The organism is Nocardioides astragali (assembly GCF_024436375.1).
Lineage (GTDB): Bacteria > Actinomycetota > Actinomycetes > Propionibacteriales > Nocardioidaceae > Nocardioides > Nocardioides astragali.
This window is the reverse complement of the sequence record NZ_JAFMZM010000007.1, coordinates 61967-286875: the sequence shown is the minus strand read 5'-3', so window position 1 is coordinate 286875 and position 224909 is coordinate 61967. Positions and strand designations below refer to the sequence as shown.

Below are 224909 nucleotides of genomic sequence, written 5' to 3'. Positions count from 1 at the left end.
CGAGCGCGAAGACGCCTGACAGCACCGCGCCACGCGCGGCCGTGGCCTCGTTGACCGAGAGCACGTTGATCGCGGCCAGGGTCGGGCCCACGCACGGCGTCCAGCCCACGCCGAACAGGAAGCCCAGCAGCGGCGCGGCCGCGAGGCCGACCGCGGGCACCCGGTGGATCCGCCAGTCGCGCTGGAGGAACCCGATCCCGCCCATGAAGGCGATGCCCAGCAGGATCGTCAGGACCCCGAGCAGCACGTTGAGCTGGCGGGTGTGGGTGAACAGCCAGGCCCCGGCGGCACCGGTGAGGCTGCCGAGGAGCATGAAGACGACCGAGAAGCCGAGCACGAAGAGCACGGCGCCGGTGACGAGCCGGCTGCGCCGGGCGTCGTCGAGGTCGGCACCCGAGAGACCGGTGGCGTAGGACAGGTAGCCCGGCAGGAGAGGGATGACGCACGGGCTGAAGAACGAGATGAGACCGGCCAGCAGGGCGACCGGCAGCGCGAGGATCAGCGAGCCCGACAGGGCGGTGTCCTGGAACCACTCACTCATCGAGGACCTTCTCCACGAGGGAGACGAGGGTCTGGGTGGTCGGCACCCGGCCGTTGACGGAGGCAGCGATCCGCCCGTCGGCGTCGAGGACGACGGTGCTCGGGATGGACTTGGGGGTCAGGGTCCCCGCGAAGGGCAGGAGGGCGGCGCCGTCGGCGGAGTAGACCGAGGAGTAGGGGACGTCGAAGTTGCGGACGTAGGCCAGCGCGTTGTCGCTCGAGGCGTCACGGATGTTGAGCCCAAGGAAGGTCACCTGGTCACCCAGCTCCTCGTGGGCCGCGTTGAGGTCGGGCTGCTCCACCCGGCACGGCGGGCACCACGAAGCCCACACGTTGACCACGACCGGCTTGCCGCGCAGGTCGGCCAGGTCCACCTCGTTGCCCTCGAGGTCGACACCACTGAGCTGCACGGCGGCCTCGCGCGCCGTCGGGGACACCTCCACCGGCACGCCCGTGCCGGAGATGTAGCCCTTGTCGCCGGTGCCGGACAGGCCCGAGCAGCCCGTCACGACGAGCAGGCAGACCAGCCCGACGACGGGGGCGACGAACGAGCGGAGGAGCTTCAGGGCCGCTCCTCCTGCGGGGCGCCGCCGGCCGAGAACGGGGCTGAGCGGTCGCCCACCGGGATCAGGTCGCCGGCCGGCTCGGAGTAGCGCACCTGCACCATGCGGTCGTCGTCGAAGACGACGCTGGTCAGCGAGCACAGCGTGCACTGGCGGTTCTTGGGGTGGTGGATGTAGCTGCGCCGCTCGAGGAAGAGCCGGGTCGTCCAGATCGGCAGCTGGTGGGAGACGACCACTGCCTCGTGTCCCCTCGCCGCGTCGCGGGCGTCGTGGATCGCGGCGACCATCCGCCCGGCGATCTCTTCGTAGGGCTCGCCCCACGAGGGCTTGAAGGGGTTGTAGAGGTGGCGCCAGAGGTGCGGGCGCTTGACGATCGTCATCGCGCCGTCGCCGAAGCTGATCCCCTCGAAGACGTTGGAGGACTCGATCACCCGCGGGTCGACGACCGGCGTGAGGCCGCGCACCGACGCCAGCGGCGCTCCGGTCTCCCGGGCACGCTCGAGCGGTGACGTACGCATGTGCACGATGTCGCGGTCGCCGACCGACTCCGCGATCCGCTGTGCCATCGCGTTGCCGAGGTCGGAGAGATGGAACCCGTCGCGGCGGCCGTAGAGCACGCCCTCGGGGTTGTGGACCTCACCGTGCCGCAGCAGGTGGACCGTGGTCTGGACACCCATTCAGAGACCTCCTGCCGTGGCGGCCGCGAGGGCGGCCGCGGGAAGTGCGTCGATGATCGTCGAGATGGCCCGGTCGTCGTGGGCCGCGGACACGAACCACGCCTCATACGCCGACGGGGGCAGGTAGACCCCGTGGTCGAGCATCGAGTGGAAGAACGCGGCGTAGGCGGCGGTGTCCTGCTGGCTGGCCTCGGCGAAGTCGCGCACGGACTCCTCGCGGAAGAACACCGAGAACATGGTGCCCGCGGTCTGCACGGTGTGCGGCACGGACGCCGCCTCGAGGGTCTCGGAGACCGCGGTGCGGATCGTGTGCGCGGTGGCGTCGAGGTGCTCGTAGACCTCCGGCGTCGCGAGGCGGAGCGTGGCCAGGCCGGCGGTGGTGGCCACCGGGTTCCCGGACAGGGTGCCGGCCTGGTAGACCGATCCCTCGGGCGCCAGGTGGGCCATGAGGTCGGCGCGCCCGCCGAAGGCCGCGGCGGGGAACCCGCCACCCATCACCTTGCCGAAGGTCATCAGGTCCGGCGTCCAGCCCTCGATCGCGCCGTCGAGGCCCCAGCCGCCCTGCGCGGTCGCGCGGAAGCCGGTCATCACCTCGTCGCTGATGAACAGCGCCCCGTGGGCGCGGCAGGTCTCGGCCAGGAACGCGTTGAAACCGGGCGCGGGCGGGACGACGCCCATGTTGCCGGGCACCGCCTCGGTGATCAGGCAGGCGATCCGCGGGCCGTCGCTCTCGAACGCGGCCAGGACGGCCTCACGGTCGTTGTAGGGAAGGACCAAGGTGTCGGCCGTCGAAGAGACGGGGACGCCGCTGGTGCCCGGGACGGCGAGGGTCGCGACACCCGAGCCGGCCTGGGCCAGCAGCGGGTCGACGTGGCCGTGGTAGCAACCGGCGAACTTCACGACGATGTCGCGGCCGGTCGCGCCGCGCGCAAGCCGGATCGCGGACATGGTCGCCTCCGTGCCCGACGAGACGAACCGGACCAGCTCGACCGGTGTGCGCGCGACGATCTCCTCGGCGAGCTCGACCTCCGGCTCGGTGGGGGTGCCGTACGACGTACCGCGGGCCACCGCGCCGGCCACCGCGGCCTGGACGTCGGGGTGGGCGTGCCCGAGCAGCATCGGCCCCCACGAGCAGATCAGGTCGACGTAGTCGTTGCCGTCGGCGTCGGTGAGCCACGCCCCCGACGCGGAGGTGATGAAACGGGGGGTGCCGCCGACCGCGGTGAACGCGCGGACCGGTGAGTTGACGCCCCCCGGAGTCACGGCTCGGGCTCGCTCGAAGAGTGCCTCGCTGGCGGTGGTCGTCGAGGGGGTCGTCGCAAGGTTCACCGGGTCATTGTCACGTAGACACGCAAGGGACCCCCAGCCGGTGCTCACCATCCGTCGAGGATGTGCCTTGGCACACAAGTGACTGGAGCGTAACTTGGAGTGACAATCGCTCGTTGAGGTGTAGGTGAGTCCCGGAGGGGGCACCATGACACCAGTACGACTCAGGGGAGATGCACACCATGTCGACATTCGGCCGACTCCACCGCGCGACCGCGATCGTCCCTCTCGCGGTGCTGTCCGCGGCGTGGACCGCGAGCCTCGCCGGAGTGGGCGTGGGCTCGGCCAGCGCCGACGCGGACGGCTCGGGGACGCTCCCGGACGGCACCGTGCTCCCCGCCTCCGCGATCGAGGCACCGGCCAGCGTCGGTGACGAGGCCGTCAGCCGCGCGGCCGCACTCACCCCCGGCTCGGCCAGCAGCATCCCGCAGGCGGCCTTAGCCGCCTACCAGCGCGCCGAGGCCGTGATCAACAAGGCCGACGCGAGCTGCCAGCTCCCCTGGGAGCTGATCGCCGCGATCGGCCGCGTGGAGTCCGACCACGGTCGTCACGCCGGCAACACCCTCGACGACCAGGGCGTGGCCCGTCCCGGCATCTACGGCATCGCCCTCAACGGCAAGAACAACACCCAGGACATCGACGACACCGACGCCGGGGTGTACGACAACGACACCCGCCACGACCGCGCGGTCGGCCCGATGCAGTTCATCCCCTCGACCTGGGCGGTCGTGGGCGTGGACGGCGACAGCGACGGCACCCGCAACCCGCAGGACATCGACGACGCCGCCCTCGCGACGGCCGTCTACCTCTGCTCGGGCGAGGACGACCTGTCGAGCGAGCCCGGTCAGCGCGCCTCGGTCTACCGCTACAACCACTCCAACGCCTACGTCGACCTGGTCCTGGAGATCATGCAGGCCTACATGGACGGCGACTTCAGCGCCGTCCCGACCTCGACGCTGACCTCCGGCGTGATCCTCCCCGACACCACAGTCTCGGGCGGCGGCTCCGGCGACGACGGCGGCACGGGCATCGGCGGGGGCAAGGGCGGAAAGGGCGGCAAGGACGAGACCACGCCGACGTCGAAGCCGACCCCCACCCCGACGCCGACGCCCACTCCGGTCCAGACGCAGACGCCCACCCCGACGCCCACCCCGACGGCGACCCCGACGAAGGACCCGACCAAGGATCCGACGACCGTCGTGCCGACGACGACGCCCAGCGTGACGACCACGCTGCCCCCGCTGCCGACCCCCACGATCACCGAGACGCTGACGCTGGTCCAGGCCATGGCGCAGTGCACCAGCCAGGGCGTCGTCGACAACCCGCTCACGCCCAACACCAACGAGCTCCTCGACTGCGCGAACGCCCTGCTCTCGCCCTGACGAGCGCCTGACCCCCGCTGGCGGATCAGCGGCGCAGCAGCTGGGCGGCCTCGGAGGCCCAGTAGGTGAGGATCACGTCGGCGCCGGCACGGCGGATCGAGGTGAGGGTCTCCAGGATCGCGGCCTCACGGTCGATCCAGCCGTTGGCCGCGGCAGCCTCGACCATCGCGTACTCGCCGGAGATGTTGTAGGCGGCCACCGGCACGTCGACGGCGTCGCGCACCCGGCGGATGACGTCGAGGTAGGCGAGGGCCGGCTTGACCATGACGATGTCGGCGCCCTGCGCCACGTCGAGCAGCACCTCCCGCACGCCCTCGACGGCGTTGGCGGGGTCCTGCTGGTAGGTGCGTCGGTCGCCCTGGAGCGAGGAGTCGACGGCCTCCCGGAAGGGGCCGAAGAAGGCGGAGGCGTACTTCGCCGAGTAGGCCAGGATCGAGACGTGGTGGTGGCCGCCCGCGTCGAGCGCCTGGCGCACCACGGCGACCTGACCGTCCATCATCCCGCTGGGGCCGACCATGTCCACGCCGGCAGCGGCCTGCGCGAGCGCCATCTGGGCGTACGCCGCCAGCGTCAGGTCGTTGTCGACATCGCCGTCGGCGGTGAGCAGGCCGCAGTGGCCGTGGTCGGTGAACTCGTCGAGGCACAGGTCCGACATCACCGTGAGCTGGTCGCCGACCTCGGCGACCACGTCGGTGATCGCGAGGTTGAGGACGCCGCCGGGATCGATCCCGCCCGACCCCGTCGCGTCCTTGGTCTCGGGGATGCCGAAGAGCATCACGCCGCCGAGCCCGAGCTCCGCTGCCTCCGAGACGGCCTTCTTGAGGGAGTCGCGCGAGTGCTGCACGACGCCCGGCATCGAGGAGATCGGACGCGGCTCGGCCAGGCCCTCACGCACGAAGACCGGCAGCACCAAGGAGCTGGGCATCACAGAGGTCTCCGCGACCATCCGACGCAGCGCAGGCGTACGGCGCAGCCGTCGGGGTCGGATGAGCGGCGTGTCCAGCTCCCGGTGCTCCTCGGTCACGACTACTTGGCCCGTGCCTTCCGGCGGCCCGACGGGGTGCGTTCGCTGGGCCGGGTCACGGGCTCGCCGTTCTCCAGCATCGCCAATCGCCGCGTGCCTCCGAAGTCGGCCAAGGCGTCGACCAGGACCTCCACGTCCGGCGTGGGGGCGAGGACGTCGACCCGCAGGCCGTGCTCCTCGGCGGTCTTGGCGGTGGCCGGGCCGATGACCGCGATGATCGTCGACGGGTGCGGCTTGCCCGCGATGCCGACCAGGTTGCGCACGGTCGAGGACGAGGTGAAGACGACCGCGTCGAACTTGCCGGTCTTGATGGCGTCGCGGACCGGCGCCGGCGGCGGGGTGGCCCGCACGGTGCGGTAGGCCGTCACGTCGTCGCACTCCCAGCCCAGGTCGATCAGGCCGGCGACGAGGTTCTCGGTGGCGATGTCGGCGCGCGGCAGGAAGACCCGGTTGATCGGGTCGAGCAGCTCGTCGTACGGCGGCCACTCGGCGAGCAGGCCGGCGGCGGACTGCTCGCCCGAGGGGACCAGGTCGGCGCGCAGGCCCCAGGCGGAGATCGCCTCGGCGGTCTTGTCGCCGACCGCGGCGATCTTCAGGCCGGAGAAGGCACGCGCGTCCAGGCCGTAGTCCTCGAACTTCTCCCGGACCGCCTTGACGGCGTTGACCGAGGTGAAGGCGATCCACTCGTAGCGACCCTCGACCAGGCCGCGGACGGCCTTGTCCATCTGGAGCGGGTTGCGCGGGGGCTCGACCGAGATGGTCGGCACCTCCTCGGGCACCGCGCCGTACTCGCGCAGGCGGCGCGACAGCGAGCCGGCCTGCTCCTTGGTGCGGGGCACCAGCACACGCCAGCCGAACAGCGGCTTGGTCTCGAACCACGACAGGGTCTGGCGCAGGTCCACGACGTCGCCGATCACGGTGATCGCCGGCGGCGCGATGCGCGCGGCGCGGACGTCGGCGGCGATGTCGGCCAGGGTGGAGACGAGGGTCTGCTGCTCGGTCGTCGTGCCGACGCGGGTCATCGCGACCGGCGTCTCGGGCGAGCGGCCGGCCTCGATGAGGGCCTCGGCGGTCTGGGCGATGGTGCCCACTCCGGAGAGCAGGACGAGCGTGCGGTCGTCGGCGTAGGCGCTCCAGTCGACCTTCTCGCCACAGGTGACGACGGTCATCTCCTTGTGGCGCTTGGTGGTCAGCGGGATGCCTGCATAGGCCGGGACCGCGCTCACCGACGAGACGCCGGGCACGACGTCGAAGCCGACGCCCGCCTTCACGCAGGCCTGCGCCTCCTCGGGCCCGGAGGCGTAGAGGAACGGGTCGCCCGTCATCAGCCGGACGACGCGCTGCTTCTTGCCGTGGCGTACGACGACCTTCGCGCGGGCCGCGTGCGTCAGGGGCTGGCCGTCCTCGCCGAAGCCGCCGTCGACGATCTCCGGGCCGTCCTCGCCCTCGACCAGGCCGAGCACGGAGCGCACGAGCGCGGCGTGCTCGGGGGCCTCCGTGACGATGACCTCGGCGCTCCGGAGGAGCTCGACGGCACGCACCGTCAGCAGACCCGGGTCACCGGGTCCACTACCGACGAACGACACCCAGCCGGGGGTCGCCCCCTGGTTCGAGGTGCTGCTGGCCTGCGGGGTCTGTACTCGCGTCATGCGTGCTGCTTCCTCACTGGTGCTTCCATCAGGTCTGCTGCTCCCTCGTCGAGCATCGAGCTCGCGAGGCGGGTTCCGAGTGACTCGGCCTCAGTGACCGGGCCGGTGGTGCTCATGCGTACGGACAGGCCGCCGTCGGCCGACAGGGCCACGGCGCGCAGCCACAGCTCCTCACCGTCCTCGCCCTCGACGACGTCGGCCAGGGCACCCAGCGGGGCCGAGCAGCCGGCCTCGAGGGTGGACAGGACGGCCCGCTCGGCGGTGACCGCGGCGCGGGTGGCCGCGTCGTCCAGCTGGGCCAGCGCTGCGACCAGGTCGGTGTCGCCGGAGCGGCACTCGACGGCGAGCGCGCCCTGGCCGGGTGCGGGCAGCATCTGGAGCGGGTCGAGGACCTCGGTCACCTCGTCGAGGCGGCCGAGGCGAGCCAGTCCGGCGCGGGCCAGGACGACCGCGTCGACGTCGCCGTCACGGACCTTGCGGATCCGGGTGTCGACGTTCCCGCGGATGTCCTGGATGTCCAGGCCCAAGCCGAGTGCCTCGAGCTGGCTCGCGCGGCGCGGGGAGCCGGTGCCGAGGCGGCTGCCGACCGGCAGCTCACCGAGGGTCAGCCCGTCGCGGGCGACCACGACGTCACGCGGGTCCTCACGCTGGGGGATCGCGGCGAGCGTGATGCCCTCGGCGGGGGTGGTCGGCAGGTCCTTGAGCGAGTGGACGGCCACGTCGACGCGCCCGTCCAGGAGCGCGTCACGGAGCGCGCTCACGAAGACCCCGGTGCCGCCGAGGGAGGCCAGCGGAGCCGAGCTGCGGTCGCCCTCGGTCGAGACCTCGACCAGCTCGACCTCGCGGCCGAGGCGCTCGCGGATCAGGTCGGCGACGAGACCGGACTGGGTGGTGGCGAGCGCCGAGGCACGGGTGCCCAGGCGCAGGACGGAGGAGGGGGTGCTCACTGTTGTCCCTCCGCTCGCGTCATCGCGTCCACGGCGTCGGGGTCGAGGCGGAAGAGCTCGGCCAGCGCGGCGGTGTAGGAGACGGCAGGCTCGGCGTCGGCGAGCTCCTTGACCCGCACGGTGGGCTCGTGGAGCAGCTTGTCGGCGACCCGGCGCACGGTGTGGAGCACCTCGGCACGGGTGGCCTCGTCGAGGCCGGGCAGGCGCGCGGAGAGGCGCTCCATCTCCGCGTCGACCACGGTGGTGGCCATCGACCGCAGGGCCACGACCGTCGGGGTGACGCTCGCCTGACGGCGTACGGCGAGGAAGGCGCTGATCTCCTGGCCGACGATGGTGCGTACGTCGTCGACGCCGGCAGCGGCCTCCAGATCGCGCAGCTCGTCGGCGAGCACGGCCAGGCTGATCAGCTCGACGCCGGGGAGGTCGGCGACGGACGGGTCGACGTCGTGGGGCAGGGCGAGGTCGATGACGGTCAGCGGACGGTCGCTGCCGCCGCGGGCGGTGACGACGTCGGCCAGGCGCACCTGGGGCTCGGGGGCGCCGGTGCAGGAGACGACGAGGTCGGCCCCGGCCAGCTGGTCGGCGAGCGCCGTCAACGGCACGGACGTGGCGGCGTACTCGGCGGCGAGCCGCTCGGCGTTGGTGGGGGTGCGGTTGAGCACGGAGATGCTCGCGGCGCCACCGCGGGCGAGGTGGGCAACCGCGAGCGAGGCCATCGCACCGGCGCCGATGACGACCGCAGTCGCGCCGGCGACGGGGACGCTGCTGCGCTCGAGCGCGGCGCTCACCAGCGAGGGGGCGGCTCGGTCGATGTCGGTCTCGGCGTGGGCCCGCTTGCCGACCCGCAGGGCCTGCTGGAAGAGCGTGTTGAGCGCAGGGCCGACCGTACCGTGCTCCTGGCCGATCCGCAGCGCCTCGCGGGTCTGGCCGAGGATCTGGCCCTCGCCGACGACCATCGAGTCCAGTCCCGACGCGACCTGGAAGAGGTGCGAGACGGCGCCCTCGTCGTAGTGGACGTAGAGATGCGGCAGCAGGGCCTCGGTGGTCTTCTCGGCCCGCGCGACCAGGAGGCCGGACAGGTCCTCGACGCTGCCGTGGAAGCGGTCGACCTCGGCGTAGACCTCGAGCCGGTTGCAGGTGACGATCGCGGTGGCCTCGGTGACGTGCTCACCGGCCATCGCCTCGGCGATCAGCTTCACGGTGCCGTCGGCGTCGAGAGCGAGCCGCTCGAGGAGCTCGACCGGCGCGGACTTGTGGGAGATCCCCACCACCAACACGCTCATGACACGTCCTCCGATCCGGGCGAGACCGCCTTGCGCTGTTCGTGGTAGGCGAGGATCTGCAGCTCGATGGACAGGTCCACCTTGCGTACGTCGACGCCGTCGGGCACCGACAGGACGGTCGGCGCGAAGTTGAGGATGCTGGTGATGCCGGCGGCGACCATCCGCTCGGCCACCGCATGGGCGGCGACCGCCGGAGTCGCGATCACGCCGATCGAGACGTCGTGCTCAGCCACGATGGACTCGAGGTCCTCGAAGGAGCGGACGTCGAGACCCGCCACGACCTCGTCGTGCCGGCTGGGATCGGCGTCGAGCAGCGCCACGACCCGGAAGCCGCGGCTGCGGAAGCCGGAGTAGTTGGCGAGCGCGTGGCCGAGGTTTCCGATGCCGACGATGACCACGGGCCAGTCCTGGGTCACGCCGATCTCGCGCGCGATCTGGTAGCGGAGGTACTCCACGTCGTAGCCCACACCGCGGGTGCCGTAGCTGCCGAGGTAGGAGAGGTCCTTGCGCAGCTTGGCGCTGTTGACTCCCGCGGTCGCAGCGAGCTCCTCGCTCGAGCAGGTCGTCGTGCCGTCCTCGGCCAGGCCCGTCAGGGCACGCAGGTACACGGGAAGCCGCGCGACAGTCGCCTCGGGAATGTCCCGGGCAGAGTCGGGGGTCCGTGCGGTCACAGCTGCTCTTTTCCAGTCCCCGCGAACCTCGCGTGGACCCCGTCACTGTAGGAGTTTGTGAACGGGAGAACAAAACGAGAGCAGTGCGGGCTAGCACATGTGAGAAGACCCACCCGACGCGGGGGTGGACAGCGGGGTCTCAGCAGTGCCGCCAGTCTCCTCACCACGCCCACCATCGGTAAGTGAGGTGGGAACGGGGCGAGCCTCGAAACCGCGTCCGCGGACGCCGCGATCTTGACGTTCTCTGGACTCTCAGACGCACCGAGTGTCGGTGGCCTTCCGTAGAATCGAACACATGATCGAGACGCTGGCGGGGCCCGGGACCGAGGTCGACGACGACCTCACCGCCTCGGGTCTGCTCGCCCTCGCCCGCGATCGCAAGGCCGCCGAGGACCGCGCGGCTGCCGACCTGCTCGACCTCGCCGCCCGATGGGCCGACCTCCACCCGCCCGAGTCGATCCACCACGCCGCGACCTTCACCAGCGGCCGCGGGATGGGGCTCGAGGTCGAGGAACCCATCGCCGGGGAGGGCTGCCCCACGGTGGCGGAGTTCTGCGTCGCCGAGCTCGGCACCGTCCTGGGCATCTCCATCGTGTCGGCGAAACGGCTGATCGGGCACGCCCTGGAGCTGCGGCACCGGCTCCCTCGACTGTGGACGCAGGTCCAGTCGGGTGGGGTCGCACCGTGGCGGGCCCGGATGGTGGCCGAAGCCACCATCCACGCCACCCCGTCGCTGACTCCCGAGGCGGCCGGATGGGTCGACGCCCAGGTCGCCGCCGTCGCCGGACGTGTCGGCCCCGCGCAGCTGGACCGGCTGGTCGCCGAGACCATCAAGCGTTTCGAGCTCGCCGCGGCGGATCCGGCGGCGGATCCCGAGGACGGCCACCTGTCCGTGGACCCCCGCCACGCCACCCTCCACGACCAGGACGTCCACTACGCCGGCACCATGCACCTCGAAGCCGACCTCGACATCGCCGACGCCCTCGACGTCGACCGCGTCCTGACCCACGGCGCCGAGCTGCGCAAAGCCCTCGGCTCCACCGAGTCCCTCGACGCCCGAAGGGCTGCCGCCCTCGGTGACCTCGCACGCACGCAGACCGCGCTCGACCTCCACCGTCAGGGCGGGGCCGGTCCTCGTGACGGCGATGATCTGCCCCCGGCGCGCGAGGTCGTGCTGCACGCCCACTTCGACGCTTCACTTGATGGGCTGAGCACCGTCTTCGGGCCGACCGGGCGGCTCGAGGAAGGCCAACGTCTCCTGCTGCTCGAGCAGGTCCGGGCCTGGTGCGGCGAGTCCCGGACGAAGGTGACCGTCAAGCCCGTCATCGACCTCAACGCTCACCTCGAAGCGCCCGGCTACGAGATCCCCGACCGGATCCGCGAGCAGGTCCTTCTCCGCGACCGGACTTGTGTCTTTCCCTGGTGCAGCCGGCCGTCCAGACGCTGCGACGCGGACCATGTCATCGAGTACGACCACGACGCCGAGGCCGAAGGCCGACCACAACCCGGCCCTACCGTGACGCCCAACCTCGCCGCGCTCTGCCGGTTCCACCACCGCCTCAAGACCCACACCGCCTGGCACTACGACGTCATCGGGCCAGGTGAGTTCGAGTGGACCAGCCCCCACGGACACCGCTGCCGCCGCGACCCTTCCGGCACCACCGCCCTCGATCCGCCGGGCATCCCGCGACCACGACGACCATGACCCCGCCCCACACCCCGCCACTGCGGATGGCGGGGTCACCGGCATGCCTTCGCCCGCGCGTTCGGCGTGCACCCTCGCCCGACCGAAGACACTCGTCATCGCGGTGCGCCCAGTGGGCTGCTGAACGTAGGTTCGAGTCGATGCGAGAACCCGATGCCATCTTCGCGGATCCACGCCAGGCTGCCCTCTACGACGTCTTCGACGACGACCGCTCCGACCTGGACGCGTATGCAGCGATCGTCGCGGAGCTCGGCGCTCGACGTGTCATCGATGTCGGATGCGGCACCGGCACTCTGGCGGTTCGCCTGGCCGGAGAAGGGCTCTCCGTGATCGGCGTGGATCCAGCGGCTGCGTCGCTCGACGTCGCCCGAGCCAAGCCGGGCGCTGACCTCGTCACATGGATCCATGGCGACGCCCCCGCCGCGGGCGAGGTCCGCCCCCCGGCCGACCTCGCCGTGATGACGGGCAACGTCGCGCAGGTGTTCCTCTCCGACGACGACTGGTGCGCGGCCACGGACGCCATTCACACCGCGCTCCGACCGCAAGGCTGGTTCGTGTTCGAGACCCGGAGACCCGAGGTACGCGACTGGTTGAACTGGAACATTCCACCCACACGAGTCGCCCTACCCGACGGTCGTATCGCCGTCGTCACGCGCAGCGTCACCGACGTCTCGCTGCCACTTGTCACCTTCCGCGGGTCCACCACGATCGACGACGAGGTCCTCTGGTCCACCTCGACCCTTCGGTTCCGTGATCGCCACGAGATCGAGCGTTCCCTGGATGGCCGCGAATTCGACGTGATCGATGTCCGTGACGCACCCGACCGCCCCGGCAAGGAGCACGTCTTCCTCGCACAGCGACGAGAAGGGAAGCGACAACCGGTGTCTGAGCTCACGTAGGACGCCCTGCACGTGAGGAAATAGCCCGCCGCTCAGTCCAGCGGCGCCGGCGTCCACCGCGTACAACTCGCCCGGTGCCGGACCGGCATCGCAAGCCGTCCGGCTGCGTCGCAGACTTCTTGGAGCTCAGCCCGGGCCGACTCGAGCCACTCGTCGCGCTCGGCAGGAGTCATCGCGATCGCCATGGATGTCGTGGCCAGGTTCGCGGCGCGGTGAGCAGGGGTCAGCTCCCAGACCCAGTCGAACTGCGCGAACTCGAGCTCCTCCGCGGCAGCGAGCGGGAGCCGTTGCGTCACGCCGTCCGGCCCACCCTTGGTGCCGCGGTCGTACATGTCCGGCGCGCCGGCGAGAGCGAGCTCCCATGGTTCCACCGGCTCCGCGACGACGTTCCACACCAGCCCCAGCCAACCGCCGGGCCTGAGGACACGTCGCACCTCCTGCATGGTCGCCTCGGGATCGAACCAGTGCCACGCGTCGGCGACGAGGACCGCATCCACGGATGCATCCGGCAACGGGAGTGCCGTCGAGCGGCCCGCGTGGCATCGGGCCGCAGGGTTGTTCCGAGCGAGGACAGCACGCATTCGCGGGTCGGGCTCCACTGCCTCGACGCTGATCCCGCGCGACAGCAGCAGAGACGTCAGGCGTCCGGTCCCCGCACCGACCTCCGCCACCGTTGCGGGAGCTGCGGGCGCGAGCCAGTCGACGGCCGCTGCCGGGTAGCTCGGACGCCACCGGTCGTACTCCTCGGCCATCGTGCCGAACGAGAGCGCCCGGTCCTCTCGCGTCACTCGCTCTCCCGCCGGCGGGGTGGCGACGTGAGGGCGGCGCGCAGCCGGGTCTCGTCGACGCGCCAGAAGTCGTGCTGCGCCCCGTCGACGTACGTCACCGGGATCTCCTCGCCGAAGCGGTCGGCGAGGTCACCGTCGGAGTCGATGTCGATCTCGACCCACGACTCCCCCAGGTCCTCGCACACCCGCGCGACGACCTCCCGCGCGGCGTCGCAGAGGTGGCAGCCCGGTCGTGAGTAGAGCGTGACCCGGGGATCGACTGGGGTGTTCATCCGGGGTCCCCGCGGCGTTGTTCGGGGGAGCGAAGCGGAGGAGAAGAACGTCGTGGGGTGATCATCCGAGCAGTCCGTCGATCCGCCGTCGCTCGATCCCGCGCAGGCGGCCCTTCTGGACCTTGCCGGTGACCGTGAGCGGCAGGGCATCGACGACCTCGACGCGGGTGGGTTGCTTGAAGCGGGCGAGCCGCTGGTCGGCGTGGGCCCTGACGGCCGACTCGACAGCCGAGGGGTCGCCGTCCGCGACGACGTAGGCGACCACGGTCTCGCCGGTCTCCTCGTCGGGAGCGCCGATGACCGCGGCGTCGGTGACCCCGTCGACCTCGCGGAGCACGTCCTCCACCTCGGTCGGGTAGACGTTGAAGCCGCTGACGATGACCAGCTCCTTCACCCGGTCGACCAGGAACAGGTCACCGGTGGCGTCGAGGAAGCCGACGTCGCCCGTGCCGAACCAGCCCTGGGCGTCGGGTCCGTCGGACGAGTCGGGCCAGTAGCCGCTGAAGAGGTTGTCGCCACGGACCTGGATCTCACCGGGGTCCTCGCCCTCGACGACGTGGTGGGTCTCGTCGACCAGTCGGAGCTCGATGCCGGGCAGTGCGGCACCCACCGAGCCGGGCTGGTTCTGCTGGCTGCACAGGGTGCTGGTCACGACCGGCGAGGCCTCGGTCAGGCCGTAGCCCTGGTGCACCGGGATGCCGGTGATCCCCATGAACTCCTCGACGACCTGCTGCTCGAGCGGGGCAGAGCCGGACAGCACCAGCCGCACCGGGCCCAGGCGCTCCTTGAGGTGCTCGTCGGGGAGCCAGTGGGCGAACACGGGCGGAGCGATCGGAACGACGCTGCACGCCTCGTCGTCGATCAGGTCCAGCACCGCCTGCGGCTCGAACTGCTCGACCAGCAGAAGCCGGGCGCGGTGGCGCAGGACCCCGCCGAGGACAGCGTTGAGGCCGTAGACGTGGAAGAGCGGGAGGACACCGAGCACCACGTCGTCGCCGTGCATCATCGGCGGCTCGACGGCCGCGACCTGCTCGATGTTCGCGAGCAGGGCGCGGTGGCTGAGCATCGCGGCTCGAGGTCGACCGGAGGTGCCGCTGGTGTAGAGCAGGGCCGCCAGCTTCTCGGGGTCCGGGAGCGGGGGCACGGGTCGTACGACGTCCGCGCGCAGGTCGGCGAAGGCGACCTCGCCGTCCCCGGGCTCGGCACCGGTCACGACCACGGTCGGTGCGGCGACGCCTCCCATGTCGGCGAGCTCGACCAGCGCCGTGCGTACGACGTCGAGCGCGGTCTCGTCGACCACGACGAGCCGTGTGCCGGAGTCGGCGATCATCCGGGCGATCTCGCCGGGGGCCGAGCGCGGGTTCACCGGGACCGCCACGACCTGGGCGCGGAGGACGCCGAGGTAGGCCGTCACGAACTCGATCCGGTTGCTCACCACGATCATCACCCGCTGGCCGGCGCGGATGCCGTGGGCGCCGAGGCCGGTGGCGAACCGGGCGACCTCGTCCTCCAACCGGGACCAGGTGAGCGTGCGACCGCCGCTCTCGACCAGGGCCTGCCGGTCGGGCACATCTGCCGCCGCCTCGGCCACCAGGGCGGAGATGTCGTTGCGCGGCATGCCTCGATCCTTCCACAGCTACGCTGCTCGGGTGCCCCCTTCCGAGCGTTCCCGTCCGCTCAACCTGCAGCTGCGCTCGGCGCTCGCCGGGGAGGCCGCCGCGGCGGCAGCGGAGGTCGAGAGCGCGCTCACCACGCCCAGCGACCTGACCGCCGCGGCGTTCTTCGACGTCGACAACACCGTGATGCAGGGCGCCAGCATCTTCCACTTCGCCCGGGGCCTCCACCGGCGCAAGTTCTTCACCACACGGGAGATCGCCGCAGCCGCGTGGAAGCAGGCCTACTTCCGCTTCGTCGGCGTCGAGGACCCCGAGCACGTGGCCGAGGCGCGCAACTCGGCGCTGTCCTTCATCGCCGGGCACACCACCACCGAGCTCGAGGAGCTCGGTGAGGTGATCTTCGACGAAGGCATGGCCCACCGCATCTGGCCCGGCACCCGGGCCCTGGCCCAGCTCCACCTCGACGAGGGCCAGCGGGTCTGGCTCGTCACCGCGGCCCCGATCGAGATCGCCAGCATCATCGCCCGCAGGCTCGGACTGACCGGCGCGATGGGCACGGTCGCCGAGCACGTGGACGGCGTCTACACCGGGCGGCTGGTCGGCGACCTCCTGCACGGCCAGGCCAAGGCCGAGGCGATCAAGGCCCTGGCCGCGCGCGAGGGGCTCGACCTCGCCCGCTGCTCGGCCTACTCCGACTCCAGCAACGACCTGCCGATGCTCTCGCTGGTCGGCGACCCGTGCGCGATCAACCCCGACGCCCGGCTGCGGGCCCACGCCAGGGCCAACGGCTGGCGGATCCGCGACTACCGCACCGGTCGCAAGGCGGCCCGCGCCGGCCTGGTGGCTGCGGCCGTCGCCGGTGCCGTGTCGGGAGCCGTCGCCGCCGGCGTCAGCGTGCGCGGTCGCGACCGCGCATCCTGAAACGTAACTGATAGTTACCGACGGGTTCACAGGAGCGCCGCTGCCACCTATCGTGGTGGGGCTGCGACCGGGAGGGAATCCGCATGCGGTCATCACCACAGGGCCTCGAGCATGCCTTCGAGGAGGGACTCGACGCGCTCCGGCGCGCGGTGTGGGCTGCTCTCTCGCCCCAGGTGCTGCTGGCCGAGGCCGCAGCGCCGGGCTCCGCGTCGGTCTCCTCGGACTCCGGGCCCTCGGTCCCGTCCGGCCCCTTCGGCTCCAGCCCGATCGGCGACGAGGACCGCGCCACCTCCTCCGAGGTCGACGAGTCCGAGCGCGAGCGGCTGATCGCCCTGGTGGAGCTGGCCCGCTCCGGTGACAAGGACGCCTTCGGCCTCCTCTACGACCACTACCAGGCCTCGGTCTACCGCTTCCTCTACTACCGCACCCGCTCCCAGGCGCTGGCCGAGGACCTCACGTCCGAGACCTTCTTCCGCGCGCTGCGGAGCATGAACAACTTCAGGTGGCAGGGCAAGGACTTCGGCGCCTGGCTGATGACCATCGCGCGCAACCTCACGACCGATCACTTCAAGTCGGGCCGGACGCGCCTCGAGATGACCACCGAGGACATGGCGCCGCACGACGACACCACCGAGGGGCCCGAGGACGCGGTGATCGCGGGGCTCACCAACGAGGTGCTGCTCAAGGCGCTCAGCGAGCTGCCGACCGAGCAGCGCGAGTGCCTCATCATGCGCTTCCTGCAGGGCCTGTCGATCGCGGAGACGGCGCTGGCGCTCAGTCGCTCGGACGGCGCCGTCAAGCAGCTCCAGCTGCGCGGCGTACGCAACCTGGCCAAGCTGCTGCCGGAGGGGTTGAGAGAGTCATGACTCCACCCGTAACTCGGGGCTCCTGCCGCTCGTTCGTCTGTGTGGGAGCACCCACCAGAAGCAGGACAGGACGAGCGCGATGACACCCGCCTTCTCGGCACGACGCCGTGCCGACGAGTTCGAGGCACTCCTCTCCCGGCGCCCCGACGCCCCGCTCTCCGAGCGGGATGCGGCGCGCTTCGCTGCCCTGCTGGACGTCGTGGGCGACCTGAGGGCGATGCCCGAGGTCGCGCCGCGCCCGGAGTTCGTGAGCTCGCTCCGCGAGCGCCTGATGGTCGAGGCCGACACCGTGCTCCTCCGTCAGCCCTCCACCCCGCCCCGACTGGCGATGCCGGCCACCTCTCGCACTCGCGAGCGTCGCGTCGGCGCGCTGCTCGGTGGTGCCGCCCTGGTCGGCGCGGCCGCCACGATGGCGGTGGCGGCCCAGACGGCCCTGCCTGGCGAGTCGCTCTACGGCGTCAAGCGCGGGATCGAGGCTGCCGAGGTCCGCTTCGCCGGCGACGACGCCGCCCGCGGCCGCACGCTCCTGGCCCACGCCGAGACCCGCCTCACCGAGCTCGAGGATCTGGCGTCCGGCAGCGGCGGCACCGACGAGCTCGTCCCCGACACCCTCGACGCCTTCACGGAGCAGTCCAGCGAGGGCGTGCACGACCTGCTGACCGCCTACGACCGCGGCGGCGACGAGCAGGACGTCCAGCGCGCCCGCGAGTTCACCGCCGACAGCATGGACCGCCTCGCCGCTCTCGAGCACCAGCTCCCGAGCGACGCCCGCGACGAGCTGCTTGCCGCCGGCCGGACCCTCACCGACCTCGACATGGAGATCAGCACCGCCTGCCCGGCGTGCGGCGGCGGGATCACCACGACGCCGGACTTCCTGCTGACCAGCGCGCCGACCGACCTGCTCACCGGACTGGACAGCGACGAGCAGACCCTGGAGGCAGCGCCAGTCTCGGGCCAGGACCTCACCGGGATCACCGTCCCCGAGGTGCTCCAGCCCCCTTCGTCGATGCCGACACCGTCACCCAGCACGCCCAGCCCGTCGGTGACGCCCGAGGTCACCGTCCCTGACCCGACCAAGCCGGAGCCCACGCGCCCGGGCGACGTCACCGACATCACCGACGACGTCACCGACACGACCACCGACCTGGCCAACGAGCTCCAGGGCGTCACTGGTGGTGCGGTCGGCGGCCTGACGACCAGCGTCGACGACGCCACCGGCGGCCTCATCGACGAGGTCACGGGCACGCTCGAGGGGCTCAGCGGCGACACGCTCGACCAGGCGACCGGCGACCTGCTGCCCTAGGCGTTGGCGCGGGCACGTCGCCCGATGCCTGGCTGAAGACCTAGCTGAAGACGCCGTCGCGCTCGCGCAGCAGGTCGAACAGCGTGTGCTGGATGGTCTCGCGCACCTGGTCGGTGACGTTGAAGACCAACATCGGGTCCTCGGCCTCGCTGGCGTCGTAGGCGTCGGTGCGGATCGGCTCGCCGAACTCGAGGATCCACTTCGAGGGCAGCGGCACCATGCCGAGCGGGCCCAGCCACGGGAAGAACGGCGTGATCGGGATGTAGGGAACGCCCAGCAGCCGTGCCAGGGACGGGACGTTGCCGACGAGGGGGTAGATCTCCTCGGCGCCGACCACGGAGAGCGGGATGATGGGTACGCCCGTGCGCAGCGCGGCGGACACGAAGCCACCACGACCGAAGCGCTGGAGCTTGTAGCGCTCGCTGAACGGCTTGCCGATCCCCTTGAAGCCCTCGGGCCAGACTCCGACCAGCTCGCCGCCCGACAGCATCCGCTCCGCGTCCTCGGTGCACGCGAGTGTGGCTCCGCTCTTGCGGGCCAGTGAGCTGACCACCGGCATCTTGAAGACCAGGTCCGCGCCGAGCGGGCGCAGGAAGCGGTGGGCGTGGTCGTGCACGGCCAGCATCGTCATCAGGCCGTCGAGCGGCACCGTGCCGGAGTGGTTGGAGACGACGAGGGCGCCGCCCTCGGCGGGGATGTTCTCCAGGCCGCGCACCTCGAGGCGGAACCACTTCTCGGCCACGGGGCGCAGGGCGGCCATGAAGAACCGCTCGGTCAGCTCGCGGTCGAAGCCGTAGTCGTCGACCTCGTAGTCGCCCTCGAGCCGCCGGCGCATGAACGCCATGAGCTCGGCGAGCCGGCGCTCCCAGTCGTCACCGAAGACCTCCGCCGCTGCGCCCTGGGCGGCGGCCAGCCAGTCGCTGACAGGGATGCCTCCCATGGGCGGTGCGTGAGCAACCTTCTCGGCCCCCGATTCGGTTGCTGGGCCACCGCCCGAGGCGCCGACCCTGGGGGGCGGTGCGTCAGCAACCTTCTCGGCCCGCGGTTCGGTTGCTGGGCCACCGCCGGTCGGGCGCCGTGCCGCCGGCTTCTTGGCTGGGGGCTTCTTCGCTGCCGGCTTCTGGGCGGCGGGAGCGAGGTTGCGCGCTGCGGACGAGGGGCGCGCCTTGCCGGTGCCTCGGCCGGGGCGGCCACCGGTCCCGATCGGGATGACCACCGCTTCCCCGCGAGCCTCCTCAGGCACGGCCGACTCCTTCCAGGGGCGCGGACGTCATCTCGCGGCAGAAGTCGGCGAAGGCCTCGGCCGTGGAGTAGGCGGGCTCGAAGCCGAGCTGGGTGCGCATCCGGGTGGTGTCCACACCTCGACCGTAGGTGAGGAACCCCAGCTGCTCCGGCGAGAAGTCCGACAGGCGAGCCTGGCGCATCGTCGCGCCGAGGCGGCCGACCGCGAAGCGCGGCATCGCGATGGACGGCTTGCCGAGTCGGCGTACGGCCTGGCTCAGCGTCAACAGCCCGTCGCCCGCCACGTTGAAGGTGCCCGGGATGCCGGTGACCGCCGCGTGGCGCAGGACGCGCAGCAGGTCGTCCTCGTGGAGGAACTGCAGCCGCGGGTCGAAGCCCAGCACGCGCGGGACGACGGGGAGCCGGAAGTAGTTGGTCAACGGGCTGGAGACGTGGGGGCCGATGACGTTGGCGGCCCGGATCATCGTGACGTCGACGTCGGGCCGGCGGCGGGCGAAGCCGCGTACGTAGCCCTCGATCTCGTAGACGTCCTTGGCGTAGCCCGAGGAGGGCAGGCGTTTGGGCCCCATGTCCTCGGTGAACATCGCGGGGTCGCGCGGGCTCGAGCCGTAGACCGTGGTGGTCGACTTCACGACCAGGCGATCGACCGTCGTCGACTTCTGGCATGCAGCGAGCAGCTGCATCGAGCCGATGACGTTGAGCTCCTTCATCGTCCCGCGACCGCCGGCCGAGCCGGGTGTGGCGATCACGCTCATGTGGACGACGGTGTCGACGTCCTCCTTGGCGAGGACCTTGGCTATCACGGGGTTGCGGATGTCAGCGCGGACGAAGGAGACGTCCCCGATGTCGCCCCGCGGGGGGACGACATCCACCCCGATGACTCGCTCGATGGACGGGTCGCCGGCCGCGGCGCGCGCGAATCGTCGCCCGATGTCCCGGGAGATCCCGGTGACCAGCACGACCCGTCCCATGGTCGAGGGTGTTACTTGCCGAGCTTGCGTCGCTGGACGCGCGTCTTCTTGAGGAGCTTGCGGTGCTTCTTCTTGGCCATGCGCTTGCGCCGCTTCTTGATGACAGAACCCACGTGGATCAGACCTTTCCCTACGGCCGACACCTGTCGGCCGGACGCGCCCACCCTACTTGGCAGGTGCGGGCAGTGCGGAATCGCGTCAGGTCCGTGGATCCGGGGACGTCAGCCTGCGTTGTAGAAGCTCTTGCGCAGGTATTCGTTGACGTCGTCCTCGGTGACCCGGAAGGAGCGGCCGACGCGGACGGCCGGCAGCTCGCCGCCGTGCACGAGCCGGTAGACGGTCATCTTCGAGACGCGCATCTTGGCGGCGACCTCGGCGATGGTCAGGAACTGTGCCTCGGACATGTCTCCAGGGGTGTTCTCAGCCATGATGTGCACCGATCCTTCTGCGCGGCGACGGCGCCGGTTTCCGCACCGGCGTCACAGGCGTGCCGCTTTCGACTGAGATTAGGGCTCGCGTGACGCATGGGGAAGAGGAACGCCAAAGAAACTTGTGTGACTCGCGGCGTGTCGGGTTGATTCTTTACCTCTTCCGAACGGTGAATCAGGCTGCCCGACGCTCTATGGCAGCGGATCGAGGCCGTGCAGAGGGAAGGTCTCCATCCGAGTGGCGTGGATCGCCCGGTCCAGCCAGGCCTCGGGGTCGTAGCCCGATGACCAGTCCCGGTAGGCGGGCGTGCGCCCGTCGGTCATCCGGTGAGGCGGGCTGGCGCCCAGCACCTCCTCGACGTACGCACGCCAGGCCGGCGGGGTGGCCAGGGTCGGCTCCAGCGGCCGGCCCCCGGCAATGGCGAGCAGGTGGGCCCAGGCCCGTGGCACGACGTCGACGATGGAGTAGCCGCCTCCGCCCGTGACGACCCACCGGCCGTCGGAGACCTCGTGGGCGAGCTCGTGGAGCGCGAGATAGGCAGCCCGCTGCCCGTCGACGCTGAGCATCATGTGGGCGAGCGGGTCGTTCATGTGGGAGTCGCAGCCGTGCTGGGTGACGAGCACCTCGGGCCGGAACGCGCGCAGGAGCGGAGGTACGACGGAGTGGAAGGCGCGGAGCCATCCCGCATCCGCGGTGCCGGGCGGGAGCGCCACGTTGACCGCGGAGCCCTCGGCACCCTCGCCGCCCGAGTCGGTCGCGAAGCCCGTGCCCGGGAACAGCATCTGCCCGGTCTCGTGCAGCGAGATCGTGAGCACCCGCGGGTCGTCCCAGAAGATCTTCTCGACCCCGTCGCCATGGTGCACGTCGATGTCGACGTACGCCACCCGCTCGGCGCCGTCGGCCAGGAGCTGGGTGATGCCGACCGCGACGTCGTTGTAGATGCAGAAGCCGCTCGCCCGGTCGGGCATGGCGTGGTGCAGACCGCCGGCGATGTTGACCGAGTGCAGCGACTCGCCGCTCCAGACCTGGCGGACCGCCTCCAGCGTGGCGCCGACGACATGGGCGCTGGCGACGTGCATGTCCTCGAAGACCGGGTCGTCGTCGGTGCCGAGACCGCGGGACTCGTCGGTCCACCCCGGCGTCGTACCTGCTTTGGTCACCGCCTCGATGAGCCCCACGTCGTGGACGGTCGCGATCTGCTCCGGCGTCGCGAAGGGCGCGTCGACGCGCTTGATGCCCTCCAGCACGCCGAGCTCGTCGGCCAGTCGCATGGTCAGGTCGACTCGCACAGGGGACATGGGGTGGGTGGGCCCGAAGTTGTACTCCGTGAGCGTCGGGTCGAAGACGACTGAGGTGGGCCCGGCGCACTCCATGTGGCGGACGTTACTCCCGCCCGGGGCCCGGTCCGACCGGGTGCACGCACTTTGACCACGTTCAGCTTCCGATGGCGACCTACAATTTGGGTGTGGCAACGTTCGGAGCCGCCCCCGAGGAGGGCGGGCTCCAAGGGCTCTTGGCGGCATCGCCGGACCGGGCGGTGCACACGTCCGCGGCCGCTGAGATCGCCTTCGTGCTGGGCCTCGTCGCCCTCGCGGCCGCGCCGTTCTCGGTCATGCTCGGGCTGTCGTTGGCGACCGGCGCTGTCGGCCTGGTGTTCGGCGTCGTGGGCATGGCGCGCACCAGCCGTCCCGACATGGCGGGCCAGGCGCTCGTGCCGTTGGGCATGCTCTTCGCCATCGTCGCCGTGGTGCTGGTCGGCCTGCGCTACCTCGGCGTGGACACGGCGTTCGGAGACGATCTCCTGCCCACCCTGCAGGCCTGGATGGAGACCCTCAACTCTCGGGTTCCCGGGCCGTAGCGCCTGACCTATTGCCCTTCATCCTCGGTAGAGGAGCGATACCTCGGTGAGGTCGTGAGGGATCGCGGTGTCGTACTCGCGACCCTTTGCCCCGACGGGGCGGATGCTGAGACTGACATGCCAGCGCCCCTTGTGCCAGGTCTGATGGTTCTCGGGGTCGTCGCGCCGACGCTGCCAGGTGAGGCCGAGCGCGCGGGCGGTTCGTCGGAGACCCCGACGGAGTCGGCGCAGGAGATCGGCGCCACCCCGGGTGGGTTCCATGTCGGTCACAGTGCACCTCGTCCCTGAGCTCAAGACTCGGTGGGAGCAGCGCATACATCATCTGCCCGGATACTCATCGAAGCGTGGCCACCAACGTCAGTGGGTGGTTTCCCGTCAGTCGGCTCAGGATCCCTCGGCCAGCTCCCGGGAGCGGTTGCGGGCGGCCTCCATCGCGGCCAGGAAGGCAGCCCGGACCTTGTGGATCTCGAGCTCGCGCAACGCGGAGGCGGTGGTGCCGCCGGGCGAGGTGACCTGCTCGCGCAGCACGACGGGGTGGGTGCCGGTCTCGCGCAGCATCGCGGCCGAGCCGACCAGGGTCTGCACGACCAGCTCCGTGGCGGTCGACCGGGGCAGGCCGAGGTGGACACCGGCCTCGATCATCGACTCCACGACGAAGAAGATGTAGGCCGGGCCGGAGCCGGAGATGGCGGTGACCGCGTCCATCTGCTTCTCCGGGATGCGGATCACCTTGCCGGTGGAGGCCATCAGCGACTCGGCCTCGGCGAGGTGGGACTCGTCGCAGTGGGAGCCGGGCGAGATCGCGGCCATGCCCTCGTCGACGAGCGCGGGGGTGTTGGGCATGACGCGGACGACGGCGACGCCCTCCGGCACGCGGGACTCGATGAAGGCGGTGGTGATGCCGGCGGCGAGGGAGACCAGCAGCTGCCCGGCGCGCAGGTCGGGAGCGATCTCGTCGAGCACGTCGGCCATGTCCTGCGGCTTGACCACGAGCGCCACGGTGTCGGCCTTGGCGGTCGCCTCGCGGTTGGAGACGACGGCCACGCCGTAGCGCTCCTCGAGCTCGCGGGCTCGCTCCGCGCGCTTCTCGCCCACCATCAGCTGGTCGACGCGGCGGCCGGCGCGGACGAGTCCGGAGAGAAGCGTCTCGCCCATGACGCCGGCGCCGATGATCGCTGTGCTCATAGTGGCAACCTACTTCTTGGAGACGAGGGAGCGCGCGAAGAATGCGAGGTTCTGGGGCTTCTCGGCCAGGCGCCGCATGAGGTAGCCGTACCACTCGGTGCCGTAGGGGATGTAGACGCGCATGGTCTCCCCCGCCGCGGCCAGGCGCTTCTGCTCCTCGGGCCGGATGCCGTAGAGCATCTGGAACTCGTACGTCCCCGGGCGCCGGCCGAACCGGCTGGCGAGCGAGGAGGCGATCTGGATCATCCGCGGGTCGTGCGTCGCGATCATCGGGTAGCCCTGGCCGCCGAGCAGCACCTTGAGGCACCGGACGTAGGCCTTGTCGATCTCGAGCTTGTCCTGGAAGGCGACATCCTCGGGCTCCATGTAGGCGCCCTTGCACAGCCGCACCCGCGATCCCTCGTAGGCCAGCGCGCGGCAGTCGGCCTCGGTGCGGTGCAGCATCGCCTGCAGCACGGCTCCGGTCTCGGGGAAGTCCTTGCGGAGCTCGCGCAGGATCGAGAGCGTCGAGTCGGTGGTGGTGTGGTCCTCCATGTCGAGGGTCACCGTGGTGCCGGCGTTGCGGGCCGCCCGGCAGATGTCACGCGCGTTCTCCAGCGCCACCTTGTGCCCGTTGGCTCCGAGGGACTGGCCGATCGCGCTGAGCTTGACCGACACCTCGGCGTGGCTCGCGTGGCCGCGGGCGGAGAGCTCGGCCAGGAGCTCCTTGTAGGCCGCGACCGTGGCCTCGGCCTGGGCGACGTCGGTGGTGTCCTCGCCGAGGTAGTCCAGCGTCACCCGCAGTCCGTCCCCGACCAGGGTCGAGGTGGCGCGTACGGCGTCGGCCGTGCCCTCACCGGGGACGTAGCTGGTGATGATGCCGCTGGAGACGGGCATCGTGGACACGAGCTTCTTGACGCCCTGGCTGCGGGAGAGGAGCAGGATCGGCTGGCGGAGCAACGACATGGGCGACAGGCTACGCCGATCCTCTACCGTTCCTTCACAGGTCCTCCACCCATCGCCACGCGCTCGCACCTACCGTCGTCGGCATGACCCGAACCCCGTCCACGCCGACCGCGCAGTACGTCCTCGCCCTCGGCGTCGCCCTCGCCGCGGTCGCCTTCCTGCTGCTGGGCATCGGCGCCCTGGGCATCGTCGGTGACGGCGATCGCGACGCGGTCTACCTCGCCGCTCCGGTGGCCGGGCTGGTCGTCGCCGTGGTCACCGGGTTCCGCCCCCGCGGCATGGCCATGGCGCTCGGCGTTGCGGCCGTCAGCACGGTCGTGGCCGGGCTGTGGTCGGTCGGCCTCGTCGCCACGGACGACGTGAAGGCGTCGGTCGCCGACGTCGTCATGCTGACGCTGATGTACGCCGGCCTCTTCGCGTTTGCCGCCTGGCTGTTCACCCGGGTCAGGGCGTCCGGCGCCTGAGCGTCGCGGCGCCCATGACGAGCGCGGCGGCGGCGAAGCAGGCCACGACCGCGACAGCCCGCCAGACCTCGCCCTCGTCGGCCGCGCCCACCAGCTCCTGCATCGCGTCGACGGCGTACGACAGGGGCAGCACGTTGCTGACCAGCTCGAGCACGCCCGGCATCGCCTCGCGAGGCACGAAGAGCCCGCAGAGCAGGATCTGCGGGAGCACGAAGGCGGGCATGAACTGGACCGCCTGGAACTCGGTCGTGGCGAAGGCGCTGACCAGCAGCCCCAGCGCCGTCCCCAGGACGGCGTCGACGACGGCGACGACCCCGAGCAGCCAGACCGGGCCGTTGACGTCCAGCCCGAGCAGCCCGACGCTCACCGCCACGGCCAGCGCCGACTGGACCGCGGCGAGGAGGCCGAAGGCGAGGGCGTAGCCGAGGAGGAAGTCGAGCTTCCCCATCGGCATCGTCAGCAGCCGCTCCAGCGTGCCGGACGACCGCTCCCGCAACGTCGTCACGCTCGTGACCAGGAACATGACGATGAAGGGGAACATCGCCAGCAGGCCCGGGCCGAAGCGGTCGAAGAGGTCGCCCGGCAGGTCCTCGAACATCCACCACAGCAGGCTGATCAGCACGCAGGGGACGACGAGCAGCATCACCAGCGTGCGGTGGTCGCGACGGACCTGGGTCAGCACGCGGCCCGCGACGGCGAACGTGATGCGGGTGCTCATGGGGGTGCTCATGCCACTTCCTCCTGACCCTCGACGAGCCGGAGGAACGCCTGCTCGATGTCCGCGGCTCCGGTGCGCTCGCGGATCTCGTCGGGCGACCCGTCCGCGATGATCCGGCCCTCGCGCATCAGCAGCAGGCGGTGACACCGCTCCGCCTCGTCCATGACGTGGCTGGAGACCAGCACGGCGGCGCCGAGGTCGGCGAGCCGGTGGAACAGCTCCCACAGGTCACGCCGCAAGACCGGGTCGAGGCCGACGGTGGGCTCGTCGAGCACCAGCAGGTCGGGGGTGCCGAGCAGCGCGACCGCCAGGCTGACCCGGCTGCGCTGGCCGCCGGAGAGGTTGCCGACCACCTGCCGCTGGTGGTCGGCCAGACCGACCACGCTGATGGCTTCGTCGACCGAGCGCCGGTCGACGCCGAGCACCCGTGAGAAGAAGGTGAGGTTCTCCGCCACGGTCAGGTCGTCGTACACGCTGGCGGACTGGGTGACGTAGCCGATCCGAGTGCGCAGCGCGGCACTTCCGGCGGGCTCACCGAGCACCTCGACAGTCCCCGAGCGCACCTGCTGCGCGCCGACGAGGCAGCGCATCAATGTGGTCTTGCCGCACCCGCTCGGCCCCAGCAGCCCGGTGACACCGGGTGCCACGCCGAGCGAGATGCCGGGCAGCACCTCCCGCGCACCGCGTACGACGACGAGGTCGCGCACCTCCACGATGTTTTTCATCATGTGTTGAATTGTGCGCCCGGCAGACGCGGTCCGTCAATCCCTCAATCTCCGCCCGATCACCCCTCAGTCGCCCAGCGGGGCGAGCAGCGCCTTCTTCCCCTCGAACGCGAAGAGAAGCAGGTCGGCCATCCGGAACCGGCCGTCCTTCTCGCCCAGGTCCGGCCGGAACCCGGGGTTGCGGACGATCGAGTGGCTGCTGCCCTCCATCGCCCGGTGGAACGTCTCCACCACCAGGCGGGCGCCCACGCCGGTCAGTCGACCGTCGTTGAGCTCTGCCTCGCGCAGGACGTAGAACCAGAGGGGCGCGTCCGCTAGGAAGGCCTCGCGCTGGGCGTCGGTGAGGCCGTCGAGCTGGGCCGAGCCCCGACCGCCGGCGCCGTTGCGCAGCTGCGCCTTGGTCAGGGTGGTCACGGGCACACCGGCGGCACGCAGGAGCGCCGCCATCTGCTGCCCGCTGGCGAGCCGCAGCATCCGGGCCCGCATCAGGTTGCGGAAGGCCAGGTTGGCGCGGATGGTGCCCTCCTCGGTGGCGGCACCTCCGAACGACCCGGCGGGCAGCGCCGCGAGCGGGTCGACGAGCCGGGTGTCGATGCGGCGGGCCAGGTTGAACTCGCCCGCCGGCGGCTTGAGGTCGTCGCGTCCGACCTGGGCGAAGCGGTAGAGGCGGCGCCAGTCGGCGATCCAGTTCGACGGCAGCGTCGGGTCACCCCCGAGGCCACCGCTCGTGCCGGAGAAGAAGAACAGCAGGTCGAGGCTCCCGGAGCCGTCGGGGAAGCGGGCGTTCCAGTCGTAGGCCTCCCGGATCATCGCGTGACCCAGCCGGAACGCGGCGACCGAGAACTCCACCGGCATCGTCGGCATGCTCAGCGGGTCGGCACCGGGGTCGACGACCTTGCGGCCGTTGGTGAAGACGTCGGTGACGACGTCGCCGTCGCAGATCCGCGCCAGGTAGTCGGTGCGCAGCATCCACTGGTAGTGCAGCACCACCTTGCGCCGCGCCTTCTCGAACCGGTCGGCGGTTGGGGTGGCCGGTCCGAGTCCCGCCACGACCCGGTTGTGGAAACGGATCATCGCCGCGTGGGTCTGGGCGACCACGAGGTTCTCGTCGTTGCGGCGGTCCGGGATGGCGGCCAGGCGCTCGTCCGACGCAGACCCCGTGCCGACGCGCGGCACGTCGAAGCCCACCCGGGCCTGGTCGCCGCCGATGCGCGTCGTCCTCCCGACCTTGAGGCGGGTGCGGTCGGCCTCGTAGAAGTCCGCCGACACTGGGTCGAGCGGTCCCGCGCCGTAGAGGCTGTCGAGGTCCAGCGTCGGCGAGCGCCCCTGTAGCAGCGCGGCCGGCGAGACGTTGTCGCCGAAGGCCACTGTGGTGGCGTCGAACGTCAGGTCGTGGTCGACGAACTGGCCGAGGTAGGTGAGCCGGCCGGGATCGTGCCGTCCACGTCCGACCCCCCGGTCATCGCGAGCGCGACCTTGCGCAGCGTCGCCTCGGGCAGGCGTACGCCCGGCGGACCCAGGCGGGAGAAGCGGAACGTCGGCGCGGCGGCCAGTGCGGGACCGCTGGCGGCCGTGGTGTTGGCGCGGGCGGTGACGGGAGGTACGTCTGCAGGGTCAGCGGCGACGACGCCCTCCCCCTCGATGAAGAAGCTCTCGCGGCCGTGGCGGGGTGTACGTCCTTCTGGGGTCCGTGGCATGTCAGCAGCGTGCCGGTCGCACGCCCAGCGCGCATCGGTAGAACTGCCGATGCCCAGGTCCGGGGAGGGTCAGGGCAGGTCGCCGGTCAGGTAGTGCTGCAGCACCGGACCGATCCGCGCGACGAGGTCCTCGGCGGGCATCTGCGCCATGGCCGGGAACGCGACGACGTAGCGCGCCACGATGATGCCGACCACCTGGCTCGCCACGAGGGGGATCCGCACCTCGGGCCGGTCCCGCACCAGCGCGGCGAGCACCGGGCCCACCACGACGGGGAGGAACGCATCGCGCACGAGCCCCGCCGTGTCGTCGGACATCATCGATCGAGCCACCGCCAGCAGGCCGGGCTGGACCTCGGGGTCGTCCCAGACCCCGAGGAAGGTCCGCAGGAGCCGCTCCCCGGCGCCGTCGGGGCCGGCCGCCACGACCGGGGCCATCACCTCGCGCGGGTCCACCGGGATCTGCAGGGCGGCGATGAAGAGGTCGTCCTTGGTGCCGAAGTAGTGGTGCACCAGGGCGGGGTCGACGCCGGCCGCCGACGCCACGCCACGGATCGTCGTACCGCGGAAGCCCTTCTCTCCGAACGACGCCCGCGCTGCGGCCAGCACCTCGGCCCGGGTGTCCGGGGCACCCGGGCGCCGGCCCCGGGTCACGCGCGCGGCCACGGCCTGCTCACGGGGTGGTCACCGCCAGGTGGGCGCGGGCGAACTCGAGTGACTCGCGCAGGTCCGCCTCGCGCTCGGCACGGTTGGCGCACCGGCGGGTGTTGATCTCCAGCACCACGTGACCGGAGAAGTCGGTGCGGGCGAGGTGGTGCAGGAACTCGCCCGCCCGCATCACCCCCCGCCCCGGCACGAGGTGCTCGTCCTTGGCCGACCCGGTCCCGTCCGTGAGGTGGATGTGACGCAGTCGCTCGCCCATCCGCTGGGCCATCTCGATGACGTCGCTGCGGGCGATCGCGGCGTGGGAGAGGTCGATGGTGGTGTTGGCGTAGTCCTCGGTGCTGGGGTCCCAGCCGGGGACGTACATCTCCATCGCGCGACGCGAGGACGCCCGCCACGGATACATGTTCTCGACCGCGAAGGCGATACCGGTGCGGGCCTCCAGGGAGGCGATCCCCTCGACGAAGCCGGCGGCGTAGTCCCGCTGCCACCTGAACGGCGGGTGCACGACGACGACGTCTGCGCCGACCGCATCAGCCATCTCGGCCGACCTCTCGAGCTTGCCCCAGGGCTCGGTGCCCCACACCCGCTGGGTGAAGAGCAGGCAGGGCGCATGGACCGCGCAGACGGGGACCCCGTGGTGGTCGCTGAGCTTCTTGACAGCGTCGACCTGCTGGCTCAGCGCGTCGATGCCCACCATCACCTCGACCGCGTCGTAGCCCAGCGACGAGGCCCAGCCGAAGCCGTGGGCCGTCGACTCGGGGTAGACCGAGGCGGTGGAGAGGGCGATCTTCGGGGTCGCGGAGGGGGACATGGCTCAGCCCAGCCTCGTGACGACCGAGATCTGGTCGAGGCGCTCGAGGATCACGCCCTCGCGCAGCGCCCAGGGGCAGACCTCCAGGGCCCCCAGGTCGAAGATGTCCATGCACGCCTCGGCCACCAGCGCGCCCGGCACGATCTGGTGCGTACGACTCGGCGAGACGCCCGGGAGCGCGGCGAGCTCGTCGGCGGAGAGCGCCATCAGCTTGGGGATCCAGTCGGACAGCGCCTCGAGCTCGAGCACCCGCGGCACCAGAGGCCCGTCGCCGCTCGGCGCCGCGCCGCAGATGCGCGCCAGCGAGCGGAAGGTCTTCGACGTGGCCGCGGCCCGGTCGGGCACGCCGGGACGCAGCAGGTGGCCGGCGTCGCGGGCGATCTCGGCGCGGATCTGCTTGCGCAGCTCTCGGATCTCGGCCTCACCGGGCTGACCGCCGTCGAACCACAGGCGAGCCATCCGGGCGGCCCCGAGGGGGAGCGACCACGCCACGTCGGGCGCCTCGTCGGTGCCCGCCGCGATCTCGAGCGAGCCGCCGCCGATGTCGAACACCGCCAGCCGGCCGGCCGACCAGCCGAACCAGCGGCGTACGGCCAGGAAGGTCAGCCGCGCCTCGTCCTCACCGGAGAGCACCTCCAGCTCGACGCCGGTGTGCTCCTCGACGTGGGCCAGGACCTCGTGGGAGTTGACCGCGTCACGCACGGCCGACGTCGCGAAGCCCAGCATCTCCTCGCAGCCCTTGTCCTCGGCGATCTCGGTGGCCGTGGCGCAGAAGTCGGTGAGGGCCTTGATGCCCTTCTTGGTGACCGCGCCCTCCTCGTCCAGGTGCTCGGCCAGGCGCAGGGGCTGCTTGTGCGAGGAGGCGGGGAGCGGCGCGGCGCCACCGTGCGCGTCCACCACCAGCAGGTGGCCGGTGTTGGATCCGATGTCGAGGACGCCCAGGCGCATGCCCGCCACGCTACTAGAGCGGGCCCGCTGGGCCGTGCCGTCGCGAGCGGCGTCCGGCGCGTGCGATGGCAAGGCGGAGGAGGGAGACATGGCGGAGCCATGGCGACTGACGACAACGCAGCAAGCGTGCGTGCCGGGCGGCGCGCAGCAGGCTCGGGTCAGGGGGTGCGCTCTAGGGTTGTGGGGTGCCTGAAGTGGACCTGGTCTTCCCCCGAGCGTTCGTCGAGTTCGCCGACCCCGCCGACGAGAGCCAGGTGTTCCGCTGCGACCTCACGTGGCTGACCTCGGCCTACATGTGCATCTTCGGCCAGGGCTGCCAGGGGATCTACGCCGACGCCCCCGACGTCGGCTGCTGCACGCTCGGCGCGCACTTCGCCGACCGGGACGACGAGCGGCGGGTCGCCGGCTTCGTCGCCCAGCTCACGCCCGACGACTGGCAGATGCACCCCCGACGGGCGGTCAAGAAGTCCGACTGGATCGAGACCGACGACGACGGCGAGCGCAAGACCCTGGCGATCGAGTACGACGGCCAGCAGGCGTGCGTGTTCCACAACCGCACGGACTTCGCCCCCTCCGGGGGCCCCGGCGGCGCGGGCTGCGCGTTGCACGGCCTCGCGCTGCGACAGGGCCGCAACCCGCTCGAGACCAAGCCTGACGTGTGCTGGCAGCTGCCGATCCGCCGCCAGTACCGCACCGTCGAGCAGCAGGACGGGGCGTCGTACACCGAGGTGTCGATCGGCGAGTACGACCGGCGCGGCTGGGGCCCCGGCGGTCACGACCTGGACTGGTACTGCTCGGGCAACACCGAGGCGCACGTGGCCCTCGAGCCGGTCTACGTCACCCACGAGCCCGAGCTCGTGGAGCTGATGGGGCCGGAGGGGTACGCCGAGCTGGTCCGCCACTGCGAGGCGCACGTCCGATCCCGCTCGGCGCTCGCGCTGCACCCGGCCGATCCACGCTGACGAGCCGCAGCGGCTCGGTGTCGGATGGCTCGACATCAAGAAAACCCGACCCCGGTGTCAACGTCCCGGAGGAGCAGGCCCAGAATCTCTGCATGCGCCTGGACCACGTCAGCTTCGCCGCCGGACCTGATGGACTTGCCAGCACCGCCCAGCGCATCGGGGGGCTGCTCGGCACCGAGTTCGTCGACGGCGGGGTGCACCCTCGCTTCGGCACCCGCAACCGGATCCTGCCCCTTGCGGGCAACACCTACATGGAGATCGTCGAGGTGCTCGACCACCCGGCGAGCGACAAGGCCCCCTTCGGCCAGGCCGTGCGCGCCAGGTCCGCCCTCGGCGGCGGCTGGATGGGCTGGGTCGTGTCGGTGGACGACCTCGCCCCCTTCGAGGCACGGCTGGGCCGTGAGGCCGCCAAGGGCAACCGCCACCGCCCGGACGGCACCGAGCTGTTGTGGAAGCAGATCGGCATCCACGGCCTGATCTCCGACCCGCAGCTGCCCTTCTTCATCCAGTGGGACTCCCCGGCCGAGCTCCACCCGAGCAACGGCGCCAACGGTGACTACTCCCTGGCCTGCCTGGAGATCGCCGGCGACCCACAGCGCGTCAGCGAGTGGCTGGGCGAGACCGTCGAGGCGCCGCTGGAGGACGTGAAGGTGGAGTGGGTCGCCCCCAACGGCACCCCCGGCATCGTCGCGGTCCAGCTCCAGACGCCTCGCGGCCTCGTGCGCATCTGAGCTTGAAGCCACGCCCCTCCCCCAACATCTGGAACACCCCCGAGCTGTACGAGCTCGAGAACCGGGCCGCCGACCCGCACGGCCGGATCGCGGCCGCGATGCGCGACATCGCCGACTGGACCGGTCGCACGGTCCTCGACATCGGCTGCGGCAGCGGCTTCCACCTCCCCCTGTGGGTCGAGTCGGCGGAGCGCGTGATCGGGGTGGAGCCCCACCCCCCGCTGGCCGCGCTCGCGCGTCGTCGTACGAGGTCGCTCGACCACGTCGCGGTCCTCGATGGGACGGCCGAGTCACTGCCGGTGCCCGACGCGTCGGTCGACGTGGCGCACGCGCGGTGGGCGTACTTCTTCGGGCCGGGCAGCGAGCCGGGGCTGCGTGAGCTCGACCGGGTGGTGCGCCGCGGCGGCACGGCGTTCGTGATCGACAACGACGCGACCCGCTCCACCTTCGGGCGCTGGTTCCGCCGCGGCTTCCCCGACGTCGACCCGGTCGCGGTCGAGACGTTCTGGTCGATGCATGGCTGGCGCCGCCGGCCGATCGAGATGGGCTGGTCGTTCGGCACGCGGGAGGACCTCGAGGCGGTGGTGCGGATCGAGCTGCCGCCGACCGCCGCCGAGGAGGCGCTCGCCTCGCACTCCGGCACCGAGGTCGACTACGCCGTCAACCTGTGGTGGCGGGAGTTCTAGCTCGTGGGAGGGGCCTAGCTGGACTCGCGGCTAGCTGGACTCTCGGATGGCCAGGGTCGGCTCCAGCAGGACCCCGCGGCTCTCGACGGGCTGGTGCGACAGCAACGCGCGCAGGGAACGGACGATCTCCACCGCCACGTCCTCGAGCGGCTGGCGCACGGACGTCAGGCCGACCGGGTAGACCTGCGCCACCTGGGAGTCGTCGAAGCCGACCACCGCGATGTCACGGCCAGGGGCGAGCTGGCGGATCCACAACGTGTGGAGCACGCCCATCGCCAGGGTGTCGGAGGCGCAGAGGAACGCGGTCGGCTCGGACTCGTCGAGCAGCACCGCGGCGGCCTCCGCACCGCTGTGCACGACGTCCTCGACCCGGGACGCCAGGCCGGTGGTGGAAAGGCCGTTGGCGTGCATGGTCGAGAGCCAGCCCGAGCGGCGGTCCTCGCCGATCGGGGAGTCCTTGCGCCAGCCGATCCAGGCGATGCGGGTGTGGCCGCGGTCGATGAGGTGCTGGGTGGCGAGCCGCATGCCTGCGGCGCCGTCGACGTCGACCCAGACGTGGCGGGCCTCGTCGTCGTCCCAGGGCCGGCCGAACGCCACGAAGGGCGCCCGCTGCTGGCTCAGCCAGGCCGCCTGAGGGTTGCCGAGGTAGGTGTCGGTGACGACGAAGGCGTCCACCGCGGTCGAGCGCAGCAGGTTGTCGTAGCCGCCGACCGGGTCCTCGTCGTCACTGGGGAAGAGCAGCACGTGGTAGCCGGCCTCCGCGCTCGCCTCCACCAGCGAGTGGACGAAGCGGTCCATCATCGCGTTGGCCGTGCCCTCCTGGGCCGGGGTGAACCGCAGCCCGATCAGGGACGACGTACGGGTGCGGAGGTTGCGTGCCGCGCGGTTGGGCGAGTAGCCCAGCTCGGCGATCGTCTGCCGGACCCGCTCGAGGGTGTCGGGGCGGAGAAGGTCGGGGTTGTTGACCGCGTTGGAGACCGTCTGGCGCGAGACGCCGGCGCGCTCGGCGACGTCGGCGAGGGTCGTCGGGGTGACCGGCAGCTGGCTGCCCGGTCGGTGGTCGCTGCGCCCCATGCCGCCTCCCCCTTGATCGATCCAATGATCGTCAGCATAAGCCCTGGCCACCGGGGCACACGCCCGCACGAAGGGGTGGGAAACAGGTGAAGGGCCCTTGCGAGTATGAGTCGCAAGGGCCCTTCGGGTGACCGGATCGTGTGACGACCTCCGGTCGACGTCTCTTCGCCGACGATCCCCGCGCCTGCGTCACCCAGTCGCGGCGGGCAGCTCGCCGAAGCGACCTGCCCGGATGGATCCTCGTCTCCGAGCCATCCCGCCTCCCCTTGCGGGGCGGCGTGGGAGAAGTTCTACGGGGTCCGGACGGGGTCGCGCAAGGCCTTCCTGACACGGTTTTCCTGTCCACGGGTTCGTCCACCAGAAGCGGGCTCCCATCCCCAGCAACGGACCCTCTTGTCCACAGATCTCGCGCCTGGTCCACAGGTCGGCGCGGCGCGCTGTGGAGAGGTGGCCCAGACCAGCGGTGGTGGTCCCCGCGCGGCGCGAGGCCGTCCTGTCGGTGCCCTGACCTAGCGTGGCGTCCATGTCGACCAAGGCGCAGTCCCGACAGAAGATCCGCTCCACCTACCGCTGCTCCGAGTGCGGGTGGGAGACGGGCAAGTGGGTCGGTCGCTGCGGCGAGTGCCAGGCCTGGGGCTCGGTCGCCGAGGCCGGCGCGCCGACGATGCGGGCCACGGCCGGGCCGGTGTCGACCCCCGCGGTCCCGATCGGCCAGGTCGCGATCACCGAGTCGGTCGCCCGCTCCAGCGGCGTGCCGGAGCTCGACCGGGTCCTGGGCGGCGGGCTCGTCCCCGGTGCGGCGATCCTGCTGGCCGGGGAGCCCGGCGTCGGCAAGAGCACGCTCCTGCTGGAGGTCGCGGCGCAGACCGCCCGCACGCGCCAGCGCACCCTCTACGTCACCGGCGAGGAGTCGGCGGCCCAGGTGCGGCTGCGTGCCGACCGCACGGGCGGAGTCCACGACGAGCTGTTCCTCGCCGCCGAGACCGACCTCGGTGCGGTGCTGACCCACATCGAGGACGTACGCCCGAGCCTGCTGGTGGTCGACTCGGTCCAGGCCATCGGTGCCTCCGGGATCGACGGCGTGCCCGGGGGCGTCACCCAGGTCAAGGAGGTCGCCGCCGCGCTCATCCGGGTCGCCAAGACCCGCAACATCACCACGATGATCGTGGGCCACGTGACCAAGGACGGCTCCATCGCCGGACCGCGCGTGCTCGAGCACCTCGTCGACGTCGTCCTCCACTTCGAGGGCGACCGCAACTCCCGCTTCCGGATGGTCCGGGCGATGAAGAACCGCTACGGCCCGGTCGACGAGGTCGGGTGCTTCGACCTGTCGTCCGAGGGGATCCTGGCCGTCACCGACCCCACCGGGCTGTTCGTCGAGCACCACACGCAGGACGTGTCCGGCACGTGCGTCGCGGTGACGATGGAGGGACGCCGCCCGCTGCTCGCCGAGGTCCAGGCCCTCCTGACGCCCTCGCCGCTGGAGCGGCCGCGGCGCACCGTCTCGGGCGTGGAGTCCTCCCGCGTCGACATGGCCCTGGCGGTCCTCCAGCGCCATGCCCGCTTGCGCATCGCCGGCAGCGACGTCTTCGTCGCGACCGTCGGTGGCGCCAAGCTGCACGACCCGGCCGCCGACCTGGCCGTCGCGGTCGCCGTGGCCAGCTCCCACCTCGGGGTGCCGCCGCCGCGTGGTGCCGTCGCGATCGGCGAGATCGGGTTGGCCGGCGAGCTGCGCCGGGTCCGCGACCTTCCCCAGCGCATCGCCGAGGCTGCTCGACAGGGGTTCAAGGTCGCCGTCGTCCCGCGCGACCGCGCCGTTGGGCGCGAGCGCGGCATCCCCACACGCCGGACCGTTGACGGTCTGCGGGTGGTGGAGGTCGACGACGTGTTCGGCGCCCTGCTCACGCTCGAGCTCACGCCGCCCGCCTGAAAGTCACGTCACAGACCTCCACGCCCCTACACTTCACCCGACGGCGCACGGGGGCGCCCTGAGAGATGCACGTGGAGGACCGGTGGCAGAGCGCAGCGACGACCAGCTCCGGCTGCGCGCCACCCTGGCGTCCATCGCCCCGGGCATGCCGCTGCGCGACGGCCTCGAGCGGATCCTCCGTGGCCGCACCGGCGCACTGATCGTGCTGGGGCAGGACAAGACCGTCGACTCGATCTCGACCGGCGGCTTCACCCTCGACGTGCCCTTCACCGCCACCGGCCTGCGCGAGCTGGCCAAGATGGACGGCGCGATCATCCTCGACAAGGACATCACCCGGGTGCACCGGGCCGCGGTCCACCTGATGCCCGATCACACCATTCCGTCGGAGGAGACCGGCACCCGGCACCGTACGGCGGAGCGGGTCGCCAAGCAGACCGGGCACCCCGTCATCTCCGTCTCGCAGTCGATGCAGATCATCGCCGCCTACGTCGGCGACATCCGCCACGTGCTGGAGGACTCCGGCAAGATCCTGTCGCGCGCCAACCAGGCCCTGGCCACCCTCGAGCGCTACAAGCTCCGCCTCGACGAGGTGTCCGCGACGCTGTCGGCCCTCGAGATCGAGGACCTCGTCACCGTGCGTGACGTGGCCGTGGTCGCCCAGCGCCTGGAGATGGTCATCCGCATCGCGCGGGAGATCGAGGACTACGTCCTCGAGCTCGGCACCGACGGTCGTCTCCTGTCGCTCCAGCTCGAGGAGCTGGTGACCGGGGTCGACGCCGAGCGCGAGCTGGTCGTCCGCGACTACCTCCCCGGCGGCCGGCGACGCCACGCCAGCCCCGAGTCGCACCTCGCCGAGCTCGAGGGCCTGTCCCCCACCGAGCTCGTCGACCCCGCTGCGGTCGCGAGGACCATCGGACTCGGCGGCGCGGAGCACCTCGACGCCGCTGTCGCCCCCCGCGGCTACCGGCTCCTGGCCAAGGTCCCGCGCCTTCCGGCCGCGGTCGTCGACCGCTTGGTCGACCACTTCGGCGGACTCCAGCAGCTGCTCTCCGCCGGCATCGACGACCTCCAGGCCGTCGAGGGCGTCGGCGAGCTGCGCGCGCGGAGCGTGCGCGAGGGACTCTCCCGGCTCGCGGAGTCGAGCATCACCGAGCGCTACATATAGGCGTCAGCCGGCGGAGTTGCCCCCGCCGTCCTCACCGGGAGTGTGGGACGTCTCGCCGTTCTTGTTCTTCTTGCCACCCTGCTGCGGGTCCGCGGTCTTGGTGATCACGGGCGCCGTCGGCGCGACCAGCTCGAACTGGACGTCGGTCTCGTTGCCGCCGAGGGCAGCCGCCTGCACGTGGTAGAAGCCCGGCCTCGCCCAACCCGCCAGGCCCGAGCAGCTCTCATCTGAGCGCTTGCCTTCGGCCCAGGTGACCACGACGGGCGTGTCGACGGCTTGCCGGACGACCACGTCCTGGACCGGGATGGCCTGGGGGCACTCGCGGGTGCTCCAGATGAAGTCGCTGCCGCTGGTGATGGTCAAGGTCAGCGTCTGCGGGGAGACCTGCCAGGTGCACGCCTCCGTGACCCCGGTGCGGAGGTTGACGGTGATCGGGACGTCCGATCCGCCGACCGCCGAGGTGATGGCCGGCGTGGCGACGATGTCGGAGTCGGTGCAGGGACCGGTGGGCTCGGCCAGGACGGGCTCGGGCGGCGTCGTCTCCTGCTGCCGCGACTTGCGCTTCTTACCGGTCTTCACCTCGGCGGTCGGGCCGAACGTGGGCGCCTGCGACGTCTGGTCGATGGTGGCGCCGGCCCGTGCTGCCGTGGGGGTCCCGGCGTCCTTGCCGTCGGAGGAACCGCCGAGGACACGCGCCAGCACGATGACGAGCAGCAGCGGGATGCCGAGCACGACGAGTCGTCGGGTCCAGTAGACCCGGGCCGGAAGCGGCCCGCGGGGTCGCACGGTCGACGGCATGGGGTCAGGTTAGGTAGCAACCGGCCCGTCTCGGCGGAGGCGCACCGGCTCACCTACGATCGTCGCGATGGACGCCCCCTTCCCCAGCGCGCTGCACGCGGCCGTGCTCGACTGGTACGACGACCACGCGCGGGACCTCCCGTGGCGGGGCGTCGAGGCCACCGCGTGGTCGGTGATGGTCAGCGAGTTCATGCTGCAGCAGACTCCCGTCGCGCGGGTGCTGCCCGTGCACGGCACCTGGCTCGAACGGTGGCCGACCCCGACCGCCCTCGCCGCGGAGCCGACCGGCGAGGCGGTGCGGATGTGGGGCCGGCTGGGCTACCCACGCCGCGCGCTGCGCCTCCACGCCGCGGCCGTCGCGATCGCGGAGCGCCACGGCGGCGAGGTGCCCGCGTCGTACGACGACCTCCTCGCCCTGCCCGGCGTCGGTGACTACACGGCATCGGCCATCGCCAGCTTCGCCTTCGGGGAGCGGCACGTGGTCCTCGACACCAACGTCCGCCGGGTGCTCACTCGCGTCGTCTCGGGTGCGGAGCTCCCGTCGCCGGCGGTCACGCGCGTCGAGCGGGACGTGGCGACGTCACTGCTCCCGGTCGACCCCGCCACCGCCGCGACGTGGGCGGTCGCGACGATGGAGCTCGGGGCCCTGGTCTGCACGGCACGCCAGCCGTCCTGCGACGCCTGCCCGGTCGCCGGGTTGTGCGCGTGGCGTCGCGCCGGCTTCCCGGCGTACGACGGGCCACCACGCCGGGGTCAGGCCTGGGCCGGCACCGACCGCCAGTGCCGGGGCCGCATCATGGCACTGGCGCGCGAGACCGACGGCTCGGTGCCCCTGGGGCGGATCGAGGGCGCCTGGCCCGTGGCCGAGCAGCGGCAACGCTGCCTGGCCGGCCTGGTCGCCGACGGCCTGCTCGTCGCGATCGGCAGCGAGCTGGACGAGGTCCTCGCCTACGCGCTGCCGAGCTGACGCACAACCAACAACTCGGCGCCCCCGCGTGTGCGGGAGCGCCGAGCCGGGGGTTGCAGGTCAGGCCTCGTTGGCCTTGGGGACGTCGGTCGGACCCTCGGAGTCGTCGGGACCGACGACGGGAGTGCCCTCGGCGTCCACCGTCTCCAGCGGAGGCATGTCGGGCACCGTCGAGTTCTTCTGGCCCCTGAAGGTGAAGGTCGCCGTCGGGCCTTCGCCCTCGACGTCCACCAGCACGATCTGGCCGGGGCCGACCTCGCCGAAGAGCATCTTCTCGGCGAGCACGTCCTCGATCTCGCGCTGGATCGTCCGGCGCAGCGGGCGCGCACCGAGCACCGGGTCGAAGCCGCGCTCGGCCAGCAGGGCCTTCGCGCCATGGGTGAGCTCCAGCGACATGTCGCGGTCCTTCATGCGGAGCTCGACACCGGCGATCATGTTGTCGACCATCGCCACGATCTGCTCCTGCGACAACGGCGGGAAGACGACGATCTCGTCGACACGGTTGAGGAACTCGGGGCGGAAGTGCTGCTTGAGCTCCTCCGAGACCTTGCTCTTCATCCGCTCGTAGGAGCCGGCCGCATCGGCACCGACTGCTCCGAAGCCGAGGTTGACGCTCTTGGCGATGTCACGCGAGCCGAGGTTGGTGGTCATGATGATGACGGTGTTCTTGAAGTCGACCACGCGTCCCTGCGAATCGGTCAGGCGACCTTCCTCGAGAATCTGCAACAGGCTGTTGAAGATGTCGGGGTGGGCCTTCTCGACCTCGTCGAAAAGGACCACGGAGAACGGCTTGCGGCGCACCTTCTCGGTGAGCTGGCCGCCCTCTTCGTAACCGACATATCCGGGCGGCGAACCGAACAGCCGCGACACCGTGTGCTTCTCGGAGAATTCGCTCATGTCGAGCTGGATGAGCGCGTCCTCGTCACCGAAGAGGAATTCGGCGAGCGTCTTGGACAGCCACGTCTTTCCGACACCCGACGGACCGGCGAAGATGAAGGACCCACCGGGGCGCTTGGGGTCCTTCAGACCCGCACGCGTACGACGGATCGCGCGGCTGAGGGCCCTGACCGCCTCCTCCTGGCCGATCACGCGCTTGTGGAGCTCGTCCTCCATCTTGAGCAGACGGGTGGACTCCTCCTCCGACAGCTTGACGATCGGGATGCCCGTGGCGACCGCCAGGACCTCGGCGATCAGCTCCTCGTCGACCTCGGCGATCTCGTCGAGGTCACCGGCACGCCACTGCTTCTCGCGCTCCGCACGGCGGGCCGAGAGCTGCTTCTCCTCGTCACGCAGGCGGGCCGCGGCCTCGAAGTCCTGCCCGTCGATCGCGGCCTCCTTGCGCTGGCGCACGTCGCCGATCTTCTCGTCGTACTCGCGCAGGTCCGGCGGCGCGGTCATCCGGCGGATACGCAGTCGCGACCCGGCCTCGTCGATGAGGTCGATGGCCTTGTCCGGCAGGAACCGGTCGGAGATGTAGCGGTCGGCCAGAGTCGCCGCGGAGACCAGGGCCTCGTCGGTGATGGTGACGCGGTGGTGCGCCTCGTAGCGGTCGCGCAGGCCCTTGAGCATCTCGATGGTGTGCGCGATCGAGGGCTCCTGCACCTGGATCGGCTGGAAGCGGCGCTCGAGCGCGGCGTCCTTCTCGAGGTACTTGCGGTATTCGTCGAGCGTCGTCGCACCGATGGTCTGCAGCTCGCCACGGGCCAGCATCGGCTTGAGGATGCTGGCGGCGTCGATCGCGCCCTCGGCCGCGCCGGCACCGACGAGGGTGTGGATCTCGTCGATGAACAGCACGATGTCGCCGCGGGTGCGGATCTCCTTGAGCACCTTCTTGAGGCGCTCCTCGAAGTCACCGCGGTAGCGCGAGCCGGCGACCAGGGCACCGAGGTCGAGCGTGTAGATCTGCTTGTCCTTCAGCGTCTCGGGCACGTTGCCCTTGACGATGTCCTGCGCGAGGCCGGCCACGATGGTGGTCTTGCCGACGCCGGGCTCGCCGATGAGGACGGGGTTGTTCTTCGTGCGGCGCGACAGGATCTGCATGACGCGCTCGATCTCCTGCTCACGCCCGATGACCGGGTCGAGCTTGCCCTCGCGCGCGGCCTGGGTGAGGTTCTGGCCGAACTGGTCGAGCACCAGCGAGCTGGACGGCGCCTCGCCGCCGGAGCCGGTCGTCTGGGCGCCGGACGCCGCCGACTCCTTGCCCTGGAACCCGCTGAGCAGCTGGATGACCTGCTGGCGGACCCGGTTGAGGTCGGCGCCGAGCTTCTGCAGGACCTGGGCAGCGACGCCCTCGCCCTCCCGGATCAGGCCGAGCAGGATGTGCTCGGTGCCGATGTAGGAGTGGCCGAGCTGGAGCGCCTCGCGCAGCGAGAGCTCGAGCACCTTCTTGGCGCGCGGCGTGAACGGGATGTGGCCCGAGGGGGCCTGCTGGCCCTGGCCGATGATCTCCTCGACCTGGGCGCGCACAGCCTCCAGGGAGATGTCGAGGGACTCCAGCGCCTTGGCAGCGACGCCTTCGCCCTCGTGGATCAGCCCGAGCAGGATGTGCTCGGTGCCGATGTAGTTGTGGGAGAGCATGCGGGCCTCTTCCTGGGCCAGCACGACAACTCGCCGGGCTCGGTCGGTGAACCGCTCGAACATGTGCGCTCCTCTACGTCTGCGTGGTCCGCTGGTCCGACGCAGGCGGCCGGGATGCGGACACTGGGCTCAACGCCCGACATCAGCCTACGTGTTCCTGCCCCACACACGAGCCCGTCCGCTCACAGCGAACGTCCACAAGGGCCCGAACAGCACACGTGTCCGAGCTGCGGCCCCTCCGGCATCACACCCGGGGCAACATCTCGGACACGTGTGCGACCGTCGTCCGGCTCAGTGGGCGGCGTCGTAGGCCTGCTGGACGTCGGCCGAGATGCGGCCCCGCTCGGAGACCTCCATGCCCTGCGCCTTGGCCCACTCGCGGACGTCCTTGGTGTTGGACGACGAGCCGCCGCCGGACTTGCGGCCTCGCCGGCCCCCGCCGGTGACCTTGCGGGCGTGGCCGACATAGCCGCTCAACGCCTCGCGGAGAGCGGCGGCGTTGGCGTCGTTGAGGTCGATCTCGTACGACGTTCCGTCGAGGCCGAACGTGACGGTCTCGGTGGCCTCGGTGCCATCGAGGTCGTCCACCAGGAGAATGCTGACCTTTTGCGCCATGACGAATTCCTTTGCTTGATGCGATTCGGGGGTAACCGCATTCTTGCAGGAATTCAACCGCTCTTCACAAACGTCAGGAATTGCGTTCGAAGACGAGTCGCAAACCTTGAAGTGTCAACCACGGAGAATGCACGGTGAAACACCCGCAGTCGTCCACCAGCAGCGGCGCCAGATGGCCGGTGGAAATGACGGTGACGTCCTCTTCCGGCACTCCCAGCTCCGCGATCATCCGGGCGACCAGGCCTTCGACCTGGGCGGCGACGCCGAACAACATTCCGCTCTGCAGGGCCTCGACGGTGTTCTTGGCGATCACCGACCTCGGGCGGACGAGCTCGACCTTGCGCAGCTGGGCACCGCGCCGCCCGAGCGCCTCGAGGGAGATCTCGATGCCGGGCGAGATCGCGCCGCCGACGTACTGGCCCAAGGCATTGACCACGTCGAAGGTGGTGGCGGTGCCGAAGTCCACCACGATCGCAGGGCCGCCGTGCAGGGTCGCGGCGGCCAGGGAGTTGACGATCCGGTCCGAGCCGACCTCGCGCGGGTTGTCCATCAGCACCGAGATCCCGGTGCGGACGCCCGGCTCGACCACGATGGCAGGCACGTCACCGAAGTGGCGCTCGAGCATCTCGCGCCACTCGTGGAGGACTGCGGGGACGGTGGCGCACACCGCGATGCCGTCCACGTCGTCGACGCGGTCGTCGAGCAGGCCGCGGAGCAGCACCGACCACTCGTCGGCGGTGCGGCGCTCGTCGGTGTTGACCCGCCAGTGGGCGGTGACCTCCTCGCCGTCGAGCAGGCCGAGGAAGGTGTGGCTGTTGCCGATGTCGGCGGCCAGGAGCGTCATCACTGCACCTTCATCGGAGTCCGGGGTCCCCGCGGCGTTGTTCGGGGGAGCTAAGCGGAGGAGAAGAACGTCGTGGGGTGGCCAAGTCCATGCCGATGTCGAAGACGACCACCGAGTGGGTCAGCGCCCCGACGGACACGAAGTCGACGCCGGTCGCCCCGATCCGGGCGGCTCGCTCGAGGGTGATCCCGCCGCTGGCCTCCAGCGGCACCCGCCCCGCCGTACGACGTACGGCCTCGGTCATCAGCTCGTCGGTCATGTTGTCGAGCAGGATCCGCTCCGGGGGCTCGGGCAGCGCCAGGAGCGCGTCGAGCTGGTCGAGGCTCGTCACCTCGACCTCGACCGGCAACCCCGGGAACCGGCTCCGGATGGCGTCGAGGGCGGGGAGCACTCCCCCGGCGGCGATGACGTGGTTGTCCTTCACCATCGCCATGTCCTGGAGGCTGGTGCGGTGGTTGACGCCTCCGCCGCACCGGACGGCGTACTTCTGGAGGGCGCGGAGGCCGGGCAGGGTCTTGCGGGTGTCGAGCACTCGTGTCGGCGAACCGTCCAGCGCCTCGACCCACCGCGCGGTCGCGGTGGCGATGCCGGACAGGTGGCAGGCCAGGTTGAGGGCGGTGCGCTCGGCCACCAGGAGCTGACGGGTGTGGCCGGAGACCCGCATCACGACGTCGCCCTCGGCCACGTGGGTGCCGTCGGGTAGCCGATCGGTCACCTGGGTCCCGACCATGTAGAAGACGACGGCCGCGACACCCAGGCCGGCGACCACACCGGGCTCCCGGGCGGCGAACACGGCCTCGCCCGTCGCGTCCTCGGGGATGGTGGCCCAGCTGGTCGGGTCGATCCCGGACCTGTCCGGCAGGTCCTCCTCGGCGGCGCGGCGGATCGTGTCCCACAGGTGGTCGAGGTCGAGACCGGCCGCGGTCAGCTCGTCTCGGAGCTCGACTGGTACGTCGTCGAGGCTGGTCATGTCAGGACCTCACTGGCGCTGGGATCGGTCGAGGGATCGGTGGAGGGATCGGTCGAGGGAGAGAAGGTCCACTCGACCCGGACGGTTCCGTCGTCGAGCCACGAGTCGATGTGGCCGGCCTTGGTGTCGTCGCGCTCGGGGTGGTCCTCGCGCCAGTGGGACCCGCGGGTCTCCGTGCGGAGCGCGGCGGCCTCGGCGAGCGCGGTGCTGATCGCGAGCAGGTTGGTGGTCTCCCAGGCGGCGGGACCGACCTCCGCGTCACCCGGCTCCAGCGAGCCCAGGAAGTCGAGCGCCTCCGCCAACCCCTCCGCGTGGCGGAGCACGCCCACCCGGCTCGTCATCACGTCCTGCATGGACCGGCGGCGCTCGCCCGAGACGAGCCCCTCCGGACGCTCGTCGGCGGCTGGCTCGCCCCACTCCCGGAGCTCGCCCGGCAGCACGTCGGCGATCCGCCGCGAGAAGACCAGGCCCTCCAGCAGGGAGTTGGACGCCAGCCGGTTGGCGCCGTGGACGCCGGAGCAGGCGACCTCACCGGTCGCGTACAGCCCCGGCACGGACGTACGTCCCCACAGGTCGGTGGCGACCCCACCCGAGGCGTAGTGCTGGGCGGGCGCGACCGGGATCAGCTCGGTGACCGGGTCGACGCCGTGCTCGCGGCAGACCTTGAGGATGGTCGGGAAGCGACGCTCCCAGAATCTCGTGACGGTCGCTTCGCGACCTCCTCGATCATCGAGGGGGCTCGCTCCGCTCGCGTCCAGCCCCAGGTGCCGGGCGTCGAGCCACATGTGCGGGTGCCCGGTCTCGAGCATCCGGCGGGTGATGGCCTTGGCGACCACGTCGCGCGGTGCCAGGTCGGCGAGCTCGTGCTGGCCCTGCATGAAGCGGTTGCCCTCGAAGTCGACGAGGAACGCGCCTTCGCCGCGCACCGCCTCCGAGATGAGCGGCTGCTGGCCCTGGGACTCGGGTCCGAGCCACATCACGGTGGGGTGGAACTGGACGAACTCGAGGTCGCGGAGCCGCGCGCCGGCGCGCAGCGCGACCGCCATGCCGTCGCCGGTCGAGACGCTCGGGTTGGTGGACTGGCTGAACACCTGACCGAGGCCACCGGAGGCGAGCACCACGGCACGGCAGTGCACGGCTCCGACACCGTCGTGCTGCCCCTCGCCGAGGACGTGGAGCGTCAGGCCCGCGACCCCGCCGTCGTCGCCGAGGAGCAGGTCGACGGCCAGGGCGTGCTGGACGACCTCGATCTCCGGTGCGCGATCAACGGCGGCGATGAGGGCCCGCTGGATCTCCGCGCCGGTCGCGTCGCCGCCGGCGTGGGCGATGCGGTCGCGCAGGTGGCCGCCCTCGCGGGTCAGCGAGAGCTCGCCGTCGGGGTGGTGGTCGAACTGGGTGCCGAGCGCGATCAGCTCCCGCACCGCCTCGGCGCCCTCGGTCACCAGGCCCCGGACCGCGTCGACGTCGCACACCCCGGCACCTGCGACGAGGGTGTCGCGCTCGTGCTGCTCGGGGGTGTCCTCGGGCCCGAGTGCAGCGGCGATGCCGCCCTGGGCCCACTGGGTGGAGCCGGCCGCGAGCACGTCCTTGGTGACCACCAGAAGGTGGAGGGACGGGGCGGCAGCGTGGATCCGGAGGGCCGCGGTCAGCCCGGCGATGCCGGAACCCACCACGACCACGTCGGCTCGGGTGGTCCACCCGGGTGGGGGCGCGCGCAGGCGGCCCGGGACCGGCCGGTGGTCTGTCATCCGTGCAGGCTAGCGAGCGAGGAAGTCGCCGCGGGTCAGCGCCTTGTCACCGAACGTCTCGGCGGGGTCGAAGCCGGTGGCCATCACCTTGTTGTCGGCGTCGACGAAGACCACGTGCGGCTTGAGCTCCTTGGCCTCCGCGGTCTCCATCTGGGCGTAACCGATGAGGATCACCACGTCGCCGGGGTGCACCAGCCGGGCGGCGGCACCGTTGATGCCGATCACGCCGGAGCCGCGCTCGCCGGCGATCGTGTAGGTCTCGAGGCGGGCACCGTTGGTGACGTCGACGATGTGGACGAGCTCGCCGGCCAGCAGGTCGGCGGCGTCGAGCAGGTCCTCGTCGACCGTCACCGAGCCGACGTAGTGGAGGTCGGCCTGGGTCACGGTGGCCCGGTGGATCTTGGACTTCATCATCGTGCGCAGCATCAGCTGTCCCTTTCTTCGTAGGTCGAGGCCGCAGGGGCGGTCCCCGCCGTCATGAGGTCCGGCGTCAGCCGGTCGAAGGCGATCGGCATGTTGTCGATCAGGCGCGTGGTGCCGACCCGCGCGGCCACGAGGATCCGGCCCTCGCCGGTCTCCGGGGCCTCGCCAAGGTCGGTCGAGGTGAGGGCGAGGTAGTCGAGCTCGAGGCCCGGCTCGACGTTGAGGATCGACATCGCGGCCCAGCGTGCGGCAGGTACGCCGTACGGAGCACGCTCCTGTGCCACCCGCAGCGCCCGGCTGAGCGCGACCGCGGTCCGGCGCTCGGTGGCATCGAGGTAGCGGTTGCGGCTCGACATCGCCAGGCCGTCAGGCTCGCGCACGGTCTCGGCGCCGACGATCTCGATTCCCATGCAGAGGTCGCGCACCATCCGGCGGATGAGGGTGAGCTGCTGGTAGTCCTTCTCGCCGAAGACCGCGAGGTCCGGACGGACCAGCCCGAACAGCTTGGCGACCACGGTCAGCACCCCGTCGAAGTGCCCCGGACGTGAGGCACCGTCGAGGATCTCGCCCAGGGCGCCGGGTGCGACCGTGACGCCGTCGCGGACGGAGTCGTGGCTGAAGCCGCCGGGGTACATCTCCTCGACGCTCGGCGCGAAGACCACGTCGGCCCCCTCCGCGGCACAGACCTCGAGGTCGGCGTCGAGCGTCCGGGGGTAGCGGTCGAGGTCCTCGGTCGGGGCGAACTGCATCGGGTTGACGAAGATGCTCACCACCACGGGGCCGGCCGTGGCTTCGCGGGCGGTGCGGATCAGGCTGGCGTGACCCTCGTGGAGGGCGCCCATGGTCGGCACGAGGCAGACGCGCTCGTCCTCAGGAGGGCGCCCTGCGCCGGTCTCGACGCGCCTACCCGACCGGCGCGCGTGCGCCAGCAGGTCGGCCAGCTCCTCGCGGGTGCTCGCGAGGACGGGGCTCGAGGTCATCGGGGTCCCCGCGAAGTCGTCGGGCGGAGGAGCGCAGCGGAGGAGAACGAGAACTTCGTGGGGTGGTTCATCGCGCCTGCTGGCCGAGCGGAGCCGCGGCCGATGCCTCTGCTGCGTCGAGCACCTGCAGCATCCTGCGGGCACGGATCGGCAGGAGCCGGCCGTCGGTGACGGCCCGGTCGAGGGTGGCGCGCGCCATGGTGACGTACGACGCCAACGTCTGCGGCGCGTCGGCGACCAGGCCGGCGACGTGGGCCCGCACGGTCTCGACGTCCCCGCGCACGATCGGACCTGTCAGGGCAGCGTCGCCGCCCTGCTCGAGCGCGTTGTCGAGGGCGGCGGTCAGCAGCGGGCGCAGCGTGGCGGCGGGGTCCTCGGCTCCGGCTGCGGAGAGGATCTCCATGGCCTCGGCGACGAGGGTGACGAGGTGGTTGGCGCCGTGCGCGAGGCCGGCGTGGTAGAGCGTACGGCGGTCCTCGGGGACCCACATGGCACGTCCGCCGAGGTCGTCGACGAGGCCCTCGATCAGCGTGCGGTCGGCCTCGGCGGCCGTCACGCCGAAGACGCAGCCGGCCAGGCGCGGCAGGTCGACCGCCGTGCCGGTGAACGTCATGGCGGGGTGCATGGCGAGTGTCAGGGCGCCGACCTCACGGGCGGGCTCGAGCACGGCGAGCCCGTGGCGGCCGCTCGTGTGCACGACGACCTGGCCCTCGCGGATCGCGCCGCTCGCACTGAGCATGGTGACGACGTTGGACAGCATGTCGTCGGGGACCGTCAGCAGCAGGAGGTCGCACGCGCGGGCGACGTCGGTGGGCTTGGCGACCGGGACGCCGGGAAGCAGCGCCGCGATGCGTCCACGAGAGGCGTCGGACTCGCCGGCGGCGGCCACGATCTCGTGCCCGGCGGCGCGGAGGCCCGCGGCCAGCACGGCGCCGACGCGGCCGGCACCGACCACGCCGATCTTGAGCTTCGTCATGTCGACCTCTTCGTTTCAGTCCCTCGCGGGTACCGATCTACTGCGATCAACCTCGACCCTACGCCCGCGGATTCCGTGGTGGAACGGATCGGGAGCGTGACGCGCGCCACGCCACCCGTGGGTATCTAGGGAGGTTCTGGTCGTAAGAACGCGCTCCGGGCCTACCAAAAGGTCCCTAGATATCCGCCGGGGGCATGAGTCAGGCGCGCAGGTGCAGCTTGGCGTGGTCGGGGTCGTCGACCACGAACGGGCGCGGGGCACGCGGCAGCCAGGCGTGGGTGACGTGGTCGACGACGTGGACGCCGTCGGGGGCGAGGATCTCGACGACGCCCTCGGGCACCTCGCCCGAGTGCAGGGCGTTCCAGACCAGCCACTCGCGGCGCTTGCGGCGGTTGCGGATCGAGGTCGCGAACGACTCCGGGTTGGTCCAGTGGGCGAACTCGTCGCCGTCCAGCCACTTGAGCTCGACGCACAGGCCCTGCGGCAGCGCGAACTGCTCGATCCGGTCAGGCGTGGTGCGGATCTCCCACTCCGGCGCCTTGGAGTAGACGAAGTCAGGGCCCATCGGGAAGCCCCACTCCTCGATGTTGCGCAGGCCGAGGTCGAGGAAGGCGCGCCGGTCGGACTCGATGTAGAGCCCGTGGCGCGGGAAGCGGATGACCGCCTCGGCCATGCCGACCTGCCAGGACAGGTCGGCCATCGACACCTCGCCCTCGGTGGTGAGGACCATGTCGCCGTCCCACTTCCACGAGTAGCGGGTGCGGACGTGGGAGAAGCACCAGTTGTAGAAGTAGGCCAGCGAGTGGACCGAGCGCTCGTTGACCGCGAGGTGCTCGGCGCCGGCGCGGGCGACCTGGAAGGGGTACTCCTTCAGCGTGAAGTGGTCCTCCAGGCCGTGCGCAGCGGCCACGCGCAGCGCCTCCTCACCCGTGCCGTCGTCGGACCCGTTGTCGACCATCAGGACGTGGTCGCAGGCCCGCAGCAGCGGCGGCAGCACGAACCGCAGGCCGGGGGCCTCGTTCTTCACCCGCAGCACTGCGGTGGCGCCGCGGCGCAGTCCCCCGGGCTGGTTCCACGGCCAGACGATGTCGAAGTCCGTGTGGCCCTCGAGGTTGGTCAGCCCGTGACCCGAGCCGATCGGGACCGTCACTGCTCGTCGCCCGCCGAGTCGCGCGTGCGGCCGAGCGCCTTGCGCACCCCGCGGCGTACGGACGGCGGGATGGCAGCGCGTACGTCGTGGGGAACCCGGTCGGTCAGCGAGCGGGGCGGCGCTCCTTGGGCACCTTCGGCGAGCGCACGGCGGCGGGCCTGGAGACGGGCGTGCTCGGCCGTGGAGCGGCTCATCGCCTCCGCCTCCTCGTAGAGCTCGACGTAGGCGGCGCGGAGCTGGTCGAACGTCGCGTGGGCGTCGGCGGTGTCGCTGCCCTCGACGGCCAGCTTGTTGAGCTCCTCCCACGTCTGGCCGGTGAGGTCGTGCAGGCGCTTGGGCAGGGCGAGGTCGTCGAGCGTGGCGGTGACCCGGCGCAGGTCGGGGTCGATGAAGCGGTGCACCTCGCGGATCTGGTCGCTGCGGGTGTGGATGATCGTCTGCAGGTCGAGGGCGTGGCCCAGTGCGGTGGTCGTCTTCACCCAGTCGCTCAGCAGGTCCTCGTAGCGGACGAACACGCGGCCGCCGTCACCTTCGGCGGGGCGGGTGGCGCGCTCGGTGTGCAGCAGCATGTTGACCCAGCTCGCGGCGAGGTGGGCCGAGCCGAGCTTGTTGGCGTAGTACTTCTGCTTCGAGCCGACCACCTCCGCCGGCGGGCGCAGCATCGTCGCGAAGACCGGGGTGGCGCCGGTGCGGATCGCCGCCACGCGCCACAGGCCGAGGAACCAGCTCAGCCGGGGGTCCTTGACCACCAGCTCGGGGTGCTCGGCGAAGTGCGGCTCGAGCCACTCGCTGACCCGGATCCGGGCGGGCTCGCGGCTGCAGATGCGGCCGGTGTCGAACCACGCGTTGGGTCGCGAGTCGCTGACCTGCACGAGCGCCTCGGCCAGCCACTCGTCGTGGACGTCGACCACCCACTGCGGCTCGCTGAAGCCGCGCGGGTTGGAGTCGTCCGGGGGTACCTCGGGCAGCGGGACGTGCATGCCGAGCCTGGACACGATGCCCGCCAGCGTGCTGGTGCCGCTGCGTCCGGCACCGGCGACGAACAGGACCTTCCGCGGCACTCCGTCGGGGTTCATCTCGTCGATCGCTCTGGCCTGCTCAGTCACGGCAGGGAGCCTACCGGCGGCACGGGCCGCCCCTCCCGTCCGACTAGGGTCTCGGCCCATGAAGCGGTTGTTCTCCCGGGCGCCCCTCCTCGGCGTGGTGATCCCCGCGTGGGGCGTGGAGGACTACCTCGACGACTGCATCCGCTCCCTCCTGGCACAGACGCACCGGCGCTGGGAGGCGGTGATCGTCGACGACGGGTCGACCGACCGCACCGGCGAGATCGCCGACGAGTGGGCCCACCGAGACAGCCGGATCACCGTGATCCACTCCGTCAACGGCGGCCTGGGCGCAGCCCGCAATCTCGGCGTCCAGCAGGTGCGCGGCGACTACCTCGCCTTCCTCGACTCCGACGACGTCCTGCCGTCGACGGCGTACGCCGACCTGGTGGGGGCGCTCAGCGAGTCGGGCTCCGACTTCGCCACCGGGTCGATCGTGCGCTGGGAGGACGGCGACCACGTCGAGCCGCCCTGGATGCGACGTCTCCACCGGCCGCTGCGCGGCGCCCGGGTCGAGGACCGGCCCGAGATCCTCGGCGACGTGTTCGCGTGGAACAAGGTGTGGCGCCGCTCCTTCTGGGAGGCGGCGGGGCTGGCCTGGCCCGAGGGTGTGCGCTACGAGGACCAGCCCACGACGACCCGGTCGTTCCTCGAGGGAACATTCGACGTGCTGGACGAGGTCGTCTACCGATGGCGGATCCGGGAAGGGTCGATCACCCAGACCCGCGCCTCATCGGTGCAGGACCTGTCGGACCGCTGGGAGACCAAGCGACAGGCCCTCGCATCGGTCCGGGCGCACGGGTCGGCGGAGGTCGAGGACGTCTTCGTCGACCGGGTCCTGGCCGGCGACCTGTGGCGCTACTTCCTGCTCGTGCCGGGAGCGTCCGAGGCGTGGTGGCGGCTGCTGCGCGCCGGCGTGCTCGAGTTCTGGGGCCAGCGGTCCCTCGTGCACAGCGGCCTGCCGCCGGTCCACCGGCTCGCGGGCTGGCTCGTCGAGCAGGACCGCAGGGCGGAGGTGAGCTCCCTCATGGAGTGGGCGAGCGCACTCGAGGGCCCTCCCCCACGCGCCCAGGACGTGGCGACCGGCGACTGGCGCCTCTCGGTGCCGCACTCGGTGGTCGACGAGGCCACCGTGGATCCCGCAGCCCTCAGGCTGCGGGACCACGAGGTGTGATCTCGACTGCTCAGCTCAGAGCAGGCCTTCAGACTCCAGGAACTCCTGAGCCACGTCGGCGGGCTGCTCGCGGTCGATCTGGACCTGGACGAGCAGCTCCGCGAGCGTCTCGTTGTCCAGCGCGGCCATCAGGTCGTTGAGCGGCCCCTCGATGTCGGGGTGGTCGGCGAGGAACTCCGACGACACGGCCGGGACGAGGTTCTGCGCGGGCTGGATGCCCTTGTCGTCCTCGAGGAGCAGCAGGCCCTGGTCGGCCAGGGTCCCGTCGAGAGTGCTCGTCTGGCCGAGCTGGGCCTCCCCGTCGAGCACCGCCTGGAAGGTCTCGGTCGAGGCGTAGCCCAGCGGCTCGAGGGTGACGTCGATGCCGTAGGTGTCGACGAGGCCCTTCTCGCAGTCGGCGCGGCCCTTGCAGTCCGGGGCGGCCGCCAGCGTGACTGCCTGGCCCTCGAGGTCGGACAGCTTGGTGACGCCCTCGGCGTCGGAGAACTCCTGGCTGGTGAAGTAGCCGTTGGCGGAGAACGCCTCGGAGGGCTCGAGCAGGGTGATGCCCTTCTCCTCCAGCAGGGACGCACCCGCGTCGACGGTCTCCTGGGCGTCGCTCGTGGAGATCGGCTCGGCGTCAGGACCGTTGGCGTCGGTGTTGAGCTGGTCGATGATGCCGGCGACGTATTCAGGAGCGATCTGGACGGCGTCGGGCATCTCGTTGAGATAGACCGGGCGGGAGTCGACGAGGCGGGTCTCGACCTCGTAGCCCTCCGCCTCGAGGACCTCCTGGTACATCGCGGTGACGAGGGCAGCCTCGTCGAAGGCCTGGCTGCCGATCACCACGGAGGTGCCCTCGCCGGAGCCCCCGGAGCCGGAGCCCGAGGTGGGGTCGTCGTTGTCCTCGGCGAGGTCGTCGCCGGCGCAAGCGGTCAGCAGCGCCGCGAGCGCCAGACCAGTGACCGCCATGAGCGGACGTCGTAGGGGCATGTCGTCCAACCTTCTGTGTCCCGTGGCGAAGCCACGCGTGTCCGGTGATGAGAGCGGTGCCGCTCAGCCCCCGGTGGGAGCTTCCGTCACCGTAGCCGAGCGCACCGACAGCGCATCATCACGATCTGGCGACGGTGACTGCGGCATCGGGTCGACCGCACGTTGCAGGGTCGCGGCGGCGAGCTCGAGGACCAGCGCCACGAGGGCGACGACGACCGCGCCGGCCATGCCCTGGGCGTAGTCGTTGCGGGCGAAGCCCTCGGTGATGATCCGGCCGAGCCCGGGCCCCGCGACGAGGGCCGCGATGGTGGCCGTCGCCCACACCTGCACCAGCGCGAGGCGTACGCCCGACGCGACGACCGGCAGCGCCAGCGGCAGCTCGACCCGCCAGAAGCGCTGCCCCTCGGACATCCCCATGCCGTCGGCGGCCTCCAGCACATCCTTCGGAACCTCACGCATCGCGACGTAGCCGTTGGTGATGAGCGGCGGGAGGGCGAAGAGCACGAGGGCGATCAGGGTCGCGAGCCCGGCGCGTCCGTAGGGGCCGAAGTCCGCCGACCCGGGCCAGTCGGCGGCGACCAGGAGGGCGAGCAGCGCGAACGTCGGCACGGCGCGGCCGACGTTGGACACGTTGACGGCGAGGAAGCCGCCACGTCCGACGTGCCCGAGCCAGAGCGCGAGCGGCAGGCCGAGCAGCATCGCCGCGACGAGCGCCGTCGCGGTGAGCAGCAGCTGCTCCAGCAGTCGGGCGACGAAGCCGCCACCACCCGACCAGTTGTCGGCGTCGAGGAGGTAGTGCCAGGTCTCGGCGAACAGCTCCATCAGCGCGCCCCCTGCGTCCACGGCGTCAGCACCCGTTGCACCACCACGAGCACGACGTCGAGCAGCAGCGCCAGCACGACGCACAGCACGGCTGCGGTCATCAGCTCGGCGCGGAAGTCGCGCTGGACGCCGTGCGAGATGAGGTCGCCGAGTCCTCCGTAGGACACCAGGGTGCCGACGGTCGTGAGCGCGATCGTGGAGACCGCCGCGACGCGCAGCCCGGCCATCGCGACGGGCAGCGCCAGCGGCAGCTCGATGCGGGTGAGCATCCGTGCCCGGCCGTAGCCCAGGCCGCGCGCCGCCTCACGGACGTCGTCGGGCACGGAGCGCAGGCCGTCGAGGAGCGCCCGTACCAGGATCGTCAGCGCGTAGAGCCCGAGCCCGATGACGACGGTCGCCGGGGCGAGGCCGGTGAAGGGCACCAGCAGTGGCAGCAGGGCCAACGAGGGGATGGTGTAGAGCCCCGCGCTGAATCCCAGCACCATCGACTCGAGTCGCGTGTGGCGACGGGCGAGCAGCGCGAGCGGGAAGGCCAGCAGAACGCCCAGCAGCAGTGCGGCGACGGTGATGGCGACGTGCTCGAGGAGGGCATCGATGATCTGGCCGCGCCGGTCGTCGACGTACTGCCAGCAGAACCACTCGTTGACGAACCGGCTGTAGCAGCTCGGCTCCGCCGCGCTCACCAGTAGGGTCACCGCATGGACGCTACCGCCTCCTCGGCACCACCGGCCTCACCCGTCGCGGACGACGCCGAGGCGATGATCCGTCTGGAGGGGGTCGGCAAGACCTACCCCGACGGGACGGTCGCGGTCCACGAGCTCGACCTCGAGGTGGCTCGAGGCGAGATGGTCTGCCTGGTCGGTCCGTCGGGCTGCGGCAAGTCCACGACGCTCAAGATGATCAACCGGCTCATCGAGCCGACGACCGGCCGGATCTGGCTCGACGGCAGCGACGTCACCGACGTCGACCCGGTCGAGCTGCGCCGCGGGATCGGCTATGTCATCCAGCAGATCGGCCTCTTCCCGCACCAGCGGATCGAGCAGAACGTGATGACCGTGCCGCTGCTCTACGGCGAGTCGAAGGCGACCGCCCGCGAGCGCGCCCACGAGCTGCTCACGACGGTGGGGCTCGACCCCGAGCTGTACGCCCGGCGCTACCCCCACGAGCTCTCGGGCGGGCAGCGGCAGCGCGTCGGCGTCGCGCGGGCGCTGGCCGCCAATCCCCCGGTCCTGCTGATGGACGAGCCCTTCGGCGCGGTCGACCCGGTGGTGCGCGGCCGGCTGCAGGACGAGTTCCGACGGCTCCAGGCCGAGCTCGGCAAGACAGTGGTGCTGGTGACCCACGACATCGACGAGGCGATCCGGATGGGCGACCGGGTGGCGGTCTTCGCCGCGGGCGGCCGGTTGGCCCAGTACGCCACCCCGGCCGAGCTGCTGGCCCACCCCGCCGACGAGCAGGTGGCCGACTTCGTCGGCGCGGGCGGCCTGCGCACCCTCACCGTCACCCGCCTGCGTGAGGAGCACCTCGAGCCGATCGACGGCGTCTCCGCCGGCGAGCTCGGCGCGGCGATCGACATCGACTCCTCGCTGGAGGACGCGCTGGCCGCGATGCTGCGTGACGACAAGCCGATGATCGGTGTCAGACGCGGCCCGCGGTTCCTCGGCGTGCTCACTCCTGCCGGGGTGCACCGCGCGCTGCGGGAGTCGCTGCGCTGAGCGGTCAGGGTCGGGTCAGCTGACCGGCACATCCCGGTGCCAGGACTCCGTGACGTACTTCGTGCCCCAGCCCATCGCGGTGTAGAGCCCGTCGGCCCCGGTCGGTGAATCGGCGTCGACCTCGAGGCCGACACGGTCGCGCCCGCGGGCGGCGGCGTCCGCGATGATCGTGCGCAGGAGGCCAGTGGCGACGCCGCGGCCGCGGGCGGACTCGAGCACGCCCAGGTAGGAGACGTACGACCCCGCCGGTCCGGTGGCCGACTCGCTGACCGTCCCGACCAGGGCGCCCGCGGGCTCGACCACGTGGTCGCCCTCCTCCCTGACGATCTCGGCGAGCCACCAGTGGTCCCAGCGGTGACCGGGGTCCTCACGCAGCCGGTGGATGAACTCGTGGAAGGTCTCCTCCGCGGAGTTGAAGTGGTCGGTGAACGCGCCCTCGAGCACGTCGTGGATCGAACGGAGGTCCGCCTCGTCGGGCATCCCGTCGCCCTGCCGCTCCACCAGCCGGAAGACCACGCCCTTGCGCTCCCACCGCTCCGGGTCGGGGACCAGCTCGGCCTCCTCCGCCTCCACCGAGCGGCTCATCTGCCACCAGGTGCGGACCTTCTCGAAGCCGGCATCGGCCAGCCAGCGATGCTGCCGCTCGTCGTCGGCGAAGGAACCCGTGTCGATCTGCTGCACCGAGCGGCCGCGGGCCGCGCCCACCGACCTGGCCTGCGCCTCGGCCCACTCGAAGAGCACGTCGCTGCACCTGTCGGCCAGGGGCTCGTCGAGCTCGCGGTCGACGACGTGGACGAACAGCATCCGCCCCTCGGCGCGGTCGTGCACGCTGCCCCACGCCTGGATCCGGCCGGCCGGGTCACGGACGACGAGGTTCTCGCGCATGGCCGCGCCGCGCTCGGAGACCTCCACCAGCACGTCTTCCTCGCCCGAGCCGGCCCAGCCGCGACCGGCACGCTCGTGGTCGCGCAGCAGCTCGGTCAGCCTCTCGACGGTCGCGCGGTCGTGCCCGTCAGGCGTCTCGGCGACCCAGCCGTCGGGGAGTCCGGGGTCCTCGGGCAGGACGTCGGTTGGGTCGCTCTCGAACCTGTTGTCCTCGGGGATCACGGGCAACCATTGTTCCGCACCCCGGGGGGTGGTGCCCCCGGGTGGGGTGGCGTACGTCGATCAGGCGCTGCGGTGCGCGCGCTGAGCAGCCGCGGCGCGCAGCGACTGGACCTCCGCGCGGAGCACGTCGATCTCGGCCTCGAGCTCGGCGACCGCCACGATCGCCTCGGCGGCACGGGTCTCCGCGTCGTCGCGACCTCGCTCGGCGGCGTCGGCCCGACGGGCCTCCTGACCGCGCTTGAGGGTCTGCTCGGCGGCGTTCTTCTGAGCCGACGAGAGGGCGCGCTCGAGCACGTCGATGGCCTCCTCGCGGTCGGAGATCTTGCGCCTCATGTCAGCGGCGAAGGCCGCCGACTCAGCCGTACGACGCTCCGTGAGCGCGCGGTAGTCCTGGGCCTGGACGGCGCGGTCCTGCGCTGCCTCGCGGCGCGACGCCATCAGCTCGGAATGGGTGATCCGGGTCGCGGCGGCGCCGGCGAGCAGGGCCACGACTGCGGCGATCGCGGTCAGGCCGGCCGACGAGGACACCAGGGCGCCGATCACGACCGCGGCAGCCACGGCGAGAAGGGCGACGGCGACCACCAGGCGCGTGCTGCGCTGGCGGCGGCGAGCGGGCGTCCGGGACGCCTGTGACTGCTGGGGCTGCTGGGAAGGCATGAGGTCAGACTAGGGCCGCGGCTCGTCGCCGTCCGCGCGACACGCACGCTCCAGCGCCAGCGAGGCAAGCGCCACACCGCACGCTCCGGCCGCCGCGACCAGGGCCCGGAGGATCCACCGGTCGGCGTACTGGGACCCATCACCCAGCCAGCCGACGGCGTACCCGACGTAGCCGGCCGCGACCAGGCTGCCGGCCAGGGCGCAGGCCCGTGCCAGCACGAGCCGGTTGACGGCCTGCTGCACCTCGAGTCGCTCGCCGCGCACCTGGACGGTCTGCCACGTGTGCCAGGCGAGGAATGCCATGATGCCGGCGACGAGGACCAGCGCTAGCGCCTGCGTCCACGACACGAGGGGCGATCGACCCGCGATCCGGCTCACCAGCGGGTGCATGCCCCACCCGAGCGCCAGCCCGATGACGATGCACGCGGTGAGGGCGCGCGCCGAGGTGGGGCGAAGGGTGCCGCGCCGCTGCGGCGGCTCGTCCGGGCCGGGGTCGCTCACCCGGCGTCACCAGGACGTCGTGGGGTGGTCACTCGGGGTCCCCGCGGCGTCGTGCGGGGGAGCGCAGCGGAGGAGCAGGACGTCGTGGGGTGCTCACTCGACCTCGAGCAGCAGGTCCTCGCGCTTCTTCACGCCTGAGGCGTCCGCCGACTCGAGCAGGTCGGCGATGGGGCCGCGCTCGGGGAAGACGGCGTCGGGCTCGAGGTCGTGCCAGGGCTGCAGGACGAAGGCACGCTCGTGCGCCCGGGGGTGCGGCAGCCGGAGGAAGTCCTCGTTGGAGCGGCGGTCGCCCACCACGATGAGGTCGACGTCGAGGGTGCGCGGCGCGTTGCGGACCTCGCTGCGCTCACGCTCGAAGGCGTCCTCGACCGCGAGGGCGCGCTCCATGAGCCGCGCGGCCGGCAGCGTGGTGTCGGCCAGGAGGACGGCGTTGAGGTAGGGGCCGGACCCGTCCGGCGAGTCGACGGGCTCGGTCTCGTAGACCGGGGAGACGCCCGTGACGAAGAAGTCCGGTGTGTCGGCCAGGGCCTCCACTGCGCCCTGAAGCGTGGCCAGTCGCTCCCCGAGGTTGGAGCCCAACGCCACCACCACACGGCGGATCGGGTGCATCTCACCGGTGAGGGAGTCGGTGTCCACCATGTTGGGGTTGGGGGATTCAGTCATGAGCGTTGCCTCGCGTTCTGGTGATCGTCAGCGCGACGTCCGAGTACGTCGCGTCGATGGGTGCATCAGGTTTGTGCAGCGTGACTCGCGCCCATTCAACACGACGGTCCTTGAGGCACACATCGGCGATGCGCTGGACGACGGTTTCTATCAGGTCGACGGGGTCGCGCTCGACGGCGGCCTTCACGTCCATGACCAGGGTCCCGTAGTTGACGGTCTCCTCGAGGTGGTCGGACTCGGCTGCCGGGCGCGTGTCGAGGCCGAGCACGAGGTCGACGACGAACGTCTGCCCCTCACGCCTCTCGAAGTCGAAGACGCCGTGGTGGGCGAAGCACTCGATGCCCTTCACGGACAGCTCGTCGGTCATCGCGTCCCCTCTCGCGGCTGGTCCCTCGACCCCTCGCCCGCCAACGCCGCGGCCACCGCCAACGCGTCGCGCGTTGCGCGTACGTCGTGCACGCGCAGGCAGTCGACCCCCCGTGCGGCGAGCAGCGCCACGAGCGCCGCGTGGGCGTGCTCGCGCTCCTCGATCGGTCGCGGAGGGCCACCTGGCACGAGGAGGGTCCCCAGGAAGGACTTGCGGCTCGCTCCGACCAGAAGCGGGCAGCCCAGCCCGGCCAGCACGTCGAGCGCGCGCAGCAGCTCCCAGTTGTGGTGGGGCTGCTTGGCGAAGCCCAGCCCCGGGTCGAGCATGATCCGCTCGCGCGGGATGCCGGCCGCCTCGATGGCGGTGAGCCGATCGCCCAGCTCACGGCGTACGGACTCGACGACACCGTCGGGGCCGTAGTCGGTGAAGTCGCGCATCCGGTCGGCGTGGGCACGCCAGTGCATCGCGACGTAGGACGCCTCACTGCCGGCGACGACGTCGAGGATCCGCGGGTCGGCCAGGCCGCCGGAGACGTCGTTGACGATCCGCGCACCGGCCTCGAGCGCTGCCTCGGCCACCTCGGCGCGCATCGTGTCGACCGACACCAGGGCCCCGGCCGCGGCGAGCTCACGGATCACCGGGACGACCCGCTCGAGCTCCTCCGCGACGAGCGGCCGGGTCGCGCCGGGGCGGGTGGACTCGCCCCCGATGTCGAGGATGTCGGCGCCCTGCCGCAGCAGGGCCCTGCCGTGGGCGACGGCCGCCTCGGTGGTGTCGTGGCGGCCGCCGTCGGAGAAGGAGTCGGGGGTGACGTTGACGATCCCCATCACCCGGGGAGCTCGAGGCCGCGAGCCCTCGATCACCTGGCCGCCGAGTGGATCAGCGCCATCGCCTCGGCGCGGGTGGCCTGGTTGGTGAGCATCGTGCCCCGGACCGCCGAGGTGATGGTGCGGGCACCGGCCTTCTTGACCCCGCGCATGGTCATGCAGAGGTGCTCGGCCTCGATCACCACGATCACGCCGCGCGCCTCGAGGATCTCCATGAGGGAGTCGGCGACCTGCGTGGTCAGCCGCTCCTGGACCTGCGGGCGCTTGGCGTAGACGTCGACGAGCCGGGCCAGCTTGGACAGCCCGGTGATCTTGCCGGTCACCGCCGGGATGTAGCCGACGTGCGCCACGCCCGTGAACGGCACCAGGTGGTGCTCGCACATCGACCACAGCTCGATGTCGCGCACCAGGATCATCTCCTCGTGACCGATGTCGAAGGTGGTGGTGAGCACCTCATGAGCGGTCTGGCGCAGGCCCTGGGTCAGCTCGGCGTAGGCGCGCGCCACACGGGCCGGGGTGTCGCGCAGGCCCTCGCGCTCGGGGTCCTCCCCGATCGCGGCGAGCAGCTCCCTGACCGCAGCCTCGGCACGCGCGTGGTCGAAGGCGGGTACGTCCTCGGGCGCGCGCTCGGGCATGGTGATCGGGTCGGTCACGGGGCGTCCGGCGACGGGGGGGTCGGGGTGTCCGGGTGCACACCTGGCGCGCCGTGGACGTCTCCCCCGGGCCCCGGGGGCGTGAGGATGGCGCCGCCCTCGGCCTGGGCAGCAGCCTCGGCGCTCACGCGGTCGCGGATCTCCTGCGGGACGTCGACCGGCGGGATCGACGACGGCACCCGCTCTGGGGAGCCGGTCCAGGCAGGTCGCGTGGGGCGCCTGCGCAGCGGCTCGAAGATCTCGGCGATCTCGGCCTTGTCGAGGGTCTCCTTGTCGAGGAGCGCCAGCACGAGCGCGTCGAGGACGTCGCGGTTCTCGTGGAGGATCTCGAAGGCCTCCTGGTGGGCGTGGCCCAGGAGCGCCTTGATCTCCCCGTCGACCGCGGCGGCGGTCTCCTCGGAGTAGTTGCGCGTGTGGCCCATGTCGCGCCCCAGGAAGGGCTCGGAGTTGCTGTCGCCCAGCTTGACCGCACCGAGGCGCTCGGTCATGCCGTACTGCGTGACCATCGCCCGCGCCAGGCCGGTCGCCTTCTCGATGTCGTTGCCGGCACCGGAGGTCACGTCGTGGAAGATCAGCGCCTCCGCGGCCATGCCGCCGAGCATGTAGGCGAGGGAGTCGAGCATCTCGCTGCGCGTCTGGGAGTACTTGTCGCGGTCGGGCAGCACCATCGTGTAGCCCAGCGCGCGACCGCGCGGCAGGATGGTGACCTTGTGCACCGGGTCGGTGCCGGGCAGCGCCGCGGCGACCAGGGCGTGGCCGCCCTCGTGGTAGGCGGTGACCAGCTTCTCGCGCTCGCTCATCAGGCGCGTACGCCGCTGCGGGCCGGCGATGACGCGGTCGATCGCCTCGTCGAGGGCCGCGTTGTCGATCATCTTGGCGTTGGTGCGGGCCGTGAGGAGCGCGGCCTCGTTGAGCACGTTGGCCAGGTCGGCACCGGTGAAGCCGGGAGTGCGTCGGGCGATGCCGAGCAGGTCGATGTCGGGGGCGATCGGCTTGCCCCGCGAGTGCACCTTGAGGATCTGGTGACGACCGTTGAGGTCGGGCGCGTCGACCTGGATCTGGCGGTCGAAGCGACCCGGGCGCAACAGCGCAGGGTCGAGCACGTCGGGCCGGTTGGTGGCGGCGATGAGGATGACCCCTCCGCGGACGTCGAAGCCGTCCATCTCGACCAGCAGCTGGTTGAGGGTCTGCTCGCGCTCGTCGTGCCCGCCGCCCATGCCGGCGCCACGGTGACGGCCGACGGCGTCGATCTCGTCGATGAAGACGATGGCCGGGGCGTTCTCCTTGGCCTGCTCGAAGAGGTCGCGGACGCGGCTGGCGCCGACACCCACGAACATCTCGACGAAGTCGGACCCGGAGATGGAGTAGAAGGGGGTGCCTGCCTCACCGGCGACAGCGCGGGCCAGCAGGGTCTTGCCGGTGCCGGGCGGGCCGTAGAGCAGGACGCCCTTGGGGATCTTGGCGCCGACGGCCTGGAACTTGGCCGGCTCCTGGAGGAACTCCTTGATCTCCCCGAGCTCCTCGATCGCCTCCTCGCAGCCGGCGACGTCGCTGAACGTCGTCTTCGGCATGTCCTTGGTGATCAGCTTGGCCTTGGACTTGGCGAACTGCATGACCCCGCGACCGCCGCCGCCCTGGGCCTGGTTCATCAGGAAGAGGAACAGCAGGATGATCAGCGCGAACGGCAGGAGCGTGGCGAGCAGCGAGCCGAGGAAGCTCGGCTGCGGGGTGTCGGCCTTGTAGGACTCCATGGTCTCGGCGGCCACCTGCTCCTCCGCGGCCGCGATCAGGGTCTCCTCCTGACCGGCGACGTAGGTGGAGAAGACCTTGTCGCCGCTGTCGCGGACGCCGTCGTCGAGCGTGGCCCGCATCTCGAAGTCCACGCCGTTGAACTCGATCTCCTTGACCTCACCGGCGGCGATGTACTTGGAGAGGGTCGAGGTCTTGACCTCGTCGTATCCGTCGCTGGGCGCGAGGAACTGGATCGCCAGCAGCACCGCGAAGGCGGACAGGACGATCCACAGCCAGGGACCCTTGAATATGCGCTTCACAGGTAGCTTTCACCGGTTCGGGAGTTGGTGGGGCGACGGTACAGGCCGCTCGGGCGCCCATTGTTTCAGGCGGGGTGAAGCGGGGCGACCTGACAGGGCGAGAGGGCGCCCGGTTCAGGAGTAGACGTGCGGCGCGAGGGTGCCGATGTCGCGCAGGTTGCGGTAGCGCTCGCGGTAGTCGAGGCCGTAGCCGACGACGAACTCGTTGGGGATGTCCCACCCGACGTACTTCGGCTCGACCGGCATCGACAGTGCCTCGGGCTTGCGCAGCAAGGTGGCGATCTCCACGCTGGCGGGGTTGCGGCTGGAGAGGTTGTTGACCAACCAGCTCAGCGTCAGGCCGGTGTCGATGATCTCGTCGACGATCAGCACGTCGCGCCCGCTGATGTCGGTGTCGAGGTCCTTGAGGATCCGGACCACCCCGCTCGACTTGGTGCCGGAGCCGTAGGAGCTGACCGCCATCCAGTCCATCTCCAGGTGGCCCGGCATCGCCCGCGAGAGGTCGGCCATGACCATCACCGCGCCGCGCAGCACGCCGACCACGAGCAGGTCGCGTCCTTCGTAGTCGGCGCTGATCTGCTCGGCCATCTCGGCCAGTCGCTGCTGGATCTGAGCCTCGGTGAAGAGGATGTTGACCAGCTCGTGCTCCACGTGGGACGAGTCCATGGGAGGCAGCCTAGGGCGCTGCCCGGGGTCGCTCGACCGGGACCCGATGGATTTCCGCTCGGCGGGCCGGCCCGCGCCTCAGGCGGGTTCGACGACGAGCAGCCCCTCGCGGCGCAGGGCCCGCCGGTGGCCGGGCAGGTCGACCCAGCGCTGGCCGCGCCAGCCGACGACCAGCTTGTCGACGTCCAGCACGTGTCCGCGGGTCAGCTCGGAGGCGGGTACGCCTGCCTCGAGGGCCGTGCGGTGGATCGCCCGGTGGCGCAGTGCCGGCTGTTCGAGGCGCAGGGTCGAGATGTCGAGGCCGCCCGGCCTGCGGGCGCGAGCCAGCGCCTCACCGGTGAGCTCGTCGAGCAGGAGGGTGTCCTCGCGCAGCTGGTCGGCGGTGCGCGCGAGGGCCTCGGCGATCCCCGGCCCGAGCTCGGCCTCCAGCACCGGCAGCACGCGGTCGCGCACCCGGACGCGCGTGTAGCCGGGGTCGTGGTTGTGGGGGTCGTCCCAGAACCCCAGGCCCTCGACCTGACAGGCGGTGATCGTGTCGTCACGACGTACGCCGAGCAGCGGGCGCGCGAAGACGCCGAAGTCCGGCCGCATCCCTTGCAGCGAGCGACCGCCCGAGCCGCGGGTCAGGCCGAGCAGGACGGTCTCGGCCTGGTCGTCGAGGGTGTGGCCGAGCAGGACCGCGCGGGCGCCGAGCCGCTCGGCCACCTCCTCCAGCACGGCGTACCTCGCCTCACGGGCCGCTGCCTCGGGGCCGAGGCCGGAGGCGTTGGCGACCTCGACGCGCGCCGTCAGCGTCTCGTCGACGCCCATGGCCGCGAGCTGGGCGACGACGCGGTCCGCCTGCTCGGCCGAGCCGGGCTGCAGCCCGTGGTCCACGGTCACCCCGACGATCCGCTGGGCGAGCTTGTGGCCCTCGAACACGGCGGCCGAGGCCAGCGCGAGCGAGTCGGCGCCGCCGCTGCACGCCACGGCGACGACGTCGCCCTCCGAGAGCCGCGACAGAGCGGCCCGGACCGGGACCCGGACCGCGGCGATGGAGGGGTGGAGCGTCACAGCACGCGGGCGACCCAGGCGTCGGGGTCGGTGATCTCGGCCTTGGACGGCAGGGAGTCGGGTCCGCTCCAGACGGCGTTGAACTCCTCCATCCCGACGCGGTCGACGACGTGGCGGACGAAGACGGCGCCGTCGCGGTACTGCGCCATCTTGGCGTCGAGGCCGAGCAGGCGTCGCAACAGCTTGTCGAGCGTGCCGACGCCCTGCCGGCGCTGGTTGAACTTCGTGCGGATCTGGGCCACCGACGGGATGACGGTCGGTCCGACGCCGTCCATGACCACGTCGGCGTGGCCCTCCAGCAGGGACATCACCCCGGTGACGCGGTCGAGGATCTCCTTCTGCTCGGGCGTGGAGACGAGGTCGAGCATGCTGCCGTTGCCGCCCCGGATGGCCTCCGCGCCGCGACGCAGCGCGTCGATGATCGCGGTCGGCTCGATCGAGTCGGCGATGGCGTTCATCTGGGTCATCAGGTGCTCGCCCAGCCACGGGTTGGCGGTGAACTGCACGCGGTGGGTCTCCTCGTGCAGGCACACCCAGAGGCGGAAGTCGCGCGGATCGGCGTCGATCTCGCGCTCGACGTGGACGACGTTGGGAGCGACGAGCAGCAGCCGGCCGTGGGGCGAGTAGAACGGGTCGAACTGTCCCAGCACCTTGGTGCCGAGGAACCCGAGCATCAGCCCCACCTCCCCGCCGGTGACGCGCGAGCCGATGGCCTCCGCGAACGGGGAGGGGGCGCCCTTCTTCTCGGTGAGCTTGTGGACGATCGGCGAGAGGATCTTCGCGAAGCCGTCGGCGTTGGCCTGGACCCAGCCGGACCGGTCGACGACGAGGACAGGTGCGGTGCCCTCGGCGGTCTGGAGGCCGGTGAACTCGCGGACCAGGGGTGTGGACCGGTCGGCCCCTTCCCGGAGCTCGACCACGGCGGCTGCCGCCTCGTCGGCGGACACGTCGGGTCCGGGCCCGGCGACCCGGGTCCCCACGGTGACGGCGAAGTCCCAGTCGACCAGGTTCATACAGGGACCCTAGCCGGGGCCTCGCGAGCACCGGCACGCCGCGAGAGCGGCGGCCGCGCGGTCGAGCGCCTCGGGGGCGTCGTACATGTCCTCGGGCCTGGTCTTGTCGGCCGCGAACACGAAGGCCATCAGCCCGCCGTCGCGCCCGGCCGCGATCCCGGCGAGGGCATGGACGCCGGTGAGGGTCCCGGTCTTGGCTCGCACCATCCCGCGGGCGACCGCCGGCCCCTCGGCGAACCGGTAGGTCAGCGAGCCCGTGAAGCCGGCGACCGGCAGGCCGGTGACGAGGCTGCGCATCGCCTCGCCGTCCGGGCCGGCCGCGTGCTGGAGCAGCGCGAGGACGGTGGTGGCGGCGACCCGGTTGCGGCGCGAGAGGCCCGAGCCGTCGTACAGCTCGTCACCGCCCACGTCGATCCCCAGCTCCCCGAGGGTGCCGACGACGCCGGCCGCCCCCGCCTCGAACGAGCCCGTCCCGGACGTCGCGAGCCCGACGTGGTGGGCGACGACCTCGGAGCCCTCGTTGTCACTGACGTCGATGATGCGCTCGGCGATCTCGGACAGCGGGGCGCTCTGGACCGAGGCCAGCTCCTCCGTCCCCGGAGGTACGACGACCCGCTGCGGCTCGCCGGCCACGGTCAGGCCGGCGGCGTCGAGGGCCGCGGCAAAGGCCCGGGCGGCGGCCAGGGAGGGGTCGTCGGACCGGTCGTCGCCGTCCGGCTCCCGGCCGCTGTCAACCATGAGCGCGGTGATCGGGCTGACGATGTCGTCGGGCACGTAGTCCTTGCGCCACGCCGGGTTGTCCGTGGGACCGGAGAAGAGGCTGTCGTCGAAGCGCACCCTGACCCGCCCCCGCCCGTCGAGCGCGTCGGCGGCCGCCAGCGCGAGCGAGCTGACGTCGGCGCGGGCGGGGTAGGTGGACTCGGCCTCGGCGATCGTGAGCGGCTTGCTCGCCAGGAGCGGGTCTCCTCCGCCGACCAGCACGATCTCGCGCGGCTTCTCCCCGCGCACGACGCGGGTGGTGAACCGGTGGTCCGGGCCGAGCGTCGCGAGCGCCGCGCCCAGGGTCAGCAGCTTGGTGGTCGAGGCTGGGAGGTAGCGCCCGTCGCCCGAGGTCCACGTCTCGGAGCCCGGCGTCAGGGAGGTCACCGCGCCGACGACGTGGCGACCGAGGTCGGGGTCGGACAGCTCGGGGGTCACGGCCGCCGCCACCTTCTCCGGAGCGATCGCCCTCGATCCGTCCACGACCTCCGCCCCGATCTCCGGGGCGGACCAGTCGGGGAGGTCGAGCCCTGCCGGCGGCAGCACGGCCTCGGGCTCGGTGACCGGGTCGGCCGCGAGCCAGGGCAGGTAGCGCGGACCCCACTCGTAGCGGTGGGCTCCGACCCCGGCAGCGAGCAGGGCGAGCACCAGCAGTGTCGGCAGCCACGTCACCACGAGGTGGCGTACGTCACGTCGCCGTTTGGACCCTCCCGCTTCGCGCATCGGGGCCATTGTGCGCGACACTGCCCCTAGAAGTGCGCGTCGGGCCCTCGCCGGACGTGGCGGAGCTCGATGTCGTTGACGGCCCGAAGGCGTGCCGAGAGTGTGGAGGAAGACGTGCTGACGTTCGACGTGCTGGTGGAGATCCCCAAGGGTGAGCGCAACAAGTACGAGGTCGACCACGAGACCGGGCGCATCCGCCTGGACCGCATGCTCTTCACCTCGACGGCCTATCCGGCCGACTACGGCTTCATCGAGAACACCCTCGGCCAGGACGGCGACCCGCTCGACGCGCTCGTGATCCTCCAGCAGCCGACCTTCCCGGGCTGCCTCATCGAGTGCCGCGCCATCGGCATGTTCCGGATGACCGACGAGGCCGGCGGCGACGACAAGGTCCTGTGCGTCCCCAGCCACGACCCCCGCCTGGAGCACCTGCGCGACATCAACCACGTCTCCAAGTACGACCGGCTCGAGATCCAGCACTTCTTCGAGGTCTACAAGGACCTCGAGCCCGGCAAGTCCGTCGAGGGCGCCGACTGGGTCGGCCGGGTCGAGGCCGAGGCCGAGGTCCACGCCTCCTTCGAGCGCTTCAAGGTCGAGGGCCACGGCAACGACCTCGACAACATCGCCGACGAGAGCCTCGGCGCGGACGCCTGAGGTCTGCCGGTCGGCGTCAGCTGCGCGCCAGCGCGACCTCCTCGCCCAGGCGGCCCAGCTTGTCGGGGTTGCGGACGAGGTAGAGGGCGGTCACGACGCCGTCCTGGATCAGGGCGGTGCCCACGCCGTCGGTGACCCCGTCGATCACGAACTGCATCGCCGGCTGGCCGTTGAGCCACATCGGCACCAGCTCGACCGACTCCGGGCGCACGGCCGTGAGGAAGCGCAGCACCTTCTCCACGCCCACGATCGGCCGCAGCGCCGCTTGCCTCTTGCCGCCGCCGTCGGTGACGAGCACGACGTCCGGCGACAGCACGTCCAGCAGCGCCTGCAGGTCGCCCGTCGCCGTCGCCTCGCGGAACCGCTCGATCGCCGCCTGCTGCTCCGCCGCCGACGCCGCCGCCCGGGGCCGGCGCGCCTCCACGTGCGACCGGGCGCGGTGCGCGATCTGCCGTACCGCCGCGGGCGTCTTGCCGACCGCCTCGGCGATCTCGTCGTACGGCAGGTCGAAGACGTCGCGCAGCACGAACACTGCCCGCTCGGTCTCCGTCAGCGTCTCCAGCACCAGCAGCATGGCGGTGGACACGCTGTCGGCGAGCTCGACGTCGTCGGCGACGTCCGGCGCGGTGAGGAGCGGCTCGGGCAGCCAGGGACCGACGTAGTCCTCGCGGCGCCGGGCGAGGGTCCGCAGCCGGTTCAGGCTGAGGCGGGTGGTGATCCTGACCAGGTAGGCCCGCGGGTCGCGCACCTCCTCGGCCGCTTCCCCGGACCGCGCCGAGGCCCACCGCAGCCAGACCTCCTGCAGCACGTCCTCGGCGTCGGCCGCCGAGCCGAGCATCTCGTAGGCGACCGTGAAGAGCAGGTTGCGGTGCGCCAGGAAATCTCGGGTGAGCTCCCCAGTGGACTCCTGCGTGGACTGCTCGGCCGACTCCCCGTTCGTGCTCACGGCGCCGAGGATACGGCCAGCGGCAGCTCGCAGACGTCGCTGTAGCCCTGGCTGGCCAGGCCCATGGCGGAGTTGAAGCGCGACCGCTCGTTCTCGATGGCGACCATCATCGTCAGCTCGACCATCGCCGCGTGCCCGAGCTGCTCGTCGAGGTGGGCGACCATCTCGTCGATCACGGTCGGGGGCGTGACCGTCATCGCCTCGGCGTACGCCATCACCTCGCGCTCGAGGTCGGTGAACACGTCGGAGTCGCGCCATCGGGGCACCTCGCGCACCTTGGCCTCGTCGAGCCCCTTGGTGTGCGCCATGAAGTAGCCGAAGTCCATGCACCACGAGCAGCCGATCACGCCCGCGCTGGCCATCTCGGCGTACGTCTTGAGGTGCGGGTCGAGCGCCTTCCACTTCTGCACCTTGTTCTCGAAGCCGAACAGCGCCTTCAGGACCGGCTTGTTGTGCCACAGCACGTAGGCGTTGTCGGGCACCTGGCCCCACATGCGCTTGGCGACGCGGGTCATCACTGCGCCGTAGGCGCCGTCGATGGTGGCCTTCGGGACGCGGAACTTGCTGGACATGGTGTGTCTCCTCCGTCGGTTCGGTCGGTGTCACCCATGGAGACACCGGGCCGGCGGGGCCTGTGACAGATCGGAGCGAGAAAGTTGGATGCTGGGTCCGTGGACGTTCGCGTGGGGCTGTGTGGCTGGACGGTGTCGCAGGCGTCGTACGTGCGCCGCTTCCGCCTGGTCGAGGTGCAGCACACGTTCTACGAGCCGCCAGCGAACGCCGTGCTGGAGCGGTGGCGGGCACAGGTGCCCGCCGGCTTCGAGTTCACCATCAAGGCGTGGCAGGTCGTCACGCACGAGTCCAGCAGCCCGACCTACCGTCGCCTGAAGCGCCCGCTCCCCGACAGCGCCCGCGGACAGGTCGGCGCCTTCCGGACCACGACTCCCGTCATCGCGGGCTGGCAGCGGACGCTCGAGTGCGCGCGCATCCTGCGGGCCACCGCCGTGCTGCTGCAGTGCCCCAGGAGCTTCCGTCCGACGGCCGACAACGTCGCCCGGATGCGCACCTTCCTGACGCAGGTGGAGCGGCCGGACGGGCGGCTGCTCTGGGAGCCCCGAGGGGACTGGCCGACCCCGTTGCTCGCCGAGCTCTGCGCCGAGCTGGACCTGGTCCACGTCGTCGACCCGATGCAGACCGAGACGGTGACGCCCGAGCAGACCTACTACCGGTTGCACGGCACCACTGGCTCACGGCACGTCCACACCGACGAGGAGCTGCGGCGGTTGCGCGAGCTGGTCGTCGGCCGGCCCTCGCCCTACGTCCTGTTCAACAACATCCCGCGCCCCGGCGACGCAGAGCGGTTCCTCACCCTGCTCCGGCGCTGAGCTCGGTCAGGTCTGACGGAGGAAGGCGTCGACCGCTCGCGCCACCTCGAGGTGGATCTCGGCAGTGCGCACGGCGTCATCGGTGCCCATGCCGTGGTCGGCGTCGAGGACCTCCAGCAGGTCGCACCCGTTGTCGGCCAGCTCGCGGGCGATCGCGGCGTCCCACAGGTCGTCGGCCAGACCGCCGACGAGGAGCTGCCTGCCCGCGTTGGCCGCGATGGCCTCGGCGAGCGCCGGCTCGACCAGCAGCGGGGTGAACCAGATCGCGTCCAGCCCACGCTCGGCGGCGTACGACGCGGCGCGGGTGCCGAGCGACTTGCCGACCAGCAGCACGTGGTCTGCGTCCTCGTCGGCGAGGGCGGCCGCCACGTGACGGCGGACCCACGGCTCGGGCTGTGCGACCTCCTGCTCGGTCCGGGACGTCGAGTCCCACCACAGCTCCTGCACGGCGAAGCCGTGCTGCACCAGGGCCCGACGGGTGAGGTCGAGCAGCGGCGCGCTGGGCGGGTAGGCGCGGCCGGGCGCGACGATGGCGAGGCCGCGGCTCGCCTGCAGCGGCTCCCACCGGGTCGGCAGTCCGCCGAACGTCATCTCACTCACCCCACGTCAGGAGCTCGGGGCTGCGCAGCATCTCCTCCGGCACCCCGAAGGCGTCCACGAGATCGACGGCGAGCGGGCGGATCTTGCGGCACAACGAGCTGATCTCCCGGCTGATCGCCTTGGAGCGGGCGCTGGAGAGGCGGCCGTGCTCCATGAACCACGCCCGGTCTGCCTCGATCGTGGTCAGGGCGTGCAGGTCGCTGAGCAGGTTGAGGGCGACCTTGAGGTCGCCGTCGGGCAGCGCTGCCGTCCTGGCGACGAACGCCTCCAGCACGAGCCGCTCGGTGTGGGCGCGGGCCGCCGCGATCACGTGGTCCTGCACCCGGGAGAAGACGGCGCCAGGATTCATCTTCTGGTCGATGCCGCGCTTGAGGCGACGCGCGACGCCGCCGAGCATGTGCTCCTCTCGGAAGCGCAGCATGGCGAGCTGGTAGTTGGGGTCGAGGAGGCCGGCCTCCTGGTCCCACCGGTCGCCGCCGGGGAGCAGGTCGCGGACCGACTGGACGAGCTTGTGCACGGCGGTGCGCTCGATGACGGTCTCGACGGCCAGGCCGGCCACGAACCGGACCATCCCGAACTGGTCCATGTCCTCGAACTCGCTGGCGTAGTCGGTCAGCAGCCCCTTGGCGACCAGCTGCAGCAGGACGTGGTTGTCACCCTCGAAGGTCGTGAACACGTCGGTGTCGGCCTTGAGCGCGGCGAACCGGTTCTCGCTGAGGTAGCCCGCTCCCCCGCACGCCTCGCGGCACTCCTGGATGGTGCGCGTCGCGTGCCAGGTGCCGAGGGCCTTGGTGCCGGCGGCGCGCGACTCGAGCATCCGGCGGGCGTGCTCGTCGTTGCCCTCCTCGATCGGACCCGGGCCGGTGAACACGTCGTGCAGCTGGCCGGCGACGACCTCCTGAGCGAAGTGGAGGGCGTACGTCCGGGCGATGAGCGGGAAGAGGCGGCGCTGGTGCATGCCGTAGTCGAGGAGCAGCTGCTCCTCGTCGGGCGAGGTCGCCTCGAACTGGCGTCGGCGTACGGCGTAGCGCGTCGCGATCGTCAGCGCCACCTTCGCCGCGTTGATCGCCGCGCCGCCGACGCAGACGCGACCCTGGACGAGCGTGCCGAGCATGGTGAAGAAGCGCTTGTTGGGGTTGTCGATCGGCGAGAGGTAGCGACCCTCCGGGGTCACCTCGGCGAACTGGTTGAGCAGGGCGGTGCGCGGGACCCGCACGTGGTCGAACCAGATGCGCCCGTTGTCGACGCCGTTGAGGCCCATCTTGGGCCCGCAGTCCTCGATGCGTACGCCGTCGACGACGCGACCGCCCTCGCGGATCGGCACGACGAACGCGTGCACGCCGTGCCGGACGCCGTCGACCTCGAGCTGGGCGAACACCGCGGCGAGCTCCGCGTGGGCCGCCGCGTTGCCGATGTAGTCCTTGCGGCTGGCGTCGTCGGGGGTCGTGATCACGAACTCCTGGGCCTCGACGTCGTAGGTCGCGACGGTGCCGAGCGCCTGCACGTTGGAGCCGTGGCCGGTCTCGGTCATCGCGAAGCAGCCCATGGTCCGCCCGCTCACCAGGTCGGCGAGGTGGGCGTCGTGGTGGGGCTTCGTGCCGAGCTGGAGGATCGCGCCGCCGAACAGGCCGAACTGCACGCCGACCTTCACCAGGACCGACAGGTCGCCGAAGGCGAGGGTCTCGAAGGCCGCGATCGAGGCGCCGATGTCGCCGCCACCACCGTACGACTGGGGGAAGCCCATCCCGGTCTGGCCGGTGGACGCCATCATCACCACGACGTCCTTGACCCTCTCGCGGAAGTCGGCGGTGCTCATCTCCTCCTCGTCGACGAGGATCCGCGCGTGCTCGGCGAGGTTGGCGCGCACCAGGTCGCGGACCTCGCCGTAGCGCCCGTCGAGGAGGGTGCGGACGGCATCGACGTCGACCTCGGGCTGCCGGTAGCCCGTGGTGTCCGCATGGACGGCGTCGTCGTCGACGTGCTCGACCTGGGGCGCCTCGGGCTCGACGGTGGGCATCTCGGCGATGGGCGGGACCTCGTCGGTGGGCATGGCACCGAGATTAGCGATGGGGGTAGGTTCGCCGCGATGAACGAGCGCGCCCCCTCCACGCCACTGGGCGAGATGGCCTACAACTACGCGGTCGTCGGCGTGCAGAAGGGCGGTACGTCGACGCTGGCGGTCACCCTCAACCAGCACCGCCTCGTCTGCCAGCCCCCGGACAAGGAGCGGCACTACTTCGACGACGAGACCGTCGACTGGTCCGCTCCCGACTACGCCCGCGACTACACCGCGCCGCGGCGGGCACCGATCCACCAGCTGGTCGGCGATGCCACCCCGACCTACCTCTACTGGCCGCACGCCCTGGAGCGGATGCGGGCCTACAACCCGGGCATGCCCCTCATCGCCGTCTTCCGCGACCCGCTCGAGCGGTTGTTCTCGCACTGGGTGATGCTGCGCTCGCGCAACCTGGCCTGGCCGGACTGGCCCGACTTCCTCACCGAGTGGCCGCACACCTCGCTGCCCGACGCGGTGCCGGACGGCGTACGCACCATGCGGTGGCGGCACATGACCGGGCTCGCCCGCGGGTTCTACGGCGAGCAGCTGCAGCGTGGCCTCGAGCTGTTCCCGCGCCACCAGTGGCTGCTGCTCGAGCTGCGCGAGATGTTGGGTGACTTCGAACAGACCGTCCACCGCACCACCGAATTCCTCGGGCTGCCGCGCTTCGAGCGCGTCCCGCCGCTGAAGAACTGGCATGCCGGTGCCGAGCAGATCCCCGGCACGGCTCCGACCGCCGAGGACGTCGCCCGGCTCGCCGAGCTCTACGCCAAGGACCTGGACCTGTTCGAGGAGCTCTCGAAGATCGACACGTCGGCCTGGCCGACGCGGCTGGTCCTCGACGGCGATCTCGACCCGGGCGAGCTGGCAGCGCGGTTCGCGCGCAAGGTGAAGTGACGCGCGCCCCTGCCCACGATCAGGGGCGCGCGAAGAAGTTGGGCGCGCGCCAGTAGTACATCGACTCCTGGCTGACGTTCCGGCCGGTGCGTGGGGCGTGGATGATCTGCCCGCCACCGATGTAGATCGCGACGTGGTAGATCGAGCTCGGACTGCTCGACGAGCCCCAGAAGACGAGGTCGCCGGGAGCCAGCTGGCTGACGCTGAGCCTCGATGACTGGGTGTACTGCGCGACCGAGTAGTGCGGGAGGTACTTGCCGCCTTGTGCCCACGCCGCGGACGTGAGTCCGGAGCAGTCCCACGCATCGGGACCGGCGGCGCCGTACTGGTAGGGCTTGCCGATCTGCGCCTGCGCGAACGCGATCGCCGCAGACGCGTCGCCCGACGGTGCCGTCGGGGTGGGGCTGGGCGTCGGGGTGGGGGTCGGGGTGGGGGTCGGCGTCGGGGCCGGAGTCGGGGTGGGGGTCGGCGTCGGCGTCGGCGTGGGGACCGGCGACGGCGTCGGCGTCGGCGTCGGCGTGGGGATCGGCGTCGCGCTGGGAGTCGGCTTGCTGGTCGGCGTGGGCGTCGGCGTCGACTGCTGCTCGGCGAGGGCCTGCGCCTGCTGCTCGGCGAGGGCCTGCGCCTGCTGCTCGGCGAGGGCCTGGGCCTCCGCCTCGGCCTGTGCTGCCGCGGCAGCAGCGGCGGCGGCCGCCTCCTCGAGAGCGGTCTGGCGCTTCTCGGCGAGCCGGACGCTGATGCCCTCGAGCTCGGCGAGCTCGGCGATCAAGTCGGCCTTGGTCGACGAGATCCGCTGCGCCTGGGTGCCGGCGTCGGCCTGGGCTGCAGCGGCCGCGTCGCGCGCCTGCTCGGCCTCCAGCTCGGCCGCGGCGGCTCGCTCGGACGCCTGGGCGGCCGTGCTGGCGGTGACGTCGGCGACCGCGGAGGCGGCCGTGAAGGCGTCGTACTGGCTGTCCAGCGCGTCGGAGGTGTTGCCCATGCTCACGCTGCGGTCGATGAGGGACTCGATGCCGTCGGCGTCGACGACGGCGCTGAGGCCCTGGACCTGTGAGGCCTCCTCGTAGGAGCGCACGACGGTGTCGGCGTAGAGCTCGCGCTGCGCCTCGACGTCCTCCCGGGCCTCCTCGGCCGCGGCCTCGGCCTGGGTGGCCTCCTTGCGCGCCTCCTCGGCCCGCCAACGGGCTCCGTTGTAGGCCTCGGCAGCCTGGGCCGCGGTGTCACCCGCCGACTCGAGGGCGAGGTTGGCCCGGATCAGGTCGGCCTGCACGTCCGCCACGTCACGGCCCTTGTCCGCCGCCTGCTTCTCGGCCGCGGCGATGTCAGCCTCGCTGGGGACGTCACTCCCGTCGTGGTCGTCCGCGAACGCCACGCCATGTCCCCCCAGCGCCAGTCCGGCGACGAGCACGAGCGCCGACGCCCAGCGCGACGTCGTACGACGTGGCACCGGTGCGGGGTCGAGCGGTGGAGCGAACAGCACGGGGGTTCCCCTCGGGTCTTGGACCCGTGCGACTTCCCCATCGCACGGGTAACTCGAGGCACGCTAGTGAACTTTCGTCACACCGGGAACACTTTCCTCAACTTTTTCACTTTGCATCGGCGTGTCGGCTTGACGAACTACAAGACTGTCATTCGCGCAGGATGGGGCGAAGGGTCCCCGGATATCCGGGGACCCTCACGCTTAGTAGCCGAGATCTCACCTCCAAAGCGTGAGACTCGGGTGCAAAGGTTGGCTTCGGCGGGCTCACAGCCCGGTTGTCCACAGGCTGCGTGCCGGGAGGGTAGGGCGCAGGCGCAGCGGGGACATCGCCAACATGCACGATGACACCAACACTGACCTCCACGGCCTGGTCCGCCTGCGAGGGGACCTGCTGGCCGAGGGCCTGACCGACAACCAGATCGCTCGCCTCGTACGTGCCCGGGTGCTCCACCGCATCCGGTACGGCGCCTACGTGCCGTACGACGTGTGGGAGTCCCTCTCCGTCGAGGATCGGCACAGGCTCCTGGGCCGCGCGGTCCTGGCGCGGGCACACCCGTCGACGGCGTTGACCCACGTGTCCTCGATCGTCGAACGCCGCGTGCCGGTCTGGGGCGTTCCGCTCGACGTCGCACACACCACGCGCGAGCTCCCCGAGCGTGCCGGCAGGCGGAGTGCCGACTGGATCCCCCATCGTGGCGTCCTGGGCGAGACGGACATCGAGGTCGTGAACGGCGTCCGCATCAGCAAGGCCGCGCGCTCGGCGTTCGAGGTGACGACCATCGCCGGGGTGGAAGCGTCACTCGTGGCGGTGAACCGACTCCTGCACGCGGGTGCCATGACCGTCGCCGAGTTTGCCCAGACCGTCGAGGAGCACCAGTGCTGGCCGGGGAGCCTCACCGCTGACCTCGTGCTACGGCTCGCCGATCCGCGACTGGAGTCGGTAGCGGAGGATCGCTTCGCCTACCTGTCGTACAAGCAGGGACTGCCGCGCCCCGAGCCGCAGTGGGAGGTGCGCGACGAGTGGGGAAACCTCGTGGCGCGTCTCGACTTCGCATGGCCCGAGCTGGCGACCTTCCTCGAGATCGACGGCAAGATCAAGTACGAGCGCTACCGCAAGGACGGGGAGTCCCTCGAGGAGTACCTGATGCGCGAGAAGGAGCGCGAGAGACTGGTGTGCCAGCTCACGGGCTGGACGTGCCTTCGTGCGACCTGGGCCGACCTGGCGAGGCCAGAGATCCTCGCTGCCCGGATCCGTGGAGTGCTCGCCGCGCGGTCGAAGTGACTCCCTTTGCACCCAAGTCTCCTGCTTTGGAGCCGATGCTTTGCCTACAAAGCAGGAAAGTCACCGGATATCCGGGGACTCTGTTGGGCGACCCCGTACGACGGTCAGTCGACCTCGACGGGCACCTGGGAAGTCGTGGAGGTGGGGTGGGACGCCAGCCCGTGCCTGTCGAACTTCTGCCCGCTCGCGAGACCACCGAGCCAGAACGAGAACAGGGCGATGACCACCCCGGCGAGATCGTCGGCGATGTAGTGCCAGCCGAAGTAGAGGGTGGCCACGACGGTGATCGCGAAGTTCGCCCAGAAGATGATGTGCAGGACCCGGTTGCGGAGGGTGTACTGCACCATCAGCGCCACGAGCAGGGTGATCGCGACGTGCAGGGACGCAAAGCCGGCCACTGACTGCACCGAGCCCTCGGCGCCGTTGCGTAGCACCCCCCACCGTCCGTAGGACAGGGACTCCATCAAGGCGGTCGAGCCGGTGGTGGCGAGGTCGGTGTAGAGGTAGCTGTACTGGAAGCCGGGGCCGAGGGTCGGCAGCGCGTAGTAGGACGCCGTGCCGAGCGCCCAGGCGAGGCACTGCGAGGTGGCGAACCAGTAGCCGAAGGTGATGTTGCGCGACCACACCAGCCACGCCGCGAGCGCCAGCGGCACCAGCGGCAGGAACCACAGGTAGATCGTGGAGAGGAAGTGCGCGGAGATCCCGGTGCCGAGGACGGTGTGCAGGATCGTCGCCGGCTCGTGACCGAACATCAGCGCCCGGTCGATGAGGTGCAGCTCGCGGTCGTACTTGTCCTCGCCCATGATGAAGGGCAGGAACGACTTGAGGTTCCGGTAGCAGACGTAGGTGATGTAGAAGGAGACCAGGCCCAGCACCACCAGGATGACCCGCTCCCGGTCCCAGTGGCTGCGGATCCGCTCTCGCACCAGCTCCGGCATCAGCGCGGGCTTCATCTTCGAGGCCCACAGGGTGCGGGGCAGCAGGTCGAGCAGGAAGGCGCCGAGCACGAGCAGCGGCAGCCTCAGCCACGACGGGCCGAGGAAGCCCTCGGGGTCGACGAGCGGGCGGTCGAGCACGAACGCGGCCGTCAGAGCCAGCGCGCCCATGATGGCAGCGACTCCCACGAGAAGGGCATAGGCCGGTCTGTACACGGACGTCAGTGTAGGGACGGGTCAAGCGCCGGGCGTGATCGGCAGGACCGCGAGACGCGTCACGTCGACGCGGAGCGCGACCTCGTCGCCGGGCGAGACCCGACTGCCCAGCGGGGCGACCGCGTCCAGCCTGCCGATGCCGTCGGCGTGCACCACGAGGCGCACTTGCTCGGGCGTCACGCGGGCCGACTCGACCCTCGCCCGGATCCCCCGGGCGGCCCCGTCCGCCACGAGAGCCGATCTCCGGAGGGCAACCGCCGGCGCCGCCGGCAGGCCGGCCGCGTCGAGCACCTCGCTCGCCGCCTCGCCCCGGACCACCCGAGCGTAGCCCAGGAACAGCGCGGTCTCCTCGTCCACCGGCTCGCGCCACACCTCGTCGATCTCGCCCGACTGCACCACGCGTCCGTCGCGCATGACGGCGAGCCGGTCGGCGAGCGCGAAGGCCTCGTCGTGGTCGTGCGTGACCAGCAACGCGGTCGTGCCGGCGGCGTGCAGGATCTCGCGCAGGTCGGCGGCCAGTCGTTCGCGCAGGGTCGCGTCGAGCGCCGACAGGGGCTCGTCGAGCAGGATCAGCCGCGGCTCGACGGCGAGGGCTCGCGCGAGGGCCACGCGCTGCCGCTCGCCGCCGGACAGGGTGCCGGGCAGGCGGTCGTCGTAGCCCGACAGCCCGACCAGCTCGAGCAGCTCCCGCACCCGGGCGGCCAGGCGAGCCGAGGGCGTACGCCTCAGCCGGAGGGCGTACGCCACGTTGCGGGCGACCGTGAGGTGCGCGAAGAGCTGGCCGTCCTGGAACATGAGGGCGAAGCCGCGCTTGTGGGTGGGTACGCCGGCGAGGTCGGCGTCGTCGACGGAGATCGATCCCCCGGAGAGCGGCTCGAGCCCGGCGACGGCGCGCAGGAGGGTGGACTTGCCGCACCCCGAAGGCCCGAGCACGGCGAGCACCTGACCGGCGGCGAGGTCGAGCGACACCTCGTCGACGGCGACGGTGTCGCCGTAGCGGACCGAGACCCCGCGCAGTGACAGCACGGTCAGAACGCTCCCACACCAGGCACGCGCAGCCGCTCGACTGCGAGCATCACCACGGCCGTGGCGGCCGCGAGGACGACGGAGGCGGCGAGCGCCATGCCGTAGTTCATCTCACCGGGGTGACCGATCAGCCGGAAGATGACCACCGGCAGGGTGGGGCTGTCGTCGCGGGCGAGGAAGGACGTCGCGCCGAACTCGCCCAGCGACGCGGCGAACGCGAACCCGCTGGCCGCGAGCATCGGCTTCCACACGACCGGCAGGTCGACGGTGAGGAGGGTGCGCCAGGGCGACGCGCCGAGGGACGCGGCCGCCTGCCGCTGACGGTCGTCGATGCCACCGAGCACCGGCGTCAGCGTGCGCACCACGAGCGGGAGAGCCACCAGCGCCTGGGCCATCGGCACGAGCAGGGGCGAGTCGCGCAGGTCGAGGGGAGGTCGGTCGAGGGTGATGAGGAAGCCGAAGCCGAGTGTCACCGCACTGACCCCCAGGGGCAGCATGAAGAAGCCGTCGAGGATCGAGCGGACCCGCCGCTCGGCGACCGAGTGCGAGCGGCGGGTGACGATCGTGGCCACCAGCACACCGACCAGGAGGGCCATCCAGGTCGCGTCGACGGCAGTGCGCAGACTCGTCACCAGGGCCGTCGTGACCGGCACCAGCAGTGCCTGGTCGTCGCCGGACGTCGAGAGCGCGCGGTAGTTGTCCAGCCCCCAGCCCTCGCCGACGCTGAGCGAGCCGAGCACCAGCGTGAGGATCGGCAGCAGCATCGCTCCCAGCACGAGCAGCGTCGCGACGACCACGGGGGCGTCGCCGCGTCGTACGGCACGGACGGGCGTGACGGTGCGGTGGGCCGTCGGGTCGGGAGTCGCGCGCAGTCGCGCGGCGAGGGCCAGGAGGCCGACCACGACGACGATCTGCAGCACCGACAGCGCCGCCGCTGCCTGCAGGTCGAAGATCGTCGTGGTCAGCAGGTAGATCTCGGTCTCGACGGTCGCGTGCTTGACCCCGCCGAGGGTGAGCACGATGCCGAACGCCGTGGCGCAGAAGAGGAACACGATGCTCGCGGCACCGACGATCGCCGGCCGCAGGGCAGGCAGGGTCACCGTGCGCAGCACCTGCCACGGCGAGGCGCCGAGGGCAGCGGCCGCCTGCCCCGGGCGCGGGTCGAGCGACTCCCAGGCGACGCCGACGGTGCGGACGACGACCGCGACGTTGAAGAAGACCAGTCCGCAGACGATCGCGACGGGAGTCCCGTCCAGGCCCAGGAAGCCGAGGGGCCCGCCCTCGCCGAGCAGCTGGCGGAAGGCCACCCCGACGACGACGGTCGGGAGCACGAACGGCACGAGCATCGCCGCACGCACCGCCGCTCGGCCCGGCAGCGCGAGGCGGTGGAGGGCGTACGCCGCCGGCAGGCCGAGCACGACGGCCAGCAGGGTCGCGGCCCCGGAGGTCCACACCGTGAACCACGCCACCCGGTGCACACGCGGACGGGCGAGCACGTCGAGCACTGCTCCGGGAGCGAAGCGGCCGTCGGCCACGAACCCCTCGGCGACCATGCCGCTCACCGGCAGGACGAAGAGGACGCCGAGCACCAGCACCGGCGCGGCGGCCAGGGCGAGGAGGGCGAGGAGTCGGCGCACCTGTGGTCTCGTGACGGGCGCAGAGCGCCCTCCTCGACCCACAGGAGTGCTCACCGCGAGACGACGTCCGTCCACTCGGTCAGCCACTGCTCGCGGTTGGCCGAGATCTCCTCGGGCGCGACCTCGTAGGGGTCGGTGGGCTGGGGTGCGAACGCCGCCCAGTCCTCGGGCACGGTCACGTCGGGCATCACCGGGAAGACGTACATCGCCTCCGGCAGCGCGCTCTGCACCTCGTCGGAGAGCATCCAGTCGACCAAGGCCTCGGCACCCTCCGGGTTGTCGGCCCCTGCGAGCACGCCGGCGTACTCGACCTGGCGGAAGCAGGTGTCGAGCAGCGCCGCGGTCGTAGACTTCCCGTCGACCACGGTGAAGGCCGGGGAGGAGTCGTAGGAGACCACGATCGGACGGGTGCCCGTCTTGGACCCGGCGGTGAAGTCGCCGTAGTAGGCGTCCTCCCAGCCGTCGACCACCTTGGCGCCGTTGGCGAGCAGGTCGGTCCAGTAGGACTGCCAGTCGTCGCCGTACTCCGCGACGGTGGACAGGAAGAACGCCATGCCGGGGCTGCTGGTGGAGGCGCCGGGCGTGACGAGGAGGTCGGCGTACGCCGGGTCGGTGAGGTCGTCCAGGGTGCGCGGGGGCTCGATCCCCTCCTCGGCGAACCACGCCGTGTCGACGTTGACGCAGACGCTCGCCGAGTCGACCGGGACGAGGCGGTCGCCGCCCTCGGGCAGGACGTACTCCTCCGGCGGGGCGACCGAGGGGGTGACCTCGGCGAAGGCGCCCTCGCCGAGCGGGCGCGAGGCGAAGGTGTTGTCGATGCCGAAGGCGGCGTCGGCGATCGGGTTGTCCGCGGTCAGGCTGAGCTTGGTGGCGAGGGTGCCGGCGTCACCGGCGGCGCGCACCTCGAGGGTGTAGCCGGTCTCGGCCTCGAAGGACCTCACCAGCTTCTTGGGCAGGTGGAAGGACTCGTGCGTGGCGAGCACGACGGTGCCGCCACCGCCAGCCCCCTCGCCCTGGCCCTCGCCCTGGCCCTCGGCGGCGGACGTCGCCGGGGACGACGGATCCTCGGTGCCGGTGAGGCTGCAACCCGCGAGCGTCAGGGCGGCGAGTGCCGCAACAGCAGACGTGGTGAGGGCAGCGCGAACGCGTGCGTGCGTCATGGTGGGTGGACTCCCTATCGCCGGTGCTAGCCGGATCAGGTTCGGAGGGTCTGCGGCTGGTCCGCACTCTCAGCACGTCTCGCACGTGCTCCCCTGTCTTCTGCGGCCAGCCTAGCCCGCCCCCTCCGTAGGCTTCACGCCATGTCCACCCAGGTCCTCACGGTCCCCGTCGACGAGCTCGCGCCACGGCTGGCGTACGAGCTGTGGCGGCTGCGGCAGCAGGTCTTCGTCGTCGAGCAGGACTGCCCCTACCCCGACCTGGACGGGCGCGACCTCGAGGACACCACCCAGCACGTGATGCTGCTCGAGGACGAGAGGCTCGTCGGCTGCCTGCGCGTCCTCGACGACGGCGACTGGGCGCGCATCGGTCGTGTCGCGGTGGCACCCGCGTCCCGCGGCCGGGGGCTGGCCGCGCTGATGATGGACGCGGCGCTCGCCCTCTGCGGGGACCGGGAGGTGCGACTCGACGCCCAGACCGGGCTGACCGCGTTCTACGAGGGCTACGGCTTCGAGGTCACGGGTCCGGAGTTCGACGAGGACGGAGTCATGCACGTGCCGATGTGTCGGCGACGACCATGAGCACCGGCCCGAGGACCTCCTCCGTCACCAGCCGCGACTGCCGGCTGAGCCCGCCGATCACGGTCGGCGACACCCACCAGCCGTCGCGGTCGAGGACCCGGCCGCCGAGCGCGATGTCGCCGCCCTCGGACCGCGCGAGGGCGAGGTAGCGCGCGACGCGGTCCCGCGCGACCGGGGAGCGCAGCGGGCCGCAGAGGGTGTCGGGGTCCGCGGGGTCGCCGACGACGACCCCCTCCATCGCCGTGACTGCCGCCCGGAGCGCCTCGGCGTAGCGGTGCGGCGGCACGAGCACGCTGGTCGGCAGGCGGCAGCCCTGGCCGGCGTTGGCCGCGACCGCGGCGGCCGCACCCGCGACGACGGCGGCGAGGTCGGCGTCGTCGCGCACCCGGACCGGCACCGGCCCGCCGGCGTCGACGCGTACGCGCTTGCCGGCGCGCGCCGCGGCGACCTGGACGCGCTCGGCGTTGACGGCCGCACCGGTGTAGGACACCTCGTCGACGCTGGGGTCGAGGACGAGCGCGGTGGCGACGTCGACGTCGCGAGTGGACACGACGTTGAGCACTCCGCGAGGCAGGACGTCGAGGGCGATGCGTCCGAGCTCGAGCGCGGCGCTCGCGGCCTCGGCGGCAGGCTTGAGCACCACCGTGCCACCGACGGCGAGCACCCGGCCGACCTCGTGGAGGGCGACGGCCAGCGGCGAGGTCGCGGGAGTGATCACGGCAGTCACGCCGGGCGGCTCCGCGCGCAGCTCGCGCCGCATGGACGCGATCGCGGCATCGAGGTGGGCGCCCCGCAACGCGACCGGGACCCCGGTCTCGGCGGCCAGGAGCAGGGCCAGCTCGTCGGACCGGGCGACCAGCGCGTCCTGGAGCCGGCCGATCGTGTCGGCCCGCAGCGCTGAGTCGGTGCTCCACTGGGTCTCGTGGAAGGCACGCCAGGCCGCGTCGGTGGCCGACCGGACGTCGGCGACCCCGGCGTCCGGCACGTCCCAGAGCACTTCGCCAGTGGCGGGGTTGCGCGCGGGGAAGGACCATCCCTCAGCGGTCGTGCGCTCCACGCCGGCCACCGGCAGGCCAGAGCGCGACAGTGCATGCCTCATGGGGCAACTCCATCACGTCCGGGGGTCCGCACCCATCAGCCGGTCGTACGACTCGCCCCGTCCCATGTGACTAGCCGTGTCCTAGCCTCGTGCCATGCGGGACGACCTGGGAGCCGACGTCCCCCTGGCCGGCCCGGCGACGCGCGTGGTCTCGCTCGTCCCGTCGCTGACCGAGGCGCTGGCCGCGTCGGCGCCGGACCGGCTCGTCGGCGCGACCGACTGGTGCACCCACCCGCGCGACCTCGACGTGGCTCGGGTCAGGGGCACCAAGAACCCCGACCTGCGGGCGATCCGGGCCCTCTCCCCCGACCTCGTCGTGGCCAACATGGAGGAGAACCGCGAGCTCGACGTACGCCGGTTGCGCGAGGCCGGCGTCGCGGTGTGGGTCACCCGGATCGAAACCGTCGAGGAGTCGCTCGACTCGTTGTCCCGTCTCTTCGGCACCGGGCTCGGCGTCCCCGACCCGGCGTGGCTCGTGCAGGCGCGCGACCTCTGGTCGACCCCCTCGCCCCGGAGGCTCTCCGTCGCCGTGCCGATCTGGCGGGACCCGTGGATGGTGGTCGGCGCGCAGACCTACACCGACGACCTGCTCACCCGGGCGGGGCTGGCCAACGTGCTCGCCGACCGCGACGGGCGCTATCCGGCCGTCGACGTCGGCGAGATCGACCGCGCCGGCGCGGACGTCGTACTGCTGCCGGACGAGCCGTACGTCTTCACCGCCGACGACGGACCGGAGGCCTTCACGACCCCGACGCGGCTGGTCTCGGGGCGGCTGCTGACCTGGTACGGCCCGGCGATGGTCGAGGCGCACGCGATGCTGGCGGCACTGACTGGCTAACCTCCAGCCATGACCCGCGACCCGATCGGTGAGGCCCACCGCCAGTGGGTGGCGCACGGCTGGCCGGACGCCGCCGACGGGATGGCGATGGTGACCTCCGTCGTGCGTGCCCAGCAGCTGCTGATGGAGCGCATCGACGCGGTGCTGCGGCCACGCGGCCTGACGTTCGCCCGCTACGAGGTGCTGCGGCTGCTCTCCTTCACCCGTGATGCGGCGATGCCGATGTCGCGGCTCGGCTCGCTGCTGCAGGTGCACCCCACCAGCGTCACCAGCGCCGTCGACCGGCTGGTCGCGCAGGGCTACGTCGAGCGGGTGCGCGACGACCAGGACAAGCGGGTCGTACGAGCGGTGCTGACCGATGCCGGCCGCGAGGCCGTCGAGGAGGCGACGGCGGTGCTCAACGCCGAGGTCTTCGAGAACCCCGGCCTGCCGGAGGCTGACGTGCGTGGGCTGACGGACAGCCTCACCGCGCTGCGCACCGGGCTCGGCGACGCCCTCTGACCCACCGCCGCCGGCTTCCGTGGCGCCGTCAGCCTTGTGACTTCCGAGTAATAGTTGGATGTCCTACTATCTAGGCATGACCGAGCTGCACACCCCGAAGAACCCGATCCGTCTCGTCACCGCCTCGGCGCTCTTCGACGGCCACGACGCCTCGATCAACATCATGCGGCGGATCTTCATGAGCCAGGGCTGCGAGGTCATCCACCTCGGGCACAACCGCTCCGTGCAGGAGGTCGTCGACGCCGCGCTGGAGGAGGACGTCCAGGGCGTCGCGGTCTCGTCCTACCAGGGCGGGCACGTGGAGTACTTCGAGTACCTCGTCGAGTCGCTGCGCGCGGCGGGCGCGGGCCACGTCAAGGTGGTCGGTGGTGGCGGCGGCGTGATCGTGCCGTCCGAGATCGCCAGGCTCCGTGCGTCCGGGGTCACCATCTTCTCCCCCGAGGACGGCCAGAAGATGGGCCTGGTCGGCATGATCAACTCCGTCGTCGCCGACTGCGACGTCGACCTGTGGTCCGACGGCTCGGTCACGGTCGAGGGCGTCCTGTCCGGTGACCGGTTCGCGGTGGCTCGCGCCGTCACCGGCGCCGAGGGCGGACGCCTCGACGAGTCGATGCTCGAGGAGATCCGGAAGGCGGCCGCGCGCCGCGTCGTGCCCGTGCTCGGCATCACCGGCACCGGCGGCTCCGGCAAGTCGTCGCTGACCGACGAGATCGTGCGCCGCTTCCGCACCGACCAGCAGGACAAGCTGCGGATCGCGGTCATCGCCGTCGACCCGACCCGTCGCAAGGGCGGCGGCGCGCTGCTCGGCGACCGGATCCGCGCCAACTCGCTCGACGGCGACCGCATCTTCTTCCGCTCGCTCGCCACCCGTGGCGCCCACGAGGTGCCCGAGCACCTCGGCGACGTCATCGACGTGATGAAGGCGGCCGGTCACGACCTGGTGGTCGTCGAGACGCCCGGCATCGGCCAGGGCGACGCCGGCATCGTGCCGCTGGTCGACCACTCGCTCTACGTCATGACGCCGGAGTTCGGCGCCGCCTCGCAGCTGGAGAAGATCGACATGCTCGACTTCGCCGACACCGTGGCCATCAACAAGTTCGAGCGCCGCGGCGCCAAGGACGCCCTGCGCGACGTCGGCCGCCAGCTGGTCCGCAACCGGCAGGCCTTCGGCAAGCAGCCCCAGGACATGCCGGTCTTCGGCACCAGCGCGGCCACCTTCAACGACGACGGCGTCACCGCGCTCTACCAGCACCTCCGTGGCGAGCTCGCCGACGTCGGGCTCGAGGTCCAGGAGGGCACGCTGCCGCACGTCGACGTACGCCACTCCTCCGGCATCCGACAGGTCGTGCCGGCCGACCGGGTGCGCTACCTGTCCGAGATCACCGAGACCGTCCGCGGCTACCATGCCCGCACGACCGAGCTCGCCGAGGCGGCGCGCAACCTGCAGCGCGTGCAGTACGTCGCCGACCAGCTGGGCGACGGCGACGCCGGTGGGGTGCCCGCTCTGCTCGAGGCGGCGCGCAAGGCCGTCCCGCACGAGATCGCCGACCAGATCGCCGGCTGGCCCGCCGTCGTCGAGTCCTACTCCGGCGACGAGCAGGTCGTCGTGGTGCGCGACAAGGAGATCCACACCAAGCTCACCAAGAACTCGCTCAGCGGCAGCGCCATCCCGCGCGTCGCGCTGCCGCGGTTCGACGACCACGGCGAGCTCGTCCGCTTCTGGCGCAACGAGAACCTGCCGGGCTACTTCCCCTTCACCGCCGGCGTCTTCCCGTTCAAGCGCGACAACGAGGACCCCGCCCGGATGTTCGCGGGCGAGGGCGACCCGGCTCGCACCAACCGCCGCTTCAAGATCCTCTCCGAGGGCAACGACGCCACGCGGCTCTCGACGGCTTTCGACTCGGTGACGCTCTACGGCCGCGACCCCGACCCGCGCCCCGACGTCTACGGCAAGGTGGGCACGTCCGGCGTCTCCGTCGCGACGCTCGACGACATGAAGGAGCTGTTCGACGGCTTCGACCTGGTCGCCCCGACGACCTCGGTGTCGCTCACCATCAACGGCCCGGCCCCGACCGTGCTGGCGTTCTTCCTCAACACCGCGATCGACCAGCAGGTCGATGCCTTCGTCGAGCGCGAGGCTCGCGAGCCCAGCGCCGAGGAGCGCGCGCAGCTCGCGGCGTACGCGCTCGCCAACGTGCGCGGCACCGTGCAGGCCGACATCCTGAAGGAGGACCAGGGACAGAACACGGCGCTCTTCTCCACCGAGTTCTGCCTGCGGATGATGGCCGACATCCAGGAGTGGTTCATCGAGCAGCAGGTGCGCAACTTCTACTCGGTCTCCATCTCCGGCTACCACATCGCCGAGGCCGGGGCCAACCCCATCAGCCAGCTCGCGTTCACCCTGGCCAACGGCTTCACCTACGTCGAGGCCTACCTCGCGCGCGGCATGAAGATCGACGACTTCGCGCCCAACCTGTCGTTCTTCTTCTCCAACGGCATGGACCCTGAATACTCCGTGCTCGGCCGAGTGGCACGCCGCATCTGGGCGGTGACGATGAAGGAGAAGTACGGCGCCTCGGAGCGCTCCCAGAAGCTGAAGTACCACGTCCAGACGAGCGGGCGGTCGTTGCACGCGCAGGAGATGGACTTCAACGACATCCGCACCACGCTGCAGGCGCTCATCGCCATCTACGACAACGCCAACAGCCTGCACACCAACGCCTACGACGAGGCGGTGACGACCCCCACGGAGGAGTCCGTACGCCGTGCGCTGGCGATCCAGCTGATCATCAACCGCGAGTGGGGCCTGGCGATGAACGAGAACCCCCTCCAGGGGTCCTTCATCATCGACGACCTCACCGAGCTCGTCGAGGCGGCCGTGCTCGCCGAGTTCGACAGCATCAACGAGCGCGGCGGCGTGCTGGGCGCGATGGAGACCGGCTACCAGCGCGGCCGCATCCAGGACGAGTCGATGCTCTACGAGCACCGCAAGCACGACGGCTCGCTGCCCATCATCGGGGTCAACACGTTCGTCAAGGAGTCGGCGGCCGACGCGCAGCCCCAGGAGATCGAGCTGGCCCGCGCCACCGAGGCGGAGAAGGAGTCCCAGCTCGCGCGGGTGCGTGCCTTCCAGGCCGCGCACGGCGCCGAGGCGCAGGAGGCCCTGGCCCGGCTCAAGGACGCGGCGGTCTCCGGTGACAACGTCTTCGCCGTCCTCATGGATGCCGCGCGGGTCTGCTCCCTGCAGCAGGTGACCGAGGCGTTCTTCGAGGTCGGGGGCCAGTACCGCCGCAACGTCTGAGCCTGCCGGACGGTCGCGCAGCGATCGGCCGGCAACGCGAACGCTCCTACGCGTTGGCGAGCGCGTCGTCCAGCGGCGTGGTCGGCGGGGTCGGGTCCCCGTCGGACGTGGCCGCGGGCAGGTCGAACCGGAACACCGATCCCGGTCCGGGCTCGGCGGCCAGGCACTCGATGGACCCGCCGTGGCGGTGCACGATGGTCTGGCAGATCGACAGCCCCATGCCGGTGCCCCGGAACCCGGCACGCACCGAGTCGCTGCGGTGGAACCTCTGGAAGATGAGGGCGCGCTCGCGCTCGTCGACGCCGACGCCGTTGTCCTCGACGTCGATGACCACGCGCGAGCCCCTGCGCCGCGCCGAGACCCTGACCCGGGCCGGCACCCCCGGACGGGCGTACTTGACTGCATTGTCGACCAGGTTCGCGAAGAGCTGCCTCACCGCGATCTCGTCGGCGTGCACCGGCGGCAACCCGGCGTCGACCACCTCGAGCACGTCGTCGGGACCCAGCAACACCGAGGCCTGCGTCACCGCCCCCTCGGCCCCACTGAGCGGGACGTCGCGCGCCAGCAGGTCGCCCGCCTCGGCCAGGGCGTGCGCCAGGAGGTCGTCGATCAGGTCTGCCAGCTGACCCGCTGCGCCCTGCGCGCGCCTGAGTGACGCCAAGGTGTCGCTGTCGGGGTCGAGATCGGCGGCGGCGAGGTCCAGCCACGCCCGGATCGCCGTCAGTGGTCCACGCAGGTCGTGCGCCGCCGTCGACGCGAAGCTGACGAGCGGACGGATGCCCTGCCGGTGCTCGGTCACCTCCTTGAGCACGAGCAGCACGCCCGGGCCGTCGTCGTCGCCCCGCTCACTGGCCAGCACGGTGCGCGATACCGAGAGCACGAGGTCGTCACCGGAGTCGAGGGGCACCTGCACGTCCCCGACGCCGAGCTCGGCCCGCGAGGCGCCGGTGTGGTCCGAGGCCGGGTTGAGGACGAGCTCCACCAAGTCGGCGAGGGCCACCGCGTCCGGCGTACCCGGGCTGACCCGGTGGGCCAGACGCCGGCTCGCGCCATTGCTCCGCTCGATCCTGCCCGCGCGATCGAGGACGATGAGCCCCTCGTCCATGCTCTCGGTCATCTCCGCGAGCAGCTCCGCCTGCTCGGCGGCCCTGGCTCGCGCCTGTCCCATCCGCACGACGAGCTCGTCGATGCGGTCGCTCAGCGTGCCCACGGTGAGACCGGTCAGCAGCACGGCGACCAGGAAGACGTGGGCGACCAGGATCGCCAGCACCGGGTCGTCCAGCCTCGCAGCGGGGCCCAGTCCGGCGAGGGTCAGCACCAGGCTGCCCAGTCCTAGCGCGAGGGCGTGCAGTGCAGCGAGGAAGGTCGGGAACCGGGCCGCTGACCACACGCAGAGCGGCACGATGAGGAAGATGATGGGGAGCGACTGGAGGAAGATCGCGATCACGACGACCGCCGAGGCCACCCACAGGACGACGAGCTCCAGTCGTTGCCCGCCCCGTGCGCGCGGTGCGACGTGCTGGGTGTGCCACTCCCACGCCAGGTGCCCGATGCATCCCACCACGAGGATCCCCGTGAAGTGCCGCCCGAACCATGCCAGCGGCACCCATGAGTCCCATCCGGAACCGGACGCCCACACGCCGAAGGCACCGATGGCAGCACCAAGGATGCTGGCCAGGACCCCCGCCGCACACGTGTAGGCGAGCGCCCGGGGTGACCGGAAGCTCTCAGTGCCGCCGGCCCCGAGGAGCGTCGGGCACCAGCGCCTGAGCAGCACCACCGCGAGCCAGGTCTGCCACGTGACCGACAGTGCGCCGAAGAAGACCACGAGGAGCGGAGCACCCGTGAACCAGGCGATCCCTGCGTGGATCGCCATCAACGGCCCCAGCACCCACCGCTGACGGTGCGGCGACTCCGCGAGCAGCCACAGCAGGGCCACGCCGGCACCTGGCCACACCAGGCTGACTGTCTGGCCGTCCACCACCGTCAGCCTCGCCAGGACCGCGAGAACGGCGTAGGACGCGCCGAAGGCCAGGGCCCGCGAGAGCGGGAGTGCCGTACGCGTGGTCATACGCAAGCCCCGCGCCGGTCCCGGCACCCAAGATGTTCGCCTACCCGGAACTGACACACGTTTTCAACATTAGCGCCTCAAACGGCCACGTAGGAGCCACGTGGGGAGACCGTTCTCGACCTGCTGCTCGTGCTCAGAGGTTGATCTCGATCTCCGCGTCCTGGCGCAGGTCCTCCAGCAGCGCCTCGGCGACCCTGCCGACCTGCTCCGACCTCGCCTGCTGCTCGAGCTGGTCGCGCACCTCGTCGAACGGCGGGATCTCCTGACCGGACTGGCTCGACTGCGCCTGCTGCTTCGCCTGCGCGTAGAGAGCCCGCAGCTCCTTCTCGGTCGGGTCGGCCGCGCCGTCCTCGTCCGCGACGAGCTGCTCGACCATGACCTGGGTCTCCACCTGTGAGCGCGCCTGCTCCTCGGTGACGCCCTGCTTCTCCACGGCCGCGAGCAGCTCCTCCGCGGAGCCGAGCTGGTTCTGCTCGGCGAGGTCGGTGAGCTCGGCGTCGATGTCCTCGTCGCTGACCGTGATGCCGCGGGAGTCGGCCTCCTGGACCAGGAGCTCGGTGTCGACGAGGTCGTCCACCGTCTGCTTCTGCAGGGCCTCCTCGTCGGGAGCCGCCCCGCCCGCCTGGGCCTGCATGGCCGCCTGCTGGAAGGCCGCCTCGTAGATGGGCGTGAACTCCTCCTTGGTCACCTGCTCGCCGTTGACCTCGGCGACCACGTCCGGGATCCCCTCGAGGTCGGGCTCGGCACCCTGTGCGGCGTCCCCGCTCTCGCTCGGCGAGGGGCTCGACGAGTCGCTGGACGTGGTGCCCTTGTCGGCGCCGGCCGAGTCGCTGCCGCCTCCGCCTCCGCAGGCGGAGAGGGTGAGCATCGCGGCGGCCGTGACGAGGCCGAGGACGGTTCGGGCGCGGGTTCGCATCGTGTGAGTCATCCCGATCGACCGTACGGACCCAACCTGAGTGCCCTCCTCAGGTTCGGTCATGCCGCATCCAGCGACCACGGCGCGCATCCAGTCGCCCGCGCATCAGCGCGCCGGGTGTCCAGCCACCTCCCCGCTCGAGCGGCCCTACGGCCGCTCGACGCCCGCACGAAGGCGGTCCCGCTCAGAGGGAGTCGGGCACGATCAACGCGTCCGGGTCCTGCCGGATCGGCAGCTGCGCGAGCGCCGTACGTACGAGCGTGAGGCGAGCGGCCACGGCCACCTTCTGCCGCAGGCGACCGACCCCGCTCTCGCCCATGGTCTCCTGGACCGCGGCGGCGATCTGCTCGTCCGTGAAGGTCGGACGCGTCCCGGCCGGCACCTCGACGTCAGGCAGGGCGAGCAGCACCGGGAGCACCTGGCTGCCGACGGCGTCGAGGAGGTGGTAGCGGTCGAGCTTGCTCATCGAGTCCCACGCCGCCTCGCCCTTGGCGCGGCGGACGGACTTCCCCCCGGCCACGATCTTGGCGGCGGCGGTCACGGCGACGGTCAGCTCGTGCTCGGTGAAGCGCATGGCTCCAGCATGCCCGAACGCCACAGGCGGCCACGGACCCTCTCAGTAGTGGGCGGTCATCACGTGCTTGATGCGCGTGTAGTCGTCGAAGCCGTAGCCGGACAGGTCCTTGCCGTAGCCCGAGGCCCCGAAGCCGCCGTGCGGCATCTCCGAGACGAAGGGGATGTGCGTGTTGACCCACACGCACCCGAAGTCGAGCTCGCGGGTCAGCCGGTCGGCGGTCCCGTGGTCGCGGGTCCAGACGCTGCCGGCCAGCCCGAAGGGCACCCCGTTGGCCATCCGCACCGCCTCGGCCTCCTCCTCGAAGGGCTGGACGGTGAGCACCGGTCCGAAGACCTCCTCCTGCACGATGCGGTCGTCCTGTCGTACGCCGGTGACGACGGTCGGCGCGAAGAAGAAGCCGGCGTCCCCGTGGCGGCGCCCGCCGGTGCGGACGGTCGCGTGGTCGGGGAGGTCGGTGAGGAACGCCTCCACCTTGGCGAAGTGCGCCGCGTTGTTGAGCGGGCCGTAGTCGGCCTCGGTGTCTGACGGCGGGCCGGGACGGGTGCCCTCGGCCTCCTTCACCAGCAGGTCGACGAGCTCGTCGTGGACGCTGCGGTGCACGATCACCCGCGTCGCGGCGGTGCAGTCCTGCCCGCCGTTGAAGTAGGCGGCCGCCGCGATCATCTCCGCCGCGCGCGGCAGGTCGGTGTCGGGCATCACGACGACCGGAGCCTTGCCACCGAGCTCGAGGTGCGCACGTTTCAGCGACCGCGCCGCCGACAGGGCGACCTCGGTGCCGGCGCGCACCGACCCCGTGATCGCGACCAGGCCCGGCGTGGGGTGCTCGACGACGTGACGACCGGTCGTGGCGTCGCCGTTGACCACGTTGAGGACGCCCGGGGGGAGGATCTCGCCGGCGATCTCGGCCAGCAGCACGGTCGAGCGCGGCGTGGTGTCGCTGGGCTTGAGCACGACGGTGTTGCCCGCGGCCAGCGCGGGCGCGATCTTCCAGATCGCCATCGCGAACGGGTAGTTCCACGGCGTCACCTGACCGACGACGCCGATCGGCTCGCGTCGGATGCTCGAGGTGTGACCCGCGAGGTACTCCCCCGCCGACTTCCCCTCCAGCAACCGGGCGGCGCCGGCGAAGAACCGGAGCTGGTCGACGCCCTGGTCGACCTCCTCGCTGGCGATGTAGCGCACCGGCTGGCCGGTGTCGCGGGCCTGGACGGTGCTGATCTCGTCGCGGCGCTCCGCGATGGCGGTGGCGAGGTCGAGCAGGTAGGCCTGGCGGCGCCCGGGCGTGAGCCGCTTCCACGACTCGGAGGCGCGCTCGGCGGCGGCGTACGCCCGGTCGACCTCCTCGGGCAGCGAGACCGGCGATCGGCCGTCGGGCTCGCCGGTGACCGGGTCGACGAGGTCGATGAAGGCATCGGAGGCGGACTCGACGAGGTCGCCGTCGATGAAGTTCCGGATCGTCTCGCTCATGGGTGCTCCCGTGCGGTGAACTGGTGAGGCGGACGTCCAATCTCGCAGACGCCCGCCTCGACCCGCTCACCACGCACCGACGACCAGTCCCACGAGGCCCGGTCGTCCGCGCCTCAGGCGACGGACATCGACTCGCCCAGCCCCTCCTTCAGGGAACCGAGGATGCGCGTGAGCACCCTCGACACCTGCGCCTGGGTCAGGCCGACGGCGTCCGCGATCTCCTGCTGCGTGCGCTCCTCGTAGAAGCGCATGTGCACGATGCGACGGTCGCGCTCCGGCAGCGCGCGGACGACGGGTTCGAGCACGATCCGGGCCTCCGAGGACCTGAGCCCGGTGTCGACCTGGCCGATCAGGTCGCCCAGCGTGGACGTACCGCCCCCGACGGGACCGTCCAGCGAGGTGGGGGTGAAGCAGCCGTCGGCCGCCAGCGCCTCCACGACGTCGGTCAGGTCCACGCCGATGTGGTCGGCGACCTCGCTCGGACGGGGTGAGCGACCAAGGGTGGGCTCGAGCTCGTCCTGGGCGCGGGCGATGCGGGACTGGAGGTCCTGCACCCGACGAGGGGGACGGACCATCCAGCCGGCGTCGCGGAAGTGCCGGCGCAGCTCACCACGGATGGTCGGGACGGCGTACGACAGGAAGTCGTGGCCGGCCGTCGGGTCGAAACGCTGCGCCGCCTTGGTGAGGCCGAGCAGCGCGACCTGCTCCAGGTCGTCGAGGTCGATGCCGCGGTTGCGGTAGCGCCCGGCCATGGACTTCGCCAGGGCGACGTTGGCCCCGATCAGCTGGTCGGTGAGGTGGTGCGCGTAGGGAGTGCCTGGCTCCGCCGAGCCGAGCTCGGCGACGATCAGGTCGGTGCTGCGGGCCCGGTCCAGGCCGTCGACGGACACGAGCGAACGAGCGGGAGATGGGGGTGAATCAGAGTGCTGGGGGACGATCGACACGTGAGCCACGGGATCGGTTCCTGTCTGCGGGTGGGGCGCTCACCGTGGTCTCCAGCAAGTGCTTTCACCATGACATGGTCCAGACCAGTACGACAGCCGCAAAGCGAAGTCGAGCCGATCAGGCGTTCGATCTGTCCAATGTCTGTCGAGGGTTCTCGTCGAAGACCTGGCGGTACTCGGAGGCGAAGCGTCCTGGGTTGAAGAACCCGTACTTGGCGGCCGCATCGCTCACCGTCGGGGACGTCCCGTCGCGCAGGGACTGACGCACCAGGTCGAGGCGGACCCGGCGGAGGTAGGCCAGGGGGGTGCAGCCGAGGTGGCGCCGGAAGGCGTACTGCAGGGCGCGGGGGGTGACCTCGCACTCCCTGGCGAGCTCCTCCACGCTGAGTCCCTCGAAGGCGTGCGACTCGATTGCGTGGAGCGCACGTCGCAGCGTCGACGGCATCTCGTCCCCGGCGTCGAGGTTGGTGTCCAGTCGGTTGCCGCCCGCCACCAGGGTGTTGGGGAAGGTCTGGAGGAGGGTGTGCCCGAGCAGGCGCACCGCCTCGTCGCGCGCCACCGGGTCGTCCTCGTCCGGGAAGGACGAGCTGAGCTCGTCCACCGTCGCCCGCCAGCGCGCGCCCGCGGCCGGCGAATGCGGGACGTAGGAGGTGAAGGCGAGGTCCTGCCAGGGGTAGTCGGGGTCGACGTCGTCGACCGCGGCCGCCAGAGCCTCCGCTGTCAGGCTCGTGCCTCGTACATCGATGTGGTCGGCGAGCCCGGAGAACGGCATGTCCCACCCGGACATCAGCACGGTGTCGCCGTCGTGGATGCGATCGGTCACGCCATCGCGGGTGTACTCCGCCATCCCGTTGAGCATGTCGACGACGACGAGCGCAGGCATGGGGTCGGCGTCCCAGGTGAACCTGGCCTCGATCCGGAGATGGTCGAAGGCGACGCTGCCGTGGTCCACCCGGTGGTGCCGGACCATGCCGAGAGGGCCGGTCAGGCGCAGGGTGGTGCCGTAGGCGATGTCGAGCCACTGACGCGCGTCGTCGCCGACACCTTCGTAGCCGAAGACGGCTGGTGATCCACGTCGGGACCGGGAGTCCGGCACAGCACACCTCCATGGGGAGGAGCGGGGACCCTGGGCTCGAGTCGTCTGCCACTTTAGTACATCTCGACGAGTTGCACCCCTAGGGAGATGGACCTATCGCCCCCTGTACTCTGCATCGACAGCCACACCTGCTCCGCCCTGTGTCCGCGGACTGACGTCATTGAAAGGTGACCGATGTCTGGGACGTATCCCTCGTCCGGCGAGCCGACCCCACCCGCCGAGTCGATGCACGACGAGATCGCCCACCTCCACGAGGCCGTGCAGTCACAGCGCGACATCGGCATGGCGATCGGGCTGTTGTCCGCGAGGTTCGCCTGCAGCACCGAGCAGGCCTGGCGCACCATGCTGCGCGTGTCGCAGGACAGCAACACGAAGGTGCGGCACGTCGCGCGCGTCCTGGTCCGAACCCACGACGGGACGGCGGACGCGCAGGACCGTCGGCTGCTGGCCTCGTTCGTGACCCACCTGCCTCCCTCCGGCTGGCCAGAGGGACCATCGACGGGGAAAGATCCCGCTCCATGAGCATCGACGAAGCCGCGCTCGCCGAGAGCCTGCGCCGGCTTTCCCTCTCGCGCGAGGACAACGGCAGCCTCATCACTGCGCTGGAGGAGGTCCTCAAGGCGTGCGTGGACCTTTTCGACGTGAGCGGCGCCGGGCTCCTGGTCGCCGACGAGCAGGACATGCTCCGCTACGTCGCGGCCACCGACCTGCCCGGTCGCGTCCTGGAGACGACCGAGGCCGAGTCCGGTGAGGGTCCCTGCACCGAGGCGTTCGTCAAGACCCAGGTCGTGACCACCCCCGACATCATCTCCGAGTCCGAGCGCTGGCCCGTGCTGGCCAAGGCGCTGGTCGACCAGCCGGTGCGCGCGGTCCTGGGCACACCCGTGCGACTGGGCGGGGTCCCGGTCGGGACCCTCGACGTCTACCGGTCGCACGCCCACCACTGGGACGACAGCGAGGTCGCCGCCCTCGCGAGGTATGCCGAGGTCATCGCCACCACGCTGACGGCCGCCCTGCAGGCGCACACCGCCGGCGAGCTGGCGCGTCAGCTCCAGTACGCCCTCGACTATCGCGTGGTGATCGAGCGCGCCGTCGGATACCTGATGGCCAAGGAGTCGATCGACGCGGTGGCGGCGTTCACCGCCCTGCGCAACGCGGCCCGGAGCCGGCGCACGAAGATCGGCATCGTCTCCGAGCACGTCCTGGAGACCGGCGGACTGCCCGTCTGACGCTGGTCGGGGGCTCGTCTCGTGGGCCGACCCACGCCCACGCATGGCAGCGGCTCCACGGGGTACCTCGCCGCCATGCAGGATGTGACCGCATGAGCACCACGAGCCGCCCCATCGCCGCCAGTCCCGAGCGGGTGTGGGAGGTGCTGGCCGACGGCTGGCTCTACCCCCTCTTCGTGGTGGGCGCCACGCGGATGCGCGGGGTCGACGACACGTGGCCCGCCGTCGGGTCGCGGCTGCACCACAGCGTCGGGGTCTGGCCCGCACTCATCGACGACACCACGGAGGTCCTCGAGGTCGAGGAGGGCAGGCGGATCCTGCTGCTCGCGCGGGCCTGGCCGGCCGGGCAGGCCCACGTCGAGATCTCCCTCGAGCCCGACGGGAAGTCGACCGTGGTCACGATGGTGGAGCAGGTGACCGGAGGTCCCAGCGCCCTCATCCCCAAGCCGATCCAGGACCCGCAGCTGCACCTGCGCAACATCGAGACCCTGCGCCGACTCGCCTTCGTGGTGGAGGGCAGGACCCGGTGATCCCAGCGGTGGGTCGCACGTACGACGCCATCGTGATCGGTGCCGGGCCCAACGGGCTGGTGGCAGCCAACGTCCTCGCGGACGCCGGGTGGAGCGTCCTCGTGCTCGAGGCACAGCCCACTGCGGGTGGCGCCGTCCGCAGCGACCGCGACGTGCACCCGGACTTCGTCCACGACACCTTCAGCGCGTTCTATCCCTTGGCCCTGGCCTCGCAGGCCGTCACCTCCCTGCGGCTCGAGGACCACGGGCTGGCCTGGGAGCACGCGCCGGCCGTGCTCGGGCACCCCTTCGGCGAGGGGCAGTGGGCGGTGCTGCACCGCGACCGGGAGATGACGGCCGCCGGGCTCGACACCCTCCGGGGCGGCGACGGCGACGCGTGGCTCGACCTCTGCCGGACGTGGGACCGCATCGGTCCGGGGCTGGTCGACGCCCTCACGACGCCCTTCCCACCGCTGAGGGCCGGCGCCCGCCTCCTGCCGGCCCTGGCCCGCTCAGGCGGCCTGGACATCGTCCGGCGCCTCGCCACACCGGTCACGTCGCTGGGGCGCGACCTGTTCGCCGGGCCCGCGGCCCGCTTGCTGCTCGCCGGCAACGCGGGGCACTCGGACATCCCCCTCGACTCGCCCGGCTCCGGCGTGTTCGGCGTGCTCATGACGATGCTCGGGCAGACCGTCGGGTTCCCCGTGCCCCGCGGCGGCGCCCAGTCGCTCACCGACGCCCTCGTCGCGCGGTTCACCGGTCTCGGAGGTCGGCTCGAGACGGGCGCCGAGGTGGAGCGGGTCGTCGTACGCGGAGGGCGGGTCACGGGGGTCCTCACCCGCCACGGCGACTGGTACGACGCCACCACCGTGATCGCCGACGTCGCCGCGCTGCGCCTGTTCGGCGGCCTCGTCCGCACCGAGGACCTCCCGCCGCGCCTCGTGCGCGGGATGCGCTCCTTCGAGCTCGACCCCGGCACCGTCAAGGTCGACTGGGCGCTGTCCGGCCCTGTCCCCTGGGCCGGGAGCCCGACGCAGCTGCCGGGGACGGTGCACGTCGCCGACTCGGTGGAGGAGCTGGGCCAGACGATGGCGCAGGTCTCCTCCGGCGTCGTGCCGGAGCACCCCTTCCTGCTCGCCGGTCAGATGACCACCAGCGACCCCTCGCGCTCACCGGCGGGAACGGAGTCCTTCTGGGCCTACGCCCACGTGCCGCAGCCCGCCGCGACCCGCCGCGACGTCGGCGAGGAGATCAGCGGTCGCTGGGACCACGACGACCGCGAGCGGTTCGCCGACCGCATGCAGGCGCGGATCGAGGCCCGTGCGCCGGGCTTCGGCGACCGCGTCATGGCGCGTCGCGTGCTCGGGCCGCACGAGCTCGAGGCCCGCAACGCCAACCTCGTCGGGGGCGCCCTCAACGGCGGCACCTCGCAGCTGCACCAGGAGCTGGTGTTCCGTCCCGTCCCGGCGATGCGCGGGCGTGCCTGGACCGGGGTCCGCGGACTCTTCCTCGGTTCGGCGTCCGCCCACCCCGGCGGGGGCGTGCACGGCGCGGCCGGGGCGAACGCCGCCCGGTCCGCGCTCTGGCACCACCGCTCGCGCGCCCTGCCGCGACGGCGTACGAAGCAAGGCGCGAGAGCATGACCGACCAGATGACCTTCGGCCCGCTCACCATCGCCTTCGACGACCGCGTCCTGCGGCCGCGGCAGTGGACCCTGGCACAGTCCGAGTGGGCAGCCGACCTGATGGTGACAGCCCCCGGCGGTCCGGTGCTGGAGCTGTGTGCCGGCGTCGGGCACATCGGCCTGGCGGCCGTGGCGACGACGGGGCGCCGGCTGGTGTGCGTGGACTCCAGCGCGGTGGCCTGTGACTACGCGCGCGTCAACGCACTCGCGGGCGGGATGGCCGACCGCGTCGAGGTGCGCGAGGCTCGGCTCGAGTCGGCGCTGCAGCCCGAGGAGCAGTTCCCGGTCGTCATCGCCGACCCACCCTGGGTCCCGCGTGACCAGACCTCGTGCTTCCCCGAGGACCCCTTGAGTGCCATCGACGGAGGCCCGGACGGCCTCGACGTCGCGCGGGCCTGCCTCGACGTCGTCGCCCATCACCTGGCACCCGGCGGATCAGCCATCCTCCAGCTCGGGACGAGGGCGCAGGCCGACGCCTTGGGCGCGGAGCGGTGCTTCGCCGACGGCACGCTGGTGATGGCTGAGGTGCGCCAGCACGTCCGTGGCGTGCTGGCTCGCATCGACCGGGCTACTGACGCGGGATGACCTTGTGGGTGCCGTCGCACCAGGGCAGCCGGCTCGACTTGTCGCAGCGACACAACGCCACGACGGGCCGCACGACGGGGTGCACGGTCCCGTCCTCGTCCCGGATGGACGTGGCCCCACGGACGAGCATCGGGCCGTCCGGGTAGATCACCACGTCAGGGTGGTCGAAGTCGTCGGCCCGCTTCCCGCCGCTCATGACGGCTGTTCCCACGCGGAGAACATCGCCCGGGCGAAACGGCCCTCCAGGTCCAGGCAGGTGAACGCCCCGAACAGGATCTGGGCCGCCTGGTCGGGCTCGTCCTGCGCCAGCGTGCCGCAGATGTCGCGCGCGGCCAGGTGCTCGTGGATCGCGTCGGCCTCGACGTGCTCGTCGTAGTAGGCGGCCATGGGACCGTCCAGGCCCAGCCGCCCGAGTCCCTGGACGATCTTGCGCGACGGCAGCGAGCTCGTCATCTCGAAGGCCGCGAGGTGTCCCATCGCCGCGCCCCGGAGCCGTCGGTGCAGGCCGAACATGGAGGCCGCGTTGTTCATCTCGAGCGTCTCGGGCAGGGCGTCGTCGACGTAGGCGCCGTACTCCGAGCGCAGGCCCACGTCCTCGAGGCCCCGGGCGAAGAGGTGGGCGTGCAACCGGTTGGGGTCGCCGTCGCCGTACTCGTCGTACTGCAGCGCCATGAGGGCCGCCTTCGCCCGGACCGGGAGCCGGGGGACGACCCAGGCCGACGGGTCCGACTCCTTGAGGTGGTAGATCGAGCGCTGCCGCAGCAGCTCGAGGACCTGCTCGAGGTCGGCCTGACGGCGTACGTGGTCGGCGAGCGAGGGCCCGTCGTCCGCGTCGACGAGCGCCTCGAGGGACGCGGGTACGTCGGCGGCGTCCGGGTCCGTGCCGGGATGCTCCCATCGCGAGCGCAGGCGCTCCTCGAGGACCAGCTCGAGGCTGTGGCGCACCACCAGCACCTCGGGATCCCACTCGGCGTGGTCGGACGCATCCTCGAAGCCTCGGTAGGACAGCTCGTGGAGGGTCCACAGCGAGATCACCTCGTCGGCCCACGAGTCAGCGACGGGCGCGGGTCCGAGGGACCCCTCACCGGTGCTCGCGAGGCGGTTGATCACCCACTCGCTCAGGCCGCCCCGCGGCTTGGGCATCCTCACGGGGTGAACACCACCTTCACCATGCCGTCCTCCTTGTCGCGGAACTTGCGGTAGGCCTCGGGCGCGTCCTCGAGCGGCAGGTGGTGCGTCGCGAACGACTCGACGCCCAGCACGTCGTCGTCCTGCTGCAGCAGCGCGAGGATCTCGTCGCTCCACCGGCGCACGTTGGCCTGGCCCATCCGGACCTGCACCTGCTTGTCGAACAGCTGGAACATCGGCAACGGGTCCGTCGATCCCCCGTAGACGCCCGAGACGCTGATCGTGCCACCCCGGCGGACCGCGTCGATGGCGCTCATCAGCGCGGCCAGCCGGTCGGAGCCGAAGGTGAGCATCACCTTCTCCTGCACCTTCTTGGGCAGCAGCGCGAGCGCCTTCTGCGCGGTCTCCGCGACCGGTGACCCGTGGGCCTCCATGCCGACCGCGTCGATGACGGCGTCGGCCCCTCGTCCGTCCGTCAGCTCGCGCACGCGGTCACCGATCCCGTCGAGCTCGCTGTGGTCGATCGTCTCGGCCCCTTGGCCGTGGACGCGCGCGAGGCGCTCGCGGACCGAGTCGACGACGATGACGCGCAGCCCGCGATGCATCGCGATCCGGGCGGACATGTCGCCGATGGGTCCGGCACCGATCACCAGGAGCGTGCCGTCGTCCTCGACGTCGGCGTACTCGACGGCCTGCCAGGCGGTGGGGAGCACGTCGGAGAGGAAGAGGAAGCGGTCGTCGGGCGGACCGTGCGGCACCTTGATCGGCAGGGTGTCGGCGAAGGGGACGCGCAGCATCTCGGCCTGACCGCCCGGTACCTGGCCGTAGAGCTTGCTGTAGCCGAACAGGCTGGCGCCCGTGCCGGTGTCGCGGTTCTGCGTGGTCTCACACTGGCTGAACAGGCCGCGCTCACACATCCAGCACGACCCACAGCTGACGTTGAAGGGGACGACGACGCGGTCCCCCGCCTGCAGGGTCGCGACCGCGGAGCCCACCTCACGCACGATGCCCATCGGCTCGTGCCCGACGACGTCGCCAGGATTCATGAAGGGCGTCAACGGGTCGTAGAGGTGCAGGTCGGAGCCACACAGCCCGGTCGAGGTGATCTCGACGACCACGTCGGTCGGGTCCTCGATCACCGGATCCGGCACCTCCACCACCTGCATGTCCATCCGCCCCTGCCAGGTGACCGCCTTCATGACGTCGCCCCTGCGGCCTGTCCCGGCGGCCGTCCCGGTGCGTGAGTGGCGTGAGTGCTCATGCCCGCCAGTGCCCACCCTGCCCCGCGAGCATGCACCGCGGTCCATCCCGCGGGGCTCCGGGTGGCGCGGTGCGTCAGTCCGTGGACGGCGCCGCCGAGATTGCTTCGAGCAGCCGACCCGCCTTCTCCTCCGGCAGGTTCTTGGCGATGTCGGCCTGGCTGATCATGCCGACCAGGTCGTGCCCGTCGATGACCGGAAGCCGCCGGACGCCCTTGCGCGCCATCGTGGAGAGGGCCTCCTCGATGTCGTCGTCCGCGCCGATGGTGACGACCTCGTCCCCAGCGAAGTCCTGCACGCGCACGTCGTCCATGTCCTTCCCCTCAGCCACGCAGTTGATCACGATGTCCCGGTCGGTGATCATGCCCGCGAGCCTGTTGTCGTCTCCGCAGATCGGCAGGGCGCCCACCTCCAGGTCCCTCATCTTCCGCGCCGCCTCACGGACGGTGTCGTTCACCGACGCGCACTCGACGCCCGCTGTCATCACCTCTCGTGCAGTGGTCATGCCGTGCTCCTCTCTCAGTGGGGTGGTGATGGTCGTGTCCGGTACCCCGCGACGAGCCGACGATTCGCCCACCTGCGCAACCGCCCGTTCGAGCGTGGTGCCCTCGGCTCCGGGCGTGTGAGGCTCCCCTCCATGAGCGACCAGCCCGCCCCCGACCAGCCCGCTGCCGACCGGCCCGCTCCCGAGCACCGGCGACCCGAAGGCGTGAGCGACGAGACGGTCGAGGCGCTCGGCAAGCTCTCCGCCGGCCTCGATCACGTGGAGGACGCTCGTGGCCACCTCTACGCCTTCCACCGTCTCATGGGCAGCGCAGAAAGCACCTTGGAGGAGGCCACCGGCCTGATGCGCGACGCCGGGCACGACGAGCTCGCCGACGCACTCGACCGCGACGTGCTGGGCGGCAACCCGCTGCCCGGCATGTGGTCGTTCCAGATGGTCGAGGCCTACGACGACGGCTTCTACGCGCGAGCCAAGGCACTCCACCAGCGCGCGCTGGACGAGCTGGTGCAGGGGCGGCGCCACGTCTTCGAGGCCGAGATGAAGGAGCTGCGCCGCACCCGCGGACGCGAGGGGCACGAGGCCAAGCCGGCGGACGTCACCGGCGACCCGGAGTACGACGGCTGAATGCGGACACAGGCGGGCGACAAACGTGGTCGCTTCGGCCCACGGCTCACGATGCCGGCCCGTGCTTGGTCGGTGACTCTAGGAGCTGGCGCGAGCCAGGCTCCTGAGCTCGGGGAGGACGTCCGACCCGTAGGCGGCGATCATGTCGGCGTAGTGCGGTCCCATGTTGGCGACGTACACGTCGTCGAAGCCGGCGTCGAGGAAGGGCGCGTAGGCCTCGACGTGCTCGGCGACGTCGGGGCCGAAGGCACCGTTCTCCGCGAACTTCTCGCGGGTCACCAGCTCGGCGGCCTGCTCGAAGTGCTGGGGGCTCGGCAGCACCTGGCTGAGCTCGCCGGGCACGCCGGCGTTGGGCCAGATGCCGTACGCGGTGTCGATGGCCTCGTCACGGCTGGGTCCCCAGGCGACCTTGAATCCGGCCTGCGTCGGCGCGTCGGCGCCCTTGGCGGCGCGGAACTTGTCCACGGAGTCGCCGTCGGGCTTGGTGGTGATGAACCCGTCGGCGATGCGGCAGGCGACCTCCAGCGCCTTCGGGCCGAAGGCGCTCATGTAGATCTCCGGCGGACGCTCGGGCAGGGTGTAGATCCTGGCCGTGTCCACCGTGTAGTGCGGGCCTTCGTGCGAGACGACCTCGCCCGTCCAGAGCCTCCGGATGACGTCCACTGCCTCCTCGAGCATCTCCAGCCGGCGCTCGGTGTGGGGCCAGGCATCGCCGAGCACGTGCTCGTTGAGCGCCTCACCGCTGCCGACGCCGAGGGTGAACCGGCCCTCACCCAGCAGCACGGCGCACGTGGCGGCGGCCTGGGCGATGATCGCCGGATGCGTGCGCACCGTCGGGCAGGTGACCGCCGTCGTCACGGGCAGGTCGCACACATGCGCGACAGCGCCGATCATCGACCAGACGAAGGGGGACTCGCCCTGGGCGTCGGTCCAGGGATGGAAGTGATCGCTGATCCAGAGCGCGTCGAAGCCCGCCTCCTCAGCCAGCCGGGCCTGTTCGAGCAGCTGGTCCGGGGTGTATTCCTCGCACGAGAGGAAGTAGCCGAACCGGGTCACGCGCGGACCTGCTGGGCGACCGCGCGCTGCCCCTCCGCGCCGTTGTCGCTGGAGACCAGCAGTCCGTGCTGGATCGCCCACAGGACAGCCTGCGACCGGGACGTGACCTCGATCTTGGCGTAGGCGCCGCGGATGTAGGACTTCACCGAGTTGATGCTGAGGTTCGTCTTCTCGGCGATCTCACGGTTGGCGAGGCCCGACGCGATCATCGAGAGGACCTCGGTCTCGCGGTGGGTCAGGGGCCACTTGTCCGCGGTCGGTCGGCTCGCCTGAGGCTGGCCGTTCCACGCGTCCACGACCACGCGACCGTCGGCGACCTGGAGCAGGTTCCAGATGAGCCGGCGTGCGGGCAGCCACTTGCTCACGAAGCCTGCGGCGCCCCGGGACATCTCGGTAGACACCGCCTCGGGGCTGCAGTCCCAGCCGAAGGCGACCATGCGGGTCGGGAACCGTTGCGGCACGCCGCGAGCACCTGTGGTGCGTCGGTGGGCGGACGGTTCGTAGAGCGTGAGGTCGCTCAGCGGTGCGGGTCCGTCCGGCCGGTGCGGCACTACCGAGATCACGGCGGAGTGCGGCTCGAGCATGGCGCGAAGGCCGTGCATGACGAGCTCGCTCTCGTCCAGAAGTGCGACCTTGACGTGGCGGGCGCCTGATCCAGTAGTTCGATCCATGCCGATCGGGTACCCGGATGGGCGGAGACCATGCACCGGAGTCGTGCTAGGCCCTCTAGCTAGGCGAGAGCTATGCGAGGAGGCGCTGCGCGACACTGGCTGCCTGGGTCTCGCCGATGCCTGCCACCTCGGCGGCCTCACGCAGCAGGTCGAGGGCGTCGTCGGTGGTCAGGCCGGCCCTCGCCGCGACGAGGCCAACCGCGACGTCGACCAGGCGCTGCTCTCGCAGCCGCTCCGGAGCCGCCTGCGCCCTGCGCAGGGTCTCGAAGCCGAGGTCGGCGTTGGTCACCGCGCCCGCCTGCCAGGCACCGAGTGCGGCGACCAGGCCGTCGATCCTGTCGTGGAACGCGTGGGCGGTGGAGGCGTAGAGGTCGATGTTGAGCACGGCGCGACCTTCCTCCACCACCGGGAGGCTCACAGTGCTGGCGATCCCCTCGAAGGCCCTCTCGCGAGCCATGTCGGCCCACTCCGCCTCGTCCAGCGCGTGGCGACGCTCCTGCTCGCTCGGGGACCGCGTACCCGCGCCTGGCTCCGAGCCCCCGGGTGGTCGCCCTCCGCCCGCGGAGGAGTCGACCAGGGTGAACGTCAGGTCGTCGTCGAGCAGCGTGACGCTCAGGGCCACACACTCCGGCACGGCTCGCAGCGCCCAGCCTTCGATCACCCTCAGCAGGTCCTCCACGTCGTCGATCGACGGCGTGACGTACTCGTCCAGGGCTTCCCTGCTCTGGGGCAGCAGCTCCACGGCGGTCCCCCTCCACATCGGTGGGTCTGGGTATCGTCGTCCGATCGTCCTCCTGCGACCCCGAGCGACACCACACCCGCCCGGGCGTGCATGCGACTCGCCCATCGGGGTACACGCCACTGGTGACCTCTGATCAGCAGCCCCACCCCATCGTGGTGCTCGACCTCGACGGCACCCTCGTCGACTCGGTCTACCAGCACGTCGTCGCGTGGCAGGCGGCCTTCCACGACGTCGGGCTCCACGTGGGCGCCGTACGGATCCACGAGGCCATCGGCATGGGGGGCGACCGCCTCGTCGCGCACGTGGCAGGCGACGCCGCCGAGACCGCGGTCGGCCACGACGTGCGGGGGCTCCACGACAAGTACTTCCGCGCCGGGCTGCGGACGCTCTGTCCGCTCGACGGCGCCTCGGAGCTCGTCGAGGCACTCGCGGCCCGCGGCCACCCCTTGGCCCTGGCCAGCTCGTCGGAGGCCGACCTCGTCGACGACCTCCTCCACCTCGTCGACGTCCGCAGGCACCTGAGCGCGCTCGTGACCGGCTCGGACGACGTCGAGACCAAGCCGGCGCCCGACGCCCTCGAGCTGGCCGTCTCGCGCGCCGGTGGCGGCTCGGCGATCGCCGTCGGTGACGCGACGTGGGACGCAGCGAGCGCGGATGCTGCCGGCGTGCCGTGCATCGGCCTGCTCAGCGGAGGAACCGGGGCCGATCGCCTGCGTTCCGCGGGTGTCTCGTGGGTATACGACGGCCCGCGCGACCTGCTGGAGCGGTTGGACGACGGTCCGCTCCGCTCGGCCTGAGCTCACCCTGAGGCCTCTGTCGGCGACGTGCACGAGGCCCGCCGGGCCCCTCCTCCCGCCTTGACTGAACAGGCGGGCAATGGGGTACGGATGTGGTGCGCAACTTCGCTGACGACTTCGAAGGAGACGACCGTGAGCACCTCCGACCCGGCCCCTGGTCCCCGCACGGACCCGCAGACCCAGCTCGACTCCGATCCCGTGAACGCCCCCGATGCCGACAGCGACACCCCGGACGAGGGCCGGACAGCGGAGGGCGGGGACACCTCGTCCGGGTCGGCGGCTGACAGGTGACCTCCCTGTGGCTCGACCGGGCGCCCGTGGTGCCGGACGACGACCTCCCCGGGCCCGGGGAGTCGCTGGACGCGCTGGTGGTCGGCGCCGGCCTGACCGGGCTCACCACCAGCCTGCTGCTCGCGCGCGCCGGCCTGCGGGTGGCGTGCGTGGAGGCACGAGGCGTCGGGGCCGTCACGACCGGTCACACCACCGGCAAGGTGACCTTGCTGCAGGGCACCCGCCTCTCGAGCATCCGTCGCCACCAGTCGGAGGAGGTGGCCGCCGCCTACGTCGAGGCCAACCGCGAGGGCATGGAGTGGCTGCTGCGCTTCTGTGACGACCACGGGGTCGCGGTCCAGCGCCGCCTGGCGGTGACGTACGCCGCGACGGAGGACGAGCTGGAGTCGGTGGAGGCCGAGCACGGGGCCGCGAGCGAGCTGGGCCTGGCGGTGCAGTGGCGCGACCGGCTCGACGTGCCGTTCCCGCACGTCGGCGCGACCGTGCTCGCCGAGCAGGCACAGCTCGATGCGATGGACGTGCTGGCCGCGCTCGTCGACCAGCTGCGCCAGCACGGCGGCACGCTGCACCAGGGGCACCGGGTCCGCTCGGTGTCCAAGGAGGGCAGGCCGACCGTCCGGCTGGCCGGCGGTGCGGCCCTCAGCGCCGAGCACCTGGTGCTGGCGACGGGTACGCCGATCCTCGACCGGGGGCTGTACTTCGCGAAGCTGGAGCCGCAGCGCTCCTACGCGCTGGCCCTCGACGGCGCCGAGCCGATGGACGGGATGTACCTCTCGGCGGGGTCGGACACCCGCTCGGTGCGCGACGCACCCGGCGGCAAGCTCGTCGTGGGTGGCGCGGGACACGTGGTTGGCCGGACGGACTCGCACCTCGCCCACCTCGACACCCTGCGGTCGTGGGCGGAGACCTGGTACCCGGGCACCACCGAGACGCATCACTGGTCCGCGCAGGACTACAGCCCTGCGGACGGCGTTCCCTTCGTGGGTCCCATGCCGCGCGGCGGTGGCCGCATCCACGTGGCGACCGGCTTCCAGAAGTGGGGCATGGCCAACGGGGTGGCCGCCGCACGCACGATCTCGTCCGACATCCTCGGGGACCTGCCGTCCTGGGCCCAGGTGCTGAGCGACCGCAGCGCCAGCGCGTCCGGGGTCGCCGAGGTCGCCCGGATCAACCTGGGTGTCGGCGCAGCCCTCGCGACCGGCGCGGCTCGCACGCTCCGCGAGCGGCTCCCAGGGGCGGCGGGACCGGCGCAGGCAAGCGCGTGCGGCGTGGTCGGCGTGTGCACCCACCTCGGCGGGCTCCTGAAGTGGAACGACGCCGAGGAGACGTGGGACTGCCCGCTCCACGGATCGCGGTTCACCCCTGAAGGCGAGGTTCTCGAGGGACCCGCGACCCGGCCACTGCGTCGCCGCCCAAGCGGCGCGTGACGCCGCCATGACCAGGCGTGAGGGGCGGGGCTCCGGTCCCGCTTCGACGCGACGGGCGGTGCTGGCGATCGGCGTGGGCCTGCTCCTCGGCGGCTGCGGGCTCACCATCCCGACCGATCCCGACGGCACGCTCGACCAGGTGCGGTCCAGTGGCACGTTGCGCGTGGGCGCCTCGCCGCGGACCGGCTGGGTCGAGCTCGACGGCGAGCGCGCGCCCGGCGGCCGGGAGCCGCAGCTGGTCGAGGGCTTCGCCGAGCACCTCGGCGCCGACGTGGAGTGGACCGTCGCCGGCGAGGAGCACCTCGTCACGATGCTCGAGGACGGTGAGCTGGACCTGGCCGTCGGCGGCTTCACCGACGCGAACCTGTGGGTCGACAAGGTCGGGCTGACCCGCCCCTACGCCGAGGTCGTCGTCGACGGCTCCACCGAGGCCCACGTGATGATGGTGCCGATGGGCGAGAACGCCCTGCAGTCCGAGCTCGAGCGGTGGCTGGACGAGAACAAGAACGGAGGCGGGTCGTGAGCAGGACGGGTGTCTCGGGCGAGGGCGGCCAGGGCGTCGGCCGGTTCGGGCACGCCGAGCTGCCGTCCCGTCAGGCAGCCGCGCTGAAGAAGGCGAAGCGCCTGGAGGTCATCACTCTCGTCTTCATGGCGTCCGCCATCGCACTCGTCGCCGCGACGATGGGCAGCTCGCAGGCCATGAAGACGGCCTGGATCGAGGACATGCTCGCGCTGGTGCCTCCCCTGGCCTTCCTGGTCGCCGTGCGGCGGGCGAGGAAGCGCCCGACGGCCGACCATCCCTACGGCTTCCACCGCTCTACCGCGATCGGCCACCTGACGGCGTCCGTCGCGCTGCTGACCGTGGGGCTTGCGCTGATGTACGACGCGGGAACGGGCCTGGTGCGAGCCGAGCACCCCCCGATCGGCACGACGCACCTGCTCGGCCAGACCTTCTGGTCGGGGTGGCTGATGATCGGCGCGATGGTCTACACAGGGGTCGGACCCTTCATCCTGGGCCGCCTGAAGCTCCCCCTCGCGGAGGAGCTCCACGACAAGGTGCTCTACGCCGACGCCGACATGCAGAAGGCCGACTGGATGACTGCCGCAGGCACCATCGTCGGTGTGCTCGGGATCGGGATCGGCCTGTGGTGGGCCGACTCCGGCGCCGCGCTCCTCATCTCGGCCAGCATCGTGCGCGACGGGTGGCGCAACCTGCGCCATGCGTCCAGCGCGTTGATGGACGAGCGGGCGCGCACGTACGACGACAAGCATCCGCACCCGCTGACGCGCGACGTGGACGCGGCGCTGCAGAGGCTGGCGTGGGTGGGCGACAGCAGGAGCCGGGTGCGCGACCAGGGCCACGTGTTCCACGTCGAGGCGTTCGTCCAGCCGGTGGGCGACGCGCCGAGCCTCGACCAGCTCGAGGACGCCGTCGAGGCGCTGCGCGACCTCGACTGGAAGGTCAACGACGTGGTCGTGATGCCTGTGCGGGACCTGCCCGACACCATTCCCGACCCCCGGGCGGGCCAGGACGAGAGCAAGTAGGCGACCGGGTCAGCGGTGGGCGCAGACGAGCTCGGTCCTGAGCGAGTCCTCCGAGGTGAGCTCCACACCCGGGCCGCAGACCAGGTCGAGCGGATCGGCCGCCCGCTCCACGGACGCGACGGCCTCGTCGAAAGCGGGTACGACGTCCGCGCAGGCGTGCTCGAGGCCGACCCGGGTCAACCCGGAGGTGGCGACGTCGCCGCTGAGCGCGAGCTCGACGGTCCACGAGCTGGCATCGGTGCGCAGACAGTCCACCGCCGCGCTCTGCTGGATGGTCGCGAAGTCGAAGGTGTCGGTCCCGAGCTCGGCCTCGACGGCCTTCCGCCACGCCACGACGGCCTCGTCCTCCTCCTGGGACACGTGCTGCGCTGCGTTGGGGGCTGCGTCGTCCGGCCCGGAACAGGCGGTGAGGGCGGGAGCGAGCAGGACCAGGAGGAGGGCGGGGAGGAGGGCCTAGCGGAGGGGGAGGGCGCGCATGGCGTGAAGGCTAGAAGTGGCGCGCCGCCCTCGTCCGGCGTTCGTTACCGATCAGTACGTGACGCTGGACTCACTCGCCGGGTCAGGGCCGGAACATGATCTTCCCGGGGCGACCCGGGGTCTGCGACGCAGCGACGGCCTCTGCCGGCCGGCCCAGGTCGTACGTCCCGCCGGAGGTGAGCGCCAGGGAGCCGTCGAGGACGAGGCCGATGAGCTCGCCGAAGAGCCGGCTCCGGTCCTCCGCCGATGTGGTCCGGCTGACCTTCGCGCCCCAGAAGCCCTTGACGGTGAGCTGCTTGAAGATGACGGGCCCGCTGCTGATCACGAGCGGTTGGTTGCTGGCCGCGCCGAAGGTGACCAGCAGGCCGTCCTCGCCGAGGAGCTCCGCGAGTCCGTCGACGACGTGACCGCCGACCGAGTCGACGGCGGCGCGGGCGCCACCCTCGCCGACCAGGGCCCGAGCCTGCTCCACCCAGTCAGCGGACTCGGTGGCGATGACGTTGTCGATGCCGAGCTCGGCCAGCTCGGCGACGGCGGCCTCACGGCGTACGAGGTTGACGAGGTTGATCCCCCGCGACTTCGCGAGGACCGCGACGATCTTGCCGACGGCGCCGTTGGACGCGGTCTGCACGACCCAGTCACCCGGGCCGACGCCGAGGAACTCGACGAGGGTGATGGCGCTGAACGGCATCGAGATCAGCTGGGCGGCGGCCTCGTTCGACATGGCCGCCGGCACCGGGATGACGGCGCCTGCGGGAGCGACGAAGTGCTCCGCCCACGTGCCGGGCGACCCGGCCACGGCGACCCGCTGACCGACCAGGTCGGGCTCGACACCGTCCCCGACGGCCTCGACCACGCCCACTGCCTCGGTGCCCCCGACCGCCGGGAGCGCGGGCTTGACGCCGTACGCGCCCCGGACGGTGACGAGGTCGTGGTTGTGGATGGGTGACAGGACCATCCGCACCAGCAGCTGACCGGGGCCCGCGCTCGGCGTGGGGACCTCTCGCTCCGTGAGGACCTGCTCGGGAGCTCCGAAGGTGTCGTGGGCGACGCTGCGCATGTGAATCTCCTCGTATGTCTGAACGGTGTGGCCCCTGAGGAACGGCCCGCCGAAGGACAGGATTCCTCCGGGACGGCGAGACCTTCGTCTCCTGCTCAGCGCAGGGCGTCGTACCGGTCGCGTGGCCTGCTCAGGACCCTGGCTGCGACCGCACCGCCGACGGCGCCGAACAGGTGCCCCTGCCACGACACACCGTGCTGCCCGGGCAGCACGCCGAGCAGCGCGCCGCTGTAGAGCAGGAAGACCGCGACCCCGATGAGGATCTCGGTCGGGCGCCGATTGAGGAACCCCCGGACGACCAGGAAGACGATCCACCCGAAGATGAGGACCGAGGCACCGGCGTGGTTGCTGCCGGGCTGGGCGAACAGCCACACGCCCAGTCCGCCGACGACCCAGATGATCGCGGTCGCGAGGAGGCCGCGTGCGATGCCGGTGGCGAGGGTCAGGAAGCCGAGCACCAGGACGGGCACTGTGTTGCCGACCAGATGGTCGAACCCGAAGTGCAGCATCGGGGCCACGGCCACGCCGACGAGTCCGTCGTCCGACCGGGGCTGCACGCCGTACGCGTCCAGCGGGTGGCCGGACGCGGCATCGACGATCTCGAGCAGCCACAGGACCACGACGAACCCGCCCGTCAGGACGGCGGCCTGCTGCCAGGCGGGACGGCGCTGCATGGTCGGCATGCCCCTTATCGTGACAGCCGGGTGTTTGCACCGCATACGACCGGGTACAGGGTGAGCACGGCCTTCGCGACCGCGAATTGCGCGGGCTGAGGTCGTCCGGTCAAGCAGCCGGCTGGTCGTGCCGGCATTGGCCTCGGTTGCCCTCGCGAAGGGTGGCCGGGGCTCGTGCGTGAGACCGGAGCGCGTACGTCGCCGCAGCGTCAGGCCTCGCGGCGCGCGACGCCGGCGGCCCGGTGCTCCACGATCTCCTCCGCGAGCTTGCGGAGCTTGACGTTGCCCTGGCTCGACATCCGCGTCAGCACGCTGAGAGCCCGCACGGAGTCGAGGTCGTAGCGCTCCATCAGGATCCCGGTCGCCTGGCCGATGACCGTCCGGCTGGTGAGTCCCTTCGACAGGTGGTCGACCTCCTGCGAGGCCGAGACCGCGATCGAGATGTGGGCGGCGACCGCGAACCCCTCGTCGACCGCGGAGTCGTCGAACCCGTCACGCGTTCTCGAGTAGAGGTTGAGTGCGCCGAGCCGCTCCTGGTGGGTGAAGAGCTGGAAGGACATGATGCTCTGGGCCTTGGTCGCCTCGACGACCCTCGGCCCCCACAGCGGCCACCGCTCGTCGTGCTCCAGGCTCGGGCTGAGCACCACCTGCTCGTGCCACACGGCGTCGAGGCAGGGCCCCTGCCCCAGCTCGTACTGCAGCTGGTCAGCGACCCGGGCCATGTCGTCCGTGGCGGCGACCGTCTCCAGGATGCGCTTGCGCGCCACGAAGGAGAGGCCGGCAGCGTCGCAGCCCTCCACGGACGTCAGCGCCACCTCGACCGCACTCTGGAAGGTGGCCTGAGCATCCCCGTGGTCGTCCTGCAGGTCTCGAGCGGCCTGCGCCATCCGCTCCGACAACGAGTTCATGGCCACGACCTTTTCACACGACGGGCAATGGGTCCTCCCCCGAAGGTGGCATGGCTCTGCCTCCGGCGCCCTGGGCCCGACCCCCGTCAGGCAGGATGCAGGCGTGGTCGCACTCGTGAGCGGAAGGCGGGCCCCGGCGCGGTCGCTCGCCTGGCGCCAGCGCAGTCGGCTCGTGCGCTGGTGGCGACTGTGGCGGACCCGCCGGCCACGCACCTTCAACGAGAAGGTCCGCTACAAGATGCTGCGCGACCATCGCCCGCTGATGGTGACCTTCGCGGACAAGGTCGCCGTACGCGACCACGTCGCCGCGCTCGCCGGCCCGGACGTGCTGCCGAAGCTCCTCCACGTGATCGACGACCCGAGGGACCTGGCACGTGCCGCCCTGCCACCGGCGTACGTGCTCAAGCCCACGCACGGCAGCGGCGTCGCCGTCGTCGTCTCCGCCGAGGCGCCCGCCACGTCGCGGCTGCCCGACCCCGCGAGCTCATGGGGCTACCACCACGTACGACCCGAGCACGCGCCGGTCGAGCACCTCGTGGCCCTCGGCGAGTCGTGGCTCTCCCAGCTCTACGGCCAGGGGCCCAACCGGGAATGGGCCTACGGGCACGTGCCGCGACGCCTGGTCGTCGAGGAGCTCCTGACCGGCGTCGAGGGCGGGATCCCCGACGACTACAAGTTCTTCGTGTTCCACGGCACCTGTCGCTACGTCCAGGTCGACCGGGGACGCTTCGACGGCCGGACACAGGACTTCTTCGACCGGGACTGGGCCCACCTGCCGCTCAGCGGAGGCAATCCCTGGGCCGCACCGCCGATCCCCCGGCCGTCGCGGCTGGACGAGCTGGTCGAGCTGGCCGAACGCCTCGCCCAGGACACCGACTTCGTCCGGGTGGACCTCTACGACCTCCCCGGCCGCATCGTCTTCGGAGAGCTGTCAAGCTTTCCCGCCGGTGGCGACAGCCCGTTCGAACCCGAATCCTTCAACCTGGAGTTCGGGAGCCACTGGACTCCCCCGCGCCGCTATCGCTGAACGGCGACGAGCGGACGCGCGCACGCGTCACCCCGGCAGCTGAACCCTCCGGAGGGCTGCCTTTCTGCCGCCCCCGTCGAGGAGATCGGGCGCGCCGCGGAGGCGACCAGGCAGGGGTGCGCGACACCCTCGCCCTCCTCACGAACAGCTCCTGACACACCCCTGGGCGCCGAGTCGGTGCCACCATGGCGTCATGGAGGCCGAGCTCGCCGAGGTCCGGGACTTCCTGGCCCGGCACGCACCGTTCGACAGGCTGCCGGGCGAGGTGCTCGCAGCGCTGCCGCGCAGGTGCACGCTGCGCTACGAGCGACGCGGCAGTGTGGTGCTCGACGTGGGAGACCACGGCGACGGCCTGTACGTCGTGAGATCCGGCGCCGTGGAGGTCCGGGACGAGACCGGCGAGCTGGTCGACCGGGTCGGCACCGGGGAGGCCTTCGGGATGAGCTCGCTGCTGGAGCACCGCCCGACCCGCTACCGGTGCACCGCGGTCGAGGACACCCTGCTCCTGGTCCTCGAGCCGGAGGCGTTCGACGAGCTGTCGAGGACCCATCCGGACTTCGCGACGTTCTACGCCGCCACCCACCACGCGCGCCTCGCCCGGGCGATCGGCAACCTGCAGCGCGCCACGTCCGGCAGCACCGTGCTGGGCACGCGGGTCGGTGACCTGCTCACCCGCGGGCCGGTCACCACCTCGCTCACTGCCACTGTGGCGGACGCCGCGGCCGCCATGTCCAGCGCGGGCGTCTCCAGCATCCTCGTCGTGGCGGACGGCGAGCTCCGGGGCATCGTGACCGACCGCGACCTGCGCAACCGGGTGCTCGCCGTGGGCCTCTCCCCCGACAGCGAGGTGCAGTCGGTCATGACGGCGGAGCCGGTCACCCTTTCCATCGACGCCCTGGCGTTCGAGGCGCTCCTGGAGATGGTGAGCCGCGACATCCACCACCTCCCGGTCCTCGACGACTCCGGCCGGCCGGTCGGCCTGGTGAGCACCACGGACCTGGTCCGCCTGGAGAACGCGAACCCCGTCTACCTCGCCGCGACCATCGGCGCCCAGACGACGCTGGCGGGGGTGATCGCGGAGGCGCCGGGCATCCATGCCGTGCTGGGCCAGCTCGTCGAGCGTGACGTGAGTGCCGCGGACATCTCGCGCGTGGCGACCGCCCTGGGCGACGCCGTACGCCGACGGGTCGTCGCGTTGGTGGAGGACGAGCTGGGTCCGCCACCCGTGCCGTACAGCTGGGTGGTGCTGGGCTCCGCGGCGCGCGAGGAGGAGGGGTTCACCGCCGACCAGGACCACGCGATCGTGCTGGCCACGGAGACCGACGAGGCGGGCGACGCGTGGTTCGCGGAGCTGGCCGAACGGGTCACCTCGACGCTCGAGCAGTGCGGGTGGCCGCGCTGCCCGGGCGGGATGATGGCCACCAACCCCCAGTGGCGGCTGTCCGTCGGGCAGTGGCGTGACCGGTTCGCGGACTGGTCACGCGAACCCGATCCCGACGCGGTGCTGCACTCCGCGGTCTTCCACGACATGCGCCACCTCGTGGGCGACCGACGGCTGGCCGAGCAGGTCCACCAGTCCTCGGTCGCGATGGCCTCACCCCGCCTGCTCGGCCACCTGTCGCGACAGGCCCTCGCCACGCGACCGCCCCTGGGGTTCTTCCGGGGACTGGTGCTGGAGCGGCACGGCGAGCACCGCGACACCCTCGACATCAAGCGTCCGATCTCCGGGGTCGTCCAGCTCGCGCGGATCCACGCCCTGCGGGCCGGGTCCCCGGCGCTGTCGACGCGGCGACGCCTGAACGCCGCGGCCACGGCCGGGCTCCTGGACCCGGACACGGCAGCCGAGCTGAGCGACGCCCTGGAGCTGATGTCCTACGTCAGGCTGCACCACCAGGCGGCGCAGGTCCGCGCCGGCCGGCAGCCCGACAACAACGTCGCGCCCGCCAACCTCACCCAGCGGCAGCGCCGCCACCTCAGGGACGCCTTCGAGATCGTGCGGACCGCGAAGCAGCACCTCGCCGACCGACTGCTTCCGGGGTTCCAGTGAGAGGGCTCCTGCCCTTCCTCCGACACCGTCGACGCGCGCCCGGGCACTATCCGGCGGGACCACTGCGGGAGCTCGCTGCCGCGCCACCTCCGGGGGACGCGACCCCGGTGGTGGACGTCGAGCTCCTCGCCCTCGATGTGGAGACGACGGGGCTGGACCCGCGGACCGACCACCTCCTGTCGCTGGGATGGGTGCCGGTGGTCGGTGGCCGGGTGGTGCTCGCCCAGGCCCGCGAGCTCCGGCTGCGCCCTCCCGGCGACGTGGACGTCGGCCCGTCGGCCACCTTCCACCGGCTCACCGACGACCAGCTCTCCGATGCCGCTCCCCTGGCCGACGCGCTCCCGCTCCTGCTCCGCGCCCTGCACGGGCGCGTCCTGCTGGCCCACCACGCTCCGATCGAGGTGGAGTTCCTCGCCGCGGCCACGGTGTCGGCGTACGGCTCCCGCCCACCGCTCACGACCGTCGACACCATGGCCCTGCAGCATCGGCTCCTGACCGACGTGCACGGACAGGTCGCCGGGTCACTGCGCCTCGACGCAGCGCGACGGGCCTACGGGCTGCCCCGCTACACCGCCCACCACGCGCTCACCGACGCCATGGCCGCCGCTGAGCTGCTGCTCGCCCAGGTCGCCGAGCTGGAGCTCAAGCTCGGCCGCGAGGTCGTGCTGCGCGACCTGTCCCCCCAGCGGTCGGGGTAGGGGCCCACACCTCGGCGCGGTGCAGGACTGCGGCGGACGTCAGTCGACATCCGGCGGTCGCGAACGAGCCAGCACCGTGCGTGAGCGCTGCACGTCGGCTGCCGTCTGCCTGATGAGCTCGGCCAGGGTGGGGAACTTCAGCATCGGGCGCAGGTGCATGGCGAGGTGGACCTCGACGATGCAGCCGTAGAGGCGTTCGTCGACATCGTGGATGTACGCCTCGACCTGCTTGCCGTCCACGTCGTCGAACGTGGGGTTGTCGCCGACGCTGACCGTCGCTCCGAGGAAGCCGGTGTCGGGCGGGCGACGGATCCAGCAGGAGTAGACCCCGTCAGGCGGCATCGCCGTGGCGTCGAAGAGCTCGATGTTGGCGGTCGGGAACCCCAGGGTGCGACCGCGGCCATGTCCGGTCACGACGACGCCGGTGAACATGGCAGCCAGCTCAGTGGACACCGTGGATGACGTGGAACCGGCTCTGGTGGAACACGAGGGGATCGACGTCGGGGAATGACTGCGCACCGAGCACTTCCATGACCACGATCTCGTGGTCGCCGCCATCGAAGACCGAGCGAGCCTCACACTCGAGCCAGAGGGCCGCGCCGCTGATCAGCACCGATCCGCCGTCACGCGCCTGCCACTCGGCCCCCGCGAACCGGTCAGCGACGCGCGACGACAGTTGCCGGCAGAGTGCCTCCTGGTCGACGGAGAGCACGCTGATCCCGAGCCGCCTCCCGGAGAGGAGCGGCCAGGTGGTGGAGGTCCGGGCCACGCTGATCGCGACCAACGGCGGCTCGAGGGAGATCGACGTGAACGAGTTGACCGCCATGCCGACCGGGTCGTCCCCGATCCGGGCGCAGACGGCGATGACCCCGGTGGGGTAGGCCGCGAGGGCGCGGCGAAGCTCGGTGGGCGTGGGCGTGGTCGTGGTCGTGGTCGTGGTCGTGGGCGTGGTCGTGGGCGTGGTGTCCCGGAGGTTCACGGTCATGCGCATTCCACTTCCTGCCGTCTCGATTAGTCAAAGTTGTCTATATGGGATGCTATGCCCGTTTGATCATTCAAACAAGTCCCATATGCTGCGGTCATGTCCTCCCCCACGCGGCTGGTCGTCCTCGGCGCCGTGCACCAGTTCCAGCCCGTCCACGGCTACTTCCTGCGCCGAGAGCTCCTGACCTGGCGCGTCGACGAGTGGGCCAACATCCAGCCGGGTTCGATCTACAACGCGCTGCGCTCGCTCGAGAAGGACGGGTACGTCGCCGTGAGCGGCACCGAGCAGAACGGCAAGCGACCCGAGCGAACCACCTACGAGGTCACCCCGACCGGCGAGGTGGCCCTGCTCCGGATGCTGCGGGAGACCCTGTGGAAGGTCGACCCGTTCGACACGCAGGCCGCGATGGTGCTCTCGTCGTTCATGTTCATCCTCAGCCGAGAGGAGGTCATCGCCGGCCTCCAGCACCGGATCACCGAGATCGACGCCGTCGTCGTCACCAACCGCTACCACATCGAGGACACGGCGCAGTCGTCCACGACACCCAAGTACGTGCGCGAGATCTTCGAGCTGTCCACGGCACGTCTCTCCGCAGAGCAGACATGGGCCCGCGAGCTCGTCGAGCGGCTGCAGGGGGGCGCCTACTTCTTCAGCGGCGAGTCGGGCGGCACCCCGGCCGTTGCCGCGCCGCCCGACGAGCCGTCTGCTGAGTCGGCCGGCTAGCTTTCCCGGGCCAACAGGCCCGCGATGGCCTCGGTAGTCAGCCGGCCCGTCTGGGCGCCGACGCTGCCTACGGTGATGGCCCCGGCGGCGGCGGCCTGCCTGATCGCCGCTGGCAGGTCCGCCCCACCCGCGACCGCAGCGGCGAGCGCGCCACAGAACGCGTCGCCCGCACCAGTGCTGTCCACGGCCGCCACGGTGACAGCGTCGAACGACTCCGGTCCGTGGCCGCCACGGTGCAGCTCGCAGCCGCGAGCACCCAGAGTGACCACGACAGATCCGGCCCCGAGCTGCAGGCACCGCGCCGCCCCACCCAGGGTCGCGACCTCGGACTCGTTGACGACGAGAATGTCCACCTGGCCCAGCAGCCCGTCCGCGTCGGGAGCGGCCGGCGCCGCATTGAGGATCGTCGTCGCGCCGCCGCGCCGGCCGGCCTCCAGCGCGGACCGAGCGACCACCGCCGGCACTTCGAGCTGCACCAGGACCACACGTGCACCCTCGACGGCCGCCCCGGCCGCGTGTGCCGACAGGCCAGCATTGGCCCCCGGGAGGACGACGATGCTGTTCTCCGACCCGGGGAGGACGAAGACGTGGGCGGTGCCCGTCCGGTGTCCGGTCAGTGCGGCCACATGCGTCGTGTCCACGCCAGCCCGCTCTGCGATCCCCACCAGGAACATCCCCTCGGCGTCGTCACCGACCGCTCCACAGAATCGAGTGCCCGCGCCACACCGACGCGCAGCGATCGCCTGGTTGAGACCTTTGCCTCCGGCGAACCTGCCGACCGTCTCTCCCAGCACGGTCTCGCCCGGTGCCGGGAGCCGCTCGACCCTCGCCATCAGGTCCACGTTGATGCTGCCCACGACGCAGACCTCGCTCATGGCGTGCCGCTTCGTACGAGCTGCCCGGTTGCCGCTCGGTGAGCGGCTCCGGGATGCTCGTCAGGGAGGGTCGCGGATGCGTCGCCGAGCAGCCGTTGCCGCAGCGTCGGTGCGTCGTAGTCACTCGGCGTGACCCCGCGGGCCCGCAGGATCGGCAGCACGTGCTCGACGAAGTCCGTGGTCGAACCGGGCTGTACCACGGGAGACAGCAGGAACCCGTCGAGGTCCGCCCCCTCCGCCAGCTCGCAGATGCGGTCAGCGATCTCGTCCGGGGTGCCGACGACGGGCTTCGCCCCGACGCCGTGCGCATGCCAGTCCTTGAGGACGTCGCCGACGGTGAGACCCGCGAAGCGGGCCACCTGCGTCTGGGACATCTCGGTGTGCAGGTCGGTCATCGCCGTGTCGGGTGCGTAGGAGGACAGGTCCAGGCCCGTGAACCACGCGTACGACGCCACCGCGACCTCCGGGCTCTGCGAGTCGAGGACGCGCTGGTACTTGCGCTCCGCGTCCTCCCGGGTCTTGCCGAGCACGCAGGCGAAGGCGGACATCACCTTCACCGCTTGGGGTGAACGGCCGGCGGCGAGTGCCTCCGCCCGGATGGCACGCGTGTGTGCAGCAAGCTGGTCGACCGGTCCGCCGCCGACGAACATGCACTCTCCGTGGCGGCCGCCGAAGCTCCGACCGGCCGGCGAGGAGCCCGCCTGGAACAGCACCGGCGTGCCCTGCGGCGAGTAGGCAGTGTTGCCGTATCCGTGGGACCGGAAGTAGGGCCCGTCGTGCGCGATCCGGTGGACCTTCGCCGGGTCCGCGAAGACCCCGGCCTTGTCCTTCTGCAGAGCGTCGGGCTCCCAGGCGCCCTCCCACAGCTTGTAGACGACCTGCATGAAGTCGTCCGCCATGTCGTACCGCTCGTCGTGCGCGACCATCGGCACCCCGAAACCCGCCACGGCCGTCTCGGCCGTGCCGGTGGTGACGATGTTCCAGCCGATCCGGCCCCCGGACAGCTGGTCGAGGCTCGCCATCCGGCGGGCGAACGAGTAGGGCTGCTCCAGAAGTGTGGATCCGGTCAGGACCAGCCCGAGGTGCTCGGTGTGGGGGAGCATCGCCGCCGCGACGACTGCGGGGTCGAGCCGGGGCAGGTCCAGCCCCTCCACCGAGCAGACGTCGGGGCGATGACCGTTGACGTCGGCCCAGCCCCAGGCGTCGGCGAGGAAGAGGAAGTCGAGACGCGCCTCCTCGCAGATCGCTGCGAGCTCGCGCCAGTAGCCCAACGTGTCGAACTCGACCCGACGGTTGTCGGGATGCCGCCACGTGGCCGTGCCGGAGTCGTTCGCCTGTGCGTTCTCGAAGAGTCCGAAGCGCAGTTGTCTCACGTTCTTGCCTTTCAGAGAGGTCTTGTCGCGGGTTCAGCGCGCGACGACGTCGGCGGCGCTCCACCACAGGACGCGCTTGCGCACCAGGGCGAGCAGACACACCAGGAGGATGCCCATCGCGCAGAGCAGGAAGATGCTGGCCCACGTCACCGGCAGGTTGGCCTGGGCGGCCGAGGTGGTGACGAGCGAGCCCAGCCCGGCCTGTTGTCCCGCCGCCACGAACTCCGCGACCGCCGCGCCCACCACCGCCATCGGGAGCGCGATGCGGAGGCCTGCGAACACGTAGGGCATGGATCCCGGGAACCGGAGGTGGCGGAAGGTCTCCCACCTGCTTGCGTGCAGGGTGCGGAAGACGTCGAGCGCCTTGACATCGACGTCACGCAGCCCGGCCAGCGAGTTCACCAGCATCGGGAAGAACACGACGAGTCCTGTGACGATGTACTTCGGCAACATGCCGAACCCGAACGCGACCACGAGCGCGGGCGCGATCGCGACGATCGGCGTCACCATGACGACCACCACGAGAGGCATGACGACCCGCTCGATGATCCTGAACTCCGACATGACGACCGCGAGCAGGAATCCGGCGGCGATGCCGCTCGTGGCTCCGATCGCCACCTCGTTGAGGGTGACCTGGAAGTTGGTCCAGTACATCTCGGGGGCACCGGCCAGGCTGGCCCAGATCTCCTCGAGCGTCGGGATGACGAACGGGTTGGCGGTCGCGACCAGCTGCCAGATCGTGGCAGTGACCCCGAACGCGACGACCGTCGGCAGCCATGCCCGCCACGACATCCAGCTCGGGAGCCGCGGTCGGGACCCGTCCCCTTGCGGCCGGCGTGCGGCAGGAGCCGGGGCAGCGCGCGAGGCGGTTCTGACCATCACGTTCTCAGACATGGGCTTTCTCCATCACTCCGTGCAGCGCGGCACGGACATCACGTTCGAGGTCACGGAACTCGGCCGTGTCGTACGTCTCCGCGGTGCGCGGCCTCGGGAGCCCGACGTCGATCACCTCCGCGATGCGCCCGGGATGGGCGGCCATCACGATGATGCGGTCCGAGAGCATGATCGCCTCCGGCACGGAGTGGGTGACGAACAGCACGGCCTTCCGGTTGGAGTTCCAGAACTCGAGCAGTCCCAGGCGTTGCTGGTCGCGATTCATCTCGTCCAGCGCCGAGAAGGGCTCGTCCATCACCAGGATGCTCGGATCGAACACGAACGCCCTGGCGATGGCCGCGCGCTGCTGCATGCCACCGGAGAGCTGGCCGGGATACTTGTGGATCGCTGCGCCGAGGCCGAACGAGGCGAGCAGCTCCTCCGGATCACGCACGGCTCGCCCTGCGTTCGCCTTGCGATTGACCGTCAGGGGCAGGCGTACGTTGTCGAGCACCGTGCGCCACGGCAGCAGGGCCGGGGACTGCGGCACTAGCCCGATGAGCTTCCCGTCCGCGGCCGACCGCACGCTCGTGCCGTCGATCGTCACCGATCCCTCGTCGGCCTCCACCAGCCCGGCGATCACCTTCAGCAGGGTGGACTTGCCGCAGCCGCTGGGTCCGATCACCGAGACGAACTCACCCATGCCGATGCTCAGGCTCACGCCGTCGAGCACCGTGACCCGGGAGCCATTGGCCCCGAACGACTTCGAGACGTTGTCGACCCGGACTCCAGGACGACCGTCGTGCACCGTCTGTGTGGTCATCACGGCCTCATCCCGCCGGCCAGATGAGGTTGCCGCTCTTGTCGTAGAGGTCGGCGACCAGCTCGGTGTCCACCATCTCGGCGAGCGGAGGCGGGTCGTCCAGGTTGCCGTACTGCTGCACCAGCTCGTACTCGCCCTGCCACGCGTCCATGTTGATGACACCAGGAGTTCCGCTCTCGCTCTCGCGCACCCATTCGGACTCCACGCCCCAGGTTCTGGCCTGCTGGTCCTTCGGGAACGCCGCCCCCTGGTTGTTGCGCTCGGCGAGGTCACTGAGGACGCCCACGCACTCGTCCTCGTTGTCGAGGCAGTAGTCGAGGGCCTTGAGGTCTGCCCGCATGAAGTCCGCGGCGACGTCGCGGTGGTCGGCGAGGAACTCGGCGTTCGCCTCCATCACGTTGTAGGTGCCGCCCAACCCGAAGTCCTCAGGCAGGAACTCGGTGAAGGGCAGGCCGAGCGAGCGCAGCTTCTCGGGCTGGTTCGACGCGTAGCCGACGATCGCATCGACCTGGCCACGCGTCACGACCGTCGGGTCGTAGTTCGTCATCTTGACGAGGTCGACCTGGGAGACGTCCACACCCGCTGCGTCGAGCATGGCCGAGGCGACCGGTGTCAGGTTGATGAAGTAGCCGAGGGTCCCACCCTCCAGGTCCTTGAGGTCGGTGATCTTCTCGTTGGCGAAGATGGAGAACGGCGAGACGTCACCGTAGGTGGCGACCGCGGTGAGGTTGCTGCTGTTCGCCGCCGCCAGCATCACGTCGGACGCCGAGCCCAGCGCGGTGAACTGGGCCTGCCCGGAGGCCACGAGCTGCTGTCCGTTGGCGCCTGACGCATTGATCTCGACATCGAGGCAGAGCTCGTCGAAGTAGCCGAGCTCCTCGGCCAGGAACACGTCGATCTGAGCGGCGCTCGCCGAGTACCCGTATCCCGAGATGTAGGTGATCTTCCCTGCCTCGCGGTTGCGGGCGCACGCGGCGTCGTCGACGAGAACGTCGACGTCCCGCGAGCTGTCGCTGGCGCCCGCTCCGGCAGTGGCGCATCCGCTCAGACCTGACATCACGGTGATCGCAGTGATCGTGCCGACGAGGGCGTTCCGTGTGCCTCTACAAACATCCTTCATGAGTGTTTCACCTCGGGACCAGGGGGTTGGGGTTGGGTGAAGTTAGCATAGTCAAACTTGATTGAACAAGAGGTGAGCGGCAGTTTCCCGGGTGGCTCCACGGGTCGTCGAGGCAGGCCGTGCCGGCCAGCTCGACAGGCTCCGCCCCGTGGCACTCGTCAGCCGTCGAGGCCGGAACTCCCCCGGGGCTCCCCGCCGACCGCGCGCCGCTTCTGCGTACGGGTCAGCTGCTGACCGGGCCGGCCGAGGCGCGCTCGACGTAGGTGGTGGAGAGGCGAGACCGCCTCGGCCCAGTCGGCATCGTCGAAGCCGATGAGCGACACCGCGTCGGGACAGCGGGTGCCGAGGTCGGCGAAGGCATGCAGCACCCCCAAGGACACCAGGCTGTCAGCCAGCGCGCACCCAGAGCTCCTCCCCCGCGCGACATCGACGTCCTCCCTCGGCCGCGTTGCCCGACGTCAGCTGCTGGCGCTCCATCTCCGGATCGCCTCATCCCTCACCTCCGAGCAGCTTCACGATCGACGGGTCGGTCGCGCCGGTGGGAAACCGGACCATCGCTCCGGTGGATGCCTCGATGACCTCGCAGCTGCCGTCGGGCACGGCGCAGGTGAGCAGGGAGGAGGAGTCGTCGGACGTGATCGCGACGCCGACCGCGGTCGTCGCGTCGGCCCACCAGTCGAGCGTCCACTGCGGCGCATCGACGTCGAGGGCCACCGGCTCGCCGTGGTCGCCGACGATCTCGGCGCGCACGCCGTCGGTGTTGCGGAGCGTCCAGGCGCCGTCGGGGCTGTCGGTCGATCCCGGCGGGGGGAGCTCGGTCCCGTGGGCGTCCTGGATGTCGCCAGTGGCGACGTCGACGGCGAAGGTACCGTCCACCCCCTCGACGTACGCCGTCTCGTCGGTCATCGCGGCGATCGCGACCGGGACCTCCTCGTAGAGGTCGGCCAGGTCGTGGCCGAGGTCGCCGAGCCCGTCGGAGCTGCGCACCACTTCGCGTCCCTCCCGCAGGTCGAGCACCACGACCTGCGCCAGGTGCGTGCCGAAGTCGTCCTCCTCGCCCGAGTCGACGTCGATCCCCGCAACGAAGCGTCCGTCCGGGGAGGAGCGCAATGTGTCCGCCCGCAACCGCAGGCCGGTGTCGACCGGCTCCTGGTCCGGCGCCGCGAACCGGATGTCGCCGCTCGCGGTGCTGCCGGTCTCCGCGGCCTCGTCGGTCTCGGCCGCCATGAAGAAGACCCCGTCGCCCGCGACGACGTACGACGACGGGGGCCCGCCGAGGTCGATCTCGGTGTCGTCCGCGAGGTGCACGACGCCGTCGGCCTCCCAGACGAGCCCACCGGTGGCCACCGGGTCGGTGCTCGTCAGCGAACCCATGTCGGAGCTCCCCTCGCTCGGCTGCGCCGGAGCCTGGTCGCCGCACCCGCCGAGCACCATCACGACCGCCGCCAGCGCGGCCCCCCGGTTCAGACGCATGGGGTCATCCTTCCCCAGTCGTCCGGGGTCAACGCGTGGTCGTGCCATCCACCTCGGAGGACCGGCCAGGCCATCGTCGAGGGGCAGGCAGACGCAGAAGACGCCCCAGGGTCTCGGGTCCCCCGCCCGCTACGGCATCCACCGCTCCTGGGGTCTACCGTCTCAAGGCCCGCCACGACGCCGAAGGCGACGTGGCCTTCGAGCTCCGTTCGCCAGGGCGAGCACACCGGTCGAGCCGGCGTTGGGCAAAGGGCGACTCGCTCCACGAAGCCGACTCACGCTCCGGCACAGGACTCCTGCTCGGCCTCCCCGAGCTGCTCGCGATAGGCGGCCAGCTCATCGACACCCTGTCTCCAGTACCTCCGCCACAGCTCAAGCGCGAGCTCGGGCGACAGCTTGCCGGCGCGGAGCAGGTCCATGTCGATCACGTGGTGGTGCCAGCTCCGGATCGACACCCGTGCGGCATCCAGCACCTCGTCCCTCGCCTCGATGCCGTCCTCACAGGCAGCAAGGGACTCGGTGTCCACGACGATGCCCTCGGGCATGACCGGGGTCGGGCATGAGGGGTCGCTGGCGACGTAACCGCCGTCGGCCTCGGTGAACGCCGTGACGTTGTCGGCAGCCTGGATCCGGGTCTGTTCCCAGAACGCCGTCGCTTCCGCGAAGGTGATCTCCCCGGCGACCAGCTGGTTCATCGCGTCGACATGCACCTGCCACTGCGCGAGGGAGGTCTCGGCAGCCTGCAGGGGCTGCTCCTGTGCTTCCCAGACCGTTCGGCATTCCTCGACCGCCGTGTCGATGGCGGCTTGTAGGGACTCCGTGTCGAGGGGGGCGGGTGGAGACGTGCTGGGATCGATCGCCACCGTCTCGCTGTCCGGCGCCTGGGGGGACCGCTCCTCCTCGAGGCTCAACCAGGAGAAGATCGTGGTCATCGTGAGCACAGCGACCACGACCGCGACGGTGCCGAGCCAAGGATGCGGCCTGAGTCTGGTGTGGCGCCGGTCCTGACGCACGTTTCCTCCCCAATGCTCCGCGATCCACGGTACGCCGCGTTCGGCGCGGCAATGCCGACTGCGGAATGTCTCCCCTGAAGGGGGTGACTCGGCGCCTGTAACTGCTCGGGCGCAAGGTCTGGACCCTTGCCTCGGTCGAGGACCGCAAGCCGCCGAGCGTTGGCACGGACCATCACCGACGTGTCACCGCTTTACCGACATGTGCGCGGTCCCCGGGCATTCCCCCGGCGTGAACCCACGTTGCGGACCGGGTATGCGCGATGCTTCGAAAGGGTACGAAACTGGAGGATCGCGACCGCGACCCGGGCTCCAAGGGAGGACTCAGCATGGAAATCCTCGGTGTCATCATTGCAGGCATCATCATTGGCCTGCTTGGAAAGTTTGTGGCTCCCGGAGACAAGGACAACATCCCGATATGGCTCACGATTGCGTGCGGAATCGGCGGAGTTCTTATCGGCTGGTTCGTCTACGACGCCTTCGGCGGCGACGTTACTTCAGGGGTTGACTGGGTGCGCTGGATCGTGGCGATCCTCGTCGCGGCAGTCTTGGTCGTCATCGCCTCGACGGTCACCGGCAGGAATACCTCCAGGTCCTCGAAGATCAAGTCCAAGCTCACCTGAGGAGCTCGGGAGCCGACAATCGGCGAGGGGCGTGGTCGCCCGCCGACATGAGCTCACCCTGGCCTCACCAGAGCCATCGGACTTGTGTGAACCTTGTGTTGAGTAGCCCGTCCGCCAGCACATAGAAGACGCCCCAGGGTCTCGGGTCCCCGGGGCGTCGGAGCCGCCTGTCGGAATCGAACCGACGACCTAGTCATTACGAGTGACTCGCTCTACCGACTGAGCTAAGGCGGCGTGGCCTGCCGAGCACTGCTCGATGACCGCGGGCGAGTATACGGAGCACGCTGGCTGGGACTGAAATCCGGGGTGGACGTCACCCGCTAGGTTCGGACGCGACCGCAGCACCCACCCCAGGAGGCACGATGCCCACTCGCACCGCACGCACGGCTTGGAACGGCGGGATCCAGGACGGATCCGGACAGGTCGAGCTCTCCAGCTCCGGCGTCGGCACGTTCGACGTCTCCTTCCCCAAGCGGGCGGCGGAGGAGGCCGACGGGACCACGAGCCCCGAGGAGCTGGTCGGGGCGGCGCACTCGTCGTGCTACGCGATGTCGCTCTCGGGCATCCTGGGCCGCGCGGGCACCCCGCCCCAGTCCCTGGACATCACGGCCGACGTGAGCGTGGGCCAGGACCCCGCCGGCGGTCTCAAGCTCACCGGGATCAAGCTCACTGTCCGGGCGGAGGTCGACGGCATCGACGACGCCGGGTTCAAGGAGGCCGCCGAGAAGGCCAAGGTCGGCTGCCCCATCAGCAAGGCCCTCACTGGCGTCGACATCACCCTCGACGCCGCGCTCGAGAGCTGAGCCCTCAGCACCGCGACGGGTCGTCGGGGACGACCTCCTCGATGAGGTAGTCCTCGACGATCGTGTCGATGCACGCGTTGCCCTGGTTGTAGGCGGTGTGCCCGTCGCCGTCGCGCTCGACCAGCACGCCCGACTCCAGCTGGGCGGCCAGCGCCTCGGCCCACTTCATCGGGGTGGCCGGATCGCGGGTGGTGCCGAGCACGAGGATCGGCGCAGCGCCCTCCCCGCGGATCTCGAGCGGCTTCTCGCTCGACTCCACTGCGACGCCCTGGCACGACGTCATCGCCCACGCGAAGATGCGCCCGAAGGTGGGCGACGCCTGCTCGAAGGCGGGGACCAGCGACGGGACCTCCTCGAAGGGGACCGAGCCCGGGTCGTCGAGGCAGTTGATCGCGTAGTTGGCCTCGATCGTGTTGTCCGCGTAGGACCCGTCGGGGTTGCGCTTGGCGTAGGCGTCGGCCAGCTGCATCAACGCCGAGCCCTGGCCGTCCAGCGCCGAAATCAGGGCGGCGCTCAGGAGGACCCAGTAGTCGCTGTCGTAGAGCGGGGTGACGATCCCGTAGTACGCGTTGCCGACAGTGAGCTCACGGTCATCCGCTGGCAGGGGCTCCTCCTCGATCGAGGCGAGCAACCCGGTGATAGTGCCGAGACCCTCCTCGACGCTGTCGCCGAGGAAGCAGTTGTCCGTCGAGTCGAGGCAGTTCTGCACGTAGGCGCGCAGGGCGGTCTCGAAGCCCTTCGCCTGGTCGATCGCCAGCGTCGTGGAGTCGAGGGAGACGTCGACGGCGCCGTCGAGGACGAAACGGCCGACCCGCTCGGGGAAGAGCTCGGCGTAGGTCGCACCGAGCTTGGTGCCGTAGGAGGCGCCGAGGTAGGTCAGGGTCTCCTCGCCGAGCGCGGACCGCAGCACGTCCATGTCACGGGCCGCCTCGATCGTGGTGACGTGCCCGACGACCGGCCCGGAGCCGGCCTCGCAGGAGGCGCCCAAGGACAGCACGGACTCCCGGTAGCCCGCCTCCTCGGCCGGTGTGTCGGGGGTCGGGTCGCTGGCCATGTGGGCGTCGACCTCGGAGTCGCTCAGGCAGTCGACCGGCGCTGAACGACCGGTGCCACGCGGGTCGAAGCCGACGATGTCGAAGCCCTGCAGGAGTGGCTCGCCGAACACTCGCCGGGCCGCGGCGGCGTACGTGGTCCCTGGCACGCCGGGGCCACCCGGGTTGACCACGAGTGATCCGACCCGCGAGCCGGTGGCCGGCACCCGCAGCAGCGCCAGCTCGAAGGTCTCACCCTGAGGGTCTGCGTAGTCGATCGGCACGGTGAGGAATCCGCAGTCGTGGTCGGAGTCACTTTCGCAGGGAGTCCAGTCGATGCGCTGGGAGTAGAGGTCGGCCAGAGCGGGCTCGGGCGCCTGGGTGACCGTGGCCGGGGGCGGCGTGGTCGGCGAGGGCGTCGGCGTCGGACGCGCGGTGGAGGTGTCGCTGGAGTCACCCTGCAGCGCGAGGCCGACCGCGAGGAACGCGGTCAGCGCCAGGGCGAACACCGCGACCAGCGCGAGGACCTTCTTCACTGACGACCTCCGGGTAGTCGCAGCGCGACCGTCATCGACTCGAGCGCCAGCTGCGGCGGCACGTTGAACTCCAGCATCTGCTCGCGGGCGGTGAAGATCGCGTCGATCATCCGGAGCAGGTCGTCGGGCGAGACCGCCCGCGAGACCGCGGCGACGTCGCCGCGGAGCTCCTCGTTGACGAGCATCCCGGGCGCACCGACGGCCATCGCGATCGCGTCGCGGTAGACCGAGACGAGGTCCATCAGGGCCCGGTCGATCACGTCGAGGACGCGCCGCTTGGCCTTCTGCTTCTGCAGCTTCTCCAGCTCGGACAGGGCGGCGCGGTAGGCGCGGGAGGTGACGTCCTTGCGCTCGGACCCGAAGACGGTCTGCAGCTCGGCGACCTCGGCCGCGTTGGCCTCGGCCGTGATCGCCTCGGTCTCCTCCTTGGCGAGCTCGGCGAGGTTGGTGGCCGCCGTCATGCAGGAGCCGAGCGACGTCAGGCGCGCGGGGATGCTGACCACCTCGCGCCGACGCGTACGGGTCTCCTCGTTGAGCGCCAGCGCGCGGGCGCGCCCGATGTGGCCCTGGCTGGCGCGGGCGGCGAAGCCGGCCACGGTCTCGGAGACTCCGTCGTGGCGCGTCAGGAAGGACGCGACGTCGGAGGTGCCGGGCGTGGCCAGGGTGAGCGTGCGGCAGCGGGAGCGGATCGTGGGGAGCACGTCGCGGACGGTCGGCGCGCACAGCAGCCACACCGTCTTGGGCGTCGGCTCCTCGATCGCCTTCAGCAGCGCGTTGCCGGTGCCGCGCGCGTGGTCGGGGTCGCCGAGCCGGTCGGCGTCCTCGATCACCATCACCTGCCAGCGCCCGTGCGACGGCGCCAGCGCCGATCGCTGCACGAGCTGCCGGATCTCCTTGATGTAGAGCGTGGACGTCTCCGACCGGGTCACGCTCACGTCAGGGTGGGAGCCGGCCAGCACCGTGCGGCAGTCCTGGCACTCACCGCAGCCGCCGCGCTGGCACTGCAGGGCCGCGGCGAACGCCATGGCGACGTTGGACCTGCCCGACCCGGGCGGGCCGGTGATCAGCCAGGCGTGGGTCATGCCATGACCGGCGGCCGCCTGCTGCAGCACCTCGATCGTGGACCGCTGGCCCACGAGGTCGGCCCACACGGAGGAGGTCGCGGTCGTCATCGCCCCTCCAACAGGGGTGCGAGCCGCTCCTGGATCGCCGTCGCGATCTCCTCGACGGCCGCCCGTGCGTCGAGCACGACGTAGTGGTCGGGGTCGGCCGCGGCGAGGTCGAGGAAGCCCTGGCGGACCCGCTGGTGGAACTCCAGCGACTGCCCCTCGATCCGGTCGCGCCCGGTGAAGCGATCGAGTCCCGCCTCCGGCGCGAGATCGAGCACGACCGTGAGGTGCGGCCGCAGGTCACCCGTGGCCCATCGGGCGACTGCCTCGACCTCGCCGACGTCGAGGGTGCGGCCTGCACCCTGGTAGGCCAGGGTCGAGTCGACGTAGCGGTCGGTGATGACCACCTCGCCCCTCTCGAGTGCCGGCAGGACGACGTGGTCGACGTGCTCGGCCTTGTCGGCCGCGTAGAGGAGCGCCTCGGTGCGGTCGGACAGCTCCCCGGTCGCCGGGTCGAGCACGATGCGGCGCAGCTCCTTGCCGACCTCGGTGTCGCCGGGCTCGAAGGTCAGGAGCACGGTGTGGCCGCGCTCGACCAGCCAGTCGCGCAGCAGCAGCGACTGGGTCGACTTGCCCGCCCCCTCGCCGCCCTCGAAGCACACGAAGAGCCCGTGCTCCGAGAAGACTCCTGCGCTCATGCGGGGTCCCCGCGGCGTTGTTCGGGGGAGCGCAGCGGAGGAGAAGAACGCCGTGGGGTGTTCACGGGCACACCCTACGGGCGGGCGCCCACAGTCGGCTCAGCCGGCGGTGCTGCACCTCGTCGACCTTGCCGCTGGCCACGTCGGCGAGGAGGTCGCCGTACGTCGCGGGCCGCATGCCGGTCGTGACCAACAGCGCCGCCGTGACGAGGACCATCATCCCCAGGAGCAGCCCCCTCAGCCGCCCTAGCGTCGGTCGAACCACTCGTCGTGCGTCGACCGCACCTACTGCGGCGTCGTCGTGACCGTCATGCCCCCACCCCTGTCAGTGGACGGAAGCGTAGCGGCGGATGTCGCGTGAGGGTTCAGCAAACGGCCCACACGTGCTGACGTCCGCGACTAGCGTTCGCCGCATGGACCTCTCCCGCTTCTCCACGCCGCAGCTTGTCTCCGGCATCGCCATCATCGTCGTCGCGCTCGCCGCGTTCCTGCCGTGGGTGTCGGTCTTCGGCTTCAGCGTCTCCGGTATTCGCGGCGACGGGCTCATCACGCTGATCCTCGCGGTGCTCGGTGCGCTCTCGCTGGCCACCCGCACGGGTCTGCTCGACCAGGTCAAGATCCCGGAGAAGGCGGGTCTCGTCGCGTCCCTGGTGTTCGCCGGCCTGGTGACCCTGACCGCCTTCCTGGACATGAACGGTGCTGCCGCGATCGGCCTCTACCTGACCCTCTTCGGCGGCATCGCCTGGGTGGTCGGCGCGGTCCTCGAGCTCAAGAGCACCCAGCAGGAAAGCGTCGCTCAGTCGGAGTCCTGACGGGCGGCATCCCCGCTCCCCGCTGCTCGTCGCTTCATCAAGGGATGTTGTCGAACAGGCACTTCCCTCGGTGAATTGACGCCGGGAAGTGCCTGTTGACCGACATACCATGATGAACAGACACGGCCGGCAAGCGTCAGGACTTCTTGGCGGCCGCCTTCTTCGCAGTCGACTTCTTGGCCGCGGTCTTCTTCGCGGGGGACTTCTTGGCAGTCTTCTTCGCCGGACCCTTCTGCCGGCGCTCCTCCAGGAGCTCGGCGGCGCGCTCGAGGGTGATCGACTCGACGCTGTCGTCCTTGCGGAGGGTGGCGTTGTACTCGCCGTCGGTGACGTACTCGCCGAAGCGGCCCGCCTTCACCACGACCGGCTGCCCGGAGACCGGGTCGTTACCGAGCTCCTTGAGCGGCGGGGTCGCCGCACCGCGACCGCGCGCCTTGGGCTGGGCGTAGATCGCCTTGGCCTGGTCGAGGGTGATGTCGAAGATCTGGTCCTCGCTGGTCAGCGAGCGCGAGTCGGTGCCCTTCTTGAGGTAGGGCCCGTAGCGCCCGTTCTGGGCGGTGATCTCGGTGCCGTCCTCGTCGGTGCCGACCACGCGGGGAAGGTCGAGCAGCTTGACGGCCTCCTCCAGCGTGACGGTGTCGAGGGTCATCGACTTGAACAGCGATCCGGTGCGCGGCTTGGCGCTCTTGGGCGCGTCCTCGGGCAGCAGCTCGGTGACGTAGGGGCCGAACCGACCGTTCTTGGCGACGATCTGCAGACCCGTGTCGGGGTGGGTGCCCACGACCTGCTCCTCGCCGGCGGGGTTGGCCAGCAGCTCCTTCGCCTTGGCCACGGTCAGCTCGTCGGGCGGCAGGTCGTCAGGGACGTTGGCGCGCACCGGCGCGCCGTCGCCGTCCTCGGGCGCGGGGCCCTCGACGTAGGGGCCGTAGCGCCCGACGCGCAGGTTGATCCCGTCCTCGGCCGTGCCGATCGGGAAGGTCGCCATCTCCTTGGCGTCGATCTCGCCGAGGTCGGTGACCAGCGTCTTGAGCCCGACCACGTCGCCTCGGCCGTAGTAGAACTCACCGAGCTCGGTGGCCCGGTCGGCGCGACCCCCCGCGATCTCGTCGAGGACGTCCTCCATCGACGCGGTGAACTCGTAGGACACCTGGCGCGGGAAGTGCTCCTCGAGCAGCCGGATCACCGAGAAGGCCAGCCAGGCCGGCACCAGCGCGGTGCCCTTCTTGTAGACGTAGCCGCGGTTGAGGATCGTGCCGATGATTGAGGCGTACGTCGACGGGCGGCCGATCTCGCGCTCCTCGAGCTCCTTGATCAGCGTCGCCTCGGTGTAGCGCGCCGGCGGCTTGGTCTCGTGGCCCTCGGGGGTCAGCGTCGCGGCCGACACGGCTGCACCCTGCGTCAGGTTGGGCAGCCGGGTCTCGACGTCGTCGCGGCGCTTGGAGGCGTCGTCGATGTCCTCGACGTAGGCCTTGAGGAAGCCGTGGAAGGTGATCGTGCGACCGCTCGCGCTGAAGACCACGTCGCGACCGTCGTCGGCGGCACCGCCGATGCGGATGGTCACCGAGTTGCCGACCGCGTCCTTCATCTGCGAGGCGACCGTGCGCATCCAGATCAGCTCGTAGAGGCGGAACTGCTCGCCCGACAGGCCGGTCTGGGCCGGCGTGCGGAACGACTCGCCGGCCGGACGGATCGCCTCGTGCGCCTCCTGCGCGTTCTTGACCTTGGAGGCGTACGTCCGAGGCGAGTCGGGGAGGTACTCAGCGCCGTAGAGCTCGCGCACCTGGTCGCGGGCCGCGCCGACCGCGCCGCCCGAGAGCGTCGTGGAGTCGGTGCGCATGTAGGTGATGTAGCCGTTCTCGTAGAGCCGCTGCGCGACCGACATCGTCACGCTGGCGCTCATGCCGAGCTTGCGGCTGGCCTCCTGCTGCAGCGTGGTCGTGCGGAAGGGGGCGTACGGCGAGCGGCGGTAGGGCTTCGACTCGACGGAGCGGACGTCGTACGACGTGTCGCTGAGGCCGGCGGCCAGCGCCTCCGCGTCGGCGCGGGAGAGGTGGACGCGCTCGCCCTTGCCCTTGGGCACACCGGTGTTGTCGAAGTCGGAGCCCCGGGCGACGCGGACGTCGTCGATGCTGTGGAGCTTGGCCGGGAACATCCGGGGGTCGTGGCCGGTGCCGGCGTCGAAGGTGGCGTCGAGGTCCCAGTAGGAGGCGACGCGGAACTTCATCCGCTCGCGCTCGCGGTCGACGACCAGGCGGGTCGCCACCGACTGCACGCGGCCCGCGGAGAGGCCGGACATGACCTTCTTCCACAGCACCGGGGAGACCTCGTAGCCGTAGAGGCGGTCGAGGATGCGGCGCGCCTCCTGGGCCTCGACGAGGTCGTCGTTGATCTCGCGGGGGTTCTCGACCGCGGCGAGGATCGCGGCCTTGGTGATCTCGTGGAAGACCATCCGGTGGACCGGCAGGCCCTTCGGCGGCTTGAGCTCGTCGAGGAGGTGCCAGGCGATGGCCTCTCCCTCACGGTCCTCATCGGTGGCGAGGTAGAGGGCGTCGGCGTCCTTGACCAGCTTCTTCAGCTTGGCGATGTGGCTCTTCTTGTCGCGCGGGACGACGTAGTAGGGCTCGAAGCCGTTGTCGACGTCGACCGCGAGCCGGCCCCAGGGCTTGTCCTTGATCTTGGCCGGGGTGTCCGCGGCGTTGTTGGGGAGGTCGCGGATGTGACCGATCGAGGACTCGACGACGTAGTCCTTGCCGAGGTATCCGCCGATGGTGCGGGCCTTGGCCGGAGACTCGACGATGACGAGCTTTGCCACTTCAGTTTGCTCCCTCTTGTTGCCGCTAGCGCCGCAACGGTAGCGCCACAACGCCAGTTCGCCACCCCGCGGCGTCCACGGGCCCTATTTGTGGACTCCGTCCACGGGTGGGCTGGAGCGGGGCGAGGGAGGGGTCCTTCAGGCCTCCGCCGGCTTCAGCACCTCACCTCGTCGCACAGCAGGAAGCCCTCGGCCAGGCGCTCGCGGACGCAGCTCGGGCCCCACGTCGCGAGGACGTGGGGCCCGAGGGCGTCAGACTGCCGGAGGGGTCAGAACTCGAGGCCCTGCAGGTAGCGGAACCCCGCCGAGGCGGTCGCCGCCGGCGCGAAGTCCGGGGAGTCGTTCTCGACGATGTACTCCTCCACCTGGTGCTTGTCGAAGATGGCGGAGAAGTCGATGACGCCCAGCCCGAGGTCGGCCATGTCTCCGGGCTGCTGGTTGTAGAGCGCGGCGGCGTCGGGACCGTGCCGGTCCTTCACGTGGTACTGCCTGACCTGCTGCGGCGCCGACCGGATCACGTCGATGGCGAACTGCAGCGGGTCAGCGGCCCCGCTGTTTACGCCGCCGGTGTAGGCCCAGTAGAGGTCGATCTCGAGGTGGACCAGCGTGGGGTCGAGCTCACTGGTGAGCACGTCCCACGGCGTCTCGCCGCCCCCGAGGTCGATCGTGAACTCGTGGGCGTGGTTGTGGTAGCCGTAGCGCAGCCCGCGACCGCGGGCGGTCGCGGCCTCGGTGTTCATCTGCTCGGCCCACTGCTGCCAGTCGCTCTTGCTGGCGGAGTTGAGGTAGGGCACCACGACGTACTTCTGGCGGAAGGTGTTGGCGTCGTCCAGCTTCTTGTTGAGCGCGGCCGCATCGGCGCTGATCCCCTCGTGGCTCGAGGAGGCCCAGATCCCCCGGGCGTCCAGCTCGGACTTGAGCTGCGCGGCCGTGTAGGCGTAGAGGCCGGCCCGCTCCACGCGCTCGTAGCCGAAGCCGGCGAGCTTGTCGAGCATCAGCTTGATGTTGTCCTCGGACGTCATGAAGTGACGCAGCGTGTAGAGCTGGATGCTGATCAGGTCGTCCCTGATCTCGCGCGGCCCGCGGCCCTTGCGCTTGACGGACGGCGTACCTGCCAGCGCTGGGCCACCGGCAGTCAGCGCCGCGGCACCCGTTGCGCCCGCCACGGCGCCGCGCAGCACGCCGCGCCGACTGGCGCCCTTCTTCTCCAGCGACTCGCGCAGCGCGCGCTCGCCGTCATGTCCGAAACACATGTGAGCCTTCTTTCTCGGGGGGTTTCCTCGGGGTCGAGGATGGGTGGGTGGTCAGCCGGTCGGCTCGAGCACGACCTCGGCGTAGTCCGTCAGCGCGGGCTCGGAGCCGGCGTCGGTGTACTCGGCGACGAAGACGGCCGCGAGGTCCTCCGTCGCCGGGTCGTGGCCCTCGGGCACGGTGGTGGTGATCGAGCCCGTGCAGCCGCTCGTCGTGGTCTGCGGGTGGCCGTGCGTGTCGTGGCCCAGGACGTACGTCACCGTGACCCGGCTGCAGTCGACCTGCTGGTCGTCGCTGACCGTGACCTCGTACGCCACCGTGTCACCGAAGGCGAACGCCTGGCCGTCGACGGGGGTGACGAACTCGACGACCGGTGCCTGGTTGCCGACCACGATGTCCACGTCGGCCGAGGCCCGCCGGCCACCCCGGTCGGTCACCGTGAGGGTGGCCCGGTAGCTGCCGTCGCGGGTGTAGGTGTGGCTGGGGTCGGGCGACCGGCTGTCGACCGTGCCGTTGCCGTCGAAGTCCCAGGCATACCTCAGTCGGGTGTCGCCGTCCGGGTCGGTCGTGCCGTCGCTGGAGAAGGACACCGTGAGCGGCGCCTTGCCGGCGGTCGGCTCGGCCTCGATCGCGGGGACCGGGCTGTGGTTGCCCGTGGGCCCGACGAAGTCGACCCGGGACAGCTGGGCGTCGGGGTTCTCCGCGAAGTAGCCGTCGCCGTACTCCAGGACGTAGAGCGCACCGTCCGGGCCGAACTCCATGTCGACGGGGTTGTCGGTGACGATGTCCGGCACCACGTCCTCGATCGCGGCGACCTCGCCGTCGTCGACGTGGATGCCCTTCACCCAGTCGCGGGTCCACTCGTAGAAGAGCGGGGTGTCGTCATAGCGCTCCGGCCAGGCGACCGGGTTCTTGCCCGTGGTGGCGCGCCTGTCGAACTGGTAGGCCGGGCCGGCCATCGGCCCGATGCCGCCGGTGCCGAGATCAGGGAACTCCTCGGAGAGGCCGTAGGTGTACCAGATCTCCGGCTGCTCGACCGGCGGCAGCTCGCGCAGGCCGGTGTTGTGCGGGGACTCGTTGACCGGGGCCGCGCAGTCGAACTTCGGTCCGCTGGTGCCGGTCTCGAAGTCGTAGTCGTTGTAGGGCAGCTCGGCGGTGGCGCAGTAGGGCCAGCCGTAGTTGCCCGGCTCGTCGACGACCGCCCACTTGCCGTGGCCGGCGGGGCCGCGGTCGGGGTTGGCGGTCCGGGCGTCGGGCGAGTAGTCGGCGACCCAGAGGTCGTCGGTGTCGGGGTCGATCTCGATCCGGAACGGGTTGCGCCAGCCCATCGAGTAGATCTCGGGGCGGGTGCCTGCGGTGCCGGGGGCGAAGAGGTTGCCCTCGGGGATCGTGTAACCGCCACCGGCCCGGGGCGTGATCCGCAGGATCTTGCCGCGCAGGTCGTTGGTGTTGGCCGCGGTGCGCTGCGCGTCGAAGGCCGGGTTGCGGTCGGCGCGCTCGTCGATCGGCACGAAGCCGTCGGACTGGAACGGATTGGTGTCGTCGCCGGTCGACAGGATCAGATTGCCGGCGGAGTCGAAGACGATGTCGCCGCCGACGTGGCAGCACAGGCCGCGGTCGACCGGGACGTCGATGACCTCGCGCTCGGAGCCGAGCTCGACCCTGCCGTCGGAGTAGCGGAACTTCGAGACGCGCAGGAAGCCCTTGTAGGGCTCGAAGTCGGCGGCCGTGCCGTTCTCGGGGGCGTCGCCCTCGTTGATCGAGGCTGTGCTCGGGTCGTCGGCGGGCGTGTCAAGCGGCGGTGAGTAGTAGAGGTAGATCCACTTGTTGGACTTGCCGTCGTACTCCGGGTCGAGGGCGATGCTCTGCAGGCCCTCCTCGTCGTGGAGGTAGACCGGGATCTTGCCGGCAATGCTGTTGACGCCGGTCTGGGCATCGTTGTGCCAGATCGTGCCGGCGCGCGTCGTGTGCAGCACGTCGCCGTCCGGGAGCACCGCGAGGTCCATCGGCTCGCCGGGACGGTCGTTGAGCGTGACCTTCTGGAACTGGCCGGCCGGCGGGGGCGGCGGGGTGTCGTCGTGGCCTTCGTGCGCCGTGGCGGTGGTCGCCGCGAGCAGAGGCAGGCAGAGGGCGGCGCCGGTGGCGGCCACGAACCCACTGCGGAGGAGGTGCGTCATCGGTGGTTCTCCTGTTCCCGAGATTGGCGAGGAGCCGATAGCAACCTAGGCACGTGACGACGGTCACGTCAACGATCAGGCGTCTTTTGTTTGCCCGTCGACACAAGTCGCGCTGCGCATGAGCGTCAGACGAGGTAGCCCTGGCCGATGAGGTCACGCACGACGGGCAGGTACGTCGTCCGCAGGTCCGCCTCGTCGCGCTCGAGCAGCGCACCGAGGGCTCCGAGGAGCTGGCCGACACTGAGGTCGCCGTCGCAGGCGCCCAAGAAGGCGGCCTCGACCGTGTCGGCGGTGCGGGCGCGGCGGAAGCCGCGCTGCTGGCGCAGCACGATGGCCTCCGGGTCCTCGGCGCCCGGCCTGCCGACAGTCTCCTGCTGCACGTCGTCGCGCGCCCGCAGGGTCCGGGCGAGCAGCTCGTCGTCGCTGAGGTCGCGCAGGTCGGTGACCGCCGCGCCCCAGTCGTGGATCGCCGGCCCGATCGGCTGCTCGACGTCGTACGGCCACTCGATCAGCTCGTGCCGCCCCGCGTGGCCGGCACCGGCGAGCCGGACGTTGATCCACCCGAAGCCGATGCCCACGATCCCGGTCTCCTCCAGCCACGACAGCCAGGTGTCGTAGCGCTGGGCGTAGTCCGGGCCTCCGTGGTGGCCGCTGTCCTTGAGCCACAGCTCGACGTACGCCGCCGGGTCGAGGGTCTCGCGCTGCACCACCAGCGCGTCGCAGTCCTCCCGCAGCCACGATCCGAGGCGCTCGTCCCACGACTGACCGTCGACGACCGCCCAGTTGGCGAGGACCTGGAGCCAGCCGCCCTCGGACAGGTGGTCGGGGCCGGTGCGCACGATGTGCTCGACCACCCGGTCGCCGGGCAGGCCGGAGTCGCGGTAGACCAGCCGCTCGCCGGTCGCGGGCGAGATCACGAACGGCGGGTTGGTCGAGATCAGGTCGAAGCGCTCGCCCGCCACCGGCTCGAAGAAGGAGCCCTCCCGGACGTCGACCTCGAAGCCGTTGAGCGCCGCGTTGAGCCTGGTCATCCAGAGGGCGCGGGTGTTGACGTCGGTCGCCACGACGTGGCCCGCATGCGCGGCCAGGTGCAGCGCCTGCACCCCGCACCCCGTGCCGAGGTCGAGGGCGCGCCCGACCGGCTCGCGCATGGTCAGCTGCGCCAGGCTGGTCGACGCGCTCGAGATGCCGAGCACGTGGTCCGGGCCGACCGCCACCGGCGCCCCGTCCAGGCCCGGCGTCAGGTCGGAGACCACCCACAGGTCGCGCTCCTGGCCTGCTTCGGAGGTGCCGTAGGGGCGGCAGTCCATCCGGGCCGCCACCTCGCTGACGCTCTGCTCGAGCAGGCCGGCGTTGCAGAGCCGGTCGACCAGGCCGGGCAGGGCCCGGTCCGCCGCGTCCCGGCCCACAGGGGTCTGGAGCAGGAAGAGCCGGATGAGGGTGTCGAGCGGCCCGCCCGACGTCGTACGCCGCAGCGCGGGCAGCGTCTCGTTGCGCCCGAGCGCGCGGTGCGCCTCCTCGCCGATGGCCTCGGCGACGCGGTCGTAGGTGAAGTCGGCGGCGAGCAGGGCCTCGCGCAGGGGGCCGGTGAAGTCGAGGCTCGTGGGCATGGCGTCAAGCCTCGCAGACACACGTGCCAGCATGACCCGGTGCTCCAGCCGCCCTCGGACGTGACCGACGCGGACGTCCTCGAGGTCGTCCGGCGCCACTGGGAGCCGCGGGCCGATGCGGTCGAGCACCTGCCGGTCGGGTGGGGGGCCCACCACTGGCGGGTGGACCAGGCCGGGGTCCCTCTGCTGTTCGCGACCCTCGACCCGGCCACGCCACGCCACACGGCCGGGACGCTCGAGGCCGCCTATGCGACCGCAGCGGGACTGGGGCTCGACTTCGTGTGGCCCTCCCTGTCCCGCACGGACGGCGGGTACACCGTGCGCGCCGGGGACCGTTCCTGGAGCGTGAGCGGGTGGCTGCCCGGTGAGCGACCGGACAGCTCGGTGCCCGAGGTGCCGGAGATGCTCGCCCGGCTGCACGCCGTCGCACCGCCGGCCGGGGCGCCGGCGTGGGCGACCGTTGTCGACCCCGGCCTCGGCGACCGGCTGCGTGGCCTGCTGCAGCAGGACTGGTCAGGACCGCTCGGCCCGGCGGCGCGGGAGCTCGTGGTCGAGCACCTCGCCCGCGTGGGCGGATGGGCGCGCGAGCACGCGCGGCTCCTGACCCTGGCCGACCCCGAGACGTACGTCGTCACGCACGGCGAGCCGGGCGTGCACAACCAGTGGGTCGCCCGCGGGCGCACGTGGCTCCTCGACTGGGAGTCGCTCCTCCTCGCGCCCCGTGAGCGGGACCTCGCGACGCTGGTCCACGAGGGCCGCGACGTGGACCACGACCCCGCCATGGTGCGGCTCTTCGACCTCGAGTGGCGGCTGTCGGAGATCTGGGCGTTCGCGTCGTGGCTGCAGGCTCCCCACCCCGGCGACGCCGACGACCGCACCGCACTCGGCGGGTTGGCCGAGGAGCTCACCCGCCCCCACTTCGACGAGCGCTGACGCCGCCGACGACAGCGGCCCGCCACCCCGCGGAGGGGTGACGGGCCGCTGACGGCGTACGGGGTCGGGCTGGGTCAGGCGTGGTGCGGGGCGAGCGACGAGGAGCCGGTGTTGTCACCGTCGTCGGCGATGGCGACCTCACGCCGCTTGGACACGACGACTGCGCCGGCGATGATCGCGACCGCGACGAGCGCGATGACGACGCGGAGCGCGTCGTTCTGGTCGTCACCCACACTCAGGGAGACGACCGCGCTCGCGATGAGCAGCGAGACGAGGTTCATCACCTTGATGAGCGGGTTGATGGCCGGGCCGGCGGTGTCCTTGAACGGGTCACCGACGGTGTCACCGATGATGGTGGCCTCGTGGGCGGGCGAGCCCTTGCCGCCGTGGTGGCCGTCCTCGACGAGCTTCTTGGCGTTGTCCCAGGCGCCGCCGGCGTTGGCCAGGAAGACGGCCATCAGGGTGCCGGCGCCGATGGCACCGGCGAGGAAGCCAGCGAGGGCCGTGGCACCGAGGCCGAAGCCGACGGCCACGGGCGCCAGGACGGCCAGGATGCCGGGCGTCACGAGCTCGCGCAGCGAGTCCTTGGTGACGATGTCGACGACCTTGCCGTACTCCGGACGGCCGGTGCCCTCCATGATGCCGGGGATCTCGCGGAACTGGCGGCGCACTTCGTAGACGACCGCGCCGGCGGCGCGGGCGACGGCGTTGATCGCCAGGCCGGAGAAGAGGAACACGACAGCCGCGCCGAGCAGCACGCCGACGATGACGGCCGGGTTGAAGACGCTGAAGTCGAGGAGGTAGGCCTCGTCGAGCCCGACGTTGGCCTCCTCGAGCGACTCGAACACCGACGTGGCGTAGGAGCCGAACAGCGCGGTCGCGGCCAGCACGGCCGTCGCGATCGCGATGCCCTTGGTGATCGCCTTGGTGGTGTTGCCGACGGCGTCGAGCTCGGTGAGGATCTGCGCGCCCTCGGGGCTGACGTCGCCCGACATCTCGGCGATGCCCTGGGCGTTGTCGGAGACCGGGCCGAAGGTGTCCATCGCGACGATCACGCCGACGGTGGTCAGCAGGCCACACCCGGCGAGGGCGACGGCGAACAGCGACACAGTGAGCGCGGCGCCGCCGAGGAGGTAGGCGCCGAACACGGCCGAACCGATGACCAGCGTGGTGTAGACCGCCGACTCGAAGCCGACCGACAGGCCGGACAGGATGACCGTAGCCGCACCGGTGAGGGAGGTCTTGCCGACGTCCTTGACGGGGCGGTACTCGGTGCCGGTGTAGTAGCCGGTGAGGGCCAGGATCCCGGCGGACATCACGATGCCGATGACCACGGCGGAGGACGCGATGAAGCGGGGGTCACCTTCGGCGCCGGCCAGGCCGTCGGCGATGTTGGTGAACTCCGAGAAGCTGCCCGGGAGGTAGATGTAGGAGAGCACGACGCTCGCCACGGCGGCGATGGCCGAGGAGAGGTAGAACGACCGGTTGATGGTCGTGAGGCCGTTCTCGGTGGGCTTGGGCTTGGTGAGGTAGACGCCCGCGACCGCGGTGAGGGCGCCGATGGCCGGGATCAGCAGCGGGAAGACGAGGCCCTTGTCGCCGAACGCCTGCGAGCCGAGGATCAGCGCGGCGACCAGCGTGACGGCGTACGACTCGAAGAGGTCGGCAGCCATGCCGGCGCAGTCGCCCACGTTGTCGCCGACGTTGTCCGCGATCGTGGCGGCGTTGCGCGGGTCGTCCTCGGGGATGTTCTGCTCGACCTTGCCGACCAGGTCGGCACCGACGTCGGCCGCCTTGGTGAAGATGCCGCCGCCGACTCGCATGAACATGGCGAGCAGGGCGGCGCCGAAGCCGAAGCCCTCGAGCACGTGAGGCGCCTCGTCCTGGAAGAAGAGCACCACGAGGCTGGCGCCGAGCAGACCGAGGCCGACGGTGAGCATGCCCACCATGGCGCCCGTGCGCAGGCCGATCGTCATGGCCGGCTCCCGGCCGGTGGTCTCAGCCGCCGCGGCGACGCGCAGGTTGGCGCGCACGGCCAGGTTCATGCCGAGATATCCCACGGCTGCGGAGAAGGCCGCACCGACGATGAAGAACACCGAGCGGAAGATCCGTACGACGGTGTCGTCGGCCGGCAGCACCAGCAGCGCGAAGAACGCGATCGCCGCGAAGACGGCCAGGGTCCGGAACTGCCGGGTCAGGTAGGCGTTGGCGCCCTCCTGGACGGCCAGGGCGATGGTCCTCATGTTGTCGGTGCCCTCGCCGGCGGCCAGCACCTGGGACCTGAACATCGCTGCCATCCCGAGCGCGCCGAGCGCGATCAGGGCGACGACGACGACCAGGACCAGGTTTCCCCCGTCGAGCTCAGGCTTCACGACCGCGGGCAAGATCCCCGTCATGCGAGTCCTCCTAGGACATAGATCCATGAACGCGCCGGAGTCTACGCAGACGTGATCCGGATCACGGGGCAGGGTGACCCACGCCACACCGATCCCACCGCAAAGGGTGGACGGGTCGGATCAGGCGCCGGGAGCGATGCCGGCGGAGTCGTGGATCACGAACACCTTGGCGAGGCCGGTGATCCGGAAGATCTTGAGCAGGCGCTCCTGGGTGCAGACCAGGTCGAGGGAGCCGTCGTGCGCGCGGACCTTCTTGAGGCCGCCGACGAGCACGCCGAGACCGGTGCTGTCGAGGAACTCGACGGCCTCGAGGTCGATCACGATGTCGTAGGTGCCGGAGCCCACGAGCTCGGTGATGCAGTCACGCAGCTTGGGCGCGGTGTAGACGTCGATCTCTCCGCCGACGGCCACGACGGCGCGACCATCCACCTCGCGTGTCGCAAGGGTGAGATCCACGACTGCTCCCCGGTCCCCGAAATCAGTTCGGACAGTGCGCCTGCGGGACGCACCTCGCGCCCCTTAGCTCTTCGGGTGGTATCAAACCACGAGTCCCACCCGTCGCGCATGAGTCCCCAACACTTCTCCTCATCCGGCCGTGTCGCAGCCGTTTGCCAGACTTCGTTCGTGAGTCCTTCCCGTCCCGGCGTGCTGCCTCCTGTGGAGGCGCTGATCAGGCGCCTCACGGGGGTCCCGGGGCGCGAGGACCGGCTCCAGCACCTCGAGGTGCTGCCCGCCAGGGCGGCGGTGCACGAGGACTGGCCGCAGTGGGTGCCCGACGACCTGCGAGCCGCCTATGCCGCGCACGGCGTGACCCGCCCGTGGCGCCACCAGGTGGTCGCGGCCGACGCCGCGCACGCGGGTGACCACGTCATCGTGGCGACGGGGACCGCGTCGGGGAAGTCGCTGGCCTACCAGGTCCCGGCGCTCGCCGCGATCCGCGCTGGACGGGGTCCACGCGGGGAGCGCGGGGCGTCCGTCCTCTACCTCGCGCCGACCAAGGCGCTCGCCCACGACCAGCTCGCCGGGCTCGCGGCGCTGCGCCTCGACGTACGCCTCGCGGCCCACGACGGAGACAGCTCACGGGAGGAGCGCGACTGGACGCGCGACTTCGGGGAGTACGTCCTCACCAACCCCGACATGCTCCACCGCTCGCTCCTCCCGTCCCACCACCGGTGGTCGCGCTTCCTCGGCTCGCTGCAGTACGTCGTGGTCGACGAGTGCCACCACTACCGCGGAGTGTTCGGCGCCCACGTCTCCCACGTGCTGCGCCGGTTGCGGCGGGTGTGCGCGATGTACGGCGCGCACCCGACGTTCGTGCTCGCGTCGGCGACGGTTGCGCAGCCGGAGCTGACCGCCGCTGCGCTGACCGGGTTCGACGTCGTCGCGCTGTCGCAGGACGACTCGCCGCGGGGCCAGGTGTCGCTGCTGCTGTGGGAGCCCCCCTTCACCTCCCACGCCGGCGAGAACGGCGCCCCGGTGCGCCGGGCCGCGTCCTCGGAGGTCGCCGACCTGCTGGCCGACCTGGTCGCCGAGGACGTCCGGACGCTGGCCTTCATCCGGTCGCGCCGCGGGGCCGAGCAGGTGGCGCTCACGGCTGCCGACCTGCTTGCCGAGGTCGACCCGTCGCTACCGGACAAGGTGGCGGCCTACCGCGGCGGCTACCTCCCCGAGGAGCGACGCGCGCTCGAGGCCGCGCTGCGACGCGGCGACCTGATGGGCCTGGCCGCGACCAACGCCCTCGAGCTGGGCATCGACATCAGCGGTCTCGACGCGGTGCTGATCGCCGGCTTCCCCGGCACCCGCGCGGCGTTCTGGCAGCAGGTGGGGCGTGCTGGGCGCGGCGCCCAGGACGCCCTGGGGGTGCTCGTCGCGAAGGACGACCCGCTCGACACCTACCTCGTCACCCACCCCGAGATGCTCATCGGGGCGCCCGTCGAGGCGTCGGTGTTCGACCCGTCCAACCCCCACGTGATGGGTCCCCACCTCTGCGCGGCGGCGCAGGAGTCGCCGCTCACCGAGGCCGACCTGCCGCTCTTCGGGCCGACGGCGCGCGAGGTGGTGGACGAGCTGACCTCGCTCGGCCTGCTGCGGCGACGGCCGCGGGGCTGGTTCTGGACCGACCGGGGCCGGGCCGCCGACCTCGCCGACATCCGCTCGGCCGGCGGCTCGCCGGTGCAGCTGATCGAGGCCGGGACCGGCCGGGTGATCGGCACCGTCGACGCAGGGGGCGCCCACAACCAGGCGCACCCCGGCGCGGTCTACGTCCACCAGGGCGAGATGTGGCTGGTCGAGGACCTCGACCTCGAGCACCACGTCGCGGTCATGCGGCGTGACGAGCCCGCCTACAGCACGACCGCGCGCGAGGTCACCGACATCGGCATCGTCGCCACCCGCGAGCGCCGGTCGTGGGGCGGGTGCGAGCTCTCGCTGGGCGAGGTCGATGTCTCCCACCAGGTCGTCTCCTTCCTCAAACGGCGCCAGCCCGGGGGCGAGGTGCTCTCGGAGGAGCCGCTCGACCTGCCCGAGCGCACACTGCGTACGACGGCGGTGTGGTGGACGGTCCCCGACGACGTGGTGGCCGAGGCGGGTCTGGCAGCACTCGACGTCCCGGGAGCGGCCCACGCCGCGGAGCACTGCTCGATCGGCCTCCTTCCGCTCTTCGCGACCTGCGACCGGTGGGACATCGGCGGCGTCTCGACGGCCCGCCATGCCGACACCGGCGTGCTGACCGTGTTCGTCTACGACGGCCACCCGGGAGGCGCAGGCTTCGCCGAGCGCGGCTTCCGCACGGCCGCCGAATGGCTCGGAGCGACCCGCGAGGCGATCGCGAGCTGCGAGTGCGCCAACGGATGCCCCTCGTGCATCCAGTCGCCCAAGTGCGGCAACCAGAACAACCCCCTCGACAAGGCGGGTGCGATCGTCCTGCTGGACGCACTCCTTTCGGGTGCGCCAGCTGCCGAGGTTTGGCGCTAGATTCGCCGCATGGTCTTCCTCGGTCTGGCACTCATCATCCTCGGCGGCATCGCGATCCTGTCGGCCGTCTTCGTCAGCGAGGCCGGCGCCGGCGGTGAGCTGCTCGGCTTCGGCGTGACCACCTTGGAGTCCTTCCTGGTCGGCGTCGCAGCCGGCGCGGCGGTGCTGTGGGGCTTCTCGATCCTCAAGTGGGGCACGCGCCGCGGCCTCGCGCACCGCAAGGAGCGCAAGGAGCTGACCAAGCTCAACGAGAAGCTCGAGCGGGTCGAGGCCGAGCGCCGCGACGAGGACCCGGACCACAACCGCGACAAGCTCTGAGCGGCGCCTGAGCCCTCCACCAGGCCGTCCGCTGAGCCCTCACCCGGGGCCGGCGCGCGCCTCGGCGCTCACCCGGACCCGACGACCCGGCAGGTGGGGACCGGCGACGGACACCACGACGGCGACCTCTGGGCCGTCCACCGTGCATCCGTCAAGGGCGGCCGAGTTGGCCGCTGCGATCCGCCCCGCCTCACCGCAGGCGTCGTCCAGCGCGGCGGCCCCTCCCAGCGCTGCCAGGTCAGCCGCCGACTGAGCGCGCCGCTGCGCCGCGACGAGTCCGCCGACCGAGGAGAGTCCGACCATCACGAACATCAGCACTCCGGCCATCGCCACCACCAGCACCGTCGCGGAGCCGCCGTCCGGGCGCTCCCGCCATCTCACGACGTCTCCACGAGAGCCACTGCGTCGGCTGTGACCGTCACCCCGGGCAGTGACGACAGCAGCCCTCCGGGCCCGGAGACCGGCGCGCTGGTCGTGACCACGACCTGGTTGTCGCCGACCTCGATGCGGACGCGAGCCTCCTCGGGCGCGATCCGCAGGGCCACCGCCTCGGCCGAGGCGACGTCGTCGCCCCTGGCCACCGCTCGCGCAGCCTCGCGGGACGCGTCGATGACGCGCACCTGGGCCGCGCCGACCGCCAGCATCCAGACGAGGCCGGCGGTCAACGCGACCAGCAGCGGGATGCCCAGCGCGAGCTCGGCGGTCGCCGCTCCCCTGTCCTCCCGAGCTCGCGAGACCATCAGCCGATGCCGAGCAGGCCCATGACATGGTCGAAGAGCCGACCCAGCAACTTGTCCCCGAAGCCGCCGGTGAGCAGCTTGTAGAGAAGGCCGGCGAACCCGGCCCCGGCCGCCGTGCCGACGGCGTACTCCGCCGTGGTGATGCCTCGCTCGTCGCGACCCTGCCTCTGGTGATGCCGCAGCTTCATCATTTCCCCTGTCGTCGCGGGGGCTCCCGATGAACCCCGTCTGCAACCACCTTCGGAGGGCCGGGCGCCCTCCGCACCCCGCGCGTCGCCGGCCTGTGCACGAGCGCCGATCAGGACGACCTGTGGACACGTGCCGGCCACCATCTCGGCATGCCGGCGGGCGGTGCCGCCGGTCAGGGCGCGACCGAGCCGAGCAGCGAGGCCACGGTGGGCACCACGCCTAAGAGGAGGAAGGCCGGCAGCAGGCACACCCCGAGTGGGATGGCGGCCGAGACACCGACCCTCCGGGCCGCGTCCTCGGCCTGGGCCAGCGCCTCGCGCTCGAGCTCGTCGGCGAGGCGCTCCACGACCTGCACGACCGATGCGCCCGAGGCCTGCGAGCGCGCCATGGCGCGGGCGAGCGGGGCCAAGGCCTCGTCGTCGGCCACCGCGCCCCAGGCCTCCGCACCGGACGCGCCCCACCGCGCCTGCTCGACGACCGGGGCGAGACGGTCAGCAGCCGGTCCGGGCAGCGCGGCGCACACCTGTGCCAGGCCTGCGACGGGCTCGGCCCCCGCACGCAGAGTCGAGGCGAAGAGGTCGATGAGGTGGGGCAGGGTCCGGTGCACCTCCTCCCTCTCGCGACGAACGGCAGGCGCTTCGACTCGGCCCAGCACCCGCGCAGCAACCGCGGCGGCGACGAGCCCCGCCACGGGGCCAGCCGCGCCGCCGACGAAGAGCCAGGCGCAGAGGCCAGCACCGACCACGCCCAGCGGCCGCAGGCTGAGATCGGGCGCACCCCGCGGTCGGGCGACCGGTGCGGCGGAGGGCATCCAGCACAGGACGGCCACCGCGGCGCAGGTCGCGCTGACCCAGATCACGGCGCGGTCGCCCGATCGGCCAGTCGCTCGATCCACCACAGCCCCAGTCCGATGAGACCGAGACCGCCGGCCAGGCAGATCCAGCCGACCGGGGTGGCCAACAGGAACGACCACGGGTCGGACCCGGCGCCCGACCCCATCAGCAGCACGGCGAGGGGCAGGCACGCCACCAGTCGTGCGGTCGCTCGCGCCGACGCCAGCTCCGAGTCGACGAGACGGCGTGTGCGCCGGCGGGCCCGCAGGCCACCGGCCGTGCGTTCGAGCGCCGCCGCCAGGCCGTGGCCGGAGTGCTGCGCCACCTGCCAGGCCCCGGCGACCCAGCGCAGGTCGGCCGCGCCGCGCCGCTCCAGCGCGAGCCTGCGCAGGGCCTCCGGGACGTCCGCCCCGAGGCGTACGGCCTCCACCGCAGCCACCAGCGGTGGCCACCTCTCAGTGGCCGCTGCCAAGGCAGCGCCGGGTGGTCGTCCAGCGGCGAGCTCGGCAGCGAGCAGGTCGCACACGTCGAGCACCGCTGCTTGGTCGGCCGCGGTCCCGTGCCGACGTCCGAACCGCGCGAGTGCCATCGGCCCCGTGAGGCGTGCACGCGACGACTGCCGTGCCGTCGCCACTCCCCCCGACGGCAGCCACGCCACCACCGCGGCGGCCAGCAGGACAGCCGCCACCCAGGCACTCACCACGCGACCGAACCCAGCCGTGCGGCCAACGTGCCGGCAGCCGGACCGCGCACCACCCGGTCCGATTCGAAGGTCGCGGCGCTCCGCAGCGCCACCAGGCCCGAGGCGTCGCGCTCGGGCACCCCGAGCTCGAGGATCCGGCGCCGGCCGTCTCGGCCCCGGCCGAGGTGGATGACCACGTCCAGTGCGGCGGCCAGCTGGCTGTGCGCCGCCTCCCGCGGCAGCCCCGCGGCCAACGACAGCGCCTCGATCCGTGCCGGGACGTCTGCCGCGGAGTTGGCGTGCAGGGTCCCGCAGCCGCCCCCGTGCCCGGTGTTGAGGGCGGCGAGAAGGTCCACCACCTCGGCGCCCCGCACCTCCCCCACCACCAGGCGGTCCGGCCGCATCCGCAGTGCCTGCCGCACCAGGGTCTGCAACGAGATCGCCCCGGCCCCCTCGATGTTGGGAGGCCGACCCTCGAGAGCGACCACGTGGGGGTGGTCGGGTCGCAGCTCGCTGGCGTCCTCGACCAGCACGATCCGCTCGCCGGGGTCGACCAAGGACAGCAGCGCCGACAGCACGGAGGTCTTGCCGGTCCCGGTGCCGCCGGTCACCAGGAAGGCGCACCGCGAGTCGACCAACTCCTCGAGCAGGAACGCGCCGTCCGGCGGCAGCGCGCCTGCCGTCACCAGCTCGGGCAGCGACCAGACCCGACCGCGCGGCACCCGTAGGGAGAGGACCGTCCCAGAGCGCGCGACCGGCGCGAGCACGGCGTGGAACCGCGTGCCGTCCGGCAGGCGTACGTCGGCGTGCGGGGTGGCGTCGTCCAGCCTTCGCCCGGCCGAGGCAGCCAGCCGCTGGGCGAGCCGGCGCACCGCCGCGTCGTCCGGGAACGCGACCGACACCCGCTCCAGCCCAGCGCCACGATCGATCCAGACGTCCTCGGGGCCGTTGACCAGGACGTCGGTGACGTCCGGGAGCCGGAGCAGCTCCTCCAGCGGACCTGCGCCGAGCACGTCGCGACGCAGCAGGTCGTGCACGGCCAGCACCGTCGCGTCGCCGACCGGGGACCCGGACGCCCGCAGCGCCTCGGCCACTCGATGGGGCGTGAGCTCGCCGGCTGATCCCGCGAGCCGTCGGCGTACGTCGTCGAGAACCGCGGACGGCACCGGGGTGTTCATGCGGGGTCCCCGCGGCGTTGGTCGGTGGAGGAGCGCAGCGGGGGAGCCGAGGAACGTCGTGGGGTGTTCATGCGGCCTCCGAGAGCAGGTCGCGCGCGGCCCGCGCCAGGGGACCGCGAGGGGTCAGCGGACCGAGCCCGCGATCGACCGACGCGGCCAGCCCGCGCTGGTCCGCGACAGCGGCAACCACGGGCAGCCCGGTGAGCCGGTGGGCGTCGGCGTCGCTGAGCCCGCCAGGCCGCACCACGAGCCCGGCGCGACCGTCCAGGCCGAGCTCGGCCACGAGCCGTGCCGTCGCGGCGACCCCAGGGACCGTCGCCGGAGTGACCACCAGCAGCTCGTCGCACCGGTCGGCCAGCTCGGCCAGGGTCGAGCCGCTCTGCCGGGCGAGGTCGAGCACCACGAGGTCGTGACCGCGCACCGCCACCGGCAGGATCCGCCGTGCCGTGGGCAGGTCGAGTCGCCGTCGCAGCCCGGACCACGTCAGGACGCCGAGGTGGTCGTCTCGCGGCACGCTCTCGCGCAGCGCCCGGGCTCCGAGGCGACCGGAGGTCTCCACCAGCCCCTCCCACCGCACGCCGGCGACGTCCTCCATGCCCAGCAACCGGTCGAGCCCCGGACCGAGCGGGTCGGCGTCCACCAGCAGCGTCGGCCCCCGTGGGGCGTGCCACTGCGCGAGCGCGCAGGCGAGCGTGGTGGTGCCGGCTCCCCCGGCACCGCCCACCACCCCGACGATGCGCCCGGGCGAGGCCGGCTCGCCCACGTCGGTCAGGGCGCCGACCAACCAGTCGGTCGACTCCGCCAGGTCGATCACCGACATCGCCCCGAGCGCCACCGCCGACCTGAAGGCAGCGTCGCCCGGCGGCAGGCCGACGACGTGGACGCCGAGACGCCGCAACGGCGCGAGGTCGGCCACCTCGCCGGCGAGGTCCGCGCCGACCAGCACCAGGTCGGCGTCGGTCCAGGCCGTCAGCACGAGCGCGGGCTCGTCGCAGACCTGCGCGCCGACCCCAGCGGCGGCACACAACGGGACGACAGCGTCGTGGAGAGCAGACGAGCGGGTCACGAGGAGGACGGGCATGCGGACGAGCGTCGACGGCTCCACCGACGCCGGCCACCGGGAGCTTCAAGGCGTGTGGACAACCCCTGTCGCAGCGCGCCTGTGGACAGCAGTTGGACCACGATCCGCGCGCGCAGGCCCCCTACGATGAACGCATGACGCGCCCCACCGCGGCCTTCTTCGACCTCGACAAGACGATCATCGCCAAGTCGAGCACGTTGGCCTTCAGCCGCGAGTTCCAGGCCGGCGGGCTCATCTCCAGGCGCGCGATGCTGCGCTCGGCGTATGCACAGTTCGTCTTCTTCACCGGCGGCGCCGACCACGACCAGATGGACAAGATGCGCCAGTTCATGTCGCAGCTCTGCGCCGGCTGGGACGTCGCCACCGTGCGCGAGATCGTCCACGAGACACTCAACAACATCGTCGAGCCGCTCGTCTTCGACGAAGCGGTCACCCTCATCGAGGAGCACCGCCTCGCCGGGCGCGACATCGTCATCGTCTCGGCCTCCGGAACCGAGGTCGTCGAGCCCATCGGCGAGCTCCTCGGCGCCGACCGGGTCATCGCGACGCGCATGGAGATCGTGGACGGCAAGTACACCGGAAACATCGACTACTACGCCTACGCCCAGGAGAAGGCCCGCGCGATCGAGCACCTCGCGGCGACCGTCGGCTACGACCTTGCCGAGTCCTACGCCTACAGCGACTCGGTCACCGACGTGCACATGCTCGAGGTGGTGGGCCACCCCTTCGCGGTCAACCCCGACAAGGAGCTGCGTCGCATCGCGACGGCCAACGACTGGCCGATCCTGGCCTTCGTCCGTCCGGTGGCGCTGCGGCGACGACTACTCGTCCCGGCGGCCAAGCCGACCCTCGCGGCACTGGCCGTGGGCGGGGCGATGGCCGCTGGAGGCGTCATGTGGGCCAGCCGCCGCAAGCGGGCCCTCGGGGCCTGAGCGTCACGCACCGGCCCCCGGCAAAGTCAAGCCTTGTGGACGCCCCCGAGCAGGACTAGACATGAGTCAAGAACTCCACAAGCAGCACGTGACCAGGTACCCACGCGGCGATCCACCCATCCGATGGGGTGCTAGCCATTCGGGATCTGCCCGAGGGCGGCGACTTAGAGAATGCACGCTTGGTAGCCACGGTTCACGTGTCGGCGGCGGCACCCGATCCTCGTGAGCGGGTGCCGCTCGCATGTGCGAGGGGCGGTGGCTCAGCCGCGCAGGGGTGACGCCTCGGCGCCGGCCGCGAACGCCTCGGCTCCGTAGAGCGCCCACGCGTGCACACCGCGCGGGCCGCCGTCGCGGTAGGCGCGGAGGTTGGACTCGTACGCCTCCCGGTGGGCCAGGTGCCCGGCCTCCGGCACGACGAGCGACTTGGCGTCGACACCGCGCGAGACCAGCACCAGCCGCTCCAGCGCCCGGGCGACGATCCCGTTGTGCGAGGCGAACGGTGCCGCGGTCGCGACGTCGGCGTGGACGACGGCGGCCACCAGCAGCGCCGGCGCCTCGGTCCCGGACAGGAGCAGCTCGGCCACTCCCCGCAGCCGGTCAGCCGATGCCGGATCCCGGGGGCGACCGAGCTCCTCGGCGCCCAGCGCCGACGAGGCGACGACCGTGTGCAGCCGCGCGATCGCCTGCAGCGGCGCGGTCTTGAGCAACGGGGCCAGCGCCAGCATCGAGGCGGAGAGCCGTACGGAGTCGGCCGCGATCTCGTCCGCCTCGCCCGCCCTCACCTGCTCGAGCGTGGACGTCGATCCCTCGAGCACGGCGCTCGCGTGGGCGCCGCGCAGCAGCGACTCCGCGGTCATCTCGGGCGACGTACGACGCAGGCCGCGGTCGCGCAGCATGACGTCGATCCCGTCGCGGGTGCCCGCGTAGGCCGAGCGGACCCCCTCGAGGTCGGTCAGCCACACCAGCGGGTCGGTCACGGAGGAAACGCTAGTTCACGGCAACCGAGCGGCCGGACGCTGCATCCCATCCACGTATCGTGAGCCCGCACACCGACCTCGGGGGAGACCATGTTCCGCACCACCACCTTGTCCGCTGCCGCGCTGCTCGGCCTGGCACTGCTGACGCCCGCCAGCGCGGGCGCGGTCGGCGAGACCTGCCAGGGCCAGCCCGCCACGACCGTCGGGACCGCGGGCCAGGTCATCGAGGGCTCCGAGGGTGCGGACGTGATCGTCACCGACGGCGCCTCACGGGTGATCGCCCACGGCGGCGACGACCTGATCTGCGTGACAGGTGACGCGAGCGCGGTGGCGGAGGAGTCGCGCACGGTCGTGGTGGCTGCCGGAGCGGGCGACGACCGGGTCGAGGCGACGACGCCGGGCTGGGGGACCGTCACCCAGCTCGACAGCGGCGCGGACTCGTACGTCGGTGCCTCCGGTGCGGACCAGGAGATCAGGACCGACGAGCTCCTGTCCGCCGACAGCGCAGCCGACACGGTCCGGGTCACTTCGGGCGTCGCCACGGTCTACTCCGGCGCCCCGTCCCAGCCCAACCCCGACGTCGTGGAGATCGACGGCGGGATGGTCCAATGGACAGGCTTCATGACCTCGGCCGGCAGGCTCGCCGGCGGTCGCACCAGCACCCTCCGCACGACCGCCCGGTCGGGCGACGCCATGATCGACGCCGTCCGACGGACCGCGGTCACCGAGACGTCCAGCGCCACCTGGAGCGGGTTCGACGCGCACGAGTTCGCGACGTTCGCCTACAAGGGCACCGTGCGGTTCCGCGGCACCGACGGCGTCGAGTGGCTCAGCGTCGAGGCCCGCGACACCTACGACCGCATCGTCGACATGCGCGGAGGCAACGACTTCTACGCCTCCGACGGCTTCGGCAACGGCCGCAGCAGGTACGACGGCGGTGCTGGGCGCGACCGCCTTCTGCTCGCCACGCCGCGCCAGGACGTCGTCGCCGACCTGGACGACGGCCGGTTCACCGCCCGTGAGGGCAAGCGGACCGTCCGGCGGACTTTCGACGACTTCGAGGACCTGGTCGTCTCGGCGGAGCGCGCCGAGGTCGACGGCACCCCAGCCGGCGAGGAGATCATCGTCCGGGCCTGCCGGGCCGACGTCAGTGCCGACGGCGGCCCGGACCGGGTCCGCCTCGACGCCACGCTCACCGAGTGGGACAACCCTGGCTGCCGGTCGCGTCGCGGGTTCGTCGACGGCGGGCGCGGCGACGACGCGCTGACGGGATCGCGGGGCCGCGACCACCTCGTCGGCGGTCCCGGCCGCGACACGGTCGACGGCCGCGAGGGCCGCGACACCTGCCAGGCCGAGACGATGGTGAGCTGCGAGGTACGTCCCTGAGGCTGCGGTCCAGACCGGGTCACACGCTCATCCCGCGCGCCGACAACATCTCTGGCAGGCGACGCGTCCCAGTCGTAGCCTGTCGCTGATCCCGCCCCGAGGTGTCCCATGCGCTCCACGACCTCCATCCCTGCCACCCTGCTGCTCGCCCTCACGCTCCTGCCCCCGCCCTCCGCCGGCGCCGCGGCCGCCACGTGCCAGGGCATGCCGACCACCCCGACCCAGGTCGACGACTCCGGCCGGATCACCGGCACCGAGGGCAACGACGTCATCGTCAGCGCCGGTGCCGAGAGGGTCCGTGCCCTCGGCGGTGACGACGTCGTCTGCGTCACGGGCTTCGCTCCGGAGCCCTTCATCGATGCGGGTCCCGGCAACGACGTCGTGGACGCCACGACCGTCCCCCACGGCGCTTGGACCGTCCTCGGCCCGGGAGCCGACGAGTACGACGGCTCCACGGCACTCGACGTCGTCCATGCCGGGGCCAGCCTCCCCGAGATAGCTGACGTCGAGACCGACGACATCGACACGGGCGACTCCGGCGCCGACATCGTGGTCTCCGGACAGCCAGGGCTCCCCAATGCCGACCGGATCATGATGGGTCACGGCAGGCTCGACTGGTACGGCATCGGGACGCAGGCCGGCCTTGTCGACGGCGGGGCGGGGAGCGAGCTCCGTCTCGACGCCTCGGAGTCGCAGTCCCTCGTCCTCGACAACATCGTCGACACCGCGGTCGTGGACGGACAGCTCATCCTGGCCTTCACCGGCTTCAGCCGCTTCCACGTCACCGCGCACCGGGGGCCTCGCAGCTTCGTCTTCCGGGGGAGCGACTATGCCGACGAGCTGTCGATGGACATCTACCGGGCCCCCCGCGGCGCGACCCAGGACGTCACCCTCGGCCGTGGCAACGATCGCCTCGTCCTCCGTGCCTGGCGCCCCAGCGCCGCGACGACGTACGACGCGGGGGCGGGCAGGCACGACGCCATCGAGCTGGTCCTCACCGACCAGCGGGAGGCCGACCTCGACCTCCGTCGTGGTCGGCTGTCCACCCGCGTCCGCTCGCACGAAGTCACCATTGCGGTGCCCGGTTTCGAGCAGGCCAAGGTGATGGCCGAGCACGTCAAGGTGACGGGCACCGACCGCGCCAACACCATCCTGGTCCACGCCTGCCGAGCGCGGGTCGACGCGCGCGGCGGGGTCGACCAGGTCAGGTGGGTCGGTCGCTTCAAACGTGAGGAGCTGATGTGCCTGGGCCGCCGCGCACACTTCCTGGGTGGCAACGGACGCGACTTCATCTGGGGCTCTCCGGGGCCGGACAGGCTGATCGGCGGTTCTGACGAGGACCTCGCCCGGGGTCGGAGGGGCCACGACGTGTGCGAGGCGGAGAAGACCAACAAGTGCGAGGTCCGCTTGTAGCCTGAGGCCGATGAGCGACGAACTCCCCGAGCCCCCAGCCACCGTCGACCGCGCGCGGTCCTTCGGCCCAGTCGCGGCGGCGTACGACCGGGGTCGCCCGTCCTATCCCGTCGAGGCGGTCGCGTGGCTGACGGGCGGGGAGGCCAAGGTCGTCCTGGAGCTCGGCGCCGGCACCGGCAAGCTCACCCGGCAGCTCGTCGACCAGGGGCACGCGGTCTTCGCGACCGAGCCCGACGAGGCGATGCTCGAGGTGCTGCGCGAGAGGGTGCCGGAGGTGAGCGCCAAGATTGCGACCGCGGAGGACATCCCCGCCAACGACCGCTCGGTCGACGTCGTGGTGGTCGCCCAGGCCTTCCACTGGTTCGACCACGAGGTCGCGCTGGCGGAGATCGCCCGGATCCTCAAGCCCGGCGGCCACCTCGCGCTCGTGTGGAACAGCCGCGACGAGCGGATCCCGTGGGTGCGCAAGATGGGCGACATCCTCGGCCGCCAGGACCTCGACACGTCGTCTTCGGAGCACCTCGTGCACAGCGACCTCTTCGGCTTCATGGAGGAGGCGACCTTCAAGCACTGGCAGGAGGTCAACCGCGAGTCGATCCTCGACCTGGCCCGGTCGCGCTCGAGCTTCGCGGCGATGGACGACGGGCAGCGCGAGCGCCACCTCGCCGACGTGCTGGCGTTCTACGACGCCTACGGCCGCGGGATGGACGGCATGCAGATCCCCTACGTCACGCGCTGCTACCGCGCGGTGGTCACCGACCGCGACGAGCGGGCACCTTCTGACGGGGACGAGCCGTCACAGGAGGGACCGGTCGTGAGCGACGGCACCGACACCGACATGTTGCTCATCGACTTCCGCTGACAGCTTCTCCTGGGGGAACCATGCGTCGTACGACGTCACTGACCGCTGCACCGCTGCTGGGCCTGGCCCTGCTGGCGCCGAGCACGGCGGCCACCGCCGCCGGCGAGACCTGTCGCGGCGAGACCGCGACGATCGTCGGGTCCGGTCCGGCCGTCACCGGCACCGAGGGACGCGACGTGATCGTGTCGGGGAAGTCGACGGACATCTCCACGCTGGGCGGTGACGACCTCGTCTGCCTGGCCCCCGACCGCCCCAACGCCAACCTGATCAGCGTCGACGCGGGTGCTGGCAACGACGTGGTCGACACCACCGCCTCGCCCACCGGCTACTACAACAACGTCGCCCTGGGGACGGGAGCCGACACCTTCGCCGGCGGCCGCTCGGCCGACAGCGTCATCACCGGGGCGGGGGCGGCCGAGGGCATCGACGCGGACCGGGACGACGTACGCACCGGGGCCGGCAGCGACAGTGTCACGACCGGCGCCGAAGGCCAGCCCAACCGCGACGTGATCGACACCGGGGAAGGAAACGACTGGGTCACGCTCGTCACCTGGCGGACGGCCCCCGACGGGCTCGTCACCGGTGGCCTCGGCCCGGACACGCTGGTCACCACTTCACGTCCGGTCGAGGCCGAGATGTCCGCCGACATGACGACGGGGATCCTCAGCGGCATCTCCGCACAGCCGGGGATCCAGGACGTGAGCGCCCGCTTCTCCTCCTTCGAGGCGCTCGACCTGCAGGTCGAGGACGAGGCCGTCACCTACCGTGGCACCCCGGGCAACGACCACCTGGAGGTGCACCCCCAGCAGGGGGCGATCAAGCTGGACATCGCGACCGCTGCCGGTCAGGACCAGATCGTCGTGGAACCGGCCGCCATCGCCGCCGGGAGCCGCATCGACGGCGGCGACGGCAGGAACGGCCTCATCGCCGCCAACGAGACCGGCTCGATGACACTCGACCTCGAGCAGGGAGTGATGGTGATCGACGGCCGGTCGAGCACGGTGGCCGGACTCCAGGACGCCCTCCTCATGGCCCCGGAGGTCACCATGGTCGGCAACCACCGTGGCAACAACCTGTCCTTCGCCGGGTGCGTGGGCAACCTGCGCGGCCACGCCGGCCGCGACCGCCTGCGCAACGTCTACGACGGCTACTTCGAGTTCTACATCTTCGACTGCCAGGCGCGGACCGAGATGCTCGGCGGCCCCGCCGCCGACCACCTGCGAGGTGGGCAGGGTGCTGACCGGCTGCTCGGCGGGTCCGGCACTGACGAGATCGAGGGGCGCGGCGGCAACGACCGGATCCACGGCAACGCGGCCGGGGACACGATCGACGGCGGCGACGGTCGCGACCACATCCATGGCGGCGGCGGGCCCGACGTGATCGACGGCCACGCGGCGGCCGACACCCTGATCGGTGGCCGCGGGTTCGACCGGGTCGACGGGTCCAAGGGCCGCGACCGGTGCGTCGCCGAGCGGGAGCAGCGCTGCGAGCGCTGATCGCGACTAGGGTCGCGCCATGTGGAGGTGGCGGCGTACGTCGTTGGGCGGCGAGGCCGACCGCGCGGCCTTCCGCGCGCTGCACAACGCCTCGCTCGCCAGCCCGGCGCTGCGCGAGGGACTGACCTCGGCCAGCGCCGAGCGGTCCGTACGCCACCTGCGGGCGCTGCTCGGCACCCCGGCGGCCGGGCTGGGCGACACCAGCGGCCTCCTCGCCTGGGACGGCCTCGGCTCCCACCACCGCGCGCAGCTTCCGCCCACGATCGGCCAGGTCGCCGAGACCGGGCGCACGATGATCGTCGACGAGCGGACCCTGGTGTGTGACGACGGCGGGTGCCAGGTGCGGCAGGCGATCGTCAGCCCGCTGGTCGTCGACGACACCCTGGTCGGGGCGCTGGTCGTGGGGGCGCCGCACACGACCGGCGGCCTCGTCCGCGCCGCCGACGAGGTGGCGTCGTGGGTGAGCGGGCAGCTCGAGCTGGCCGAGCTGGACAACTCGCGGACCCGTCTCATGGAGGCCGAGGTGCGCGCGCTGCGGGCCCAGATCAGCCCACATTTCATCTACAACTCGCTCGGCGCGATCGCCAGCTTCGTGCGTACGGACCCCGACCGCGCCCGCGAGCTGCTGCTCGAGTTCGCCGACTTCACCCGCTACTCCTTCCGCCGCCACGGCGAGTACACGACGCTCGCCGAGGAGCTCCGGTCGGTCGAGCGCTACCTCCTGCTCGAGCAGGCCCGCTTCGGCGACCGGCTCCAGGTCACCCTGCAGATCGCGCCGGAGGTGCTGCCGGTCGCCGTGCCGTTCCTCTGCATCCAGCCTCTGGTCGAGAACGCCGTACGCCACGGGCTGGAGGCCAGCGCCGACAAGGAGGACGGCGTGGGCCGGCTCTCGATCACGGCCCGCGACCTCGACCAGGAGTGCGTCCTGGAGGTGGAGGACGACGGCACCGGCGAGGACCCCGAGCGGGTGCGGCGGGCGCTGGCCGGCGACGCCTCGATGGACTCGGTTGGGCTGGGCAACGTCGACGCGCGGCTGCGCAACGCCTACGGCGACGACTACGGTCTGGTGGTCGAGACCGCTCCCGGCGCCGGCACGAAGGTCATCGTGCGGGTGCCGAAGTTCGCCCCCGGAGTCCAGGTATGAGCTCACCCCATTCGAATCCTCGCTTCGCTGCGGTCCGAACGGGGACCCCGAGATGACGCCCGTCCCTCTGAAGGTCCTCGTCATCGACGACGAGCGCCCCGCCCTCGACGAGCTGGTGTTCCTCCTCGGCCGCGACCCACGCATCGGCGAGGTCCGCGGCAGCGACTCCGCGACCGACGCGCTCCGGGTGCTGCAGGCCGAGGAGGTCGACGCGGTCTTCCTCGACATCCAGATGCCCGGCCTCACCGGCCTCGACCTCGCGCAGGTCCTGTCGCGCTTCAAGCAGCCGCCGCCGGTCGTGTTCGTGACCGCCCACGAGGAGCACGCGGTCGCGGCCTTCGAGCTGCGCGCCGTCGACTACGTCCTCAAGCCGGTGCGCGAGGAGCGCCTCGCCGAGGCCGTACGCCGGGTGGTGGAGGCGGGCGGTCCAGTCCCGTCCGGCGACGTACAGATCCCCGTCGAGCGCGGCGGGGTCACGCGCTTCATCAACCGCTCGGAGATCACCCACGTCGAGGCCCAGGGCGACTACGCGAGGTTGCACACCGCCGAGGGCTCGCACCTCGTGCGGACGCCGCTCAGCTCGCTCGCCGAGCAGTGGGCGTCGGCCGGCTTCGTACGGATCCACCGCTCAGTCCTCGTCGCGCTCCCCCACGTCGAGGAGGTGCGCAGCGAGGGCGGTCGGGTGAGCGTCGTGATCGGGGGCATCGAGCTGCCGGTGAGCCGACGGCACACGCGTGAGCTGCGGTCGGTGCTGACCAGGAAGACTTCATGAGCGACCCGCCTCCCCCACGGGTGCGGGTGACCGGTCCGCCGCGGCGGCGCGCGGACGCCGTACGGTCTGCCGGCACGCGGGAGATCGACGCGGAGACCGCTCTGGGTGAGGTCTTCATGCGATCGCTGCTGCGCGAGCAGCTCATGCTCGCCGTACGGGTGCTGGTCGCGCTGGCACTGACCCTCGGGCTCCTGCCACTGGCCTTCCACGTCTTCCCCGAGCTCGGCGACGTCCGCGTCGGTCCGCTGCCGCTGGCCTGGCTGCTGCTCGGCGTGCTGACCTATCCGTGGCTGCTGCTGCTCGGCTGGTTCTACCTCCGCCGCGCAGAGGGGCACGAGCGCGACTTCGCCGACCTCGTCGGGACGGTGCTTCCGGACGAGGACGCCGGGTCGTGAGCTTCGCATGAACACCGACATCGTGCCCGGCGTCGTCGCGGTCGTGCTCGTCTCGATCGCCACCCTCGCGATCGGCACTTGGGGGCTGCGGATCTCCCGCACCACCAGCGACTTCTTCGTCGCCTCCCGCACCGTCCGTCCGCGGCTCAACGCCAGCGCGATCGGCGGCGAGTACCTCTCCGCCGCGTCCTTCCTCGGGGTCGCGGGGCTGCTGCTGACGTTCGGCGCGGAGATGCTCTGGTATCCCGTCGGCTGGACCGCCGGGTACCTCGTCCTGCTGGTCCTCGTGGCCGCACCCCTCCGGCGCTCGGGTGCCTACACGCTGCCCGACTTCGCCGAGGCGCGGCTGGGCTCGCGCGGCGTGCGCAAGCTCTGCTCGGTGCTGGTCGTCGGCATCGGCTGGCTCTACCTGCTGCCCCAGTTCCAGGGCGCCGGCGTCACGCTGCGGTCGACCATCGGCGCCCCTCCGTGGGCCGGCTCGCTGGTGGTCGCGCTCGTCGTGCTCGCGTCGGTCAGCCCCGGCGGCATGCGGTCGATCACCTTCGTCCAGGCCTTCCAGTACTGGCTGAAGCTGACCGCGCTGCTCATCCCCGCCTTCGTCCTCATCGCCGTCTGGGCCAGCGACGGCGCGGTCGACCCGACCGGCGCGGCGCCGGCGTCGTGGTCGATCCCGCTGGCCTCCCCCGGCGGCGGCATCGGGCTCTACACGACGTACTCCCTGATCGTCGCGACCTTCCTCGGCACGATGGGGCTGCCGCACGTGGTCGTGCGGTTCTACACCAACCCCGACGGCCGCGCTGCCCGTCGTACGACCCTGGCGGTCCTCGCGCTGCTGGGCATCTTCTACGTGCTCCCCCCGTTGTACGGCGCGCTCGGCCGCATCTACGCCCCCGACCTCGCCGACGGCCGGGCCGACGTCCTCGTGCTCGAGCTGCCGCAGCTGATGGTCCCCGGGCTGCTGGGCTCGATGCTGACCGGACTGGTGACCGCGGGCGCCTTCGCCGCCTTCCTCTCGACCAGCTCGGGGCTGACCATCGCCGTCGCGGGGGTGCTCTCCCAGGACGTGACCGGGCGGCGGTGGGGCACGCGACGGCTCGGTGGGGTGGCAGCCTTCCGCGTCGCGGCGGCCATCGCGGTCGTCGTACCACTGCTGATGTCGCTGCCGGCCCAGGACGTCGCGGTTGCGCGGACCGTGGGGCTGGCCTTCGCCGTCACGGCGTCGACCTTCGCACCGCTGCTGATGCTCGGCATCTGGTGGCGGGGGCTCACTCCTCGAGGCGCGGTGGCCGGGCTGCTGGTCGGCGGCCTGGGATCAGGGGCCGCGGTCGCCTGGACGCTCGCGACGTCATCCTCGACCGGCTGGACCGCCGCCCTGCTCGGGCAGCCCGCGGCCTGGAGCGTGCCTGCCTCGCTCGCCACGATGGTGGTGGTCTCGCGGCTGACCCGGGCCTCCGTGCCGGCGCACGCGGGGCGGTTCATGGTGCGGCTCCACACGCCGGAGGCCGTGGAGCTCGAGCGGGGGTAGGCGCTCGGATGCCCGCGATACCTATTCGTGCAGCTCGCGGAGGACCTCGAGGAAGTTCGCCTTGCCCTCGAAGCCGATGCCGGGCCGGTCGTCGAGGGCGACCCGGCTGCCTTCGACGACCGCGTCGTCGGCGAACCCGCCAGTGGGCTGGAACTCACCCGGGTAGGACTCGTTGCCGCCGAGCTTGAGGGCAGCAGCGATGTGCAGGGAGAACTGGTGGCCCCCATGCGGGATGCAGCGACGCGACGACCAGCCGTGCTGGGAGAGCATGTCCTGGATGCGCCTGTACTCGACGAGCCCGTAGCTGAGCGCCGGGTCGATCTGGATGTAGTCGCGGTCGGGCCGCATGCCGCCGTACCGGACGAGGTTGCGCGCGTCCTGCAGCGAGAAGAGGTTCTCTCCGGTCGCGATCGGGTTCTTGTACTGCTCGGAGAGGGTCGCGTTGAGACGATAGTCGAGCGGGTCGCCGACCTCCTCGTACCAGAACAGGTCGTAGGGGTCGAGCGCCCTTGCGTACTCGAGCGCGGTGTCGAGGTCGAAGCGACCGTTGACGTCGACGGCGAGCCGTGATCCGTCCCCGCCGAGGACCTCCAGGACGGCCTCGATGCGCCGCAGGTCCTCCGCGAGCGGGGCGCCGCCGATCTTCATCTTGACGACGTCGTAGCCCGCGTCGAGGAAGCGGCGCATCTCGTCCTGGAGGTCGCGGTCGCTCTTGCCCGGGGCGTAGTAGCCGCCGGCGGCGTAGACGAAGACGGAATCGTCGGGGTCGCCGTCGCCGTAGTGGTCGGAGATCCAGCGGTAGAGCGGGACGCCCGCGACCTTGGCGGCCAGGTCGTGCAACGCCATGTCGACCACGCCGACCGCCACCGAGCGCTCCCCGTGGCCACCGGGCTTCTCGTTGCGCATCATCGCCTCCCAGGCGAACGACGGCGAGAGGTCCCCCGCCTCGTCGAGGAGCGCGCCCTCAGGAGCATCCATCAAGCGGGGCAGGATCCGGCGGCGAAGGATCTCCCCGGCCGAGTAGCGACCGTTGGAGTTGAAGCCGTAGCCGACGAGCGGCTTCCCGTCGACGACCACGTCGCTGACCAGCGCGAGGATCGAGCAGTCCATGGTGGAGAAGTCGATGAAGGCGTTGCTCATCGACGAGCTGATGGGGATGACGCCTTCATGGGCGGAGACGATGCGCATCCGGCACCCTTCCTCGTAACTTATAAGATATTGGATACGACACCCTAGGCGTCGCGATGCCCACCGCGCAAACCGACTTATAAGAAACATGTGTCATGCTGCTCGCGTGACCACGTACACCTTCACGAGCAAGGCGGACGTGGCCTACGCGCAGATCCGCCAGCAGATCCTGGACGGCTCGTTGGAGGCGGGATCCGCCCTCGCCCAGTACGAGCTCGCCGCCTCGATGGGCATCAGCATCACCCCGCTCCGCGAGGCCATCCGTCGCCTGAGCGGTGAGGGGCTCGTCCTGCTCGAGGGGCATCGCAACGCCCGAGTGGCGGCGATGGACTTCGTGGAGGCTCGCCAGCTGTTCGAGACACGCCAGGCGCTCGAACCCGCTGCGGTGGCACTGGCAGCTGTACGCCGTACCGATGCGGACATCGCCCGCATGGACGCCGCCCTCGAGAACCTGCTCCCGGTGACGCGAGAGTGGGGTGAGGTGGCACTGGCGGCGCACCGCGAGGTCCACGAGGCCTTGTTCACCGCCTCGCACAACACCGTCATGGTTCGCATGCTGAACGACCTGTGGGACAAGTCTGATCGCTACCGCCGCGCTGGTCTCGAGCTCCCACCAGGAGGCGAGCCGCGCACGCGCGACTTCGACGAGCATCACCGTCTCGTGGCACTGGTGAAGGATCGGGACGCTGAGGCTGCTCAGAGCTTGATGTTCTCCCACATCGCGAACAGCCTGACCGCCGCCGCTCTCGACGCGCACGAAGTCCAGGCGGGCGTTCACCCGAGCGCGTAGCGGCGTCCGAAACAGGGACACGCGACCATCAACTGGCTCGAGCGGACCCAGGGCCGCTCGGCGCTCGGCATGACGGGTGCTGAGCGGCCATAGCCATACCCCAGTTCGCGCGTCAGCCGGTCGTCCGCACGACGAGCTCGTTGCCGTCCGGGTCGGCCATCTCGACCTCGGAGCCCCGCCACTCGACCTCACGCGCGCCGAGGGACACCAGCCGCTCGACCTCGGCGTCCAGCGCACCGACAGCGACCAGCTCGACGTAGATCCGGCGCGGGCCGGCGTACTCGTTGAGCGGGGGACCGCCCCACGCGATCTTGAAACCGCCAGCCGGCGGAGCGATCGCGGTCTCCCCGTCCTCGTCCCACACCAGCGGCCAGCCGAGCGCGGCGGCCCAGAAGATTCCGACGTCCCGCGTGCCGTCGGCCGCGACCTCGCCGAGGAAGCCGGTGCCGGCGAGCCAGTTGTTGCCCGCCTCGATCACGCAGAACTCGTTGCCGTCGGGATCGGCCAGCACGACGTGGTCCTCGTCCGGCAGCTGGCCGACGTCGAGGTGGGATGCGCCCAGGCCGAGGGCACGGGCCACCGTGTCTGCCTGTGAGGCCGAGTTGCTGGTCAGGTGGAAGTGGATCTGGTTGAGCCCGGCCTTCGGCTCGTCCGTGGGGACGAAGGCGAGCCGGAAGGGTGTGTCGGCGTCGGGGAGCAGGACGACGCCCTCCGGAGCGCGCTCCCACCCGAGCAGCTCTCCCCAGAACGCCGCCAACGCCTGGGGGTCCGAGGCGCGAACGGTGAGCGCGTGCAGTCGTGCGGCCATCCCGGCAGCGTAGGAACCAAGGCCCCGGACTGCCACTGGATAACGCGCGCTAGGAGTCCCAGGCTCGACTCAGCACAGCCCGGTGTGTGGGCAGTGCCTGCTCGTAGACCTGCTTCCCCTTGTCGGTGAGGCAGACGAAGACGGCGCGCCGGTCCTCGATGCACATGTCCCGGCCGACCAGGCCGTCCCTCTCCAGCCGCGCGACCGCTCGCGAGAGGGCGCTCTGGCTGAGGTGGATGTCGCGCGCGAGGTCGCTCATGCGGTACTTCCCGCAGTTCGCGTCGACGACGCGCTCGAGCGTCTCGAACTCACTCAGCCCGATCGCGTGCTCGTCCTGGAGGGCCTTCTCCATCGCGCAGCTCACCGCTGCATGCCGGTCCAGCAGCTCGCGCCACTCCTCCACGAGGGCCGCGGAAGTCTCGCGAGCCGAGGAGGCTACGGGTCGTTCTGCCATGGCGGCAGGATAACGCCAGCCTCATGTCGATGCAAGCGCATTAATTGCGCTTGCATTCAATGCGTACGCATGGAAGTGTGCGTCGGGTGACTTCACCAACCACGCAGACCACCACTCCTCCCACCACGAGCTCCTTCACCTGGAGCCCCCGCGTCTGGGCAATGCTGATCACCCTCTGCATCGTCTTGTTCCTCGACGGCCTCGACGTCTCGATGATCGGCGTCGCCCTGCCCTCGATCGGCGCCGAGCTCGATCTGTCGACCTCGTCCCTGCAGTGGCTCGTCAGCGGCTACATCCTCGGCTACGGCGGCCTGCTCCTGCTCGGTGGCCGCACCGCAGACCTCTTCGGGCGACGCAAGGTCTTCCTCATCGCACTCGCGGTGTTCACGGTCGCGTCGCTTGCCGGAGGCTTGGTCAACAGCGGGCCACTCCTGATCCTCACCAGGTTCATCAAGGGCCTGGCCGCCGCCTTCACCGCCCCCACCGGACTCTCGATCATCACCACGAGCTTCGCTGAGGGACCGGCCCGCAACAAGGCGCTGTCGATCTACACGGTCTTCGGCGCAGGGGGCTACTCCTCCGGCCTGCTCTTCGGCGGCTTGATGGCTGGGGTCGGCTGGCGCTGGACGTTCCTGCTGCCGGTGCCGATCGCCTTGGCCGCGCTGGCCGCCGCGTACGTGCTGCTCCCCAAGGACAAGCCCGCGGAAGGCGGCGGTCACGACCTCTTGGGCGCTGCTCTCTCCACCGGGGCGATGCTGCTGCTCGTCTACACCGTCGTCACCGCTCCCGAGGTCGGCTGGGCGTCGGCTCGAACCGTCGCATCGTTCGCGCTCGCGGCAGCCCTGGTCGCGCTGTTCGTGCTCGCCGAGAGTCGGGTCAAGCACCCGCTGATCCGGCTGGGCATCCTCCGCAAGGCTTCGCTGGTCCGCGCGAGCCTCGCCATCGTCGCCGTGGCCGGCTCCTACTTCAGCTGGCAGTTCATCGTGACGTTGTACCTCCAGGACACCTTGGGCTGGTCACCGCTGAAGCTGGCGCTCGCCCTGCTGCCCGTCGGCCTGATGGTCGCCGCCTCCGCGGTGTTCTCCGACAAGCTGGTCAACCGGTTCGGCACCGCCCGGATCATCGCGGTCAGCATGGCCGTGATGGCGATCGGCTACCTGTTGTTCCTGAGGCTGGACACCTCTCCGTCCTACCTGACGATGCTGCTGCCGGCGGTGCTCCTCATCGGGGTCGGATGGATCGGGTTCCCCGCGATCAACATCCAGGCGACCGCTGGCGTCGACGACGACGAGCAGGGCCTGGCGGCCGGCGTCCTCCAGACCTCCATGCAGGTCGGGGCCGCCATCGTCCTCGCCGTGACCACAGCCGTGATCGCGTCGGGCGCCGACGGCGCTACGTCACCCGAAGGCATGCTGGACGCCTTCCGGCCTGGTCTCGTCTTCGCCGCATTGGTGTCGATCGCCGGCGCCGTGGTCGCAGCCCTCGCGCTGGTCCCCCACCGCCGCGACCCGTCGTTGCCCGAGCCGGAGCTGCCTCAGCCCGAGCTCGCGTCACGGTAGACGGTGGTCACGCGGACGACCTTCGAGGTGGACTCCGCGAGCAGGTCGTTGCCGCGGGTCTCCGCCTCGAACTGCGCACGCGGCAGGGTGCCCAGCCAGCGGAACTTCCGCGACCAGGTGCCGCCGTAGTCGTAGACGCCCGCGCCCCCGCGCAGCGGCCTGAACGTCCTCTCGCCGGGCCCTCGCGCCAGCACCCGGAGCCGCAGCGGCAGGGCGGCGTCGGGCACCCGCATCCAGCCCGTCGGCGATTGGACCTTCACCGACACGCGGAACCGGATCGGCTGTCCGGGCTTCGGGGTGCGGTCGGACAGGGTGAGCGTGGTGCGGGTCTGCGGCTTGGCCATCGTGAAGTCCGCGGAGGGCAGCTGCTCGGTGTGCGTGATGCCGCCGGGGTCGACCCAGCTGAGCGTTGCAGCGAGCGTGTAGCGGCCTGGGGCGTACACACCCGCCGTGTCGCCGTAGCCACAGAAGTCCAGGGTCGTGCTCCCGGCGGACTGGTCACCCAGGTGGGAGGACAGGCTGACGAACGGCCCGGGCGAGCCGTCGCTACGCGTGGTGGAGAGGTGCAGCGACCAGTTCCCGGAGCGCGGGTTCGCGGCGTACGACACCGGGTGCCGGACGCAGCTCTGGTAGAGGACCCCGTCGGCGGTGGTCAAGGCGCTCGGCGCCTGGGCGGAGGCGGGCACAGCGGCGACGGCGGAGGCGACGAGAGCCGAGGCGAGGAGGAGCCTCGGCGACCTTCGACCCGATCGTGGAGCAGCGGCCCGGCCCGGTCGTGCCTTGCTCTCCGCGCCGGCCTGGGACTGCACTGACATCCGATCCCCCTTCTTGGACACCGTCCAAGAAGGTAGGGGCTCGGAGCCGGCATGACCACTCGGAAGCGCGCTGCGCCGGCGAAAGACCCATCTCATGGGAGAGCCTCCACTAGCATGGCGAGATGGCGAGCAGGCGGCCATCTGGCAACCTCCCGACCGAGTTGAGCTCGTTCGTCGGGCGCCGCCTCGAGGTCGTCGAAGGCCGCCAGCTGCTCACGCGGTCCCGGCTCGTGACGCTGACCGGACCCGGAGGGGTGGGCAAGACCCGGCTGGCGCTGCAGATCGCCGAGACTGTCAGCCGGGCCTTCAACGGCGGTGTCTGGCTGGTCGAGCTGGCGTCGGTGAGCGACCCGGCGAACGTCGCCGAGGTGATAGCGGGCAGCCTGCGGGTGCCTGAACAGTCCGCCCGCGCTCCGGAGGACGCGCTCGCCGCCTTCCTGTCGGGCCGCGAGCTGCTGCTCCTGGTCGACAACTGCGAGCACGTCCTGGAGACGTGCTCGGGCCTGTTGGAAGATCTCCTCCGTGCAGCGCCCAGGCTGCACGTGCTGGCCACCAGCCGGGAGATCCTCAGCGTGCCCGGCGAGCTTGTCTATGCCGTCATGCCGCTGGGGCTGCCGCCCGACGGCGCCGACACGCTCGCCAGTGCAGCGGACTCCCCCGCTCTCACGCTTCTGCTCGACAGGGCGCGCGCCGCGGACCAGCGATTTGAGCTCGACAAGCACAACCTGGCTGACCTGGTCCAGATCTGCCGCCGTCTGGATGGGCTCCCGCTGGCCCTGGAGCTGGCCGCCGCGCAGCTCCGGTCGTTGTCACCACGGGACCTCACCAAGCGCCTGGACAGCCGGTTCGCCCTCCTCAACACGGGAGGGGCAGGACGGCGGCGAAGCCTGCGCCACACGGTCGAATGGAGCTTCGAGCTGTGCACCAAGCCCGAACGCAGGCTGTGGAGCAGGCTCTCGGTGTTCACGGCCGACTTCGAGCTCGACGCGATCGAGGCCGTGTGCGGCGGGGACGCGATCGAGGAGGACGACATCCCCACGGTGGTCTTCGGGCTCGTGGACAAGTCGATCCTGCTGGTTCAGACACTCGGCGGGCGCAGGTGCTTCCGGATGCTGGAGTCTCTCCGGGACTACGGTCTGGAGCTGCTCCGCGACCAGCACGGCATCGGCGGAGAAGTCCCCCTGTCGGAAGAGGAGCTTCGGTCCCGGCACTTGGCGTACTACGCGCAGCTGGGGGCGACGTTCGAGCGCGGATGGTTCGGTCCCGAGCAGCCCATGTGGGTGGCCCGGATGAACGCGGAGCTGCCGAACATCCGCGCGGCGCTCCAGTTCAGCCTCGACCACCCGGAGCACCTCCGGACCGGGCAGCTCCTCGCCGCGGACCTCTGCCACTTCTGGCTCTCGGGAACGCAACGCGAGGGCGCGGCGTGGCTCGCCAGGCTCCTGGACGCGGACCCGCACCCCAGCCGCGAGCGGGTCCATGCGCTCGCCGCGATGTCGTGGGTGTCCTCCGTCCTGGGGCTCGCAGAGCAGTCCGCGGGTGCCGCCATGGCCGCCCTCGACCTCGTCCACGAGCACGCGCCTGAATGGACGTCCCGGGTCTACCAGCACAGCGGCATGGTCCGGGCCCAGCAGGGAGATTCCTCCGCCCTGCCGCTGCTCGAGCAGGCATTGGCCCTGGCGAGGAGAGAGGCTGGCGATGACTCCGGGGAGGCGGCGTACGCCTGGTTCTGCGTCGCCTTCTTCCACATGCTCTCCGGCGATGGCGAGGGCGCCGGACGCGCTTTCACGGAAAGCTTCACCATCTGCCGCCGCACAGGTGAGCGTTGGTGGCTCGGCTGGACCCTGCTGGCTGAGGGGTTCTTCTCGTGGCTGGCAAGTGACCCGACGACGATCGAGGCGGCCGTCACTGACGCACTGGTCAATCTCAGGGAGATCCCCGACGTCCGAGGATGCGTCACTGCGTTGAACCATCTCGCGTTGGCCGGCGCCCATGGCGACGACAAGCTGGCCACCTACTTGTTCGGCGTCTGCGACGAGTTCTGGCGGGACGCGGGCGGCTCGCTGCTCGACATGGATCCCTGGGCGACAGCGCTCTCCGCCGCTCGGCGCAGGTGCCGAGACGCGTTGGGAGAAGAGGAGTACGACAGGGCGTACCGCAGGGGTCGCGAGGGCACCGTCGACGACGCCCTCGCAGTCGTGCTGGGGAAGCGCCCGCAGACCAGCGCCCGCGCCCCTCAGCGACTCGACGGCGAGGCGTATGCCCAGCTCACCCCGCGGGAGGCGGACGTCGTCCAGCTCCTGACCGAGGGACTCAGCAACAGGGAGATTGCGGAACGGCTCGTTCTCTCCGTCCGCACAGTCGAGACCCACGTGCAGAACATCTTCAACAAGACCGGCTTCGCGTCCCGCGCCCAGGTCGCCGCCTGGCAGACCAGTCGCCGCGCCATCCAGGAGTAGCCGCCGGCCGCCGAATGACCGCCAACGTCAGCCGACCGCCAGCCGATATCCCCGCTTCACGACGGTGAGCACGGCCTTGGTCCCGATCGCGGCGCGCAGCCGCGCGACCGCCATCTCGACGGCGTGCTCGGAGCCGGCCTGACCGCTCGGGAGCGCGGCGAGCAGGGCACGGCGGGAGACAACGTGCCCGGGGTTGACCAGCAGCGCCATCAGCACCGACGCGGGCGCCGGCGACAGCTCGACCGGTACGCCGTCGAGCAGCAACGAGTCGGTGTGCACGATGAGCGTCCGCCCGTCCGCGAGGCGTACGTCGACGCCGTCTCGGCGGGTCGGCAGCTCGGTCTCCAGCTGCTTGACCAGACCGGCCAGGCGCGAGCGCTCGGGGACGATCGTCGGGACGCCCCACATCTCGAACGCGGCAGCGGTGACCGGACCGACGCACGCGGCGACGACGTCGGACTGGAAGGCCGAGATGACGTCGTCGCGCCGGCCGACCGAGAAGGCCGCCTCCATCAGCGCCGCCACGGCCGGCGCGGAGGTGAACGTCACCGCGTCGAGCTTGCAGTCGGCGATGAGGTCGATCAGGCCGAACATCGGCTCCGGGTCGTCGGCGGACGCCACCCGGTAGATCGGGACCGTGACGACCTCGGCGCCCTGCCGGCGCAGCGCGTGTGCCGACATCGAGAGCGACTGGCCGTGCTCCTGCACCACGATCCGCTTGCCGGTGAGGTCGCGCCCGCGCAGGTGGGCGAGGACGTCCTCGAAGCACTCCGACTCCGGGGCCCACAGCTCGCGCAGCCCGTGCCGGCGGAGCACGCCGACGCTCTTCGGACCGCGGGCCAGGATCTCGGAGTGGCCGAGCGCGGCCACCAGGTCGTCGTACAACCCGGCCTCGGCGGCGGCGTCGAGCCAGGTCCGCATCCCGATCCCGGTCGTGGCGAGGAAGAGGTCGACGGGGCCGGCGAGGACCTCCTTGGTCGCAGCGAGCAGCTCGCCGACCTCGACGTGGTTGGGCTCCAGCGACAGCGCGGCGGCCCACTCGACCTCGGCTCCGCGACGGCGCAGCAAAGCGACCTGCTCGTCGGCCTTCCGCGCGGCGGTGACGCCGATGCGGAAGCCCTCGAGAGGTCGCGATGCGGGCTCGGAGGCGGCTGTCACGTGGACTCCCGCGCCGGTTCGAGGGACGCCGCTCCGACCAGCACCCGGCCGTCGACGACCGAGACCTCGTACGCCGTCACGCTGACGCTGTCGTCGTCGAGGCACCGCCCGGTGGTCAGGTCGAAGGCCTGCTTGTACATCGGCGAGCTCACCACCGGCACGTCGCCGCGGCTGCCCACGATGCCGCGCGAGAGGACGGACGCGCCGCTGAACGGGTCGACGTTGCTGATGGCGAAGACCTCTCCGGAGTAGGTGCGGAAGATCGCGACCGCCTCCCCGCCGACGAGCGCCGCCACGCCGCCCTCGAGCGGGATCGCGTCGACGGAGCAGATCTCGGTCCAGGTCATCTGCAGCTCCTCCGAGATCGTCGTCACGACGGGGCCCCGACCGGGATCAGTGCCGGGGCGATCGGCTGGATCTGGTCCCGCTCGGTCGTGAAGGCGATGCTCGGGTCGGGGGTGTCAGGGGCGTTGACGAAGGAGACGAAGCGCGCCAGCTTCTCCGGGTCCTCCAGCGTCTCGCGCCACTCGTCGGCGTACCCGCCCACGTGCCGCGCCATCTCGGACTCCAGCTCGGCGCCGAGCCCGAGCGCGTCGTCGACGACGACCTCGCGGACCCGGTCGAGCCCGCCCTCGAGCTGCTCGATCCACGTCGACGTGCGCTGGAGCCGGTCGGCGGTGCGGACGTAGTACATGAGGAAGCGATCGAGATAGCTGACGAGGGTCTCGGTGGAGAGGTCACCGGCGAGGAGCCGCGCGTGGGCAGGGTTGGCGCCGCCGTTGCCGCCGACATAGAGGTTCCAGCCCTTCTCGGTCGCGATGACGCCGAAGTCCTTGCCGCGCGCCTCCGCGCACTCGCGGGCACAGCCGCTGACGCCACCCTTGAGCTTGTGGGGGCTGCGCAGGCCGCGGTAGCGCAGCTCGAGCGCGATCGCGAGGCCGACGGAGTCCTGCACGCCGTAGCGGCACCACGTCGAGCCGACGCACGACTTCACCGTGCGCAGCGACTTGCCGTAGGCGTGGCCGGACTCGAAGCCGGCGTCGACGAGGCGGCGCCAGATCGCGGGCAGCTGCTCCATCCGGGCGCCGAACAGGTCGATCCGCTGGCCGCCGGTGATCTTGGTGTAGAGGTCGAAGTCGCGGGCCACCTCGCCGATGACGATGAGCTTCTCGGGCGTGATCTCGCCGCCGGGGATGCGCGGGACGACCGAGTAGGTGCCGTTGCGCTGGATGTTGGCGAGGTAGGCGTCGTTGGTGTCCTGGAGGGCGACCGTCGTCGGCTCGAGGATGTGGGTGCTGGTCTGGCTGGCCAGGATGCTCGCGATCGCGGGCTTGCAGATGTCGCAACCGCGCCCGGTGCCGTGGGCCTCGACGATGTCGTCGAAGCGGCGGTAGCCGTGGACCGCGACGACGTCGAAGAGCTCCTGGCGGCTGAGCCGGAAGTGCTCGCACAGACCCTTGTCGACGACCTTGCCGATGCTGGCGAAGTGCTCCTCGATGAGGTTCTTGACCGTCGGGACGCAGGAGCCGCAGGTGCTGCCTGCGCGGGTGCACGCCTTGACGGCAGCCACGTCCTCGCAGCCCTCCTCCGTCACCGCGTGCAGGATGTCGGCCTTGGTGACGTCGTTGCAGGAGCAGACCTGGGCCTCGTCGGGCATCCCGAGCGGCGCGCCGGTGCCGGCCGGGAGGATGAGCTGCTCGGGGTTGTCGGGGAGCGCGAGCCCGCTGCTCACCATCGGCCGGAGGATGCCGTACGCCGACGCGTCGCCGACCAGGATGCCGCCGAGGAGCCGGAACGAGCCGTCCCCAGCGTCCGACTCGGCGATGACGAGCTTCTTGTAGACCCCGCTGACCGCGTCGGCGTACGTCAGCTCGAGCGCGCCGTCGGTGGTGGCGAACGCGTCGCCGAAGCTGGCCACGTCGACCCCGAGGAGCTTGAGCTTGGTCGACATGTCGGCGCCGGTGAACGTGCCGGGACCGTCGAGGAGTGCGTCGACGACCACCTCCGCCATCGCGTAGCCGGGGGCGACCAGGCCGTACATCGTCCCGCCGGGTGCGGCGCACTCGCCGATCGCGAAGATCGACCGGTCGCTCGTGCGGCACTGCTCGTCGACGAGCACGCCGCCGCGCGGGGCGGTGTCCAGCCCGGCCTCACGGGCCAGGGCGTCGCGGGGCCGGATGCCGGCAGAGAAGACGACGACCTGCGCGTCGATCGTCGTCGTCGGCGCGCCCTCCTCCGTGCCGGCCTGCCTCACACGCAGGCCGGAGACGGCGTCGTCGCCCTCGATCGCCTCTGTCAGGACGCCCGTGTGGACCTTCACCCCGAGCCGCTCGATGTGGCGCACCAGCGTCGTGCCGGCCGCCGCGTCGAGCTGCACGGGCATCAGCCGCGGTGCCATCTCGACGACGTTGGTGCTCAGCCCCAGCTGCACGAGGGCGTTGGCGGCCTCGAGCCCGAGCAGCCCGCCACCGATGACGACGCCGCTCGTGGCGGTCAGGCTCGCGGCCTTGATCGCCTCCAGGTCCTCGATGGTGCGGTAGACGAAGCAGCCGTCCTTGCCGCGCCCCTCGACCGGAGGGACGAAAGGCGCCGCGCCCGTGGCGAGCACCAGGACGTCGTACTCGTGGATGCTGACGGCGCCGGGGTGGGCCAGCAGGTCACCGACGGCCTCGGGCGGCGACACCACGGTCACCGTGCGCGCCTCCCGGTCGACCTCCGTGACGACGCTGTCCAGGACCAGCCGCACCCGCGGGTCGTCGTACTCCCCGCCGGGCAGGAGCGAGAGCGCCTCGTCCCCGCCGGTCTCGTGGCCGAACCAGCTGGTGAGCCCGACGCGGTCATAGGCCGCCCGCGGCTCCTCGCCGAGGACGAGCACGTCGTGGGTCTCGGTCAGGCCGCGCTCGACCGCGGCCTGGGCGAAGCGGTGGCCCACCATGCCGTGGCCGACGACGACGATCCTCTGGCGCTTGGTCATGCCGAGAAAGGTACGAAACGGATGTTGTCGGGGACGTCGCCGAATGTTTCGGGCATGAAAACTGGCCGGCACGACCTCACGTAGGGCGGGCACTGACCTGAAGGGGTGACATGGCATCGACGCCCGGCCCGACTGCTGGGAGCCTGAGGGCGTGAGCGAGTGGTTCCTGCCGGAGACGGAGCGGCCCTGGACGTCGGGCAACCTGGTGGTGCCGCGCGTGCACGGGGCCGGCTACTTCGCCCGTCTGCTCGAGGTGATCGGTGCGACGGGGGCAGGCGACCGCATCTTCTTCACCGACTGGCGCGGTGACGCCGACGAGCGGATGGCCGAGGACGGGCCGACCGTCGCGGACCTGTTGTCCTCCGCCGCGGGTCGAGGGGTGGAGGTCCGAGCGCTGATGTGGCGCTCGCACCCCGGCCGGCTCAACGGCGAGGAGAACAGCCACCTCGGACGGGTCATCAACGAGTGCGGCGGCGAGGCGCTGCTGGACGAGCGGGTGCGGCGCGGCGGGTCCCACCACCAGAAGCTGCTGGTCGTACGCCACAAGGGCCGGCCCGAGGAGGACGTGGCGTTCGTCGGCGGGATCGACCTCTGCCACGGCCGCCGCGACGACGCCACCCATGCCGGCGACCCCCAGGCTCCGCCGATGGACGAGCGCTACGGCGAGCGGCCGCCGTGGCACGACGCGATGGCGGAGATCCACGGCCCTGCGGTCGCGCACGTCCTCGACACGTTCGCCGAGCGCTGGGACGACGCGACGCCCCTCGACCACCGCAACCCCTACCGCCTCCTGGCCCAGCGGATCGTCCGGATGCCGCGTCACCCCGAGCCGCTCCCCGAGCGCTGGGACCCGCCACCCGAGGCCGGCCGCCACCAGGTGCAGCTCCTGCGCACCTATGCGGCCAAGCGCCCGGTCTACCCGTTCGCCCCCGACGGGGAGCGCTCCATCGCCCGGGCCTACTCACGCGCGTTCGAGCGGGCGCGGCGCCTGATCTACATCGAGGACCAGTACTTCTGGTCCGATCTCGTGGCCACCACCCTCGCCGAGGCCCTCGAGCGCGAGCCCGGACTGAGCGTCATCGCCGTCGTCCCGCGCTATCCGGAGGAGGACAACCGGGTGGGCGGTCCGCCGATGCTGTACGGCCAGCGGCTCGCGTGGGACCGCCTGCGCGCGGCGGGCGGCGAGCGCTTCGTGATGTTCGACCTGGAGAACCACGCCGGCACGCCGATCTACGTGCACGCCAAGGTGTGCGTGGTCGACGACGAGTGGATGACGATCGGCTCGGACAACCTCAACCTGCGCTCGTGGACCCACGACTCCGAGCTCACCTGCGCCGTCGTCGATCCCGACGGCGAGCTGCCGCGGTCCGTGCGGGCCTCGCTGTGGGCCGAGCACCTCGGCCTCCCCGAGGACGACGACCGGTTCACCGACCTCGACGGCGCCCTGGCGCTGTGGCACGAACGGGTGGGGGCGCCCGGCAGCCGCGTACGCCTCCACGTGCCGCCACCGGTGTCGGGCCGCACGGCCCGGTGGGCGGGGCTGGCCTATCGCCGGCTCTACGACCCCGACGGTCGACCCCGGTGGCTGCGCGGGACGACGGACTTCTGAGAGGTCAGCGGTAGGGGTCGGTCACCTCGCGCAGCTTCATGAGCGCCTCCCGCAGCTGGCCTGCGAGCTCCGGTCCCAGGTGCTCGGTCCACTCGCGCTCGACGCCCATCACGACCTCCATCGCGTGCAGCGCCGCGGCGCGGCCGCGCGGGGTGAACCGAATGAGGCGGGCCCGCCCGTCCGCCGGGTCGGGCACCCGCTCGACGAGTCCCTGCTGCTCCAGGGCTGCGACGAGGAGGCTGGCGGTCTGCTTCGTCACCTGCGCGCGCTCGGCGAGCTCGGTCAGGCGCGAGCCCTCGTCCGCGATGCGCTGCGCGATCCGGGCCTGCGCGACCGTGACGTCGTACCCGGCCTCCCGCATGGCGGAGACGACGCGGTCGTCCATGGCCCGGTAGGACACGAACATCAGCGTGGCGAGGTCCATCGCACCCCTTGACATTGGTCAGCACCACTGACCATTATGGTCAGCATCGCTGACCATTGTAGGTGACCGTCATGACACGTCTTCCACCCGTCCGCGTGGTCCGCGCGGCGACCGCCGTCCGCACCGGCCTGCAGTCACTCACGCGCCGGATGGTGCCGCCCGAGATCGCACTGCTCGAGCTGACCTCCGGTTTCATGGCCACCCAAGCGACGTACGCCGTCGCGAGGCTCGGCATCGCCGACGTCCTCGCAGCCGGCCCGCGCTCGTCGACGGAGGTCGCTGCGGAGCTGGGCGCGAGCCCCGACGCGACCCACCGGCTGCTCCGTGCCTGCGCGGCGATCCGCCTGTTCCGAGAGCGCGGCGACGGCCGTTTCGCCCTGACCCCGCTCGGCGCGACCCTGCGCTCCGACACGACCGACTCGATGCGGCTCGTCGTGCTGATGATCGGCGACCCGCGCTACCAGGCGGTGTGGGGGCAGCTGCCGCAGGTGGTCCAGGACGGGACGCCCGGCGCCGAGGCGGCTCTCGGTGCGCCGATGTGGGAGTACGTCGACCAGGACGAGGAGTTCGCGGGGATCTTCAACGACGCGATGACCCGCCTGTCCGCGCTCGACTGGCCGACGGTCGAGGCGGCGTACGACTTCACGCCGTACGCCACGATCGTCGACGTCGGCGGCGGGCACGGACAGCTGCTCGCGCGGATGCTCGCCGCGGCCCCGGCTGCGAAGGGGGTGCTGGTCGAGCGGGAGTCCGTGATCAGCGGCGCCGAGCAGCACCTGCGCGAGGCCGGCGTCCTCTCCCGCTGCCGTCTGGAGGCCGGATCCTTCTTCGACACCGCCCCCGACGACGGCGACCTCTACGTCCTGCGCCGGGTGGTGCACGACTTCGCCGACGACCAGGCCATCGCGATCCTGGCCAACCTCCGCGGTCACATGCCCGCCGACGCCAGGTTGCTGCTGATGGAGAGCGTGGTCCCGCCGGGCAACGAGCCGCACTTCGCCAAGCAGCTCGACCTCGACATGCTGGTCTTCGTCGGGGGTCGCGAGCGCACCGAGCGCGAGTTCGCGTCCCTGCTCGACCGGGCCGGCTTCCGGATGAGCCGCATCATCCCCACCATCTCGACCATCTCGCTGGTCGAGGCCAGGCCAGGCCGGTAGCCGTGGACGTCGTCGCCCAGGTCAGCGCGGGGCTCGCGGCCGTCATCCTGATCGCGGTCTTCCCCTTCGAGGCGTTCCTCATCGACCGAGCGTGGGTGCAGAAGTTCCTCGGGATCGAGCCGCACGGCATCGCCAACGTGCACCTGTGGTCGTTCTGCATCGGCGCGCGCAACGCGCTGGCCGGCATCGGCACGCTCGTCGGGCTCTGGATGGTCAACACCGGCGACGAGTCCCGAGGCACCACCGTCGTGGTCGTGGCCTGCGTCTACATGCTGCTCGCGTCGCTCTTCATGGGCATCGCCGACCTCCTCGGCTACTGGCTGCCGCGCGGCGGGAGCGTCCGCGGCACGATCGCGTCCTCGGTGCTGCCCGCCGTTGCGCTGGCGGTCATCGCGATCTGACCGCAGCGCCCGGCACCTCAGGCCGACTACGGTGTCGGCTCGTCGCCCTCGGACGCCGGCATGACGGCTGCGTATGCCGCAGCAAGCTCGGTGCGTGAGCGGAAGTCCCTCTTGCGATAGATCGAGCTCAGGTGCCGCTCGATCGTCTTGGGGCTGAGGAACAGTGCGGCGGCGATCTCCTTGTTGGAGGAGCCACGCGCGGCGAGGAGCGCAACTCGTACCTCACGCGCGGTGAGAGGCTCGCTGATCGTCACCTCCCGCCTGCGTGCGCGGGCACCTGTGGCGTCGAGCTCGTCATCGGCGTTCGCCACCCACATGTCGAGGTCCATGGCAGCAAAAGCATCCCGGGCGGACGTCAGGTGCCGTCGCGCCTCGGCGCGCCGGCCGGCCCGCCGCAGACGTGATCCCAGGAGGAGACGCGTCCTCGCTGCCTCGAAGGGGTGGATCGCCGAGTCATGGGCGGTCAGTGCCCGCCCGAACGTAGCGAGCGCGTCGTCGAGGTCCTCGATGACGAGGGCCTGGGTGCGGGCGAGGATGGCCATGGTCAGCGGTGGCGCCTCGGCCGGCGTCACGGCGGCGTAGCGAGCAGCGAGGTCGGCCGCTTCGCTCCGGCGCCCGACCGCGACATAGGCCTCGACGAGGTCCGGAGCGATCCCGAGCGGCTCGCCGGAGGCTCCCATCCCACCGTCGGCGGCGAGCCGGGGTTCCAAGGCTGCGACGACGCCAGCCGCATCACCGCGGCACTGCGCACAGAACGCCTCGGTCAGGGCCAGGTAGGACGCGTGCGACGACGTGCCGGCCCGCTCGGTGAGGTCCCTCGCCCGGGCCAGCGCTGTGCGTGCCTCCTCGTGCAGCCCGCGAGCGGCCGACTGCCACGCCACGATGGCATGCGCGTTGGCGACGTCGACGGCGTAGCCGAGCTGTTCCCCCAGCTCGGTCGCCTCCCCGGCGTCGGCGTAGGCACCGGCGGTGTCCCCGAGCCAGGACCGTCCGGCTGCGACCAGTGCGAGCGCGGGGACGAGCACACCGAAGGCTCCTCGCTCCCGGGCGAGGGACAGCAGGTGCTCGCCCAGGGAGAACACGGGCGACACCTCGCCGAGGAAGCCGGCGGCCAGGGCGAGCGGGATCACGGTACGCGGGTCGTCGCGCAGCGGCGGCCTGCCGATCTCCTCGATCACCGCGGTCAGGAGCCGGGCCGAGGACGCGGCATCGCCCCCGACCGCCACCGCCAAGGCCTTCGTGAAGCTCCCCATCAACCGTTGGTAGGGGTCGAGCTGCGGTGCCACGGCCGCGAGGCGTGCTGCGCTGTCCGCGACCCCCGCCAGGTCCCCGAGGCGGAAGCGTGCCATCGCGAGCTCCGAGAGGGCATGTCCCAAGGCGGGGCCTTCGGCCACCTCTGCAGCTGAGGCCAGCATCTCCGCGGCTCGGGGCACCGATCCGGTGGTGAGCTCCACCACCCCCGACACGACCAGTGCACGTCCGCGTGACGGTGGGTCCGTCGTGCCGTCCAGGACGCGTCGGGCCAGCAACCGCGTGCGCGCGATGTCACCGGCCAGGAGCGCGTCCTCGGCCGCCCCGGCCAGCAGCTCGGCCGCCCGAGTGGTGTCGCCGGCCAGGAGGGCGGCACGCTCGAGAGCTGCCGACGCTGCGGCATACCCCGCCTTCGATCGGTTGTCGTCAGCCAACCGCACGAGCGCCTCCGCCAGTGCCGGGTCTGCCGCGACGCTCGCTTCGGCCTGGTGCCACGCCGCAGCGAGGGGGAGCGCCCCGTCCGACAGCGTCCTCGCGAGCAGGAGGTGGCACCGGCGCCACTCCGCAGAGCTCGCCGCGCCGACGGCGGCACTGCGCAACAGGGGATGCCGGAAGGCCAGCCCCGTGTCGAGCGGAACGAGGACATGCAGGTCCACCGCTTCGTCGAGCGCTGCCTCACCGTCGTCCCCTGCCGCGGCCAGGGCACCGGCGACCGTCGTGATCGAGGCGGTCCGGTCGAGGGCGCACAGCAGGACGGCTCGACGAGCGGTCTCGGAGAGCTGGGCCAGCACCTCTCGGTAGTGGCCTTCGAGCCGCTCCCCGAGCGGAAGCCGCTCCGGCAGCTCCGCGGTGCCCAGTCGCTGGGAGTCGCTCAGGCGGGACGAGATCTCCAGCAGTCCGAGCGGGTTGCCGCCCGTGTCGTCGGCCAGGCGGTCGGCGACCGACGGCACGACACGAGGGCCCACCAGCGCGCGAGCCGCGGTGCGCGACAGTCCGGCCAGGGGCAGCGCCGGCACGTCGTGGAGCAGGGCAGCCGGCACCGAGCCGTCTCGTGCCGCCCACACGAAGGCCACCGGGTCGTCCTCGAGCCGACGGGCCGCGAAGGCAAGAGCGGTTGCCGACTCCTGGTCGACCCATTGCACGTCGTCGACCAGGACGAGGACCGGACGGTGCTCGGCCTCCGCCGCGATCAGGGACATCGTCCCAGCTGCCACGAGGAACCGGGTCGGCTCGGCAGTGACTCTCCGCCAGCCCAGCGCTGCTCCCAGCGCCTCTGCCTGCGCCTCCGGAACCTCGGTGATGCGCTCCCGCAGGGAGGCGGCGACCTGATGGAGGCCGGCGTACGCCATCAGCTGCTCGGACTCGACACCGCGGACCCACAGGCACCGGAACTCCGGCGCCTTCTGCTCGGCGGCCCGAAGCAACGCTGACTTGCCCATTCCCGGCTCACCGGTGACGACGAGCGAGCGACTGCCCCCGGAGCGAACCTCCCCGAGCATGGCCACGACTCGGGCCATCTCGGACTCCCGCCCGACGAGCCCCGAGTCGAGGGATTCCCCCCATGCGACGGGCGCTTCCTCGGCTCGACCCTGGTGGAAAGCCGAGTTCTGAGGAGGACCCGATGGCGTCATTGCTCACGATCCTAGAGGCCGTCGGCCGGTTCCAGCAGAGCTCCTACCGTCCACCTCTCGGTCCGTGGATGTTGCTCGTCCGGCCTGTGCACCCGCCCTACGACAGAGGCCACAGTGACTGACCTGCCCGCGCCCGGGTTCGCCGGCGTGGACCACGTGGCCCTCACGGTCACGGACCTCGCCGCGAGCCGGGACTTCTACACCGAGGTCCTCGACTTCGTCGTGGTGATGGAGGTCGGTGCGGGACTGATCTGCATGCACCCGTCGACGGGCTTCGTGCTGGCCCTTCTCAGGCACGAGGGGACGCACGATGCGCCGTTCTCCGAGCTTCACGTCGGGGTCGATCACCTGGGGTTCGCAGCGTCGTCGCGGACGGAGCTGGAAACATGGGAGAAGCACCTCGCGGCGCACCAGGTGCCCTACACCCCCATTCGCGACGAGCTGTTCGGATCGCATCTCAACTTCCGCGACCCGGACAACATCGCTCTGGAGCTCTCGGCGTCGAACGAGCTCATGATCGCCGCCCAGTCGGCACTGGCCTCCGGACAGACGAGCCTGGCCGACATCGCGGCGTTCGTCACCGAGCACGTCGGCAGCGACTTCGTGCCCTCCGCGCGTTGAGCCTCACGCCCCGGTCAGGGCGTCCGACTCCTCGGCGCCGTGCGCCAGCTCGACCCGCCCGACCTCCGCGAAGGTCGTCCCTGCGTCGGTGAACGACGTGCGGAGGAGGGTGATGTGGGACGGCGACCAGCGCACCCCCTGGTGGGGAGCCTCGGCCCCGGCGAGGTCGTCGGGCAACGGGCTCCCGTCCTCGACCTGGACGGTGCCGAGGACGAGCTCGCTGCGGAAGCTGCGCCGGTCGAGGTAGAAGCGTTGCAGGCGAGCGACCTCGATGACGTTGCTGTAGATGTCGCGCAGGGCGCCGACGTCGCCGTCGAGCTGGGCCGTGACGTCGTAGGGGTCAGCCTCCGCCACGCGCACCGTGCTGACGTGCAGCACGGGTGCCCGCCAGTCGCCGGCCACCTCTTCGAGGGCCGCGGCGAGACCGGCGGCGTCGGTCGCGGTCACGTTGCCGAACTTGGCCAGGCGCACGAAGACGGCTTCGGGCGCCGCGGTCAGCAGCGTGACGGCGGGTGGGGTGGGGGGCTCGACCTTCCGGCGGCCGATGATCCGGTCCAGAAGCCCGTGCTTCGGCACCTCGGTGACGACCGGCGCCGGGGGGGACAGGCCTTCCGCGGCCTCGAGAGCGGCCTGGATCACGCCCGGCGGCGGGACGATCACGGCGTGCAGCTGCATCGTTGACCTCCCTCGGCGACGGCCCGTCGGCGGCCGCACCGTCCACGAGAATGACTCCCACCATAGGCCTCGTCGGGGCATGTTCGGTGGTCCCGCGACAGGACGTCGGGAGGCGCGAGCCGTCAGCCGACGGGGACAGGCGGCCTCGATCCCGCCCGACCCGCGTCGAGGAGGCGGCGTACGACGTCGGCGCAGCCGCCGCAGCCGGTGGTCGCCCGGGTCCGGTCGACGCACTGCGACATCGACTCGCAGGCCCGGATCTCCCCCGCCGTGACGCCGGCGCACGCGCAGACCTCGGCCTCGTCGGGCAGCGTCGTCGGGGCGTCGGCGGCCTCCGGGAGGAGGAGCTGGCCGGGCTCGTCGGGGCCGAGGATGGTGCCGCGGTCGTAGAGCTGGGTGATCAGCCCGACACGGGACAGGTCACCGACCAGCGCGGCGGCGACGATCCGGCCCCCGTGGACGACGAGGCGGCGGTGCGAGCCGGCGATGGGGTTCGTCACCTCGACCACCTCGCCCTCTGCCGCCTGCGGATCGCCGAGGACGGCGACGTCGAGACCGGTCGCCCGCAGGCGCGCGACGTTGCGGAGCCCGACGTACGACGCCGGCTCCCCGCGGAGCAGCCGAGCGAGGACCTCGGCCTGCTCCCATGCCGGTGGCACGAAGCCGGTCGTACGCCGACGGTGCTCGGCGCAGTCGCCGATCGCGTGGATGCGGTCGTCGCTGACGCTGGTCAGGGTGCTGTCGACGACGATGCCGCGCCCGACCATCAGCTCGGCGCGGCGGGCCAGCGCGGTCGAGGGGCGCCCGCCGGCGGTGAGCACGATGAGGTCAGTGGGCAGGACGGCGCCGTTGTCGAGCCGCACCCCGTCGTCGGTCATCCGGATGGCGCGGGCGCCGGTGTAGACGTCGGTGCCGAGGCGGCGGAGGTCGCGGGCCAGCACGGCGCCGGCGGCGGGGCCGACCTGGCTCGCGAGGAGGTGCTCGGCACCCTCGACGACCTCGGTGAGGACGCCGCGGACCGACAGTGCGCGGGCGACCTGGAGGCCGAGCAGGCCGCCGCCGACGACGACGGCGCGAGGTGGCTCGGAGCCAGGTTCGGAGTCTCGTTGTGCCTGCACCTCGGCCAGGGAGCTCTCCAGGCGGCGGCAGTCCTCCAGGCTCCGAAAGGGGTGCACCTTCGGGTGGAGCGTGCCGTCGCGGCGGACCAGGCCGCGGATCGGCGGGAGCGTGGGGATCGAGCCCGTGGCCAGGACGAGCCGGTCGTAGCCGATGCGTTCGCCGTCCACCAGCACGACCTCCCGCGCCTCGCGGTCGATCTCCAGCACCCGGGCTCCGAGCCTCAGGTCGATCCCGTGCGCCTCGAACCACGCCGGTGAGCGCAGGGTGAGGGCGTCGGCGGCGTGGGTCCCCTCGAGGACGGCCGAGAGCAGGATCCGGTTGTAGGGCGCGTGCTGCTCGTCGGCCAGGATGGTGAGTCGCACGTCCGCGCCGACGAGCTCCTCGGCCAGGCGGACGGCGGCCATGCCGCCGCCGACCACGACGACCCGGTCAGCCATGGGCCGTCACCGAGGCCGCACACACCTTGAACTCCGGCATCCTCGACGCCGGGTCGAGGGCGTCGTTGGTGAGCCGGTTGGCGCCGACCCAGTGGAACGGGACGAAGACGGTGTCGGGACGGATCGTCGTGACCACCCGTGCCGGGGCCGTCATCGTGCCCCGCCGGGTGGAGATCCGCACCGAGTCGTCGGCCGTGATCCCGAGCCGGCCGGCCAGCAGCGGGTGCAGCTCGACGAAGGGTCCGTCGTCCGGCAGCGAGCGCACGCGCCGGGTCTGGGCGCCGGACTGGTACTGCGCGAGCACCCGTCCGGTCGTCAGGTGGACCGGGTAGTCGGCGCAGGGCTGCTCGGCGGCACCGCGGTGCTCGACGGCGAGCATCCGGGCGCGACCGTCGGCGTGCGCGAACGAGTCGGCGAAGAGCCGCTCGCCGCCCCAGAAGACGCCGCTCTCGTCGCGGATCCGGTCGTAGGTGATCGCCGAGTAGTCCGCCGGCCCGCCCTCCGAGGCGCGGCCGAGCTCGGCGAAGACCTCCTCCGGCTCGGTCGTGAACGGCACCGGCGAGCCGAGCCGGTCAGCGAGGCCGGCGATCACGTCGAGGTCCGAGAGCACGCCCGACGGCGGCGTGATCGCCTTCTGCCGGAGCACGACCCGTCCCTCGAGGTTGGTCATCGTCCCGGTCTCCTCGGCCCACTGGGTCACCGGCAGCACGACGTCGGCGATCGCTGCCGTCTCCGACATCACGAAGTCGCACACGACCAGCAGGTCGAGCGCCTCGAGCCGCGACGTGACGTGGGTGGCGTTGGGCGCGCTGACCACGATGTTGGACCCGAAGACCAGCATCGCGGAGGGCCCGGAGTCGGTGCCGAGGGCGTCGAGGAGCTCGTACGCCGACCGGCCGGGGCCGGGCAGTGAGTCGGGCTCCACCCCCCAGACCCCGGCGACGTGGGCACGGGCGGCGGGGTCGTCGATGCGGCGGTAGCCGGGCAGCTGGTCGGCCTTCTGACCGTGCTCGCGGCCGCCCTGGCCGTTGCCCTGGCCGGTGAGGCAGCCGTAGCCCGCTCCCCGCTTGCCGACCATGCCGAGCGCGAGCGCGACGTTGATCCAGGCGAGGACGGTGTCGGAGCCGGTGGAGTGCTGCTCGGCGCCCCGGGCGGTGAGGACCATGACACGTGGCGATCCCGCCAGCATCGCAGCCAGCGCCCGCACTTCTGCTGCCTCGATACCGGTCACCCGCTCGACGCGCTCGGGCCACCACGACGCGACCGACTCGCGGACCTCGTCCCAGCCGGTCGTGCGCGCGGCGAGGTAGTCCTCGTCCACCGCACCCTGGGCGACCAGGAGGTGCAGCACTCCCATCGCGAGCGGGAGGTCGGTGCCGGGCACCGGCTGGAGCGCGAGGTCGGCGCGGTTCGCGGTCGGCGTACGGCGGGGGTCGATGACGACGACGCGACCACCGCGCTCGCGGAGCCGGTCGAGGTGGCGCGCGGCGGGCGGCATCGTCTCGGCGAGGTTGGACCCGACGAGCACCAGCACGTCGGCCTCCTCGACGTCGGCCAGCGGGAACGGCAGGCCACGGTCGACCCCGAAGGCGCGGATCCCGGCCGACGCGGCCGACGACATGCACCAGCGGCCGTTGTAGTCGATCTGCGAGGTGCCGAGCGCCACCCGGGCGAACTTCCCGAGCGAGTAGGCCTTCTCGTTGGTCAGCCCGCCACCGCCGAAGACCGCGACCGCGTCGGGTCCGCGCGACGCCTGGGCCGCGCGGATCCCGTCGGCCACCCGGTCGAGGGCGACGTCCCACGACACCGCCGACCACTCGCCGGTCTCCCGGTCGCGGACCAGCGGTGAGGTGAGCCGCTCACGACTGCCGTACAAGCCGGCCGCCGTCCACCCCTTGCGGCAGAGGGCGCCCTGGTTGACCGGGAACTCGTCCCAGCTCGAGACCTCCGGCACGCGACGGCCGGAGAGACGCATCCCGCACTGCAGGGAGCAGTAGGGGCAATGCGTCTCCACCGGACTCATCGCGCTCCTCAGATCCCGGCGCCGGCGAGGCTCTGGGCGTGGACCTCGGCGGGCCGTCGCAGGTAGACCGCCCACGTTACCGCGCCGCAGATGACGTAGAACCCGGTGAAGACCAGGAAGGCGCCCTTGGTGGCGGACATGGGGTCGGCCACCCACGGCGCGCTGAAGGCCATCGGGATCAGGAACCCGCCGATGGCGCCCACCGCGCCGATCACGCCGATCGCGGCGGAGGCCTGCTTGGTGCCGGCCAGGAGGGCGGCGGTGCGCTCCGGCGTGCCCGGCGCGGTGGCCCGCTCGGCCTCGGTGCGCCAGATCGCCGGGATCATCTTGTACGTCGAGCCGTTGCCGATGCCGGTCGCAGCGAAGACGCAGAGGAAGAAGCTCAGGAACCACGGGAACCACGACTGGTTGGCAGACGCGATCGCCGGGTCGGCGGTCGGGTTGGGGGTGAGCTGCATCAGCGTCCACAGCACGGCGAGGGTGAACACGACCATCGCCGCGAACGCGCCGAGCGTGACCTTCGCGCCACCGAGGCGGTCGGCCAGCCAGCCGCCGAACGGCCGGGTCAGCGAGCCGACCAGGGCGCCGAGGAACGCGAAGTAGGCGAAGTAGATGCCGGTGCCCAGCGGCGCCGGCTCCGGCACCCAGAAGTTCAGCTTGATGAGCAGCGGCATGGCGGCGGAGTAGCCGATGAACGAGCCGAAGGTGCCGATGTAGAGGAACGCCATGATCCACGTCTGCCGCTTGCGCACGACCTTCATCTGCTCGCGGGGGGAGGACGTCGCGGTGCTGAGGTTGTCCATGAAGAAGTACGCCGCGAGCGTCGCGACGACCGCGAGGCCGGCGTACACCCAGGCCGCCCGCTGCAGGTCGATGCCGCCCTCCGACGCCTTGACGAGGCCGAAGATCCCGGCGCCGCCGACGATCACCGGCAGGAAGAGCTGGATCAGCGAGACGCCGAGGTTGCCGCCCGCAGCATTGAGGCCCAGCGCGGCGCCCTTCTTGGCCGAGGGGTAGAAGAAGTTGATGTTGGCCATCGAGCTGGCGAAGTTGCCGCCGCCGAGGCCGGCCGTCGCGGCGATCAGGCAGAACACCCAGTACGGCGTCTCCGGCCGCTGCACGGCGTACGCGAACCCGAGCGTGGGGATGAGCAGCAACGCTGCGCTCGCCATCGTGAAGTTGCGGCCACCGAACTTCGGCACCGCGAAGGTGTAGGGCAGGCGCAGCAACGAGCCGACGAGGTTGGGCAGAGCCACCAGCAGGAAGAGCTGCTGCGGCGTGTAGTCGAACCCGGTCGCCACCAAGAAGGCCGAGCTCACGCTCCAGATCAGCCAGACGGAGAAGCCGAGGTGCTCGGCGAAGATCGACCAGATCAGGTTGCGGCGGGCGACCTGGCGGCCGGTGCTCTCCCAGAAGTCGGGATCCTCGGGACGCCAGTCCTCGATCCAGCGGCGGGTACGGCGGGACGGGGGGACCGTCGTCTCGCCGGCGGGGGTCGCGGTGGTGGTCATGGGCTGCCTCCGGGGCATACGGGGGGATCCGAACGAGCACCAGAGTGGGCCGCGGGTGTGTCGGCGGCTTCAGGCTGCGGTGGCAGCATCGTCACATTCTCCTCACGACCTCACGACGGTGAGGTCAGGCGGTCCCGGGCTCCCGTCAGCCGTCGGACCGGAGCTCGGGGCACATCTCCGCCAGCACCTCGAGATGCTCTCGGTTCACGTACGACGGGTTGCTCCCGGCGGGCATCCGGAGGACCTCCATCGTCGCGAGTCCGGGGTGGCCGAGCAGCTCGGAGCGCAGCAACGGGTGCTCCAGCGGCTCGAGGACGAGCGGCATCGCGTCCGGCCCGACCGGTCCCGTCGTCCGGCCTCGTGCGTAGATCCCGGCGGGGTGCTCGCGGTCGCTACCGCTGACCCAGAGCAGCACGGGCTGCCCCTCCTCGACGAGCTCGGTCCGGTACGTCGGTCGTACGCACCACGCCCCGACACCCGCGAAGCCGGCGCGCACGTGGGCGCGCGTGGCGGGGACCCCACCGCTGGCCTTCACCAGCCAGGCACCCAGCGTCTCGGGGGTCAGTGCTCGAGCGGAGGACGCCACTGATCGAGGGTGCCACACCGCGGCGAGGGGCAGGCGCTCAGCCGGTCGTCACCGGCAGGTGCAGCACCACGTCACGCAGCCGCATGGCGCCGACCACCCGGCTGCCGAAGCCCGCGGACATGTCCGAGATCGGCGACACGGTCAGGAAGAGGGTCTCTCCCGCACGTACGTCGACCGCGACCGACGGCAGCTCGACGCCGGTGCGCGGCTTGCCGAGGACGACGCCGTTCTCCCGGATCGGCAGCATGTTGTTCTGCACGATCCTCGCGTCGAGCGGGCTGGTGCCCACCGAGAGGGCGAGGAAGGCACGGTTGTCGAGGCCCAGCGTGGTGAGGGTCGCGTCGAGCGTCGGGGACCCGGCGACGGTGAGCGGACCCTGTGCGACCGGGTAGGCGATCGGGGCGCCGACACCCACCGTGCTGACCACGTCGCCGAGCTCGACGGCGGTGTTGGGGGCCACCGTCGGGACGGCGACGCACCGGCCGGCGGCGGTCGTCAGGTGGAAGCGGCCGAAGCCGTTGAGGCCGGTCTTCTGGCCTTGGAGGTTGTGCTGCAGGAACCGCAGGCCCAGGTCCCGGAAGGAGGGGCTGCCCAGCTGCGGCGAGCAGGCGTCACTGCCCGTCGCCACCGGGATGTCGCTGTTGGTGCCGCTCGGCACCAGCGCCGGCAGGGTGTGCCCGCCGTTGTAGCCGACGAAGATGCTGCGGGCCCGCGCCTTGTCGGTCAGCGCACGGCGGAAGTTCTTCAGGCCCTGGTCGAGCGGGAACAGGTTGTCGGTCGCGCCCTGGCCGAAGAGCACCGGGATGTCGAGCCGGCGCCCCTGGCGTACGTGCCACTCCGGCCCGTTCTTGTCGAGGAAGTCGTGGAGGTAGGCCGGCACGTTGCCGGTCGCGGCCGCCTCGGCGAAGCCCTGGAGCACGATCGGCGGCAGGGCGTCGGTCGACAGCCCGGCCGCGGTGAGCGCGGTCGCCCACTCCGTCCGGGGAACGCCCTGCGGGAAGAGGCTCTCGGTCAGGCTGTGCCAGGTGATCTCCGGGACGAGCGCGTCGAAGCGGGTGCTGCCCCTCTCGCGCAGCTCGCTGAAGGCGCCGACGAACTGGTAGCCACCTCCATACGACCCACCGATCGCGCCGAGCACGGGGTCACCCGGCCTCTGCTTCCCCACCCAGTCCTGGGCCGCGACGAGGTCGACGATCCCCTGGACGTCCTCGCCCTCGACGTCGGGGTTCTCGATGTAGGCCTGGCCGCCGCTCTCGCCGAAGCCGCGCTGGTCGAAGCTCAGGACGCCGAAGCCGGCGTCGGTCAGGTAGGCGAACGAGGCGGGGTCCGTCGTACGGCTGCCGCCCCATCCGTGGCTGTGCAGCACCATCGGCACAGGCCGGTCCTTCGTGGCCCCCGAAGGCCGGAAGAGCGTGAAGCAGATGTCGACCGGCGCGCTCGTGCCCGGGTCCGGGACGCTCTGGATGCAGCCGTCGGTCGTCGAGACGGGCGCGGCGGACGCGGACGAGCCGAGGAACGGGAGCGCGGCTGCGGTGACGACAGTGACGACGGCGGCGGCGATGGTTCGGTGCATGGCGGTGGCCTCTCACGCGGCAGGGACATGAGTACCAACGAGTAACCGCCGGCCCCGCTACGCCCGCATGCGACCCAGGACACATTCCGTGAACGCATGTGCACCGTCTCGGGGGGTACGTGGCTCTGTCGCACCCGAGGGGTGCGACAGCGGCTCCAGACCAGTGGGCTACCCCCGTTTGACCAGCCGCAAGGAGACACCATGTCTACCCAGTCGTCCACCCCGCCCGACACCAAGCACGCCGCCAACCGCGCCACCACCGGTCATCGCGTCAGCACCGAGACCAAGTCGTCCTACAAGACCACCGAGCTCATCGCATACGTCGTCATCGTGATCGGTGTCCTCGTGGCCTCCGCCATGACCGACGCCAGCGACTTCGGCCCCCAGGAGGCGTGGTTCTACGTCACCCTCCTGACCATCGGCTACATGGTCAGCCGCGGCCTCGCCAAGTCCGGCAGCCGCGACTTCTACGACGCCGACGCCGACGTGCACGGCCGCAGCGCCCGGTGAGCCCGCTCTACGTGCGCTCCCTGAGCCAGGTGCTGGCGATGCTCACCGCCGCCGTCACGCAGCTCGCGGTGACCGCGCTGCCCCGGACGCGCCGGTCCGGAAGCTAGCACCACGCACCCCGCCCCGACTCTCACGCAGAGTCGGGGCGGTCTGCATGTCGACGGACGGGCCTCGATCCGTGGCATCCTCGACGCCATGCAGCGCGAGCTCGGACCCCAGTGGGACGCTCCACGGTGACGAGATCGGGAGGGCGATGACGAGGGACCGACTCCCCCGAGTCCGACTCCGGGACGTGGCCGAACGCGCCGGGGTGTCCGTGACGACGGTCTCGTTCGTCCTCAACGAACGGCCCGGTTCCGGCATCTCCGTCGAGACCCGCGACCGGGTCCTGCGCGTCGCGCGGGAGATGGGCTACCGCCCCAATGCAGCGGCTCGCAGCCTGCGAACGCAGGTCACCAACACGATCGGCTTGATCTCCGACCAGATCGTCACCGACAACTACGGTGGCGACCTCATCCGTGGGGCATTGGCGACCGCTCTCCAGCACGACCACCTGCTGATCGTGGTCGAGTCCCAGGACGATCCCGAGGTGGAGCGCCACCTCGTGGAGGACCTGCTCGCCCGACAGGTGGACGGCATCATCCTCGCGACGATCACCAGCGACCGCATCCAGCTTCCCGGGATCCGGCACGGGAGGACGGTGCTCCTCAACTGCACGTCGTCGCACGCGCTGCCCGCGATCCTTGCCGACGAGCTCGGCGGCGGGCGCGAGGCGGCGAACGCACTGCTCCGAGCGGGCCACCGCCACGGCATCTTCCTGGTCGGCGAGGTCACCGACACCCTGCGCCCCGCCAGGGAGCGTCACCGAGGAGTGACGGCAGCGCTGGGCGAAGCCGGAGCCGAGCTCGAGGGGATGATCGGCTGCAGGTGGTGGCCGGAGTCGGCGTACGACGCCGTCAGCACGCAGCTGTCCTCGCGCGAGGCCCCTCGGGCCCTGATCTGCCTCAACGACCGCGTCGCCTTCGGTGCCTACCAGGCGCTCGCCGACGCGGGCCTGCGCATCCCGGACGACGTGTCCGTGGTGTCCTTCGACGACTCCGAGCTCGCGCGGTGGCTGCGTCCCCAGCTGACGTCGGTCGCCCTGCCCTACTTCGACATGGGGCGCATCGCCGTCGAGTCCGTCCTGGGCCTGAGCCAGGAGTGGGCGCACGCGCCGGATCAGGAGCACCTCGTCGCCATGCCGGTGCGTGAGCGGGGCTCGATCGCGGCACCGCGGAGCGGGGCAGCTCCCGCGTGAGGAGCTGCCCCGTCCCCCGATCGTGGCCCCCGCTCAGGGAATGAACGTGCCGGGGTTCGCGTGCCGGTTGGCCGGGATGTCGGCATACCCGCCCAGCCCGCCGTCGCCGTAGCTGCGATCGACGGTGATGGTCTCACCGTCGATGTTCAGCCTGATCGTCGGACCGAGGGTGCCCCCTCGTCGGAAGTTGTCCTTCGTGCCGACGGTGTCGATGAACGACTGCACCAGACCACCAGGCATCACGTAGTGCGAGTAGGCCTGGAAGGTGCCCGGGTGCTGGTTGAAGTCCGGGTCGAACGGGAACCCGGTGGCGTAGTTGAGGTTGGTCGGGTTGCCGACGGCCAGCCCGGACCCGCGGTTGACGGGCTGGTAGTCGCTGCGGATGCCGTTGCCGACGAACGCGTAGACGCCCTCGGGCCCGTCGATCCCTTCGGCGAACGTCGACCTGTGACTGATCGTGAACAGGTAGTACTTGCCGTCCTTCATGTAGATCTGCGGCCGCTCCGTCTGGTCGGTGACGCAGTTGGCCGAGAGGATCGGCGGCAGGAACTTCCAGCTCGAGAGGTCGTCGTTCGTGGCGACGGCAAGGCCGACGTTGGCCATCTGGAGCCGGGCGTTGCTGTTGCGCACGGTCTCGAGGTCCTCGGCGTGCGGGTCCCCGGGCCGGTAGCCCAGGTCCTCGGCGGTGCACGCCGGGGTGCCGCGCACCGTGGCGGTGTTGCCCTCGAAGACCATGTAGGTCTTCCCCGGGTTCGCGGGGTCCTTGAAGGTGAAGGGATCACGGAAGTTGTAGAACGGGTTCTGGGCGCCGTTCTGGTACCACTTGCCGTCGGGCTTGAGGAGCTCGTGATGGGTCTCGAAGCCGGTGAAGCTCACGCCCTTGGCGTTGGCCTTCAGCTTGCCGGGCGACATCATGATGCGCGCGTCGGCGGGCTTGACGTCCTGGCCCTGAGCGTTGCGGTAGAACGCGACGGCCGTGTAGAAGACCTTGACGTTGCCGCCCTTGAAGATCCGGGTCGAGCCGGACCACTCGGTCTGGTGGCTGAACGACTGGTCCTCGAAGACCTCGCCCGAGACACCCTCGGGGAACACGAGCCCGCCGTAGGTCCAGCCGCCGTTCTCGGGGCGCTGGTCGGCGGGGATGCCGGCCTTCCGGAAGAAGTAGCCGAGCTTGGCGTAGGTGTGCCGGTCGTCGAAGCCGAGGTTGCGGTCAGCGACGAGGGAGAAGATGACCTCCCAGCCCTTGTAGCTGTACTGGTCCGCGTTCGAGTCGGTCAGCGGCCAGGAGTCCCACACCCACACGCGTCCACCGCTCATGTCGGGGAAGCTGATGGGCACCGTGGGGGCGGTGTACTCCTCCGGCATGGAGTTCTCCCGCGGGCCGGCGGCGGGATCGGACATCGCCTTGAGCTGGCGGGCGTCTGCCCGCGTCCACCGGGATGTGAAGTCCGAGTCCGGCGGGTAGGCGACCTGGCTGTGCACAGTCGGCTCGGGAAAGCCCTCCACGGCGCGTGGACTGTTGTCGGTCGTCTGCGGTTGTGCTCCCGCGGCGGTGCCGGTGAGCACCAGTCCGAGGAGCGCCAAGGAGGCGAGCCCCCGGCGCAGTTGTGTGACGAACATTGAGTTGTCCCTCCGAGAAGTCCCCCGCGCTCCCGTGGATCCCACGTCAGCGCGGCGGACGGCCTATCCCCAGGCGATCCCCACGCTATGTCGCTTCGTCCGGCGTGGGAAGGGGTTGAACACCCCCATCTAAATCGATGTAGTATCGAGGTGGGAGGCCATCGCTTCCCCCAGGCCTTTGGCCTTCCACCCGCTGCGGGTGTCTGCTCGGGAAGACACGTGGATGCCCGCAGCGCGGGTCGCTCTGGTCGCTCTCGGGAGGAGCCCATGCCACAGATGCCCGCCGTCCGGCGGCGCGCGGTGCTGGCAGCCGGTGGGGCCGTGGCGCTCGCGGCCTGCACCGCGAGCGACGAACCGGCACCACCATCGCCATCGCCATCGCCATCGCCATCAGGGAGGGCCATGCCGAGCACTCGCCGACCCGCCTACCACCTGACGCCGCCGGCGCACTGGATGAACGACCCCCAGCGTCCCCTCTTCAGCGACGGCCAGTGGCATCTCTACTACCTCTACAACGCCGACTTCCCGCACGGCAACGGCACGGCATGGGCGCGGGCGGTCAGCGCCGACATGGTCACCTGGCAGCACGAGGGCGTCGCCATACCCAAGTACGTCGACGCGTGGGGTGACGTCGAGAGCGGCAGTGCGCTGGTCGACGAGCACGGGGCGGCCGGGTTCGGTGCCGGCGCGGTCGTGGCGTTCGCCACCCAGCAGGCCGACGGCGTGCAGCGCCAGTCGCTGTTCGTCTCCCGGGACGCAGGACGCACCTTCGTCCCGGCGCCCGGGAACCCGGTCCTCGACAACCCCGGGACGACTGACTTCCGCGACCCGAAAGTGGTCCACGACGCCGCAGAAGGGCGTTGGGTGATGGTGCTTGCGGAGGGACAGCGCCTGGGCTTCTACGCGTCGACCGACCTGCGGGAGTGGGCCTACCTCTCCGACTTCGCGACCAGCGACCTCGGCCTGCTGGAGTGCCCGGACCTCTTCGAGATGTGCCTCGACGCCGATCCCGACAACCGCGTCTGGGTGCTGCTCGCGTCCGCCAACGGAGCGGCCCAGGGCCGCTCGACGGGCACGGTCTACTGGACGGGCACGTGGGCCGGCGACGAGTTCGTCCCCGACGACCACCCGCCGCGGTGGCTGGACGCCGGACCCGACTACTACGCGACGGTGACGTGGTCGGATCCGCGCGAGTCGGCGGAGGCGCAGCGAGCCCGCAGGTACGCCCTCGGATGGCTCAACAGCTGGGCGTACGCGACCGAGCGATCGCGCCCGGAGTGGCAGGGCGGGTCCCAGTCGGTCGTCCGAGAGATCGAGCTGGTCAGCCACCTCGGCGAAGCGCCGACGCTCGCCTCGAGGCCCCTGCCGGCCCTGAGCGACCTGATGGCCGATCCGCCCCCGAGTGACCCCACCCGGCCCGGCACGGCGTCCTTCCACGTCGACGTGGATCTCGAGGGCGTCACGTCGGGCGTCGAGCTCACGCTGCGGGGGGACGCGGCCGCGCTCGTCGTGCGCGCGGACCCCGGGACGAGGGAGGTCGGCGTACGCCGGATCCCCGTGACGGGTCCGCACGACGAGGCGTGGGAGCTCGAGCACGTCTCCCGCGTCCCGGACGGAGGGTCGATGTCGGGGTGGGGGGTGTGGGTGGACGCAGGGTCGGTCGAGGTCTTCCTGGACGACCGATCGCTCACGTTCTCCACCGCCGTCGACCTCGGCGACCCGGCGTCCCTCACCATCGAGCACGCCGGGGTCACGGCCGCGACTGTGCGCCCCCTCTCGCCCTGACGGGAGTCCACATCGCGGGAGCGAGCGGCGTCACGGTGAGGCTCTTCAGCAGAGCCGTGCCGTCCTCCGCCCACACACCGATGGACCGCGCACCGGCCTCGGGGAAGACCTGGTCGGTGATGGTGGTGAGGCCGTCCCCGGAGAACACCTCCACCGACGCGCGGTCGACGTACACGCGGAACGTGACGACGCCTCGCCGGCTCGGCACCGGCGCCCGCTCGATCGAGGCGAAGGCCGGGTGGAAGGCGGTCACCCCCGAGTCCGTGCGGTCGACGAAGAGCTCCCGGCGACGGGAGTCGTAGCCGATCCGGGTGGAGCTCTCAGACCCACCGAGGACCGAGATCCCCGCGGAGGACGCCGATCCGAGGTCGAGCACGGCGTCGATCTGCACGACGTCCCCTGACATGGGCAGGGCGGCGTGGCCCTCCTGGATCGGGCGCTTCGTGACCCTCGAGGCTGCCTTCCTCCGCTGCAGGTCCTCGATCTGCGGGACGACCGCCTGGCGCAGGCGTGGGCCTTCGGGGGTGGTGACGAGACGGACCTCCCGGGGCAGCGACATGGCGCTGCGCCACGTGCTGGTCGGGATGTCGTTGGCGTAGTCCCAGTTGTTCATCCAGCCGAGCATCAGCCGCTCGTCGTCACCGGCGCCGCTGAAGGTCACGGCCGCGTAGTAGTCGCGTCCCCAGTCGAGCCACTCGTACGCGCTCAGCCGCGAGCGGGCCGGCTCGTCGGCGACCCGGAGCTCGTCCGCCAGGACGTGACCCCACCCGAAGCGGTTGTTGTCGACGACCTGGACCCTCGCTTGCTTCCCGGCCAGGCCGGAGACGTCCCAGCTGTGCCAGTCGAGGGTCTCGCTGTCCGCTCCCGTGGCCGTGCGGACGACCTCGCCGTCGACGACGAGGTTCACGCTCGTCTCGTCGCTGCGCACCCGCGCCGGCTCCGGTCCGAGGACGACGTGGTCGAAGGTCAGGTGACCCCACCCACCGGTGGCCTGGTCGACGATCCGTACCCGGGCGGTGCTGCCCCGGAGCGCCGACACGTCCCAGCCGGACCAGTTGAGCGCCCCGGCCTCCGCGCCGGTGGCCGACCGGACGACCTCCCCGTCCACGACGAGCTCGGCCTGCAGCGATCCGTCGGTGCGCTTGCCTCCACCGATGAGGAAGCTCACGTGGTCGTCGTCGATGACGAAGCCAGGCGAGGTGAGGGTGCCCGTGTTGTCGTCACCGCGCGGCCCGCCCTCCCAGGTGTTGACGCGCTTCGCACCGAGGTAGAAGTCGCCGCCCTGGGTGGAGGGATTGCGGGCCGGCTCGAAGTCGCCGGTGAGCTGCCAGCCTCGGTCGACCATGGACACGCCTTCGGGGTACTCGAACCCCTCGAACAGCAGGTCCCCTGCCGGCGGCTGGTTGCCGAGCTGGCCGCCGGGGACGTGCGGGTGCCGCCCACCGCCGACGAGGAAGTTGACGAAGTCCTTCTCGATCGTGAACTCGGGCGAGGTGAGCGTGCCAACCGGCCAGTCGCCGTCGTGGAAGCCGTTGACCAGGCCGGCGCCGCGGAACCCGCTGACCGGGTTCTGGCCGGGCAGCGTGCCGGTCGCCGGCGACGTCCCGAACGGTCCGTCGCGCCAGTTGCCCGGCTCGTTGGCGACCTGCCACTGGCCCCAGCTGCCGTCGTCGAAGTCCTCGAGGACGGTGCCGACCGGGGCGGGGTCGGAGGTGACGGTCGACTCGGAGGTGAACGTGGTGCCGTCGAAGTCGCCGACGAAGTACTGCCCGCCGCTGCCGCCGGCCACGGAGCCCGGGTTGAGGTTGACCACCATGACCCACTTGACGTTGTCGGGGTCGCCGTCGACGGGCAGGGGGAACAGGTCGGGACACTCCCAGATGCCGCCGGTGGCGTTGGCCGGCCCGAAGTCGCTGAGGTGGGTCCAGTCGATGAGGTCGTCGCTCCGGTAGAGCACGACCTTGTGGTCAGGGGCCTCGACGGCCAGCATCACCCAGTAGGCGCCGGCGGGGCCGTCGTACCAGAACACCTTGGGATCGCGGAAGTTGCTCGAGCCGCGGTCGAGCACCGGGTTGCCGGCGTACTTCGTCCAGGTCTGTCCGTCGTCGAGGCTGTACGCCAGCGACTGCGCCTGCCGTCCCGCGAGCGTGGGGTGGTGGGGGGTGTAGGCGCTGGTGTAGAGGGCGACCAGCGGAGGATTGTCGGCGGTGCCGAGGCCGGAAGAGTTCGTCGGGTCGGAGACCACGGAGCCGGAGAAGATGTCCTCGATCGCGCGGCCCTGGTCGTCGAACGTCTGCGGGATGGCGAGCGGCTGCTCGTCCCAGTGCAGCAGGTCCGGCGAGGTGGCGTGTCCCCAGCTCATGTTGCCCCACCGGGTGCCGGACGGGTTGTGCTGGAAGAACAGGTGGTAGGTGCCCTCGTGGAGCACCATGCCGTTGGGATCGTTCATCCAGTTCTTCTCGGGCGAGAAGTGCAGCAGGGGCCGGTACTGCTGGGTGGCCGGGTCGGGGTCGACCTCCTCGGCCGACGCGGAGCCGACGAGGGAGAGGGACGTCGAGAGGGACGCGGAGAGGAGGACGAGGCTGACGGCGATCGCCGCCGTGGCCACTGTCTTCCGGAGGACTGAATGACGCACGGCGGCTTCCTTCGTCAGGTGAGAGGGGAGTGAGCGGGCGACACGGTCGCTCGCAGGAACGACAGCTGTGAGCCGTCCTCGACGATGAGGTCGCCGAGCGCGGCGTTGAAGACGGCGCCGTACGGCGCGGCGATGTGGGCCTCGAACGCCGACTGGTCGGCGTACCGCTCGAAGACGAAGAACCGGCACGGGTCCTCGGCGCGCTGGTAGACGGTGAACTCCAGGTTGCCCGGCTCCCGGTGGACGTCGTCGGCGAGGCCGGTGATGAGGCGCTCGACCTCGGCTCGCTGCTCGGGTCTGGCCGTGAACTCGGCGTAGAGGACGACGGGGTCGGACACAGGTGCTCCTTCGGTCATCAGAGGGCGATCAGGCGGTGGTCGGGGCGACGGGAGGCGTGAGGGACGCGGGGTCTGCCCACGGCGGGTTGGCACCCTGGGTGGCGACGGTGGCGGCGGCGACCCGGCTGGCGCGCGCCCCGAGGTCGCGCAGGGTCGCGTCGTCGAGCCGGTCGAGGAGGCGGCGGGGCTCGGCGTCCGCGAACAGCCCGTGGATCAGGGCGCCCATCCAGGCATCTCCGGCACCGACCGTGTCGACGACCGTCGTCGGCGGCGCGGGCACGTCGACCCGCGTGGTGGGGGTGACGAGCGAGGACCCGGCAGGCCCCCGGGTGAGGGCGACGAGGCGAGGGCCTCGCTGCAGGAGGAGGGCGACGACGTCGTCGTGGGCTGTGTCCGGGTAGAGCCACGAGGCGTCCTCGTCGCTCAGCTTGAGCACGTCGACCGACGGCAGGGTCGCCTCGAGGTGGCGTACGGCTGCGTCGCGGTCGCCCACGAGAGCCGGCCGGACGTTGGGGTCCAGCGTGGTGACCACGCCGGAGTCGTGGGCCGTCCGCAGGAGCTCACCCACGGCGGCTGCCCCCGGCTGGGAGAAGAACGCGATGGAGCCGGTGTGGACGATGCCGACGTCGCTGAGGTCCGGCTGGTCCACGGCCGGCCAGGAGATGTCGAACTCGTACGTCGCGGCACCGTCCGTCCCGACCCGGGCGACGGCGCTGGACGTACGCGGAAGCACCGGACCCGGGCGGATGTCGACACGCGAGCTGGCGAGGTGGTCGCGCAGGGCCGCCCCGCGGTCGTCGTCGCCGATGGCGGTGAGGATCGACACGGGTGTGCCCAGCCGGCCCAGTGTCACGGCGACGTTGAGCGGGGAGCCCCCGGGTGCGTCGACGGGAGGCGCGGCGGGAGTGGCGAGCACGTCGACGAGGCTCTCCCCGACGACGAGGACATGGCGCGGCTGGGTCTTCAGCATGGGTGCTCCAGGCAGGTTGGGTCGCCCCGCGGGCGCCGTCGGCACCCGCGAGGCGGACTGTGGTGGTCAGGCGTCGAGCGAGAGGGCGCCGGTCATGATGGCGACGCCGTCCGTCATGGAGTGGCTCTCGGGACTGATGACGCCCGCGCACCTGCCGAGCCGCTGCACGTGGATCCGGTCGGCGACCTGCCACACGTGCGGCATGTTGTGGCTGATCAGGATCACGCCGAGCCCGCGTTCGCGCAGCGACTCCACGAGACGCAGCACCTGGGCCGACTCCTTGACGCCGAGGGCGGCGGTGGGCTCGTCGAGGACGACGACCTTGCCACCGAACGCCGCGGCTCGCGCCACGGCGACGGCCTGACGCTGTCCCCCGGAGAGGGACTCCACGGCGACCGCCATGTTCTGCACGGTCGAGATGCCCAGGTCGCTCACCGACTTCTGGGCTCGCTCGCGCATCCCCTTCTTGTCGAGCATGCGGAGCACGCTCCCCAAGGGACCGGGGCGACGTTCCTCGCGGGCGAGGTAGAGGTTGGAGGCGATGTCGAGCGCCGGCGCGACCGCGAGGGTCTGGTAGACGGTCTCGATGCCGGCCTCCCGGGCGTCCTGGGGTCGCTTGAAGCTGACCGGGTGCCCGTCCATCCTGATCTCGCCCGCGTCGGGCACCAGGGCGCCCGTGAGGGTCTTGATGAGGGTGGACTTGCCGGCACCGTTGTCCCCGATGACGGCGAGCACCTCTCCTCGCTGAAGGTCGAGGTCGACCCCGTCGAGGCCGATGACCCGGCCGAAGGTCTTGACCAGCCCGCGGGCCGACAGGACCGCGGTGTCATCGTGCTCGCTGCTCTCGCTCATGCGCGTACCTTCCTGATCCACTGGTCGACGCTCACGGCGGCGACGACGAGGATGCCGACCGCGAGGAGGCGGTACTGGTCGTCGACCCCGGCCAGGGAGAGGCCGAGCGCGAACGCCTGGACGATGAGCGCACCCAGCAGGGTGCCGACGACGCCGCCGCGGCCGCCGAACAGGCTGGTGCCGCCGATGACCACGGCGGTGATGCTCTCGAGGTTGGCGTCGCCGATGGCGTTGGGTGAGGCTGCGCCGGCTCGTCCGATGAGGATCCAGGCCGCGATGCCGTAGACCACGCCGGCGACGACGTAGACGCTGAACAGGACGCGGGTGGTCCGGATGCCGGCCAGTCGGGCCGCCTCCGGGTCGTCGCCGACGGCGTACACGTGCCTGCCCCAGGCGGTCTGGCTGAGGGCGAATCCCACGACCAGGTAGAGCAGGACGCACAGCAGCACCCCGTTGGTGACCCGGAAGTCGCCGATGGCGTGGGTGTCGCCGGTCCAGCTCAGCAGGTCCGGCATCGCGATCTGCTGGATGCTCTGCCCGCCGGTGTAGATGAGCGTGATGGCGGTGAAGACGCTGAGGGTGCCCAGGGTGACGATGAAGGGCGGCAGCTTCAACCGGGTGACCAGTGCGCCGTTCAGCGCCCCAGCCACGATGGCCACCACGAGGCCGAGCAGCAGCGCAGCCCCGCCAGGCAGTCCGTGCTCACTGCCGTAGGAGGCCATCACCATCATGGCGAGGATCGCCGCGGCGCCGACCGAGAGGTCGATGCCGGCCGTCAGGATGATCAGCGTCTGGCCGACTGCGAGGGCAGCGACGACCGCGGTCTGCTGCACCATCAGCGAGACGGTCCCCGGCTCGGAGAACCGGGGGTTGAGCATGGTGAAGACCACGCACGTGATGACCAGGATGATCGCGGGGCTGACCGCCGGGTGGGCGTGCAGCAGGTGCTGTACGCGCTGCAGCGGTCGGCGGCGCCGCTCGGCCAGCTCGGTCGCCGCCCGCCCGGCGGGAGCCCCGTTCGTCGCGGGGCTCCCTTCGGTGGTGACTGTCATGTCGCTCAGCCCCAGCAGATCTCGGATGCTGCCGCCGAGTCGATGCTCTCGACGCCTTCGGCAGGCGTGTCGGTCACGAGCTTCACACCCGTGTCGTAGAAGTCCAGGCCCTCGGTGGTCTCGGGAGCCTCACCGCCGTCGGCGATGCTGGCGATGGCCTCGACACCCTTCTGCGCCATGTCGAGGGGGTACTGCTGGGACGTCGCGTCGATGACGCCCTCGGTGACCGCGTCCACGCCCTGGCAGCCGCCGTCGACCGAGACGATCAGGACGTCGTCGGTCGAGAGGCCGGCCGCCTCCAGGGCAGCGGCCGCACCGTAGGCCGCCGGCTCGTTGATCGTGTAGACCACGTTGATGCCGTCGGTCTTGCTGAGGCAGGTCTCCATGGCGGTGCGCCCGCCGTCCTCGGCGCCGTCAGTGGGCTCGTTGCACACGATCTCGTAGTCGCCGCCGGAGTAGCTGCCGGTGGCTTCCTCGTCGCCGTTCTTCTCAGCGTCCGCGGTGTCGATGCCCATGCCGGTCAGGAAGCCCTGGTCGCGGTTGTAGTCGACCGAGACGACCTTGTCGTTGAACAGGTCGAGCAGCGCGATGGTGGCCTTCTCGCCGCCGAGCTGGGCGGCGGTCCACTCACCGATGAGCTCGCCGGCCTTGAAGTTGTCGGTCGCGAAGGTGATGTCGACGGTCTCGGCGGGATCGGGCGGGGTGTCGAGCGCGATGACGTAGAGCCCGGCGTCGCGGGCCTTCTCGATGGCCGGGTTCACACCGGGGCCGTTGGGCGTGATGAGGATGCCGTCCTGGCCCTGGGCCACGGCGTTCTCGATCGCCTGGATCTGCCCCTCCTCGTCGCCGTCCTCCTCGCCGGCGGCGACGGTCAGGTCGACGTCGTTCTCCTCGGCGGCCTTCTTCGCGCCCTCCTGCATGGAGACGAAGAAGGGGTTGATGGAGTCCTTGGTGATGAGGGTGACAGCCGTGCCACCGCCGCCTTCGGAGCCACCGTCGTCGCCGGCGCTGTCGCCACCGCATGCGGTGAGCGTGGTGGCGAGGAGGCAGACCGCGGCGGCGGCGAGCGCGCCGCGAGGGGCGCGAGGAATGAGGTGCAACATGAGGGTCCTTCCAGGGTGGCGCTGGGGCCTCGGCGCGGCCCGACAACGTTGTCAAAGGACAGTTCTAGGTGTGATCGCCACCACACGTCAAGCCCTAGGCAGCAAATGGGATCAACTCGGAACTTCCTCTTGACATCGTTGTCAGACGCGCGGATCATCGCGCTCGAACAGGGCCGACCCGACGACTTCTAGGCTGTGGCCTCACCGACCTGCAAGGACCTGCCTGTGACCACCGCCCCCCGCCGAGCCCCGGGTCACCGGAGCGCGCGCCGCCCCACGCTCAAAGACGTGGCAGCGATCGCCGGGGTCAGCATGAAGACCGTCTCCCGCGTGATCAACGGCGAGCCCGGAGTGGCGCCCGCCAAGGTCAAGTCGGTGGAGCAGGCGGTGCGGCAGCTGGACTACCGCCCCAACCTCACCGCCAGCAGCCTGCGGCGCCTCGACGGTCGCACTGCCGCGGTGGCCGCGCTGCTCGAGGACCTCGCCAACCCCTTCTCCGCAGAGCTCCACCGGGCGCTGGAGGACGTGGCCCACGACCACGACGTGCTCCTGTTCGCCGGCAGCCTCGATGAGAGTCCTGAGCGCGAGAAGCAGCTCATCCGGGCCTTCACCTCCAGGCGCGCGGACGCGCTCATCCTCGCCCCCGCCAGCAGCGACCAGGGCTACCTCACCTACGAGGTGCCCGAAGGCACGCCCGTCGTCTTCGTGGACCGCGCCCCGGTGGGCTACGAGGCGGATGCCGTCGTCGCCGACAACGTCGGCGGCGCACGACAGGCCGTCACCCACCTGATCAGCCACGGCCACCGGCGGATCGCGTTCCTGGGCGATCGCCCGGCCATCCCGACCGCGCGGGACCGGTTGGAGGGATATCAACAGGCACTGCGCGCACACGGGGTGCCGTTCGACCCGGACCTGGTGGTGCACGGGCTCGAGGACGCGGGCCGGGCCGAGGCCGCCCTTCCGGGACTGCTGGCGCTGCCCGCGCCGCCCACAGCCCTGTTCGCCGCGCAGAACGAGATCACCGTCGGCGCCTTCCGCCACCTGCAGGCAGCAGACCTCCAGCACCACGTGGCCATCGTCGGTTTCGACGACTTCCCCTTGGCCGACCTGCTGCGCCCCGGCGTGACGGTCGTGGCGCAGGACCCCACCGCGATCGGCAGGGCAGCGGCCGAGCTGCTCTTCGCCCGCCTCGCCGGCGACTCCGCCCCGAGCCGCACCGTGGTGATCCCGACCCGTCTGGTCGTCCGCGGGTCAGGGGAGATCCCCCCGTCGGCCGGCCCCCGCTGACCGACCTCCCCGCAAGCTGGTCTCGACCACCCCTGTCGGCACCACCGTCGCGGCAGTAGCGTCCGAGGGACCACAACGGGGAGGTGCCGATGGCGAAGCCCGCCATCATCGCGGTCGACGACGACGCCGCCGTGGTCGCGGCTGTCGTACGAGACCTGCGCGGGAGGTACGGCGAGGACTACCGCGTCCTGCGCGCCACGTCCGGCACCGAGGCGCTTGAGATCCTCGCCGACCAGGTGCTCAAGGACCGGCCCGTCGCGGCCGTCGTCAGCGACCAGCGGATGCCCGGGATGACCGGCATCGAGGTGCTGCAGGAGGTGCGGCAGCAGTCGCCGGACTCCAAGCTCCTGCTGCTGACGGCGTACGCCGACACCGACGTGGCGATCCGCGCGATCAACGACATCGCCCTCGACTACTACCTGATGAAGCCGTGGGACCCGCCCGAGGAGCGGCTCTACCCCGTGCTCGACGAGCTGCTGCGCGACTGGGCGCACGGCCACCCCGACCGTGACTCCGAGGTGCGCGTGGTCGGCCACCGCTGGTCGGAGCGGACGCACGAGGTGAAGACGTTCCTCGCCCACAACCACGTGCCCTACCGCTGGCTCGAGGTCGGCCAGGGCGACGAGAGCGAGGAGGCGACCCGCCTGCTCGACCTCGCCGGCGCCGGCGCCGACGACCTCCCGGTCGTCGCGCTGCCGGACGGCGCGGTGCTCCGCTCCCCCACCGCGATCGAGCTCGCCGACGCCCTCGGCCTGCGCACCCGCGCCGAGAAGCCGCTCTACGACCTCTGCATCGTGGGCGCGGGACCGGCCGGCCTCGCGGCGGCGGTGTACGCCGCCTCCGAGGGGCTGGCCACCGTCGTCGTCGAGCGCGACGCCCCCGGCGGCCAGGCCGGCCAGAGCGCGTCCATCGAGAACTACCTCGGCTTCCCCAAGGGCCTCTCCGGCGCCGACCTCACCCACCGCGCTGTCGCCCAGGCCTCGCGCTTCGGCGCCGAGATGGTGCTGGCGCGCGACGTCGTCGGCTTCGAGACCCGCGGACCGGTGCGCGCCGTGCTGCTCGACGGCTCGGCCGACATCGAGGCCCGTGCGGTCCTCGTCGCCAGCGGAGTGTCCTACCGCCGTCTCGACGCGCCCGGCCTAGACGGCTTCGTCGGCCGCGGCGTCTACTACGGCGCCAGCGCGAGCGAGGCGACGCAGACGGTCGGCGATGACGTGTACGTCGTGGGTGCGGCCAACTCGGCCGGTCAGGCGGCCCTCAACTTCGCGCGCTACGCCAGGAAGGTCGTGCTCGTCGTGCGCGGCGCCTCGCTGGAGGTGTCGATGTCTCAGTACCTCGTCAGCCGCATCCTCACGACACCCAACGTCGAGGTCCGGCTGCAGGCGGAGATCGTCGGCACGCGCGGCGACGCGCACCTCGAGGGCATCTCGCTCTGCGACAGGGGCGCCGGCACCGTCGACGAGATCGAGACGAGCTGGGTCTTCATCTTCATCGGCGCCGCCCCGCGCACCGACTGGCTCGGAGACGCGGTGGTGCGCGACGAGCGCGGCTTCGTGCTCACCGGCCCCGACCTCCCGGCCGACGTGTCGTGGCCGCTGGAGCGAAGCCCGTTCGCGCTGGAGACGAGCGTGCCCGGCGTCTTCGCCGCGGGCGACGTACGCCGTGACTCGATGAAGCGCGTGGCCTCGGCCGTCGGCGAGGGCGCGATGTCGGTCTACCTCGTCCACCGCTACCTGGCGGCGACATGACGCTCGTCGACGAGCTGCGGGCCGTCCCCCTCCTCGACGGCTTCACCGACGAGCAGGTGGCCGAGCTCGCTGCCGCGGGCGAGGAGGCGACGTACGACGCCGGCGTCCACCTCTTCGACGAGGGCAAGCCGGCCGACGACTGGTGGATGCTGCTGTCCGGTCGCATCGACCTGGTCCGTCGCGTGGGCCACGAGGACGTGGTCATGGCGACGATGCAGAACGCGGGCCAGTGGGCCGGCGGCTTCCGCGCGTGGGACGAGCACGGCGTCTACATGGGGTCGGCGCGGGTGATGGAGCAGAGCCGGGTCTTCCGCCTGCCGTCCGCCGGGCTGGGTCGCCTCGGCGAGACGTGGTTCCCCTTCGCCGTCCACCTGCTGCGCGGCCTGATCGGCACCGCGCGCCGGATCGAGACCAACGCCCGCCAGCGGGAGGCCCTCGTCGCCCTCGGCACCCTGGCCGCCGGACTCGCCCACGAGATCAACAACCCGGCCTCCGCCGCTGTCCGCTCGGTGGGTGCTCTGCAGCAGACGAGCGACGACGTCTTCGCGTCGCTGCAGAGGCTCGCCGGCGAGGGGATCTCGGCCGCGCAGTTCGTCGCGCTGGACGAGCTGCGGAGGTCGATCGACCCTGCGTCCGCCCCGACCGGTGTGGAGCTCGCCGAGCTCGAGGAGTCGCTGACCGACTGGCTGACCGATCACGACATCGACCGGGACTGGGTCATCGCTCCTGCCCTGGCGAGCGCGGGAGTCGCCCCGTCGTGGCTGGACGAGGCTGCTGCCTCCTTGTCGGGTGCGGCACTGCAGGCGGGACTGGAGTGGGTGGCCAGCGCGGTGACGACGACGACCCTGATCGCGGAGGCCCAGAACGCCACCCGCCGCATCTCCGACCTGGTCTCCGCGGTGAAGTCCTACTCCCAGCTCGACCGCGCCGCCGTCCAGGACGTACGCGTCGTCGACGGCCTCGAGAGCACCCTGATCATGCTCGGCCACAAGCTCCGCGACGGCATCACCGTCGTGCGCGAGTACGACGACTCCGTCCCCACCATCACCGCCAATCCCGGCGAGCTCAACCAGGTCTGGACGAACCTCATCGACAACGCCGTCGACGCCATGGACGGCTCAGGCACGCTGACCGTCCGCACGTACGCCGACGACCGCGCCGTCGTCGTCGAGATCTGCGACACCGGCCAGGGCATGACCGACGAGGTCGCCGCGCACGCATTCGAGCCGTTCTTCACGACCAAGGAGGTCGGGAAGGGGACAGGCCTGGGGCTCGACATCTCCCGGCGGATCATCGTCGAGCGGCACGGGGGCGAGATCGGCGTGGAGGCGGCGCCGGGCGATACCGTGGTGCGCGTACGCCTGCCTGTGCGGACGGCCCCCTCGCCTCAGCCGTAGGCAAGCTCATCAGCTCCTCGTACGCCATATTGGTGACGTCGCGAAGTGCCACTGCTCGCGCCGTCCCCCGCTACGTAACGTCCGCCAAGAAGTGTGGTGGCACCGCCGCTCGCCTCCTGTCCGCCACCGCACGCACGAGAGGTGGTCGTCATGCTGAAGCGCGTTCTTGCGGTCCTGGTAGTGGTTGTCGCAACGTTGGCGGGCGTCAGCTCGGCCGCCTCCGCCCAGACACAGGTCTTCACGGTCCACCTGGCTCCGTCGGGTGATCCGGACGGATCGGGCATCGCAGTCCTGCGATTCGACAGCGACGCCGACGTGGTCTGCTACACGATGGTGGTCCGCAACATCAATGCGCCCATGGAGCCCGCTTCAGGGATCGGGTCGGCACACATCCACGGCCCACTGCCCGCTCAGGGCATCTGGATCGGCCTCAACGCTGACTTCAGGACAGTAGGAGCCGACACCCACATCGCGCGCAACTGCGTCAGCACGAGCAGCGCGCGCATCGACGCCGTACTCGCGAACCCTGAGCTGTTCTACGTGAACGTGCACAACTTCCCGCACACCGGAGGCGCCGTGCAGGGCAGCCTCGGCTAGGCCATCCGTGAGAGTCCGATGACCCACCCAGGCAGCAGCGATCTCGATCTCGGCGTCCTGCGTGGTTCCCTGGTCGGCCAGGTGACCGGGGCCCTGGACGCGGGGTACGACGACGTCCGCCGGGTGTGGAACGCCGCCATCGACCGTCGGCCCGTGGCTGTGGTGGAGTGCGTCAACGCGAAGGACGTGGCAGCTGCCATGTCCTTCGCCAAGGAGCACGCCCTGCCGGTGTCAGTCCGCTCGGGTGCGCACAACATGTCCGGTGCCGCGGTCGTCGAGGGTGGCGTGGTCATCGACCTCCGCCGCCTCAACCACGTGACCGTCGACCCGGTCGCCAAGCGGGCCAAGGTCGGTGGCGGGGCACTGTTGGGAGACATCGATGCCGCGACGCAGCAGCACGGCCTCGCGGTCCCGACGGGCCTGGTCAGTCATACGGGCGTCGGTGGGCTCACGTTGGGCGGCGGCATGGGCTGGCTCACCCGCCAGATGGGGCTCACAGCCGACAACCTCGTGGGCGCCCAGGTGGTCACTGCCGCCGGCGAGGTCCTTCGAGCAACGGAGGTCGAGAACGCCGACCTGTTCTGGGCGCTGCGCGGCGGTGGAGGCAACTTCGGTGTCGTCACCGAGTTCGAGTTCGCCCTCCACGACGTGGGCCCCGACGTGCACTTCGCGATGATCTTCTGGCCGCTGGAACAGGGCGCGGCTGTGCTTCGTCTCGCACGCGACGTCACGGCGAGTCTCCCCCCGGACCTCAACATCATGTTCGGGGCCGTCAACGCACCGCCGGCGCCGTTCGTGCCGCCGGAGCACCAGCTGCAGCCTGGTTACGTCGTGCTGGTGACCGGCTTCGGCTCAGCGGAGTCGCACGCGAACGTCGTGAGCCGTATCGACGAGGCGCTGCCGCCGGCCTTCACGTTCAACAACCCGATGCCGTATGTCGCACTGCAGCAGCTCCTCGACGAAGCGAATGCCTGGGGCCACTACACCTACGACAAGGGCTGCTACCTGGAGGAGCTCAGCGACCAGGTGATCGACGTGATCACCGAGCACCTGCCCCGCAAGAGCTCAGCGAGCTCCGTCGTGCTGTTCTACCTGCTCGACGAGGCCTACTCAGCCGTCGGCGAGAACGACACCGCCTTCAGTGGCGGCCGTTCGCCGCGATACGCCGCGTTCATCATCGGCATCTGCGTCGACCCAGGAGACCTCGAGGCGGAGAGGACCTGGGTGCGTGGCTTCTGGCAGGCGCTGGGTCCCTGCACGATCGGAACCGGCAGCTACGTCAACGCCATGACCGAGTTCGAGGACGACCGCGTGCGGGCCTCCTACGGGCCGGAGAAGTACGCCCGACTGGCCAGGATCAAGGCCAGGTACGACCCGGACAACGTCTTCAGGCTCGGCGCGAACATCCTGCCCGCAGCAGACTCTGGGGAGCTGTCGAGGACCTCGTAGTCCGGCGGATCGGAGTCGTCCTCCTCGTCATGCCTCCAGCAGATCGAGGTCGCGCACGCAGAACCCGTGATGCGCCCACTCCTCGTCGAGGACGACGTGCAGACACTCCAGCACCGTCTTCCCCGCCGCGTAGGGCGGCCAGCCCGGTCCGGCAGGCACCGGCGCGAGCGTCGACAGCTCGTCGGGCGTCACGCCCGCCAGCCAGCGCTCCAGCTCGGCGGCCTGCTCGTCGCGCACTGCCAAGACCTGGTCGAGGTCAGGTGCCGCCGCTGGATCCAGGCCTTGCTCCTCCTGGTCAGGCACGAAGTCCGTCGCCAGCCCGATGGCGGTGAACGGCTGAGGTGATCCCAGGCAGCAGCGACGGAACCACGAGTCGTGCACGAAGACGAGGTGGCGCAGGGTCTCCACCGCCGACCACTCGCCGCCGACGCGCTGGTGCTCCGACCCCTGGGGCATGCCGCGCAGGCGCGCGACCGTTGCCGCCCAGCCGACCCGCAGGTGCTGCTCGGCCTTGCGTAGGTCAGCCGGGTCGGCCGATCGCATCAGCAGCCGCACCGGGTGCCGCCGGTCCAGCTCGGCCTCGACGTACGACATCACTTCGACCCCGTTGACCACAAGGTTGGTGACCAGCCCGTCGATGACGGCGTCCTGCATCACCACCCCGATCAGACGGGCGCGTGTCAGGTCGCACTCCCGGAACTCGGCGTCCGTCAGGTCTTCATCCACGAATCTCGCCATGACGGACAGTCTGCATCGGCGTACCGACACGCGTCCGCGGAGCGAGCTACTGCGGCTTGGCGTAGGCGGCGACGCCCGTGTCATAGAGCACGCACGCCTCGTCTCCGACGACCCAGGCGTCGTGTCCCGGCTCGATGAGGACGACGTCGCCCGGGCCGACCGTCCCCTCCGTGCCGTCGTCCATGCGCACCGTCATGCTGCCCGAGACACAGATCCCGGTGTGCCGGGTCTGGCACGAATCCGTCCCGGCGATCGGCTTGACGTCCTCCGACCAGCGCCAGCCCGGCTCGAACGTCCCCTTCCCCAGGGTGAAGTCGCCGAGAGTGACGACATCCATCTGCCCGTGGGCCCGGAAAGGCCTTGTCTCGTGCGGTGTATCGATGCTCTGGCTGTCCAGCGACGGCATAGCTTCCTCCAGTTGAGTACGGCCGCCCCGAGCACAACCTCCGGCGCCTCCAATGTAGGCCTGCGCAGGCCCGCATGGGGCCGCTCGGGCCCGAGAACTTCCCGCGCGGACACTGTTGTCATGGAGCTCACGCACCGCGTCGCGACACCGGAGGACCTGGGGATGCTCGAAGCACTCATGGATGCTGCGATCAGTGAGCTGCAGCAGGGGTTCCTCTCGCCGGAGGAGATCGAGTCCAGCCGCGCGATCATGGGCATCGACACGCAGCTGATCGCGGACAGGACCTACTACGTCGTGCTCGCCGGACGCGCGGTCGCCGGATGCGGCGGCTGGAGCCGCCGAGCCACGATGTACGGCGGTGACCACACCCCGGGTCGCGACCCCGAGCTCCTCGATCCCGCCGTCGACGCGGCGAGAGTGCGTGCCATGTACACCCACCCGGCGTACGCGCGTCGCGGCGTCGGCCGGCTGATCCTGTCTCTGTGTGAGCAGGCCGCCAAGAAGGAGGGGTTCACGCGCCTCGAGCTGATGGGGACGCTGTCCGGCGAACCGCTCTACACGGCGTACGGCTTCGCGCCGGTCGAGCGACTCACCGATGACCGGGGAGGCGTCGCGGTTCCGTTGGTCAAGATGGCCAAACGGATCGACTAGCCACCCGATCAGGCGTTCACCCTTGCCGCGCGGGATCGATCGGGTGAACAGTGAAAGTGACACCTTTCGCACCGTCGGACCAGCGGGCAGGAGCCGTCACGTGAGCAGAGAGAATGGCGGCGCTGCGAGCCAGGCCGGCCCCCCGGTCGCGACCCGGCCGGAGGCGATCCGCAACGTCCTGGTCGTGGGTGCGGCGGGCGCGGGGAAGACCACCCTCGTCGAGCGCCTGCTCGTCGAGGCCGGCGTGCTCAACAGGGCCGGGAGCGTCGAGGACGGCACCACGGTGTGCGACTTCGAGGAGATCGAGCATCGTCAGCGTCGCTCCGTCGCCCTCGCGCTCGCACCGCTCATGCACGAGGGCGTGAAGGTGAACCTGCTGGACGCGCCCGGGTACGTCGACTTCGTGGGCGAGGTGCGAGCGGGCCTGCGGGCTGCGGACTGTGCTCTCTTCGTCATCGCCGCGAACGAGCAGGTCGACGAGCCGACGCGGGCGCTCTGGCGCGAGTGCGCCGACGTGGCGATGCCACGCGTGGTCGTCGTCACGAAGCTCGACCACGCCCGCGCCGACGTCGACGGCGTGGTGGCCCAGGCACGGAGCGTCTTCGGCGACCGGGTCCTGCCGGTCCACCTGCACGACGGCGGACGTGTCGTCGGCCTGATCACCGGTGACCACGGGCACGAGGCCCAGCGAGCGGCGCTCATCGAGGCGATCATCGAGGAGTCCGAGGACGAGACCTTGATGGAGCGCTACCTGGGTGGCGAGTCCATCGACCCCGAGCTCCTCGTCCGCGACCTGGAGCTCGCGGTCGTCCGGGGATCGTTGCACCCCGTCGTCCCCGTCGACGCGACCAGCGGCGTGGGGGCCAGGGAGCTGCTCGACCTCATGGTCTCCGCCTTTCCCTCACCGCTCGAGCATCCGACGCCGACGGTCTACACGCCCGAAGGCGGTCCGGGCCCCACGATCGAGTGCGACCCGTCCGGTCCGTTGCTCGCGGAGGTGGTCAAGACGACCACCGACCCCTATCTGGGGAGGGTCAGCCTCGTCCGGGTCTTCTCGGGGACCGTACGTCCGGACGCATCGGTGCACGTGTCCGGGCACCGCTCGGCGTGGGCCGACGGAGGCGACCCGGCGTCGAGTCACCCGGACCACGACGAGGTGGAGCGGATCGGGTCGCTCTCGGTGCCGCTGGGCAAGTCCCAGGTCACGGCCCAGGTCGTGACTGCGGGCGACCTCTGCGCCATCGGACGGCTCAGGCGAGCCGAGACCAGCGACACCCTGGCCTCCGTCGACACGCCTCTGGTGCTGGAGCCCTGGCGGATGCCCGAGCCCCAGCTGCCGGTGGCGATCCAGGCGCGGGCGAAGAGCGACGAGGACAAGCTCGCGCCGGGACTCCAGCGGCTCGCTGCCGAGGACCCCACACTGCGTGTCGAGCACAACGAGGAGACCCACCAGATCGTGCTGTGGACGATGGGCGAGGCCCACGCAGACGTCTTGCTCGAGCGGCTCGCGAACCGGTACGGCGTGGCGGTCGAGGAGGTCGAGCTCCGGGTGCCTCTGCGAGAGACCTTTGCGGGGCCTGCCACCGGCCACGGCCGGCACGTCAAGCAGAGTGGCGGCCACGGCCAGTACGCCGTGTGCAGCATCGAGGTCGAACCGCTGCCGCGCGGCGGCGGGTTCGAGTTCGTCGACCGCGTCGTCGGCGGTGCCGTGCCGCGGCAGTTCATCCCCTCGGTCGAGAAGGGTGTCCGGTCGCAGATGAGTCACGGGGTCGAGACCGGCTACCCGATGGTCGACCTGCGGGTGATCCTGACCGACGGCAAGGCCCACAGCGTCGACTCCTCCGACATGGCTTTCCAGACAGCCGGCGGGCTGGCGCTGCGCGACGCTGCGACGCGCGGCGGGACCTGCCTCCTGGAGCCGGTCGACGAGGTGGAGGTGGCCGTTGCCGACGGCCTGGTCGGCACGGTCATGGGCGACCTCTCCGCGCGACGGGGGAAGGTCCTGGGCAGCGAGGCCGGCGAGCCAGGAACGGTGGTGGTCAGGGCGGAGGTCCCTCAGCTCGAGCTGCGCCGCTACTCCGCCGAGCTGCGCTCCCTGTCGCACGGCTCAGCGTCCTTCACGCGCAGGTTCGCTCGCTACGAGCGAGTCCCGGACCAGGTCTCCTCGAAGCTGGAGTCCCCCTCCGACTAGACCGCGCCCCAGATCCCCTGGCGGGCGCACGTCCGTGCCGGCGTGAACGCGTGCGGAGGTCGTTCGGCCGTCCTGGAAATCTCGCAAAGGAAGGATTCACGCCGGCTGCCCCTGGGTAGGAACGGCCCAGCAAGCGACACGGGCAAGGGGGTCACGGTGGACCAGATACAGGTGATGCACGCCGCCTTCGCGAAGGCCAAGGACGACGTGCATGACGCCGCGGAGCGCCTGCGCACCGACCGCAGCTCGATCGACGCGCGGGTCCGCGGCTTCCTCAACGCCGGCTGGTCCGGCGAGGCGGCCGAGTCGTTCTCCGAGGCGTGGGAGGAGTGGAAGGACTCGGCCGGTGAGGTGCTGACCGGCCTGACCGCGATGAGGGAGCTCCTCGACGAGACCCACCGCGACTTCATCGCCTCCGACGACGCCTCCCAGCAGCGCCTGGACGCCCTCTCAGCGCGCCTCATCGAAAGGCTGGGCTGAGCCATGGCCGGAAGAGTCTTCACGATCGACACCGACGACCTGGACGCCGTCATCTCCGACGTGCAGGCCACCGAGAACGCCCTCGAGTCGCTGACCAACGACCTCGAGAAGCAGATCGCCGCCCTGCAGTCCGTGTGGGAGGGCCTGGCCGCCGACGCGCAGGCCGAGGCCCACAAGACGTGGGAAGAAGGCATGCGGGGCATGCGGGCCGCGCTCGCTGAGCTCCGGGCATCGGCGCGGTCGGCGCACACCAACTACACCGCCGCCGCCGACGCGAACGTGACGATGTGGGAGTCGCTGTCGTGAGGCTCGAGGTCGACTCCGGCGGCTACACCAGCGCAGCATCCTCCCTCGAGTCCGCGAACAGCATCGCCGCGAGCGCGTACACGACCCTGACCGGGAAGCTGGGCGGCTTCGGCGGCATGGGCGGCGACGACAAGTCCTCCGAGGACTTCGTCGCCAACTACGACTCCGGCGCCGCAGCCGTCGTGACTGCGATGTCGGACCTCGTCACCGCGTTCGGCACCCTCGCCATCCTGGCTGACGCGTCGGGGGCCAACCACGCCGACGCCGACGCAGGCTCGGTCCACGGCAGACGCGCCAACGGCGGAGGTGCCGGGCACGACGCCGTCGACCCGGTGTCGGTCTCGGACTACACCCCGCCCAGCGCCCTGGGCTCCGACGGCGAGGACACCCCGGAGTTCTGGGACATCATGCTCGACTACCTCGAGGGGTGGGCGTGGCCCAGCGCGGACACCAGTCGCCTCAACGACGCCGCCTCGGCGTGGGACGCCGCCGCGTCGAGCCTGGAGCGGCTCAGCTCCTACTGCGAGGTCGCCACCACACAGCTGGGCCTCCAGCGCTCGCCCGAGATCCCGGCGGCCCGCAAGTCCGTCGGCGAGGTGAAGCAGGCCGCGGCCGACATCGCGTCCGGCTGCCGCGAGCTCGCGACGTCGTGCCGCGACTACGCCAACCAGGTGGAGTCCACCAAGGAGACCGTCAAGGGCCTGATGAAGGACCTGGCCATCGAGGTCGGCATCACCATCGCTGCGGCCGGTGTGGCCAGCTTCTTCACGGCCGGGCTGGCCGCCGGTGGCGGCGCCGCCATCGTGGCGGCCCGCGCCGTCAACTACGCCCGCCGCATCATCACCGCACTGCAGGCCATCCGTGCCGTCCGAGCCGTGTTCACGCTCGTCCGCACGGTCGAGAAGCTCACGGACGTCACCCGCATCCTGCGCAAGTTCCGTTCCGCGCGGGCGATGCGCCGGCGTCCGACCGGCAAGCTGCCCGAGAAGGGCAAGCCCAACTCCTACGGCTACGACAAGTTTGGTGACCGGCTGCCGTACGCCAACTCCCGTCCGTCCTACGGGAGGGGGCAGGTCGACGAGGTGTGGGAGAACGCGAAGGACGCCAACGGCGATGTGTGGGTCCTCGACAAGGACGGCAACAGGGTCAAGATCGAGTGGCAGCCTGGTCAGCCACAGAGGGACGTGTGGGACATGGGGCACCTGCCCGAACAGGAGTACCGCAAGCTTCGCGATGAGTACCTGTCGGGCAAGATCTCCAAGGAGGAGTTCTTGCGCCGGTACCGCGACCCTGACAACTACGAGGTCGCGCATCCAGGGCGAAACCGCTCACACGTAGACGAAGCGCCCTAGCCGGCGCACACGACCGATACCGCCAGAACTGAGAGGTAGGCCGAGCACGACATGGGTCTGTTCAACCGGAGCAAGCCTCGCAACACCAACGCGCTCTACGCGGCGTTGACGCACGGCACCCTTGCCGAGCTCGAGAAGGTGTACGAGCCAGCGTGGGTGAACTACGAGTTCGAGTCCGGCACTCCGCTCACCCTGGCCTTGACGAACAAGGACACGACGCAGCGGGTCGCGATCGCGAACCGGCTCCTCGACGACGGCGCAGACGTGCGCGACGGACGACCACTGCACGTCCTGCTCGGCCGCAACCAGCACGACTTCACAGCTGAAGCACCGCTGCTCGAACGCATGCTGGACGCCGGCGCGGACGTCAACGAGGTGACCGCCAAGTTCGGCACCCCGCTGGAGACCATCGCTGCGAAGTTCAAGTTCAGCGACGTCGACCTCACCCCGTTCTACGACGTTCTCCTCGCACGTCCCGACCTCGACCTGCTGCAGCAGAGCATGGACGGGCGCACAGTGCTGGGAAACTTGCGGAAGTGGGCGGGCGGGCGCGGCGAGCTCGTCATCCGTGCCGAGCAGATCCTCACCGACCGCGGCATCCCCGTCCCGCCCCCGGAGCAGTAGCCGCAACGCCACGACCAGCACAAGGAATCGCATGCCGATCGAGTTCATCCCCAACGCCGGCGCCTGCCTGGCGTCCAAGAACGTGCTCTCCGGCGCCGGGCGCATCAAGTGGATGGTCCGCGAGGAGTCCCGAGCCGCCGCCGACAACGGGTGGCGCATCTTCTCCGAGATCGACACCACCGAGTACCTCCACGACGCCAGCAACCTCGCCATCACCGACTTCAACACCGTCTGCGAGATCGAGCCCGCACTCATCGGCATCTGGGACCTCCCCGTCGGCTCGGACCTCCAGGTCGTCGACGAGGGTCGGGGCATCGAGATCGTCCACACCGCGACGGGCCGCCCCGTCCCCGCCGACGAGCTCTACGTCCCCGGGGGCTGACGTGCACGGCGACTCCTACGACGACGCTCCGGACCCGGGCGAGGACCGCGACCCGTTCGAGGTGTTCGCCGGCGACCGGACCGCAGCCGTGCGGCTTCGCGCCAACCTCACCCGCATCGCCCAGGAACACCCCGGCACCCCGGTCGAAGCCATCGCCAACGAGGTCCTCGCCGGACGCCGGTCCATCCGGGACCTGGCCGACGACCCCGACTTCTCGAAGGTCATCAAGGACGGCGTCGACGACTACCGCCGCTACGTCGACACCCTGACCCCGGCGGAGCGTGCCGAGATGGTCGAGAACGCGAAGAGCGCCCGCGACCAGTAACCTCACAGGCGTGACAGTCTCGCGAGGCGGAACCGGAGAGCGGACCGTCGAGTCCGAAAGTCCCAGGTTGTTCACCCGAGTGGCGATCGTGAATCGCGGCGAGGCTGCGATGCGGCTGATACACGCCGTCCGCGACCTCAACGCGCACGGTGGTGCGACTCCTGTGCGGACGATCGCGCTCTACACCGACGAGGAGCGTACGGCGATGTTCGCGCGGGAGGCCGACGAGGCCTACCCGTTGGGTCCTGCCTCGGCCCGCCCCTACATCGACCTCGCCGTCCTCGAGCGGGTGCTCGTCGAGTGCGCGGCAGACGCGGTCTGGGTGGGCTGGGGGTTCGTCGCCGAGGACCCTGCCTTCGCCGACCTGTGCGAGCGCCTCGGCGTGACCTTCATCGGTCCCAGCGCCGACGCGATGCGCCGGCTGGGCGACAAGATCGGATCCAAGCTCCTCGCGCAGGAGGTCGGCGTGCCGGTCGCCCCGTGGAGCGGCGGCGGCGTCGACACGCTGGAAGCGGCGCTGGCCGCTGCCGAACGCATCGGCTACCCGCTCATGCTCAAGGCGACCGCCGGAGGGGGCGGCAGAGGCATCCGTAGGGTCGACTCGGCGGCCGAGCTCGAGGACGCCTACCAGCGGACCCGGGACGAGGCGGAGCGCGCCTTCGGCAGCGGCGTGGTCTTCCTCGAGCGCCTGGTGACCGGCGCCCGGCACGTCGAGGTCCAGCTGATCGCCGACGGTCACGGCACGGCGTGGGCCGTCGGAGTCCGCGACTGCACCGTGCAGCGGCGCAACCAGAAGGTGATCGAGGAGTCGGCGTCGCCGCTGCTCGACCCGAGCCAGACCGAGGAGGTCAAGGCGTCCGCCGAGCGGCTGGCCCTCGCCGTGGGCTACGTCGGCGCCGGCACGGTCGAGTTCCTCTACCACCCGGGCGAGCGGTCGTTCGCCTTCCTCGAGGTCAACACCCGCCTCCAGGTGGAGCACCCGATCACCGAGGCGACGACCGACCTCGACCTCGTCCAGGCGCAGCTGCACGTCGCGGCCGGTGGCCGACTCGTCGGACCGAAGCCGCAGGAGCGGGGACACGCCGTCGAGGCCCGGCTCAACGCCGAGGACCCGGACCGCGACTTCGCCCCGTCCCCCGGACGGATCGCGCTGCTCGACCTGCCCTCGGGGCCCGGCATCCGCGTCGACACCGGCGTCGGCGAGGGCGACACCATCCCCGCCGACTTCGACTCGATGATCGCCAAGATCATCGCCTACGGCCGCACCCGCGACGAGGCCCTGGCCCGGCTCCGTCGGGCGATGGCCGAGACCACCGTGGTGATCGAGGGCGGCGCCACCAACAAGAGCTTCATCCTCGACCTCCTCGACCAGTCCGAGGTGGTCGACGGCAAGGCCGGCTGGGCCGACACGAGCTGGATCGACCGGGTCCGGGCCGAGGGACGACTCGTCGTCCACGAGCACTCCGGCATCGCCGTGGTCGCCGCGGGCATCGAGGCGTACGAGGACGAGGCCCAGGTCGAGATCACCCGCCTGCTGGAGAGCGCCCACGGCGGCCGTCCCCAGGTCCAGCACAAGGTCGGCCGGGCGGTCGACTTCAAGCTGCGCGGCACGGCCTACAAGGTCACCGTCCTCCAGATCGGTCAGCACCGGTTCCGGGTGAACGTTGCGGCGGGCGGTGTGGAGCACGTCGTGGTCGCCGACGTCGAGCGGCTCGACGAGTTCCACACCCGGCTGACGGTCGGCGACAGGCGCTACCGGCTCGTCACCGCCACCCACGGGCCGGTCCACCTGATCGAGGTCAACGGGGTGGCCCACCGGGTCAGCCGCGACGAGGGCGGGGTCCTCCGCTCACCGGCGCCCGCGCTGGTCGTGGCCTCTCCCGTCGTGGTCGGCGACGTGGTAGCGGCCGGAGCCCCCGTGCTGGTCCTCGAGAGCATGAAGATGGAGACGGTGCTGCGGGCGCCGTTCGCAGCGAAGGTCCGTGAGCTCCTGGTCATGACCGGCAGTCAGGTCGAGACCGGTGCCCCCCTGGTGCGTCTCGAGCCCGTCGAGGAGGACGCCACCGAGGAGGCCGCAGCGCCGTCCGACGAGGCCGGACCGGTCCTCGACCTGCCGCCGTCCGTGCCGGCCACGTCCGCGCAGGACCGTGCCGCGCGGAGCCGCGGCGACGTCGCGGCGATGGTCATGGGGTACGACGTGGACCCCAGCGAGGACGGCGACGTGGTCGCCGACTACCTCGCTGTCCGCGACGAGCTCGTCGCGTCAGGCATCGACGTGGTGACCGACGAGATCGAGCTGCTCGGCCTGTTCGCCGACCTCGCCGAGCTGAGCCGCAACCGCCCCGCCGGTGAGGACCTGCACACCGAGCTCCGGGTGCACAGCTCGAAGGAGCACTTCCACGCCTTCCTACAGAGCCTGGACCCCGACCGCGGCGGCCTCCCGCAGCAGTTCCGCGACCGGCTGGCCCGGGTCCTCGCCCACTACGGCGTGACCGACTGGGACCGGACGCCCGAGCTGGAGGAGGCGGTGTTCCGGATCTTCCTGGCGCAGCAGCGGTCCGCCCCCGAGGTGCACATGGCGACCGCGCTCCTCCAGCGCTGGATCGCCGAGCCTCCTCCGCCCCCCGAGCTCGCGGGCTCGGTGCGTGACCTGCTGGAGCGTCTCGTCCGGTCCACACAGCTCCGGTTCCCGGCGGTCGGCGACCTCGCCCGGAGCACCCGCTTCCGCTGGTTCGACCAGCCGCTGGTCGACGCGGAGCGCTCCAGCGTCCTGGCCGGCGTCCGCGACGAGGTGGCGGCCCTCGCTGCCGATCCCGACGCTCCCGACCGGACCGCACGGCTGGAAGCGCTGGCCGCCATCCCCGAGCAGATCGTGCAATACCTCGCCGAGCGCCTCGAGGCCGGCGTACCCGAGCAGGAGCCGATGCTCGAGGTGCTCGTACGCCGCCACTACCGCGAGCACGACCTGCACGGCCCACGGTCGTTCGTGCGCGACGGTCGCCCCTTCGCCGTGGCCGACTACGTCCTCGACGACCGCCCCACCCGGGTGGTCTCCACCGTCGGCACCGTCGCCGAGCTCGGCGATCCGGGCAGCGCGTTGGTCCGGGCCATCGGCGAGGAGGTCGCCTCCCGGGAGGCGGGTCACCACGTGGTGCTCGACCTCTACGTGCACTGGCCGAAGGCCCCCGAGGCGGCGGACCAGGCCAGCGAGGAGCTCGCCCCGATCGTCGGCGCACTCCCCTTCGCCCACGACGTACGCCGCGTCGCGGTCGCGGTCTGCCCCGGCGAAGGACGGCCGGTCAACTACTTCACCTACCGTCCACTCGCCGACGACGGGATCGTCGAGGACGACCTGGTCCGCGGCGTGCACCCGATGGTCGGTCGTCGGCTCGACCTGTGGCGGCTGCGCGACTTCCACGTCACCCGGCTCGAGGCGCCCGAGGACGTGCTCCTCTACGAGTGCGTCGCGAGGGAGAACGCCAGCGACCGCCGGCTCGTCGCCCTGGCCCAGGTCCGCCAGCTCGCCGTCGTCCGCGACGAGGACGGCAGGGTCACCGGCCTGCCCCACGCGGAGCGAGCGGTGGAGAACTGCCTCGAGGCCATCCGCCGCGTCCGTGCGTCACGCGGGGCGGCCGGTGGCAAGCTCGACACCAACCATGTGTGGGTCCAGGTGTGGCCGATCGTCGACGCCGACGTCGAGCAGCTGACCACCCTGCAGGGCAAGATCACCCCGCTCACCGACGGGGCCGGCATCGAGGAGGTGCTCGCGCAGGGCCGGGTGATCGGCCCCGACGGCAGCCCCTCGCCCATCGCGATCCGGTTCCACGCGCGTCCCGGCGCCGGCGTGATGGCGTCGATCGAAGGTCCGCCGACCGAACGCCTCAAGCCGCTCGACGAATACTCCGGCAAGGTCGTCCGCGCTCGTCGCCGCGGCCTTGTCTACCCCTACGAGCTCGCGGGGGTGCTCACCGGGCCGGAGGGCGGCTTCGTCGAGCACGACCTCGACGACACCGGTGCCTTGGTGCCCGTCGACCGGGCCCCCGGGCTGAACAAGGCCGGGATCCTGGTCGCCGTCGTGACCACCCCCACCGAGCTGCACCCGGAGGGGGTCACCCGCGTCGTGCTCTGCGGCGACCCGACGAAGGCGCTCGGCGCGGTGGCCGAGCCCGAGTGCGCACGCGTCATCGCCGCGATCGACCTCGCCGAGCGGATGCAGGTGCCGGTGGAGTGGTACGCGCTCTCCGCGGGCGCCCGGATCTCGATGGACTCCGGCACGGAGAACATGGACTGGGTCGCAGCCGGACTCAAGCGGATCATCGAGTTCACCCAGGCCGGCGGCGAGATCAACGTCGTGGTCGCGGGCATCAACGTCGGAGCGCAGCCCTACTGGAACGCCGAGGCGACGATGCTCATGCACACCAAGGGGATCCTGGTGATGACCCCGGACAGCGCGATGGTGCTGACCGGGAAGCAGTCGCTCGACTTCTCCGGCGGCGTGTCCGCGGAGGACAACTTCGGCATCGGTGGCTACGACCGGGTGATGGGCCCCAACGGCCAGGCGCAGTACTGGGCGCCCGACCTGGCCGGCGCCTTCGGCGTGCTGATGGCTCACTACGACCACACGTACGTCGTGCCCGGAGAGTCGCGGCCGCGACAGGCCCCCACCACCGACCCGGCGGACCGCGACGTCTCGTCGTTCCCGCACGTGTCAGCCGACAGCGACTTCACCACCGTCGGCGAGATCTTCTCCGCGACCTCCAACCCGGACCGCAAGAAGGCCTTCGACATCCGCACGGTCATGCGGGCCCTGGCCGACCAGGACCACCCGACGCTGGAGCGCTGGGCCGGGATGGCCGACGCCGACACGGCCGTGGTCCAGGACGCCCATGTCGGCGGCTATCCCGTGTGCCTGCTCGGGATCGAGTCGCGGCCGGTTCCACGACGGGGGTTCCCGCCCACCGACGGGCCGGACATCTACACCGCCGGCACGCTGTTCCCCCGCTCCTCCAAGAAGGCGGCCCGGGCGATCAACGCGGCCAGCGGCAACCGTCCGCTCGTCGTGCTGGCCAACCTCTCCGGCTTCGACGGGTCGCCCGACTCGATGCGCAACCTCCAGCTGGAGTACGGCGCGGAGATCGGTCGTGCCATCGTCAACTTCGACGGTCCGATCGTCTTCTGCGTCATCTCGCGCTACCACGGCGGCGCCTTCGTGGTCTTCTCCAAGGCGCTGAACCCCCGCATGACCGTGCTCGCCCTCGAGGGCTCGTACGCATCGGTCATCGGTGGTGCCCCGGCGGCTGCCGTCGTGTTCGCGGGCGAGGTCGAGAAGCGCACCTCGGCTGACCCTCGAGTCCGGGACCTCGAGGGCCGGATCGCCAGCGCCAGTGGACCGGAGCGGAGTCGCCTGGTCGTCGAGCTCGCCGACCTGAGGGCGGCGGTGCGCCCGGAGAAGATCGGCGAGGTCGCCGCGGAGTTCGACGGCGTCCACGACATCCACCGGGCCGTCCAGGTGGGCTCGGTGGACGAGGTGATCTCGGTCGCCCGGCTCCGCCCGCGGGTGATCGAGGCGATCAGGAGCGGGCTCGACGGGGCCTAGGAATGAGCGGGGTGTTGATGCCACGACGTCATACGAACGGGGCCATCCCTTGCGCCGACCGGATGACATCCCGACCTGCTCAGGTCCTTGACCGCACCCCACGGTGGCGGTCGTAGTAGCGGGCCATCAGCTCCCAGTACGCCAGCAGCAGCCCCATCTCCAAGGCGGTGGCTACCAGGGCCGGCACCACGCGACGCCGGCGGGCGGCGACCAGAGCGAGAAGTCCCGCGGCGGTAGCGGCGACGTCGACAGCCATTGCAGAGTCCATCGGCCGCTCGGCGATCCATTGCTCCTCGCCCAGCACCGCCCGCGTCGCCCATGCCCGCGCGTGCGCGGGCTTGCCAAAGACGACCGGGTTGACGGCCATCCATACGCCCACCAGGGCGGCGTCGCGCCAGCTGCGTCGCCATACCGGGACGAGCATCAGCGGTGCGCTCGCCCACCTCGTCCACGCGCTCCAGGGGTTGCTGTGCCGCGCGAACACGGCCCGCTTGACGTTTCGCCAGTCCTCCATGGACCGCTCCTCTCAACCTGTCGTGCACACCGCCGATCTGCCCTTCGAGGTCAACCCCGGGCCATCTCCAGGCGTACGGTCTCGGCGATGCCCTCACGCACGGGTCGCGACGTCCAGCCGAGCTCGGTCTCGGCCTTGGTGCTGTCGCCGAAGTAGGTCGCCATGCCGGCGCGTGCTGCCTCGGCGGTCAGGGCCTGCGGGATCGGCACGATCCGCTCGAGCGGCGCGGTCATCGCGGCCGCCACCCGGACCAGGCTGTTCGGAAGCAGGATCGGCCGGCGCCTGCCGGCTTCGCGGGCGACCAGTCCCAGGATCTCGGCGTACGACACCCGCTCACCGGCCAGCATGTACGACTCGCCTGGGCGTCCCTTCTCCATGGCCAGGACGTGCCCGCGAGCGACGTCGTGCACGTGGGCCCACGAGCACCCGCCGTCCTTCGGTCCGAGGACCGGTCGTCCCCCGATGATCTGCCTGGTCAGCTGCCCGAGGGTGCTGCCGGTGTCGCCCGGGCCGTAGACCACGCTGGGCATGACGATCACGAGGGGCAGACCCCGGGTGGCGTACTCCTCGGCGAGGCGGTGCGCCTCCGCCTTGGTCCGGTCGTACTCCGTCACCCACGTGCCGCGGTGCAGGTACGCCTCGTCGCGAACGACGCCTCGGGTGTCGGAGTTGATCGCGAGCGTGCTGGTGTACACCGTCCGCACTCCGGCGCGTAGCGCCGCCTCCAACGCGTTGCGCGTGCCGGTGACGTTCACTGCCCGCAGTCGCTCGTGCTCGCGCCGTCCGTGCTTGTACCAGCCGGCGACGTGGAAGAACCCGTCCGCACCTTCCAGCAAGCGATCCAGCGCAGCGCTGACGTAGAGGTCTCCGACGACCAGCTCCACCCCGAGGTCGCGGAGGCCGGCTGCCCTCGCGGGGTCGCGGACCAACGCCACCAGGTCGTGCCCCGAGGAGCGCAGCTGGCGTGCCAGCTCCCCGCCCAGGAAGCCGGTCGCCCCCGTCATCGCGTAGCGCATGGACCCATCATCCTCCGACGAATCTGTTACTGACCCCCGCCGTCCCCGTGCCACGGCCGCGGGTCGGTCCGCAGGAGCGAGTAGAGCAACACGTCCTGGTTGCGGCCGTCGTTGAAGAACGCGCCGCGTATGGTCCCTTCCAGCACGAATCCGCACTTCTCGGCGATACGCCGTGAGGCGGCGTTCTCGCCGACGATGACCAGGTGGATCCGGTGCTCCTTCTTCGCGCCGAAGAGGTAGTCCACGAGCAGCTGGACCGCCTCGGTCACGAAGCCACGTCCGGCGTGCTGGTCGGCGTAGAGCTGGTAGGACAGCTCGAACGCGTCCCAGTAGGAGACCGGGTGGAAGAACTCGATGTGACCGGCGATCTCGCCCTCGGAGGACTCGATGACGAGCATCCCCTCGGTCTTCTGCCAGAAGCCGTGCTCGGCGAACTCTCGACGGAAGGCCGTCTGCGACATGACCCCGAGAGGGAAGTACGCACCACGGTTGCGAATGTCGGTGTGCGCGTCGTACAGCGCGTCCAGGTCTGCCTCGCGGACCGGGCGCAGAGTGACGGACTGACCTACCAGCACGGCCTCAGCCTAGGTCCAGGCGGCTTTCGAGGTCAGGCGCCGAGGGTGTGCGGCCGGACCTGCGGCGCCTCCACCTGCGGCTCGGCCGGCGCGTCCACGTCCCCGCGCTCACTCCCCCGGTCGCCGGTGAAGGCCGACGTCACGGTCCGCATCGCCTCGCTGAGCTCGCCCGGGATCACGAAGTAGCCGTTGCCGTGCTCCGCGAGGCGGGGAAGCATCTCGAGGTACTTGTAGGCCAGGACCTGGGGGTCGGCGTCGTTGGCGTGGACCGCCTGGAACACCCGCTCCAGCGCCCTGGCCTCGCCGTCGGCGTCCAGGACCTTCGCCTGCTGACGTCCCTCCGCCTCCAGGATCAGCTTGTTGCGGGTGCCCTCCGCGGTGAGGATCAACGCCTGCCGCTGCCCCTCGGCCTGGAGGATCACCGCACGCTTGTCGCGTTCCGCACGCATCTGCTTCTCCATCGCCTCCTGGATGCTGCGGGGCGGGTCGATCGCCTTGATCTCCACCCGGTTGACCCGGATGCCCCACTTGCCGGTGGCCTCGTCGAGCACCTCGCGCAGCCGCACGTTGATGGTCTCCCGGGAGGTGAGGGTGCTCTCGAGGTCCATCGAGCCGATGAGGTTGCGCAGGGTCGTGACGGTGAGCTGGTCGATCGCCTGGAGGTAGTTGGTCACCTCGTACGCGGCAGCCCGCGGGTCGGTGATCTGGTAGTAGAGGACGGTGTCGATGGCGACCACCAGGTTGTCCTCCGTGATGACCGGCTTCGGGTCCGAGGAGTAGACGTGCTCGCGCACGTCGAGCCTGGTGTTCACCCGGTCGACCAGCGGGATGATGAGGTTCAGGCCCGGCTGCAAGGTCCGCTGGTAGCGGCCGAACCTCTCGATGTTGTAGCGCCTGGCCTGCGGGACGATCCGGATGGACGACGCCACCAGGAAGGCGATCAGGACGGCCAGGACGGCGAGTGGCACCAACAGCTCCATCGCGCTCACTCCTCTGAGGGTCGGGGCAGGGGTCGGGGGTCGGACAGGGGCACGCGCGGGTGCACCAGTGCAGTGGCACCCTGGATCTCGAAGACGTCGACGCGCACACCCGGAGGGATCACGAGGTCCTCGTCGTAGGGCCGGGCCGACCAGTCCTCACCGGAGAGGTGCACCACCCCGCCGCTCGAGCTCACCTCGTGGGTGACCACCGCTGACCGCCCGACCAGGGCGTCAGTGCCGTCGCGGGTCACCGGCGGGAGCGCCAGGTGCCGCTTCGCGATCGGGCGGACCGCCACGAGGCCGATCCCGCCCGCGACGGCGAACGCGAGCAGCTGGATCGGGACCGATGCTCCGAGGCCGGCCGCGACCGCGGCGACGAGCGCCGCGCCCGCCAGCAGGCCGAACGCCAGCGTCAGCGTGAGGGACTCCACCACGCCGAGGACAACCGCTGCGATCAACCAGGCAATCCACCACATCAGACGATCTACCCCTGAACGATGCTCTCCAGCGTACGCCCGCCCCGGGTGGAAAGCGCGGCCCTCACTCGGGGCAGGTCCCACCCGTGCGCTCGTAGATCGCCTCGACGCCGGCCGACAGCCGCCTGACCCGCGGACCCTCCACCTCGAGGCCGATGAGCAACATGCAGCGGCCCTGGGTCCAGTACACGTGGCCGATGGCGTTGCCATGCAGGTCGGATCCGGTCCAGCCGGTTGCACCAGGGACCCCGGGAACGTCGAACCTCTTGATCGTCGTACCGGGAACCAGGTCCTGGATCCCCTCGTCGCTCGTCTCGTAGGCCATCCAGTCGCGCGCCCCGGCGTCGGTCTCGAACAGCAGGACGCTGCTGACGCCGGCGCCGCGCGCGCCGTCGGCGGGCTGGTAGGTCGTCGAGATGTAGCCACTGCGCCGGAGCAGGTCCGCACCGCTCTCGGGCAGGTCGAACGGCTCGCCTGAGTCGGTCTGCGGCGACGAGTACGGTGCCAGGTCTGGGACCTCGTCGGCTTTCAGGAGGTACTGGTCCAGGGCCGGTGGCGCGGCTTCGGTCGTCGCCTCTGGGCTGGTCGCATCTGGACTGCTCGTCGCGGGATCGGATCGATCTCCGCAGCCGACAAGGAGCATGCCGACGAGCCCGAGCGCGACACAGGACGCGCGAGACACCATGTCTCAGGGTCCACCCGGCCTGCGTGCGTCGCAAGCCTGTGCTCGTCGCGGTGGGGTGGCGGGCAGCTCCAGTACGGTCCGACCATGAGAGCGATCCTCCAGAAGGCCTACGGATCCGTCGACGACCTTCAGCTGGGTGAGATCGCTCGTCCGGAGCCGGCCGAGGACGAGGTGCTGGTCCGAGTGCGCGCAGCGTCCGTGCATCCGGATGTCTGGCACGTCATCGCCGGGCGACCCGCGGTGATCCGCCTCATGGGCTCCGGCGTACGGCGTCCTCATCAGCAAGTTCCCGGAACGGACCTCGCCGGGGTTGTGGAGTCCGTGGGTGGCGCGGTGACACGGTTCAGGCCGGGTGACGAAGTGTTCGGCGAGACGGTTCGCGGCTTCCAGTGGCGCAACGGGGGTGCGTTCGCTGAGTACGCCACCGCCCCCGAGGAGGCGCTGTGGCTCAAGCCTTCCGGTGCCAGCTTCGAGGAGGCGGCGGCGGTGCCGACGGCAGGGCTGATTGCCCTGAACAACCTCCCACGACGCCGAGTGGCACCCGGGTCCCGCGTCCTGGTCAACGGTGCCGCGGGCGGCGTCGGTGCGTTCGCCCTCCAGCTCGCCAAGGCCTACGGCGCGCACGTGACCGGCGTCGACCACGCGAGCAAGCTCCACCTCGTGGGCTCCCTGGGAGCGGACCGAGTCATCGACTACCGGACCGAGGACTTCACGCGCGGCTCCGAGAGGTGGGACGTCATCTTCGACGTGCCCGGCAACCACTCGTTCCGGGCGATACGCCGGGTCCTGGACGCGCATGGGAGCTACGTGCTGATCGGGCACGACGCGTTCGGCGCGGGCGGGCACCGGTGGCTCGGCAGCATCCCGCGCCTTCTCGGACTGGTGGCCCGCTCGGCTGTGACTCCCCAGCTGCGAGGTGGCTCGTTCGCGGCTCCGGACAAACGTGAGCTGCTGGGCACTCTTGCGCGGCTCATGGAGGACGGCCAGCTGCGAGTCGTGCTCGACCGCGTCTACTCCCTGGGCGAAGCCGCAGAGGCGATCCGCCATCTCATGTCCGGCCAACCCCTGGGCCGAGTCGTCCTGCGCATCGACGACTGACCGACGCGCGGCGCTCTGGCACTGGCCCCCGGGCGACCCGCCGCGGTCAAGACGTGCGCTCGCCCAGCCAGTCGGCCCACGTGGTGGGTGTCGCCCCGCGCGTCGCCTGCGCGACGATCTCGTGGGTCATCCAGGAACGGAGCTCCTGCACGCCAGGCGGTGCGGCCAGCGTCAGGAGCCGACCGTCCCGGCACAGCTCGTCGGCACGAGTGACGGCCTCGTGCAGCTGGAGGATGAGACCGCTGAACTCGCGCGGCATGGCCATGTCCACGTCCACCACCTCCTTGCCCTCCTCGCGAGCCCGCTCCGCGGTCCGGCGTCCGGTCAGTCGCGCGTGCGTGGGCGAGACCAGGAGGCCACGGATCTCTTCCGCGAGCGCGGCCGACTCGACACTGCCCTGGTCGACAGAGAGCAGCTGGAGCTCGCGCACCAGCTCGTCGAGGTGACGGTCCTGCTGGAGGCTGAGGCCGACCGGGCACTGGGCGAGCCGGACCATGACCCACTCCGGCGGCAGGTCCTCGGCTGCGGGGGCAGGGTCGGACAGAGTCGAGAGCTGCGCGTCCTGCGAGGAGTAGGCGAAGTCGTCCGGATCCACC

Annotated in this window: 218 protein-coding genes, 1 tRNA gene and 1 riboswitch (2 of these 220 running past the window's edge); of the genes, 79 read left to right on the top strand and 140 right to left on the bottom strand. The window is 71.3% G+C overall.

From position 1 onward, the window contains the following. The 4 genes in view from J3P44_RS23195 to hemL are tightly spaced (at most 53 nt apart) and all read right to left on the bottom strand, a layout consistent with a single transcriptional unit that may run on beyond the window. Positions 1-541, bottom strand: partial view of a cytochrome c biogenesis CcdA family protein gene (locus J3P44_RS23195; RefSeq protein ID WP_255892876.1) — the 5' portion only. The gene continues 209 nt to the left of window position 1, outside the view; the window shows 541 of its 750 coding nt (coding positions 1-541); the start codon lies at positions 539-541; its stop codon lies off the left edge, out of view. After that, positions 534-1049, bottom strand: a complete 516-nt coding sequence (locus tag J3P44_RS23190) for a TlpA family protein disulfide reductase (RefSeq protein WP_255892875.1) — start codon at positions 1047-1049, stop codon at positions 534-536. The genes J3P44_RS23195 and J3P44_RS23190 overlap by 8 nt, the downstream gene beginning before the upstream one ends. Positions 1050-1102: 53 nt before the next feature. After that, positions 1103-1780: a histidine phosphatase family protein gene (locus J3P44_RS23185; protein ID WP_255892874.1), complete on the bottom strand. Its 678-nt coding sequence runs from the start codon at positions 1778-1780 to the stop codon at positions 1103-1105. Further along, positions 1781-3109, bottom strand: coding sequence for a glutamate-1-semialdehyde 2,1-aminomutase (gene hemL, locus J3P44_RS23180; protein WP_255892873.1), 1329 nt, complete (start codon positions 3107-3109; stop codon positions 1781-1783). Between the two features lie 179 nt (positions 3110-3288). On the opposite strand from hemL, the gene J3P44_RS25275 reads away from it, so the two are divergent. Beyond that, positions 3289-4488 (top strand): lytic transglycosylase domain-containing protein, encoded by a 1200-nt coding sequence (locus J3P44_RS25275; protein ID WP_305122834.1) that lies wholly within the window; start codon positions 3289-3291, stop codon positions 4486-4488. A gap of 25 nt (positions 4489-4513) precedes the next feature. Here the strand turns inward: J3P44_RS25275 and hemB are convergent, their stop codons facing one another. The 5 genes from hemB to J3P44_RS23150 are packed head-to-tail and all read right to left on the bottom strand — an operon-like array spanning position 4514 to position 10062. Then, the gene (gene hemB, locus J3P44_RS23170) at positions 4514-5512 is read right to left on the bottom strand and encodes a porphobilinogen synthase (RefSeq protein ID WP_255892872.1); all 999 of its coding nucleotides are present in this window, start codon (positions 5510-5512) and stop codon (positions 4514-4516) included. Between the two features lie 2 nt (positions 5513-5514). Beyond that, entirely contained in the window at positions 5515-7161 is a 1647-nt protein-coding gene (locus J3P44_RS23165) for a bifunctional uroporphyrinogen-III C-methyltransferase/uroporphyrinogen-III synthase (RefSeq protein WP_255892871.1), read from the bottom strand. Next, positions 7158-8108, bottom strand: a complete 951-nt coding sequence (hemC, locus tag J3P44_RS23160) for a hydroxymethylbilane synthase (protein ID WP_255892870.1) — start codon at positions 8106-8108, stop codon at positions 7158-7160. Before hemC ends, J3P44_RS23165 begins: the two co-directional genes overlap by 4 nt. Beyond that, positions 8105-9391: a glutamyl-tRNA reductase gene (locus J3P44_RS23155; RefSeq protein ID WP_255892869.1), complete on the bottom strand. Its 1287-nt coding sequence runs from the start codon at positions 9389-9391 to the stop codon at positions 8105-8107. The genes hemC and J3P44_RS23155 overlap by 4 nt, the downstream gene beginning before the upstream one ends. Continuing rightward, positions 9388-10062 (bottom strand): redox-sensing transcriptional repressor Rex, encoded by a 675-nt coding sequence (locus tag J3P44_RS23150; RefSeq protein WP_255892868.1) that lies wholly within the window; start codon positions 10060-10062, stop codon positions 9388-9390. Before J3P44_RS23150 ends, J3P44_RS23155 begins: the two co-directional genes overlap by 4 nt. Positions 10063-10357: 295 nt before the next feature. Here J3P44_RS23150 and J3P44_RS23145 point away from each other — a divergent pair, with 295 nt between their 5' ends. Further along, entirely contained in the window at positions 10358-11767 is a 1410-nt protein-coding gene (locus J3P44_RS23145) for an HNH endonuclease signature motif containing protein (RefSeq protein ID WP_255892867.1), read from the top strand. A 140-nt stretch (positions 11768-11907) separates the two neighbouring features. Then, on the top strand, positions 11908-12666 hold the full coding sequence (locus J3P44_RS23140) for a class I SAM-dependent DNA methyltransferase (protein WP_255892866.1): 759 nt from the start codon (positions 11908-11910) through the stop codon (positions 12664-12666). Between the two features lie 32 nt (positions 12667-12698). On the opposite strand, the gene J3P44_RS23135 is transcribed toward J3P44_RS23140, so the two are convergent. The 3 genes from J3P44_RS23135 to J3P44_RS23125 form a co-directional block, all read right to left on the bottom strand. Next, positions 12699-13454, bottom strand: coding sequence for a class I SAM-dependent methyltransferase (locus J3P44_RS23135; protein ID WP_255892865.1), 756 nt, complete (start codon positions 13452-13454; stop codon positions 12699-12701). Then, positions 13451-13726 (bottom strand): glutaredoxin family protein, encoded by a 276-nt coding sequence (locus tag J3P44_RS23130; protein ID WP_255892864.1) that lies wholly within the window; start codon positions 13724-13726, stop codon positions 13451-13453. The genes J3P44_RS23135 and J3P44_RS23130 overlap by 4 nt, the downstream gene beginning before the upstream one ends. 61 nt (positions 13727-13787) lie before the next feature. Next, a complete protein-coding gene (locus J3P44_RS23125; protein WP_255892863.1) occupies positions 13788-15344 on the bottom strand; it encodes a class I adenylate-forming enzyme family protein in 1557 nt (518 codons plus the stop codon). Between the two features lie 31 nt (positions 15345-15375). Between J3P44_RS23125 and J3P44_RS23120 the strand changes: the two genes are divergently transcribed. From J3P44_RS23120 to J3P44_RS23110, 3 genes are all read left to right on the top strand, one after another. Further along, positions 15376-16263: an HAD family hydrolase gene (locus tag J3P44_RS23120; RefSeq protein ID WP_255892862.1), complete on the top strand. Its 888-nt coding sequence runs from the start codon at positions 15376-15378 to the stop codon at positions 16261-16263. An 83-nt stretch (positions 16264-16346) separates the two neighbouring features. Continuing rightward, positions 16347-17129: a sigma-70 family RNA polymerase sigma factor gene (locus J3P44_RS23115; protein ID WP_255892861.1), complete on the top strand. Its 783-nt coding sequence runs from the start codon at positions 16347-16349 to the stop codon at positions 17127-17129. Positions 17130-17208: 79 nt separating this feature from the next. Then, complete coding sequence (locus tag J3P44_RS23110) at positions 17209-18432, top strand: DUF5667 domain-containing protein (RefSeq protein ID WP_255892860.1); 1224 nt, start codon at positions 17209-17211, stop codon at positions 18430-18432. Between the two features lie 40 nt (positions 18433-18472). Here J3P44_RS23110 and J3P44_RS23105 read toward each other — a convergent pair whose 3' ends face one another. The 5 genes from J3P44_RS23105 to J3P44_RS23085 all read right to left on the bottom strand — a co-directional run bounded on the left by J3P44_RS23105 (position 18473) and on the right by J3P44_RS23085 (position 22447). Beyond that, on the bottom strand, positions 18473-19675 hold the full coding sequence (locus J3P44_RS23105) for a lysophospholipid acyltransferase family protein (protein ID WP_255892859.1): 1203 nt from the start codon (positions 19673-19675) through the stop codon (positions 18473-18475). Beyond that, on the bottom strand, positions 19668-20645 hold the full coding sequence (locus J3P44_RS23100; RefSeq protein ID WP_255892858.1) for an NAD-dependent epimerase/dehydratase family protein: 978 nt from the start codon (positions 20643-20645) through the stop codon (positions 19668-19670). The genes J3P44_RS23105 and J3P44_RS23100 overlap by 8 nt, the downstream gene beginning before the upstream one ends. A gap of 11 nt (positions 20646-20656) precedes the next feature. Further along, positions 20657-20758 carry a 30S ribosomal protein bS22 gene (locus tag J3P44_RS23095; protein WP_008356322.1) on the bottom strand — a complete coding sequence of 34 codons (102 nt, stop codon included), beginning with the start codon at positions 20756-20758 and terminating at the stop codon, positions 20657-20659. A gap of 108 nt (positions 20759-20866) precedes the next feature. Continuing rightward, the gene (locus J3P44_RS23090) at positions 20867-21073 is read right to left on the bottom strand and encodes a helix-turn-helix domain-containing protein (protein ID WP_129454864.1); all 207 of its coding nucleotides are present in this window, start codon (positions 21071-21073) and stop codon (positions 20867-20869) included. Positions 21074-21265: 192 nt separating this feature from the next. Next, positions 21266-22447 (bottom strand): acetoin utilization protein AcuC, encoded by a 1182-nt coding sequence (locus tag J3P44_RS23085; protein ID WP_255892857.1) that lies wholly within the window; start codon positions 22445-22447, stop codon positions 21266-21268. A gap of 92 nt (positions 22448-22539) precedes the next feature. Here J3P44_RS23085 and J3P44_RS23080 point away from each other — a divergent pair, with 92 nt between their 5' ends. Continuing rightward, complete coding sequence (locus J3P44_RS23080) at positions 22540-22932, top strand: hypothetical protein (RefSeq protein ID WP_255892856.1); 393 nt, start codon at positions 22540-22542, stop codon at positions 22930-22932. 384 nt (positions 22933-23316) lie between these two features. On the opposite strand, the gene proC is transcribed toward J3P44_RS23080, so the two are convergent. Further along, the gene (proC, locus tag J3P44_RS23075) at positions 23317-24117 is read right to left on the bottom strand and encodes a pyrroline-5-carboxylate reductase (RefSeq protein WP_255892855.1); all 801 of its coding nucleotides are present in this window, start codon (positions 24115-24117) and stop codon (positions 23317-23319) included. Between the two features lie 9 nt (positions 24118-24126). After that, entirely contained in the window at positions 24127-25062 is a 936-nt protein-coding gene (locus J3P44_RS23070) for a proline dehydrogenase family protein (RefSeq protein ID WP_255892854.1), read from the bottom strand. 83 nt (positions 25063-25145) lie between these two features. On the opposite strand from J3P44_RS23070, the gene J3P44_RS23065 reads away from it, so the two are divergent. After that, positions 25146-25526, top strand: coding sequence for a hypothetical protein (locus J3P44_RS23065; protein ID WP_255892853.1), 381 nt, complete (start codon positions 25146-25148; stop codon positions 25524-25526). On the opposite strand, the gene J3P44_RS23060 is transcribed toward J3P44_RS23065, so the two are convergent. The 7 genes from J3P44_RS23060 to J3P44_RS23030 all read right to left on the bottom strand — a co-directional run bounded on the left by J3P44_RS23060 (position 25507) and on the right by J3P44_RS23030 (position 31088). Beyond that, on the bottom strand, positions 25507-26256 hold the full coding sequence (locus J3P44_RS23060; RefSeq protein WP_255892852.1) for an ABC transporter permease: 750 nt from the start codon (positions 26254-26256) through the stop codon (positions 25507-25509). The two genes, J3P44_RS23065 and J3P44_RS23060, sit on opposite strands and share 20 nt — an antisense overlap. Beyond that, positions 26253-26972, bottom strand: a complete 720-nt coding sequence (locus J3P44_RS23055) for an ABC transporter ATP-binding protein (RefSeq protein ID WP_255892851.1) — start codon at positions 26970-26972, stop codon at positions 26253-26255. The genes J3P44_RS23060 and J3P44_RS23055 overlap by 4 nt, the downstream gene beginning before the upstream one ends. 63 nt (positions 26973-27035) lie before the next feature. After that, positions 27036-28337 (bottom strand): peroxidase family protein, encoded by a 1302-nt coding sequence (locus tag J3P44_RS23050; protein ID WP_255892850.1) that lies wholly within the window; start codon positions 28335-28337, stop codon positions 27036-27038. Positions 28338-28354: 17 nt separating this feature from the next. Then, the gene (locus tag J3P44_RS23045; protein ID WP_255892849.1) at positions 28355-28666 is read right to left on the bottom strand and encodes a hypothetical protein; all 312 of its coding nucleotides are present in this window, start codon (positions 28664-28666) and stop codon (positions 28355-28357) included. Positions 28667-28735: 69 nt separating this feature from the next. Continuing rightward, positions 28736-29329 (bottom strand): TetR/AcrR family transcriptional regulator, encoded by a 594-nt coding sequence (locus J3P44_RS23040; RefSeq protein WP_255892848.1) that lies wholly within the window; start codon positions 29327-29329, stop codon positions 28736-28738. A 7-nt stretch (positions 29330-29336) separates the two neighbouring features. Further along, positions 29337-30140: a sugar phosphate isomerase/epimerase family protein gene (locus J3P44_RS23035; RefSeq protein WP_255892847.1), complete on the bottom strand. Its 804-nt coding sequence runs from the start codon at positions 30138-30140 to the stop codon at positions 29337-29339. A gap of 3 nt (positions 30141-30143) precedes the next feature. Continuing rightward, positions 30144-31088 carry a Ppx/GppA family phosphatase gene (locus J3P44_RS23030; RefSeq protein WP_255892846.1) on the bottom strand — a complete coding sequence of 315 codons (945 nt, stop codon included), beginning with the start codon at positions 31086-31088 and terminating at the stop codon, positions 30144-30146. Between the two features lie 185 nt (positions 31089-31273). On the opposite strand from J3P44_RS23030, the gene J3P44_RS23025 reads away from it, so the two are divergent. The 3 genes from J3P44_RS23025 to J3P44_RS23015 all read left to right on the top strand — a co-directional run bounded on the left by J3P44_RS23025 (position 31274) and on the right by J3P44_RS23015 (position 33467). Continuing rightward, a complete protein-coding gene (locus tag J3P44_RS23025) occupies positions 31274-32050 on the top strand; it encodes a DUF3109 family protein (RefSeq protein WP_255892845.1) in 777 nt (258 codons plus the stop codon). A gap of 92 nt (positions 32051-32142) precedes the next feature. Then, positions 32143-32781 carry a VOC family protein gene (locus J3P44_RS23020; protein WP_255892844.1) on the top strand — a complete coding sequence of 213 codons (639 nt, stop codon included), beginning with the start codon at positions 32143-32145 and terminating at the stop codon, positions 32779-32781. A 2-nt stretch (positions 32782-32783) separates the two neighbouring features. Beyond that, positions 32784-33467, top strand: a complete 684-nt coding sequence (locus J3P44_RS23015) for a class I SAM-dependent methyltransferase (protein ID WP_255892843.1) — start codon at positions 32784-32786, stop codon at positions 33465-33467. Positions 33468-33497: 30 nt separating this feature from the next. Here J3P44_RS23015 and J3P44_RS23010 read toward each other — a convergent pair whose 3' ends face one another. Then, entirely contained in the window at positions 33498-34541 is a 1044-nt protein-coding gene (locus J3P44_RS23010; RefSeq protein ID WP_255892842.1) for a LacI family DNA-binding transcriptional regulator, read from the bottom strand. Between the two features lie 523 nt (positions 34542-35064). On the opposite strand from J3P44_RS23010, the gene radA reads away from it, so the two are divergent. Then, positions 35065-36471 (top strand): DNA repair protein RadA, encoded by a 1407-nt coding sequence (gene radA / locus J3P44_RS23005; RefSeq protein WP_255892841.1) that lies wholly within the window; start codon positions 35065-35067, stop codon positions 36469-36471. 82 nt (positions 36472-36553) lie between these two features. Then, positions 36554-37636 (top strand): DNA integrity scanning diadenylate cyclase DisA, encoded by a 1083-nt coding sequence (gene disA, locus J3P44_RS23000; protein ID WP_255892840.1) that lies wholly within the window; start codon positions 36554-36556, stop codon positions 37634-37636. 3 nt (positions 37637-37639) lie between these two features. On the opposite strand, the gene J3P44_RS22995 is transcribed toward disA, so the two are convergent. Further along, on the bottom strand, positions 37640-38434 hold the full coding sequence (locus tag J3P44_RS22995; RefSeq protein WP_255892839.1) for a hypothetical protein: 795 nt from the start codon (positions 38432-38434) through the stop codon (positions 37640-37642). A 67-nt stretch (positions 38435-38501) separates the two neighbouring features. Here J3P44_RS22995 and J3P44_RS22990 point away from each other — a divergent pair, with 67 nt between their 5' ends. Continuing rightward, on the top strand, positions 38502-39401 hold the full coding sequence (locus tag J3P44_RS22990) for an iron-sulfur binding domain-containing protein (RefSeq protein WP_255892838.1): 900 nt from the start codon (positions 38502-38504) through the stop codon (positions 39399-39401). 60 nt (positions 39402-39461) lie between these two features. Here J3P44_RS22990 and J3P44_RS22985 read toward each other — a convergent pair whose 3' ends face one another. The 10 genes from J3P44_RS22985 to J3P44_RS22940 form a co-directional block, all read right to left on the bottom strand. After that, entirely contained in the window at positions 39462-42041 is a 2580-nt protein-coding gene (locus tag J3P44_RS22985; protein WP_255892837.1) for an ATP-dependent Clp protease ATP-binding subunit, read from the bottom strand. 228 nt (positions 42042-42269) lie between these two features. Next, positions 42270-42593: a histone-like nucleoid-structuring protein Lsr2 gene (locus J3P44_RS22980; RefSeq protein ID WP_255892836.1), complete on the bottom strand. Its 324-nt coding sequence runs from the start codon at positions 42591-42593 to the stop codon at positions 42270-42272. A gap of 73 nt (positions 42594-42666) precedes the next feature. Beyond that, positions 42667-43437, bottom strand: coding sequence for a type III pantothenate kinase (locus J3P44_RS22975; protein WP_255892835.1), 771 nt, complete (start codon positions 43435-43437; stop codon positions 42667-42669). Between the two features lie 10 nt (positions 43438-43447). Next, positions 43448-44407 carry a carboxylating nicotinate-nucleotide diphosphorylase gene (gene nadC, locus J3P44_RS22970; protein ID WP_255892834.1) on the bottom strand — a complete coding sequence of 320 codons (960 nt, stop codon included), beginning with the start codon at positions 44405-44407 and terminating at the stop codon, positions 43448-43450. Beyond that, positions 44404-46155 (bottom strand): L-aspartate oxidase, encoded by a 1752-nt coding sequence (locus J3P44_RS22965; RefSeq protein WP_255892833.1) that lies wholly within the window; start codon positions 46153-46155, stop codon positions 44404-44406. Before J3P44_RS22965 ends, nadC begins: the two co-directional genes overlap by 4 nt. A gap of 9 nt (positions 46156-46164) precedes the next feature. Beyond that, the gene (panD, locus tag J3P44_RS22960) at positions 46165-46581 is read right to left on the bottom strand and encodes an aspartate 1-decarboxylase (RefSeq protein WP_255892832.1); all 417 of its coding nucleotides are present in this window, start codon (positions 46579-46581) and stop codon (positions 46165-46167) included. Beyond that, entirely contained in the window at positions 46581-47558 is a 978-nt protein-coding gene (gene panC, locus J3P44_RS22955; RefSeq protein WP_255892831.1) for a pantoate--beta-alanine ligase, read from the bottom strand. Before panC ends, panD begins: the two co-directional genes overlap by 1 nt. A 67-nt stretch (positions 47559-47625) precedes the next feature. After that, entirely contained in the window at positions 47626-48534 is a 909-nt protein-coding gene (locus J3P44_RS22950; RefSeq protein WP_255892830.1) for a Rossmann-like and DUF2520 domain-containing protein, read from the bottom strand. Between the two features lie 199 nt (positions 48535-48733). After that, complete coding sequence (locus J3P44_RS22945) at positions 48734-49684, bottom strand: glycosyltransferase (RefSeq protein ID WP_255892829.1); 951 nt, start codon at positions 49682-49684, stop codon at positions 48734-48736. Beyond that, the gene (locus J3P44_RS22940) at positions 49681-50790 is read right to left on the bottom strand and encodes a sulfotransferase family protein (RefSeq protein WP_255892828.1); all 1110 of its coding nucleotides are present in this window, start codon (positions 50788-50790) and stop codon (positions 49681-49683) included. Before J3P44_RS22940 ends, J3P44_RS22945 begins: the two co-directional genes overlap by 4 nt. Positions 50791-50848: 58 nt before the next feature. Here J3P44_RS22940 and J3P44_RS22935 point away from each other — a divergent pair, with 58 nt between their 5' ends. Beyond that, a complete protein-coding gene (locus tag J3P44_RS22935) occupies positions 50849-51961 on the top strand; it encodes a glycosyltransferase family 2 protein (protein ID WP_255892827.1) in 1113 nt (370 codons plus the stop codon). 15 nt (positions 51962-51976) lie between these two features. Here the strand turns inward: J3P44_RS22935 and J3P44_RS22930 are convergent, their stop codons facing one another. The 3 genes from J3P44_RS22930 to J3P44_RS22920 form a co-directional block, all read right to left on the bottom strand. Beyond that, a complete protein-coding gene (locus tag J3P44_RS22930; RefSeq protein WP_255892826.1) occupies positions 51977-52933 on the bottom strand; it encodes a glycine betaine ABC transporter substrate-binding protein in 957 nt (318 codons plus the stop codon). 63 nt (positions 52934-52996) lie between these two features. Beyond that, positions 52997-53755: an ABC transporter permease gene (locus J3P44_RS22925; RefSeq protein ID WP_255892825.1), complete on the bottom strand. Its 759-nt coding sequence runs from the start codon at positions 53753-53755 to the stop codon at positions 52997-52999. Continuing rightward, a complete protein-coding gene (locus J3P44_RS22920) occupies positions 53755-54450 on the bottom strand; it encodes an ABC transporter permease (protein ID WP_255892824.1) in 696 nt (231 codons plus the stop codon). Before J3P44_RS22920 ends, J3P44_RS22925 begins: the two co-directional genes overlap by 1 nt. 3 nt (positions 54451-54453) lie before the next feature. Here J3P44_RS22920 and J3P44_RS22915 point away from each other — a divergent pair, with 3 nt between their 5' ends. Then, positions 54454-55470: an ABC transporter ATP-binding protein gene (locus J3P44_RS22915; protein WP_255892823.1), complete on the top strand. Its 1017-nt coding sequence runs from the start codon at positions 54454-54456 to the stop codon at positions 55468-55470. 15 nt (positions 55471-55485) lie between these two features. Here the strand turns inward: J3P44_RS22915 and J3P44_RS25670 are convergent, their stop codons facing one another. The 12 genes from J3P44_RS25670 to dacB form a co-directional block, all read right to left on the bottom strand. Beyond that, positions 55486-56577, bottom strand: a complete 1092-nt coding sequence (locus J3P44_RS25670; RefSeq protein ID WP_255892822.1) for a GNAT family N-acetyltransferase — start codon at positions 56575-56577, stop codon at positions 55486-55488. A gap of 60 nt (positions 56578-56637) precedes the next feature. Beyond that, entirely contained in the window at positions 56638-57234 is a 597-nt protein-coding gene (locus J3P44_RS22905; protein WP_255892821.1) for a hypothetical protein, read from the bottom strand. A gap of 9 nt (positions 57235-57243) precedes the next feature. After that, complete coding sequence (locus J3P44_RS22900) at positions 57244-57735, bottom strand: DUF3180 domain-containing protein (RefSeq protein ID WP_255892820.1); 492 nt, start codon at positions 57733-57735, stop codon at positions 57244-57246. Positions 57736-57828: 93 nt separating this feature from the next. After that, positions 57829-58398 carry a 2-amino-4-hydroxy-6-hydroxymethyldihydropteridine diphosphokinase gene (folK, locus tag J3P44_RS22895; protein ID WP_255892819.1) on the bottom strand — a complete coding sequence of 190 codons (570 nt, stop codon included), beginning with the start codon at positions 58396-58398 and terminating at the stop codon, positions 57829-57831. After that, complete coding sequence (folB, locus tag J3P44_RS22890; protein ID WP_255892817.1) at positions 58391-58765, bottom strand: dihydroneopterin aldolase; 375 nt, start codon at positions 58763-58765, stop codon at positions 58391-58393. The genes folK and folB overlap by 8 nt, the downstream gene beginning before the upstream one ends. Further along, positions 58762-59592, bottom strand: coding sequence for a dihydropteroate synthase (gene folP / locus J3P44_RS22885; RefSeq protein WP_255892816.1), 831 nt, complete (start codon positions 59590-59592; stop codon positions 58762-58764). The genes folB and folP overlap by 4 nt, the downstream gene beginning before the upstream one ends. A 32-nt stretch (positions 59593-59624) precedes the next feature. Continuing rightward, positions 59625-60227: a GTP cyclohydrolase I FolE gene (gene folE / locus J3P44_RS22880; RefSeq protein ID WP_255892920.1), complete on the bottom strand. Its 603-nt coding sequence runs from the start codon at positions 60225-60227 to the stop codon at positions 59625-59627. Positions 60228-60241: 14 nt separating this feature from the next. Beyond that, positions 60242-62296 carry an ATP-dependent zinc metalloprotease FtsH gene (gene ftsH, locus J3P44_RS22875; protein WP_255892815.1) on the bottom strand — a complete coding sequence of 685 codons (2055 nt, stop codon included), beginning with the start codon at positions 62294-62296 and terminating at the stop codon, positions 60242-60244. A 114-nt stretch (positions 62297-62410) separates the two neighbouring features. Continuing rightward, positions 62411-62962, bottom strand: coding sequence for a hypoxanthine phosphoribosyltransferase (gene hpt, locus J3P44_RS22870; RefSeq protein ID WP_255892814.1), 552 nt, complete (start codon positions 62960-62962; stop codon positions 62411-62413). A gap of 78 nt (positions 62963-63040) precedes the next feature. After that, complete coding sequence (gene tilS / locus J3P44_RS22865; RefSeq protein ID WP_255892813.1) at positions 63041-64015, bottom strand: tRNA lysidine(34) synthetase TilS; 975 nt, start codon at positions 64013-64015, stop codon at positions 63041-63043. After that, positions 64012-65028: an Rv3626c family coenzyme F420 biosynthesis-associated protein gene (locus J3P44_RS22860; RefSeq protein WP_255892812.1), complete on the bottom strand. Its 1017-nt coding sequence runs from the start codon at positions 65026-65028 to the stop codon at positions 64012-64014. Before J3P44_RS22860 ends, tilS begins: the two co-directional genes overlap by 4 nt. A gap of 9 nt (positions 65029-65037) precedes the next feature. Continuing rightward, the gene (dacB, locus tag J3P44_RS22855) at positions 65038-66510 is read right to left on the bottom strand and encodes a D-alanyl-D-alanine carboxypeptidase/D-alanyl-D-alanine endopeptidase (RefSeq protein ID WP_255892811.1); all 1473 of its coding nucleotides are present in this window, start codon (positions 66508-66510) and stop codon (positions 65038-65040) included. A 69-nt stretch (positions 66511-66579) separates the two neighbouring features. Between dacB and J3P44_RS22850 the strand changes: the two genes are divergently transcribed. Beyond that, positions 66580-67164 (top strand): inorganic diphosphatase, encoded by a 585-nt coding sequence (locus tag J3P44_RS22850; RefSeq protein ID WP_443678178.1) that lies wholly within the window; start codon positions 66580-66582, stop codon positions 67162-67164. Between the two features lie 16 nt (positions 67165-67180). Here J3P44_RS22850 and J3P44_RS22845 read toward each other — a convergent pair whose 3' ends face one another. Next, the gene (locus tag J3P44_RS22845) at positions 67181-68110 is read right to left on the bottom strand and encodes an RNA polymerase sigma-70 factor (protein ID WP_255892810.1); all 930 of its coding nucleotides are present in this window, start codon (positions 68108-68110) and stop codon (positions 67181-67183) included. After that, positions 68107-68682, bottom strand: a complete 576-nt coding sequence (locus J3P44_RS22840; protein WP_255892809.1) for a carboxymuconolactone decarboxylase family protein — start codon at positions 68680-68682, stop codon at positions 68107-68109. The genes J3P44_RS22845 and J3P44_RS22840 overlap by 4 nt, the downstream gene beginning before the upstream one ends. A gap of 99 nt (positions 68683-68781) precedes the next feature. On the opposite strand from J3P44_RS22840, the gene J3P44_RS22835 reads away from it, so the two are divergent. Continuing rightward, positions 68782-69495: a DUF72 domain-containing protein gene (locus tag J3P44_RS22835; RefSeq protein ID WP_255892808.1), complete on the top strand. Its 714-nt coding sequence runs from the start codon at positions 68782-68784 to the stop codon at positions 69493-69495. A gap of 6 nt (positions 69496-69501) precedes the next feature. Here the strand turns inward: J3P44_RS22835 and J3P44_RS22830 are convergent, their stop codons facing one another. Both J3P44_RS22830 and J3P44_RS22825 read right to left on the bottom strand, forming a co-directional pair. Continuing rightward, positions 69502-70086 carry a hypothetical protein gene (locus J3P44_RS22830; RefSeq protein ID WP_255892807.1) on the bottom strand — a complete coding sequence of 195 codons (585 nt, stop codon included), beginning with the start codon at positions 70084-70086 and terminating at the stop codon, positions 69502-69504. A 1-nt stretch (position 70087) separates the two neighbouring features. Further along, entirely contained in the window at positions 70088-72145 is a 2058-nt protein-coding gene (locus J3P44_RS22825) for an acyl-CoA dehydrogenase family protein (protein ID WP_255892806.1), read from the bottom strand. Between the two features lie 36 nt (positions 72146-72181). Here J3P44_RS22825 and J3P44_RS22820 point away from each other — a divergent pair, with 36 nt between their 5' ends. Continuing rightward, complete coding sequence (locus J3P44_RS22820) at positions 72182-73048, top strand: sulfotransferase domain-containing protein (RefSeq protein WP_255892805.1); 867 nt, start codon at positions 72182-72184, stop codon at positions 73046-73048. Between the two features lie 19 nt (positions 73049-73067). On the opposite strand, the gene J3P44_RS22815 is transcribed toward J3P44_RS22820, so the two are convergent. Beyond that, positions 73068-74525 (bottom strand): C40 family peptidase, encoded by a 1458-nt coding sequence (locus J3P44_RS22815; protein ID WP_255892804.1) that lies wholly within the window; start codon positions 74523-74525, stop codon positions 73068-73070. A 334-nt stretch (positions 74526-74859) separates the two neighbouring features. Here J3P44_RS22815 and J3P44_RS22810 point away from each other — a divergent pair, with 334 nt between their 5' ends. Continuing rightward, the gene (locus J3P44_RS22810) at positions 74860-75807 is read left to right on the top strand and encodes a hypothetical protein (protein WP_255892803.1); all 948 of its coding nucleotides are present in this window, start codon (positions 74860-74862) and stop codon (positions 75805-75807) included. A 104-nt stretch (positions 75808-75911) separates the two neighbouring features. On the opposite strand, the gene J3P44_RS22805 is transcribed toward J3P44_RS22810, so the two are convergent. The 4 genes from J3P44_RS22805 to J3P44_RS22790 all read right to left on the bottom strand — a co-directional run bounded on the left by J3P44_RS22805 (position 75912) and on the right by J3P44_RS22790 (position 80781). Beyond that, on the bottom strand, positions 75912-76958 hold the full coding sequence (locus J3P44_RS22805; RefSeq protein WP_255892802.1) for a phosphatase PAP2 family protein: 1047 nt from the start codon (positions 76956-76958) through the stop codon (positions 75912-75914). 21 nt (positions 76959-76979) lie between these two features. Continuing rightward, on the bottom strand, positions 76980-77984 hold the full coding sequence (locus J3P44_RS22800; RefSeq protein WP_255892801.1) for an ABC transporter ATP-binding protein: 1005 nt from the start codon (positions 77982-77984) through the stop codon (positions 76980-76982). 2 nt (positions 77985-77986) lie between these two features. Next, entirely contained in the window at positions 77987-79621 is a 1635-nt protein-coding gene (locus J3P44_RS22795; protein ID WP_255892800.1) for an ABC transporter permease, read from the bottom strand. Between the two features lie 50 nt (positions 79622-79671). After that, positions 79672-80781: a thiamine ABC transporter substrate-binding protein gene (locus tag J3P44_RS22790; protein WP_255892799.1), complete on the bottom strand. Its 1110-nt coding sequence runs from the start codon at positions 80779-80781 to the stop codon at positions 79672-79674. Further along, positions 80776-80886, bottom strand: a riboswitch (TPP riboswitch). It overlaps the preceding gene by 6 nt. Positions 80887-80922: 36 nt before the next feature. On the opposite strand from J3P44_RS22790, the gene J3P44_RS22785 reads away from it, so the two are divergent. After that, positions 80923-81360, top strand: coding sequence for a GNAT family N-acetyltransferase (locus J3P44_RS22785; protein WP_255892798.1), 438 nt, complete (start codon positions 80923-80925; stop codon positions 81358-81360). Here J3P44_RS22785 and J3P44_RS22780 read toward each other — a convergent pair. Next, on the bottom strand, positions 81326-82459 hold the full coding sequence (locus J3P44_RS22780) for an aldehyde dehydrogenase family protein (protein WP_255892797.1): 1134 nt from the start codon (positions 82457-82459) through the stop codon (positions 81326-81328). The two genes, J3P44_RS22785 and J3P44_RS22780, sit on opposite strands and share 35 nt — an antisense overlap. Before the next feature lie 94 nt (positions 82460-82553). On the opposite strand from J3P44_RS22780, the gene J3P44_RS22775 reads away from it, so the two are divergent. From J3P44_RS22775 to icmF, 3 genes are all read left to right on the top strand, one after another. Beyond that, the gene (locus tag J3P44_RS22775; RefSeq protein WP_255892796.1) at positions 82554-83297 is read left to right on the top strand and encodes a helical backbone metal receptor; all 744 of its coding nucleotides are present in this window, start codon (positions 82554-82556) and stop codon (positions 83295-83297) included. A 9-nt stretch (positions 83298-83306) separates the two neighbouring features. Then, on the top strand, positions 83307-83798 hold the full coding sequence (locus tag J3P44_RS22770) for a MarR family winged helix-turn-helix transcriptional regulator (protein ID WP_255892795.1): 492 nt from the start codon (positions 83307-83309) through the stop codon (positions 83796-83798). A 76-nt stretch (positions 83799-83874) separates the two neighbouring features. Then, the gene (gene icmF, locus J3P44_RS22765) at positions 83875-87099 is read left to right on the top strand and encodes a fused isobutyryl-CoA mutase/GTPase IcmF (RefSeq protein WP_255892794.1); all 3225 of its coding nucleotides are present in this window, start codon (positions 83875-83877) and stop codon (positions 87097-87099) included. A gap of 46 nt (positions 87100-87145) precedes the next feature. Here icmF and J3P44_RS22760 read toward each other — a convergent pair whose 3' ends face one another. From J3P44_RS22760 to J3P44_RS25665, 6 genes are all read right to left on the bottom strand, one after another. Beyond that, positions 87146-89170 carry a sensor histidine kinase gene (locus tag J3P44_RS22760; protein ID WP_255892793.1) on the bottom strand — a complete coding sequence of 675 codons (2025 nt, stop codon included), beginning with the start codon at positions 89168-89170 and terminating at the stop codon, positions 87146-87148. A 133-nt stretch (positions 89171-89303) separates the two neighbouring features. Continuing rightward, positions 89304-90098, bottom strand: a complete 795-nt coding sequence (locus tag J3P44_RS22755) for a SurA N-terminal domain-containing protein (protein ID WP_255892792.1) — start codon at positions 90096-90098, stop codon at positions 89304-89306. 172 nt (positions 90099-90270) lie between these two features. Further along, positions 90271-90660 carry a hypothetical protein gene (locus J3P44_RS22750; protein WP_255892791.1) on the bottom strand — a complete coding sequence of 130 codons (390 nt, stop codon included), beginning with the start codon at positions 90658-90660 and terminating at the stop codon, positions 90271-90273. A gap of 42 nt (positions 90661-90702) precedes the next feature. After that, the gene (locus J3P44_RS22745) at positions 90703-92130 is read right to left on the bottom strand and encodes a gamma-aminobutyraldehyde dehydrogenase (RefSeq protein ID WP_255892790.1); all 1428 of its coding nucleotides are present in this window, start codon (positions 92128-92130) and stop codon (positions 90703-90705) included. A gap of 113 nt (positions 92131-92243) precedes the next feature. Then, positions 92244-93020: a SigB/SigF/SigG family RNA polymerase sigma factor gene (locus J3P44_RS22740; RefSeq protein WP_255892789.1), complete on the bottom strand. Its 777-nt coding sequence runs from the start codon at positions 93018-93020 to the stop codon at positions 92244-92246. 172 nt (positions 93021-93192) lie between these two features. Continuing rightward, on the bottom strand, positions 93193-94170 hold the full coding sequence (locus J3P44_RS25665) for a helix-turn-helix transcriptional regulator (protein WP_255892788.1): 978 nt from the start codon (positions 94168-94170) through the stop codon (positions 93193-93195). 174 nt (positions 94171-94344) lie between these two features. Between J3P44_RS25665 and J3P44_RS22730 the strand changes: the two genes are divergently transcribed. The 5 genes from J3P44_RS22730 to J3P44_RS22710 all read left to right on the top strand — a co-directional run bounded on the left by J3P44_RS22730 (position 94345) and on the right by J3P44_RS22710 (position 98177). Next, positions 94345-94692: an ANTAR domain-containing protein gene (locus tag J3P44_RS22730; RefSeq protein ID WP_255892787.1), complete on the top strand. Its 348-nt coding sequence runs from the start codon at positions 94345-94347 to the stop codon at positions 94690-94692. Next, on the top strand, positions 94689-95399 hold the full coding sequence (locus tag J3P44_RS22725; protein WP_255892786.1) for an ANTAR domain-containing protein: 711 nt from the start codon (positions 94689-94691) through the stop codon (positions 95397-95399). Before J3P44_RS22730 ends, J3P44_RS22725 begins: the two co-directional genes overlap by 4 nt. Before the next feature lie 92 nt (positions 95400-95491). After that, complete coding sequence (locus J3P44_RS22720) at positions 95492-95929, top strand: SRPBCC family protein (RefSeq protein ID WP_255892785.1); 438 nt, start codon at positions 95492-95494, stop codon at positions 95927-95929. 8 nt (positions 95930-95937) lie between these two features. Then, on the top strand, positions 95938-97551 hold the full coding sequence (locus J3P44_RS22715) for a phytoene desaturase family protein (protein WP_255892784.1): 1614 nt from the start codon (positions 95938-95940) through the stop codon (positions 97549-97551). Then, on the top strand, positions 97548-98177 hold the full coding sequence (locus J3P44_RS22710; protein ID WP_255892782.1) for a methyltransferase: 630 nt from the start codon (positions 97548-97550) through the stop codon (positions 98175-98177). Before J3P44_RS22715 ends, J3P44_RS22710 begins: the two co-directional genes overlap by 4 nt. Here J3P44_RS22710 and J3P44_RS22705 read toward each other — a convergent pair. From J3P44_RS22705 to J3P44_RS22690, 4 genes are all read right to left on the bottom strand, one after another. Beyond that, a complete protein-coding gene (locus J3P44_RS22705; RefSeq protein ID WP_255892780.1) occupies positions 98161-98373 on the bottom strand; it encodes a CDGSH iron-sulfur domain-containing protein in 213 nt (70 codons plus the stop codon). The genes J3P44_RS22710 and J3P44_RS22705 overlap by 17 nt on opposite strands. Beyond that, positions 98370-99320 carry an iron-containing redox enzyme family protein gene (locus J3P44_RS22700; protein ID WP_255892778.1) on the bottom strand — a complete coding sequence of 317 codons (951 nt, stop codon included), beginning with the start codon at positions 99318-99320 and terminating at the stop codon, positions 98370-98372. Before J3P44_RS22700 ends, J3P44_RS22705 begins: the two co-directional genes overlap by 4 nt. A gap of 2 nt (positions 99321-99322) precedes the next feature. Beyond that, positions 99323-100504 (bottom strand): zinc-dependent alcohol dehydrogenase, encoded by a 1182-nt coding sequence (locus J3P44_RS22695; RefSeq protein ID WP_255892777.1) that lies wholly within the window; start codon positions 100502-100504, stop codon positions 99323-99325. Positions 100505-100640: 136 nt separating this feature from the next. Then, positions 100641-101069 (bottom strand): CBS domain-containing protein, encoded by a 429-nt coding sequence (locus J3P44_RS22690; RefSeq protein ID WP_255892776.1) that lies wholly within the window; start codon positions 101067-101069, stop codon positions 100641-100643. Positions 101070-101201: 132 nt separating this feature from the next. Here J3P44_RS22690 and J3P44_RS22685 point away from each other — a divergent pair, with 132 nt between their 5' ends. Continuing rightward, positions 101202-101693 carry a hypothetical protein gene (locus J3P44_RS22685; RefSeq protein ID WP_255892775.1) on the top strand — a complete coding sequence of 164 codons (492 nt, stop codon included), beginning with the start codon at positions 101202-101204 and terminating at the stop codon, positions 101691-101693. A gap of 78 nt (positions 101694-101771) precedes the next feature. Here the strand turns inward: J3P44_RS22685 and J3P44_RS22680 are convergent, their stop codons facing one another. The 3 genes from J3P44_RS22680 to J3P44_RS22670 all read right to left on the bottom strand — a co-directional run bounded on the left by J3P44_RS22680 (position 101772) and on the right by J3P44_RS22670 (position 104162). Continuing rightward, positions 101772-102749 carry a TIGR03557 family F420-dependent LLM class oxidoreductase gene (locus J3P44_RS22680; protein WP_255892774.1) on the bottom strand — a complete coding sequence of 326 codons (978 nt, stop codon included), beginning with the start codon at positions 102747-102749 and terminating at the stop codon, positions 101772-101774. Then, positions 102746-103420, bottom strand: coding sequence for a response regulator transcription factor (locus J3P44_RS22675; protein WP_255892773.1), 675 nt, complete (start codon positions 103418-103420; stop codon positions 102746-102748). The genes J3P44_RS22680 and J3P44_RS22675 overlap by 4 nt, the downstream gene beginning before the upstream one ends. 70 nt (positions 103421-103490) lie before the next feature. Then, entirely contained in the window at positions 103491-104162 is a 672-nt protein-coding gene (locus tag J3P44_RS22670) for an ANTAR domain-containing protein (protein ID WP_255892772.1), read from the bottom strand. 122 nt (positions 104163-104284) lie between these two features. On the opposite strand from J3P44_RS22670, the gene J3P44_RS22665 reads away from it, so the two are divergent. The 5 genes from J3P44_RS22665 (at position 104285) to J3P44_RS22645 (ending at position 108222) form a co-directional block, all read left to right on the top strand. Then, the gene (locus J3P44_RS22665; RefSeq protein ID WP_255892771.1) at positions 104285-104959 is read left to right on the top strand and encodes an HAD family hydrolase; all 675 of its coding nucleotides are present in this window, start codon (positions 104285-104287) and stop codon (positions 104957-104959) included. Positions 104960-105091: 132 nt separating this feature from the next. After that, on the top strand, positions 105092-105250 hold the full coding sequence (locus tag J3P44_RS22660) for a hypothetical protein (RefSeq protein ID WP_255892770.1): 159 nt from the start codon (positions 105092-105094) through the stop codon (positions 105248-105250). Then, entirely contained in the window at positions 105247-106677 is a 1431-nt protein-coding gene (locus J3P44_RS22655; RefSeq protein WP_255892769.1) for an FAD-dependent oxidoreductase, read from the top strand. The genes J3P44_RS22660 and J3P44_RS22655 overlap by 4 nt, the downstream gene beginning before the upstream one ends. A gap of 7 nt (positions 106678-106684) precedes the next feature. Further along, positions 106685-107200 carry a transporter substrate-binding domain-containing protein gene (locus J3P44_RS22650; protein ID WP_255892768.1) on the top strand — a complete coding sequence of 172 codons (516 nt, stop codon included), beginning with the start codon at positions 106685-106687 and terminating at the stop codon, positions 107198-107200. Then, positions 107197-108222 (top strand): cation diffusion facilitator family transporter, encoded by a 1026-nt coding sequence (locus J3P44_RS22645; RefSeq protein ID WP_255892767.1) that lies wholly within the window; start codon positions 107197-107199, stop codon positions 108220-108222. Before J3P44_RS22650 ends, J3P44_RS22645 begins: the two co-directional genes overlap by 4 nt. Positions 108223-108231: 9 nt before the next feature. On the opposite strand, the gene J3P44_RS22640 is transcribed toward J3P44_RS22645, so the two are convergent. The 4 genes from J3P44_RS22640 to J3P44_RS22625 all read right to left on the bottom strand — a co-directional run bounded on the left by J3P44_RS22640 (position 108232) and on the right by J3P44_RS22625 (position 111341). Beyond that, positions 108232-108582, bottom strand: coding sequence for a hypothetical protein (locus J3P44_RS22640; protein ID WP_255892766.1), 351 nt, complete (start codon positions 108580-108582; stop codon positions 108232-108234). A gap of 199 nt (positions 108583-108781) precedes the next feature. After that, the gene (locus J3P44_RS22635) at positions 108782-109759 is read right to left on the bottom strand and encodes a zinc-binding dehydrogenase (RefSeq protein ID WP_255892765.1); all 978 of its coding nucleotides are present in this window, start codon (positions 109757-109759) and stop codon (positions 108782-108784) included. Positions 109760-109854: 95 nt separating this feature from the next. After that, the gene (locus J3P44_RS22630) at positions 109855-110442 is read right to left on the bottom strand and encodes a rhomboid family intramembrane serine protease (protein WP_255892764.1); all 588 of its coding nucleotides are present in this window, start codon (positions 110440-110442) and stop codon (positions 109855-109857) included. A 200-nt stretch (positions 110443-110642) separates the two neighbouring features. Next, on the bottom strand, positions 110643-111341 hold the full coding sequence (locus J3P44_RS22625; RefSeq protein WP_255892763.1) for a GAF and ANTAR domain-containing protein: 699 nt from the start codon (positions 111339-111341) through the stop codon (positions 110643-110645). A 103-nt stretch (positions 111342-111444) separates the two neighbouring features. On the opposite strand from J3P44_RS22625, the gene J3P44_RS22620 reads away from it, so the two are divergent. The 3 genes from J3P44_RS22620 to J3P44_RS22610 all read left to right on the top strand — a co-directional run bounded on the left by J3P44_RS22620 (position 111445) and on the right by J3P44_RS22610 (position 115113). Further along, entirely contained in the window at positions 111445-112368 is a 924-nt protein-coding gene (locus J3P44_RS22620; protein WP_255892762.1) for an ATP-grasp fold amidoligase family protein, read from the top strand. 193 nt (positions 112369-112561) lie between these two features. Further along, on the top strand, positions 112562-114415 hold the full coding sequence (locus tag J3P44_RS22615) for a DUF294 nucleotidyltransferase-like domain-containing protein (protein WP_255892761.1): 1854 nt from the start codon (positions 112562-112564) through the stop codon (positions 114413-114415). 107 nt (positions 114416-114522) lie between these two features. Then, a complete protein-coding gene (locus tag J3P44_RS22610) occupies positions 114523-115113 on the top strand; it encodes a 3'-5' exonuclease (protein WP_255892760.1) in 591 nt (196 codons plus the stop codon). A 39-nt stretch (positions 115114-115152) separates the two neighbouring features. Here J3P44_RS22610 and J3P44_RS22605 read toward each other — a convergent pair whose 3' ends face one another. Both J3P44_RS22605 and J3P44_RS22600 read right to left on the bottom strand, forming a co-directional pair. Further along, positions 115153-115566, bottom strand: coding sequence for a riboflavin kinase (locus J3P44_RS22605; protein ID WP_255892759.1), 414 nt, complete (start codon positions 115564-115566; stop codon positions 115153-115155). Next, positions 115556-116098: a flavin reductase family protein gene (locus J3P44_RS22600; protein WP_255892758.1), complete on the bottom strand. Its 543-nt coding sequence runs from the start codon at positions 116096-116098 to the stop codon at positions 115556-115558. Before J3P44_RS22600 ends, J3P44_RS22605 begins: the two co-directional genes overlap by 11 nt. 96 nt (positions 116099-116194) lie before the next feature. Between J3P44_RS22600 and J3P44_RS22595 the strand changes: the two genes are divergently transcribed. Next, positions 116195-116821 carry a PadR family transcriptional regulator gene (locus J3P44_RS22595; RefSeq protein WP_255892757.1) on the top strand — a complete coding sequence of 209 codons (627 nt, stop codon included), beginning with the start codon at positions 116195-116197 and terminating at the stop codon, positions 116819-116821. Here the strand turns inward: J3P44_RS22595 and J3P44_RS22590 are convergent. The 8 genes from J3P44_RS22590 to J3P44_RS22555 all read right to left on the bottom strand — a co-directional run bounded on the left by J3P44_RS22590 (position 116818) and on the right by J3P44_RS22555 (position 124308). Further along, the gene (locus J3P44_RS22590) at positions 116818-117696 is read right to left on the bottom strand and encodes a ribokinase (protein ID WP_255892756.1); all 879 of its coding nucleotides are present in this window, start codon (positions 117694-117696) and stop codon (positions 116818-116820) included. The genes J3P44_RS22595 and J3P44_RS22590 overlap by 4 nt on opposite strands. Next, positions 117693-119069 carry an NtaA/DmoA family FMN-dependent monooxygenase gene (locus J3P44_RS22585; protein ID WP_255892755.1) on the bottom strand — a complete coding sequence of 459 codons (1377 nt, stop codon included), beginning with the start codon at positions 119067-119069 and terminating at the stop codon, positions 117693-117695. Before J3P44_RS22585 ends, J3P44_RS22590 begins: the two co-directional genes overlap by 4 nt. A gap of 33 nt (positions 119070-119102) precedes the next feature. Next, positions 119103-119963 (bottom strand): ABC transporter permease, encoded by an 861-nt coding sequence (locus J3P44_RS22580; protein ID WP_255892754.1) that lies wholly within the window; start codon positions 119961-119963, stop codon positions 119103-119105. Further along, complete coding sequence (locus tag J3P44_RS22575) at positions 119956-120765, bottom strand: ABC transporter ATP-binding protein (protein WP_255892753.1); 810 nt, start codon at positions 120763-120765, stop codon at positions 119956-119958. Before J3P44_RS22575 ends, J3P44_RS22580 begins: the two co-directional genes overlap by 8 nt. A gap of 7 nt (positions 120766-120772) precedes the next feature. Further along, positions 120773-121822 (bottom strand): ABC transporter substrate-binding protein, encoded by a 1050-nt coding sequence (locus J3P44_RS22570; RefSeq protein WP_255892752.1) that lies wholly within the window; start codon positions 121820-121822, stop codon positions 120773-120775. 221 nt (positions 121823-122043) lie between these two features. Continuing rightward, positions 122044-122280, bottom strand: coding sequence for a substrate-binding domain-containing protein (locus J3P44_RS22565; protein WP_255892918.1), 237 nt, complete (start codon positions 122278-122280; stop codon positions 122044-122046). Positions 122281-122374: 94 nt separating this feature from the next. Continuing rightward, positions 122375-123358: a hypothetical protein gene (locus tag J3P44_RS22560; RefSeq protein ID WP_255892751.1), complete on the bottom strand. Its 984-nt coding sequence runs from the start codon at positions 123356-123358 to the stop codon at positions 122375-122377. A gap of 275 nt (positions 123359-123633) precedes the next feature. Then, positions 123634-124308 carry a hypothetical protein gene (locus J3P44_RS22555; RefSeq protein ID WP_255892750.1) on the bottom strand — a complete coding sequence of 225 codons (675 nt, stop codon included), beginning with the start codon at positions 124306-124308 and terminating at the stop codon, positions 123634-123636. A 389-nt stretch (positions 124309-124697) separates the two neighbouring features. On the opposite strand from J3P44_RS22555, the gene J3P44_RS22550 reads away from it, so the two are divergent. Then, positions 124698-124991 (top strand): GlsB/YeaQ/YmgE family stress response membrane protein, encoded by a 294-nt coding sequence (locus tag J3P44_RS22550; protein WP_255892749.1) that lies wholly within the window; start codon positions 124698-124700, stop codon positions 124989-124991. Between the two features lie 161 nt (positions 124992-125152). Here J3P44_RS22550 and J3P44_RS22545 read toward each other — a convergent pair. After that, a tRNA-Thr gene (locus J3P44_RS22545) sits at positions 125153-125225 on the bottom strand. A gap of 128 nt (positions 125226-125353) precedes the next feature. On the opposite strand from J3P44_RS22545, the gene J3P44_RS22540 reads away from it, so the two are divergent. Next, a complete protein-coding gene (locus tag J3P44_RS22540; protein WP_255892748.1) occupies positions 125354-125794 on the top strand; it encodes an OsmC family peroxiredoxin in 441 nt (146 codons plus the stop codon). 4 nt (positions 125795-125798) lie between these two features. Here the strand turns inward: J3P44_RS22540 and J3P44_RS22535 are convergent, their stop codons facing one another. The 4 genes from J3P44_RS22535 to J3P44_RS22520 all read right to left on the bottom strand — a co-directional run bounded on the left by J3P44_RS22535 (position 125799) and on the right by J3P44_RS22520 (position 129388). After that, a complete protein-coding gene (locus J3P44_RS22535) occupies positions 125799-127361 on the bottom strand; it encodes an alpha/beta hydrolase (protein ID WP_255892747.1) in 1563 nt (520 codons plus the stop codon). Further along, positions 127358-128533 carry a DNA polymerase III subunit delta' gene (locus J3P44_RS22530; RefSeq protein WP_255892746.1) on the bottom strand — a complete coding sequence of 392 codons (1176 nt, stop codon included), beginning with the start codon at positions 128531-128533 and terminating at the stop codon, positions 127358-127360. The genes J3P44_RS22535 and J3P44_RS22530 overlap by 4 nt, the downstream gene beginning before the upstream one ends. Then, the gene (gene tmk / locus J3P44_RS22525) at positions 128530-129168 is read right to left on the bottom strand and encodes a dTMP kinase (protein WP_255892745.1); all 639 of its coding nucleotides are present in this window, start codon (positions 129166-129168) and stop codon (positions 128530-128532) included. The genes J3P44_RS22530 and tmk overlap by 4 nt, the downstream gene beginning before the upstream one ends. A gap of 61 nt (positions 129169-129229) precedes the next feature. Then, on the bottom strand, positions 129230-129388 hold the full coding sequence (locus tag J3P44_RS22520) for a hypothetical protein (RefSeq protein ID WP_255892744.1): 159 nt from the start codon (positions 129386-129388) through the stop codon (positions 129230-129232). Between the two features lie 193 nt (positions 129389-129581). Here J3P44_RS22520 and J3P44_RS22515 point away from each other — a divergent pair, with 193 nt between their 5' ends. Next, complete coding sequence (locus tag J3P44_RS22515; RefSeq protein WP_255892743.1) at positions 129582-129980, top strand: hypothetical protein; 399 nt, start codon at positions 129582-129584, stop codon at positions 129978-129980. A gap of 136 nt (positions 129981-130116) precedes the next feature. On the opposite strand, the gene topA is transcribed toward J3P44_RS22515, so the two are convergent. From topA to J3P44_RS22495, 4 genes are all read right to left on the bottom strand, one after another. Further along, the gene (gene topA, locus J3P44_RS22510) at positions 130117-132792 is read right to left on the bottom strand and encodes a type I DNA topoisomerase (RefSeq protein WP_255892742.1); all 2676 of its coding nucleotides are present in this window, start codon (positions 132790-132792) and stop codon (positions 130117-130119) included. Between the two features lie 269 nt (positions 132793-133061). Then, on the bottom strand, positions 133062-134045 hold the full coding sequence (locus J3P44_RS22505; RefSeq protein WP_255892741.1) for a sugar phosphate isomerase/epimerase family protein: 984 nt from the start codon (positions 134043-134045) through the stop codon (positions 133062-133064). Between the two features lie 51 nt (positions 134046-134096). Next, the gene (locus J3P44_RS22500) at positions 134097-136220 is read right to left on the bottom strand and encodes a PQQ-dependent sugar dehydrogenase (protein WP_255892740.1); all 2124 of its coding nucleotides are present in this window, start codon (positions 136218-136220) and stop codon (positions 134097-134099) included. A gap of 125 nt (positions 136221-136345) precedes the next feature. Further along, entirely contained in the window at positions 136346-137830 is a 1485-nt protein-coding gene (locus J3P44_RS22495; RefSeq protein WP_255892739.1) for a DUF7059 domain-containing protein, read from the bottom strand. 39 nt (positions 137831-137869) lie between these two features. Between J3P44_RS22495 and J3P44_RS22490 the strand changes: the two genes are divergently transcribed. Continuing rightward, on the top strand, positions 137870-138763 hold the full coding sequence (locus J3P44_RS22490; RefSeq protein ID WP_255892738.1) for a hypothetical protein: 894 nt from the start codon (positions 137870-137872) through the stop codon (positions 138761-138763). A 74-nt stretch (positions 138764-138837) separates the two neighbouring features. Here the strand turns inward: J3P44_RS22490 and J3P44_RS22485 are convergent, their stop codons facing one another. Beyond that, the gene (locus tag J3P44_RS22485; protein ID WP_255892737.1) at positions 138838-141159 is read right to left on the bottom strand and encodes a sodium-translocating pyrophosphatase; all 2322 of its coding nucleotides are present in this window, start codon (positions 141157-141159) and stop codon (positions 138838-138840) included. A gap of 120 nt (positions 141160-141279) precedes the next feature. Next, a complete protein-coding gene (locus tag J3P44_RS22480) occupies positions 141280-141615 on the bottom strand; it encodes an STAS domain-containing protein (RefSeq protein ID WP_255892736.1) in 336 nt (111 codons plus the stop codon). A 168-nt stretch (positions 141616-141783) separates the two neighbouring features. Here J3P44_RS22480 and sftH point away from each other — a divergent pair, with 168 nt between their 5' ends. Beyond that, positions 141784-144132, top strand: a complete 2349-nt coding sequence (gene sftH, locus J3P44_RS22475) for a DEAD/DEAH box helicase (protein WP_255892735.1) — start codon at positions 141784-141786, stop codon at positions 144130-144132. Between the two features lie 9 nt (positions 144133-144141). Next, a complete protein-coding gene (locus J3P44_RS22470) occupies positions 144142-144450 on the top strand; it encodes a hypothetical protein (protein WP_255892734.1) in 309 nt (102 codons plus the stop codon). 39 nt (positions 144451-144489) lie between these two features. Here J3P44_RS22470 and J3P44_RS22465 read toward each other — a convergent pair whose 3' ends face one another. The 7 genes from J3P44_RS22465 to ssd all read right to left on the bottom strand — a co-directional run bounded on the left by J3P44_RS22465 (position 144490) and on the right by ssd (position 149153). Continuing rightward, positions 144490-144831, bottom strand: a complete 342-nt coding sequence (locus tag J3P44_RS22465) for an Rv3654c family TadE-like protein (protein ID WP_255892733.1) — start codon at positions 144829-144831, stop codon at positions 144490-144492. Continuing rightward, the gene (locus J3P44_RS22460; RefSeq protein WP_255892732.1) at positions 144828-145190 is read right to left on the bottom strand and encodes a TadE family protein; all 363 of its coding nucleotides are present in this window, start codon (positions 145188-145190) and stop codon (positions 144828-144830) included. Before J3P44_RS22460 ends, J3P44_RS22465 begins: the two co-directional genes overlap by 4 nt. Continuing rightward, entirely contained in the window at positions 145190-145378 is a 189-nt protein-coding gene (locus J3P44_RS22455) for a DUF4244 domain-containing protein (protein WP_255892731.1), read from the bottom strand. The genes J3P44_RS22460 and J3P44_RS22455 overlap by 1 nt, the downstream gene beginning before the upstream one ends. Before the next feature lie 173 nt (positions 145379-145551). After that, positions 145552-146238 carry a type II secretion system F family protein gene (locus J3P44_RS22450; RefSeq protein WP_255892730.1) on the bottom strand — a complete coding sequence of 229 codons (687 nt, stop codon included), beginning with the start codon at positions 146236-146238 and terminating at the stop codon, positions 145552-145554. Beyond that, entirely contained in the window at positions 146235-146912 is a 678-nt protein-coding gene (locus tag J3P44_RS22445; protein ID WP_255892729.1) for a type II secretion system F family protein, read from the bottom strand. The genes J3P44_RS22450 and J3P44_RS22445 overlap by 4 nt, the downstream gene beginning before the upstream one ends. After that, positions 146909-148072 carry a TadA family conjugal transfer-associated ATPase gene (locus J3P44_RS22440; RefSeq protein ID WP_255892728.1) on the bottom strand — a complete coding sequence of 388 codons (1164 nt, stop codon included), beginning with the start codon at positions 148070-148072 and terminating at the stop codon, positions 146909-146911. The genes J3P44_RS22445 and J3P44_RS22440 overlap by 4 nt, the downstream gene beginning before the upstream one ends. Before the next feature lie 67 nt (positions 148073-148139). Then, entirely contained in the window at positions 148140-149153 is a 1014-nt protein-coding gene (gene ssd / locus J3P44_RS22435) for a septum site-determining protein Ssd (protein ID WP_255892727.1), read from the bottom strand. Between the two features lie 134 nt (positions 149154-149287). On the opposite strand from ssd, the gene J3P44_RS22430 reads away from it, so the two are divergent. Further along, on the top strand, positions 149288-150085 hold the full coding sequence (locus J3P44_RS22430; protein ID WP_255892726.1) for an HAD family hydrolase: 798 nt from the start codon (positions 149288-149290) through the stop codon (positions 150083-150085). Between the two features lie 260 nt (positions 150086-150345). Here J3P44_RS22430 and J3P44_RS22425 read toward each other — a convergent pair whose 3' ends face one another. After that, on the bottom strand, positions 150346-151062 hold the full coding sequence (locus J3P44_RS22425; protein ID WP_255892725.1) for a Fic family protein: 717 nt from the start codon (positions 151060-151062) through the stop codon (positions 150346-150348). A 90-nt stretch (positions 151063-151152) separates the two neighbouring features. Between J3P44_RS22425 and J3P44_RS22420 the strand changes: the two genes are divergently transcribed. The 8 genes from J3P44_RS22420 to J3P44_RS22385 all read left to right on the top strand — a co-directional run bounded on the left by J3P44_RS22420 (position 151153) and on the right by J3P44_RS22385 (position 160055). Continuing rightward, complete coding sequence (locus J3P44_RS22420; protein WP_255892724.1) at positions 151153-152448, top strand: hypothetical protein; 1296 nt, start codon at positions 151153-151155, stop codon at positions 152446-152448. A gap of 108 nt (positions 152449-152556) precedes the next feature. Further along, positions 152557-153861: a hypothetical protein gene (locus J3P44_RS22415; protein ID WP_255892723.1), complete on the top strand. Its 1305-nt coding sequence runs from the start codon at positions 152557-152559 to the stop codon at positions 153859-153861. Between the two features lie 10 nt (positions 153862-153871). Then, positions 153872-154723, top strand: coding sequence for a class I SAM-dependent methyltransferase (locus J3P44_RS22410; protein ID WP_255892722.1), 852 nt, complete (start codon positions 153872-153874; stop codon positions 154721-154723). 20 nt (positions 154724-154743) lie between these two features. Next, a complete protein-coding gene (locus tag J3P44_RS22405; RefSeq protein ID WP_255892721.1) occupies positions 154744-156219 on the top strand; it encodes a calcium-binding protein in 1476 nt (491 codons plus the stop codon). Between the two features lie 19 nt (positions 156220-156238). Beyond that, entirely contained in the window at positions 156239-157363 is a 1125-nt protein-coding gene (locus J3P44_RS22400) for a sensor histidine kinase (protein ID WP_255892720.1), read from the top strand. Between the two features lie 52 nt (positions 157364-157415). Beyond that, complete coding sequence (locus J3P44_RS22395) at positions 157416-158135, top strand: LytR/AlgR family response regulator transcription factor (protein WP_255892719.1); 720 nt, start codon at positions 157416-157418, stop codon at positions 158133-158135. Continuing rightward, a complete protein-coding gene (locus tag J3P44_RS22390; RefSeq protein ID WP_255892718.1) occupies positions 158132-158530 on the top strand; it encodes a hypothetical protein in 399 nt (132 codons plus the stop codon). Before J3P44_RS22395 ends, J3P44_RS22390 begins: the two co-directional genes overlap by 4 nt. A gap of 7 nt (positions 158531-158537) precedes the next feature. After that, entirely contained in the window at positions 158538-160055 is a 1518-nt protein-coding gene (locus J3P44_RS22385) for a sodium/solute symporter (RefSeq protein ID WP_255892717.1), read from the top strand. Positions 160056-160076: 21 nt separating this feature from the next. Here J3P44_RS22385 and J3P44_RS22380 read toward each other — a convergent pair whose 3' ends face one another. After that, positions 160077-161243 carry a mandelate racemase/muconate lactonizing enzyme family protein gene (locus J3P44_RS22380; protein WP_255892716.1) on the bottom strand — a complete coding sequence of 389 codons (1167 nt, stop codon included), beginning with the start codon at positions 161241-161243 and terminating at the stop codon, positions 160077-160079. Positions 161244-161349: 106 nt separating this feature from the next. Between J3P44_RS22380 and J3P44_RS22375 the strand changes: the two genes are divergently transcribed. Continuing rightward, complete coding sequence (locus J3P44_RS22375) at positions 161350-162033, top strand: GntR family transcriptional regulator (protein WP_255892715.1); 684 nt, start codon at positions 161350-161352, stop codon at positions 162031-162033. Between the two features lie 112 nt (positions 162034-162145). Here J3P44_RS22375 and J3P44_RS22370 read toward each other — a convergent pair whose 3' ends face one another. Both J3P44_RS22370 and J3P44_RS22365 read right to left on the bottom strand, forming a co-directional pair. Then, positions 162146-162841, bottom strand: coding sequence for a VOC family protein (locus tag J3P44_RS22370; RefSeq protein WP_255892714.1), 696 nt, complete (start codon positions 162839-162841; stop codon positions 162146-162148). Between the two features lie 49 nt (positions 162842-162890). Continuing rightward, positions 162891-163295 (bottom strand): MarR family winged helix-turn-helix transcriptional regulator, encoded by a 405-nt coding sequence (locus J3P44_RS22365; RefSeq protein WP_255892713.1) that lies wholly within the window; start codon positions 163293-163295, stop codon positions 162891-162893. 86 nt (positions 163296-163381) lie between these two features. Here J3P44_RS22365 and J3P44_RS22360 point away from each other — a divergent pair, with 86 nt between their 5' ends. Then, positions 163382-164854: an MFS transporter gene (locus J3P44_RS22360; RefSeq protein WP_255892712.1), complete on the top strand. Its 1473-nt coding sequence runs from the start codon at positions 163382-163384 to the stop codon at positions 164852-164854. Here the strand turns inward: J3P44_RS22360 and J3P44_RS22355 are convergent. Then, positions 164830-165669: a hypothetical protein gene (locus J3P44_RS22355; RefSeq protein ID WP_255892711.1), complete on the bottom strand. Its 840-nt coding sequence runs from the start codon at positions 165667-165669 to the stop codon at positions 164830-164832. The genes J3P44_RS22360 and J3P44_RS22355 overlap by 25 nt on opposite strands. 122 nt (positions 165670-165791) lie before the next feature. Between J3P44_RS22355 and J3P44_RS22350 the strand changes: the two genes are divergently transcribed. Continuing rightward, entirely contained in the window at positions 165792-168128 is a 2337-nt protein-coding gene (locus J3P44_RS22350) for an ATP-binding protein (RefSeq protein WP_255892710.1), read from the top strand. A 27-nt stretch (positions 168129-168155) separates the two neighbouring features. Here J3P44_RS22350 and J3P44_RS22345 read toward each other — a convergent pair whose 3' ends face one another. Genes J3P44_RS22345 through nirB form a run of 3 tightly spaced genes read right to left on the bottom strand, consistent with a single transcriptional unit; the run spans position 168156 to position 172260 of the window. Further along, complete coding sequence (locus J3P44_RS22345) at positions 168156-169286, bottom strand: uroporphyrinogen-III synthase (protein ID WP_255892709.1); 1131 nt, start codon at positions 169284-169286, stop codon at positions 168156-168158. Beyond that, positions 169283-169633, bottom strand: coding sequence for a nitrite reductase small subunit NirD (gene nirD / locus J3P44_RS22340; protein WP_255892708.1), 351 nt, complete (start codon positions 169631-169633; stop codon positions 169283-169285). The genes J3P44_RS22345 and nirD overlap by 4 nt, the downstream gene beginning before the upstream one ends. Positions 169634-169656: 23 nt before the next feature. After that, positions 169657-172260, bottom strand: coding sequence for a nitrite reductase large subunit NirB (nirB, locus tag J3P44_RS22335; protein ID WP_255892707.1), 2604 nt, complete (start codon positions 172258-172260; stop codon positions 169657-169659). 151 nt (positions 172261-172411) lie between these two features. Between nirB and J3P44_RS22330 the strand changes: the two genes are divergently transcribed. Beyond that, positions 172412-173869, top strand: a complete 1458-nt coding sequence (locus J3P44_RS22330) for a phospholipase D family protein (RefSeq protein WP_255892706.1) — start codon at positions 172412-172414, stop codon at positions 173867-173869. A gap of 4 nt (positions 173870-173873) precedes the next feature. On the opposite strand, the gene J3P44_RS22325 is transcribed toward J3P44_RS22330, so the two are convergent. Further along, on the bottom strand, positions 173874-174293 hold the full coding sequence (locus J3P44_RS22325) for a MarR family winged helix-turn-helix transcriptional regulator (protein WP_255892705.1): 420 nt from the start codon (positions 174291-174293) through the stop codon (positions 173874-173876). Between the two features lie 71 nt (positions 174294-174364). On the opposite strand from J3P44_RS22325, the gene J3P44_RS22320 reads away from it, so the two are divergent. Continuing rightward, positions 174365-175450 (top strand): methyltransferase, encoded by a 1086-nt coding sequence (locus J3P44_RS22320; protein ID WP_255892704.1) that lies wholly within the window; start codon positions 174365-174367, stop codon positions 175448-175450. Between the two features lie 2 nt (positions 175451-175452). Next, a complete protein-coding gene (locus tag J3P44_RS22315) occupies positions 175453-175851 on the top strand; it encodes a DUF1304 family protein (protein ID WP_255892703.1) in 399 nt (132 codons plus the stop codon). A gap of 26 nt (positions 175852-175877) precedes the next feature. On the opposite strand, the gene J3P44_RS22310 is transcribed toward J3P44_RS22315, so the two are convergent. Further along, entirely contained in the window at positions 175878-178733 is a 2856-nt protein-coding gene (locus J3P44_RS22310; protein WP_255892702.1) for an AAA family ATPase, read from the bottom strand. 114 nt (positions 178734-178847) lie between these two features. On the opposite strand from J3P44_RS22310, the gene J3P44_RS22305 reads away from it, so the two are divergent. After that, the gene (locus J3P44_RS22305) at positions 178848-179354 is read left to right on the top strand and encodes a VOC family protein (protein WP_255892701.1); all 507 of its coding nucleotides are present in this window, start codon (positions 178848-178850) and stop codon (positions 179352-179354) included. A 3-nt stretch (positions 179355-179357) separates the two neighbouring features. Here the strand turns inward: J3P44_RS22305 and J3P44_RS22300 are convergent, their stop codons facing one another. The 6 genes from J3P44_RS22300 to J3P44_RS22275 all read right to left on the bottom strand — a co-directional run bounded on the left by J3P44_RS22300 (position 179358) and on the right by J3P44_RS22275 (position 187278). Further along, positions 179358-180029, bottom strand: a complete 672-nt coding sequence (locus J3P44_RS22300) for a hypothetical protein (RefSeq protein ID WP_255892700.1) — start codon at positions 180027-180029, stop codon at positions 179358-179360. A 122-nt stretch (positions 180030-180151) separates the two neighbouring features. After that, positions 180152-181585 carry an FAD-dependent oxidoreductase gene (locus tag J3P44_RS22295; RefSeq protein ID WP_255892699.1) on the bottom strand — a complete coding sequence of 478 codons (1434 nt, stop codon included), beginning with the start codon at positions 181583-181585 and terminating at the stop codon, positions 180152-180154. Next, complete coding sequence (locus tag J3P44_RS22290; RefSeq protein ID WP_255892697.1) at positions 181578-183608, bottom strand: molybdopterin oxidoreductase family protein; 2031 nt, start codon at positions 183606-183608, stop codon at positions 181578-181580. Before J3P44_RS22290 ends, J3P44_RS22295 begins: the two co-directional genes overlap by 8 nt. Before the next feature lie 8 nt (positions 183609-183616). After that, positions 183617-185119 (bottom strand): MFS transporter, encoded by a 1503-nt coding sequence (locus tag J3P44_RS22285; protein WP_255892696.1) that lies wholly within the window; start codon positions 185117-185119, stop codon positions 183617-183619. A 145-nt stretch (positions 185120-185264) separates the two neighbouring features. Beyond that, positions 185265-185705 carry a hypothetical protein gene (locus tag J3P44_RS22280; RefSeq protein WP_255892695.1) on the bottom strand — a complete coding sequence of 147 codons (441 nt, stop codon included), beginning with the start codon at positions 185703-185705 and terminating at the stop codon, positions 185265-185267. 37 nt (positions 185706-185742) lie between these two features. Next, positions 185743-187278, bottom strand: a complete 1536-nt coding sequence (locus tag J3P44_RS22275) for a CocE/NonD family hydrolase (protein WP_255892694.1) — start codon at positions 187276-187278, stop codon at positions 185743-185745. A gap of 201 nt (positions 187279-187479) precedes the next feature. On the opposite strand from J3P44_RS22275, the gene J3P44_RS22270 reads away from it, so the two are divergent. Both J3P44_RS22270 and J3P44_RS22265 read left to right on the top strand, forming a co-directional pair. Beyond that, a complete protein-coding gene (locus tag J3P44_RS22270) occupies positions 187480-187788 on the top strand; it encodes a hypothetical protein (RefSeq protein ID WP_255892693.1) in 309 nt (102 codons plus the stop codon). Positions 187789-188080: 292 nt separating this feature from the next. After that, the gene (locus tag J3P44_RS22265) at positions 188081-189085 is read left to right on the top strand and encodes a LacI family DNA-binding transcriptional regulator (protein ID WP_255892692.1); all 1005 of its coding nucleotides are present in this window, start codon (positions 188081-188083) and stop codon (positions 189083-189085) included. A gap of 33 nt (positions 189086-189118) precedes the next feature. Here the strand turns inward: J3P44_RS22265 and J3P44_RS22260 are convergent, their stop codons facing one another. After that, positions 189119-190705 carry a glycoside hydrolase family 68 protein gene (locus J3P44_RS22260; RefSeq protein WP_255892691.1) on the bottom strand — a complete coding sequence of 529 codons (1587 nt, stop codon included), beginning with the start codon at positions 190703-190705 and terminating at the stop codon, positions 189119-189121. Positions 190706-191107: 402 nt separating this feature from the next. Here J3P44_RS22260 and J3P44_RS22255 point away from each other — a divergent pair, with 402 nt between their 5' ends. After that, complete coding sequence (locus J3P44_RS22255) at positions 191108-192490, top strand: glycoside hydrolase family 32 protein (RefSeq protein WP_255892690.1); 1383 nt, start codon at positions 191108-191110, stop codon at positions 192488-192490. Here the strand turns inward: J3P44_RS22255 and J3P44_RS22250 are convergent. The 6 genes from J3P44_RS22250 to J3P44_RS22225 all read right to left on the bottom strand — a co-directional run bounded on the left by J3P44_RS22250 (position 192456) and on the right by J3P44_RS22225 (position 199440). Next, positions 192456-195125 carry a GH32 C-terminal domain-containing protein gene (locus J3P44_RS22250; RefSeq protein WP_255892689.1) on the bottom strand — a complete coding sequence of 890 codons (2670 nt, stop codon included), beginning with the start codon at positions 195123-195125 and terminating at the stop codon, positions 192456-192458. The genes J3P44_RS22255 and J3P44_RS22250 overlap by 35 nt on opposite strands. 14 nt (positions 195126-195139) lie before the next feature. Further along, entirely contained in the window at positions 195140-195463 is a 324-nt protein-coding gene (locus J3P44_RS22245) for a putative quinol monooxygenase (RefSeq protein WP_255892688.1), read from the bottom strand. Positions 195464-195491: 28 nt separating this feature from the next. Then, complete coding sequence (locus tag J3P44_RS22240) at positions 195492-196433, bottom strand: carbohydrate kinase family protein (protein ID WP_255892687.1); 942 nt, start codon at positions 196431-196433, stop codon at positions 195492-195494. Positions 196434-196499: 66 nt separating this feature from the next. Then, positions 196500-197285: an ATP-binding cassette domain-containing protein gene (locus tag J3P44_RS22235; RefSeq protein ID WP_255892686.1), complete on the bottom strand. Its 786-nt coding sequence runs from the start codon at positions 197283-197285 to the stop codon at positions 196500-196502. Beyond that, complete coding sequence (locus J3P44_RS22230) at positions 197282-198337, bottom strand: ABC transporter permease (RefSeq protein ID WP_255892685.1); 1056 nt, start codon at positions 198335-198337, stop codon at positions 197282-197284. Before J3P44_RS22230 ends, J3P44_RS22235 begins: the two co-directional genes overlap by 4 nt. Before the next feature lie 5 nt (positions 198338-198342). Next, complete coding sequence (locus J3P44_RS22225; RefSeq protein ID WP_255892684.1) at positions 198343-199440, bottom strand: substrate-binding domain-containing protein; 1098 nt, start codon at positions 199438-199440, stop codon at positions 198343-198345. 288 nt (positions 199441-199728) lie between these two features. Here J3P44_RS22225 and J3P44_RS22220 point away from each other — a divergent pair, with 288 nt between their 5' ends. The 5 genes from J3P44_RS22220 (at position 199729) to J3P44_RS22200 (ending at position 205918) form a co-directional block, all read left to right on the top strand. Continuing rightward, positions 199729-200727 carry a LacI family DNA-binding transcriptional regulator gene (locus J3P44_RS22220; RefSeq protein ID WP_255892683.1) on the top strand — a complete coding sequence of 333 codons (999 nt, stop codon included), beginning with the start codon at positions 199729-199731 and terminating at the stop codon, positions 200725-200727. A gap of 89 nt (positions 200728-200816) precedes the next feature. Then, positions 200817-202475 (top strand): NAD(P)/FAD-dependent oxidoreductase, encoded by a 1659-nt coding sequence (locus tag J3P44_RS22215; protein ID WP_255892682.1) that lies wholly within the window; start codon positions 200817-200819, stop codon positions 202473-202475. After that, positions 202472-203872 (top strand): sensor histidine kinase, encoded by a 1401-nt coding sequence (locus tag J3P44_RS22210; RefSeq protein ID WP_255892681.1) that lies wholly within the window; start codon positions 202472-202474, stop codon positions 203870-203872. Before J3P44_RS22215 ends, J3P44_RS22210 begins: the two co-directional genes overlap by 4 nt. Positions 203873-204022: 150 nt before the next feature. Then, positions 204023-204469 carry a CHRD domain-containing protein gene (locus tag J3P44_RS22205; protein ID WP_255892680.1) on the top strand — a complete coding sequence of 149 codons (447 nt, stop codon included), beginning with the start codon at positions 204023-204025 and terminating at the stop codon, positions 204467-204469. 18 nt (positions 204470-204487) lie between these two features. After that, a complete protein-coding gene (locus tag J3P44_RS22200; RefSeq protein ID WP_255892679.1) occupies positions 204488-205918 on the top strand; it encodes an FAD-binding oxidoreductase in 1431 nt (476 codons plus the stop codon). 27 nt (positions 205919-205945) lie between these two features. Here the strand turns inward: J3P44_RS22200 and J3P44_RS22195 are convergent, their stop codons facing one another. Together J3P44_RS22195 and J3P44_RS22190 are read right to left on the bottom strand one after the other, a co-directional pair. Further along, positions 205946-206656, bottom strand: a complete 711-nt coding sequence (locus J3P44_RS22195; RefSeq protein ID WP_255892678.1) for a DinB family protein — start codon at positions 206654-206656, stop codon at positions 205946-205948. Positions 206657-206702: 46 nt separating this feature from the next. After that, the gene (locus J3P44_RS22190; RefSeq protein WP_255892677.1) at positions 206703-206993 is read right to left on the bottom strand and encodes a cupin domain-containing protein; all 291 of its coding nucleotides are present in this window, start codon (positions 206991-206993) and stop codon (positions 206703-206705) included. A 189-nt stretch (positions 206994-207182) separates the two neighbouring features. On the opposite strand from J3P44_RS22190, the gene J3P44_RS22185 reads away from it, so the two are divergent. The 9 genes from J3P44_RS22185 to J3P44_RS22145 all read left to right on the top strand — a co-directional run bounded on the left by J3P44_RS22185 (position 207183) and on the right by J3P44_RS22145 (position 218969). Then, positions 207183-207713: a GNAT family N-acetyltransferase gene (locus J3P44_RS22185; protein ID WP_255892676.1), complete on the top strand. Its 531-nt coding sequence runs from the start codon at positions 207183-207185 to the stop codon at positions 207711-207713. 100 nt (positions 207714-207813) lie between these two features. Continuing rightward, positions 207814-209904 (top strand): elongation factor G-like protein EF-G2, encoded by a 2091-nt coding sequence (locus J3P44_RS22180; RefSeq protein ID WP_255892675.1) that lies wholly within the window; start codon positions 207814-207816, stop codon positions 209902-209904. Between the two features lie 156 nt (positions 209905-210060). Then, positions 210061-210384 (top strand): WXG100 family type VII secretion target, encoded by a 324-nt coding sequence (locus tag J3P44_RS22175; RefSeq protein WP_255892674.1) that lies wholly within the window; start codon positions 210061-210063, stop codon positions 210382-210384. 3 nt (positions 210385-210387) lie between these two features. After that, entirely contained in the window at positions 210388-210690 is a 303-nt protein-coding gene (locus J3P44_RS22170; protein ID WP_255892673.1) for a WXG100 family type VII secretion target, read from the top strand. Then, positions 210687-212042, top strand: coding sequence for an HNH/ENDO VII family nuclease (locus J3P44_RS25660; RefSeq protein WP_255892672.1), 1356 nt, complete (start codon positions 210687-210689; stop codon positions 212040-212042). Before J3P44_RS22170 ends, J3P44_RS25660 begins: the two co-directional genes overlap by 4 nt. 51 nt (positions 212043-212093) lie before the next feature. Further along, a complete protein-coding gene (locus J3P44_RS22160; RefSeq protein ID WP_255892671.1) occupies positions 212094-212666 on the top strand; it encodes an ankyrin repeat domain-containing protein in 573 nt (190 codons plus the stop codon). Positions 212667-212697: 31 nt separating this feature from the next. After that, positions 212698-213048, top strand: a complete 351-nt coding sequence (locus J3P44_RS22155; protein ID WP_255892670.1) for a DUF2185 domain-containing protein — start codon at positions 212698-212700, stop codon at positions 213046-213048. Position 213049: 1 nt separating this feature from the next. Beyond that, on the top strand, positions 213050-213373 hold the full coding sequence (locus tag J3P44_RS22150; protein ID WP_255892669.1) for a hypothetical protein: 324 nt from the start codon (positions 213050-213052) through the stop codon (positions 213371-213373). Between the two features lie 10 nt (positions 213374-213383). Then, a complete protein-coding gene (locus tag J3P44_RS22145; protein WP_255892668.1) occupies positions 213384-218969 on the top strand; it encodes an ATP-binding protein in 5586 nt (1861 codons plus the stop codon). 79 nt (positions 218970-219048) lie between these two features. On the opposite strand, the gene J3P44_RS22140 is transcribed toward J3P44_RS22145, so the two are convergent. The 6 genes from J3P44_RS22140 to J3P44_RS22115 form a co-directional block, all read right to left on the bottom strand. After that, on the bottom strand, positions 219049-219483 hold the full coding sequence (locus tag J3P44_RS22140; RefSeq protein WP_255892667.1) for a DUF6653 family protein: 435 nt from the start codon (positions 219481-219483) through the stop codon (positions 219049-219051). 50 nt (positions 219484-219533) lie between these two features. Then, the gene (locus J3P44_RS22135; RefSeq protein WP_255892666.1) at positions 219534-220499 is read right to left on the bottom strand and encodes an NAD-dependent epimerase/dehydratase family protein; all 966 of its coding nucleotides are present in this window, start codon (positions 220497-220499) and stop codon (positions 219534-219536) included. 26 nt (positions 220500-220525) lie between these two features. Next, positions 220526-221074, bottom strand: a complete 549-nt coding sequence (locus tag J3P44_RS22130; protein ID WP_255892665.1) for a GNAT family N-acetyltransferase — start codon at positions 221072-221074, stop codon at positions 220526-220528. 32 nt (positions 221075-221106) lie between these two features. Then, on the bottom strand, positions 221107-222054 hold the full coding sequence (locus J3P44_RS22125) for an SPFH domain-containing protein (protein ID WP_255892664.1): 948 nt from the start codon (positions 222052-222054) through the stop codon (positions 221107-221109). 5 nt (positions 222055-222059) lie between these two features. Then, the gene (locus J3P44_RS22120) at positions 222060-222512 is read right to left on the bottom strand and encodes an NfeD family protein (RefSeq protein WP_255892663.1); all 453 of its coding nucleotides are present in this window, start codon (positions 222510-222512) and stop codon (positions 222060-222062) included. Positions 222513-222594: 82 nt separating this feature from the next. Then, the gene (locus tag J3P44_RS22115) at positions 222595-223215 is read right to left on the bottom strand and encodes a hypothetical protein (RefSeq protein ID WP_255892662.1); all 621 of its coding nucleotides are present in this window, start codon (positions 223213-223215) and stop codon (positions 222595-222597) included. Between the two features lie 84 nt (positions 223216-223299). On the opposite strand from J3P44_RS22115, the gene J3P44_RS22110 reads away from it, so the two are divergent. Then, complete coding sequence (locus J3P44_RS22110) at positions 223300-224313, top strand: NAD(P)-dependent alcohol dehydrogenase (protein ID WP_255892661.1); 1014 nt, start codon at positions 223300-223302, stop codon at positions 224311-224313. 46 nt (positions 224314-224359) lie between these two features. Here J3P44_RS22110 and J3P44_RS22105 read toward each other — a convergent pair whose 3' ends face one another. Next, a protein-coding gene (locus tag J3P44_RS22105) for an ATP-binding protein (RefSeq protein WP_255892660.1) crosses the window boundary here: on the bottom strand, positions 224360-224909 show its 3' portion. Its footprint extends 407 nt past the window's final position; 550 of the gene's 957 nt are visible here — the last part of the coding sequence; its start codon lies beyond the right edge, outside the window; the stop codon is at positions 224360-224362.

Bases quoted from the DNA above. Each gene is read 5' to 3' on its own strand.
- J3P44_RS22905 (WP_255892821.1), bottom strand. From the start codon at position 57,234: ATGCCTTCCCAGCAGCCCCAGCAGTCACAGGCGTCCCGGACGCCCGCT.
- J3P44_RS22225 (WP_255892684.1), bottom strand. From the start codon at position 199,440: ATGTTGCACCTCATTCCTCGCGCCCCTCGCGGCGCGCTCGCCGCCGCC.
- J3P44_RS22285 (WP_255892696.1), bottom strand. From the start codon at position 185,119: ATGACCACCACCGCGACCCCCGCCGGCGAGACGACGGTCCCCCCGTCC.
- J3P44_RS22325 (WP_255892705.1), bottom strand. From the start codon at position 174,293: ATGGACCTCGCCACGCTGATGTTCGTGTCCTACCGGGCCATGGACGAC.
- J3P44_RS23020 (WP_255892844.1), top strand. From the start codon at position 32,143: ATGCGCCTGGACCACGTCAGCTTCGCCGCCGGACCTGATGGACTTGCC.
- J3P44_RS22440 (WP_255892728.1), bottom strand. From the start codon at position 148,072: ATGAACACCCCGGTGCCGTCCGCGGTTCTCGACGACGTACGCCGACGG.
- J3P44_RS23070 (WP_255892854.1), bottom strand. From the start codon at position 25,062: ATGTCGTTGCTCCGCCAGCCGATCCTGCTCCTCTCCCGCAGCCAGGGC.
- J3P44_RS22745 (WP_255892790.1), bottom strand. From the start codon at position 92,130: ATGAGCGAGACGATCCGGAACTTCATCGACGGCGACCTCGTCGAGTCC.
- folK (WP_255892819.1), bottom strand. From the start codon at position 58,398: ATGACTGAATCCCCCAACCCCAACATGGTGGACACCGACTCCCTCACC.
- J3P44_RS22210 (WP_255892681.1), top strand. From the start codon at position 202,472: ATGACGCTCGTCGACGAGCTGCGGGCCGTCCCCCTCCTCGACGGCTTC.
- radA (WP_255892841.1), top strand. From the start codon at position 35,065: ATGTCGACCAAGGCGCAGTCCCGACAGAAGATCCGCTCCACCTACCGC.
- J3P44_RS23165 (WP_255892871.1), bottom strand. From the start codon at position 7,161: ATGACGCGAGTACAGACCCCGCAGGCCAGCAGCACCTCGAACCAGGGG.
- J3P44_RS22300 (WP_255892700.1), bottom strand. From the start codon at position 180,029: ATGCAGCTGCACGCCGTGATCGTCCCGCCGCCGGGCGTGATCCAGGCC.
- J3P44_RS23065 (WP_255892853.1), top strand. From the start codon at position 25,146: ATGACCCGAACCCCGTCCACGCCGACCGCGCAGTACGTCCTCGCCCTC.
- J3P44_RS22975 (WP_255892835.1), bottom strand. From the start codon at position 43,437: ATGACGCTCCTGGCCGCCGACATCGGCAACAGCCACACCTTCCTCGGC.
- J3P44_RS22430 (WP_255892726.1), top strand. From the start codon at position 149,288: ATGACGCGCCCCACCGCGGCCTTCTTCGACCTCGACAAGACGATCATC.
- J3P44_RS22930 (WP_255892826.1), bottom strand. From the start codon at position 52,933: ATGCCCCTACGACGTCCGCTCATGGCGGTCACTGGTCTGGCGCTCGCG.
- J3P44_RS22990 (WP_255892838.1), top strand. From the start codon at position 38,502: ATGGACGCCCCCTTCCCCAGCGCGCTGCACGCGGCCGTGCTCGACTGG.
- J3P44_RS23030 (WP_255892846.1), bottom strand. From the start codon at position 31,088: ATGCGCCTGGGCGTCCTCGACATCGGATCCAACACCGGCCACCTGCTG.
- J3P44_RS22395 (WP_255892719.1), top strand. From the start codon at position 157,416: ATGACGCCCGTCCCTCTGAAGGTCCTCGTCATCGACGACGAGCGCCCC.
- folB (WP_255892817.1), bottom strand. From the start codon at position 58,765: ATGACCGACGAGCTGTCCGTGAAGGGCATCGAGTGCTTCGCCCACCAC.
- J3P44_RS22915 (WP_255892823.1), top strand. From the start codon at position 54,454: ATGGACGCTACCGCCTCCTCGGCACCACCGGCCTCACCCGTCGCGGAC.
- J3P44_RS22390 (WP_255892718.1), top strand. From the start codon at position 158,132: ATGAGCGACCCGCCTCCCCCACGGGTGCGGGTGACCGGTCCGCCGCGG.
- J3P44_RS23115 (WP_255892861.1), top strand. From the start codon at position 16,347: ATGCGGTCATCACCACAGGGCCTCGAGCATGCCTTCGAGGAGGGACTC.
- J3P44_RS22830 (WP_255892807.1), bottom strand. From the start codon at position 70,086: ATGACGTTCGGCGGACTGCCGACCCGGTGGGAGCCGCTGCAGGCGAGC.
- J3P44_RS22115 (WP_255892662.1), bottom strand. From the start codon at position 223,215: ATGGTGTCTCGCGCGTCCTGTGTCGCGCTCGGGCTCGTCGGCATGCTC.
- J3P44_RS22700 (WP_255892778.1), bottom strand. From the start codon at position 99,320: ATGCCCAAGCCGCGGGGCGGCCTGAGCGAGTGGGTGATCAACCGCCTC.
- J3P44_RS22750 (WP_255892791.1), bottom strand. From the start codon at position 90,660: ATGCGCTTCACCGAGCACGAGCTGACCGTCGCCGTGACCGCCGCCGCC.
- icmF (WP_255892794.1), top strand. From the start codon at position 83,875: ATGACCGAGCTGCACACCCCGAAGAACCCGATCCGTCTCGTCACCGCC.
- J3P44_RS23035 (WP_255892847.1), bottom strand. From the start codon at position 30,140: ATGTCCCCCTCCGCGACCCCGAAGATCGCCCTCTCCACCGCCTCGGTC.
- J3P44_RS22695 (WP_255892777.1), bottom strand. From the start codon at position 100,504: ATGAAGGCGGTCACCTGGCAGGGGCGGATGGACATGCAGGTGGTGGAG.
- J3P44_RS22205 (WP_255892680.1), top strand. From the start codon at position 204,023: ATGCTGAAGCGCGTTCTTGCGGTCCTGGTAGTGGTTGTCGCAACGTTG.
- J3P44_RS22580 (WP_255892754.1), bottom strand. From the start codon at position 119,963: ATGTCTGAGAACGTGATGGTCAGAACCGCCTCGCGCGCTGCCCCGGCT.
- J3P44_RS22310 (WP_255892702.1), bottom strand. From the start codon at position 178,733: ATGACGCCATCGGGTCCTCCTCAGAACTCGGCTTTCCACCAGGGTCGA.
- J3P44_RS22200 (WP_255892679.1), top strand. From the start codon at position 204,488: ATGACCCACCCAGGCAGCAGCGATCTCGATCTCGGCGTCCTGCGTGGT.
- dacB (WP_255892811.1), bottom strand. From the start codon at position 66,510: ATGCGCGAAGCGGGAGGGTCCAAACGGCGACGTGACGTACGCCACCTC.
- J3P44_RS22320 (WP_255892704.1), top strand. From the start codon at position 174,365: ATGACACGTCTTCCACCCGTCCGCGTGGTCCGCGCGGCGACCGCCGTC.
- J3P44_RS22615 (WP_255892761.1), top strand. From the start codon at position 112,562: ATGGAGGCCGAGCTCGCCGAGGTCCGGGACTTCCTGGCCCGGCACGCA.
- J3P44_RS22385 (WP_255892717.1), top strand. From the start codon at position 158,538: ATGAACACCGACATCGTGCCCGGCGTCGTCGCGGTCGTGCTCGTCTCG.
- J3P44_RS22770 (WP_255892795.1), top strand. From the start codon at position 83,307: ATGACCCGCGACCCGATCGGTGAGGCCCACCGCCAGTGGGTGGCGCAC.
- panC (WP_255892831.1), bottom strand. From the start codon at position 47,558: ATGACCTCGAGCCCCGTCCTCGCGAGCACCCGCGAGGAGCTGGCCGAC.
- J3P44_RS22275 (WP_255892694.1), bottom strand. From the start codon at position 187,278: ATGCACCGAACCATCGCCGCCGCCGTCGTCACTGTCGTCACCGCAGCC.
- J3P44_RS22290 (WP_255892697.1), bottom strand. From the start codon at position 183,608: ATGAGTCCGGTGGAGACGCATTGCCCCTACTGCTCCCTGCAGTGCGGG.
- J3P44_RS22570 (WP_255892752.1), bottom strand. From the start codon at position 121,822: ATGTCAGGTCTGAGCGGATGCGCCACTGCCGGAGCGGGCGCCAGCGAC.
- J3P44_RS22725 (WP_255892786.1), top strand. From the start codon at position 94,689: ATGAGCATCGACGAAGCCGCGCTCGCCGAGAGCCTGCGCCGGCTTTCC.
- J3P44_RS22575 (WP_255892753.1), bottom strand. From the start codon at position 120,765: ATGACCACACAGACGGTGCACGACGGTCGTCCTGGAGTCCGGGTCGAC.
- J3P44_RS23055 (WP_255892851.1), bottom strand. From the start codon at position 26,972: ATGATGAAAAACATCGTGGAGGTGCGCGACCTCGTCGTCGTACGCGGT.
- J3P44_RS22235 (WP_255892686.1), bottom strand. From the start codon at position 197,285: ATGAGCGAGAGCAGCGAGCACGATGACACCGCGGTCCTGTCGGCCCGC.
- J3P44_RS22415 (WP_255892723.1), top strand. From the start codon at position 152,557: ATGCGCTCCACGACCTCCATCCCTGCCACCCTGCTGCTCGCCCTCACG.
- J3P44_RS25275 (WP_305122834.1), top strand. From the start codon at position 3,289: ATGTCGACATTCGGCCGACTCCACCGCGCGACCGCGATCGTCCCTCTC.
- J3P44_RS22690 (WP_255892776.1), bottom strand. From the start codon at position 101,069: ATGACCACTGCACGAGAGGTGATGACAGCGGGCGTCGAGTGCGCGTCG.
- J3P44_RS22840 (WP_255892809.1), bottom strand. From the start codon at position 68,682: ATGTCCAGCAAGTTCCGCGTCCCGAAGGCCACCATCGACGGCGCCTAC.
- J3P44_RS22825 (WP_255892806.1), bottom strand. From the start codon at position 72,145: ATGCCCACCGACGAGGTCCCGCCCATCGCCGAGATGCCCACCGTCGAG.
- J3P44_RS22260 (WP_255892691.1), bottom strand. From the start codon at position 190,705: ATGTTCGTCACACAACTGCGCCGGGGGCTCGCCTCCTTGGCGCTCCTC.
- J3P44_RS22125 (WP_255892664.1), bottom strand. From the start codon at position 222,054: ATGGAGCTGTTGGTGCCACTCGCCGTCCTGGCCGTCCTGATCGCCTTC.
- J3P44_RS22630 (WP_255892764.1), bottom strand. From the start codon at position 110,442: ATGCCGACCATGCAGCGCCGTCCCGCCTGGCAGCAGGCCGCCGTCCTG.
- J3P44_RS22775 (WP_255892796.1), top strand. From the start codon at position 82,554: ATGCGGGACGACCTGGGAGCCGACGTCCCCCTGGCCGGCCCGGCGACG.
- J3P44_RS23110 (WP_255892860.1), top strand. From the start codon at position 17,209: ATGACACCCGCCTTCTCGGCACGACGCCGTGCCGACGAGTTCGAGGCA.
- J3P44_RS22935 (WP_255892827.1), top strand. From the start codon at position 50,849: ATGAAGCGGTTGTTCTCCCGGGCGCCCCTCCTCGGCGTGGTGATCCCC.
- J3P44_RS22170 (WP_255892673.1), top strand. From the start codon at position 210,388: ATGGCCGGAAGAGTCTTCACGATCGACACCGACGACCTGGACGCCGTC.
- J3P44_RS23100 (WP_255892858.1), bottom strand. From the start codon at position 20,645: ATGGGACGGGTCGTGCTGGTCACCGGGATCTCCCGGGACATCGGGCGA.
- J3P44_RS23045 (WP_255892849.1), bottom strand. From the start codon at position 28,666: ATGCCACGGACCCCAGAAGGACGTACACCCCGCCACGGCCGCGAGAGC.
- J3P44_RS22410 (WP_255892722.1), top strand. From the start codon at position 153,872: ATGAGCGACGAACTCCCCGAGCCCCCAGCCACCGTCGACCGCGCGCGG.
- J3P44_RS22980 (WP_255892836.1), bottom strand. From the start codon at position 42,593: ATGGCGCAAAAGGTCAGCATTCTCCTGGTGGACGACCTCGATGGCACC.
- J3P44_RS22215 (WP_255892682.1), top strand. From the start codon at position 200,817: ATGGCGAAGCCCGCCATCATCGCGGTCGACGACGACGCCGCCGTGGTC.
- J3P44_RS22160 (WP_255892671.1), top strand. From the start codon at position 212,094: ATGGGTCTGTTCAACCGGAGCAAGCCTCGCAACACCAACGCGCTCTAC.
- J3P44_RS22520 (WP_255892744.1), bottom strand. From the start codon at position 129,388: ATGATGGTCCTCGTCACGGCGGCGCTGTTGGTCACGACCGGCATGCGG.
- J3P44_RS22370 (WP_255892714.1), bottom strand. From the start codon at position 162,841: ATGGCCGCACGACTGCACGCGCTCACCGTTCGCGCCTCGGACCCCCAG.
- J3P44_RS22185 (WP_255892676.1), top strand. From the start codon at position 207,183: ATGGAGCTCACGCACCGCGTCGCGACACCGGAGGACCTGGGGATGCTC.
- nadC (WP_255892834.1), bottom strand. From the start codon at position 44,407: ATGACCAGCCTCGACGACGTACCAGTCGAGCTCCGAGACGAGCTGACC.
- J3P44_RS22785 (WP_255892798.1), top strand. From the start codon at position 80,923: ATGTCCACCCAGGTCCTCACGGTCCCCGTCGACGAGCTCGCGCCACGG.
- proC (WP_255892855.1), bottom strand. From the start codon at position 24,117: ATGAGCACAGCGATCATCGGCGCCGGCGTCATGGGCGAGACGCTTCTC.
- J3P44_RS22760 (WP_255892793.1), bottom strand. From the start codon at position 89,170: ATGACCACGCGTACGGCACTCCCGCTCTCGCGGGCCCTGGCCTTCGGC.
- J3P44_RS22530 (WP_255892746.1), bottom strand. From the start codon at position 128,533: ATGACGACCGCGACCTCCTCCGTGTGGGCCGACCTCGTGGGCCAGCGG.
- folP (WP_255892816.1), bottom strand. From the start codon at position 59,592: ATGGGGATCGTCAACGTCACCCCCGACTCCTTCTCCGACGGCGGCCGC.
- J3P44_RS22380 (WP_255892716.1), bottom strand. From the start codon at position 161,243: ATGCGCATCGTCTCCGCCCATGAAGGCGTCATCCCCATCAGCTCGTCG.
- J3P44_RS22550 (WP_255892749.1), top strand. From the start codon at position 124,698: ATGGAAATCCTCGGTGTCATCATTGCAGGCATCATCATTGGCCTGCTT.
- J3P44_RS22405 (WP_255892721.1), top strand. From the start codon at position 154,744: ATGCGTCGTACGACGTCACTGACCGCTGCACCGCTGCTGGGCCTGGCC.
- J3P44_RS22755 (WP_255892792.1), bottom strand. From the start codon at position 90,098: ATGACTCACACGATGCGAACCCGCGCCCGAACCGTCCTCGGCCTCGTC.
- J3P44_RS22985 (WP_255892837.1), bottom strand. From the start codon at position 42,041: ATGTTCGAGCGGTTCACCGACCGAGCCCGGCGAGTTGTCGTGCTGGCC.
- J3P44_RS22730 (WP_255892787.1), top strand. From the start codon at position 94,345: ATGTCTGGGACGTATCCCTCGTCCGGCGAGCCGACCCCACCCGCCGAG.
- J3P44_RS22470 (WP_255892734.1), top strand. From the start codon at position 144,142: ATGGTCTTCCTCGGTCTGGCACTCATCATCCTCGGCGGCATCGCGATC.
- J3P44_RS22515 (WP_255892743.1), top strand. From the start codon at position 129,582: ATGGACCTCTCCCGCTTCTCCACGCCGCAGCTTGTCTCCGGCATCGCC.
- J3P44_RS22995 (WP_255892839.1), bottom strand. From the start codon at position 38,434: ATGCCGTCGACCGTGCGACCCCGCGGGCCGCTTCCGGCCCGGGTCTAC.
- J3P44_RS23060 (WP_255892852.1), bottom strand. From the start codon at position 26,256: ATGAGCACCCCCATGAGCACCCGCATCACGTTCGCCGTCGCGGGCCGC.
- J3P44_RS23145 (WP_255892867.1), top strand. From the start codon at position 10,358: ATGATCGAGACGCTGGCGGGGCCCGGGACCGAGGTCGACGACGACCTC.
- nirD (WP_255892708.1), bottom strand. From the start codon at position 169,633: ATGACCTGGACCGAGATCTGCTCCGTCGACGCGATCCCGCTCGAGGGC.
- J3P44_RS22230 (WP_255892685.1), bottom strand. From the start codon at position 198,337: ATGACAGTCACCACCGAAGGGAGCCCCGCGACGAACGGGGCTCCCGCC.
- J3P44_RS23130 (WP_255892864.1), bottom strand. From the start codon at position 13,726: ATGAACACCCCAGTCGATCCCCGGGTCACGCTCTACTCACGACCGGGC.
- J3P44_RS22820 (WP_255892805.1), top strand. From the start codon at position 72,182: ATGAACGAGCGCGCCCCCTCCACGCCACTGGGCGAGATGGCCTACAAC.
- J3P44_RS22135 (WP_255892666.1), bottom strand. From the start codon at position 220,499: ATGCGCTACGCGATGACGGGGGCGACCGGCTTCCTGGGCGGGGAGCTG.
- folE (WP_255892920.1), bottom strand. From the start codon at position 60,227: ATGCCCGAGCGCGCGCCCGAGGACGTACCCGCCTTCGACCACGCGCGT.
- J3P44_RS22350 (WP_255892710.1), top strand. From the start codon at position 165,792: ATGGCGAGCAGGCGGCCATCTGGCAACCTCCCGACCGAGTTGAGCTCG.
- J3P44_RS23090 (WP_129454864.1), bottom strand. From the start codon at position 21,073: ATGGCTGAGAACACCCCTGGAGACATGTCCGAGGCACAGTTCCTGACC.
- J3P44_RS22420 (WP_255892724.1), top strand. From the start codon at position 151,153: ATGTTCCGCACCACCACCTTGTCCGCTGCCGCGCTGCTCGGCCTGGCA.
- J3P44_RS22270 (WP_255892693.1), top strand. From the start codon at position 187,480: ATGTCTACCCAGTCGTCCACCCCGCCCGACACCAAGCACGCCGCCAAC.
- J3P44_RS22685 (WP_255892775.1), top strand. From the start codon at position 101,202: ATGAGCGACCAGCCCGCCCCCGACCAGCCCGCTGCCGACCGGCCCGCT.
- J3P44_RS22860 (WP_255892812.1), bottom strand. From the start codon at position 65,028: ATGAACCTGGTCGACTGGGACTTCGCCGTCACCGTGGGGACCCGGGTC.
- J3P44_RS22295 (WP_255892699.1), bottom strand. From the start codon at position 181,585: ATGGCTGACCGGGTCGTCGTGGTCGGCGGCGGCATGGCCGCCGTCCGC.
- J3P44_RS22600 (WP_255892758.1), bottom strand. From the start codon at position 116,098: ATGACCGTGAACCTCCGGGACACCACGCCCACGACCACGCCCACGACC.
- J3P44_RS22950 (WP_255892830.1), bottom strand. From the start codon at position 48,534: ATGACGAAGCTCAAGATCGGCGTGGTCGGTGCCGGCCGCGTCGGCGCC.
- J3P44_RS22355 (WP_255892711.1), bottom strand. From the start codon at position 165,669: ATGTCAGTGCAGTCCCAGGCCGGCGCGGAGAGCAAGGCACGACCGGGC.
- J3P44_RS22590 (WP_255892756.1), bottom strand. From the start codon at position 117,696: ATGAGCGAGGTCTGCGTCGTGGGCAGCATCAACGTGGACCTGATGGCG.
- J3P44_RS22635 (WP_255892765.1), bottom strand. From the start codon at position 109,759: ATGCGCAGCGTCGCCCACGACACCTTCGGAGCTCCCGAGCAGGTCCTC.
- J3P44_RS22455 (WP_255892731.1), bottom strand. From the start codon at position 145,378: ATGAAGCTGCGGCATCACCAGAGGCAGGGTCGCGACGAGCGAGGCATC.
- nirB (WP_255892707.1), bottom strand. From the start codon at position 172,260: ATGACCAAGCGCCAGAGGATCGTCGTCGTCGGCCACGGCATGGTGGGC.
- J3P44_RS23155 (WP_255892869.1), bottom strand. From the start codon at position 9,391: ATGAGCGTGTTGGTGGTGGGGATCTCCCACAAGTCCGCGCCGGTCGAG.
- tmk (WP_255892745.1), bottom strand. From the start codon at position 129,168: ATGAGCGCAGGAGTCTTCTCGGAGCACGGGCTCTTCGTGTGCTTCGAG.
- J3P44_RS22495 (WP_255892739.1), bottom strand. From the start codon at position 137,830: ATGCCCACGAGCCTCGACTTCACCGGCCCCCTGCGCGAGGCCCTGCTC.
- J3P44_RS22710 (WP_255892782.1), top strand. From the start codon at position 97,548: ATGACCGACCAGATGACCTTCGGCCCGCTCACCATCGCCTTCGACGAC.
- J3P44_RS22540 (WP_255892748.1), top strand. From the start codon at position 125,354: ATGCCCACTCGCACCGCACGCACGGCTTGGAACGGCGGGATCCAGGAC.
- J3P44_RS22625 (WP_255892763.1), bottom strand. From the start codon at position 111,341: ATGAACTCGTTGTCGGAGCGGATGGCGCAGGCCGCTCGAGACCTGCAG.
- J3P44_RS22255 (WP_255892690.1), top strand. From the start codon at position 191,108: ATGCCGAGCACTCGCCGACCCGCCTACCACCTGACGCCGCCGGCGCAC.
- J3P44_RS22790 (WP_255892799.1), bottom strand. From the start codon at position 80,781: ATGACGCACGCACGCGTTCGCGCTGCCCTCACCACGTCTGCTGTTGCG.
- J3P44_RS22500 (WP_255892740.1), bottom strand. From the start codon at position 136,220: ATGACGCACCTCCTCCGCAGTGGGTTCGTGGCCGCCACCGGCGCCGCC.
- J3P44_RS22675 (WP_255892773.1), bottom strand. From the start codon at position 103,420: ATGGATCGAACTACTGGATCAGGCGCCCGCCACGTCAAGGTCGCACTT.
- J3P44_RS22850 (WP_443678178.1), top strand. From the start codon at position 66,580: ATGTCGTTGACGGCCCGAAGGCGTGCCGAGAGTGTGGAGGAAGACGTG.
- J3P44_RS22110 (WP_255892661.1), top strand. From the start codon at position 223,300: ATGAGAGCGATCCTCCAGAAGGCCTACGGATCCGTCGACGACCTTCAG.
- J3P44_RS23125 (WP_255892863.1), bottom strand. From the start codon at position 15,344: ATGCCGCGCAACGACATCTCCGCCCTGGTGGCCGAGGCGGCGGCAGAT.
- J3P44_RS23010 (WP_255892842.1), bottom strand. From the start codon at position 34,541: ATGGGGCGCAGCGACCACCGACCGGGCAGCCAGCTGCCGGTCACCCCG.
- J3P44_RS22240 (WP_255892687.1), bottom strand. From the start codon at position 196,433: ATGCTGAAGACCCAGCCGCGCCATGTCCTCGTCGTCGGGGAGAGCCTC.
- J3P44_RS22705 (WP_255892780.1), bottom strand. From the start codon at position 98,373: ATGAGCGGCGGGAAGCGGGCCGACGACTTCGACCACCCTGACGTGGTG.
- ssd (WP_255892727.1), bottom strand. From the start codon at position 149,153: ATGCCCGTCCTCCTCGTGACCCGCTCGTCTGCTCTCCACGACGCTGTC.
- J3P44_RS22650 (WP_255892768.1), top strand. From the start codon at position 106,685: ATGACCAGGCGTGAGGGGCGGGGCTCCGGTCCCGCTTCGACGCGACGG.
- J3P44_RS22560 (WP_255892751.1), bottom strand. From the start codon at position 123,358: ATGCGTCTGAACCGGGGGGCCGCGCTGGCGGCGGTCGTGATGGTGCTC.
- J3P44_RS22595 (WP_255892757.1), top strand. From the start codon at position 116,195: ATGTCCTCCCCCACGCGGCTGGTCGTCCTCGGCGCCGTGCACCAGTTC.
- J3P44_RS23185 (WP_255892874.1), bottom strand. From the start codon at position 1,780: ATGGGTGTCCAGACCACGGTCCACCTGCTGCGGCACGGTGAGGTCCAC.
- J3P44_RS22780 (WP_255892797.1), bottom strand. From the start codon at position 82,459: ATGAGGCATGCACTGTCGCGCTCTGGCCTGCCGGTGGCCGGCGTGGAG.
- J3P44_RS22140 (WP_255892667.1), bottom strand. From the start codon at position 219,483: ATGGAGGACTGGCGAAACGTCAAGCGGGCCGTGTTCGCGCGGCACAGC.
- J3P44_RS22155 (WP_255892670.1), top strand. From the start codon at position 212,698: ATGCCGATCGAGTTCATCCCCAACGCCGGCGCCTGCCTGGCGTCCAAG.
- J3P44_RS23140 (WP_255892866.1), top strand. From the start codon at position 11,908: ATGCGAGAACCCGATGCCATCTTCGCGGATCCACGCCAGGCTGCCCTC.
- J3P44_RS22485 (WP_255892737.1), bottom strand. From the start codon at position 141,159: ATGACGGGGATCTTGCCCGCGGTCGTGAAGCCTGAGCTCGACGGGGGA.
- J3P44_RS22720 (WP_255892785.1), top strand. From the start codon at position 95,492: ATGAGCACCACGAGCCGCCCCATCGCCGCCAGTCCCGAGCGGGTGTGG.
- J3P44_RS23085 (WP_255892857.1), bottom strand. From the start codon at position 22,447: ATGGAGTGCGCCGGGCCCACCTCAGTCGTCTTCGACCCGACGCTCACG.
- J3P44_RS22810 (WP_255892803.1), top strand. From the start codon at position 74,860: ATGCACGATGACACCAACACTGACCTCCACGGCCTGGTCCGCCTGCGA.
- J3P44_RS22400 (WP_255892720.1), top strand. From the start codon at position 156,239: ATGTGGAGGTGGCGGCGTACGTCGTTGGGCGGCGAGGCCGACCGCGCG.
- hpt (WP_255892814.1), bottom strand. From the start codon at position 62,962: ATGGACTCGTCCCACGTGGAGCACGAGCTGGTCAACATCCTCTTCACC.
- J3P44_RS22505 (WP_255892741.1), bottom strand. From the start codon at position 134,045: ATGTGTTTCGGACATGACGGCGAGCGCGCGCTGCGCGAGTCGCTGGAG.
- J3P44_RS22190 (WP_255892677.1), bottom strand. From the start codon at position 206,993: ATGGATGTCGTCACTCTCGGCGACTTCACCCTGGGGAAGGGGACGTTC.
- J3P44_RS22460 (WP_255892732.1), bottom strand. From the start codon at position 145,190: ATGGTCTCGCGAGCTCGGGAGGACAGGGGAGCGGCGACCGCCGAGCTC.
- J3P44_RS22965 (WP_255892833.1), bottom strand. From the start codon at position 46,155: ATGACAGACCACCGGCCGGTCCCGGGCCGCCTGCGCGCGCCCCCACCC.
- J3P44_RS22195 (WP_255892678.1), bottom strand. From the start codon at position 206,656: ATGGCGAGATTCGTGGATGAAGACCTGACGGACGCCGAGTTCCGGGAG.
- panD (WP_255892832.1), bottom strand. From the start codon at position 46,581: ATGCTGCGCACGATGATGAAGTCCAAGATCCACCGGGCCACCGTGACC.
- J3P44_RS22925 (WP_255892825.1), bottom strand. From the start codon at position 53,755: ATGGAGCTGTTCGCCGAGACCTGGCACTACCTCCTCGACGCCGACAAC.
- J3P44_RS22365 (WP_255892713.1), bottom strand. From the start codon at position 163,295: ATGGCAGAACGACCCGTAGCCTCCTCGGCTCGCGAGACTTCCGCGGCC.